This window comes from Phyllobacterium chamaecytisi (assembly GCF_020164455.1).
GTDB classification, from domain to species: Bacteria; Pseudomonadota; Alphaproteobacteria; order Rhizobiales; family Rhizobiaceae; genus Phyllobacterium; species Phyllobacterium chamaecytisi.
In genome coordinates, this window is the sequence record NZ_JAIQWW010000013.1 from 1 (window position 1) to 177729 (window position 177729).

Below are 177729 nucleotides of genomic sequence, written 5' to 3' on the forward strand. Positions count from 1 at the left end.
GAGACGGTGCAGACCTGTCCGCACCGTGTCATTCAATTCTATTCCGCCGCTATCTGGCGTCGCCTATCGACAGCATTTTCCATAAACCGGTCGAGCGCAGCAGCCTCATCGGCGCTCAAATGCAAACCCTTTTTTGTCCGACGCCACAATACATCTTGAGCCGTCACCGCCCATTCATGCTCGATCTGATAGCGCACCTCAGCTTCATAAAGGTCAGAGCCGAAGTGCCTGCCAAGATCGGCGACAGAAGTGGCCTTGCCAAGCAGTGTACGTGCCTTCGTACCGTAGAGCCGGAACAGGCGATGCGCATGGCGTGGGTCGAGAAATGGATAATCGGCTTTGAGCTTCTGCAGCTCCGCATCAAAAGCGGTGGCTGCAAAGTCGCCGCCCGGTAGCGTTCCGGCCGCCGTCCAAGGCTTGCCGCGCTTGCCAAGCTGGTCTTCGATCTTTTCCAGCATATGCTCGGACAAGCGCCTGAAGGTGGTGATCTTGCCGCCGAATATATTGAGCAGTGGAGCCTGGCCTTCCGGCGCGTCGGTCTTCAACACATAGTCGCGCGTGGCCTCCTGCGCCTTCGAGGCACCGTCATCGTAGAGCGGACGCACGCCCGAATACGTCCAGACGACCTGGTCGCGCTTCACTGGCTCGACGAAATATTCGCTGGCGGCAGCGCAGAGATAATCTATTTCGGCATCGCTGATTTTCACCTCGGCCGGATTGCCGTGATAGTCCTGGTCGGTGGTGCCGATGAGGGTGAAATCCTGCTCATAAGGAATGGCGAAAATGATGCGGCCATCGGTATTCTGGAAAAAGTAGGCGCGCGGATCATCGAACTTTTTCTTCACGACGATATGGCTGCCCTGCACGAGACGAACGTTGTGCGCATTATTGCTGCCGACGACACCGGTCAATACCTCATCGACCCATGGACCGGCGGCATTGACCAGAAGACGTGAGCGGACTTCTTCCGTCGCGCCGGTCAACCCGTCCTGCAGCGTCAGTGTCCAGTGATCCGCATCGCGGCGGGCACTGACAACTTTCGTGCGTGTGCGAATGACCGCGCCGCGATCAGCCGCGTCGCGGGCATTGAGCGCAACCAGCCGCGCATCGTTGACCCAGCAGTCGGAATATTCGAAGGCCTTGGTATAGAGCGACTTCAGCGGCTTGGCTGCCGGATCGCGCGTCATGTCCAGGGTGCGTGTGGCTGGAAGCTTCTTGCGCCCGCCAATGTGATCGTAAAGGAAAAGTCCGAGCCGCAAGAGCCAGGCTGGACGTAAGCCAGCATGGTGCGGAAGAACAAAACGCAGCGGCCAGATAATATGCGGCGCGCTGGCCCAGAGTACTTCGCGCTCCATCAGCGATTCGCGCACCAACCGGAATTCGTAATATTCGAGATAGCGTAAACCGCCATGGATGAGCTTGGTCGAACCGGAGGACGTACCACTAGCAAGATCGCTCATTTCCGCGAGGAAGACCGAAAAACCACGGCCGACAGCATCACGCGCAATGCCGCATCCATTGATGCCGCCGCCGATGACAAAAATGTCGTAGACCATGTCGACCAGATTGGACAATCCCTGCGCTCCCCATTTCGCAACGCACCATTTCTTCGCACTTGCGAAAGATATACGGAAGCATTACGAAACCAATACGAAACTAAAAGGAACTATACCGCGCATGGCTGCGCCGCACAAGAGCATTGTCAAATCGAAGTTTCGATGAGCCGTACATCCGCATCGACGCAAATCTGGCGGATTGCCTCACTCTCGCAGCGATCGGTGATGAAGGTGTGGACCTGCGAAAGATGGCCGATGCGAACCGGCGCTGTGCGCTCGAATTTGGTTGAATCGGAGACGAGGATCACATGGCGCGCATTGGCCATGATTGCTTGCGCCACCTTGACCTCGCGAAAATCGAAATCAAGCAGCGCGCCGTCGCTGTCGATGGCGGACGTCCCGATGACGGCGAAATCCACCTTGAACTGACGGATAAAATCGACCGCCGCTTCGCCAACGATACCGCCATCGGACCCCCGCACGACACCGCCTGCGATAACCACCTCAATGTCGGGGTAAATACGTAACTTATTGGCAACATTGATATTATTCGTGATTATCATCAGGCCCTTGCGATCGAGCAGGGCTTGGCCTACCGCTTCCGTGGTGGTGCCGATGTTGACAAATAAGGAGGCATTGTCGGGGATAAGGTCGGCCGCGGCGCGGCCAATCGCTTCCTTTTCGCTCGCAGCAATCAAACGCCGCGCCTCATATTCCAAATTCTGCACGCCAGAGGGAAACAGCGCGCCGCCGTGGATACGGTTGAGCAGGCGCTGGTCACACAGGTCGTTGAGATCCTTGCGAATGGTTTGCGGCGTGACATTGAAATGAACGGCGAGATCGTCCACGAGAACACGTCCGTGCTCCTTGGCCATTTCCAGAATTTCGGCGTGCCTGGGAGCGAGAAACATGGCTTGCGCTTTCATTTTCGTTTTTCTGCAGTCTATACGAAAACGAAAATGAAAGCTTATGTCAATCTATGGGTAAACGAACCCGGCTCATTTCCCTATGCCGTTGCGCCTTCGATGATGTCGAACCCTGTATTAATGATGGTCTTTTCGGCGGGCCGCTCGCGGCTTTCAAGCAATTTTTCGGCTGCGGTTTTTCCAATCAGAAAGCGCTTCGACAGGATCGTAGACAGAGGCATGGGCATGGCCTGGCCGATATCGAGTCCATTGAACCCAAATATACCGAGCTTCTCCTTCACGGCGATTCCCGCATGCATGCAGTGAAAAATGCCGCCCATCGCCATATCGTCATTCGGGAATACGACAACGTCCAGGTCGGGATGGGCAGCAAGAAGTATCGCCAGCGCGTCGCGCCCTGCCTTGGTCGAACTCGCGTCGGGATAGCAATGCTCTGCAACCAGAGACAGGCCAGCCTCCTGCAATGCCGAGCAAAGCCCTTCATAACGGGCACTGGCGCGATCGTCTGTCGTTACATTGTGCCTGGCATAGCCGAAGCGGCGATAGCCGCGCTGGATGAGATGTTTTCCCGTTTCATAGCCAGCCTGGCGATGCGACATGCCAACCGCAATGTCTACAGGCTCTCCATCGATGTCCATCAACTCAGCGACCCGGAAGCGGCCATGCTCGAGATGCCGACGCGCGGTCGGCGTGTGATGCAGGCCGGCGAGAATCACTGCTGCCGGCTGCCATGCAAGAAAGGAGACGAGAATCCGTTCTTCGATCAGCGGATCGTAGTCCGTGACACCGATCACCGGCTGGAACGCCGTTTCGGTGAGCGCCGTGTGGATGCCGCGCAGCACATCGGGAAAGACGATGTTGGAGAGCGATGGCAGCAGCACGCTCATCAAAGTCGATCCCGCAGAAGCAAGGCTGCCAGCAGCACGGTTCGGAATATAACCAAGCTCGGCGATTGCCGTCAGTACACGTGCTCTGGTTGAATCGGCGATAGGGCCTTGAACACGGACAACGCGTGACGCCGTGATTTCGCTCACGCCGGCAAGCCGCGCAACATCGGCAAGAGTCGGCATATCGGGACTTCGGTGAGCGTTGCGTTTGCGCGGCATTGGCACCAATCCAGTGCGATTGACAAGATTTATGACAGCGCTACCATAAAACGCTTGATGAATGCTAGTCAGTGTGCATAACTTTGCACCACGTTCTTATATATTAGTGCGACGAGCCCGGGAGGGGCTTGCAGGGAGGACTTCTTCTTATGCATGTTTTGGTGATCGGTGCAGCCGGAATGGTTGGCCGCAAATTGCTCGACAGGATCGCTGCAGAGCCCGGCTCCCTGGGTGGAAACATCGACAGGCTGACACTGGTCGATGTCATCGAACCCGCCGCGCCCGAACCCTTTGCCGCCATTTCCGTGACCAAGGCGGCAGACCTCTCGGACACTGGCGTGGCGGAATCACTGATCGCAAGCCGTCCTGACATGATCTTCCATCTCGCCGCCATCGTCTCCGGTGAAGCGGAAGCGGACTTCGAAAAAGGCTACAAAGTCAATCTCGACGGCACGCGCGCGCTGTTCGAGGCGATCCGGCTGGAAAGCCGAAATGCCCCCTACAAGCCCCGCGTGGTATTTGCCTCATCGATCGCCGTGTTCGGAACTCCGTTTCCGGAGAAGATCGGCGACGAGTTTTTCACAACCCCACTGACTAGCTACGGCACGCAGAAGGCGATTTCCGAACTGCTTCTGTCGGACTACAGCCGCCGCGGTTTCTTCGACGGGATCGGCATTCGTTTGCCGACTATCTGCATTCGTCCAGGCAAGCCCAACAAGGCGGCGTCAGGGTTCTTTTCCAATATTCTGCGCGAACCTTTGGCAGGCCAGGAGGCGATACTCCCGGTCGATGAGAATGTACGCCACTGGTTTGCCAGCCCGCGCGCTGCCGTCGGGTTCTTCATCCACGCCGCCACGCTCGATCTCGACAAGGTCGGTGCACGCCGCAATCTTTCGATGCCGGGGCTCTCGGCGCTCGTCGGGGAGGAAATCGCCGCGCTGCGCCGCGTGGCCGGTGACAAGGCGGTCAAGCTGATCCGCCGCGAACCCGATGCAACAATTCAGAAAATCGTCTCCGGATGGGCGACGGATTTCGACACGACGCGTGCGACGAAGCTCGGCTTCAAGGCAGAAACTGTCTTTGATGATATCATCAAGGCACATATTGAAGACGAACTTGGCGGGAACCTTGCGGCATGAGTAAAGAGGATTCAGGCAAGAAGATCGCGCTGGTTACCGGCGGCGGCACCGGCGTGGGCAAGGCTATTACCACGGCGCTGCTTGGCGCGGGTTATACGGTTGTGATTTCCGGTCGCCGCAAGGATGTACTGGAGGATGCCGCCAAGGCATTGGGGGCCGAAACAGGTGGCGCCGTAAGGGCGATATCAGCGGATGTCAGCGATTCGAAATCGGTCGCGGCGCTTTTTGAAGCAATCAAATCCGAGTTCGGGCGGCTCGACCTGCTCATCAACAATGCAGGGGTCAATGTTCCGAATATCCCGATGGAGGAACTCACCTTCGATCACTGGAATTCGATTGTCGGCGCCAATCTCACCGGCGTATTCCTGTGCACTCAGCAGGCGATGAAATTGATGAAAGCGCAAACACCACGTGGTGGACGCATCATCAACAATGGCTCGATTTCGGCACAAACGCCGCGGCCGAATTCCGCACCCTATACGGCAACGAAACATGCCGTTACCGGCCTGACCAAGTCGACAGCGCTGGACGGCAGACCATTCGACATTGCCTGCGGTCAGATCGATATCGGCAATGCCACAACCGAGATGACATCGAAGATGGCAACCGGCGTGTTACAAGCCAATGGCGAGACCGCCAGCGAGCCAACCATACCGGCGCATTATATCGGCGATGCGGTGGTGCATATGGCAAGCTTGCCGTTGGAGGCCAATGTCCTGACGATGACGATCATGGCAACGAAGATGCCGCTCGTCGGACGCGGCTAAAAATATTTCGACAGCGATTGAAAAACGTTGTCTCACAGAAATTTTGGAGGAGAAGGCATGGCATCGGTTGAATTCGCCAATGTACGAAAATCATTCGGAACACACCCGGTTATCAAGGGTGTCGATATCGAGATCGCCGATGGCGAATTCGTCATTCTCGTCGGGCCTTCCGGCTGCGGCAAGTCCACATTGCTGCGCATGCTGGCGGGGCTTGAGAACATCTCTGCGGGCGAGATCAAGATCGGCGGAAAGGTGGTCAACAACCTCGCGCCGAAAGAGCGTGATATTGCCATGGTGTTTCAGAATTATGCGCTGTATCCGCACATGACCGTCGCCGACAATATGGCATTTTCCCTGAAGCTGAAGGGTGCGCCAAAGTCGGAGGTCGACAAGCGTGTGAAGCCCGCAGCAGAGATCCTCGGCCTATCGCCATTGCTCGACCGCTTTCCACGCCAGCTCTCCGGCGGTCAGCGCCAGCGCGTTGCCATGGGCCGCGCTATCGTGCGCGACCCGCAGGTCTTCCTGTTCGATGAGCCGCTATCCAACCTTGATGCCAAGCTGCGCGTCGCCATGCGCGCGGAAATCAAGGAATTGCACCAGCGCCTGAAAACAACCACCGTCTATGTCACGCATGACCAGATCGAAGCCATGACCATGGCCGACAAGATCGTGGTGATGCATGACGGCCTGGTCGAACAGATCGGCGCACCGCTCGAGCTTTATGACCAGCCAGCCAATCTCTTCGTGGCAAGCTTCATCGGCTCGCCGGCGATGAATATGATCAAGGGTAAGCTTGATCCGAATGATGGGCTGAAATTCACAACAGAGAACGGTGTCGTATTGCCTGTAGTGAAAGCACCGGAAAGCGCCAAGGGCCGCACATTGATCTATGGTCTACGCCCCGAACACATGACAATTGCAGATGGTGGTATCCCCGCCGAAGTGGTGGTCATCGAGCCAACCGGGTCGGAAACCCAGATGATCATGCGCGTTGGCGGTGATCTCATCACCGGTGTTTTCCATCAGCGTATCAGCGCGAAACCCGGCGAAACTGTCGGCCTGTCGATCCACGCGGAGGCGACATATCTGTTCGATGCAGAGACGGGCAAGCGCTTGGCCTGAAGCTTAACGGCATCTGCCAGTCGGGGTGCAGATGCCGGATACAATTCCCCGCAAGCAGGCCCGGAATGCGGGAGCATTTTGAACAAGCCTTTCTAGTTTATCCGGTCGTTAAATGGAGGAGCATCAATGACCATCAACAGAAGACATCTACTCGGCGCATCTGCCGGGCTCGTGGCCGCAGCCGGACTGAACCGGTTCGGTCTCACACCGGCCTTCGCGCAATCGGCGCCCGCCTATAAACCGGAAGAGGGCGCGACCCTTCGCCTCCTGCGCTGGGTGCCGTTCGTTCCCGCTGAAGAAGCCGCATGGCTTGCCAACACCAAGAAGTTCACCGACGCTACCGGCGTTCAGGTGCGCATCGACAAGGAGAGCTGGGAAGACGTTCGCCCGAAGGCTGCCGTTGCGGCCAATGTCGGCTCGGGCCCGGACATGGTCATGAGCTGGTTCGATGATCCGCAGCAATATCCGGACAAGCTGGTCGATGTGACCGAGCTTGGCGAATATCTCGGCGGAGCACATGGCGGCTGGTATCCAGGCCTCGAAGGCTATGCCAAGCGCGACGGCAAGTTCATCGCACTGCCACTTTGCGCCATCGGTAACGCGGTCGTCTATCGCGATAGCCACATGAAGGCTGCTGGTTTCAGCGAATTCCCGAAAGATACGGCTGGTTTCCTCGAACTTTGCAAGGCCATGCAGGCTAAGGGGACGCCGGCGGGCTTCCCGCATGGCAAGGCGGTCGGCGACGGCAACAACTATGCCCATTGGCTGCTTTGGAGCCATGGCGGCAAGATGGTCGATGAGAGCGGCAAGGTCGTTATCAACAGCCCCGAGACGCTGGCATCTGTCAAATATGCGCAGGAGCTCTACAAGACCTTCATTCCGGGTACGGAAAGCTGGCAGGACGTCAACAACAATCGCGCATTCCTGGCCGGTCAGGTATCACTGACGGCCAACGGCGTGTCGGTCTACTACGCCGCCGTGAAGGATCCCGCAATGAAGGCTATCGCAGACGACATGCGCTCGACCAACCTGCCGATCGGGCCCGTTGGTCAATCGGTCGAGTTGCACCAGACATCGACGATTTCGATCTTCAAGCACACCAAATATCCGGAGGCCGCGAAAGCCTACCTGCAGTTCATGTATCAGGCCGACAACATGAACGCCTGGATCGAGGGTGCCAGCGCCTATTGCTGCCAGCCATTGAAGGAGTTCGCCGCCAATCCGGTGTGGACTTCCAATCCGATCCATGCCGCCTATGCCAAGGCTTCCGGAACCCTGCGGCCGAACGGCTATGCCGGACCGCTCGGCGCAGCCTCGGCGGGAACGATGGCCGACTATGTGCTGGTCGATATGTACGCGACCGCCGTTACCGGCCAGATGACGCCAGAAGACGCCATCGCCCAGGCCGAGAAGCGGGCGAACCGTTACTACAAGGTCTAGGCAACAAGACTGGCTTCCGCTGTCCCGAAAGGCAGCGGAAGCCAACTCATTAAGTTAATTTGGCAACCGGAGATATCCGATGACAATGACGACAACTGCGAAGCAGCCCTTGGCCTTCGGAAATATCGCCCGGAGCAACACCGCCGTCGGCTTGTTTTTCATGCTGCCGGCCGCCGTCTTTCTCCTGTGCTTCTTGACCTATCCGCTCGGCCTCGGCGTCTGGCTCGGCTTTACCGACACGACAATAGGCAGGGATGGCATCTTCATCGGGCTCGAAAACTATGAGGCGCTCGCCCGCGATTCAGTCTTCTGGATGGCGGTGTACAATACGATTTTCTACACGCTCATCGCCTCGATCCTCAAGTTCGGCTTCGGTCTCTGGCTGGCATTGATTCTCAACGAACATCTGCCATTCAAGTCGTTCTTCCGCGCCATTATTCTTTTGCCGTGGGTGGTTCCGACCGTCCTTTCGGCCCTCGCGTTTTGGTGGATCTACGATGCGCAGTTCTCGATCATTTCCTGGTCGTTGATGAAACTCGGCTGGATCCATAGCCCAATCAATTTTCTTGGTGATCCCAACAACGCACGCGCTTCTGTGATCGCAGCCAATGTCTGGCGCGGTATCCCCTTCGTCGCGATTTCGCTGCTCGCCGGGCTTCAGACCATTCCGCAATCGCTGCATGAGGCAGCGTCCCTTGACGGGGCGACCGGATGGCAGCGTTTCCGCTTCATCACGCTGCCCATGCTGACGCCGATCATTGCGGTGGTGATGACATTCTCGGTGCTGTTCACCTTCACTGACTTTCAGCTTATCTACGTCCTGACCAAGGGCGGGCCGGTCAACGCCACGCACCTGATGGCGACGCTCTCGTTCCAGCGGGGCATACCCGGCGGTCAACTTGGCGAAGGTGCGGCGATTGCCGTTGCCATGATCCCGTTCCTGCTTGCATCGATCCTGTTCTCATTTTTCGGCCTGCAGCGCCGCAAATGGCAACAAGGCGGACAGGATTGAGGGAGGAAACGAACATGAGCATTACCGAACAGACCAACCCGCATGTTCTCACCGACGACGCGCAGGGCATGAGCTATCTCAATCGGCTGCCGCGGCGGATCGTCGTCCTGTATCTGCCGCTTGCAGTCTTTGTCTTCGTGCTGATATTCCCATTCTACTGGATGGCGATCACGGCGGTGAAGCCAAACTCGCAGCTGACCGACTACAACAACTTCAGTCCCTTCTGGGTCGTGAAGCCGACGCTCGACCACATCAAATACCTGCTGTTCGAGACATCCTATCCAGGCTGGTTGTGGAACACACTGGTCGTTGCGGTGTGCGCCACAGCGCTATCTCTGGCGGCATCCGTTTTTGCGGCCTATGCTATCGAGCGAGTGCGGTTCTCCGGATCGCGCCCTGTCGGCCTTTTGATCTTCCTCGCCTATCTGGTGCCGCCGTCGATCCTGTTTATTCCGCTTGCTGTCATCGTCTTCAAGTTTGGCATCTACGACACCAAGCTCGCGTTGATCTTCACCTACCCGACCTTCCTTATCCCTTTCTGCACCTGGCTGCTGATGGGCTACTTCCGTTCGATCCCGTTCGAGCTTGAGGAAAGCGCACTGGTGGATGGCGCGTCGCGTTGGCAGATCCTCATCAGGGTCATATTGCCGCTGGCGGTACCGGGATTGATATCGGCCGGTATTTTTGCCTTCACTTTGTCGTGGAATGAGTTCATCTATGCGCTGACCTTCATCCAATCCTCGGAAAACAAGACTGTCCCGGTCGGCGTCCTGACGGAACTGGTGCGAGGCGATGTTTTCGAGTGGGGCTCACTGATGGCAGGCGCACTTTTCGGATCGCTGCCGGTCGTCATTCTCTACTCATTCTTTGTCGACTATTACGTTTCTTCCATGACCGGCGCGGTCAAGGAATAGCGGACACCCAGGAGCTCCTTGCAATGACGACTTCCCACACCCCGAAAAAACTTCGCTCGCAGGAGTGGTTTGACAATCCTGACAATCCGGGGATGACGGCGCTCTATCTGGAGCGCTACCTGAACTACGGCCTGACCCGCGCCGAGCTGCAATCGGGCAAGCCCATCATCGGCATCGCGCAGACCGGCTCCGATCTATCGCCGTGCAACCGCCATCATATCGAGCTGGCCAAACGCGTGCGTGATGGCATCATTGCGGCTGGCGGAATTCCTTTCGAGTTTCCGGTGCATCCGATCCAGGAAACCGGCAAGCGCCCGGGCGCTGCGCTGGACCGCAACCTTGCCTATCTTGGTCTCGTTGAAGTCCTGTTCGGCTATCCGCTGGACGGCGTCGTTCTGACGATCGGCTGCGACAAGACCACCCCGGCCATGCTGATGGGCGCTGCTACCGTCAATATCCCTGCGATCGCGCTTTCTGTCGGACCAATGCTGAACGGCTGGCATCGCGGCGAACGCACCGGGTCCGGCACGATCGTCTGGAAGTCACGCGAGAAGCTGACCTCAGGCGAAATCAACTATGACCAGTTCATGGACATCGTCGCGTCGTCGGCTCCGTCGGTCGGCTATTGCAACACGATGGGCACCGCGACCACGATGAATTCACTGGCCGAAGCGCTTGGCATGGAATTGCCTGGCGGCGCTGCGATCCCGGCGCCTTATCGTGAACGCGGACAGATTGCCTATGATACCGGCAAGCGCATCGTGGATATGGTTTGGGAAGATTTGAAGCCGTCGGATATCATGACCCGCGCGGCTTTCGAAAACGCCATCGTTATCAATTCGGCGATCGGAGGCTCGACAAATGCGCCGATCCATCTGAACGCCATCGCCCGCCACCTCGACATTCCCCTCGACAACGACGACTGGCAGGCTATCGGCCATGATGTGCCGCTGCTGGTCAACCTGCAGCCCGCAGGCGAATATCTCGGCGAAGATTACCACCGGGCGGGCGGCGTTCCCGCCGTCGTCGCGGAGTTGATGAAAGCCCGCAAGCTGCCACATCCAGGCGCACTGACCGTCAATGGCCAGAGCATCGGCACAAACTGCGAAAATGCCGAAAATCTCAACACGGACGTCATCAAGACCTATGATGCGCCGCTGAAAATGAAGGCCGGGTTTATCAATTTGAAGGGCAACCTCTTCGATAGCGCCATCATGAAGACCAGCGTGATTTCCGAAGAGTTCCGCGAGCGCTATCTGTCCAACCCGGACGATCCGGAAGCCTTCGAAGGCATTGCCGAAGTATTCGACGGACCAGAGGATTATCATCATCGCATCGACGATCCGAAGCTTGCTCTTAACGAGAACAGCATCCTGATCATGCGTGGCACCGGGCCGATCGGTTATCCGGGCGCAGCGGAAGTCGTGAACATGCAACCGCCGGCTTATCTTCTGAAGAAGGGGATCCATGCACTGCCCTGCCTCGGTGACGGACGTCAGTCCGGAACGTCCGGCTCACCTTCCATCCTCAACGCTTCACCAGAAGCGGCGGTGAATGGCGGCTTGGCTCTGGTACGCTCCGGCGATCATCTGCGCATCGATCTGAACAAGGGCACGGCCAATATTCTGATCGACGACGAGGAGTTGCAAAAGCGCAAGGACGATCTGATCGCGGCGGGCGGTTACAAATATCCGGCAAGCCAGACGCCGTGGCAGGAAATCCAGCGCAGTATGGTCGGCCAGCTCGATGAGGGCATGGTGCTGAAGCCAGCCGTGAAGTATCAGCGCGTCGCCCAGACCAAGGGTCTGCCCCGCGATAATCACTGACCTGGAGAGCAGGAAATATGGCGAATTCGATCAGGCGCTACGAGGGGCGGCACGCGGTCATTTCCGGTGGCGCTTCCGGCATCGGCTTCAAAACCGCTGAGCGAATTGTGTCGGAAGGTGGCACGGTTTCGCTCTGGGATGTCGATGCTGCCAAGATCGATGAGGCGCGTGCTGTACTTGGATCGTCGTCAACGCACGGTGTAAGGCTTGATGTCTCCGATCCGGATCAGGTGGAGAGGGCTGCAAAGGAAACAGCGGAGAAGCACGGCAAGATCGACATTCTGGTTTGCTCTGCCGGCATCACCGGCCCGAACGCCAAAGTTGCCGATTATCCAATCGATCAGTGGAAGCGCGTCTTCGACATCAACATCCACGGGCTTTTCTTCTGCAACCGCTTTGTCGTGCCCATCATGCAGAAGAACGGCTACGGCCGGATCGTCAATGTCGCTTCCATCGCAGGCAAGGAAGGTAACCCCAACGCCTCGGCCTATAGCGCATCGAAAGCGGCGGTCATCGGCCTGACAAAATCACTCGGCAAGGAGCTTGTCAGCGATGGCATCACTGTCAATGCGATTACCCCTGCCACGGTGGATACACCCATCCTCGAGCAGCTAAAGCCCGAATTCATCGACTATATGCTCTCGAAAATTCCCATGCAGCGCTTCGGCAAGGTCGAAGAGCTGGCATCGTTGATCACTTGGATCGCCAGCGAGGAATGCTCGTTCACGACCGGTGCCGTCTTCGATATTTCCGGTGGCCGTGCCACATACTGATTCTCCCAGCTAGAAAGGTTATCCCATGAAACTCTTGCGCTATGGTCCTGTTGGTCAGGAAAAGCCCGGTCTTGTCGACAAGGATGGCAAGGTGCGTGATCTCTCCGCCCACGTCAAAGACATCGCAGGCGATGCAATTTCTCCCGACGGCCTAAAGAAGCTTGCGGCTATCGATCCGGCAAGCCTGCCCGTCGTCAACGTAGACCGCTATGGTCCCTGCGTGGCTGGCACCGGCAAATTCATCTGCATCGGCCTCAACTATTCCGACCATGCCGCCGAGACGGGGGCAACGGTGCCACCGGAGCCTATCATCTTCATGAAGGCGACTTCAGCGATCGTTGGGCCTAACGACAACGTTGAAATCCCGCGTGGCTCGCTCAAGACCGATTGGGAAGTTGAACTCGGCGTTGTCATCGGCAAGCACGCAAAGTATGTCGACGAAGATGAAGCGATGGACCATGTTGCCGGCTATTGCCTGATCAATGACGTATCGGAGCGTGCTTTCCAGGCCGAGCGCCAGGGCCAGTGGACCAAGGGTAAAAGCGCCGACACGTTCGGCCCGACCGGCCCATGGCTGGTGACAAAGGACGAGATCGAAGATCCGCAGAACCTGAAAATGTGGCTCGATGTCAATGGTCATCGCTACCAGAACGGCACATCGGCAACGATGGTCTACGGCGTCAAGTATCTCGTGTCATACCTGTCGCAATTCATGAGCCTGCATCCAGGCGATATCATCTCGACAGGTACGCCTCCCGGTGTCGGCCTCGGGCAAAAGCCCAATGTGTTCCTCAAGGAAGGCGATGTCATTACGCTCGGCATCGAGGGACTTGGCGAGCAGCGCCAGGACGTGGTGCAGGGATAATTGACGATAGCAAGCTACCCCCTCATCCGACCGATGGCCGGATGAGGGGGTAGTACAAGCTAGTAGTCCTTTTCGAAGAACAGCCCAGCGCCGGAATCGCCATTGGCTCCCACAGCGCCCTTGGCTTTCAGGTTCGGCGTAATATCGAGATTGATGGTGCCCTTGGTGGAACCCGCCGCGCCGGCCTCGACGCCCAGATAGACATTGTCGCGGATATAGCGGCCGGCGCGCACGCCGGCGTTGCCTTTGCTGTCAGTAACGACATCGAGGTCATCGAGCCCGGTGTTCTTGCGCAGACTGTCCAGCAATGATGAATTCGAACCACCGGCAAGCTCGGCCGCTGCCGCAGCGAGCCGTGCGACCTGGAATGCGGACAGTTCGCTGATCGAGCGGTTGAAGATCAACCGGGCCATGACCTCATCCTGCGGCAATTCCGGCTGCGACGAGAAGGTGATTTGCAAGTCCGAAACGCGGCCTCTCACCATGACGTTCACAGTGATATCGGAGCCCTGCGTGCTCGCAACGAAGTTGATATCCGGATCAAGGTCGCCAACCAGAGTTACCTGGCCTTCGGTGAAAGTAATGCGCTGGCCAAGTATGCCCAGCCTTCCGCGAATGAGATCGAATGCACCGACCGGCTGGACGTTCGTCGCCGGACCGGTGATCCGCACGGAACCGCCGATTTCCGCATCGAGGCCGCGGCCCCGAATGAAAATCCTGTTGGGCGCGGTGACGTTAATATCGAGCCGCACTACGCTTGGACGTGCAGTTGGCGTTGCCACCTGAGGTTGATCAGCCCTGGCGCGTTTCAACGTCTGCTCAACCGCCTTTGACGGATCCTTGTGCTTGACATCGATAACGGCAGAAGAGCCGCCAAAGCTTTCAGGCACGGTAATTTCCGCCCGGTCGATATTGATATTGCCGGAGATAACGGGATCCCGCGTGAGAGGACCCTTGACCGCAAGTGCACCGGTCACGGTTGCCGCAACCAGAGTGCCATCCACATAGCGCGCCCTGTCCAGCTTGATATCGATGTTGGCCGGAAAGTTGGCAGCCGCATCGGTCGAAATCGTCCCGGTTGCGCTGATGGTGCCGCCGGTCGACAGGCTCGCATTGAACGTACGGATGGTGACCGTGGTTCCCTCCATGCTGCCGAGCAGGGTGATGCGCTGCAGGCGTAGATTGGCTTCTGGATCGACGACCTCGGCACCATTGGCAGAGAACATGCCTCTGATCTGCGGCTGAGCGAAGCTGCCGGATACGGATGCCGTAAGGTCGATGTTTCCTCTGGCCTGAGTGCCTCGATCCGCAAGGAAGCGGTTGGCCAACGACAAGGGAATATTGCCCGTGACGTTGATGCCGAGGCCGGACCCGGACACCGGAACATTGCCGCTTGCCGAAACCGTAAATCCTTGCGGGCCATCGACTTTGGCCGAGGAAAGCGTCAGCGTATTGTTTGCGAAACGACCCGCTGCCGCAAGCTGCAACGGGCTAAGCCCCGCCTCCTGCAGCGGCCTGGCGGACAGTCCGGCGCCTTTCAGGTCGAACTCGGCATTGGGTCTTTGCAACGTACCGGTGACCCGGCCCCTGCCGGAAATAACCCCTGCAAGGTTCTGGTTCTTGACGACGCCATTCAGCGCCGTTAGCGGGAAGCTCTTCAGATCGAAATCGACGCCGAGCTGTCCCTGTGCCAGGGGCACGGAGCCTCTGGCTGAAGCATCCAGCCCACCCGCCCCTGTCAGATGCGCATCGACATTGAGCTGGTCCGTGGTCGACGTGCCTTTGGCATCCAGGTTAAGCGCGTCGAGTCCGGCTTTTTTCAGCGCTGCGGCAGTGACACTCCGCGCCTGCATATCGAAATTCACGTCGGGTCTTTGCCTAGTACCCCCGACCTTCGCTGTGCCATTAATCTCGCCGCCAAGTCCAAGGTCAGGCTTGATGGTGTTGGCGATATCGAGCGGCAATCTTTGGATCGCAACGGCAAGATTGAGCGTTTCCGCCACTTCGCCGCCGACTGTAACCCTGCCCTGCCCAACGTCGAGCACGATATTGCCAAAGGACATATTGCTACCGGCAACATTGATGGCGGCGGGCTGGACCAGCCGCGCAGCGAGCGCGCCGCGGGTAAGCTCGGCATTTGCCAGCGACAGCAGGTAACCCTTGTCCGTTGGCTGCAAGGCTCCCTGAAGTGAAGTCCGTGCTCCATTGTTCAATCCGGCATTGAGCCTGAAGTTGGTGGTCTTCCCGTCCTGCGTTGCCTGAGCGTCAAGGTTGTTGACGACGATGCCCGAGGCCGAAACATCCGATGCAGTCACGCTGCCGTTCGCGGAAGGAACTTTGAAAATGTCCTGCGCGGCCAATGCGATCGCTGCCTTGCCGACGACGATGTCGTTGGCCTTGAGATTGTCGATCTGCCCCTTGATATCGACGTTCTGTTTCTCGTCGTCATGCGAAAGGGCAATGGTGGCATCAGCCTTGCCCGTGGCCTCGACGAGAAACAGCGCGGCAGCCGTCGAGACATCGCTGGAGGCAAGTGTCAGATTGCCGTTGTAGAGCCCTTGTTTCGACTGCGTAACATCGCCACGCAGTCGCGTTCCGCCTGCGATGAAGGAGATGTCGGTCAGCCGCTTTTCGTCCTGACGCAGCGCGATTTCCGTCGCAAGGTCGGCGCGGATGCCATCGAGGAAGGCAAGACCCGAGACCTTGCCATCGACGATGTCCTTATAGAGCGTACCGTTGAAGGTCAGATCGCCCTGCGTCAGCTTGCGGCCGGAAAGTGTTCCTTCGGGAACCCCGGCGTTGAACGCAAGGGCGATGATATTGTCCTGGCCGCGCGCGCTGCCTTTGACCTTCAAAGCTCCGCCTGCCTTCTCGGAAAGAAGCGCGAGATCGGTGAGGTCGAGGCCGAAATCGAAGTTCGCGGCCCCCGTCGCGAAAGTTCCGTTGGCCGTTACCAACGTTTGCGGATTTTCGACCCGGAAATTCTTCGCGCTCAGCCCGGCTTCGCCTCGCGCCACCCCGCCAGTGATCCGCGTTTCACCCGCCAGCACCTTGTCCGCCGCGTCTATACCAAGCTTCATGCCGGTGGCATGGCCATCGAGCATGAGATCAAAGGCCCCGGTGAGCGCTTCGACAAGGCCATTGGCCTTAAGATCGATCGTCCCGGCGAGATCACGCCCTGCCAGCGCCGAAAACGGCGCGAGACTCGAAGCCTTGACGAAGATGTCGCCCCGGTAGGCAAACTTGTCGATGGTCCCGGCCAGAGCCGTGCTGAATCCGTTTGCTGCAATCAATGCCTGCTTCAGATTGACGGGCGTTCCGGCTTTCCAGTCGCCATTGATCTTAAGCTGGATCAGTTCCCCCAAGGCTTCGGCGATGTCGGCGCGCGTGGCCGTGATACCGGCGACTTCGCCATTCACATCATAGGTCAGCGAGCGCGCCGTGGGATTGTCGATGTTCTCCGCGAGACCTTTAGCAACGAGATTGATGGATTTCGAGGCAAAGCTATCCGTGGTGAAGTTGGTCACTTCGACGGTGCTCGACCAATCATTGTTGGTACTGGTGCCGAAACCAACCGCCAGCACTGCCTTGTCGACCGTCGTCTGCCCACCTTTGACAGGCAAAATCACCTTCTTGCCGGTCGGATCGGCGATTGTCGCATCGACCTTCAGGCGCTTCAGAAAGCCGTCATTCGTCGTTTCACCATTCGCGTCGAGCACGAGAGCATTGCTCTTGATGTTCAAACGGTCCAGCGCGATGCCGCCGGCGTCGCGCATCACACCGTTGACGATCAGTGTCGTTTCATTGCCAAAGAAATCCCGAAAAATCGGCGGGATCAGCGCGGCGATTTCACCGTTGAGATTGGTCTTGAAACCGAGCCCGTCACTCTGACGGTCGAGTTTCGTATCGCCGGTGAGCACCCGCTTGCCTGCCGCATCGAGCGTCAGTTGCAACAGGAGATCGCTGAGCGGTCCGGAGCCTTTCAATGCAAGAGCAACCGGCGGTTTGCCTTCGATGTTGAGAAGATTGGCAACGATACCGTTTTGCGGCTCATTCAAGGTCAAGTCGAGATCGAGCTGCTGACTTTGATTGGCATAAGCAGCCTTGATCCGGAATTCGCCACCCGGTCCATCAAGGCGTTGCACCTGCAAGTTCGAATCCAGCGACCCGCTTTCGAGCGTCAGGTTGCCTGCCAGGGAAATTTCGGACTTGAGACCAAAAACACCATCGCCAAAAGCGATGCGCCCAATGTTCAACTGCTGCAGGATCACCGCCAGCGGCAGTTCCGGCAGGCTGAAACCCTTGGCCTCCGGAGAAGGCAAGCTCTCGTCCGGCAACGGCTTGCGCAGGATATCGATACGATCGGCAGCGAGCGTATTGATATCCAGCCGGCCGCGCAGCAATGCAAGCCGGCTCCAGACGATCCTGGCATTGGTGACCCTCAGCCAGATGCCTTCCCGGTCGGCAACCGTGATGCTGCCGATGCTGGCTTCGGAGGAGAGAACACCCTGAATACCGGAAATGACGATTTGCCGGTTAGGCGTGGAGAGCTGATTCTGTACGAAGCTCAGGAAGAAGGATTTCTCAGCTTCGGCGCTTGCAGAGTCCTGAGCCTGCGCATCTGGCGCGAGGATTGGGCTCATAAAGAGCAGGAGAAAGAGAGCTGCGATAATCCGGGTCAAAACGCCTGTCCTATGCCAACGTAGAAAGCAAAATCGGGATCGTCGTTCGTTCGATCGAGCGGCACCGCGAAATCGAGCCGTATCGGACCGAGGCCAGTATTATAGCGCAGACCAGCACCGACGCCGAGCCGCATCTGATCGGCGAAATCTGGAAACGACTCTTCGCCAACATAGCCTGCATCGACAAAGCCAACGACGCCGATCGTATCTGTCATGCGGATGCGCGCTTCGACCGAGCTTTCGACCAGCGAGCGACCGCCGATGACAAATGTCTCGCCATCGCGGGTCACGTTGACACCGACGTTGCGATAGGCATAGCCGCGGATCGAGCCACCACCACCGGCAAAGAACAGCTGGTCCGGCGGCAATTCAGAAACCTCGGCGCCAACGATGGAACCAAGCTTCAGGCGTCCAGCGAGAATAAAGCGGTTGTCGGCATCGAAACTGTAATAGGTGCGGCCTTCGGCCGTGAATTTGGTGGCGAAATTGCCGTACTCGAATTCATAGAAAGGCGAAATCAGTCCCTCGAGGAAATAGCCCCGTGACGGATCGACCTTGCTGTCCCGGCTGTCATAGGTAAGACCACCGAGGAGACCGGCGGTCAAAAAGTCCCGTTTGCCGAAGAAGTCATCGTCGAAGCGAGACTTGGAGACAATTGCACTTATCTTTCCGGTCAGTTCATCCGAGAAAATCTGCGTAAAACCTGCTTCGGCTGTGATCGAAGTCTGGGTATAGGCATCCAAGACTTCCCGCCTTCCAATCAGCGACGTAAAGAAATCTGTATCGGGCGTATAGACACCGGGTTTGGTGAAGGTCACGCCAAGCGTGTAATTATAATCCTCGGGACTATAGGATTGTGCGCCAATGCCACCGATCTTGGCATCGAACCGCAGGCGTTCGGCACGTCCGAACAGGTTGCGGTGAAGCCAATAGGCATCCAGACCCGCACCGTCCAGCGTCGAATATGATCCGCCGAGGCCGAAGCGCCGCAGCTTCTGCTCCTGAACGGCGACCGTGATCGGCAACAAACCGTTATCAGTAATCGCATCAGCTTCTTCGATGCGGGCCGAACGGAACACTTCGAGGCGCGACAGGCGCTTCTTTGCCCGCTCGATTTCGTCTGGGTCGTACTCGACGCCCGGTTGTAGACCTGTGATGAAGGCGACGAACTCGGGATCCATGCGCTCGGTGCCCGTCACCTGAACGGGACCAAAGACCGCGCGGCGATCAGGATCGACGTCGATCGTTGCGTCGACCTTGTTGTTGTCGTGGTCCGCAAGGACGTTGCGCGATACGATCTTCGCTTTCGGGTGGCCCTGCTCGCGCCACGCATCGATGGCAAGCCGTTCCGCCTTGACGATCGCCGTTGACCTCGCGATATCGCCGGGCGCAAATCCCTGCTTTTCCGGCCGGTCAACCATGTCCTTCCGGTCGAGTGTGGGCGGAGCCATGTTCTCGACACGGGCAGTAGCGAACAGGAACTGCGGTCCGGGATCGACGGAAATCATCACGGGTGCCGGGTTGGCCAAATCAGCGTCAATCGGAATATCGCTCGCCTCCCGCCCGTCGACCTTGATGCTGATCGTGCCGCCATAGCGGCCCTCCGCATAAAGCGCGCCGAGAATGCGGCGATAATCGCCACGCGCCTTGGCCAGCAACCCAGCAGCTCCCGAAGCAGGCTTGTCCTCGTCTGCGATGAGGCTGGAAGCCCCTTCGACCAGCTTTTTGGTGTCTTTATCTTCGTCCGAAGCAATCTCGACAGTGTATTTGTGCGGGTCAGCGATCACCGCATCAGCATCGGCATCCTTCTTTTCGCCCCAAAGATGAATGCCGAAAAGATCGAATGCATGGGCGGGCGAAACGAGCGCCGTACAAGCCAAAAGGGCTGCACCAAACAAACTGGCCTGTGGGCGCATAGAGCGGTTTACAGCCATATTGGATCAGTTCTGTTTCTCGGATGGCGAGACAATTCACGCGGAAGATGGCAAGTCCGATGTGTTTCCATCGGACGACGCTGCCTGACAAAGTGGGTGTCTGCCAGCCGGAAACCCTGCCGTTGGTTTGCGTTTGCAAACCAACAAGCTGTTAAACCCGCTGATCGAATTATCCGCGTTTCGCAGAAACGCGGTTCGATCAGTGGGCCGGGTGAATTCTGGACAAATCCGTCGGGCTTCGGCGTCGTCCGATGGAAAGGCATCGGCCTTGCCGAATCGCTCGACCTTGTCCAGAATTTCCTCCGGCAGAACGATTCAATCTGGCTGTAAACCGCTCTAAAGTCCATCAACCAGTAAAACCCCCAACTCAGACACACACATACGCCGCGGATACGGAGAAACCTTACCTGCGATCGATAAAATTCGCCTCCCGAGCTTAAGAAAACGATAACATGGGGGGATAGGCAGGCCAACCCGCAATGGTCCAATGCGGGTTTTGCAAGCACCCGGTTGTGGCAGTACGGCCACAAAAGCGCCCCGTATGGGGCACGAGAGGCATCACGTTTTGTTAGGACACTGTAATGTGCCGCTTGATTCACGCGCAATTGCGCTGCGCGCGCAAGCAAATTAGGCTATGGAGATCAGACTTGACCTCCGGAGTGAAATTTTATGAAACCCGTCTTCCTGCAGCTGCAATGCTTTCCCGGCAAAACCTATGAGGTGGCTGCTGCACTTTTCGAGCGCGAAATCGTCTCGGAGCTTTATTCGACCAGCGGCGACTACGACTTGCTGATGAAAATCTATATTCCCGAGGATCAGGATATCGGCAAGTTCATCAACGACAATGTGCTCGACATTGCCGGCATCGCCCGATCATTGACGACGATGACCTTTACAGCGTTCTGAACGAGACATTACGTCCCGTTTTATTCGCTAATGACGTTCCCTATGTAATGATCGGAAAATAAAGCGGCCCCGCAGGGCAACAAACCTCCATTCTTTTGCCATGGAAGTGGTTTTTCTATAAAGATACTTCCTCAGCAATTTACATCAGGAATTACGCAGATGCCGCCCTATCGTTCACGAACAACCACACACGGCCGCAATATGGCAGGTGCCCGCGGGCTCTGGCGCGCGACCGGCATGAAGGACGAGGATTTCGGCAAGCCGATTATTGCTGTGGTGAACTCTTTCACACAGTTCGTTCCAGGCCATGTTCATTTGAAAGATCTGGGCCAGCTCGTCGCGCGCGAAATCGAAAGTGCGGGCGGCGTTGCCAAGGAATTCAATACGATCGCTGTCGATGACGGTATCGCCATGGGCCATGACGGCATGCTCTATTCGCTCCCCAGCCGCGAGATCATCGCCGATAGCGTCGAGTATATGGTAAATGCCCACTGCGCGGACGCGATGGTCTGCATTTCCAATTGCGACAAGATCACCCCCGGAATGCTGATGGCAGCGCTGCGCCTGAACATTCCGGTCGTGTTCGTTTCCGGTGGACCGATGGAAGCCGGCAAGGTTATCTGGGACGACAAGGAAAAGAAGCTCGATCTGGTCGACGCCATGGTTGCTGCCGCAGATGACCGCATCTCCGATGAGGAGGTCCAGGCAATCGAGCGCTCAGCCTGTCCGACCTGCGGCTCCTGCTCCGGCATGTTCACGGCAAATTCGATGAATTGCCTTACCGAGGCGCTTGGCCTTTCATTGCCCGGCAACGGTTCGACGCTCGCAACCCATGCGGATCGGCGTCGTCTCTTCGTCGAGGCCGGTCACCTCGTCGTGGATCTTGCGCGCCGCTATTACGAACAGGATGACGAGACTGCCCTGCCGCGCTCCATCGCGTCGTTTGCCGCATTCGAAAACGCCATGACGCTGGATATCGCCATGGGCGGGTCAACGAATACTGTGCTGCATCTGCTTGCGGCCGCGCACGAAGGCGAGATCGATTTCACCATGGCGGATATCGACCGCCTGTCCCGCCGCGTTCCGGTTCTTTGCAAGGTAGCGCCCGCGGTTGCCAACGTTCACATGGAAGACGTCCATCACGCCGGTGGTGTCATGGGCATTCTGGGTGAACTCGACCGCGCCGGGCTGCTCGACACATCGGTTTACTCGGTGCATGCGGCCAATCTCGGTGCGGCGCTCGATCGCTGGGATGTCGTTCGCAGCAAGAACAAATCCGTGCATGATTTCTTCATGGCGGCGCCTGGCGGTGTGCCGACGCAGGTCGCCTTCAGCCAGGAGCGCCGCTTCGTCGATGTCGATCTCGACCGTGAAAAGGGTGTAATCCGTAACGCGGAACACGCCTATTCCAAGGATGGCGGTCTTGCCGTGCTGTACGGCAATCTCGCGGAAGATGGCTGTATCGTCAAAACCGCTGGCGTCGACGAGTCGATCCTGAAATTCTCCGGTCCCGCCCGCATTTTCGAAAGCCAGGACAGTGCAGTCCTCGGTATCCTGAATGGCGGCGTCAAACCCGGCGATATCGTTCTGATCCGCTACGAGGGTCCACGCGGCGGACCTGGCATGCAGGAAATGCTCTATCCCACCAGTTATCTGAAATCGAAAGGCTTGGGCAAGGCCTGTGCCCTTATCACGGACGGACGTTTTTCCGGCGGATCGTCAGGCCTTTCTATCGGTCACGTCTCGCCGGAAGCGGCCGAAGGCGGGTTGATCGCGCTTGTCCATGAGGGCGATATCATCGATATCGACATCCCCAACCGCAAGATTCACCTTGCTGTCGATGATGCTGTCATCGCCGACCGCCGTGCTCATATGGAAGCCAAGGGCACCGCCGCCTGGAAGCCGGAAGAAAAACGCAAGCGCAAGATCACCACGGCGTTGCGGGCCTATGGCGCCATGGCAACGAGTGCCGCACGTGGCGCTGTCCGGCAGATCCCGGATCATTGGGAATAAACGAATAGAGTGACGCTCTGGGCCCTCCCCACAAGGGGGAGGGTTAAAAGGTAGCGACTACTTCGCAGCGTCCGTGATTTTCGTCGTCCAGGCACCTTCTGGCTTTTTGGTGATGACCGGATCGGAACCACCGCCGAGCAATGTCTCGACTGTGCGATCAGCTGCTGCCACGTCCAGGACGCCATCGGAACCTTCTGTCAGCTTGTTGATTTCGGCAACCATGCGTTTCTGGTGCTTTTCCGTCTGTGCGCCACTGGCGTCATTGTCGAGCACGATGGTCGCGGCCTCATCCGGATTGGCACGCGCATAGTCCCAGCCTTTCATCGAAGCCTTGACGAACTTCGCGAGCTTTTCGACCATCTTCGGATCGTCCAGGCTCTTCTGCAGGACGTAGAGACCATCCTCCAGCGTCGCCACCTTCTCGTCCTCATACTTGAATGTCACGAGCTGATCGGCCGGGATCCCGGCGTCGATGACCTGCCAATATTCATTGTAGGTCATGGTGGATATGCAATCGGCCTGCTTCTGGATCAGCGGATCGACATTGAAGCCCTGCTTAAGAACCGTCACGCCATCTGGTCCGCCGTCGGTCTTGAGTCCAAGATGGTTCATCCACGACAGGAATGGATATTCATTGCCGCCGAACCACACGCCGAGCGTCTTGCCTTTGAAGTCTTCCGGTTTGGTGATGCCGGTCTCCTTGCGGCATGTCAGCATCATACCCGAGCGTTTGAACGGTTGAGCGATGTTGACGAGCGGCAAGCCCTTTTCGCGTGTCGCCAGCGCCGAAGGCATCCAGTCAACCACAACATCGGCGCCACCGCCCGCAATGACCTGCGGAGGAGCAACATCGGGCCCGCCCGGTTTGATCTCCACATCCAGCCCGGCTTCCTCATAGAAACCTTTGTCCTTTGCCACATAATAACCGGCAAACTGGCCCTGCGTGACCCATTTCAGCTGGAGTACCAGCTTGTCCGCGGCAAGCGCCGAACCCGCCATCAAAGTCATGGCGGCCAACCCCAGCGAAAATGCGATTTTGTTTTTCATGTTTTAGTTCTCCTCTGTTCTTGTTTTTTAGGTTCGATAGGAAGGATGCCAGAAGGTGACGGCCCTTTCGATGAGTGTGATCAGCCCATAGGATAGCGACCCCGCGAGGGCTGCAACAAATATTTCTGCCCATACCATATCGACATTCATGCGCCCGACCTCGGCCGAGATGCGAAAGCCCATGCCGACAATCGGCGAGCCGAAGAATTCCGCGACAATTGCCCCGATCAACGCCAGCGTCGAATTGATCTTCAGGGCATTGAAGATGAACGGCATGGCTGCCGGCAAGCGCAGCTTGAACAGGGTCTGAGTGTAGTTCGAACCATAAGTGCGCATGAGATCGCGCTCCATGGCGCCGGACGCGGCAAGACCTGCGACGGTGTTCACCAGCATCGGGAAGAACGTCATGATGACGACCACTGCCGCTTTCGATTCCCAGTAAGAGCCAAACCACATCACCATGATCGGTGCGATGCCAACGACGGGAAGTGCCGCAACGAGATTGCCGACCGGCAACAGGCCCTTGCGCAGGAAAGGAACGCGGTCAACGACGATAGCCGCGAGAAAGCCCGATCCGCAGCCAATCACATAGCCGGCGATCGCAGCCTTCAGGAAGGTTTGCTGGAAGTCTGCCCAGAGGGTTGGCACCGATCCGGCAATCCGCGCTGCAATCATGGAAGGCGGTGGCAGCAGTATCGGCGGCACACCAAAGCCGCGGACAACGATCTCCCAGAGGATCAGCAGCCATGCGCCGAACAAAACCGGCAGCGCGAGGTTGACTATTCGCTGCAGAGCTACGGATTTGAGCCGCAATCCAGCCAATCTCTGCACGGCAAGCCAGGCAAGCAACCATGCAGCGACCACCATACACCAATAGCCGATAGCGGGAGGCGCCATTGCGAAGGAGCCAAGCAAGCCGATCAGGAAGATTGCCGCCAAGTGGACCAGTATCAGCAGCGCGATCAGAGAACTGTTCGAAGCAGAAGCGAAGAGCGCCAAGGCGGATGCCGCGAACAACAAGGCAGGCGTTGCGAAGAAGAAGACTCCCGGCGCGTCGGCGCCGGTCGGCAGCACCAACGCCGCCGCCGCGAGCAGGAAAGCGACAATCGCGAGCGGTGAACGCTTCATGCCCGCACTCCCATGCGCCGGTTGACGAATGTAGCGATCAAGCCGATCAGGCTGACGAGAACCGCCGCCATCAGCGCTGCCACAATCAGCGCTGCCCAGATCTGAACGGTCTGGCCATAGTAGGACCCGGCAAGCAGACGCGCGCCAATGCCAGCCACCGCGCCAGTCGGCAATTCCCCGACAATGGCGCCGACGAGGCTGATGGCGACAGCGATCTTCATCGACGTGAATAGATAAGGCATGGAGGCGGGCCAGCGCAGCTTCCAGAACACCTGCGCCTTTGAAGCGTTATAGGTGCGCATCAGGTCGAGATACATGATCTCGGGCGACCGCAGGCCTTTCACCATGCCTACGGCGACAGGAAAGAACGACAGGTAGGTCGAAATCATCGCCTTGGGCAGCAGTCCGGTAATATTCACTGCATTCAGCACAACGATGATCATCGGCGCGATTGCAAGGATCGGCACAGTTTGTGACGTGATGATCCACGGCATAAGGCTTTTGTCGAGCGTGCGCGAATGGACAATGGCGATCGCGAGAAGAATCCCGAGAAGCGTTCCTAGGCCAAAGCCAAGCAGCGTCGATGAAAGCGTCACCCAGCCATGGTAGACGAGGCTGCGCTTGGATGTCGGGCTGATGTCGAAGACAGTCTTGCGGATTTCCGCCGCCACCTGATGCGGGGCTGGAAGGACCGGGCGCTCCTGAGCCATGGTATTCTCGATCAGCTGGCCAGTCGAAATCGTCGTGTTTGCTCGCGCTGCCTGATCGCGTTCAAAAGGGGCATTGAGGATGACGGTGAACACGTACCACAGTGCGAGAATGCCAATCAGCACTGTTCCCACCGGTATGACGCTGTTGCGGACGAAGTTCATGGCGTCGTCTCCGGGCCAACCGGCTGCCATCGATAGAGGATATCGGGCAGGTTCTCCTCATTATCGCCCTCGGTGCGCCGTATTTCCTTGAACCCCTCGCGTTCATAGAAGGCCTGCGCATCGCGGTTTGCGACGAATGTCCATAGTTCAACCGGACCGCCAGCCTCTTTCTTCGCGTGATCGAGCAATGCCTTGCCTACGCCTGTGCGACGTTCGCTTGCACGTACGTAGAGCGCACTGACGGTGTTGTCCGGGGCGAGCGCAACCATTCCAGCAACGTGATTGTCATTCTCGGCCACAAAGACCTGGAACCTCGAGAAGACAGTATCGCGATAAAACTCCGCGACATCTTCCTTCGGGTGAACGCGCGGCATCCATTTCGTCGCATCGATCCACGCGTTGACGATTTCTGCGCATTCGGACATGTCGCGCAGTTTGGCGGCACGAATGATCATCATGTGCCTCGCTGTAGCGTCATAGATGCGCCTGGTCGTAGGAATGGCCGTGACGCAAACCTTCGCGAACGCGATGGGCAATTTCGAGGAACTCTGGCGATTCACGAATGTCGAGCGTACGTTCCGAGCCGAGATTGCAGTCGATGACCTCGTGAATGCGTCCTGGACGCGGGCTCATTACAACGATCTTCGTGGACAGGAATACAGCCTCAGGAATGGAATGGGTAACGAAGACCACGGTCTTCTGCGTCTTCGCCCAAAGCTTCAACAACTCCTCATTGAGATGATCGCGAACAATCTCATCGAGCGCACCAAAGGGCTCATCCATCAGAAGAAGGTGGGGATCAAAGGAGAGCGCGCGGGCGATGGAGGCACGCTGCTGCATGCCGCCGGACAATTGCCATGGAAACTTCTTCTCAAAGCCTGAAAGATTGACCAGTTCCAGATTCCTGGCGATACGGTCCTTCCGCTCCGCCTTCGGAATGCCCATTACCTCAAGCGGCAAGGAAATATTGCCGGCGATCGTCCGCCAAGGGTAAAGCGCTGCCGCCTGGAATACATAGCCGTATGCGCGCTTCTGCCGTGCCTCGGACGGCGTCATGCCGTTGACGGAAATCGCGCCGGATGTTGGCTGCTCGAGATCGGCGATCACACGCAGCAGCGTGGTCTTGCCGCAGCCGGACGGGCCGATGAATGAAACGAATTCACCGCCATCGACAGAAAGGTTGATATTCGACAAGGCGTTAACGGGCCCATCATTCGTCTCGAAGACCAGTGACAGGTCCTTGACGTCGATCACGTTTTTGGCCGCTTGTGGCATTGGTTTCGCCTTGGGTCGGAGCGTGACAACGGACATAGGTCTATACGCCTGCCGGAATGTTTTTCGGATCGCGCTCCACTCTACGCGGAGCCGTCAATTCCTTCCAAGTGGAAAGTGCGCGGTTTTGAGATGGGTTGGCTTCGCGTTCAACGAAACGTCCGCTGCCAGTGGGCGCCAGTACTTCGCCGTCCTTGTAGGCGATGTTTCCGCGCGAGAGTGTCATGCGCGGGAGGCCGGTAACTTCAATGCCTTCGAAGACATTATAATCGATGGCCGATTTCTGGGTCTTTGCCGATATGACTTTTTTTGCTTTGGGATCCCAGATGACAATGTCGGCATCCGAGCCGGGGAGGATCGCGCCCTTGCGGGGGTAAATGTTGAGTATCTGGGCAATATTCGTCGATGTCGCAGCCACAAATTCATTCGGGGTCAGCCGTCCGGTCAGCACGCCTTTGGTCCACAGCACAGGCATGCGGTCTTCAAGCCCGCCCGTTCCATTGGGAATCTTGGTGAAATCGCCGACACCGAAGCGTTTCTGCTCGGTCGTGAACGCGCAGTGGTCCGTGGCAACGACTTGCAGGCTACCGGAAGCCAGGCCGGCCCACAAACCATTCTGATTGATCTTGTCCCGGAAGGGCGGCGACATGACGCGCCGCGCAGCATAGTCCCAATCCTCGTTCTTGTACTCGTTCTCGTCCAGAACCAGATGCTGAATCAGCGGCTCGCCGTAGACGCGCATGCCCTTGGCACGGGCGCGGCGAATGGCTTCATGCGATTGTTCGCAGGAAACATGCACGATGTAGAGCGGCACTCCCGCTTGATCAGCGATCATGATCGCGCGGTTGGCAGCCTCGCCTTCCACCTCCGGCGGGCGTGAATAGGCGTGCGCCTCTGGTCCGTTATTGCCTTCTGCCAGCAGCTTCTGCTGCAGGTGGGCGACCACGTCGCCATTCTCGGCATGGACGAGGGGCATGGCGCCGATCTCGGCACAACGCAGGAACGAGGCGAACATCTCGTCATCGTCCACCATCAGCGCACCTTTATAGGCCATGAAGTGCTTGAAGGTGTTGATGCCACGCTCGACCACTTTCGGCATCTCGTCGAAAACCTGCTTGTTCCAGCTGGTGATGGCCATGTGGAAAGAATAGTCAGTGCGTGCCTTGCCAGCTTTCTGGAACCAGTCTTGCAAGGCGACCAGCAGACCATCTGACCCCGGCAAGACGAAATCAACGACCATCGTTGTCCCGCCCGCCAGCGCCGCTGATGTGCCTGTATCGAAATCGTCGGTGGAGTGCGTTCCCATGAAAGGCATTTCGAGATGGGTATGCGGATCGATACCGCCCGGCATCAGGTAGCAGCCCGTCGCATCGATAATCTCGTCGCCGGAAAGGTCCGCTCCAATGGCAGCGATGATCTCACCGTCGATCAGCACATCCGCTTTGTACGTGCGGTCGGCGGCAATGATCGTACCGCCCTTGATCACTTTCGTAGCCATGTGTCCGTTCCCCTTTTTGGTCTTTTTCGAACATGTCGCTGTCTGTTTGGGCTATCGGTCAGGCTTGGATTTCCGCCTTCTCCAGAACCGCATGCAACAGGACATCGGTGCCGGCAGCAGCCCATTCCTTTGAAATATCTTCGTCCTCATTGTGGCTGAGTCCATCGACACAGGGACACATCACCATCGACGTCGGAGCGACACGGTTTATCCAGCAGGCATCGTGCCCCGCGCCGGAGACAATGTTGCGGTGGCTGTAACCAAGCCGCTCCGCCGCATTGCGTACCGCAGTTACGCAGCCTTCATCGAAAGTCACCGGATCGAAATGACCGGCCTCTTCGATCAGTATCTCCAGACCGAGCTCCTTGGCGATTTTCGGCGCCTTGTCCTCAATCTCCGTCTTCATGGCCGTCAGCGTCGAAAGATCCGGAGAGCGTATATCGACCGTGAATACGACCCTGCCGGGAATGACATTGCGCGAGTTTGGATAGACATCAACATGGCCGATTGCGCCGACCGCACTCGGCTGGTGCGCCATGGCGACAGTGTGGACGAGTTCGGTGATACGAGCCATACCAAGCCCGGCGTTCTTGCGCATCGGCATCGGCGTCGAGCCCGTATGGCTTTCCTTGCCGGTCAACGTGATCTGCAGCCACCACAGTCCCTGACCGTGCGTAACAACGCCGATATCCTTGCTCTCGGCTTCAAGAATCGGACCTTGCTCAATATGCAGTTCGAACAGGGCATGCATCTTGCGCGCGCCGACCTTTTCATCGCCCTTCCAGCCGATGCGCTCCAGCTCGTCACCGAACTTCTTGCCTTTGGCGTCTTCGCGATTGTACGCCCACTCCTGGTCGTGAATGCCCGCGAAGACACCCGAAGCCAGCATGGCCGGAGCAAAACGCGTGCCCTCCTCATTGGTCCAGTTGACGACGACTATCGGATGCTTGGTCTTGATATTGAGATCGTTGAGCGTGCGGATCAGTTCGAGCCCGCCGAGCACACCAAGCACGCCGTCATACTTTCCGCCCGTCGGCTGGGTATCAAGGTGACTACCGACATAGACCGGCAGCGCATCGGGATCGGTCCCCTCGCGGGTGAAGAACATGCTGCCCATGGTGTCGACGCCCATGGAAAGTCCTGCCTTCTCGCACCAGGACTGGAACAGACGGCGGCCTTCACCATCTTCATCCGTCAGGGTCTGGCGGTTGTTGCCACCGCGCAAGCCCGGCCCGATCTTGGCCATCTCCATCAGGCTGTCCCAGAGACGGTCGCCGTTGATACGGAGATTTCCTGTCAGCGCCATGTCCAGAGTCCTCAATCGAGATTTTTCAGAACGTCGGCCAGCGTGTCGAAGAGGTGCTCGATCTGCCCCTTGCTGATGATCAGCGGCGGGGAAAGCGCGATGATATCGCCAGTGGTGCGGATCAGCACACCCTTTTCATAAGCCTTGAGGAACGCCTGGAAAGCCCGCTTGGTTGGCGCACCTTCGATCGGCTCAAGCTCGATGGCGCCGATCAGTCCGAGGTTTCGGATGTCGATGACATGCGGCAGGCCCTTCAGCGCATGCAGCGCATCCTCCCAGTAACTTGCAATCTCGGAAGCGCGGGTCAGAAGGCCTTCTTCTTCATAAGTATCGAGCGTCGCGAGCGCCGCAGCGCAGGCGACGGGATGGCCGGAATAGGTATAGCCGTGGAAAAGCTCGATCATGTTTTCCGGACCGGTCATGAAGGTCTCGTAGATCTGCTTCGATGCGAATACCGCGCCCATCGGGATGACGCCGCTGGTGATGCCTTTTGCCGTGGTGACAAGGTCTGGAACGACCCCGAAGTAGTCGACCGCAAACGGCGTGCCGAGACGGCCGAACCCGGTGATGACTTCATCGAAGATCAACAGGATATCGTGCTTGGTGCAAATCTCGCGCAGGCGCTTCAAATAGCCCTTCGGCGGGATGAGGACACCGGTCGATCCGGCGACCGGCTCAACGATAACCGCCGCGATGTTGGAAGCGTCGTGCAGCGCGACCACCTTTTCCAGGTCATCGGCAAACTCGGCGCCATATTCCGGTTCGCCGCGCGTATAGGCATTGCGCGCCAGATCGTGCGTGTGGCGGATATGATCGATGCCACCCAGCGCATTGCCGAAGGTCTTGCGATTGCCGGAAATGCCGCCAACCGAAATGCCGCCGAAACCGACGCCGTGATAGCCGCGCTCGCGGCCGATCAGCTTGACCTTGGTACCATTTCCCTTGGCGCGATGGTATGCCAGCGCAATCTTCAGCGCCGTATCGACCGACTCCGAGCCGGAATTGGTGAAGAACACATGGTCGAGCGGCGATGGCAGCATTGCAGCGAGGCGGGCGGCAAGCTCAAATGCCTTAGGATGGCCCATCTGAAACGCCGGCGCATAGTCAAGCTCGGCGACTTGCTTCTGCACGGCCTCCACGATCTTGGGCCGGCCATGACCGGCATTGCAGCACCACAGCCCGGCCGTGCCATCGAGTATCTCGCGGCCGTCATGTGATTTGTAATGCATGTCCTTGGCGCTGACCAGAAGACGAGGATTTTCCTTGAACTGGCGGTTTGCCGTAAATGGCATCCAGAACGCCTCAAGGTTATTGGTCCCGTATGCCGCTTTAGACATTGTGAAGCCTCCGAAGAGCGGATGTTACCGCTTGTTTTGTGTTCCCGAATGATTGAACTTGCAGCACAATCAAAAACTTGACTAGTTGGTCAAAATGCAGGCTAGAAGAGCATAGGAAGACGGTCAAGCGCTTTATAAGTCTTTAGAGCAGTTCCAGGATGCGACGAAAAGGCCCGTCTGGGCAAATAATAGAGGGACGCTAGGAATGGCGAGGGCGGAGAGGAAAAAACTGAAAGAAGCGCCGGAAAAGACGACGCGGATTCAGGAAATCAACCGCCGACTCATCCTCGACGCGGCTCTCGACATCTTCTCGACGTATGGCTTCCGCGGCACAACGATCGACCAGATCGCCGAGCGAGCCGGCATGTCGAAGCCGAACCTGCTCTATTATTTCCCGCGCAAGCAGAACATCTATGTGACGCTGCTTGAAGAGACATTGACGGAATGGCTGGCCCCGCTTGCCGAGATCGATGCGGAGGGCGATCCGATCGAGCAATTGCGCAAGTACATCACTCTAAAGATCAACATGTCCGAAACGCACCCGGAAGCGTCGCGGTTGTTCGCCAACGAGGTCCTGCATGGCGCGCCAGCAATCAGCGATTTTCTTACCAAGTATTTGAAACCGCTGGTTGATGAGAAAGCCGCTGTGATCCGCCGCTGGGTCGGTGAAGGCAAACTCGCGCCAGTCGATCCCTATCACCTCATCTTCATGATCTGGGCAACGACACAGCATTATGCCGATTTCGACGTGCAAGTTCGCGCGATCATGGGCAGCCAGGTCGGGCGCCCAGGTTTCAAGGAACAAACCGCACAAGCGGTACTGAGCATTATTCTCAACGGAATCAGGCCTCGAGATTAGCTCGATGAGCACAGAACCGTTATGAAGGCGCACTCGCTCTTGGCATTTGCAGCCGAGCTGGGCTAAACGTTCAGGTGCTCCACGTACGGAACGAATAATTTGAGGCGTATATGGCCGATCAAGGTCAAAAAAATCGACCAGATCCGGATAAATTGCTGCAACTTGCCGCTCGCGAAACGCGCGGCAAACTGACTGTATTTCTGGGCGCTGCCCCCGGTGTGGGCAAGACATATGCGATGCTGCTTCGAGCGCGCCGTCTCAAGGAGGATGGCGCGGACATCGTCATCGGTCTGGCCGAGACGCATGGCCGGGTCGAGACGGCAGAACTGCTCGATGGACTTGAAGGTATTCCGCGCAAGCAGGTCAACTATCGCGGCAAGGTACTGGAGGAGTTCGATATCGACGCGGCGATTGCCCGCAAGCCTAAAATTATCATCGTGGACGAGCTCGCTCACACCAATGTTCCCGGCAGCCGCCATCCGAAACGTTATCAGGATATCGAGGAACTGCTTTGGCAGGGCATCGATGTCTGGACAGCAATGAATGTCCAGCATCTGGAAAGCCTGTCAGATGTCGTCACCAGCATTACCGGCGTGACTGTTCGAGAGATCGTGCCGGATATTGTCCTGAAGCGAGCCGACGATGTCTTGCTTGTCGACCTGCCGCCGGCAGAGCTCATCGCACGCTTGAAGGAGGGCAAGGTCTATCTGCCCGGCAATGCCGAGCGCGCGGCAGTGGGTTTCTTCAAACCCGCCAATCTGACGGCGCTCCGCGAACTGGCGCTCAGGCGCACAGCGGATCGCGTCGACGACCAGATGATTGATCTGTTGCGGCAGAACGCTATCGAAGGGCCGTGGGCGACAGGAGAACGGCTGCTCGTCTGCGTCGGTCCCGACAGCCTCTCCGAAAAAGTCGTTCGCACGGCCAGCCGCCTCGCATCGGGATTGAACGCCCGTTGGCTGGTGGTCTCGCTGACCCAGACCAACGACGCTGGTGGCGAAACCAGCAAACGCCTCGACAAACTTCTGGATTTGGCGGAACGGCTCGGTGCGGAAACGCGGCGGGTTATCGCGCAGGATTTCGTCGAAGAAATTTTCCGCATTGCCCGGCGCGAAAACGTCACGCAGATCGTTGTGGGTCGCCCGAAGTCAGCGCGGTTCGCCAATCCTTTCCGGCGTTCGCTGCCCGACGAGATCATCAAGCGTTTCACCGATATTGGCGTGCATATCGTCACTGGCGAGGAACAGGGCACCCCGTACGTGCCGCCGTCAATGCGCAAGCGTACCCGGCTCGAACTTGCCAAGGCAATCGCGCTGCCCGTTGTAGCAACCGGTGTGACCACACTGCTCGGCCTCGCCGCCAGCGATATCGTTCACGCTCAAAATCTGTCGATGCTGTTTCTTGTCGCCGTTATCCTTTCGGCAATGATATGCGGACGGCTTTCGGCGGTGATCGCAGCTGGCCTCGCCTTCGTTTTCTACAACTTCTTCTTCCTTGAACCGTTGCATGATCTGAGCATTGCAAAACCGCACCAACTGTTCTCGCTGATCATCTTTCTCGGCGTTGCCTTGATGATCGGGGATCTTGCCGGTCGCCTGCGCGACCAGGTCGCCCGATCGCGCAACCAGGCGAAGAATACACAGGCGCTCTATGAATTTTCGCGCAAGCTATCCGGCACGGCGCGGCTCGATGATGTTCTGATTTCCACCGCCACGCATTTGCACTCGACCTTTGGAACCGGTGTTGTCATCCTGATGCCTTATGATGGCGAGCTTTCGCTGCAGACGGCATGGCCGCCGGACCTGACTTTGGATGGCACGGATATGACGGCGGTACGCTGGGCTTACGAAAAGAACGAGCGCGCGGGTTCTGATACGGCAACGCTGCCGCAGATCGGATGGCAGTTTCTGCCCATTCTCACTTCGAATGGCGTGGCTGGAGTACTGGGCCTGTCCACGCAGGATCGTGCGGCTCTGGGCGAGAACGACGACCGCATGCTCACCGCGATTCTCGATCAGACTGCCATCGCCATCGATCGCGCGCAGCTCGTACGGGAAAATGCTAAAACAGCCGCATTGCAGGAGAGCGATAAGCTGCACACGGCACTGTTCTCATCTCTTTCACATGATCTGAAGACACCGCTTGCCTCGATTACCGGCGCGGTTACCACGCTCCGGCAGTTGGGCAGCCGCATCAAAGCCGATACGCGTGACGACCTCTTGCTTTCCATCGAGGAAGAAGCCGGGCGATTGAACCGCTTCGTCGCCAACCTGTTCGATATGACGCGGATTGAGGCAGGAACGCTCAAGGCCAACAATCTTCCCGTCGATGCGGCTGAAATTATCTTGTCTTCGATTGAGCGCACCAAAAAGCTCAAACCCGGTATTGCCATCGACACGAGCATCGCCTCGGATTTGCCTATGGTGAACGGCGATGCTTCTCTGCTCGGCCAGACCTTGTTCAACCTTTTGGACAATGCGACGAAATACGCCGGGGATGGTCCGATCGCCGTCTATGCAAAGCAGGATGGTCCGGAAGTTGCCATCAGTATCACGGATCAAGGAAGGGGCATCCCACCTAAGGATCTCGACAAGATTTTCGACAAGTTCTACCGGCGCGTCAAAGGCGACGGCCGCGCGCCGGGGACAGGGTTGGGCCTTTCCATCTCTCGTGGTTTTATTGAGTCCATGGGCGGTACGATCAAGGCGGAAAGCCCCGCCATTCGCAAACGCGGAACGCGGTTCATTATCCGGCTTCCTGTCGCCAATCCTGACGAGACGATGACATGAACCAGCATCGTATTCTGGTCGTCGATGACGAGCCGCAGATCCAGCGTTTTCTAAACCCTGCCCTCACTGCATCGGGCTACGAGGTGATCCTGGCTTCTACCGGCGCCGAGGCCGAGCGGCTGGCTGCGACCAGTGCGCCGGATCTGATCATCCTCGACCTTGGCCTCCCTGACAAGGACGGCAAGGAAGTGATCGAGACGGTACGTGCATTTTCTGAAGTGCCAATCATCGTTCTGTCGGCTCGTGACCGCGAGGCCGAAAAGATCGCGTCCCTCGACCTCGGTGCCAATGATTATGTCGAGAAGCCCTTTGGCATCGGCGAGCTCTTGGCGCGCATACGCACGGCGCTGCGCCAGCAAGTGGCCGGCACGAGCGTTCCCTCACGGTTCGAAGCCAATGGGCTTGTCGTTGATATGGTCAAGCGGATTGTCAGCCGCAACGGCGAGGAAGTGCATCTGACCCGCAAAGAATACCAGCTGCTCGTGCATCTGGTATTGCATGCGGGCATGGTGGTCACGCACCGCCAGCTCCTCGCCTCGGTCTGGGGCGCTGCACATGTGCACGATTTGCAATATTTGCGCGTCTTCGTGGGCCAGTTGCGTGCCAAGATCGAAGACGACGCCAACAATCCGCAATTTATCCGCACCGAAGCCGGCGTGGGCTATCGGTTTATCGCGGAGTGAAATGAGTCGTTCTATCCCTGCGTCGAATTGTAGGCACCACCGTCGAGCAACAGGTTCTGGCCGACGATAAAACCGGAATACTGGCTGCATAGAAAAGCCGCCGCCGCACCGAATTCTTCGGCTGTGCCATACCGCCCGGCAGGATTTTCCGCATAGGCTTCGGCGCGCGCCGCCTCGATGGAAATACCCTTGGCCTGCGCCGTGCGCTCCAGAAAGCCCTTGGTCCGATCCGTGTCATGGGACCCGGGAAGAATATTGTTGATGATCACACCATGCTTGGCCACTTGCCGCGCAGTGCCGGCAACGAAACCTGTCAAACCATTGCGAGCGGCGTTGGAAAGCCCAAGCGAAGAGATCGGAGATTTCACCGAGCCCGACGTAATATTGAGCACGCGGCCCCATTTCCGCTCGATCATGCCGGGCAAGATCGCGTTCATCAAAAGGATCGGCGTCAGCATATTGTTGTTGATCGCCTTCAGCCATTCCTCCTCGCCCCATTCGGACCAGTTGCCTGCTGGCGGACCACCTGCATTGTTGACGAGGATATCCGGTTGCGGTTCGGCCTTCAGCAGTGCGTTGCGCCCGGTTTCCGTCGTCACATCCTCGGCAACGATCTGAACCCTGACGCCGTATTTGTCGGCAATCTCATTGGCCGTGGCGCGCAACGTTGCCTCGGTGCGTGCATTCAGCGTCAAGTCGACGCCAGCCTCGGCCAGTTTTTCTGCAACGCCGCGACCAAGTCCCTTTGAACTTGCGCAGACGATGGCGCGCTTGCCTTTGATACCCAGATCCATGATGTCCTCGCCGGTTGTTCCCGTGTCATCCCTTATCGACAATTCCAGCATGTTTTGACAAGCTTGACCTCAAACAAAATCGTATTCGGGAAACCCAAAGCCATGACGACATTCGGTGCAACTGTTCTGTGGACGCGGCCGGAAGGCGCTGCCTTCACCGACAACAAATATAGCCGGGCGCATGTCTGGCTGTTTGACGGCGGTGCCGAGGTGCCGGCTTCGTCTTCACCGCATATTGTCCGCCTGCCCTATTCCACGGCGGAGAATGTGGATCCCGAAGAGGCTTACGTCGCGTCACTGTCGAGCTGCCACATGCTGTTTTTTCTCAGCGGCGCCGCCAAGAGGGGATTTGTCATTGACGAATACCGCGATGCCGCTGAAGGCGAACTCGCCAAGAACGACAAAGGCCAGCTCTATGTCAGCCGCGTCACGCTGAAACCGCATGTATCCTATGCAGGTGCCGCGCCCGATGCGGAGACTGAGCAACACCTGCACCACGAAGCGCACGAGCAATGTTTCATTGCCAATTCCGTGCTCACCCATATCGACGTTCAGCCTGTCTGAACTCATAGGAGGAAATATCATGTCTGAACTCAAGATCGGCGATGCCATCAACACCACCTGCCCTTGGTCGGGCGATCCGATTAAGGGGGATAGCTTGACGCTTTACAACGGCGCAGTCGTTGGATTCTGCAACACGGGCTGCCGTGACAAGTTCGAAAAAGCGATTAATCATTTCGAGGCGGCGCTCCAGCGCCGAGGTTACGAAAGCGTCTAGAACCAAAAAATTCCATTGACAATTTTCCTGGATCAAAATACTTAAGTATATGCTTAACCAACAAGCACCACTCGATCTCATGTTCCAGGCGCTGGCGGATCCCTCGCGTCGCATCATGGTTGAGCGGCTGAGCCGCGGACCGGCCTCGGTCAGCGAACTCGCCAAGCCGTTTGCCATGTCACTGCCAGCGGTGGTTCAGCATCTACAGGTGCTGGAGGCAAGCGGACTTATCCGCTCGGAAAAGATCGGGCGCGTTCGCACCTGCCATATCGAATGGGCAGCTCTGCAAACCGCGGAAGAGTGGATGCTGGAACGGCGCAAGACCTGGGAACATCGCCTCGACAGACTGGGTGATTTTCTCGCTGATCAGGAAAAAGGATAGATCAATGACAAAACGATCCGTGACACACGACACCTTCGTCCTCGAACGCAGCTATTCGGCCTCTCCAGCGCGCGTATTTTTTGCGCTCAGCGACAAGCAGGCAAAGGCCAAATGGTTTGGCGGTCCCGATGAATGGGGCCAGGGCAAGTATGAAATGGATTTCCGTGTTGGCGGGCGGGAGATCAGCAGCGGCGGTCCGAAGGGCGGGCCGGTGCACACCTTTGTAGCCGTCTACCAGGACATCGTGCCGGATGAGCGCATCATATACACCTATGACATGCACCTCGACGACAAACGCATCTCGGTGTCACTTGCGACGATCGAGCTTCGCCCGGAGGGCAGCGGCACGAGGCTGGTGCTGACCGAACAAGGTGCCTATCTCGACGGCTTCGACGACCCGTCCATGCGCAGGCAAGGCATGGAAGAACTCGTGGATGCATTGGGCAGATCCCTGGAAAACACGGGCGTCAACGCTTGACCCACTGTATCAAGGCGCTTCACCCGACCCCGTGACCACGGTCTCGGCAGGCGCCTTGATCCTTCCCTGACGCTTCAGCTGCTGTTCCCGGAAGAAGATGAACAGCCCCGACGCGATGATGAAGCCCGAGCCGACAAGCATCGATATGCGCGGCACATCTCCGAATACCAGCCAGCCGAAGACGATCGCCCAGAAAAGCATCGTGTATTGCAGTGGCGCGACGGTCGCAGCATCGGCAACCTTCAACGCCCGGTTTACCAGTACGTGCGCGAGCATGGCGACAACGCCAAGCAATGCCAGCAGAACGAGGTCGCGCAGGCTGACCGGCGTCCACTCGAAGCTGACAGCGACCAGGCCCGCAAGTCCGGCGCCGACGATCTGCCAGAATACCAGCGTCGTGTCCGGGGTGCCGCGAAGCGAACGTCCGAGCAGCAGCATGAATGCAAAGAACATGCTGCCAAGAATGGAGATGATCGCCTGCGGGGTCAGCGCCTGCGACGAGGGCTCCAGTGCAATCACCACGCCGACAAAGCCGACGATGATGGCGGTCCAGCGTCTCCAGCCTACTGGTTCCTTCAACACGAAAGGGGAGACGGCCGCCACGTAGATCGGTGCTGCCAGCCAGTAGGTCATGACATCGGCGAGCGGCAGATAAACAACGGCGAAATAGAAGGCGAAAACTTCAGCTGTCGAAAGAAAAACGCGTGCTGCCTGCAGCCAGGGTCGATCGCCCTGCACGATCTTTGCTGGTCCGTTGAACCAAAGAAATGGCGCAAGCACGACGAGTGCTGCGATGCTGCGGATGAAAACCACCTGGCCTACGGAATATGTCGATACGAGCCATTTGCCCATGACGTCATTGAGCGAGAACATCAACATACCGAGGAGCATAAGCAGGACGCCGCTGCGTGCTGCCGAGGATATGGACGCGCTGGAAAAGCGCGCCGGGGCGGTGGTCATGGGCCGTTTCCTGAATCGAGATGTTTTTTCGATTGCTTTGGGCTATTTTACGCCGCCAATCCAGCCGAAAAGCACGAAAATCGAAAACCTTTATGAACCCAAGAGGGTTTCCAGCTGTTTGGCGCATGCTCGCAGCGGTTCGGCGCTCTGGCTCGCCTTGGCCATCGCCATGGCCCCGGAATAACTCGCTACCACCAATGTCGCAAGATCATGCGCCCGCGACGCATCGAGATCCGGCCTGTCGGCTCGCAATCTGAGTGAGAGCGCCGAGCGCCAGCGGTCGAAGACAGTATTAACCGCTTCACGAAAATCCGTATCCGCCAGCGATAATTCTAGCGCCAGATTGTTCAACGGACAGCCGGATACCGCGCGGTTGCGCTCCAGCGTATCGGCCACGCCAGTAAAAACCGTATGAATGCCAGCAGCGGCGGAGGTGGCGGTCATGATGGGCTGGATCGCGGTCTCGTCCACTTCCTTCGCCACGCGTTCGGCAATGACAGCGAGGCCGAGGGTCTTTTTCGTCGCGAAATGATGATGCAGCGCGCCGCCGGTCGTCGCTGCGCCGCGCACCACATCATGGACGCTGGTCGCGTTATAACCGTTTCGCTGGAAGAGATCGGCCGCGACGTCGAGAATGCGAGTCCGCATAGCCTGCGGATTGTTGATGCGTCTGGGGCGTTCAATGGTGTCTTGCGTCATGATGAGCCTTTCAACGCTTAAAATAACAAATTGACAAAACAGGACAACCGGTTTTATTAAAACAGGACAGCCGGTTTGTTTTTGGAGGAACGCTTCGTGGCCACCGCCGAAATTGCGCAAAAACTCGACAGTGAACTCCATAGTCCAATTGTCGAACTGCGCCGCTATACATTGCATCCGGGTCGGCGTGACGATTTGATTTCGCTCTTCGATACGCATTTTCTGGAAAGTCAGGAATTATGCGGCATGGAGATCATCGGCCAGCTTCGCGATATCGATGATCCCGACGCCTTTGTCTGGCTACGTGGTTTTGATGACATGCAGGCTCGCCACCACGCGTTGACTGCCTTCTATGACGGTCCTGTCTGGGCCGCGCATCGCAACGCGGCCAACGATACCATGATCGACTCGGACGATGTTCTTCTGCTGCGCCCCGTCGGCCGTGACGCCGGTTTTTCCCTTCCGCACGAGCGATCTGGACGTGTTTCAGGAGAGCCTTCGCATGCAATCATAGAGGCTGCGACGTATGGGCTGAAAACGTCAGCCGAAGGCTTCCTCGCCTTCTACGACGAAGTCCTTTCACCCCTTCTGCGCGCCGCGGGCAACCACGCTATTGCAACCTTCGCCTCCGAACACAGCCCGAACACCTTCACACGCTTGCCCGTACGCCTGGGAGAGAATGTCGTCGTGGTTTTCTCACGTTTCGATTCAGCCGGTGACCAAGCGGCATTCAGGGATTTGCTCGATGCCAACCCGGCATGGCAGGCAGTACAACCGCGGCTGGCAACCTATCTGATAGCACCGCCGATCATCGCGCGGCTCGCACCAACCGCGAGGTCATTGTTGAGATAGGCGGACGGGTTGCCAAAAAACTTGAGATCAGGGGTTTGCATATCGGTGGAATTCAACTATATGACGACCCGCACCGGCCAATGCTGCCAGCTCTTTTGGGGAATAGGTTAACGGTAGACCCACGGACTCTGACTCCGTTAGTCCTGGTTCGAATCCAGGTTCCCCAGCCAAACTTTTCCATAGTGAAATCAATATCTTACCTCTACACCGCCATCAACGTTGGGTGGATTTCATGTTGCGTCATGTTGCAACTCGCTACCATTGATTTACAACGATTTTCTCGTGAGTACGGCAAATCCACGCGACATGGTTGACGTAATCTCGTTTGATCGGTTTGATGCGCTGATTGTGGGGGAACATAATGGCACCAAAAAAGTTGAATTTGGACGAAGTCATCGCCTTGGCCAAATCGGGACGAATGGATGAGGCGAAGGCCGGGATGACGGTTCTTATCCAAGAAGCAAAATATTCCCCGACGAGAATTGTTGCAGGGAAGGATGGCATTGCCAAATTCTACAAGGGCAAAGCTCGCGTAGAAAAAGGCCCTGACGGAGTCTGGAGGCTCATGCAGAAGCCGTGATGCAGTTTGTAATCGCCTTTCCCCCTTCTTCGGAGTTCAGCAATGATCAGCAATGCACCGGAAACCGTTGAACAGGCGGCGGAGCGCCGTCGCTTAGCTGAACGGGCTTTTGACTCTCGGTTACAGGACCGGAAAAACCTTAGCGATCAAGTATTGTCTTTTTCCAATGCTGGGATGAAGGCCCCTGCGCTGGCAGCGGTAGGCGGTGTAGCTGCCTTGCTTGGCTTTTACACCGCAAACTATGCGAAACTTTCACAAGACCCGGCCAATCTTCAGACGTTCAATTCCATTCTTTTTTGGCTGTTTCTTGCACTGCTCTTTACCGTTATGGCACCCGGCTTAGCGTATTTCGGCCAACTCGCCTATTCAGATGCGGTGGCCAACGAGGAGCACTCCTACGAGCGTCCATTTGTTCGAGATACCAAACGCTCAATATGGATGAATCGGATCGGCAATTTTTTCAGATGGTTTGCCACGTTTGTAACGTTGGCCGCGATTATTTGCCTCGCAATTGGAGGTTGGATGTTTCTTCGGCTGATCTGAAATCGAACTCGGAGGGGAAGTTGCCAATCGACTGGACGTCAACACTTCAAGAGCAAGCTGAGTTCGCAACACGTATAGCCGAAGACGTGGCTGCCACGCTTGAGCTTCCGCAACTCAATGATGTCCAGGTGCTGCGCCTTCACCGGGTAGTCGAGCAAGGCGCATCCACATTTGATCGCATCTTGGATGAAATGGATCAGCATGACGTGGACAACGATCTCATCGAAGCTGCAGATGGTATCGCCGATATATGGACGAGCTTGTCGATTTCCACCGCGAATAAGCTGCGCGCCTTGCAGGGCTTGGCCCCGATAGAGTTTCCGGAGTCATGACGAAGCCTCTTATTTGGTCAACCAGTCAGCTACGTGCTGCATCTAAGGTGGCAAAGGAACAGAACGTCGTCATCAAGCTCGGCCCAGACGGTAGTTTGTATATTTTGCCAGGCGATATAGAAGGTCATGGCCTCACGCCCATCGAAAGCAAGGGGAAGGGCTACCTTTGACGGACGGTCCCAATGATCTTGGCTTGATGACGCTTCAGGAAGCCTGCGATGAGATATTCCGTGGCCTGCTCACACCATCCTCCCTGCGCACCGAGGCAGCAAAGGGCAACCTTGAAATCATCCAGATCGCGCGAAAGGACTTCGTGACTAGGGAAGGCATTCGCGAGATGATGGATAGATGCAAGCGGAGCTCGGGCAAATGACGAGCCGATTGAAGATATCTCAACGCCAGATCGAAGCAATCGCCAAAGGTGCCGCGAAAGCCGGATGCAGGGTTGAGATCACGATTGGAGAGGTTGTGGTGACCCTCATTCCCGAAAGCTCCTGCAAGCTTGCCGTACCGGCCCAGGAGGATGACTTCAGGCTGTGAGAGAACCTCTGTATCCGTGAAGTTGCAGCGCGCTGGATAGGATCTTTGATAAGGCTTTCTCGACGCCCCTAAGGTGATATTGACGGCGATCTCGGGCTCTGCAATTTTGCAGGCGGGGAAGTGAGGAACTCATGAAATTTCCGCCAGTCGATATCTATCGAGCTCCTTTCATCGGGCCGATCGGTCATTTAGCAATGCAGTCTGCGCATGCTGAAGATGAATTGATATCGCTATGCTCGCGTATCCCGTTTGACGGCTCCCCAGACCAACTGCCGCCTGGCGACACCGCCCACAAGCTACGCAATTGGAGTGGATCTACAATTCAGTTCATTGAGCAACGCTTATCATTGATTCCTGAGCTTCATTTGAGGAATCAGGCGCGCGATGCCGTCAGTCGATATGTAGAATTGCGAAACGCGCGGCACCGAGCCGTGCATGACGCTCTCGCTTTGGGAATATTGCAAGCCGACGATGGGTATATTACTCAAGCCTTGAGTGTAGAGTATAGACGCAACAAGCAAGCAACTTCTGTCTACCTGAACGTTGTCACACCTGAAGAAATCGCTGATCTAGCCTGTCAAATGTACGACGTGCAGAAGGATTTAAACATGATCACATATGCCTTAAACCCTCCACAATGATTGATCTGGCAAAGGAACTCAGTACGGCTCTAAACCCAGCCATCATCATTGAAGTACCAAGCTCAGATACAGCTACGTTGGTAGCAGGATTTGGGGGTGTTCTGTTGGGAGGAGTGATATCTTGGCTGCTCGGCATCAATGTACAGCGGCATGCAAGGGCGCTGGCCGCCGCGGAGCGAACCGAGCTTGAAAAAACCACTACGATTCGCACGATGCTGAAGCTCCAGGAAATTACGAATGGTTACTACACAAATCTTTTGTACATTCATAATTCGTTGCGCCAAGCGAATGCGGATCAGGAACTCCACCACCCACTTTGGCAATTAGTGAAGCCAGCGATTGGCGGTCCTTCAGTGCATCCTAAATTTGAAAGCAAGGATTTTGAGATGTTCATTCGCGCAGGGCGAGCCGATCTTATCGATCGCGCAACGATGCTTTCACTACGCTATGAGTCGACTGCGCTGAGTTTTCAATTCTACAACGATCGAAGGAGCGCTTTGCAGGACGTGCTCGCCCCTCACTCTGTTGTCGATCCTTCGACTGGTATGGCCACAACAGTTATACTACCAGAACTTAGAGCGCTCTTTGGGATAAAATCTAAAGAGCTCGAGGATTTGATTCGAGAATGTTATAGGCTCGTCCGCATTGATTTTCGCGATGCGGTTTCCCTTTGCAACGACATAAACACGGCCGCGAAGACCTACTTCAAAGATCCAAAGTTTTTCTCGCTTTGTGTTCCTGACGTGTCGATTGCAACGGAATGATTGGTCGGGGCACTCAATTTAGCGATACTCTGCACTGAGAGCGTTCTCGATCGCTGGAGGAAATTATGCCCGATGACAGAACTCAACGAGGGCAGATATATGGAACCCATCCTGCCGACTATCTGGATAGAGCCAAGGAAAGACTTCAAGAGAGAACACCAGAGAGCCTCTTCTATGCGGCCCTTGAACTCAGGTTTTTTCTGGAATCTAGGCAGGACCTATATCTTAATGCCCAGAAAGCATACGCGAGATCAGTTCCGCGAGCCTGGAAAACGACCCATCAATGGCTTGAACTGGAGCGGATATTTGGAAGTGACGAGATACAACATCTGCATTTCGAGTTCCATGAGGGAGGACAGTTCGATTTCTACTACACACCGGTCACTCTTGAACTGCGCAAGGGCGCTGAAAAGCTCTCTGAATTTCTACACGCGCAGGCGTATCACGCGGCCTCGGATGTTTGGTGGAGCAACTTTCTGTCAAAGATCTTGGATGTTTACCGTCGTGCCTGGATTTGTTCCCGGGGAAAACTATTCTATCCCGCGTTGATCTCCAAAGATGGAGCCATCGGCAAACTCGCGCTTGATGCTAGGAACGGCCCGGAAGAATATGCTCCATTCTTCGTGCCCGACGCCGAAATAACCGTGAAAGTAGACTATCTGCGTGAACCTCCCTCCAGTTGGGAATATCAGGAACCAGTGGGAGGCGATTTCGTAGGTTATTTGGATTCAGTGACCTAAAGTTCGATTTGCCAAGCAGCCCCGCTGTGGGGCGTTTTCTCGTTACGGCTGTCTGGCCACGCCGATTGTTTCCATCGCGCTAGGTGACTCGATATGGCCGGATTTAGGGCTATCCAGCCTGCTTGCTTTCTGGTCCGCAAATGCGGCCGGAAGACCAACATGAGCAGTATCCAATTTGAGAAGTTGGCATTGGACTTTCGGCCGTGTTTCTATCTCGGACAGGGACTCTTATGATGATTGCTTGGGGGGACGGGATATGAGGCTTATTACCTGCGCTGTGGGAATTACATTGTTGTTTGCGAATGTGTGCGAAACATCCGCGAAGGAGTGGTGGCACGACTCGTTTGTGTGGGAAGGCGGAACGTCGTGCGAGAGCAACGATTCAATCATGACTTTCACATCCACTGAAGCGAAAGGCTGGGAAACCTTCTGCAAAATAACCAAGCAGCAGAAAATCAAGGGCGTCGAGGCGGTCATTCTAGATCTGAGGTGCGGGGGCGATGACATGGACCCAGAAACAACGACATCTCAGGAGTTGTTAGTCCGCACAGAGGAAAAAATGACTATCTTCCCGTCGGGAAAGAGATACGAGCGATGCAGTAGTTTAAGGCCGGGGGCAAGTGAGTGCGCTATTGAAAAGCGAACCTTTCGGTCAGATGAGCAATCGCCTGGCAGTTACCAAGTCCTTCAGTTCAAAGGCGGAGTTCTCGACGGAGAAGCTCTCCTCACAGGGTATAAGGACAATGTGTTAGCCTGGACCGCCAGTGCTCGCGGTACATGCTCCAACGGCGCGGTGATCTGTCGGCTCGCGTTCGACACCATGAACTCAGGAGAAGTTTCCGATGCTTACCTCCCTATCGAAGTTGAGGGGAAGCAGTGGATTGTGTTGCCTACAATTCGGCAAAATGTTTACCAAACGGAGCGCTATTCTACCATGCACGGGAAGCCATACGGCGGGGTCGTAGCCAAATTGGCCAAAGATTTCAAACCCACTGATGACGAGCTCGTGCTGCCGCAAAACGTCTACAAGTACGCGGGCTGTGATGAGACGCCATAAAAACCGTCTACGTTCGTCCGCGATAGACAGGCAGCATGCTGTCGAGCTTGCCCTTGGCCACTACGCGGCCTCCTTTGCGAGGCGCATGCACAACCGCGCAGTTGCAGAAGATATCCCGGCTTCATTCTCCACCCATGGCCCGAAATGGCCACGTGGAAGCGATTTCTTGACCTGCAGAAGGTATTGGCCGATCTCGACCTTCTCCTCGTCAGTGCGGTGAATTCGAGGCCGGAAAGCGACTGTCCGGACATTGGCGTCGCGGGGCTGTTCAATCGGGTCGATATTGGCTGGTGACGTGAGCGCCATATAAGCCCGCTGCGTGGCTTCTTGCTGTTCGGGGGTCAATCCCCTGAACTGCTGATACGACAAGCCCAGTCCCATAGCCAGAGGCGCTATCCGCCGGTTGTGGCGCGGCATTCTGCTTAATCTTCGGGTTTGCCACATATTGGGAAGCCGGTATGTGCCGACGTCTTCAATCTCGATCTCAGTCAACATGGGAGCACCCTGGTTTGAGGATGGACACTAATAGCATCGGGAGGAACATTTGTTAAGCGTTGACTTAAGAGTTTCGCCGTATCAACAAGATCGGCGGGATTGACTCGCAGTGCAACCAGACTAATCTCGCAGTTCTGGGGGAAATTATGCATATAAATCGAACACGAGTTCTAAATATTGATAACTACATTCGACATATACCCGATGGGGCGCAAATTCGGGTAGTAGTCAACATCTCAGTAAACAGAGCAGAGAGTCTTCGACGAGCCGGCTTCGATGAGAACGCAGGGGAAGGACATTCCTTGCTTCCAAGAATATCGGGACGTATTTCAAAATATAATTCAGAGGGAAGGTGGCGGATAAGACGGGATCTGCCAAAGGAGATGAGATATATACGGACGGTCTCTTGGAAGTGGAAGCAGTGGTCCGGCCGTGGGGATTATGAAGAACACGAAGAGATGCGAGACATCAGTCGATTGTGTTACCCCAAGGAACTTATTCAACCTCCGGCGGTCGAACTCACAATTGCTGAGCGTGGTGGACAAACTTTCCTCGTTTCTCCGACGATGGCGAAAAATCCCGAAGCCACTGATCACATCAAGCACGTAATCAATCTGTTCCTAGAGTTGTTTCGGGAATGTGAGCTCGTCGCAGACAACATGGAGGATTTCGACGTACCCGCCGTTGAGCGCGTCAACTGGCGATTGTTACCTCCTGGTCAGTATCCTTGGGAGGTTTTGCGCCCGCACATGGAGTTGGCGCTGCGGCGCACCTCTGAGGCTATGCAAAAGGTGATCAAGGATCGTCAAGACACCATTCGCGCTTACAATCCGGATCGGATCTATGTTGGCGCCGGAGGGTTTGGCGACTACCTAGCTTATGAGTTCGAAAGATTTGGCAGCGTCGTGTTAGAAAGCGTACGCGTGGATAATGCCATCTATGCTTTCGGCCAAGATTGGCAGGCAGTTTCACAACTGTCAAAAGCCCAGGTCATCAATGGCAACCACCATCAAGCGCGGATTGTGCACTCAGATGGATGGAAGGATCGACTAGCGCATTTCCTCCAATAAGGAGTCCAATGACACAATGACAGATCTAGAGTTGCTAGAAGCAGAAATCGACCGGGACCTTGCGTTGCTTCCGAAAAGCGCCATGCCTTTCGACGCTCGCGCAGCCGCTCTCAAGTACAAGCACTATCAAAACGCGATAGAGATTGAAGATGTTGAAAAGCTTATCGTACTAAAGGCGACCGCATTGAACATTCCGGTCAGGATCTGAGGTGCATGAGAGCCCGATATCTGTCACTGCACAAACTTTTAGGCGCGAGCAAACTCGAGGACGGCGTGGATGCCGAAATCATCGTATCTGCAAGCCCAGAACTAAAGGCTTATGTGACGGAGAGGCCCGACGACGCTCTTCTTCGTATCGACCACGCGGCGGCGCTTTCCAAACTGGTTCTAACGGCCTTCACAGGATCGGAACCGGGTATGTCCCCCGAACAGGCCTTGGACCAAGAACTCGCCAGCCGGTTGGCAGATCGGAAGCCAGGCGGTGTTTTCGCCGTATTTGACGGGACTACGGAGATCGAACAGCCCGACCTTCGGAACCGCCGCGCCGTAGGCGACGTGGATTTCACACTTGACGCTGTCGATAAAGCAGATGTGACAGCGATATTCGCGCACTTGACTGATTGTACCCTTGCTGCGCTTAAACTGGGCCACGCAGATGGCGCCGACGGCCAGACCGAGCATGTCGGAACGGCGGTAGTGTTACTAGATGACCAGCGAGAGATCTACTCATCAAGCTTTCACTTCGGGGTGGCCCGTCTGAGTCTCGCCAAACCGATGACGGCTGCGGGTATCAAGCGGTCGGCGACACTCGCGAAAGCCCTCGCCAAAAACACCCATCTTAAGCGGGTAGCCCTGCTGTACGTTGAGTCGTTCCGGCGTGAAACCCATCCGCTTTTCGCGTTTGTTGCCGCTTGGTCCGCGCTTGAAGGGTTCATCAAGAACACCTCCAAGAATAGCAAGAAGAGACTGCAGAAGCAGTTCGAGGAAATCGCATCGAACCTCAACCCAAGTCACAAACACACAGACATAAAAGAGTTTTGCAAACTCTATAAGTATCGAAACAAATTCTTCCACGAGGGCGATGGTGATCCGAGCAAGCAGGTGTTGGACAACACCCGGGCATTGCTAGGCAAGTACCTTGTCCTGCATCTCAGCACCCTCAACCACTAACGTTTTAAAGCCCCGCTGCCTCGGTAAAGAACTGGTCGACCTGCTCTTCCGTAAACCCGAGCGCGTCAAAGCCTAGCACGAGCATTTCGTCAGTCCGGACGAACGTTCCGCTGTCTACGTAGGCCGCTTGCGTGCGAACATCCTGAGTGGCAATCCACCCCTCGACATGTTCAATCAGGCCCGCATCTATGAGTTGAAGGCGGAACTGGCGGCGTGTCACCCGATCGGGAATGAGAACACGCGCCTTGTCCTCGGCTGTAATCAACTTCGAATAGTCAATATTACTCATGGTCGGCTTGCTCCAGTGGTGCTTCGAAGGGCAGATCGATGATGCCGTCCTGCACTTCTTCAAGGGCTTCAGGAAATGCCACAACCTGGGAAGGGTTTGGGCCGTGCGGCAAAAGCAATGTAATTTGCAGTTCGCCGTCCAAGCGTGTCACATCACCAGCAATGGGTTTGAGATTTCTGGGTCATCAGCCGCTTTTCCTCTTCGTGAAGTTTGAAGTGTCGTGACGCTCATTTTGGAGCCGACCACCACACTGGGCGCGCAGGGCATCCCATTCGCTGCTGGGTATTTTGTGCCCATATTTCTTCAGGATGCGCTTGGTGCCTATCTCCTCTTCGATCGAGCGGTATAGCAGCGCCGCCATGCGAGGCCGGCCGTAGCGTCTCCCTAATTCCTCCTGCGACAAGGGATTCGGAACCCGCTGCCAATGACGATCGCGCCATGCCTCATCCGCTTCGCTGCGTTCTTGAGCGGCTTGCTGAGCGACCGGCATAGGGGCAGGCTTGCCAGCACCGCGGAACATGGCATCATGCAAACGACGACGTTCGGCCGTTGCGACATTCACAGCGCGAGTGACTGCCATTTTCGACGCGGAATCAGCCTGTTTTTCGGATGTTCGAAGGTGCTTCAATCGCTCTTCGGTTCTCGCATAGTCCTCGACAAGACCAGCACGTGAAACAGGGTCAATCCCCCGTTCTACAAGGCGTTTGACCATGGTGCGGAATATCTTGCGTTCGCCGCGCGACAGGTCATTGGGAGGTTCCGGCAGGGTCATAGAAATTTTCCCCGCAAAAACAGAAAATATGCCAATGCCGGGGACGCGGGTGCGGCCAAAACCATCCTCTGGGATATCTGACGTGCCCCCCCGGTCATGCGAAGAACGCCTTCTGGTGATCTTCACGCTGCTTTTGGCTGTCGTGATACCCTTTCGAGACGGTCTGCAGGTTGCTCTCATCCCAGAACAGCTTCTCATCACCGTTATGACTTACGATGTGATCCACTACGGGACTGTCGGGTGCTCTCGCCTTGCCGATGAGCAACACACCGGTGCGCTGGCATATGTACTTGTCACGGATGATGATGCGCATACGCAGCTTCTGCCATCGTGCTGAGTGGTACCACTTGCGCCAATGCTGGGTGTTCTCGCGATACTGATCACGGGCCTTGCTATCGCCGGGCGTATAGCCAAGTCGTGGGGCGAGCGTGCGAACCTGGGGCTTGAGCATCTTGATCATCAGTGCAGCACCTCCGAGGTTTCTAACTGGAGGAAGCCACGGCTGAACTCTGCTGCCCAAGCATCACCGAAGAAGTCCATGGGAGACATCGGTTTCGACAGATCGATGGATGCCGTGAGTACCGGGCCCTCGGTGTAGCAATAGATCATGACCGTCGCGTTATCCTCGCAAAGGACGGCCTCGAACTCATAGCACTCCACACTATCTCGATCGGGGAGGGCCAAGGCTTGCTCCCGGATACTCCCGCGCGCCTCTACCATGGAGGGGAAAGAAGTGCTCATTTGGATTCCTTTCCGTCTCGACCGGCTTTAACTGCCAAGGTCCAGGCTTTAGACTTGCCGGGCTGTTCGCGGGTGGTGTCGTTAGCGTGCCACATGCTGCCGTCGTAGGTGACTAAGGCGCCGCGGGTGTATTCCTGCGCTGCCTGCCACACACCGTGGTATCGAACGCCACCGGCTTCGAGCTCGTCGATCCGCTTCACCAACTTATCGATCGTCGCGTCTCTCTGCTTGAAAGCTCGCTGGATAGCCTCGGATTGACCAGCGGAATGCACCATCAGGTATCGGATGGAGGGCGCTCGCTTCAGTTGCTCCTCAGTGAAGCTGATTGCCTCGAGCTCGTCCTTTACCCGTTTCTCAACGGCCGTCAGCCATTCCTTGGTTTCAAGCTCCTCAGCAGTTTTGAACTTCCTGCCTTTCGTGAGGTCGACTGACATATCGATCGTGGCTGGTATCGCGACCGGTGGTGGTGGCGGTGTTCCCACGAGAACTGTCCAACCTTTACCCAAGCGCGGGTCACCCGTTGGAAAGTCCCTTGTGGCCTGCCAGATAACGCCTGAAGAGATTACCAGCGCGCCCTTGCGATAACCCTCGTCACGATCGTTATATGCTGGCAAGGGAGACTGACCAGCGATTAGCCGGCCACGAACCTCACGTAAGACCACAATGTCATTCCGGAGCAACTTCGCCGCGTCGGTATGTGCTGAAGAATCCCAATGCTCATATTCCAGTCGATCGGCCTCGGTCTCAAGGCGCTTGATCTCCCCATTGACGAGCTTATCGGTCAGGCCGGTCGGATAGTGTTTGGTCAGAAAATCCTTTAGGCTCACGATTGCACCTCGTGGACAAATCCGTTTGCCAAACACCAGGCCAGTGTTGAGGGCTGCTCAGTCTCGCTTTCTCGCTGTATGATAGCGACGTCACAGCCTGTTCTCTGGCTGGTGATCGTGTTGAAGTCGTCGTCGATCGAGCGTAGTTCGGCTGCCTTCTCCTCAATATCTTTCGCAGTCCATCGGACGCTGCCCTTGTGAAGTTCATACGATGTGGGGTGAAGCAGAATGTTGGTGTCCGCCTGGGCAATTCGTAGATCGGCAGCCAGAGCGATCAGTACCGCGGCGCTTTCGCAGCGAGACTGCAAGAGTGCTACCTTGATGGGCGCTGGGTGTCTGCGAAGCAGGATGTACAGGTCAATGGATGGAGCGCATTCACCTCCGTCGGAATTGATCATCAGGGTGAGATAATGAGCGCAGGGTGCGGCATCGATCTGCTGTTTCAGCCGATCATACATTTCGCGGTTGATATAACCGTCGACGACAATCTCGAGGTGATCCGGACCGCTACGATATATGGCTGCTCGATCTAACGCCTCGGCCGTTTCTTCGGCGGTCGGCTCCAGCGTGCCATTATGGGATAGGAGTTCAAGAAACATCAGAGCCAACCCCGCACCAGTTTGATCAGCGGGGACAGGTAGGCCTTCTGCATCTGCGAGCTTGTGGCGATAACGGGACTGCGCAACGATATGTGGGCCCGGGTTGCCTGTTCGCTCAAAGCTGCGCCGGCGGAAATCAATTCGTCGAGCTCGGCCGCCTTTTGCGCGATTGCTTCGACATATGCTGCTATGTGGTCCCTGAGCGCCGATCGGGTTGCTTCTGAGTATTCCCTATGCACAGTGTCAAAGGCTGCCCTCGCGGATGTCTCGGCTCCCACGACCTGGAGAAGTTCATCTTGGATAGCGGTGATCTGTTCCGGAGTTACCGTAGCGATTCTGCGCTTCAGGGTAGCGTCAACGCTCGCCTGAAGCTTTGCATCCTCGAAACGCTTGGCCATCTGTACCCGTGCACCGGTGGCAACGGTATAAGATTCCTCGGCTGCTATAAGCTCTGCACTCTGCGGTGGAAGCTGTAGAACGGCCCGAAAGTGAGCCGTTTCATTCTGTTTTTGGCTTACCTTTGCCAGCATTGACCGAGTCCCGATTGATCTCATGATTGGAATTTAGCAGGTCGGGATTCGAGAAAAGGTCACGCGTGACGCTGCGAAAATGGTTGTAGACATAACGGTGCAAAGCCTGGTCAAGTTTTTCTGGATTTCCGTCATCCCACTCGGCCAACTCTCCAATCTCAACCAATCCGTCGCGGATCATCTCGCGGGGCAAGCGAAGCCTGAATATGTCGACGCCGGCGCGCTTTCGAGCACGCTGGTCGCGTTGACGCTGCGCAGCCGTTTTCGCCGGTCGTGTGTGGTCAAGCTTCCGAGACGACATAGACGCCTCCCGCTATGACAAGAGAAGATGTCCTGACGGACTGTCTCGGGGCCTTAGGCCCCAAACCCCTCTCTTCGCCCGCTACGCGGTCGCATGGCGTAGCAATCGACATCATGCGGCACCGTCCGTCCCGCGGTAATGCTGGCAAATATTGATTTCTCTGGAAACAGCATCCCCAAATGCAGCAATCTCTCTTTCGATCATCTGGGTATCGAGTCCCGATGCATGCATTTCTTTCCAAAGCCGACTTACAAGGCGTGTCCAATGCGCCTTGCCCTGCGAGTAGCTTTTGGTATTGAGAGCTTCCGCCGCATCGCCGACAAGTTTGCGTCTGCGATCAAGCGGGAAGGCGTGTATCGTTGCTGGCTTGCGATACGTGAAAAGATCAAGCTGCATCATCGCCTCCACCTTCATAGGTATCTTCAAGGGTGAAGGGACAACTGGTGTCACCATGAATTGGACAACTGGTGTCACCATGATCGTTTGCGACGACCAGTAATTCATAGGGACAACTGGTGTCACCATGAATAGTCCCAGGAACCCACGTTTCGAGAGGTAGATCTTTGGGTATCGCCAGTCGGATCAGTCTAGACCGAACGAGTTTTCCATTGCGGGATCGCCGCCATCCTCGCTCGGGAATGAATAGACCAAGAGCGCAAAGTGCTGCCATGTCCCGCTTGATAGTGCGCTCCGAGCATCTGCCGGCGCGCATGGCTATGGTCTCGTTGGTCGCCCAGAAAGTTCCCGTGTTCCAATGAATAAAACGGTCAACAACGGCCATGACTCGGAAACTCAGACCGGCTTGGTTGCATACCTGCATTGCTACTGCGTGCCATGCTTCGAATGCCTCTTTTCGAGCTTTGGTTTCCTTGGGCCAGCTCAGAGGCAGACAGGGTTTCGCGACAAGGGAAGTTTCCTTTGGCGAACTTACTTTCTCTGACAAAGGAACGAATACCCGCTGGGCAGCTTCGTTGAGCGTTTTGGTGGGGTAAGCCTTCATACCGACCTCGCACGGATCAGCTGAGCCATCTTTAGCGCTTCACAAGCCTGGAGCGCAGTCAGACCGAAACGCTCGCGTAGCAGCACTACACCGGGTGTGTTGAAATCACGTGGCGTCGTGGCATACCAGCGGTCAGCCTGTTCCACGATGTCGGAATGCTCGTGTTCTGGGGGAGTGAGATCGCTCATGGCCGCACCCCGCGCCGTTGGAGTGCCCGAGCCCATGCGAGAAGAACGCTTTCATACAGGAGCCGGAGGATGGCTTTGACCAATCTCATGGCTTGGCCTCCTGTCGTTGGATTTTTTCCAGCAGATCATGAGTTTGATAGCTCAATTCCTGCACATGCCGAAGTGTCGACGTGAGGTGTCCGCTAAGGGTTGAGTTGTTCCCGCTCTGATCCTCCATGTACTGAGACGCGGCTCGGCAAACGCCTACCAGGGCAAGGATCGTGTAGGAGCGATCAATATCTGTATCGGTGACGCTGATCATGACTGCACCGCCTTTGGATCGTAATTGTACGCCGTCAGCAAGAAGCGATTCCGCAATTCTGGCCTGGAAGGGTATCTGTAGCCATCATCCCACCGCTTAATTGTCGGATCTATTTCTTGCATGGCCTGCTTCACACCTTCGATGTGGAACTTGAGCCGAGCCTGCGGATCAGTCTCCGTAGCTAATACAAACCTTAATTCTGGATCGACATGCCAATAGTAGTGACCTGGATTGGCACGTTTCATCGACTTACAGATCTTCTTGATGTGATAGGCCGCAACGTCGATAGGATCCGCCGTTTCCAGCCATTCTTCGGTATTGAACGCCGGTGCGGACGTAGCAGCTATGGCAACGGCCGGAATTGACAGAGCCGCTGCGGCAACAGGAGCGCTGGCAAGAAACCAGCGGCGGTTCATGGCGGTTGCCCCTTTGGCGGCAACCGTGGTATTAGCTGTCTCGTTCATTGAATTTTCCTCCCACGGAATGTTTGAGAACCATGGCTCGGCAGGATGGCAGTCCTGGCCGGGCCTTCTGCTTGTCTGGATCATGCTGCATCCTCCATGAAAAAGCGGATCAGTTTGCCGCGTTCTGCGACCCAACGATTGCCGATCTGCTTGGCTGGCAGCAGCCCGTTTGAGAGCATGTAGTGCGTTTGGCGCACCGTCCGGCCGATGATCTTCGCGATGGCCGATAAGCCCCAAACTAATTCCATATCGTCGTTATTTTCGTTCATCAGGTTGTCTCCGTGTTAACCAACGATATTAGTTATATCCATTGGACATCATTGACGCAAGCTGAAAAAATGTCCATTGGACATGATGATGATCGGAGTGACATCATATGGCTGAGAACAGAAGCAAGTCTGATGGTTTCATGCTCCGGTTTCCACCGGGGCTACGTGATCGCGTGAAGTCCGACGCCGATGGACGTGGCAGATCAATGAATGCAGAGATCGTATGGCGCATTGAAAAATTCGAAGAAGCACAGCGGGCTTGGGTGAATACAGACGCCGAAATGTCTAAACTTGAAAGGGCCGTTGGCGATAGCCAGGCAGAGGTAGAGAGGCTCTACGAGGAACGTGCCGGGCTCTTTGAGGCAGTCAATAATCAAGAACGTAGCTTACAGAGCCTGCGAGAGTCACATCGGACATTGGCGATCACTGTCAAGTCTCTCGGGGAAGCCTTGCTGACTGACAGCCAAATATCCGATTTCGTTAGGGTGCTGGCTGAAGGCTTAACTCAGATTGAAATAGACTTATCGTCTGACGCGTCGGAACCTGTACCCAAGGAGGCCTGGGAACGCTAATGTCAATCCGCAAGCGTACATGGACAACTGCCAAGGGTGAGGAAAAGACCGCCTGGGTGGTGGATTATCTCGACATCAAGGGCATTCGCCGGCTGAAGACGTTCAAACTCAAGAAGCTTGCTGATGAATTCTCATCCATTGCCAAGGTAGAGGTTCGGGAAGGCGTCCACGTTGCCGACAGTGCTACTGTAACGGTTGCCGAGGCCGGCGCTTTATGGCTAGCCAAATGCGATTCGGCCGGGTTAGAGCGGTCCACGGTCGATCAATACCGGCAGCACCTTAATCTTCATATCAAACCCATGATCGGCGCCGTCAAACTCTCCAAGATAACCGTACCGGCAGTGAGAGCTCTTCAGGACGAGTTGCGAGAAAACGATCGATCTTCGGCTATGATCAAGCGCGTGACTGTCAGTCTCGGCAGTATACTTTCCGATGCACAAGAGCGTGGGCTCGTTGTTCGCAATGCGGTGCATGAGATGTCCAAACGCCGCGGCAATGGCGCCAGCAAGGCAGAGAAGCGCCAGAAAGCTCGTTTGCGGTATGGAGTAGATATTCCAACCATGCCGGAGATACGCGCGATCCTTGAGGCTGCTGGAGGCAGGTACCGCCCTTTCCTAGTGACTGCGATATTCACTGGCATGCGCGCATCAGAACTGCGTGGTTTGTCATGGGCTGACGTCGATCTCGGGAAGGGTGTCATACATGTTCGTCAACGTGCCGACGCCTATCATACGATCGGGATGCCAAAGTCTGATGCCGGACAGAGAACGATACCGCTCACACCGATGGTCGTAAATACACTCAAGGAGTGGAAGCTTGCCTGTCCCAAGGGTGACTTGAGGCTTGTGTTCCCGAATGGCGAGGGAAACATTGAGTGGCATCAGAACATCATCAAGCGAGGACTATGGCCGACGCTGATACAAGCAGGCGTGACCGTGGAACACATTGGGGCGGATGGCCAAGCCAAAGTTTCTGCAAAGTACACCGGCCTTCACGCGCTGCGGCATTGGTTCGCATCATGGTGCATCAACAGTAAGGCGGACGGGGGACTCGAGCTATCACCTAAGGCTGTGCAAGCCCGCATGGGCCACTCTAGCATTCAAGTGACGTACGATACCTATGGGCATTTATTTCCGGCATTGGATGAAGCTGAATCGTTACGTGCAGCTGAGCTGGCACTGTTGGGGACATCCTCATGACTGGCCGCATTAATTGGAGGCGTGGACTATTTCGGTTCTGGTTGGTGGGAACACTTTTTTGGATCGTACTTGTCATGCTCTTCTATTGGTCCTCGATAAGCTCCCCATATGTTTCGCCACATGCTTTTATCGAGGGCCAGGGAGATGTCGCATGGACTTATTCCTCCGATCAGGCGCGAACTGCGAGGGACGCAAAAGCCAACGGTACGTTAGTCGAAATTGAAGTGGAGGGTGCACCCGGTATTACATATTTTGCACCTAAAGAAAGCAACTACACGCAGGCAATTGAGCGGTTGGCGCCTATTATGTTGGGGTTTTATAGTGTCGAACAATCGTCGAACCGCGTCCAAGAACTTTGGGAGGCTGCCGGGGCCGCGCTGATACCTCCCAGCATCCTACTCGTGGTAGGTTTTCTATTCATGTGGGCATTGAGCGGCTTCCGTAATGCAACATAGGCGCGACATGATGATGAAAATGCCAACAAATACAATGCCAGATTAAACACTCTGACTCCGTTAGTCCTGGTTCGAATCCAGGTTCCTCAGTCAGCAAAATTAATCATTTCTCGCAAACGATTTTGGCGCTTCAGTCCGCTCTAGCGGATATCGAGCGTTTGTCGCTCCCGGAACATCTGCACACCCTCGTTGTCACGCCCGGTGAAAAGCGTTACACGAGCGATAAAGCCCAACGCCGACGTTTACGCTCAGCAGTGGTGTCCCGGATTCCAACGATGATGATATTCCCATGACAAGTTTGAAGTTTGGAACAAGCGGGCTTCGCGGCCTCGTAACGGAACTGCCGGATCAGGTTTGCCGCGCCTATACGTTGGCGTTTCTCAAACATATGCAAAGCGTTCACGCAGCTCCCGCTGTTCTGCTCGTCGGATATGACCTGCGATCAAGCAGCCCGCAGATGGCCGCAGCCTGCATTTCCGCAGCGCAGGAATTTGGCGTGGCCGTCGAAAACTGCGGCCCGGTACCGACGCCGGCGATGGCCTTCCGGGCGATGAGCCTGAAGGTGCCAGCCATCATGGTGACAGGCAGCCACATTCCGGCAGATCGCAACGGGCTCAAGTTCTATCGACCCGATGGTGAAATCGACAAGGGCGACGAGGCCGGCATCCTTGCCGCGCTCGACGCAGAAACGACCGCACTCCTATCCTCGCCTGAACCTTTGCCGGTCACATCGGAAGCACTGGAAAACTACATCAGGCGCTGCGCTTCTCTTCTTGCACCAAAATCCTTGGCTGGACTACGGATAGGCGTTTATCAGCATAGCTCGGTCGCGCGCGATTTGATGGTCACCATCTTGCAAGACTACGGCGCGGACGCGGTTGCTCTCGCCCGTTCAGAGGTTTTCGTGCCAGTCGATACGGAAGCGTTGCGGCCGGAGGACGTCGAATTTGCCCATGCAGCTGCCAAGAAGTACAAGCTTGACGCGTTGGTTTCCACGGACGGCGATGCCGACCGGCCACTCATTGCCGACGAGCGGGGCGCGTTTTTGCGCGGAGATAGTGTCGGCCTTCTGACCGCGCACTTTCTGCGTGCCGATGCGGTCGTCACCCCTGTGACCTCGAATACGGCGATCGAACTTAGCGGCCTGTTTTCAAGGGTTTATCGCACACGCGTCGGCTCGCCATACGTCATTGAGGGCATGGAACAGGCCAGCAAGGACGGCCATCAGCGCGTCGTCGGTTTCGAGGCCAATGGCGGTGTTCTGCTTGGTTCGCAAGTCACCGCGGATGGCGGGCGTCTCGACGCCTTGCCGACGCGCGACGCGATGCTTCCCATCCTTGCTGTCTTGGGCGCGGCGGCAAAAGAAGGTATTGCGCTGTCGAAGCTGCTCGATAGTTTGCCAGCGCGATTTACACGCAGCGGCCGCCTCGAACATGTCGATGCGAGCCAGAGCGGACCTTTCCTGCAAAATCTGAGTGACGATAATTACCGGGAAAGTTTTTTTGCGGAGCTCGGAACGATCAAGGAAAACGATACTATCGACGGTGTTCGTGTTGTGCTTGTGACCGGCGAGGTGGTCCACTATCGCGCCTCCGGCAACGCACCCGAATTGCGCTGCTATGCGGAAGCGGCAACGGACGAGCGGGCCGAGGAGCTTTTGCAGTGGGGCTTGAAACGGGCGCGGGAGACACTGGTTTCAGGCTAGGTCAGAAAACTTTCATCGTATGCTGCGTGAAGAAAATCCCGGCTGAGCGTACAAATTGCCAAATATGCCAAAGGCCTTTGTCAGCCGCGCGTCCACCTTCGTGGACGATCCTGACTGTTGGAACATAGGCGATGCGCGCGATTTCCGCTGTGCGTAGCGAGACGTCGAAGTCTTCGAAATACAGCAAATAACGCGGATCGAACCCCTGCAATTTCGTGTAGACGTCGCCTCTGAAAAACATGAAGCAGCCGCTGACAATTGGCGGATCCCATGCGATGGAATTGGCCGGCTGGTCATGCATCTCATACCTGTCGAGGCGCTTGTGAAACCAGGATTTAAGCCAGCTCGGCGCAAACCCGCGCAGCAGAAGATCGAACAGCGTGGGATATCGTTTGCACAGGTATTGTTTGCTGCCGTCGGGATTGAATGCCTGCGGGGTAAGTAGGCCACATTCCGCGTTGTCACGCATGAATGACAGTGCCTGTTCGATCGCGTCCTGCTCCATCTCGACATCCGGATTGAGCACCAGATGATATTTGCCCGTATGGCCCAATACCAGATTATTGGCTCGGCCAAATCCCACATTGCCCTGGCCTGAAATGATTTCGCAAGGCAGATCGCCACACGTGGCAACGAGCCAGGCATGATCGGAAGCGGTGGGGGAATTATCGACGATGGTGAGTTTCACTTGCAATGGCGGCAGGCTACCAAGCGCATTCCGCAAGCTTTGCAATGTCCTGAGAACAGTCGGTCGGTCGGGTTTGAAGATGACAATACAGACCGTGAGCTCGAGATCCTGCGGTTCAGCCATTGCCGACCCTCTTTCCCATCTTGCCAAAAAGGCCGTGAAAGATACCGATTGTCATCATCTTGGCATGCTGAAGCCGGGGCACGGTCATCAGACTGTAGAATACATACTTTCGCAGGAGGCGGGACCCGTCCACGACCTTCCAGTTGAACCGCAACCACGGCTGACGGTAGAGCCAAACCGCATTTCTGAAATGGTAATAATGCCTTAACGGACTATGAACGGGAATTTGTCTGCCGAGAAACAAGATTGGTTCGTCGCCAAGGTCATGCTTCATGAGCGCCGCGCAAACCCCGAAGGAGCGATAACCCTTCTGCTGCGCCCGCAGACCCCACTCGATATCCACATAGTCGATGAACAATTCCTCCCGCATACCACCAACGTCATCGAGCGTTGACATCGGGATGAGACAGCCTGAAGCGATCAGATAATCGACATCCACAACGGCATCCGGTGTCGCGCAGGCCTGCCGCTCCAGCCGGAAGCCATTCGTCCGGATAAAAGGCGGCGGGTTGTTCTGGCGGGTGTCTTGATATCGCGGGCCAACACATCCGAGATTCACGCCCTCGGACATCTGCGCTTTTGCAGCCGCCAGCAGCGTCGCCACCATGTCGGGCGCGGGGAGACTATCCTGATCAAGGAGCAGCACAAATCCCGATCCATGCGCACGTGCCTGTTCGATGCCGACGTTCTGCGCTTTGGCGATGCCCAGATTATCGCCGAGCGTCACAAGGTCCACATGGACATCCTGTTCACGCAGCCACGTTCCGATATCGGCTTTCGAACCATTGTCAACGATGATCACCGGGCCGAGTTGCGGAACGATTGCATCGAGCAGCGATTTCAGGCCTTTGAGGTCAGGATTGTAAGTGACGATAATGCCGCTGACTTCTGGCTGGCGTTCAATTTGCATTTCAAACCCATGATTCGCTATCTGGTGCGATCGCGCTACAAAAAAATGTTATCTGTTGGAAGCAAAACGAACTGAGCCCTCGGTGCGGTTGACTTGTCCAGGCATTGCCGCGAAATGTCTGCCACATAGATGAGCGAACCGCATCCCGCGCTTGTGCTGAAATCGGTTCTGTTTGTCCAGTACATTATTTTCCGCGTTCTCTTACGCGTCTTATGTAAGGAAGAGGTCTAATGAAGGGAATAATCCTCGCAGGTGGAAGCGGTACACGTCTCTATCCATTGACCATCGCCGTCTCGAAGCAAATGCTTCCCATCTACGACAAGCCGATGATCTATTATCCGCTGAGCGTTCTAATGCTGGCGGGAATACGAGACATTCTGGTGATTTCGACACCGCATGATTTGCCGCTGTTCCAGAAGCTTTTGGGGGATGGCCGCGATTTCGGCGTGAATTTTTCCTATGCGGAACAGCCAAATCCAAATGGCCTCGCGGAGGCGTTCATCATCGGTCGGGAGTTTATCGGAGACGATAGCGTTGCGATGATCCTTGGCGACAATATTTACTTCGGAGATGGTCTGTCCAACCTCTGCCAGCAGGCGTCGACCGGCGAAAAGGGTGGCACGGTTTTTGCGTATCATGTCGATAACCCGCAACGCTATGGCGTCGTCGAGTTCGACAAGGCCTCGGGGCAGGTGCTTTCCATCGAAGAAAAGCCAATCAAGCCGAAATCGAGCTGGGCCGTAACCGGCCTGTATTTCTATGACAACGAAGTTGTCGATATCGCGAGATCCATCAAGCCCTCCCACCGCGGTGAACTGGAGATTACGAGCGTCAACAATATCTATCTTGAGCGCGGCGATTTGCGGGTTCAGCGATTGGGACGCGGCTATGCCTGGCTCGATACGGGGACGCACGACAGTCTGCATGAGGCCTCTTCGTTCGTGCGCACCATCGAACACCGCCAAGGCATCAAGATCGCCTGCCCGGAGGAAATTGGCCTGGAATGGGGTTGGCTGAATGCCGAGCAGGTTTTGGAACGAGCAGATAAAATGGGCAAGACCGAATATGCCGCTTACTTGCGCCGCCGCGCAGCGGAGGTCGGAAACGATGATTGAGATCAACCCTCTCACCCTCGCGGGCGTGTTCGAAATCAAGCCGCCCAAGTTCGGCGATGACAGAGGGTTCTTCTCTGAAACCTATAATGCGCAAGCTTTAGCCAAAGCAGGGATCGATCTTGAATTCGTTCAGGACAACCACTCTCTTTCGGCTGCCAAGGGTGTGCTTCGCGGGTTGCATTATCAATTACCGCCACGTGCGCAGGATAAACTGGTACGCGTCGTTAGCGGCTCGATACTCGATATCGTTGTCGACATCCGGAGATCATCGCCGACCTTCGGGAAGTGGCTTGCACTTGAGGTATCTGCAACGAAATGGAACCAGATCCTTGTTCCAAAAGGCTTCGCCCACGGGTTTCTGACCTTGGAGGAAAATACCGAAGTCATCTACAAGGTGACGGATTATTATTCACCCGAGCACGATCGCAATATTCGTTTCGATGATCCTTCCATAGGTGTTGAATGGCCCTTCGAGGCCGCCGCTATTCAGCTGTCTGACAAGGACCGGAAGGCGCCCTTGCTCGATGGTGCCGATATCTTTCCCTGAGGAGCAATCGAATTTCATGAAGATACTTGTTACTGGCGGCGCCGGCTTCATTGGATCAGCGGTCTGCCGTCATCTTGCCGCCAACCCGAAGAACCATGTCGTCAATGTCGACAAGCTCACCTATGCGGGCAATCTCGCTTCATTGCGCCAGCTTGAAAACCATCCGAATTACAGCTTCGTCAAGGCCGATATCTGCGACGATGTGACTATCCTCGGCCTTCTCCGCAAGGAGAAGATCGATGCGATCATGCATCTCGCAGCCGAGAGCCATGTCGATCGCTCTATCGACGGCCCGGCCGCTTTTATCGAGACAAACATCATTGGTACGTTCCGTATGCTCAATGCGGCGCTGACCTATTGGCGGGAACTTTCGGAGCCCAAGAAATCCGCGTTCAGATTCCATCATATTTCTACAGACGAAGTGTTCGGCGACCTGCCTTTCGACAGCGGTATCTTCACCGAGGAAACGCCGTACGCGCCGTCGTCGCCTTACTCCGCTTCCAAGGCTGCTTCGGATCATCTGGTCCGGGCCTGGCATGAGACCTATGGCCTGCCTGTGGTGCTGTCGAATTGCTCGAACAATTACGGTCCCTTCCATTTTCCGGAAAAACTGATCCCTCTGGTCATTCTCAATGCCCTCGATGGCAAGCCCCTGCCCGTCTACGGCGCCGGTGCCAATATACGTGACTGGCTGTATGTGGAAGATCACGCCCGCGCACTCGAACTGGTCGTCACCAAGGGCAAACCCGGCGAAAGCTACAATATCGGTGGTCGCGCGGAACGCACCAATCTCAGCGTCGTCGAAACGATCTGTGATATTCTCGACAAGAAACGTCCCCGGAGCGGTAACCGGCATTATCGCGACCTGATCACTTTCGTCACCGACCGGCCGGGCCATGATCGCCGTTACGCCATAGATGCCTCCAAGATAGAGCGGGAGCTCGGGTGGATGCCTGCGGAAACGTTCGAGACCGGCCTGGAGCGCACTGTGCAGTGGTATCTCGACAATGAGTGGTGGTGGCAGCCAATTCGCGGCGAGCGTTATGCTGGCGAGCGGCTCGGCGCAGCGGCCAAAGGAACGTCATGAGGATTGTCGTTACGGGACGAGAGGGACAAGTCGTACGCAGCCTCATCGAACGGGCAGCATATCAGCCTTCAATCGAGCTCATTGCTCTCGGACGCCCGGAGTTCGATCTGACGCGCACCGAAACCGTCTCTGAAGCAATCTATGCCGCCAGGCCAAATCTGGTCGTCTCTGCGGCAGCATATACGGCAGTTGATCTTGCCGAGGACGAACCCGAGCTGGCCCATGCCGTTAATGCAGTCGGTGCGGGAATTGTGGCGCAAGCTGCCGCGACGGTAGGAGCCCCTGTAATCCATCTCTCCACGGATTATGTGTTTTCTGGAGAGGGTGATAGGCCTTATACAGAAACCGATCCGACTGGACCGCGCGGCGTTTATGGCCAATCGAAACTCGAGGGTGAAATGACCGTCGCTGCCGCCAACCCTCGCCATCTGATCTTGCGGACAGCGTGGGTCTATAGCCCGTTCGGCAAGAACTTTGTGAAGACGATGCTCAAGCTGGCGGAAAGCCGCGACACCGTGTCGGTGGTTTCGGATCAATGGGGCAATCCCACATCAGCGCTCGATATAGCAGATGCTATTTTGCGAGTTGCCGACCGGCTGCGGACAGACCCGGCATTCGATGCTTTCGGCATCTACCATCTCGCGGGCAGCGGCGACACGAACTGGAGCTCGTTCGCCAGGGAAATCTTTGCGGCAAGCAGCAAAAAAGGCGGTCCTCATGCCGAGGTCAGGGACATTCTTACCGCCGAATATCCTACAAAGGCCGCTCGTCCGCTTAATTCCAGATTGTCGACGGACAAATTCTTTGACGTCTTCGATGGGCGCGCCCCAAAATGGAATATTTCCCTTGCGCAGGTGATAGACAAGTTGGTCTCTTCCTGAAAACTACTTCGGAATGATTAGTACCTCGGCCCGAATGCTTTAGTCAGTAATTGAAAAGAATGTTATTCTTGTTGGCATTCGCGATGAGTCAAAGACCATCTTGATCCAAGGCCGTTCACGGGGGACCTATGGAGGATGTCAGGAAATGGTTGAACAAGCTGAAGCTTGATCACTTTGCCGATGCGTTCGCGGAATCTCAAGTCGACTTTGATAGTCTCCGCCTCCTCTCGGACAGTGACCTGCAGAGCATGCGGATTCCGCTCGGTCCCAGAAAAAAGATTCTCGCGGGTATCGCGCGATTGATCGAAGAAGGCAGTGGCGAGCTATCGCAAATTTCGGGCGAGCGCCGTCCATTGACCATTCTGTTTTGCGATCTGGTGGATTCAACCGAATATGCGGTTCTGCTGGATCCGGAGGATTTCAGCAAACTGACGCGAGACTATCTGCGGCAATGCAACAATGCGGTGAGAAGCCACAACGGCATTGCGGCCAACTACATTGGCGACGCCTTTCAGGCACTATTCGGTTATCCTATTGCTGAAGAAGACGACGCAGAGCATGCACTTGCTCTGGCCTTCGATATTCTGAGGCTCGTACCCGAGATTTCGGTAGCAGAAGGACCGCCTTTACGGGTCCGGATAGGAATAGCAAGTGGCCTAGTGGTTGTAGGGGATTTTCTCGGAGCGCCTGCCGGCGTGTCTACGGTCGCCTTAGGATCGATACCCAACCTGGCACAGCGGCTCCAGACAATGGCGCAGCCGCAAACGATTTTGACGGATCAACAGACTCACAACAATGCCGCCGGCGCATTCGAATTCACCGATCTTGGCCAGCAAACTTTAAAGGGTTTTTCCAAGCAAATACACGTCTGGCGGGCCGGAAAAGAGCGAATTCTGGAGAACCGCTTCGCCAAACGAACTCAATTGACGGAACTTGTCGGCCGCCGCAACGAAATGTCCCAGGTGCTCGAACTCTGGCGAGAGGTGGTTGCAGAAAACCGCGGTCAGGCAGCGCTTGTTTCGGGTGAAGCCGGTATCGGCAAGTCACGGCTCATTTTCGAAGCTCAGCGCCGTATGCCGCAATGCACGTATTTGACGCTTCAGTGTTCGTCCGCATACTCCAACAGCGCTCTGTTCCCATTTCTCACATTGCTCAAACGCTATGCCGGAATTCATGGCGACAATCCCGCGCAGGGTCTGGAAAAACTCGAGGCAATTCTCGCTCTGAGCGACGTTCCCCTCGCTGAATCCCTGCCTATATTTGCGGGTTTGCTTTCCATCGACCAGCGGCGTTACCCACCGTCTGAACTGACGGCCCCACGGCAGCGCAGTGTTTCGCATCGGATAATCATTGACTGGCTCCATCACGTATCGCGTATCAACCGCGTCCTGTTGTCGATCGAGGATGAACAGTGGATCGACCCTTCTTCGAGCGATGTGCTTGAGGCGCTCTTGGAAGAGGTGGCATCGTTCCCGATGCTGATCCTCATCACAACGCGCGAGAAGACACTTCGCAGGCCGTTGAAGGGCGAAAACTTGCACAAGATCGCACTCAAGCGGCTAAGCGACTACGAAGCTCGTATGCTCGTCAGCAATGTTAGCGGCGGCAACCCCCTGCCGAGCGAAATTCAAACCTCTGTGCTGAACAGAGCCGAAGGTGTTCCTCTCTACGTCGAAGAATTGGCGCGGACAGCTCTGGAGACAGGCGGCCCACTCTTTCCTTCGGAGTCAGAGGTGCGGGAGCAGTCCGTCGGGGTCCCGAATTCGCTGCAATCTTCGCTGTTGTCGCGTCTCGACAAACTTGGCCCTGGCAAGATGATCGCTCAAACCGCCTCTGTCATTGGACGGGAATTCGATCTCAAGTTGCTAAGCCGACTTAGCGGCTTGTCGGCCCGTTCATTAAATTCCGCATTGCGCCACCTTGTCGAGTCGGGATTATTCGCACCCCAGCCAAACCGGAAGAGCTACATATTCACACATGCGTTGCTCCAGGAGGCCGCACACGACACTTTATTGCGAGAACGTTGCCGCGAACTTCATGGCAAGGTTGCGGAGGCCATTCAGAAGATCTATCCCAAGTTGGCAGCGGAACACCCCGAGCTCTTGGCGCAACACTATTCCGAAGCAGACGAGTTGGAACGGGCAGCAGACTGCTGGCTTGCTGCAGGTCTGAATGTTGGCAAGACCTGGGCCAAAGTAGAAGCCGCAAACATGTTTGCACACGGCGTAGAATGCCTGCAGAAGCTTCCGGCTACGCTTGAGCGCAAAGGGAAGGAGTTGAGGCTCTGGCTGGAGATCGGCGACGTGCACTACGCGACATTTGGATATGTCACGCGCGAAGGTAGCGATGCTTACCGAAATGCAATGCGGTTGAGTGACGAGCTCGGTGATACGGAATCGCCTGTCCGGGCGCTCGACGGTCTCTTCGGTACGGCCTTCAATTCTGCGCACTTTGCCGATGCCGAATGGGCTAGTGACCGGTTGCTCGACATCGGCAGAAAACGCGATCATATCAAGGCCCGGGTATTGGGACTGCAGTTCAAGGGTATGAGCCTGTTTTCTCAGGGTAATCTCAAAGGTGCCCGTGATTATCTCGAACGTTCGCTTGGGTACGAAGCACATAAGGCCACAATCGGCAGCGACTTTCCGAGCATGCCGATGCTTTATCTCGCTTGGACATTGCATTTGCTCGGTGAACATCAAAGGTCAATTGACCTCTATGACGCTGCGGAACTCGATGCACGTCAGCAGTCGGCTTACAGACTTGCCGCCTGCCTTGGCAATGGCTGCATTCTGCTGGCACTGCGCAACGATGTCATCAAACTACGCGAGCTAACCAACGAGCTCATTCCTTTGGCAACGGAGAACGGATTTCAGCTGTGGCTGAATATGGGCTCGTTCTTCGAGGGCTGGGCCATGGTCCGCGCTGACCGCAACTTTGACGGCTTGGAAAAGATGCGGAAGACCTGCGATAACCTCGGCGATCAGGAGATCGACAAATCTTGCTATCTGGGGCTGCTGGCGGAATGCTATCTCCAGGCTCAGGCAATCGAAAAGGCATCTGACGCCGTTGACGAAGCGCTGGATCTCGTGAGCAACACCAATGAAAACTATTTCACCGCGGAGCTGCTCCGGCTGAAAGGCGAAGTGCTGCGCAAGAAAAATGCGACCGGCTTTGCCGAAGCATTGTTTAAAAAAGCCATTGCTTTTGCGCGCAAACAAGGAGCGCGCTCGTGGGAGCAGAAGGCCACCCAAAGCCTGACGGAACTGAGGCGTTCGTTCGATGGAGAAATCAAGAATGATCGGCCTTCTTCAATCGCATGAGACGTCAGCATAGAGAAGATGATCGGCCTGCCCATAGGTGACGTTGCTTTGGTCGAAGCAAAATCTCTTGGGCACTATGCGAACGAGGTAACGGCGATTGCATTGGGCAGGCAAATCCAGCTTGAAGGTCCGCATATCCTTTGACGGAACGGGATCGGTGAATTTCGAGTGGCCGAAGTAGGATACGTTGCGGATCAGCGTGGCCGAACCCGATGTCCCCGTCTCGCCGTCTATAGCGATAAAATTCTTATCCGTCGCTTCCTCCAAACCAGGATAATCCAGTGGCGACGGCGCTGCACCTGATGTCGGGATTTCCGTGAACTTGACCGCCACATTGAACCGGACGTCGTCTCGTTGCGGAATATTGCCGTAACTATTCAGATAGCGCCAGCTCAACCGAATTACCCGGTCGGCAATTGCTTCTATGCCGTCTGACCGTACAACGGCAATGGACAGGTCCTCAGGTTTCGAACTATCGCCCTGCGCCTCCGCTTCTGGTGCGGGACAGGACGTATAGAGCGGTGCATAAGCGCACTCGTTTCCCCCTGCGCCCCATAGACAATTGCTCAACACGCTCCAGTCGGAGGCACTGATTTCGGGTGGTAGAGCCGACAATTCATTTCCATCGATCGGAACCATCCAGGGATGAATTTTCCCCGCGCCGGATCGGGACGCCCACTTCGTCCTGTGAGAGTTTATTTCCCGCAACTTCCGCTGCTCCGCCCTGAGCCGAAGAGACTGAGACCTCTTCGGATGTGCAATGACGGGGTCTCGTGCCACTGCATCGGCTGCAAAGCGCTGCCCCGTCGTTTGCGTCGTCAAGGTATGACACTCGGTGCAGTTTCCCGTCGGATCCCGGACTGTCATGGCGCGCTCGAGATCGATGCCATAGGTGGCAGTGTAACCGGATCCTATAACGCGGAACGGTGTTGACCTGCTCCGCGGCGCGGCGGGGAGCAAATTGCCCAGACTGAAGGCGGGCGCTCTCGGATCATGATTTCCGGCAAGATAGCCTACTCTTGCTTGCTGAATATTGGGGTTGATGACATAGGCACTTTTGTTGTCGTGGCAAGCGGAGCATTGCACCTGGAATGTCGGATCGTAAAGGACTTCTGCCTCCGCTCGGCCTTCGCTGTCGTGATAAGAACGGCCGCCAGGCGGCACCAATTTCTCCGACCAGTCGAATTCACTCCAGTCTTTTCTGCCGTCAAAGAACACAATCTCGCCGGAGCGCCTGTTGAACCCGATAACGCCGAACAGCGCAAACTTCGGATTTGAGCGCTGCCAATAGGGGATGGGTTCTACCTCAAGGCTGTGGCTCGACTTGCGGCAAAGGAAAAGCCATTCCACATCGCCATTTTCGACACGGTTCAGTCTTGAGTTCAGCCCGCAATAGGTTGCGCTTCCAGTCAGTGAAGGCTTGTCACATCGCGCAACACCGCTTGTCCATTTGACCACCCTCCCCTCGCTATCGCGATGCTCGAATTCCAGTGGATGCCCTGCCTTTCCCGGATTCGGTTTAAGATCGACAATATTGCCGTCGATTTGCAGGGGTATTGTTTTGGCCGCACCGTCCGTGCAGTCCCCGTCGGGAACCGGACCGAACACAGCGCGTGTCTCATCCCCGAACCGGGTGATTGTGTCGCCGCTCGCCGACGCCGGCTCCCAAAGGAAATGCCCATTCCAGCGCTGCACCGCCTTAGCAAACGAAAGCTCATCAAACCCAAGACCACTGTTGCTGACGGGCCTCATGTCGCTGCCTTGGGAATTTCTCGCCAAACCCTGAGTGAGGGCGACGACCGCAGCTCCGACAATGAAGATTTGGCTGATGTGCCTCACTAGCGCTTCCGATGAGATTCAACGCGCCCGGAATTGGATTTTGCGCCCGTCGGTGATGAGCGTGATCCTCGAAAATTTCCAGACACCACCTTCCCGCTTGAACACGGTTCTGAATGCAGCGGTGTAGTCGAGCACCGGCGTTTCGATATCCGGGTGCTGAAGCGTCACCGCCAAACTCGTTTTCCCCTGGATGGTGTTTGTGTCCACGGAATTGAGCAGTATGTTGCTTTCAATATGCCGTGTCTGCGTATCCTGCGCCGTAAGTTCGTTGAAAACGCCGTTGAGATATATCTCCAGCGTGTCCTTGTCGGTCCTCTTGAGAATTTGTTCTCCCGCCGCATTGCACAATTCATAGAATACATCGTCAGTAAAAAGCCCGTCCAGTTGACCGAAGTCGTGATCGTCCAGAGCCCAGTTATAGCGATGAATCAATTTCAAAATTGCCCTGGCATCCACGGGTCCGGGGTCGCTGGGATTTATCAGCCAGTCTGACTGCGGATGGTTATCACAGGCTGGTCCAGGGGCAGGCCCTCCCGTTGAAGGCGCACTTCCAGCCGCCTTCGTTTGTGCTATGGCCGCTCCGGCAAAGGCGAGGCAGAAGCTGAAACCGATCACCGAAGCTACCATTCTAGCGCGGTGGGTAAAAAGCGTCCTGTATGTGTCTGACATCCCAACCTCCTGTCGATCATGACTTTGAGCAGACGTGCCTTGGTCCGCAGTTGAATCTGATTCTGATCAAGTGAAGTTCTTTACCTTCACGCTGAAGACGGTGCGTGGTATGCGCCAGAGCAGGATCCTTGCTTTCCTTGTCACCGTTGTCACCCTTGTTGTACTTGTCGCTAACATCACCGTAGTTGACGAGGCCCTTCATAAACAATTGATCGACAAACGCTGTGGCAGCGGCTTCGGGGCTGGTCGGCTCCATTGATCGTCCGTCCGGGGTTGCGCTTCGGGCAATAGACTTTGCCGCGTCTGCTGGTATTTGAACGAACAAAGGCTCTTTCAGGCCATAACGGGATGATTCCAGCCGAGCGAGTTTCGGCAAGGCTTCGTCACCTACCCTTTCGGAATTCGTGTCAACTGCACCATTCAGCACCGACATGATACGGGACGCCGATTCAAGTGAGAGGATGCAGCGCCGGACAAAAGCATCTCGAAAAATTGCCAGATATGCAGGATTTTTCAGGGTACTTTTCTGCACCATCTCGGCGGCCACTTCCGCATAATAGCTCGGCACAATCCGGGCAGATTTGACGGCATCGACCATTATGTCTCGCATGTCCTCCGTGACCTTGAGCAATTGAGCAGACGTTGGTGCAGGATAAAGGGCCAGCATACCTGCCATTGCTTCGAACAAGGCACCGGTGAAAATCCGCGAGAACGAATGACGATCCGAAGAAAGCTGTGTTGTGTGAGCACTCAGTGGCAGGGGGGTGGGGTCACAGTAGCAGAAAGGGTTCACCGCATTGCGCAGGCAATCCGGCTCCGCGTCGTTAGGAGAGATTAGGTAAAGGGCTGTACCGAATTGCTGAGCAATTCGCGACAACCTTGAGCTGACGTAAAGACTCCCGCCCGTCACTGCCAGAGATGCCAGAACGGAATCTCGCATCGACGGAATTTGGAGTGAACACAATATTGCACTCATATCACCGAACGATTCATGAAACGCTTCGATTTCCAGGGCAAGCGTGTTCCAAAGAAGTTCCTCGATCGCATCAAGCATGGCATGACCCAGTTCATGGCAAAGCATATCCGGGCTGGCAACAGCGTATATGGTTGCTGCGGATGATACCCCGTAATAGAAATTCAACGCTTGCCGGTCGTAGCCGGCGTTCCATCCGGGACCTACCTCGAGTCTCACGGTAAGGGCAGGACCGCGAAACCATTGCCCCCTCACGACGTTCGGACCCCAAAAATCCGCGCCTCGCCGCAAAGCTGCGGCAGCGTTCCAATACCTGAATTGCGGCGTGTTTGAATGTTGGCTGGTGGCAAGAGCCGGTGGCGGAAACGTATATTTGAAAGGGATCTGTCCAATGTTCGGTTTGGCAGCCATAACCAATACACCGGGAGAAGCAGGATCGTCCTCCCAAATCAGAATTTGCTGAGCGGCCATAACACATCCCCCAATGATCAAGACTGCGCCAGCGGGCACAGTGTTTTTGTTCGGAGCTCTGGCTGTTATTCACACTTGCGAATGCGGAGACAGCTTATAAACGCTGTTATAAAATCGAAAATGTAGAGCTATAAAAATGTGCCCCGGGCAGATTCATTGTATTGATTGCCCTATTGCACAATCACAGCTCCCCCGTAAGGTAAGTCGATTGATTGTTCACTTACCCTGTATGATATAGCAATCTTGAACAACTATGAATACATAGAACGGCTTAGTCTGATTACCGCCCATCTCCCACCCAAATGGGTATAGCCGAATTGCAGGCTCTTCTTTTTCTTCATCTGACTTCACAATACGTCGAAGAAATGGACGCAAGTTTTGCGGACTGGATGGAGAGACGCAATGCCGGAAACTCGCCCTATGTCGGAAGAAGCACCTAACCCGAACGTCAGCCAAAGTGCGATCTCTGGTTCCGCATCCGGTCACCTGGCTTTGGTGCCAACATGGCTGCCGTTCGATGTCGCCGGCGGCCCATCCTATTCAGCCGGCGCTGGAGGCGACGGAATAGCTATGGGTATCATCAGCAGCACTCCGCTCGCTGTCTTCACCCCGTCCAACACGGCAATCGCAGGCCCCAATTCAGCAGTGGAAGCGCACCAGGGTAATGACGCCTTGATCAATCAACACTCCACGGAAATAGCTGGTATGGGCGGAAACGGTGGAAACGGCAATCTCGCCCTCGGTGGCGGTGACAACAGCATTCACAATGCCGGAAGCGGCGGCAATGGTTTCTTCGCTGGTGGTATTGTCAGTGCCGATGTTGGGGTCTTTGCCCCCGTCAATGCCGCCGTCGCGGGTGGCAGTGGTTCTTCAGCGATTGCGCATCAAACAAATAACGCCGTCATGCTGCAAGGCGCCACCCAGATTGGTGGTGTGGGCGGTTCCGGCGGGGATCATAACGGAGCAATCGACACTACTCCCGGAGGCGTTGGAACACATGTGTACACCGGTGATATGTTTGCGGGCCACGGTGGCAACGGCTATTTCATGGGTAGTATGATTGACGTGAATGTCGCGATCTTTTCGCCGATCAATATTGCCGTTGGCGCGGCAGGTGGCTCCGCTGAGGCGCACCAGACCAACAATGCGGTCTTCGATCAGGGTGGTGTCCAGATCGCAGGTATAGGCGGCGATGGCGGCGGATTCAATTTGAGTTCCGATACGATATTTACCGGCAGCAACAGTGGCGGCGGCGGTGGTTCAGGCTACTCGAACGGCAGTTTTGTCGACGTTAACATCGGATATTTCCATCCGATCAATATCGCCGTACCTGCAGGCGGCACGGCCGATGCGCAGCAGATCGATCATGTGCTATACGACCAGCACGCGTTGCAAATGGCAGGCATAGGCGGCCATGGCGGAGACGGCAACCTTGCCGACAACCACTCCGCGCTTGTGGATGATATCCTTTCGTTCCTGCATACCTGACATCTCCTGGATACCCAAATAGACCCTTCGTCGTGGGCGGCTTTCCGCGCGCTTCAGCGCGACCAGATGTAACCATTTTGCTGTTCATCCAATACACCCTCCCATGACGTACACACCCCACCCAAACGAACGTCCCCGAATATCCAGCTAGTCCGCAGGCCAAATCGCGAGCACTCTTTCACGGCGGTTATTCTGCCTGACGATGACGTCGCGGGTACCTGGCCGTGGGAGAAACACGGAAAACTTAAGTAAGGAGTAAGATTATGCCTATTCCACAATTGTCTGACACGATCCAGCTCAACCATTCCGATGCAGGCGACGCGAGCGCCGGTAATGGCGGCGAAGGATACAACTACGGTAACATCCACTACGATCCCACCGCATATGTTTCCAATACACAAACAGTGTATGGAGCAGATACTGATTTGCACAATGGCGATCACGTCTGGCAAGCAGCCGGTTGGAGTGCTGGCCCAGCCGGGAATGGCGGCGACGCCGAGGCAGAGAATGGCTTCTTGGCCAACATCACCAACAACGGCTCTGGCGGACCGGGTGGCGACGCCAATTCCAATGGCAGTCAAGGAAACTCAAGCGGCGGCGATATCGCAGCGGTTTCTGCAGCTACGACTGCACAGCAGAATACTCAATTCTTCGCAGATCAGCATGCCACTATTCTAGCCGGCGTCGGCGGCAATGGCGGTAACGGCAATCTGGCCCAGGGCGGCGATATCTCGGCAGCAGTGGTTCACTCGGATCCCGAAACCACGACCGTCAACAATGCTCTCGACCATTTCATCAATGCCTTCGGGTCGATCGATCTGCACGATCTGGGCTCATAAAATCAATTTGCCAGGATCGCCGGTTGCAACCGGCGATCCTTAATCCGGACAGCGAGACCAGATGGCTGTCCTTTCAGTGAGCAACCTGACCATGACAACGAGTCTCGTTCAATCGCAGCGTCAACCGACGCATCTGGTCGTAGCCCTTCGCGCCTGTGCCGGAGCATTCGGCCTGGTTTTCATCTATAGCTGCGGTTACAACCTTTTTCTGCTCGCACCGTCCATCTATCTCCTGCAGATATATGATCGCGTTTTGTCCAGCCGCAGCACCGACACGCTGCTGATGTTGACGCTGATCATAGCGGTCGCTGTCATAGTCGGATCCGTGCTTGATATCGTACGACGCGCAGCTCTTTCGCGCATTGGAAGCTGGTTCGACCATCGCTTGCGGCCCTGTGTCCTTACTGCATCATTCGAATACGCCGCAAGAGCCGATACGGGCGTGGCTACCGATTGCTACCGGGACCTCGCCTCTCTGCGCCAATTTCTCGATTCGCCCGCAAGCGCACTGCTTTTCGATGTGCCTTGGGCGCCAGTTTTCCTGCTGCTGCTTTTCCTCGTCCATCCTTTGCTCGGAGCAATCGGTGTGTTGAGCGCGATCGCACTGTTATTGCTGGCGCTGCTTACGGAAGTCGCCACGCGTGAACCACTCACCCATGCGAATGTTGCGCTGGCAAGGAGTTACACCCGGTTTGCAACAGCGCTCAAATATATCCAGGTCATCCGGGCGATGGGCATGCAGGATGGTGCAGCGCAGATCGTCTATCGCGATGCGGAAGTTGCAAGACAAGCGCAAGATAGCGCCATGCACCGGACCGAGATAATTCTTGGTTTCTCGAAGTCCATTCGCACCTTGACCCAAATACTCGTGATGGGCGCTGCGACGTGGCTGGTTCTGGCCGAAAACAGCAGCCCTGGCATCATTTTCGTCGCCAGCCTTCTGCTCGGCCGCGGCCTCGCTCCAGTCGAAGGCGCAATCGGTGCCTGGCGTTCCTTTGCCTATGCTCGCAACGCCTTCAATCGTCTCAACAGAATGCTCATCGCTGTTGCTTCGGACGCTGACGCTCGCATGGTGCCCGTCCCTGAGCCCAGCGGGCTTATCCTTGACAATGTCGGTTATGCGTTGCCGTTTTCCGGCCGGCCGTTGCTAGGCGGAGTCAAGCTTCGGCTCGCCCCCGGGGACTGCGTGGCGCTGATTGGCGCCTCTGGATCGGGCAAGTCGACACTCGGCCGCATTATCGCGGGCGTCCTCCAACCCACGAGCGGATGCGCACTTCTTGGCGGCGTCGACATATCCGCCTTGCGTCTTTGTGGAGGAACGCATCACATCGGATATCTGCCGCAGGACATCGAGCTATTCGGCGGCGCCATCAAGGATGTGATCGGTCGGCTCGATGGCTCAGGTCCTGGCAAGGCAATCGAAGCCGCGAAACTCGTTGGTCTGCACGATGCGATCATGCGGCTGCCGCAAGGCTACGAGACCGACGTCGGCGACGGCGGCAACTTGCTGCTGCGGGCTCAGCGCCAGCAGCTCGGTCTCGCCAGAGCGGTTTACGGCTACCCATCGCTGGTTGTGCTCGACGATCCAAATTCGAGCCTCGACTATGACGGCGAGCGGGTATTGTTCAATGCGATCGAACGTATGAAAGCAAGGGGAATGACGGTGGTAGTCATCACCCACCGGATGGGGATCCTGCCGGTCACCAACAAGATCGCAATCATGCGCAACGGGACCGTCGATGCCTTTGGAGATAGCGACGAAATTTACGACACCTATCTTCAACCGCCGTCGCAGACAGGGACATAAGGATGCTCGCCATGGCCCTCGTTCAATTCGGCATTCCGGAGAAATTTACAGGCGCTTTGACCACAATTCGGCACGCCGTCGAAACGTCAGGAATCAGAAAACGATTTTTGACCTATGCCCCGACACCAAACACCTCGACAGCCTTGGCACCAGTGTCCCCCATGCCGAGGCTCCGCAAGGTCGCCTTGGTTGGCAATCTTTTGATTTGCACCTTCATCGTTGGTTTCGGCACGTGGTCTGTTTTTGCGCCTTTGAAGAGCGCTGCTATCGCCTCGGGTGTGGTTGAACCCGAATCGAGCCGGAAAACAATCCAGCATTTTGAAGGTGGTATTGTCCGGCAAATTCTCGTCAAGAATGGCGACGCAGTCAAAGCCGGACAGACCCTGATTCAGCTTGAAGATACAAAATCTCGTTCCGAGCGTGACGCCTTGCAGGGGCAGCTCTGGGATGCCGAGGCAAACCATGCGCGCCTGACTGCCGAGCGAACAAGCAGCAGTAACGTTGTATATCCCGCGGATCTCGAGTCCATCAGGGCCACGAATCCCTCAGTTGATAGCATCCTGATAGGCCAGCAGCGGATTTTCGCGACGCGCAGGCTGGTTATGCGATCCGAGATCGCAATCACCCAGAGCAAAATGGAGCAAGTACAACAGGAGATCGCGGGCCTTACGGCGCAAAAGGCTGGACTGACACAAAGGGCGGAGATCGCCCGGCAGGAGCTTGCCGCTGTTACGCCGCTTGTCGCAAAGGGCATCGAGAAAAAGAGCCGGCTTCTCAATCTTGGGCGCGAAAAAGCCGACATAGATGGTCAGCTCGGCGAAGTGACTGCGCAGATTTCGCGAGCCTATCAGGTGATAGGCGAGAGTCAGGCATACCTTGTCAAAATCGAGAACGACCGATTGAACGAGGTGGCGCAGGGTTTGCGCGACGCGGAAAGCCAGATAATGCAGCTGAGTGAAAGACTTCGGGCGATCGATGATCAACTCTCAAGGACACAAATCAAGGCCCCGGAAGATGGCGTGATCATGGATCTGCGCATCCATACGACGGGCGGCGTCATCGGTGCTGGCGAACCGCTAGTGGATCTGGTCCCGCGTGAAGGACGGCTCATCATCACCGCGCATGTCCGTCCTGAAGATATCAACCTCGTGCATCCCGGGCTGTCCGCACAGGTTCACCTCCTCCCATACAATCAACGTCGTGTCCCGCTGCTCAAAGGACTCGTCGAATATGTTTCCGCGGACCGTCTTGTCGACAAGGCGACCGGTCTACCCTACTACGCGGCGACAATCCGAGTGACGGATGAGCGGCTGCCAAAGATGCAGAATGTTGGTTTGGTCCCCGGAATGCCGGCCCAGACCTTGATTGAAACGGGAGAAAGCACTGTGGCCTTCTATGCGGTCCGTCCGCTCATAGACAGTTTCAACAGGGCGTTCCGCGAGGATTGAGCAGGAATTTGATTAGTCGATGGTCGGTGAAGCCAGTACGGCATTCCATCAAGCTCCGCGCTTCTAGGTCGTGAACTCATACTGTCGGAGGGAGGCGATGCGATGAGTAAAAGAAAATTCAATGATGACGAGGTTATGAACATTCTCAAGGCACATCGCAGCGGAATGAGCGTGGCGCAGTTATGCCGCGAACACGGTATCAGCGAACCCACATTCTACCGGTGGCAATCCTTGCAACTCAGAAACGCCGGCTTTGACGTGAAGAGGCTCAAGGCCCTGGAAGATGAGAACCAGAAGCTTAAAAAGCTGTTGGCCGAAGCTATGCTGGCGGCAGCGACGCTCAGTGAGATGCTTGCCAATACTCCATCAAGGGGAAATGCCTAGGGCTCACGAGGCGGTGTATTCATGATCCGTGGATGGTGCCTGACCCAACCGCGCGACCACTTCAGTCCGATTCTGGACGTTGAGTTTGCGCATGATGTGCTGCAAGTGCATCTTAACGGTGTTGCCCGACAGATTGAGCTTTCCCGCAATCACCTTGTTCGGGTGACCGCGCTGCAATTCCGCAAGGACGTCCGCCTCGCGGGGCGTAAAGTCCGCAACGCTTAAGTAACGTGCATGTCCATTACCGTTTGTCCGGTTCTCGCGGGGAGGAGGTCTGTCGCTCTTTGGCATCTCGGTAGCAAACGTGCCGAGCGGATTTGGACAAAATATGCCGCCTGCAAGAACCAGCCGTATCCCGGCAATCGCTATTTCAATGGGCAGCGACGTCGTGAAATACCCGCGAACTCCCATCGCCAGCGCATGTGAGGCCATCGCCGAATCGTCCGTGCTGGACAAAAGTGCGATCGCCGCTTCGGGAAAGAGCTCGGATATTGCCGCAAGGTCATTGTGCAAGCTGGAGCTTTCGACGTTTCTTCCCGCCACATCCAGCGCAACCAGACGCACATCCATACCAATGGCGCTATCGAGGTTCTCGATGCCCATCATGTCGATAAAATCCCAGCCCGCAAGTTCGTGCGCAAGGAGTCTTACGATAGTCGTCCGTGCAAGCGTGTGTTGATCTATGATGATAACGGCAGGAACTTGACGCACCCGACGGCGTTTTGTTTCATAATTATTGGACACTGCTCCCCCATTCTCCCCGTCTCTGCAGAGTTTGAATGCAAATGCCACATTTACATATTATATCTCTTTACTCGTCCTGTCGTGATAAAATTGGAAAAGTACTACCAATTAGTTAGGGGCTCCTGAGGAATGAGCCTGATCGTACTACCGAAGGATTTAACTCATCGGCCGCTGATATGATGGAGTAAGACTCGACCAGCGGACAGGAGGAACGACATCAGTGGCCTTGCCACGTCGCAGTAATCGACATTGAGGAGACCATTATGTGCCGCAACATAAAAACACTGTTTAACTTCGAACCACCTGCAACCAAGGATGAGATCGACGCTTCCGCTTTGCAATTCGTGCGCAAGCTGTCTGGTTTCAACAAACCTTCGCAGGCCAATGCCGAAGCTTTCGATCGCGCCGTCAAGGAAGTTTCCGATGCTGCACGCCGGCTGCTGACCTCCCTCAATACGCAAGCGCCGGCACGTGACCGAACGGTTGAGGCCGAGAAGGCACGCGAGCGTTCAAGAGCGCGGTTCGCCGCCCAGGCTGGGTAGGGCAATGTCCTACCCACCCTGCAACCAGGCAGCACTGTCTCAGTGTTTATGGCAGTTGAGCGGCCTGCATGATGTGGCCGGTCAGTGCTTGCTGTGGCCCGAGCTTACGCCGTTTGAGCCTGTCCAATCGGGATGATAAGATTGCCACTGGGCGGCGCCGGTGCTGTCCAGACATCCCGCAAGCATCGAGCTCGAAAATGCCATCACGGCCAGTACAAACATAGTTTTGATCGACATCGCATTTCTCCTCCACGATGTTCTTCGGCACAATTGTGCGCCTTAATAAACATGGGTTCGATACTGCGTGTTACGAATCAGATCGTCGTGAGCCGTATGTGATAGCGTGGCGCTAGAATTTTCAGCCGGCATCATTCTGGCACAGCCTCGTTGTCATTGGTTGAGCCAAACCGGGTGCGTTATTTAGACAAATTATACCCAACTGCGGCACCTATCGCGGTACCAACAACAATTCCCATCGAGATGCTGTCAAACATTGCGTTTCCAAGCATCGCGCCAATGCCAATACCAAGGGCTATTCCGAGCCATGGATATTAGCTTGGCTGAAGTCAATCGGGGAGTTCTCCTTTGAGTACATCCCCTTGCCTTCGGCCACCGTCAGACCGGAGAACTGCTCTGTAACGACCAGGCGATAGGCCATGATGTCGATGAAAGAGCTTGGAAAACGCAGTCGCGGTCTCGTAGCCGACACGGGTCGCAATCCGTGCAATCCCCTCGTCACTTGTTTCGAGTAGAAACGCAGCCTCCGACATTCGGCGTGCGATCAAATAACGGTACATGGACTCGCCAACAAGCTTGGTGAAGCGAGCCGAAAACGCCGAACGACCAAGCCCCACGCTGTGTCCGAGGTCGCCAAGGGTCCAGGGCCGATCCGGGCGATCGTGAATCAACTGAAGGGCTGGCCCTATGTACGGGTCCGCCATCGCTCCCAACCACCCGCCTTCTCCTGGACCTAGAGATTTGATCCAGCTTCGCAACACTTCGACGAAGAGCACTTCTGTCAGTCGTGAGAGCGCGACGCCTTGGCCGGGACGCTCAAGCGCCGCCTCGCTCACCATGCGTTGTAGGATCGCCTCGAGCCATCCACCGTCCGCCATGGGCTTCAGGAGAAGCACGGGCGGAAGTAATTCCAACACGCTACCGCGGGAGGGCCGCGCCACAGTGAAATTGCCACAGATCATCGTCGAGAGCGGCTGCGCGCTGCCTCCGTGACGAACGACGCCAAGACGTCCGGCCAATCTATCGAGGTCCAGAATCGGTAGCGGCTTCGTCCGGCGGTCTGAATAAATCACGTGGGGCTCGCCGCGTGTCACTACAACAAAGTCGCCCTCGGTCAAGCGGAGCTCTCGCCCCTGTTCAAGCGCGAGGGTAGCTGAGCCACGACTGAGATAATGGAAAAGGGCGTAGGGGCGCGCTGGTAATGCCAGGTTCCATGGATGGCCGAGCTCGAAGTGGAAGAGCAGAGACCCGCTAAGGCGGACGCGATCGAGCACTTGGGCGAGGATGTCCATTATCCCGACATTACACGAACGGACGTTCGGACACAATATTCGGACGATCGAGGCCTAACGTCCGAGAACCCCATGTACTATTTCATCTTAAGGCGAGCCAACAGGCCGCGGCAAACCATTTGTTCAAAACAGCAGATGGAAAAACCCCGACTTTGCCGACACGCCTGCCCTTCCCCCGGACCCCCTCGTCGTCCGTCATCTAACAGGAGCAATCAATGCGAAATCTTCTACTCTCAGTCGCCACCATCCTCATGGCCGGAGCAACATTTGCCGCCCCCGCCAAATCGGCTCAACTGCCCAAGGGGGCGGCTCATAATATCGTGCTCGTCCATGGCGCATTCGTCGACCAGACGAGCTGGAAGCCGGTTGCCGATATTCTCACGAAAAAGGGCTACAACGTAACGCTCGTCGAAAACCCGCTCACCTCCCTCGCAGCGGATGTCGACGCAACCAAACAGGCGCTTGTGAAACAGGACGGCAAGACCGTTCTCGTTGGCCACTCCTGGGGCGGCGTCGTCATCACGCAAGCAGGTGACGATCCCAAAGTCTCGGCCCTCGTCTATGTCTCCGCATTCGCGCCCGACGTGGGACAATCCTTGGCGATGTTAGCCACGAGCGGTCCGGCAACCGAAGGCGGCGCGGCCATTCATCCCGACGAAAAGGGCGACCTCTACATCGATCCCAAAGTATTTCCTTCGGCAGTCGCGGCTGACCTTCCTTCGGAGATCGCCGTATCCTTGGCAAACCATCAGCTCCCGTTGAACCACACAGCGTTCGAGGCTCCTATCGATACGGCAGCTCGGCACGACAAGCCGACGTTCTACGTGGTCAGCACGAAGGACAAGGTAATCGCACCGGAGACCCAGAAAATGTTTGCAGCCAGAATGCATGCTCACACGACGGAAGTCGCAGGCAGCCATGCCTCCCTCGTAGTCCATGCGAAGGATGTCGCCGCGGTAATTGAAAAGGCCGCGCTCGTGCAGTAACACGGACGAAACCAGAAGCAGGCGTATATGAAGGCGCTGAACGAAGCGTTGGATAGAGTCGAAGATCGTTACAAGAAGAAGATTCGACTCAAGAAAAACGAACTGAGCAAAGCCCTTCGCGCCTGCTGCTTGGATTGCGCGTCGTCTAGCGGCGCGCCTGGAAACCATTCTGCCGGCGGTCGAGATGGTCGCGGATCACTTGAACGACATTTCGCAGGAATTGCGGGATCGAGCCCGACATCGTTCCGCCTTTGGGCAGAAAGCAAGAAGTCCTGTCAGAGGTGCGTTTCACCGAGAGACCTGCGGGAATTCGTCGCTGATCATCCCGAGATCATTAGTCTTTCGAAGGAATTGAAATCTAAGAGCGGAGCTCGACGTCGAGTATAGTACACTTTCTAAGGCGGTCCACGGTTCGCAGGTAGGCACTGAGGTCGCCTGGTGTTTCCCCTGTGTTTCCCCAGATGCCGGTTTTGTAACAGCGCGTTGGAGATTCAAAGGGACATGCAATTCTGTAAGTGACTGATAAGTTTATGGTGGAGCCAAGCGGGATCGAACCGCTGACCTCTTGCATGCCATGCAAGGTGTCTTAGTATTCTGGTGTTTCCGCACGATACCCCAAGTTTCCAAATACGCTTTATAATTCAACGCATTTCATGTATGGTGTTTCCGAACGATATCCTTTGTTTCCGTTTTGGGGGTGCCCCGGTGGTGCCCCAGAAGGTTAAGATGCCGAAGATCACCAAGCGAGTTGTCGATGCGATCGAGCCCAACGGGACCGACTACTATGTATTTGACAGCGAGCTCATTGGATTTGGTGTCAGAGTGCGCAAGACGGGTGGGCTTTCCTACATCGTGCGCTACCGAGCAGGCAGCGGTCGAGGCGCTCCCGTTCGCAGGGTAACGATTGCTCCAGTTGGAAAGATAACGCCCGACCAAGCACGTGAAGTGGCAAAAGGCTTGCTCGCCACCGTCGTACAGGGGGAAGACCCTGCCAAGCAGAAAACTGAAAAGAAGAACGCTCTGACATTCCAGGAGCTGGTCGACCATTTCCTGGCGCACGTTGAAGCCAAAAAGAAACCCAACACACATTACCTCTATAGCCATCTCTTGAAGACCTATGCCGTGCCGGAGTGGGGAAAGCGCAAAGCTGGAAGCGTCACTGCGCAGGACATCGTTGTTTTGCACCTGAGCCTGAAGAACAAACCTACAACCGCCAATAGGGTCAGGAACGTTCTGAGCACGATGTACACCTGGGCAACCAAGGGAAAACTCCTGGCCAAAATGGACAATCCGGCATCAGGCGTTGAGAAATATAAGGAGAATAGCCGCGAGCGTTATCTAAGCGGCGATGAGATGCTGAGGCTAGGTGATGCCATTGAAGAAGCCGAGACTGTAGGCATCGCTTGGACACCAGACCCGACCAAGAAGGTGAAGCACGCCCCTAAAGCCGAGAACAGACGCACAGTCATAGACCCCTCGGCCGCGGCTGCAATCCGCCTGTTCATTCTTACGGGCGCACGACTACGAGAAATTCTACATCTGACATGGGATATGGTTGATATCGAACGCAGCCAGTTAATGCTTCCCGACAGCAAGACCGGCAAGAAATCGATCATACTCAACGCGCCGGCCAAGATCGTGCTGGCATCCCTACCCCGCATCAGTCGCTTTGTTATTCCCGGCAAGGTTCGATTCGATAAAGACGGTAAGCAGCTTCCGGACCGTCCTCGGTCAGACCTAAATCGCCCCTGGCGCTTGGTTCGCAAACACGCCGGATTGGTAGCCGACGCAGATAACCCTCACTTTCGAGTCCGCCTCCATGATCTACGCCATACTCACGCTTCAGTAGGTGTCGGTGCCAGTTTTGGTTTGCCCATCGTAGGAAAGCTTCTCGGCCATACTCAGGCTCGGACAACGGAACGATATGCGCACCTTGAGACTGATCCCTTGATAGCTGCATCAGAAGTGATCGGCTCACGGATCGCTGATGCCATGGGTATGCGCAAAGAACAGAAGGATAACGTCATTCCGATCAAGAAAGCTGACGGGTGACGTGGTAATGTTTTCACTTGATGGGAATAGGCCGGCCAGCCGACAAGCCGCATGTACCAGCGGTTTTCCCATCTCCCTTTCGGTACATCGCAAAGGTACGGCGATAATGAATACTGCCACTGTTTCCTCGGCATTATTTGATCCCATGAAGAAGGCTTCGTGGAGTTTGCCCATGACAGTCTCGTGGATCATTCATAAAGACCCCGACAAAGTTCGCGATCAAGATGACGCTTACAGAGCGAAATGCCGGGATCTAGTAGCCCATCAAGCAGTTTACCAACAAGTGCGCGGTCATTTCGGCGATGGAAGTAGAGGGCCTGATATTCTTGCGCTGGAAGTCAAATCTGCCAAGCCAGAATTAAGACAGCGATCGAAGGCAACGCTGCTTGGCTTGTTGCTGGAGACTATCGGACTTTCGCCCGACATGGACGCTGCTCGGCAGCAGTTTAAGGACGCTGAGAAGGACTTATTCGATGCGTTGATCGAAGGAAGGCTCGTAGCCACCGCCAATGATTGTCAAACGCAAAGCCGCGACCCCATCCCCGCTCACCAATGGCAAGACCTACAGCCTGGCGGCTCGCCGGAAACGGGTCTGCAGCTTTTGTTGCAGGGCAAACCCAAATATCGCGATATCACAATCCTGCGCAGCGATATCCTCAAGCTATGGAAGCTTGATGGCGGTGCGACTGGAGTCACGGTTAGCGCTGAGATGCTTGAGGCAGTACCCGTGGATGAGCAACTAAAGTCTTCAACACCAGAGTTAAAGGGGGCGCATAAGACCATTGGTGACGCCGTCAAGGTCCTAATGGAGGAAGATAGGTTCCCTGATACCCGAAAGGAGCGTATCAACGCGATTATTGCGCACTGGGACAATAAAGGCCTTAAACTCCGTAGGATACCTAGCAAGGAAACATTCGATAGAACATTCGCTGAACTCGGCCTTAAGGGGAAAACAGTTCAGACTACGAACGGCTGATATAGGCGTTTTCGTTCGTCAGGCCCAAGTTGACCACATTTGACTATCTTTGACGAGTTCTGTCGATAGTATTCACGGTATATCTGCATCATCCTCTAGCCAGCTCAGGCAATAGAGGAAAATGAAATGCAGCGGACATTAGCAAACAACTCAAAGTATCTTCGCACTCCCCAGGCCGCTGATTACATCGGCTGGGCATACTCGACGCTTACAAAAAAGCGTTGCACTGGAGAAGACGCACCCCCTTACATAAAGATGGGTCGGACCGTCGTGTACAACCAAGATGATCTTGACGCTTGGATGGCCAAGAACCGCCGTGCTTCCACCTCTGTTGCTGCGTAAGGGCGATCCAGATGGATGCGCTCCCTGAAAATCACGGAAGCAGCCTTGAGGGGGGCGCCAATAATAGTTCGCGGTGGGATAGAATTCCGCTCAGCTCGTATGAAGACGATGCTAACCGCACAGATAATGAACTTGTAGACGATGATTTCCCTGGGGATCGCCCATTTGCGTCCCAGAAACAGGCGCAGGATGAAGCTGAGCTTAAAGAACTACAAGCTCGCATAAATCTTAATCCCACCGTCGAGAGGGTGCGAGCAGTACAGCAAGAAAATATCCTCGACACCATAACCGCATCAAGCTTGGCTGGCGTCGCGGTACCTCCGCGTGATTGGTTCGTGGAAGGGCTGATCCCGGCTTATACTGTAACGCTACTCAACGGCGACGGCGGCACAGGAAAGTCGCTTCTCGCCTTGATGCTTGCGGTTGCTGCCCAAATTAATGGTTATTGGGTTGGTCGGGCTGTCCTACAGGGGTTGGCCTGTTTCCTGACCGCGGAAGACGACGTTGATGAAGTTCATCGACGCCTTGCAGATATCGTTCGCGAATTCGAACTCGAACTTACCGCTCTAAAGAACCTGCATATTTGCTCTCTGGCTGGGAAAGACGCGCTTCTCGCAGTACCGGAGGGAAAAGGAAACGTTCTTAAAGCGACTAAGCTTTTTGAGGCCCTCGAAGCTTTCGTAGCAAAACACCGGCCGTCGCTGTTGGTTCTCGACACCCTTGCTGATCTCTTCGGCGGTGACGAAATCCAGCGTGCGCAAGCCCGTCAGTTTATCAGTCTGTTGCGCGGCCTATGCACTCGGTATCGCGTCACCATTGTGATGCTCGCCCATCCGTCTATTGCTGGAATGGCCAGCGGTACTGGATCCTCGGGTTCGACTGCCTGGAACAATTCGGTGCGTAGTCGTCTCTATTTGGACCGCCTGAAGGAGAAGGATGGCGGTGAGACTGATACCGACGTTCGTGTCCTAAGGACCGTCAAGTCCAATTACGGCAAAATTGGCGATGAAATGATGCTGCGTTGGGTGAATGGCGTATTCAAACTGAACACCAACGACAGCCTTAATGCAGTTGCGGCAATGAACAACATAGACCGCGTATTCCTCCAACTCCTCGAACGATACGCCGTCGAGGGTCGCAAGGTAAGCCACTCGGCCGGCGCAAATTATGCACCCGCCTTGTTCGAAAAAGACCAGCAAGCAAATGGCATCAAGAAGCGCGGTTTTATCACGGCTATGAACCGCCTGTTCGAAGCCGGTCGCATAAAAGCGTTGGAGCTCGGTCCTCCTTCTCGGCGCTCATTTCAGCTCGTAGTCGTGGAGCCAGATCATGCTGAATAGCCTACGAACCCCCCTACGAACGGCATACGAACGGGGTTCGAACCCCCATACGACCCCCCCTACGAACGGTCCGCTTTTCGTACGAACCCCCATACGAACGGCCTACAGCCACACCCCCCATACCCCCTACACGCATGCGCTGCCTTTGAGCAGCACCGCGTGCGAAGAATGGGAGGCTGAAAATGAATAGCCCGCTTGAGCACACGGCAGCTTTGCCACTCGGTTTCAAAGTCACCTTTATATGGATTGGCGGAAACATGAATGTCGAGTGGGAGCCAGAGTTCCCATGCATTCGTAATCCTCGGCAGCTTCGTAAGTTCACGGCTGCATATCTGCAGGCAAGAGATGAATTCATGCAGACCGTAGCCACGATGATGCAGGGCGCGGTCGCGGTCGCCGACATGCAGGGCAACGTTCGCGTGATAGCCCCGGAGGTGATTCAATGAAATTCGGCAACAACTACAGCTGGGGCCGTCACCTCGACATTCCAGCAATCGAGGCACGCGTCGCGAAGGAAATCGCCGAGCACGAGGCACGCCAGCAACGTCAGCCGAAAAAGCCCAGTGCTGTCGTCTTGCCATTCAAACGTCCGGAGGTGACGCGATGACCGACAAACCAGTCACGAACATTTACGGCGACTACCGCCTCCTGGTTGAAAAGCTAGGCCGCAATGCGACGCATATCGTGGTCATACCGGTCGCGTTCCGAGAGAAGTTAGGCGATGAACAGCGGGTTTGGCACTTCGCAGTAATTAGCAAGTCGTTCGCTGGCGTGCGGATTGACTATATCATCGATTACGACATCCACGAATGCGATCGCCAGCATACGGCCTTCATTGCCGACATCATGCTCGCAAACTCCGGTCGCCGCCTGTGGATTTGGCTCGCACCAGATGCTGAGCGGGCCTTCCGAGCAGCAGCACATTATTGGCCCTGCGACCAGACGGCTCGCTGGGTCAAGTGGTTCGACAATAAACAAAAGCGCCAAGGAGCAAAGAAATGACCAAGCCGGTTAATAAGGGCGGTCGCCCGACTGACTACAAGCCGACCTATGGCGATGAGATTTTGTCGATGATGGCCGAAGGGTTTTCACTCACCGCAGCCGCGTCCGTTCTCGGTATCCATCGCCAACGAGTTTACGAATGGGTGGAACGATACGACGAGTTTGCGGACACTATAAAACTGGCCCAAGCAAAACGGCAGCATTTCCTGGAGAACCGCCTTTTGACGGCGGACAGCAGCCCGGTAGTTGTCTCGACCATATTCGCCCTCAAGAACGCAGCCGCAGCCGACTGGCGAGACAAGCAGGAAGTCGAACATACCGGCGATCAAGTTGTCACCTTCACAACTGTCTACGACTCGAAATGACCCTTCCTCGCCGTGTCCACATAGGAGAATATCATGGCCGTTAATCCAAACTCTGCCTTCGTCTGGGGCCCTGGTGGCATCGCTTTGACTCCAGAGCAAGTCGCACTCCAGCGTGAACTCCTCGCGCGCCAACAAGCCAAGGGTGCTGATTTCTCACCCGTGGGCCATTGGACCCAAGGTGCAGCCCGTGTTGCAGATGCTCTTGCCGGTGTCATTAAGGAACGCAGGCTGGACAAGGCTGACGCATCCAACCAGGCATACGATGCTACTTTGTCGGCTCCGTTGGCCGACGCGTTGCGCGGCGGTGTTGCCGCTTATCCGGAGAGTGTCGCAGAGGGTGGATCGACGTTTGCGCCGGATGCTCCTGGCGTTGAAGGTCCGCAGGTATATCGCGACGCCATTGCGTCGATCGAAAGCGATGGAAGTGGTGACTACGCGGCTATAGGGCCTACTCATCCTAAAATGGGCCGTGCTCTTGGTCGCTATCAGATCATGGAAGCCAATCTCGGTCCTTGGGGACAGGAAGCGCTTGGCCAGCCTGTATCGGCTGAGGAGTTTTTGGCAAATCCAAAAATCCAGGATGCCATCTTCGACCATAAGTTCGGGGGCTACGTAAAGCAGTTCGGTCCGTCTGGGGCTGCTCAAGCTTGGTTCGCTGGACCAGGTGGCGTAGGCAAGACAGATCGCAAGGATAGTCTCGGAACCTCTGTCGGTGCTTATGCCGAGAAATTTGACCGAGCACTTGGCCGATCGGCGCCGGCACCCGTTCAGGTTTCGTCGCTCGATCCTTCGGCCGGAATGGGTTCGCTACCTGAGACCTCGCCAACTGCATCACAACCTGATGTTCCTACAGAACCTGTAGGGGTCGGTGTTGTTCCTGCAGGGACAGGAGGTACGCCCGTCCTTGATGTGACAGCACAGCCACATCTGTCGGCTGCGGCGAACATCCCGTTTGTATCTCCGACTGGTGCTCCTACCCAAGTTGCTGCCGTTCCTGTGGTACCACCCGTGAAACGAGTGTCGGATGCTCTGTTGCGTGCCAACGACCGCGCACTCGGTGGAATACTCGCTCCTGAGGGCACACCTCAGCCGGCGAACGCTACTCTGGCAGGTCCATTTCCAGCGGCACCAGCAGCAGGCCCTGTCGACGCCTCGCCAGTGGCTCAGGCGGGATATCTCGACAATGCCCCACAAAACGCGTCAGCGCGTCGCCCTGAGTCAACGGATGCGCCTCGCACGGACGGCGACACTGGCTATTTCCCACCCGCACCATCTCCGCAGGCAAATAACCCCCTTGCCATAGCAGTCCGCGCCTTGTCCGATCCCCGTGCATCACCGCGAACCAAAGCGGTAGCCGAGTTGGTCATCAAGCAGTCGTTGGCAAAGCAGCAGGCCGATGCAGAACAGCAGCAGTGGCAGCAGCGACAGGCGTATGAGCGTGCGCAGCAGGAGAACGATCCGAAGCGGAAGCTTGAGATCGAAAAACTGCAGCGTGAGGTGAATACTGAACCGACGACTGATGACATTCGCGAATACAACTTGGCTGTTAAGCAGGGCGAGACCCGTCCGTTTACCGAGTGGAAGCAGGGTATCGCCAAGTCGGGTGCTGCTAACAACACCGTCAATATCGATGGTGAAAAGAAGCAGGACCAGACCATAGGCGAAGGGTTGGGCAAGGACCTCATCACGATGATTGGCGAAGAGAAGACAGCTCGCCAAACCATTTCCTCTCTCAATGCAATGGAAAAGGAAATGACCGATCCGAACTTCTATTCGGGTGCTGGTGGGCAAACAGTCGCCAACCTCAAACGGTTAGCCGCTTCCATGGGCATTGATCCCGAAAGCGTGGCAAGCACTGAAGCATTCAACGCTCTCAGCAAGAAAGCTGTTCTCGATAACATGGGCGGTTCGCTCGGTACGGGCGTTTCCAATGCCGATCGTGATTACATCGAAGGACAGGTGCCAACGATCAACAACACGCCACAAGGCAACAAGAAGATCATCGATATCACCAGGCGCATCAATGAGCGGAAAGTCAAAGTTGCTGGTCTCGCCCGCGCTTATGCCAAGGCTCATGATGGCCGGCTTGACCTGAACTTCTACGATGAGCTGTCCGAATGGGCGGATAAAAACCCGTTGTTCTCCGATGACGAGCGCAAGGCGGCTACGACGACTCCACAAGGTGGCACTGATGATCCTCTTGGCATCCGGGGAGGTCAATAATGGCGAGCATCGCAGATATCCGCGGAAAATACCCTCAGTACCATGATCTGAGCGACGAGCAGCTCGCCACTGCCGTGCATCAGAAATTCTACGCTGATATGCCGATCGACGAGTTCAAGAGCAAGATTGGACTGGAGCGACCATCCACTGTCGGCGACGTGGTGAAGTCTGCCGGACAAGGATTGCGTGAAGGCGTCGAGGGAATGGTCGGCCAGTTTGGCGACATCCCCAATGCTCTGGGTGGCATCGTCGAGAAAGTGGTCGGGTACGTCGGCTCACCTGAGGACGCAAAGCAGGCTGGCAACGCTGCCAAGACCGGCGCGGATGTTGTGAGCGGTCTTCCGACATACACGCTGCGAAAGGCATACGACTACTTTACGGGCAGCGATGAGCCGACACCGATCGCTTCGCCAGGCACCGCAGACGTTAGCAAAACCGTGACGGATACGACGGGTGTCGCGCCGTATGCGCCCAAGACGACTGCTGGCGACTATGTAAAAACGGCCGCGAGTTTCATTCCTGCCACCGCCGCATACGGTGGCGTGTCTCCTGCGAATATCGTCAAGTATGGGATCCTCCCCGGCATTGCGTCCGAAGGTGCGGGAAAAGCAGCCGAGCAGGTATTTCCAGCGGCAGAACCTGTCGCGCGTATAGCAGCGGCTTTGGTCGCTCCGTTTGGCCCTGCCGCGGTTAACAAGGTCATCTCTCCTATGGGAGGCGCAATCTCTGGTGAACGGTCAGCGCTAAACGAAATAATGAAGCGCGAAGGCATCGACCTTACTGCCGGACAACAGACGGGCAGCAAGTCATTGCGCGCCACTGAAGGCCAACTCGGCGGCGGTGCCGCAGAGACGTTTGCAGAAAAGCAGGCGGAGCAGTTTACCGGAGCTGTCATGAAGCGCGTCGGTTCGGACGCTACGCGCGCCACGCCCGAGGTGGTCAACGAGGCAGGCAAGCGGATTGGTGGACGGTTTGACGATCTGGCCTCGCGGAATAACGTCATCCCCGACGAGCAGTTGAACAAAGAGCTGGGCGACACTTTGCGCAGCTATGTGGACAACACCAACCCCACGGCTCGCATCCCAGCCATCTCGAATACCGTTGCGGATATTACCTCCGACATCGCCAAGGGCTCCATCTCCGGAGCCAAATATAAGCAGTTGGCTTCCACGATCGGTGAGAAGCTCAAGACCTCTAGTGGTGAAGAGCTCGAAGCTTGGCGTGGTATGCGTGATGCACTTGATGACGCCATGGAGCGCTCGATTGCAGCCACCAATCCTGCCGATATGGGCGCATGGAAAGAAACCCGCAATGCGTATCGCAACCTGCTGGTCGTTGAGAAAGCGGTGACGGCAGCGGGTGAGAATGCTCGGCACGGTCTGACTACGCCTCAAGCGCTTCGTTCGGCTGTTGTGGCACAAGGACGCCGGGCATTCGCCCGCGGACAAGGTGACTTCGCTGATCTTGCACGCGCTGGCGAGGGAACGATGGCGCCATTGCCTACCACCCAGGCTGGCGCATTGGCATCCGCTGTCCGCAGCGTTGGCGGAAGGGTTGTCGGCGGCGGGAGCTTGGGCACGGTTATCGGCTCCATGCTTGGGGGTCCTGTGCTTGGCGGCGCAGTGGGTGCAGCTATCCCAGTGCTCGGCCGGCTTGCAGGCAGTGCAGCCCTATCTGATGCAGGGCGCGCCTACCTAGCCAACCAGCTCAAATCAGGAAGCGGCTTGTCCGGCAAGGGAATGAACGCCGTGATCCAGGCGATAATTACCAATATGGCGAAAGGCCAGGAAGGGCAGACGAAATGACTTTTGCAATACTGGTCGAGGCCTTCGTGTTGTCCATCGTTTTCGGTTTGGCTCTACAATTTATCATTTGGCTTTACACATGGCCGCCACAGGACAGCGCCAAGAAGCCGGAAAAAGAAACCTGGTGGACCCGGGATTACGGATGGTGGGCCAAATGAAGACGCTGACTCTGATACTCATGCTAGGCATGCTGTCTACATCAGCACAGGCGATGGTCACGCGTTCACGCAAGCCGCTGCTATCTATGCCCATAACCCGCCTGGACCTGACGCAGACAATCATAGAGCCGGTCAATCCGGGTCTGATCTTATATTTAGGCTGCCGGTCTGCCGATGACACCGAGCCTACATGGCGGGTGTATTGGCTGCAGCGTTGAAATATCGGACCGAGCCATGAACGCGATCGAGAAATTTATCGCCGCGGTTCGTGACAGTCACCCAGATATCGAGTGGCTGTATATGGAAGGTCAGTGCTACAACTTTTTCAAGATACTGCGTTCGGTGTGGCCGCAGGCTGAGTGTTGGTACGATCAGATGGACGGCCACGTGTACACTCTCATAGATGGCAAGTGGTACGACATTCGTGGCCAGCATTTGAAAGTGAGCCAACACTGCTCGCCCCTTAATCACCAGCAGCAAGACAAACCAAATCGATGGGGCGCGCGTGATCTACGCTATTTGATCCCGTAAATTTTAGTTGCAGGTAACCGCCACAGTTTGCAGCGGAACAATGGCAGAAAATCCTGCGGAGGCTGCGTGATCATTAGTTTACATTGAGCGGGCGACAAATTACGGAGCTGCTTTCGAGATAGCCGTTACCGCCGCCCGGTACAGATTTTGACTGAATCCCGACGACATACATTCCGGGAGGACACTTTAACGTCGGTGCAGAGTCATCTGTTCCTCCCCATATCATCAGTGCAGCATTTTTTGCCGACAAGGTCTCTTGCATAGTGACAATCTTTGCCTCTAGCGCGCTGATCTGCTTTGCATTCCGGGCACTGTAAATGCCGACAACAACCGAAGATATGATTCCCGAGATGATGACCGCCGCCAGTACGGCGAATGCCCAGGGCCTCTTTTCCAGCCAAACTTTGATTGAACCAATTCGAAGCGCCAGCCAAGCAAGGATGCCGGCGACAACCCAAGCGATGACTTGACCCACGACAGAATCTAGATACTGCATTTTCCCCGCCCCCAAGGATCAGCAACTCGAGGAAGGCCCCCTCCTTCGAAATCGCGATCAAGGTCATGATAACATACGGGCTGTGAAAAGCATGGCTGGGCACCACATCTGATTGCGACGCGAAAGCCGTGAGAGTGGCCACGGACACGAGGGGACGATCGAAGACTCGATCGATCGGCCGCTACACAGCGGAAGTTGCGACGCGCCGTCCATCCCCCGCCAGGCTGGCTAAAGCGAGTCTCACCCACTCCTAAGTCAGCGTCAGCTCTAATTGGCCCATATCAAGTCACCGACTAGAGGGACGATCGAATTCCGATGCGATCAGTCCTTGCTCATCGGAAGCAGAGCGACGACAGCAGGTTGTGATAATTTTTTCGCCGGTGCCTTCCTGCCAGGACGCGGCGGGACCTTTGCTTTCATTTTAGCCACCTTCGCATCGGCTACCTTTTTCTTTGCAGGAGCAACAAAGGAGTCGTGCAGAAACTCTTCAAGTACGTCCATCAGCGTGTCGAGATCGTCAACGGATGGTTGCCAACCGCGGTGGGCGGAAGCGCTGCCGGCGTCTATGAGAACGCCAAGATGGTCGCTCTGTGATTCGGTAATCAGCTTGCAATCTACCATCGCCTGGAGCTTCTTTTCGAACGATAGGCCAGAGGCTACACCGAGCTGTTCTGATGCGATGTCGAAGGTTGTCCGCACACCGATTGCAGCCAGCGTGTTCAAGTCGTTATCCAGCGCACCGTATAATTCTGACAGACTTCGATAGATACCAAAAGATGGGATGTCTACAACTGTCCGATGGTCAACAAACCAGTCGGGCCGGTTCCGTTTAAATTTCGCCGGCCATGTGGTAATGGCTTCAACAGGTGTACGAGTCTCGCGACCTTGCTCATCACAGTCGTAGTCATAACTTTCTGAATTCCCGCTAACCGACTGTGCGAACACATGCTCACATCCGCAACAAACCAGCAGGTACCAGGTCGTCCACCACTCGGCATAGTCATCGCTTCCACGGACTTTATGATGACCCCTAATTTCGCAATTACGCTCCCCCGAACAGTTGGAACAGTGCGCCTTGATCGTTGTTCCGACCATACTTTCAGCAATCATTGTACCCTCACGTGCCACCGGGAGTGTGCCCTTGGCTAACTCCCGCCCGCCGGTCAATTTCCATGCCATATCGGTTGCCAATTAATCCGCCAACGATGGCCAAAACAATCGAGGACGACACCCCAATTGCACCACCTAGCGCAGCTATACCTACTCCCCCAATCATCAATCCCAGGAGTACGCCAACCGCCACGCCAGCTATAGACCATTTCGTTTCACTCGGCCTTGCTTTGGCATATGCTGCAGTCTTGACGGCGCCCCGCAGTAATCTGTCTTTCATGATTATCCCCTCCAATGCCCGTCTGCAAACTCGCAGAGCCGGGGAACGCCGTCAATCCTTCCGAAGCAGGAGCAGCGCGACTATGCAGGCCATTGAAGCGTATGGATATCTCGCTCAAAAGCACGTCACGTTGCCATATCCCGATGGCATGCACGTTGTCGTGGAGTTTCGAGCAGCATTTTGATTTGACGATCGAATCTCGTCCTGCTTCATTCGGCACTGAATATAAACGTCGGTGCCAGGCTTGGCACCGTAATTGCGGCAAGTCGCGTCATCCTTCTGACTGACCTTCTCTTTGCCCATAAAGGTCTCTCCTCTTCCTGGAGTGTTGCAGCCAGAAAGTATTGTCGTCAGCAGCAGAGCCGACGTCGTTAGCACTCGAAATAACATGATTTCCCCCGATCGAAGGCGAACCGTAGCCCAGCGCCGGGATTTAAACAAATGAATTGCGAAAGCTGGATATGAGTGCCCAATCGCTTGATTTCCGCTTCTGCGAGGCGTTTGACGCGGCTCTGAAGAATATTGCGAGGTTTCCTTCAAAGAAGGATGAACCAAAACGCAAAAATGGCTAACCCATTGATTTTGAGTCAAAAAAAGCATTTCAAATCAATAGCTTGACTATTTCTTGACTTCACCTATATTTATGGTATGGCGGCTAGAGAGATAACTTTGCAGAAAGAAAAGCTTCGCGCGGCAGTGCTGCATGTCGTTTCGGCTTGCAGGCCGGATAGGCTTGGCGCAGTGAAACTGCATAAAGTTCTCTACTATTCTGACATGGTTACATTCTTGGATACGGGCAGCCCTATTACGGGCGCAGCCTATCGGAAACGGCCATTCGGCCCAACCTGCGATGCCGTTCTCCCCTTGTTGAATGAACTTGCCAGCGATGGGACTATCCAAGTTGAGAACGTCGAATATCATGGTTTTCTGAAGAAGCAATTCAAACTAAATACGCCAGTCGAGACGAACCAACTTAGCCAAGATGAGATCTCAACTTTAGATGAGATGATCGATTTTGTTTGCAATAATAATTCAGCAAAGACGATCAGTGAGTTCTCCCACGATATAGTGTGGCAGATGGTGGAGTTTGGCGAAATAATACCCTATCATAATGCAATTAATCTGATTCCAAACATTCCGTCGCCAGAAGCTATGCAATGGGCGGAAATTGAGGCAGCTAGGATTGCAGATAGTAGATCGAAATCAGCGTCCACAGGCGCCATGGCGGGTAGTGACGCGGGAGCTTTTCGAGCGCGCTTGGTTGAACTGTCTCGCCGTTGACCGGTTTGACATAGACGATCTTATTGATCTTTACTGCAGTATTGAGGAGGGCATGGGTTTTAACCCCCATGCCATGGGGCAGCCTCATACGGCACTTGGCCAAACCGGACTTTGGGTCTACAGCACCCCACCTATAGCAAGGCTTCCCAAGGTGTATATCCTGTACGAGATTGTCCACGACTCAAATCGCGTGATTCTTTGGGCTGCCCGCTTTCAATAGTTAGTGGTTTGTCAAGTATATAATCGCCATCCCGCTAGTCGCTGGGAACATACCACACTTCACATAGACTTCCGACCGACCCGCGCGCTCGTGGCAAACGGCGATGGCGGTAACTGTTCGGCATTCGCATCGGAAACCGGGCATCATCGCATCCGACGCCGCACCATAAAAAATAGCCAAACAATCACGATGACGACAATGGCCGCTAATGGATACATAATGAAATTGGTTGAAAGCACATCAGCTGGAATGGTCGTCATTTCTTGTTCCTGCGCCCTGGGCTTGTAAATAGGTGGGGTCCGACGCTTCCCCGAGAGGGATGTCGGCAACCGGCCACCGCCGAAGAGCGCCACGCTCCCCGACGCGTTATGAACCGTTCACGATGTCGGAAGTTCCACTAGGATGAGGAGAGGCCCACCCCGGTTTAGGAGGCACTGGCAGTAGGTGATAACGCGCATCAAGGAGTGGCAAGCCCGATGTCCCGACCTGCCGGATACTCACCACTTCCGACTTTGAACAAGCAGCGAATTAGAAAAAGAATATACAAGCCAGAATCGGATAGATATTGGGTACTGTCTGAATCGTGGAAACATTACATGGATAACACCTATAAGGCGCTCGATGATCTTCTTGCTCCCTCAGTAGAGGATATCATTCGCGTCGTTGCGGAGAGCAACAGACTATCGAGTGCGGATCTGATTTATAGGTCACGCAAGCCATACATCGTTGATGCCCGTGACGATGCGATTGCCGAGGCGTGGGTGCGGCTGCGCGATTGGAGCCTGACCGATATCGGTATTGCGTTTGGGAACCGGAGCTATGCTGCGGTCAAGAAATCGCTGCTACGGCGCGATATCGACGTGTCCGGGATCATTGATCGGGCGGCTGTCATTGCCGATGCGAAGACGGGGCTGACAACAGCGGAACTGTCATTCAAGCATCACTGTTCGCGCCCGAGCGTCCGGAAGATCCTCTATGAAGCCAAGGTCTCGTTTAAGGCGTGACCTTGGCTTCTGAGTTCGATTAGAATTTCAGCTTCGCGGAGACGGACAGAGCCGACACGAAGTCATCGCCAAAGTCATAGGCAGCGTCGACGCCGCAAGGCTGATTGCCCTCGCAAGCTGTTGGACCGTAGCTGCCCGAGGATAACATGCCTACCGCAGCGCCGGCCTGGAGTTGCCAAGATTTGTTCGGCTGGTATTGAGCGCCGACTGAAAGCAGGTAGGTGTCGGTCTGCGTGGTCAAGCCAGTCGATGTGCCCCGATCCCAGCTGATTTGAGCAGCGCCACTCCATTTTGGAGTGAACTGATGCCCAATGCCAGCCATAACATACCAACCGTCCTGGAACATCAGATCGAGAGATGTGAGGCGGAATGGAGAGCTAGGGTTGCATGAGCCTAACGACTTTGTAACCGTGGGGCAGAAGGGGATAACACCGAGGACACTCCAGTCGGTCCACTTGACCGTGCCAAAGGCGAGCCAGTCTGGAGCGATACCTGTCTGCCATTTGAACTCAAGCTGCTGTGGCAGGGTTGCTGTGCCGTATACGTCTGTGACTGCTCCTAAAAAAGGATTTCTGGCAGACGCAAGCGCTCTCGGGATCTCGGTCAAGTCCACGGTGCCGTTGACCTCGCCGAGGTCAACCTCTGCATTGTAGATAAGGCTGAAGCGCATTTCGTATTCAGGAATCTCATAGGCAACACCAGCGCGCCAGCCCCAACCATCGCCTTTAATGTCGAGTGTTCCGGTGCCATCATAGCCGGGAAACAGTCCGCTTAGTGGAATGTTGCTGTTGACCATCCTGGTCTTAAAGCCCTCGATCTCCTGATACGAGACGCCGGCTATGCCTCGAATGAAGCCCGGGCCTACCTGCCATTTGTAGGAACAGGTCAAACCATAATCGTTGCTGGTAATCTCGGTTTCGATGTTGCTGGCGTTACCTTGCCAGGCATAGCCCGGATCGGTGTGAACGCCCCACGGCTGTTGATAGCTCGCCAAACAATCGAACTCTGGCGTGATGCCGACCTTGCCGCTCCAGCGAGGTATATTGTATGAAGGGGTCTCGTCTACGCTCGTGCTTCCGAAGCCTGGCCCATTGCTGGGATCGGTGTCGCGCGCATTCTTGATTCTCCGCTCCGGCATGACGTGAGTGACGCCTGCATCGGTCGCAACTGTTCCCTTAGTAAAGAGAAGATCCCAACTGTATCCACTGCGCTCAAGGCCGCCAGCCTGGGCTCCGGTGACAACGCTTGTTAGAAACAAAGCCCCGCCGACCACTGTAGATATTGTCCTATTCATTAAGTCCTCCCCACAACCCCCGCACTTGCACTCAAACTCGGGTCAATTCGTTACCATTACGTATAGGTAACGAAGCCGTGATAGCGCGCAACTCGTTTCAAGAGGCTCTCGGTCGGGCGAACCACTAGATCGAAACGCCTAGAATCAAGATTTGGGAGTGTTTTGGATGCTTGCTAGAAGGATTTTGGCGAAGAAGATGGTCAAATATGCTCGAAAAGGCGATATTTCGAACCGAAAAGGCCCATTGTTGCGCAAATGCAACGTGGTCCGAAAATGTCCGAAATGAGACAACAGCTCGGCAAAAATACGGTGATAATCCGTTCGGATTACGAATCACGGACCTATTGCGGCGTTTCCTCGGGCTCTCGCTCGGGGTCGAACATGAGGTGAGGGAACATGCTGATGAGCGAGCCGCAGTTGAGGTGACGCAAATGACTATGCTCTGCGTTCACGCCTGGTAATCAAAACACCCTTGGCTCGATCGCCCTGATTGTCATCGCTGTACACAATACGAAGGCAGGCCGGGTGCCGACCTGTGGCACTATGGTCAGCACTCAAAGGGTGCGCCTGTATGGTTAACAAAAGGTGAGGCGCTCCCCGACGCTGCCTAAACCGGGAAATTTCTTTGCCAGAGAAAAATGACGGTGAGTTTGCGCTCACCGTCTAGTTCAGAGCCCTGAATTTGCACGGGGGGGCGATCAGGGACACAGCCGGACTGTCTCGGCAAGGCAGGAACTCAAGGAGAAAAACTTGGTTCCGCATGGGTACGATACCGTACGAACAATGTGCCGTACTTAAGCCCTGCGCCGCGGCTTGCTCTTGTTCCACCGGAACGGCTTGCCTGTGGGCGGTCCACGTTCCGGCTCATCCACATAGTTGCCCGCTTCCTTGGCCGCCTGGATGAATGCAAAGCGTGCTGATCCGGAGGAGAGGTTCCCTTCGAGGCAAACCAGTAGAGCGGGCTTGGTTGCAGACAGCACCTCACTTTGCTCGATGGGCCAATCTGTCAGGATTTGCCCTGCCGCCTGAAGTGCCGATGTGACTACGCGCATCCGGCCAGGCTGGCTTGTCGTGATGCGAACCTCTTTGAAATAGCGTTCGTCCATCAGCGCGAAACGGTATCCTGTGGATTCGGTTCCTCGCCGTTAGATAACCCATTTTTCTTAGCCTCGCTTGACTGATTTCTGTCGAGACCTAATCCGCTTTGGCGCGGGTCCAAAAGTGCGGGCTGTCCCATATTAAGTTCGGAAACAGCCCGCGGCACAAGACAGCGCTGAAACAATTCCGGTATCGTGGGGGCAAAACGTACGTACGGCCTATGTACTTTCCGGTACCAGCCTGTTGCCCACGCGCAAGGTAGATGGCACAAACGAATAGCCGCGTTCTTGAACGCAGAACGGAACCCTGCCTATTCTACCAAATTTACCCACGCAGAACTGCTGCATTCGCCATCCGGGCCTACTGTGAATAGTGAAAATCTGGTCTGCTACGCGGAAGCAACAATCGGATCTATCGGCCGGCGGTAAGTTTCGCCGTTTTTCAATAGAGCCCAGATGGTTCTTGCCATCTTATTGGCAACAGCGATCGCCACGACCTTGAAGGGCCTCCGTGCCATCAGCTTCGTAAGCCAGGGGGAAGCGTTCTCACTCTTTCGAGATTCCCGGAGAACAACCGTCGCCCCCATGTATAAGAGCGACCGCAAGACAGAGTTCCCGGCCTTTGAAATGCCGCCAAGGCGTGTTTTTCCTCCACTGGCATACACTTTTGGAGTAAGACCAATCCAAGAAGCAAAATGACGAGACGACTTAAATACTCCTGCATCACCAGCATATGCCTTGATCGCAGCGGCCGTCGTCTGCCCGACGCCGGGAATGGTCATCAACCGTTGGACATCTTCGTCTTGCTTGGCCTGAGAAGCAATTTGGGCATCGAGCTTGTCAATCCGCACATCTAAATGTTCGATTTCTTCCATGATTTCGCAGAGGACAAGGCGGGCGGCTTGAGGTATTTGACTGTCGCCATAGTCTTTCAGAAGCGAGTACAATGCCGTCACCTTCGTTCTGCTAACTGGGACTACGAGGCCGAACTCGGCCATATGGCTCCGTAAGGCATTGATTGCCTTTGTTCGCTGACGCACGAACAAGCTGCGCACTTTCAGCAACATCGAAAAGGCCTGCTGCTCGGTCGTCTTTACTGGAATGAACCGCATCTTATTATGCAATACAGCGTCACAAATAGCTTCGGCATCGATCGCATCGGTTTTGCCGCGCTTCACAAAAGGTTTGACGTAAACTGCAGGCATTATTTTGACGTCATGTCCTAAAGACGCAATCTCGCGGGCCCAGTAATAAGCGCTCCCACACGCTTCCATGCCGACTGTACACGGGGGAATGCTCTCAAAGAATTCCTTCACCTGAACTCGACGCAGTTTTCGGCTAAACGATGGTTTGCCTTGGGCGTCGGTACCGTGAACTTGAAATACTTGTTTGGCCAAATCCAAACCGATTGTGGTAACAGCGTTCATATTTGATCCTTTCATTTGAAAATCAGCCAGAAAGAGTAGCTCCCAGCGGAATCTTCGTGACAGCGTCACGATCCGCTAGGGACGAGTTTGCCGATTTTAACTCGGTTGCAAAAGTCTGAAGTATAAGCGATTCAGCCTACTGAAGAGACAATTATGCAGACGATGTGCCTGAGCGCATGACCGTCGATATTGCCTGGTAGAATGTACGACTACCATCGGGGCTGAGCATGGTGACTACGTTCTGTTCCATCAACCTTTGCAGCCGCGGGTAGCACGTCGATGGGCCATAAAAGACGGCATTGTCGTCTGTCAGCACTCCGACCTGCACGATGTATGTGCCATGCGCCGCCGCACGGTTCGTGCCGTGGGTATTCTTTGGCTCTAGTGTCCTGAGCCTAGGGCCTTCTATTCGGTGTAGAACAGGTCGTTGGCTCGCCACACGTCAATGATCTTCTGCTTGATCTCATCAACGCTACGGTGTGGAAACTTGGCTCCAATGGTCATCGCCAAACCCGACACATCAATCATCTCGGGACGTATTTCTTCGGCTTTTTCAGCCTGCGCCTTGATCTCCGCTATTAGTTCCTCATCTTCGGTCATGCCCGTGGTCTCCCGTTTTCGCTGAGCGTAACGGAGTTCGGGGCGGACGGCGATGATCCTTGATGCGGCTTGAAGTGAAATCTATTTATCTTGAGTAGTTGCGGAGGATAAATTGCACATTGGGCTAATCTCTCAACTTGTTCCTGGCACCGATCATAATTTGGTCACGGTCCTGAAATCAGAAGCGTCAAATTCAAGTGCAAAGATTGTAACAGCACCGATTGCGAGGTTCTTCCATACGAAGACATCTTCGTGCCCAAAGCGAAGCCGCAACCCGTTCAGGTGCAAGCTGATACCAGCGAAAATGGCACCATTGGCGCAATGATCGATCATGGATATACGCTTTGGGTGTTTTGCCACCGGCGTGGGTGCAACCGCTCGCGAAAGATGGATCTGCAGATGCTGGCGAACGAGCTCGGGAGAAACCACAGCGCCATGCACAAGGACCTGGCACCCAAGCTAAAGTGCTCGGCGTGTGGATCAAAGCAGCTTGGCCTCAGCGCGACGCCTTATTGAGGAGGATATCGTCGTGGAACGAAAATCACCGGATACTGTTGTGCAGAAAGTGGGACGGGAGGAATTCATATGGCGGACAACAAGCAGAAACAGGATAATCGGGATCGTTCAAAGGTCTCGAGCAGCGAGGATTATGAAGTCGAGTACTTGATGTTCAAGTTCGACATAAGCAAGAAGCGCGCTCACGAATTAATTATCAAACATGAAGGCAGTCGGAAGAAGATCGAGGCCGAACTCGAAGATGCGTCGCGAGATACCTGATGTTTAAAGCCATTGGCGCAATTCTAATCGTAGCTGGCGTGCTCTATTCGGTCGGGGCCGCACTTAGCCATCGTAAGCTAAGCCAGCCGCCTCATACGCCTAATAATGAAAATGAACCGTCCTTGGAACCGAGGGGCCAAGGAATGAAATTTCTCGGGCTCACCAAAAACCTGCCGGCTATAATTCTGATTGTGGTTGGTAGCGCGCTACTGCTTTACACAGATTGAAGCAGCACGACATCTAAATCTCTTTTGGAAACTCGATTGGTTTAGCCATCAACGCTCTTAGCGAGGTGTATTCCAACGAGCATGTGGAATATATTTTTCTGCATAGCTTTCCTTGGTCATTAACGTCACAGAGGTCCGATGGCGCTGTCATTTGAAGACGAATTAAAACTTCTAGGCCTCACGCTTATCGCTGCTCAACGCGTCGAATTTTTGCTGTACGGTCTAGCTGCGCACTTATCGGTCGACGCCGGCCCAAAGAAGGACAAGCGCTTTCGTAACCTTACAGCCGAAACCTTTCTTCGCGGCGATGTCTCCGAACTCAACGCGACGCTTGGACAATTGGTAAAGGCATTTGGAAATACACTCCTAGTTCATACCCCAGAACTCGTTCAGTTCTGCAGGGACCGCAATCTCATCGCTCATGACTACAATCGTGTTTTTCGGATGAACATCAAGGGAGTTGCGCGTGACGTGAATGGCCCAGAGTTTTTATTAGATTTCCTGGACCGCGCTCAATATTGGCAACGCGTGCTAGGTGGCCTTCTCAGTGAGATGAAATTGGCGATAGCAACGAAACTCGGACGCGAAGTCGAGGTCCTTTCGGACACCGAGATAGAAGAAGTCCGCGCTTTTCATGAAAATGTGGGGAAATTCCTCGCGTCGCGCTCCTAAATCAGAGTAAGCGTTACAACCGGCCCTGTTTCTTGTGCTGTGCCTCAGCCCACAGCTCTTGCAATTCACTCTAAAAACCCGGGTTTAGAATGTCTTCCACAACGTCCTGCCAGGCGAGTTCGTTCATTCGCTTGAGGAATCCGAACTTCATTAGTCATCATCGGAACTTCTTCTGATTCGGGCATAGGGCCACCGACCTTTTCGACGACAAGATGGAGCTAATTAGCGATCGGATGGGCTGTGAACCCGACACGGATCAAATGACGGGGAAATGAAAAACAGATCGATCTAGAGCGTTATTGTGCAAGATAGAGTATGATCGTGAGGTCTAACTGTTCCATGGGGGGAACCGATGCCCAAACAAAAAATCGTAGTCTATGTGTTTGTCGCCGCCTTGGTGCTTCTTGGATGTGTTGCTTATTTTACTCAAGGCTGGAGGACCGTGGCGATAGGTGAGGAGCAGTCGTTCTTTTGGGATGCTGTCATTAAAGCAGCAGGTGGTGTCGCGGCTCTCGGCGGTGCATGGTTGGCATTTTCAAAATACTTGCATGAAAAAACATTGGCAGAAAAGGCTGCGTTAAAAGCGAACCAAGATGCTTTGGAGGAGAAGGCCAGAGCCAATCAAGCTGCTCTGATCGAGGCCCAAAAGCCATTCTCTGCTAAACGACAAGAAGTGTATTACGACTTGGTGTCAACCACTTCGACGATTGCAAATAGAGGCCACGACGATCCAATCCGCACGGCGGCCGAAGAGAAGTTTTGGTGGCTGTTCTGGGGAGGAGTTCCGATGGTTGCAGATAAACAGGTAGGAGTAGCGGTAGATACGTTCATGTTAGTCCTTGTGAATAAACCGCACAACGGAGAGGAGCTTCGCAACAAAAGTATGGATCTCGCGAGGGCGTGCCGTAGATCGTTGGGTTTCGTGGAGGATTTCGAAGACTCCGTGATTAGCGACCTACGGCAGAAAAGCGCCCCAACGGCACAAACAAGCGCGCCTTAAAGTTGATACTCCCTTGTTCATGTGTTGACCCAAAATCGCTTCGGGAGTGCCCCCGGGGTGCCCCAGCCATACACGACAGGTAAGACGCTCGTGACGAATGCGCCAACATATTGAATTTAATAGGGAAATTTGGTGGAGCCAAGCGGGATCGAACCGCTGACCTCTTGCATGCCATGCAAGCGCTCTCCCAGCTGAGCTATGGCCCCATTCATAATGGCCATTTAGGCCTCCGGTGAACCGGCAACTCTCCGGCAAGGTCTGGAGCCTTGCCTCTTGCTTTCGCGAAGATGGCGGTACTTATCGCCCGCCGTCCGGAAGATCAAGTCCTGTTCACCGGATATTTTCGGTGAACAGTAATAATCAAAATCAATTCTCGTCGTCGTCGCCGATGCCACCGCCAAGAATATCGGTGACATCGTCATCCTCATCTTCTTCGTCGGTTGCAAGGAATGTGTCGTCGTCATCGGTGTCCTCGACCTCGACGTCGTCATCACCGATATCCGGAACGTCGTCGCCTTCGGCGTCGGCCTCTTCAAGTGCAACGAATTCCGGCTTCTCGAGAGCAACGTCGAGTTCTTCCGTCTCGACCTCTTCCTCTTCTTCGCGCGCGGACGAAGCTGTGGAATCGAAATAGCTGAGCGGATAGCTCTTGCCCGTATAGGGCGAAACGATCGGATCGCGATTCAGATCGTAAAATTTCTGCCCGGTCTCCGGGTCAACTCGCTTGGTGCCAAGTTTTGGATTCGCCACGTTTTGCCTCGTCTTGCTGCGCTCGCCTGCGACCGGCTGATATCAGGTCCCTATTGGCCCCAACCGTTTACGCCGATACTCATCAAAATGAATTTGCGGTCCCATAAACGCAATTCGACGCATTTGTCAAAGCGAAAAAAGCTTGTGTCAATCATTGAATTTGCAAGATGACCGTACTGGCAAGCTGTGTTAGTAGGATGCCTGCATCCCGATGACCCCCATTTACCGCGATTGACCCTCTCCATGTCCCATTCCGCGCCGCCAAAACCCGCCACTGCCCGCCGCTCACAAGCTCTCTCCGGCGATATCCGTATTCCCGGCGACAAATCGATTTCGCATCGCTCCTTTATGTTTGGCGGACTCGCTTCCGGCGAAACACGCATCACCGGCCTGCTCGAGGGCGAGGACGTCATCAATACGGGCCGCGCCATGCAGGCAATGGGTGCGAAAATCGCCAAGGAAGGCGATGTCTGGGTCATTCAGGGAACCGGCAATGGCTGCCTGCTTGCCCCGGAAGCGCCGCTCGATTTCGGTAATGCGGGCACCGGTGCGCGTCTGACCATGGGTTTGGTTGGCACATATGCCATGGAGACGACCTTCGTGGGCGATGCTTCATTGTCGAAGCGACCGATGGGCCGCGTGCTCAATCCCTTGCGGGAAATGGGAGTCCAGGTGTCCGCCGCGGAAGGCGACCGCATGCCCCTGACGCTGCGCGGTCCGAAAATCGCAGCGCCGATCACCTACCGCGTGCCAATGGCCTCAGCGCAAGTGAAATCCGCCGTGCTACTGGCCGGGCTCAACACGCCAGGCATTACAACGGTCGTCGAACCGGTCATGACGCGCGATCATACGGAAAAGATGCTGCAAGGGTTCGGCGCCAACCTTTCCGTAGAGACCGACAGGGATAATGTGCGCCATATCCGCATCGAGGGTCAGGGCAAGCTGACCGGCCAGACCATCGACGTACCGGGTGATCCGTCGTCCACGGCTTTTCCGCTGGTTGCGGCCATCATCGTGCCTGGCTCAGATATCACCATTCGCAATGTGTTGATGAACCCGACACGCACCGGGCTTATCCTGACGCTGCAGGAGATGGGCGCTGACATAGAGATACTCAATGGGCGCCTGGCCGGCGGCGAGGATGTCGCGGATTTGCGCGTTCGCGCCTCCGAACTCAAGGGTGTCCATGTGCCCGCGAGCCGCGCGCCATCGATGATTGACGAATATCCCGTCCTTGCAGTCGCGGCCTGCTTTGCCACCGGCGAAACTGTGATGAACGGGCTCGAAGAGCTGCGCGTCAAGGAATCCGATCGGCTTTCGGCTGTTGCCAACGGCCTCAAGGCCAATGGTGCCGATTGCACCGAGGGTCATGACACGTTGACCGTTCGCGGCCGCCCGGATGGCAAGGGGCTTGGCGGTGGCAGTGTCGAAACCCATCTCGACCATCGCATCGCAATGAGCTTTCTTGTCCTCGGCCTCGCCGCCGAAAAGCCCGTCACAATCGACGATTCGACCATGATCGTTACCAGCTTCCCGGAATTCATGGACATGATGACGGGAATGGGTGCTGAGATTTCCGAACTCGAAATCTGAAAACGAGCAAAAAAATCAGCGATGACCGAGCTCATATCGCGTCTCACCGTATATTTCCTGTATGCCATGTCCAGCGTGCCCTTCCTTGTCTGGGCAGGACGAAGCGCCTATAGCGGCACGGTCGCGAGCACGGCGCCCGCACCATGGCCGGGTATAACCAGCACGATATTTCGCGTCCTTCTTCCTTTGACGGTCATCTTCCTCTATGCGTGGAATGTCTCGGCCGGTGCGGAGGCGGCGAATACGAGCGAATGGGTACCATTCCAGTTTCTGCTGCTACCACCGGCACTTGGATCGATCGCCGGGTACGGTATTGGTTATTTCATGGGCAAGAGAAGGATCATCTGATGTTTTTCCTGCTGACGTCATTTGCCGTCGTTGCCATTCCCTATGTGATCGAACGGTTCGGGCTGCGGGTTCGCTTTGGCCTGTTTGCGCTGCTGTTCTGGCTGTTCGTCTTTCAGTTCGTGCTGATCTTCAGCATCGACGCGCTACTGCAGAATTTTGCAACTTCCATGCCCGACTGGCTTGAATCCCTGTTGACGACGCTCGGTGGCTTTGCCTTCGTCACAATCGGGATAACGCCTATCATCACCCTCGTGCTGGCTGCGGCCTATCTGCTCTTTGCGCTTGGACAATGGCTGTTCGACAAGGACGAAAAGGACCTGCCAACACCGCAGACGCACTTTACGGTCGCCATCGATGGTCCCGCGGCTTCGGGCAAGGGAACGCTCGCACGCAGGATTGCCGACGCTTACGGTTTTCATCACCTGGACACGGGCCTCACCTATCGCGCCGTCGCCAAGGCCTTGATGGATCAGAACATGCCGCTGGACGATGAATTTCTCGCTGAGAAGGCAGCGCGCAGCATTGATCTTACGAAGCTCGATCGCGCAGTACTGTCCGACCACGCTGTTGGCGAGGCGGCATCAAAGGTCGCAGTCATGCCGGCAGTGCGCCGGGCGCTCGTTGCCATGCAGCACAGTTTCGCCGAGCGCCCGCCAGGTGCCGTACTCGACGGGCGCGATATAGGCACGGTCGTCTGCCCCGATGCGCCGGTGAAGCTCTACATCACAGCGTCTCCCGAGGCACGCGCCAGAAGACGCTATGATGAAATCAGGTCCAATGGCGGAGGTGCCAATTATGAAGAGATTCTCGCGGATCTGACGCGCCGCGATGCCCGCGATATGGGGCGTACCGATTCGCCGTTAAAGCCCGCTGCCGACGCGCACTTGCTAGATACGACGGAAATGGATATAGAGACCGCGTTTCTTAGCGCCAAAACCCTGATTGATCAGGCTCTCGCGAAGAACACGCATTAGACCATCTGCAACCGACCCACGCACCGGATTGCCCTTCAATGGGCGGGTTGGCATGCAGATGAACCGAAACACGAACCACCGGTGCTGTGTCCGATGAGTTTTCCGGACACTCAGGAGTATTTATGTCTGAAGCCAATCCAACGCGCGAAGATTTCGAAGCTCTTCTCGCCGAGTCCTTTGCCACCAATGACCTTGCTGAAGGTTATGTCGTCAAGGGCCGTATCGTCGCCATCGAAAAAGACATGGCGATCATCGACGCCGGCCTCAAGGTCGAGGGCCGCGTCCCGCTGAAGGAATTCGGCGCGAAAGCCAAGGACGGTTCGCTCAAGCCGGGCGATATCGTTGAAGTTTACGTCGAGCGTATCGAAAACGCCCTCGGCGAAGCAGTTCTGTCGCGTGAAAAAGCACGCCGCGAAGAAAGCTGGGTCCGTCTCGAAGAGAAGTTCAACCGGGGCGAACGCGTCGATGGTGTGATCTTCAATCAGGTCAAGGGTGGTTTCACCGTCGATCTCGACGGTGCCGTAGCCTTCCTGCCGCGCTCGCAGGTCGATATCCGTCCGATCCGCGACGTTACTCCGCTGATGCACAATCCGCAGCCCTTCGAAATCCTCAAGATGGACAAGCGTCGCGGCAACATCGTTGTTTCGCGCCGTACCGTTCTTGAAGAGAGCCGTGCCGAGCAGCGTTCCGAGATCGTCCAGAACCTCGAAGAGGGTCAGGTCGTTGAAGGCGTTGTCAAGAACATCACCGATTATGGTGCGTTCGTCGATCTCGGCGGCATCGATGGTCTGTTGCACGTGACCGACATGGCATGGCGCCGCGTCAACCATCCGTCGGAAATCCTGTCCATTGGCCAGACGGTTAAGGTTCAGATTATCCGCATCAACCAGGAAACCCATCGTATTTCGCTCGGCATGAAGCAGCTCGAAAGTGATCCCTGGGATGGTATCGGTGCGAAGTACCCGATCGGCAAAAAGATCACCGGTACGGTTACCAACATTACCGATTACGGTGCATTCGTCGAGATCGAGCCGGGCATCGAAGGCCTCATCCACGTTTCCGAAATGTCCTGGACAAAGAAGAACGTGCATCCGGGCAAGCTGCTCTCGACCACACAGGAAGTCGAAGTCGTTGTTCTCGAAGTGGATCCGGTCAAGCGCCGCATCTCCCTCGGCCTCAAGCAGACGCTCGACAACCCATGGACGACCTTCGCGGACAAGTTCCCTGTCGGCACGATCGTCGAAGGCGAAGTCAAGAACAAGACCGAATTCGGCCTGTTCATTGGCCTCGACGGCGATGTGGACGGCATGGTTCATCTCTCCGACCTCGACTGGAACCGTCCGGGCGAGCAGGTTATCGAAGAGTACAACAAGGGTGACGTTGTGAAGGCGCAGGTTCTCGATGTTGACGTCGAGAAGGAACGCATCTCACTCGGCATCAAGCAGCTGACCGGCGATAAGGTCGGCGAAGCCGCAACTTCGGGTGAACTGCGCAAGAACGCTGTTGTCACCGTTGAAGTCACGGGCATTACCGATGGTGGTCTTGAAGTGCGTCTGGTCGACCATGACCTCGACTCGTTCATCCGCCGCGCTGATCTGTCCCGCGATCGCGACGAACAGCGTCCGGAACGCTTCACCGTCGGTCAGAAGGTTGACGCGCGCGTTATCGCCTTCGACAAGAAGACCCGCAAGCTGCAGGTCTCGATCAAGGCGCTGGAAATCGCCGAAGAGAAGGAAGCTGTTGCCCAGTACGGTTCGACCGATAGCGGCGCTTCGCTCGGCGACATTCTCGGTGCCGCTCTGAAGAGCCGCGAAAAGAACTAAGTTCTTTTCCTGACCTTGAAACAAATGAAACCCGCCGGTGCGAGCCGGCGGGTTTCATTGTTCTAGAGCCTCCGACAGAACGATTCAATATGATCGGAAATTGCTCTTATCAAATCGTATCGAACTGGACGAGGATAAACGCCACCTGCGTAACAAGTGCCAAAGCCAGTACGACCAGCTGGATTTTTTGCCGGCGAACATAAATTCCCAATCCGAACAGCGCGATCAGGAAGAGGTTGCGAAAGGGATATTCTGCTCCGAGTGTTCGAAAATGAGCCATGCCTTTCATGGCGGTGTCGAGAAAATCGCAAATGAATATGGATATCAGTATTCCGAAGAACCAGGCTCTACGCGACATGAAATAATCTTCATAGCCGGAATAGCCCTCCATGCTGTCGGGGAAAAGCATGCTGCACGCAAGAAAATGCAGGCTGGCAAAGAAAATGACGAAGAGATAGGCCTCGAATTTCCACAAAACCAGCGCATGCAAATAGAACTCGAACCACCAGAAATGGACGACCGTGAGGAAAGCGAACAATACCCAGCCAAGGTGCACCGCATAGATATTCTTGCGCTGTGGATGCTGGATAATGCGGGCGATGCCGGTCAGCAAACGCGAGACGCTCAGGCCGAGTACGATGCCGATAATCACGCGTACATGGGTGAATACCTCCGGATTGGGAATACCGCCCTCCATTGCACCCTCCCGTTGCTGCTGGTCGATGTTTGCAATCAGAGGTCACATGCTACTGGAGTAGCAACCCAATGCAACCTCACATGGTATTTTCAGCGACGTCAGCTTGGCGCAAGTTATCGCACGTAAACTTTAATGATTGAACGAGGAAACTTTTTGGTGTGGTGCGTTGAGGAGGACGAGCGAACCGCAAATAGCTCTATCTAATTGATGCGGTTTAAATAAAATCTTGACGCATGTCACTCATGCTGTAAATTTTCAACCATTAAGAGTGGCCCTATATCAATCATGAGATGTATTGCGTCGGCGTAGTTTTCAGCAATGATTGCAAATGTCCTTCGCAATTTCTTCGCCGGCATACGGTTTTTGGAATGAGCAAGGGATTGTAAAAAGGAATGCCCCGGTGAATCAGCCGATCAAGACAATGGAAGACTTCTCTGCATTTGTAGGATTGTCGCGCCCCACTGTGTCTAAATATTTCAACGACCCCACTTCGGTGCGCAAGAAAACCCGCGACATCATCGAAGCGGCCATCAAGAAGTCCGGCTTCCGGCCGAACATATTCGCCGTCAATCTCAACCGCCGCCGCACCAATATTCTTGGTATCATCGTTCCGAATTCGACCGACCCATTCTACATGGCGCTGACGCGACGCATCGAAGGCATCGCCGAACAGACCGGTTATCTGGCTTTCGTTTTGAGTTCCGACGGCAAGCCGGAGCTTGAAGAACGTGCCATCGAGACCTTCAAGTCCATGAACGTCGCGGGTGCCATAATTGGACCGCTCGGCGTAAAGTCGCATCACGACAAGCTGGCCAAGCTCGGCGAATCAATTCCACTCATCTACGTCGATTCACCGCTTGATGCGACGTCGCCGTTCGTCGGCACCGACAACCGGCAAAGTTTCAAACTGATCGTAGACTATCTGACGCGGTCCGGTGACCAGCCCTGCTATTTCGGCATGTCTCCGGTTAACAGCAACGCTTATGAGCGCCGCGACGCCTATAACGAGGCAATGAAGAACCTGAACCTCGAACCCCGCTTCGTCAAAATCGATCCGGGTTTGACCTGGGAGTTCGAAAAATTTGCCTTCGATGCGACGACTCGCATCCTCAGGGAAGGCGGTTTTCCGACAAAGACCGTGCTTTGCGCCACCGACCGTATCGCTTTCGGCGTCGTGGCTGCGGCCTACCAAGCCGGCCTCAAGGTAGGGCGCGGCGAAGATTGCGACCTGCGCGTTGCGGGCCATGACGACCAGCCGCTGTCGCGTTATATGTGCCCCCCACTGACGACCGTTGCGCAGAACTACAATGAAATCGGCAGGTTGGCCATCAAGCTATTGTTCGACAAGCTCGGCGAAAACGATGAAGCGAAGATCGAGATTCCCGCTGACCAGCGTATCCTTCTAAATGCCGAAATCATGTTGCGCATGTCGGCATAGTTCCGGGATCCGTTCCCCTAAACTTTCACGACTTGCTCCACACGGTCCTCTGCGCCGAACAATTGCAGATAACGTTTGATCTCCGCCGGATCGCCTGTTGCCTTCTTTGGGTTGTCGGAAAGCTTGACCGCGGGACGTCCATTGGCGTCACTGACTTTGCACACCAGTGAAATCGCATTCAGCTGATCATTATAGCGTGGCGCGCAATCCTCGAAATCATTTGTAAGGTTGGTGCCCCAACCAAAACTCATACGCACCTTGCCGTCGAAGTGGCGATAGGTTTCCTCAATCGTATCGACATCGAGCCCGTCGGAAAACACCAGCAGCTTTTCCCGCGGGTCCTTGCCCTTTGATCGCCACCAGGCAAGGATTTTCTCTCCTCCCTCGATCGGTGGCGCACTGTCCGGGCGAAAACCTGTCCAGTCCGCCACCCAGTCCGGCGCGTCACGAAGAAACGCTGCCGTTCCAAAAGCATCGGGGAGGACAATCAGCAGGTTGCCGCCATAATAACGGTTCCAGTCCTGCAAAACTTTGTAGGGTGATTTCAGCAACTCTGCGTCGGTGGTACTCAGCGCAGCAAGTACCATAGGCAGTTCGTGTGCGTTGGTGCCGAGCGCTTCCAGATCATTGTCCATTGCCATCAACACATTGCTTGTGCCGGTAAAGGCCTCACCGATACCTTCTTTCAGGGCTTCGACGCACCAGCGTTGCCAAAGAAAGGAATGGCGCCGACGTGTGCCGAAGTCGGAAATTTTGATGTCGGGGAGTGCACGCAACCGCTCCACCTTCGACCACATCTTGGCCTTGGCACGGGCATAAAGGACGTCAAGTTCGAACCGGCCCATCTTCTTCATGGCAGCACGCGAACGCAGCTCGTTGATGATGGTCAGCGCCGGTATCTCCCACATCGTCGTGTACATCCACGGCCCGTAGAAGTTCAGTTCGTATTGTCCGTCCCGCTTCGTCAGCTCGTATTCCGGCAATTGGAAGTTTGACAGCCATTCGAGAAAGTCCGGTTCAAATATCTGGCGCTTGCCGTAGAAAGTGTTACCCCCGAGCCAGATCATTTCCTTTTTGGAAAAGCTTATCGTCCTCGCGTGATCGAGCTGCTCGCGCAATTCCTGTTCGTCGATCTCGTCAGCAAGCCGTACCTTGGTCGTGCGATTGATCAGCGTAAATGTCGCATCCACTTCGGGATAGACGCCCCATATCATCTGTAGCATCAGCAGCTTGTAGAAATCCGTGTCGAGCAGGCTGCGGACGATCGGATCGAGCTTGAACGTGTGGTTGAACACGCGCCGTGCGATATCGGTCTTCGTCGCCATTGACTGCTTTCCTTGCGAATTTTCCGCCCGTCATGTTGCACGCCAGAACCGGGCCTTCAAGGAGTGACAAGCAAATCCGGCCAATTTCGGCGGATCGAGTGGTCGTGCTTACTCCATTAAATATTTGTAACATAACGGAATTGTCATCAACGGTTAGGTAAAACCCCCTTATTCTGCATTACAAACAACCGTTCGCGCTGACTTGCGCGTTGGGATATGATCATTTTGTGCTGGCTCTGCTTGTGCGGGACCGGCCTTTTGGAGTGATATATGCGGCTTTCGAAGCAACTGATTTTTGCCGTGCTGATTCTGGTTCTTGCTGGAGCTGGCTGGCTGTATTTCTATCCAGGCTCGAAGGCTGGCATTGATCGCAACTCGACCGCAGCAACCGAACCCGCGGGTGGTCAGGGACAGCGTCGCGGTGGACAGGCTTTGCCGCTCGTCGTCGTCCGTGCTGCGGCTGAAGCGAAGATCAACGACAAATTGTCGGCCATTGGCACCGGCAAGGCCAAGAGCTCTGTTGCAGTCACTCCATTCACCGCCGGGCGGCTGACCGAAATTCTCGTCACGTCAGGGACCAAAGTAAAAGGCGGCGATGTGATTGCCCGTCTTGATTCAGAAGCCGAAAGCATCCTTGTCGACAAAGCGCGGGTAGCACTGAGGGACGCACAGACGAAGCTCAAGCGCGCGGAAAGCCTGCGTTCAAGCAACACGGTATCCGCTGTTCAGCTTTCCGAAGCAGCATTGGCGGTCGATAACGCCGCCCTCAACGTTCGCGAGGCGGAACTCGCCCTGGATCGCCGGGCAATCAAAGCCCCTATTGGCGGCATTGTCGGCATCCTGCCTATCAACGCGGGCAACTACATCACGATATCGACCACCGTCGCAATGATCGATGACCGCTCCGATCTTCTGGTTGATTTCTGGGTACCTGAACGCTTTGCGCCGGCCATATCAATCGACCTGCCGGTGACGGCGACATCGATCGCCCGCCCGGGTGAAACCTTCAAAGGTGCCATCAGCGCCATCGATAACCGTGTCGATCCGACGAGCCGTACGCTGCATGTTCAAGCGAAAATCACCAATCCAAATGATGCCTTGCGCGAAGGCATGGCCTTCCAGATGGCAGTCGGCTTTCCGGGGGACACTTACCCGACTGTTGATCCCCTCGCCGTTCAGTGGGGTACGGAGGGCGCCTATGTCTGGAGGATTGACGATAACAAGGCGACGCGCGTTCCGGTACGTGTTGTCCAGCGCAACACCGCCTATGTGCTGGTCGATGCCGACATAAAGCCCGGCGATCAGATTGTGGCTGAAGGCGTGCAGTCAGTCCGGCAGGACGGGCTTGTCCAAATTCAGGGACAGCCGGCTCCAGAGGCCAATACCAGCGCGGAGCCAACTGCTTCCGTCGGCGAACGGGGCTGAGGTCCAGCGGTGAGCGCGTCAAACGGACAGAACGATTCCAGTTTTACCGCACTCTTCATTCGTCGACCCGTCATGGCGCTGGTGCTCAATGCCCTGATCGTCGTCGCGGGTCTTGCCGCCTGGTATGGCGTCGATGTCCGCGAATTGCCCGATGTCGATCGCCCGGTGGTCACGGTCTCGACAGATTTCGAGTCCGCCGCCGCCGAGACTGTGGACCGGGAGCTGACTTCGGCGATCGAGGGCGCTGTATCGCGCGTTTCCGGCGTCAAGTCGATTTCGTCCAGTTCGTCGTTCGGCAGCAGCCGCGTCACCGTTGAGTTCAATGATGGTGTCGACCTCAACGTCGCGGCAGCTGATATGCGCGATGCCATCAGCCGCATAACCAACACATTGCCCGATGAGGCCGACCCGCCGCGTATCGTAAAAGCCGATGCCAATTCCGATGCCGTGATGCGCCTGGCCGTCACCTCGGACACCATGGCGGTCGAGGACATGACAGTCCTCGTCGAAGACCAGATCGAGGACGTGCTCGCTTCGGTCCCGGGCGTCGCCGACGTTCAGGTCAATGGCAACCGCAGCAAGATATTCCGCATCGACATCGATCAGGGCAAGGTTGCCAGCCTCGGCATGAACATCGCGGACATTCGCAACGCACTGACGACGATGGCCTTCGATACCCCTGCCGGTCAGCTCAACAGCAATGACCAAAGCATCGTCGTTCGTGCAACGGCTCCGGTATCAACGCCGGAAGACTTCGAAAACATCATTATCAAAGGTCAGACGAAGATCCGCGACGTGGCCACGGTGACGATGGGCCCCGACATCGGCACCTCGATTCTGCGTGCCAATGGCAAGACCGGCATCGGTCTCGGCATTATCCGCCAGGCTCAATCCAACACGCTCGATATTTCGAAAGGCGTTCGCGCCGCGGTCGCGCAATTGCAGCAAACGCTACCCGAGGGTGTCGACATCCGCGTGACAAGCGACGATGCGGACTTCGTCAACGGCGCAGTCCATGAGGTGGAAATTGCGCTGGGCGTGTCTGTCGTCATTATCATCCTGATCATCTACCTCTTCCTATGGGACATTCGCGCGACCCTTATCCCGGCTGTCAGTCTGCCGGTAGCGCTGATTGGCACCATTTCTGCTATCTATCTTGCCGGTTTCTCAATCAACATCCTCACGCTGCTCGCCTTGGTGCTGGCGACCGGTCTGGTGGTGGACGATGCGATCGTGGTGCTGGAAAACATCGTGCGGCGCCGTAATCAGGGCATGGGGCCACGCGCTGCCGCGGTTCTCGGCACGGAGGAAGTGTTCTTTGCAGTCATCGCGACGACGGTGACGCTCGCGGCGGTTTTCGTGCCGCTATCCTTCCTTCCTGGCCAGACCGGAGGACTCTTCCGCGAGTTCGGTTTCGTTCTGGCGATCTGCGTGCTTCTGTCCGCTGTCGTGGCGTTGACGCTATGCCCGATGCTGGCTTCCCGCTTGCTCAGTGCGAGCGAGGCCAAGCATCAGGATGTCACGCACACGCCGGGACGGGTGGCTCGTGTCGGAAGCTGGTTTGGTAATCTTTACAAACGCATGTTGCATGTTTGCCTTGCCGCCCCGTGGATCGTTGTCGTGGTCTCGGTGCTGTTTGCCGGTGCGGCGTTTGGCGCGTTTTCCCTTCTCAAGCAGGAGTTGACACCAGTCGAAGACCGAGCTTCGGCGTTCCTGCGCATTACCGCGCCGCAGGGTGTCAGTCTGGAATATCTCGGTGACGAGATGCGTCAGATCGAGCAATTGATCCAGCCGCTACGCGATAGTGGCGAAATCCAGAATACGTTCTCGATCGCCGGCCAGAACGGCAATACCAACCGTGGCTTCATGGTCCTCAGTCTCGCCACCTGGAAAGAGCGGACGCGGAGCCAGCAGGAGATCCTCGCCGACGTCTCAAAACGGGTCCGCAACATTCCAGGTATCCAGGTTTTTGCCGCGCAGCCGAACTCTCTCGGTATCCGCGGTGCCGGTAATGGCCTGCAATTTGCTGTCGTCGGCACCAGTTATGCCGAGCTCGGAACCACCGCCGCAAAGATCGTGGCGGAGCTTGAAAAGGACAGCCGCTTCGACCGGCCCCGCCTCACCAATGAGCCGACCCAACCGCAACTGGCCGTGTCGATTGACCGTGAGCGCGCTTCGGATCTCAATATCAATATCACTGGCCTGGCCGAAGCGCTGCAATCGGTGCTCGATGGCTACAAGGTCGGTTCCGTCTATATCGAAGATCGTTCCTACGATGTGAAACTTGTATCGAGCACAAATCCCATCAATGATCCGACAGACCTTGAAAACGTGTTCCTGCGCACCGGCGATGGGCGGTTCGTCCCGATGTCGACGATTGCCAAACTCACCGAAGTCGCAGTTCCACCGGCATTGACGCGCGAACAGCAGATGCGTTCCGTCGCCATCACCTCGAGCCTCAGACCGGATTTTGCACTCGGCGATGCTTACAAGACCGTGCAGGAGGTCGCCGCACCTTTGCTGCCCTCCGGCTATCGCATCATTCCTCTGGCTGAAGCGGCGACGCTTGGGGAAAATTCATCCAGTATGGTCACGACTTTCGGCTTTGCCATCCTGATCATCCTACTGGTTCTCGCAGCGCAATTTGAAAGCTTTATCAGTGCGGCCGTTGTGATGGCTACGGTTCCGCTTGGCCTTGCCTGCGCTGTCTTTGCCATGGTCATGACCGGCACCAGCATGAATGTCTACAGTCAAATCGGACTTGTGCTGCTCGTCGGTATCATGGCGAAGAACGGTATTCTGATCGTCGAATTTGCCAATCATTTGCGCGATCAGGGCAGAAATGTACGAGACGCCATCGAAGAGGCCTCTAACATCCGTCTGCGCCCCGTCGTGATGACCATGCTCTGCGCCATTCTTGGCGGCGTGCCGCTTGTCCTCGCCAGCGGCGCGGGCGCCGAAGCGCGTATCGCGCTCGGCTGGGTCATCGTTGGCGGTCTCGGCATGGCAACCGCCTCGACGCTCTTCCTGACGCCGGTCGCCTATCTGCTGCTGGCCGGCTTTTCCAAGCCGAAAGCCGAGGAAGAAGCGCGACTCAACCGAGAGCTCCTGGAAGTCGCTTCGCAACCACCGCTGGCGGCGGAATAACGGGCATCAGGTTTGGAATAGATTGCGCTAATCGGCTCGATTTCCGAATTTCTTTGACTATCGTATTATTGACGGCGTTCCGTTGCACCTATAGCCAAATCCTGCGGTTTTCCTCGGGAGGAACCTCCAAAACTCTTTTCTACAGTCTATGCCATCGTGCGGGTAACATGCATGTCGATGGCCGGTCGTTACTGCATGCGGACTATTTTTAAAAGAAGCATTTTTTTATTCATTGGGAGGAATCATGGCTTCGTTTCGAATGCTGTCGGGGGCCTTGGCATGTTGTATCATGCTGGCCGGCTGCAATGACTCAAACAAAACAGCGGGTACGGACGACGGGTCCGGAACCTTTGTCTCGTGCGCAGGCGCCCTTGTTGATGGCAAATGCGTCATCACGCCGGAAGTAGTTACGAGCGCCTGTGAGAAAGGCACATTGATCGACGGAAAATGCATTGTGACACCCGTCGCCGTCACCGTATGCCAGACGGGCACGCTGGCTGATGGCCAATGCATCGTCACGCCCGTTGTAGCCTCGGTATGCCAGACCGGCACCCTTGAAGGCGACAAGTGCGTCGTCAAGCCGGATGTGACCTTGGTATGCCAAACGGGAAAGCTCGAAGTCGACAAATGCGTCGTCAAACCCGATATCATTACCGCCAAGTGTGAGACGGGCACCCTCGAAGACGGAAAATGCGTCATCAAACCGAATGTGGTGACTAGCGCGTGTGAGAAGGGCACTCGTGTTGGCAACGAGTGCGTCGTCACCCCCGTTATGGTTACGCGGTGTGAATCAGGGACGCTCGACGGTGACGAGTGCATCGTTGTCAAGATTCCGCCCGTTGCCGATCCCGTCAATCGGGATGATGGCATCAAGCGTGTGGATTGGAATGGCAGCAGTGCCGAGATCACCACCACCGATTCGGTTTCGGGTCTGCGCAATTATCTACTAAAGACTAATCAAGACCGGTGGAAAGAGAAGACGACGGATCCGGACAGGCCCAAACAACTCAGCATCAAGGAACAAGCCGACGACCCCACGATTCGCACCGGCAGCCAGATGTTCGATGGCCTGTTTGCCCTGGCAATACAGGAAGCGAGGGAACTGACCGTCACCTCGATTAAGAACGAAGCGTACAACAACAAAGAGGCCATATCCTGTGGCGGCACGATCGGCTGCTACCAATCGGGAGAAAGGTGGACCTATGTTTGGACGCGCGATACGGCCTATGCGGTTGATCTTGGCCTGGCGCAGATCAACCCGCAGGCCGCCAAAAACAGCCTGTTATTCAAACTGTCAAAGCGTCGTAATGCAACGCAGACACTCGGCGCTGAGACGGCGGAAATCGTTCAGGACACCGGCAGTGGCGGAAGCTGGCCGGTCAGCACAGACCGCGTCGTCTGGGCACGAGCCGCTTTCGAGCTGCTCAAATATCTCGATGGCGATGATCGCACGCAATTCCTCAATGATGCCTACACGGGTATCCGCAACACGATCGAAAACGATCGTATTGCGGCCTATGACGCCCGCGACGGATTGTATCGCGGCGAAACCTCGTTCCTCGATTGGCGCGAACAGACCTATCCCAATTGGACGGAGAAAACGGTCGTGCACATTGCGATGTCGAAAACCCTGTCTACCAACATCAATCACTGGAAGATTCTCGATGTCGCAGCGAAATTGGCTGTCGAGCTGAACAAAACTTCGGACGCCACGAAATATGTCGGTTGGGCCGACGATCTGAAACAACGCATAAAGGATGATCTGTGGTTGAAGGATGCCGGCATGTTCAGCATGATGAAAACCACCGAGCTCGATCAGGCTCCGGTGCGTCGTTTTGAATTGCTGGGAGAGGCTCTGGCCATTCAGGATGGCATTGCCGATAAAGTTCAGACAACGAGTATTCTGCAGAATTACCCGCACACAGCTGCCGGCGCAGCGGTTGTCTGGCCACAGATGCGAGGTGTGAAGGTCTATCACAACAGGGCGATCTGGCCGTTCGTTTCAGGCTATCTGATCAAGGCCGCGGCCAAAGGGCATAATTCCGAGGTGGTCAATCGTAACTTCGATACACTTATCAACGGCGCAGCATTGAACCTGTCGAACATGGAGAATTTCGAATTCACCAATCTGGCGGTAACAGCGCCAAAGGACGAAGACCGCCCGGAAATCGATTCCGACAAGCAATTATGGTCGGTGGGCGGCTACATTGGTTCCGTGCTCGACGTTGTCTTCGGGCGTGACGCCGATACGTCGGGCATCCGATTCCAGCCTTTCATCACCAAAAAGATGCACAAAAACATCTTTAATGGTGCCCGTCAGCTGCAGTTGAAGGACCTCGTTTATCGCGGCAAGAAAATCACGGTAAAAGTGAATTTGCCGGCAGTTGGTACAAGTAATGATGGATATTACTCAATCTCAACAGCAGAATTGAACGGCGCACAGATCGATCGGAATAGGTACACACCCCCATCCGCTCTGAAGGATGACAAGGTTAATGTCTTTGTCATCAGCGTGGTTGACAACGCATCCGACGGCGGGACGGCACGCGTTGTCAACCCCAGCCAGTACTACGGCCCTGAACCCCTCAACCTTGGTCTAACCGCAGGCGACTGGGCAATAAAAAAAGGTGCGGACGGATTGAATAATTTGTCCTGGACGCCGCCGTCGTCAATATATCCTATTGCAATCAACGTTTACCGCAATGGAGAATTGGTTAAGGCCAACGTAATTGGTAACGAATGGAAAGACGATAAAAGCAAACTTGACAGTCAGACATTGTGCTATTCGCTGGAGGCGCAAATTACCAGTGGATTGAGGAACGTCTCGCAACGCACAAATCCTGCCTGCTATTGGGGCAATGACAGGCTGACATTTCTCAGCGCCGACATGGCAGTAAACAACATTGTTTCTGGCTCGCCGGCGCAACTGAAGGACGACCATGGCCGCCGTGCATGGTCGGACTGGGGCGTTCCTGGCGAGGAGCTGACATTCGCCTTCACGCCCTCAATTAGCGGTAGCTATCATGTTCTCCTACGCTACGGTAACGGCTTTGGCCCTGTGAATACCGGGGTAACAGCGGCAGTCAAGCAAATAGAGATAACGGGCGCTAGTCAGGCTCCGAGCAAAGGCGTCGTGGTCATGCCGCATTTGCCAAACTGGGATACCTGGGGCGAATCCACCCCTGCCACGGCAAAACTGACGGCCGGTACATCCTACAAAATCAAGCTTAGTGATTATTACAACATGTCCTATCTCGCCTCAAACTCAACCTACAGCGGCAGCGGTGGTGCGGGGGGCATATCGAACCGGGCCAATATTGCTGAGTTGATATTGCGGCGCATGGCCGATTGAGAATTACTGTCATTGTGATGTGCAAAAGAGATGGCCCTGCTCGGCCATCTTTTTTGAGCTCGGCCGCGACGATGCCATTTCTTGACCGTTTGATAAAAAATTTGACCTTCCGTGAAAATCTGCCATTCTTCCATACAGGTCCGGACGTACCGGCCATCGAAGACTGCTGATCCATGGGAACCGGACGCAGTCCAAACGAGGAGATGAGATTTCATGGGATCGATGGATTCTGGAATCCGTGACGTCAAAGCCGGGCGGCTTGCATCCGGCGCCTATGCGGAAGTGTTTGCCGATCTTCATCCGCCGCTAAGCCGGCACGAAGCCTTTGTCGAATCGGACCGGTGTTACTTCTGCTACGACGCACCATGCATGAATGCCTGCCCGACCGGCATCGATATTCCCCTGTTCATTCGCGAGATCGCGGCAGACAATCCTACCGGTTCTGCCAAAACCATTCTCTCCGAAAACATCCTTGGCGGCATGTGCGCCCGCGTCTGCCCCACCGAGACGTTGTGCGAGCAGGCTTGCGTACGCGAAGTGGCGGAAGGCAAGCCAGTGAAGATCGGCTTGTTGCAGCGTTACGCTACCGATCATTTGATGGCCAATGGCCAGCATCCCTTCAAGCGCGCCGAGCCTACGGGCAAATCCATCGCGGTCGTCGGCGCTGGACCAGCGGGTCTGTCCGCCGCCCACCGTCTGGCCATGCATGGTCACGATGTGACCATTTTTGAAGCGCGCCCCAAGGCGGGCGGCCTCAACGAATATGGTATCGCTGCCTATAAGAGCGTCGATGACTTCGCCCAGAAGGAACTCGACTTCATTCTCGAAATCGGCGGCATCTCCATCCAGAACGACAAGGCTCTCGGGCGCGATATCAGCCTTGATGCGCTGAGAGCAGGTTTCGATGCAGTGTTTCTCGGCATGGGGCTGCCGGGCGTCAACGATCTTGGCCTCGAGGGCGAAGACGCCGCCGGCTGTATCGATGCGGTGGATTACATTTCGGTGCTTCGCCAGAGCGATAATCTGTCAGAAATCCCTGTCGGCCGGGATGTCGTCGTCATCGGCGGCGGCATGACCGCGATTGACGTTGCGGTACAGACGAAACTGCTCGGTGCGGAGAATGTCATTATCGCATATCGCCGCGGCCCGGAAAACATGAATGCCAGTGATTTCGAACAGGAACTCGCGCTGAAGAATGGCGTGATCATTCGCCACTGGCTGCAGCCTCGCGCGCTGACCCGCAACGAACATGGCGAGGTTTGCGGTATAACGCTGGATTATACCGCCATGACCGACGGCCGCCTTGGCGTTTCAGGTGAGAGCATCACGCTTGCCAGCGATCAGATATTCAAGGCAATTGGTCAGACGCCAGCTGAGGCGGTGCTTGCCGAAGCGAATATCGCCCTCACCAGAGGACGTATAAGTGTTGACGATGAGGGACGCACGTCGATCCCGGGCATCTGGGCCGGCGGCGATTGTGTTGCAGATGGCGAAGATCTGACCGTCGCGGCCGTACAGGACGGCAAAATAGCGGCGGAATCAATTCACCGTACGCTGATGCAACAACCGGAAAAGGTCAGCGGCTTCGTCGAAGCTATCATGGCTGACAGTTCGGACGGCGCGTCGGTTCCGGAACAGCAACCGAATCATCCAAGTCATTTAGTCAGCTAAAGGAAACTGCCATGGCTGATCTTTCAACGAATTTCCTCGGCATTAAATCTCCGAACCCTTTCTGGCTCGCCTCTGCTCCACCCACGGACAAGGCCTATAATGTCGAGCGCGCCTTCAAGGCGGGCTGGGGCGGCGTTGTCTGGAAAACCCTGGGCGAAGAAGGCCCTCCTGTCGTCAATGTCAACGGACCGCGCTATGGCGCTATTCACGGCCCTGACCGGCGCCTGCTGGGCTTTAACAATATCGAACTCATCACGGACCGCCCGCTCGAAGTGAACCTGCGGGAAATGACCGAGGTGAAAAAGAAATGGCCAGATCGCGCCTTGATCGCTTCGATCATGGTACCCTGCGAGGAGGAAGCCTGGAAGGCCATCCTGCCACTGGTGGAAGCCACTGGCTCCGATGGCATCGAATTGAATTTTGGCTGCCCGCATGGCATGTCCGAGCGCGGCATGGGCGCCGCCGTCGGCCAGGTGCCCGAATACATCGAGATGGTGGTGCGCTGGTGCAAACAATATACCCGTATGCCGGTCATCACCAAGCTGACGCCAAACATCACTGACATTCGCAAACCCGCGCGCGCCGCCAAATCTGGCGGTACCGATGCCGTCTCGCTCATCAACACCATCAACTCGATTGTTTCAGTTGATCTCGATAACTTCGCCCCGAACCCGACGATCGATGGACGCGGCTCGCATGGCGGCTATTGCGGCCCGGCGGTAAAGCCGATTGCGCTGAACATGGTAGCGGAAATCGCCCGCGATCCTGAAACACGCGGCCTGCCGATCTCCGGCATCGGCGGTATCACCACATGGCGCGACGCGGCGGAATTCATCGCACTCGGCTGCGGTAATGTGCAGGTCTGCACGGCAGCCATGACCTATGGTTTCAAGGTTGTGCAGGAAATGATTTCCGGTCTTTCCGACTGGATGGATTCCCGCGGATTCCGCACCATCGACGATTTCCAGGGCCTCGCCGTGCCGAATGTTACCGACTGGCAGTACCTCAACCTGAACTACATCACCAAAGCGCGGATCGATCAGGAGCTATGCATCAAATGCGGCCGCTGCCATATCGTCTGCGAGGACACATCGCATCAAGCGATCACATCGATGGTCGATGGCGCCCGGCACTTCGAAGTCATCGACGAGGAATGCGTTGGCTGTAACCTTTGCGTCAGTGTTTGCCCTGTTGAAAACTGCATCACCATGGAACCGATGGTTTCAGGTGTTGATCCGCGCACCAAAATGCCGATCCAGCCGGATTACGCCAACTGGACCACGCATCCGAACAATCCGATGGCAAAGCTGGCCGCCGAGTGAGCGCCGGGTTCGATTAGGGGCTGCGACAGCGCATCTATTGACTGACAGGGGCGGAATATGAAAAGTCCGGCGCAGTGAAAATGCAGCAGGTAGCAACACCGTGATCCGCCATATTGTATTCTTCAGCGCCCGTGAAAAGAAAGACGTCGAGACAATCGTGAAGGGCCTCCGGCGCCTTGGTGAAATCCCTCACTCGACCGTTTTCGAAGTGATGCCAAATACCAAGACCGATCCGATTTCCGGCGAGATCGATGTCGTCGTCTATGGGGAATTCGAGAACGCCGAGGCGCTGGCGGCCTACAAGGCGCATCCAATTTACGGCGAAACGACGGCTGTCGTTCGGCCGCTACGTGAACTGCGCATTTCTGCGGATGTGGTGTCGACGCTCAGCTAGACCCAGCCGTGCCGGAAATGCTCTCGAGAATCGGACAATCCGGCCGTTGGTCGCCATGGCAATGCGCAACCAGATGTTTCAGTGTGTGCTGCAATTCGCGCAACTCGATAATCTTGCGCTCGATTTCCTGAAGCTTTGACTTTGCGATCGATTTGACGTCGGCACTCGCGCGGCTTTTATCCTCATAGAGCGCCAGCAGCTGGCGGCACTCTTCAACTGAAAACCCCAGCCCACGGGAGCGCTGCAGGAAGCGCAGCTTGTGCACATCCGACATGGAATAATCGCGATAGCCATTGTCCGCCCGATCCGGCTTCAGGAGGCCGATATCCTCGTAGTAGCGGATCGTTTTGGCTGGCAGGCCGGATTTGTCAGAAGCGTTACCGATATTCATGGAGACCTCACAATTTTATTGTCCGTAGCCGCAGCGCGTTCGCGATGACCGAAACGGATGAAAGGCTCATGGCTGCTGCAGCCAGCATAGGCGAAAGCAACAGACCGAATACCGGATACAGCACACCTGCCGCGACCGGCACACCAAGCACATTGTAGACGAAGGCGAAGAACAGGTTCTGCTTGATGTTTCGGATCGTGGCGGCGGCAAGATGGCGGGCGCGAACGATACCGTTGAGGTCACCTCCGACCAATGTTATCCCGGCGCTCTGCATCGCAACATCCGCTCCCGTACCCATGGCGATACCGACATCGGCCGCGGCAAGTGCAGGCGCATCATTGACGCCGTCGCCGGCCATCGCGACCTTGGCGCCTTTGGCATGCAGTGCATCGATGAGCTGTTTCTTGCCCTCCGGCAGCATATCAGCCCGGACCTCATCGATACCGAGCGCGCGCGCAACTGCCTGCGCCGTCACGGCATTATCGCCGGTTGCCATGATGACCTTCAGCCCCGCCTCGTGCAGCAAGCGAATTGCCTCCACGGCCGTCGCCTTGACCGGATCGGCAACCGCAACGATCCCGGCGGCCCTCCCATCGATCGCGATGAAAAGCGCGCTCTTGCCCAGCGCGCGCAAATGGTCGGCTTGCTCGACCAATTGTGAAACGTCAACGCCGATGTCCTGCATCATAGCCTTGTTGCCAAGCGTCACGCTTCTGGCGTTCACCGTTCCGGATACGCCCTTGCCTGTAGCTGCTTCGAAGCCGATGGCGTCGGCAAGCGTGAGATTGCGCGACTTTGCCCCTTCAACAATCGCTTCGGCGAGCGGATGTTCGGAGCCTTTCTCGAGGCTTGCAGCAAGAGCCAGCAATTCGTCTTCGGTGAAACCCGGTTCTGCAACCATATCAGTAAGCCTTGGCTTACCTTCTGTCAGCGTTCCGGTCTTGTCGACGATCAGCGTATCGACGGCGGCGAAACGTTCCAAAGCCTCTGCATCCTTGATCAGCACGCCCGCGTGAGCTCCGCGTCCGGTTGCGGTCATGATCGACATTGGTGTCGCCAGACCGAGCGCACAAGGGCAGGCGATGATCAGCACGGAAACGGCGGCGACGAGGCCATAGATCATGCTCGGCTCGGGTCCTACGAGTGACCAGACGATGAACGCGACGATAGCAACCAGCACCACTGCCGGAACAAACCAGGCAGCGACGCGATCCGCCAGGCCCTGGATCGGTGCGCGCGAACGCTGGGCCGAGGCGACCATGCCGACGATCTGCGAGAGCACCGTATCAGCGCCGACCTTTTCCGCTTTTATCATCAGCGTGCCATTGCGGTTGAGTGTGCCGCCGGTCGCGATGTCATGTTCGGTCTTTTCGACTGGCAGAGGCTCTCCTGTGAGCATGGATTCGTCGATCGAGGAGCGCCCTTCGAGTACGATGCCGTCTACCGGCACGCTTTCCCCGGGACGCACGCGCAGCCGGTCACCGGCAATTATCTCGTCCAGCGGCACATCCGTTTCTGTTCCGTCTTCGGCAACGCGCCGGGCCGTCTTGGGCGCGAGATCCAGAAGTGCGCGAATGGCGGAACCTGTGCGTTCACGCGCTCGCAGTTCGAGTATCTGGCCGAGGAAGACAAGCGTGACGATCACCGCCGCCGCTTCGAAATAAATAGGCACCGAGCCACCATGCATGCGGAAGGAATGCGGAAAAATATCCGGCAGGAACGTGGCGACGACACTGAAAGCGTAAGCTGTGCCTACACCAATGGCGATCAACGTCCACATGTTGGGGCTGCGGTTGATGAAAGAAGCCCAGGCCCGCTCAAAGAAGGGAATAGCCGCCCAGACAACGACCGGCGTTGCCAGCGCGAATTCCAGCCACGTAGCCAAACTTTCACCAATCCAGGCACGCAACGGCAAGCCGAGCATCGGACCCATGGTAATCAGAAGCAGAGGAACCGAACACGCAGCGCTGATCCAGAAGCGGCGTGTGAAGTCCACCAGCTCCGGGTTCGGCCCTTCATCGCCGGTCGGGATACCTGCAGGTTCCAGCGCCATGCCGCAGATCGGACACGAACCCGGACCATCCCTGATGATCTCCGGATGCATGGGACAGGTATATTGCGTCCCGGCGGGCATGGCTTTGGGCGCAGGCCGAGCGCCGAGATAATCCTGCGGCGCTTTCTCAAATTTGGCGAGGCAGCCGGCCGAGCAGAAATAGTATTTTTCACCTTCATGGCGCAGGAAATGTTTCGCGCTTGCCCGGTCTACTTTCATGCCACAGACAGGATCGATCGCCTCGAGATGGGCGTTCGGCTCCGTTATGAACTTGCTCTGACAGCCTGCGGAGCAGAAATGAAACAGCCGCCCGCCATGTTCGGCTGTCGGTTTGTTCGCCTCCGGGTCAACAGTCATCCCGCACACCGGATCGCGCACGATTAGAGCTTCCGCGCGTTTCTCCCCGCTGCAGCAGGAATCATCGTGGCTGGGATGGGGATGGTCGTGTTTCATGATGCAACTTTCGGTTATGAACCAGATAGTGCATCAAAGGTAATCTTTCCAGTAACTGGAAGGTCAAGAGGGTTCTTGGAGATGAAGAGCCTTTCCTCGAGGCGCCGACATGAACCCTCCCCCTTTGGGGGGGGGGCAGGGTTAAGAAACTGAGCTTAACCAGCCTGTGCCTGATCCGCCGCTTCCCCGCTCAACTGACCGGCTTCCCAACCAAGGATGGCCCGTTTACGGGTCAAGCCCCAATGATAGCCCGTCAGCGCCCCGGACTTGCCCACTGCCCGATGGCAAGGGACGACAAAACTGACCGGGTTGGCGCCAACAGCGGCACCTACGGCGCGCGAAGCCTTGGGAGACCCGATATCGGCGGCGATATCCGAATAGGCGACGCATTTGCCCATCGGGATCTTCAGCAATGCTTCCCAGACACGCAGCTGGAAATCCGTGCCGATCGTGACGACCTTGAGCGGCCTGTCGGCGCGCCATTCTGCCGGGTTGAAGATCCGCGCTGCATAGGGTGCAGTGGCCGCCAGATCTTCGACATAGGTCGCATTGGGCCAGCGCGACGTCATGTCAGCCAGCGCTTCGCGTTCCTTGCCCGGATCGGCGAAGGCAAGGCCAGCCAGCCCGCGATCCGTCACCATCACTAGCGCCAGGCCGAATGGCGAAATCAGAAAGCCGTAGCGGATTGTCAGCCCTGCACCGCGGGTCTTGTAATCGCCCGGCGACATGCCTTCATGCGTGACAAACAGATCATGCAGCCGGCTTGGTCCGGATAGTCCCGTCTCATAGGCTGTTTCGAGCAGCGGCATACCCTCGTCCAGCAGACGCCGGGCGTGATCGATGGTCACAGCCTGCAGGAAGCCTTTGGGAGAAAGGCCCGCCCAGCGGGTAAACAGCTTCTGCAGCGCGGTTGGCGACAGCCCGGTATCGCGGGCCAGCGTCTCAAGCGACGGCTGGTCGCGGTAGTCCTTGCTGATACGTTCGATGATATGGCTGACGATCGCATAATCGTCGCCGGTCGGGGTGATGTCTTTCTGAAGTATGGCATGTGGTTTCATGAGTTTTTACCTCTCTATTGAGGCTATATGACCACTCTGGGGCTCTTGTCGCCACCCGATTCTTGCAAGGTGTGGATTTACCGTCGCTTGGCTGTCGCAAGCGCCATCTGGAATGCGGAAGCGAAGCTTTCACGGTCATCGGGATTGAGAAACGAGCCGATCGCCACGACCTTGCCCTGTCCTTCGACCAGCATCGACGTGATGCCGATTTCCGCATGGCGGGCGACACTGAACCGCGTCCAGAAGGGATTGAATTCATGCAGTTTGGCCCGGCCTGACGGGGCTACCTGGCGGATTTGCAAGGCAATACGCGAAACGCTCACCTCTTCATGGGCTTTTGCCGACGTATAGTTCATCCGGAACGCGGTATAGACCAGAAGAACATCGAGTCCGAAGAAGCCAAAAACCGGCCAGGCACCAAGTGACAGAAAAAACAGCCCAGTGAGGAAGCTGCTGACACCCATCGTAGCCATCAGAATGAGAAAACCGGTTTGACCCAGCGAACGATGAGGCACGAGAAGCGCACGAAAAATTTCTTCCTCGTTTCGGCCCGCAGCGTCAAATGGGTTCATTGTTTGGCTCATGGGCTTTAAGTATAGATGCACCATGGAAAATCCCAAGCGTAAAATCGATGAAGATTATGTGAAGCCTGCTAAATCGGCCAAGGCGCGCAACGTTCCTGGCACGCGCTATACGGCTGCGGAAATCCATGAAATCTTCCGGCGTTTTTCGATCCAGCGCCCGGAGCCCCGGGGCGAGCTTGAGCACATCAATCCCTTCACCCTGCTCGTCGCCGTAGTGCTTTCAGCGCAGGCGACCGACGCCGGTGTGAACAAGGCGACGCGAGCCCTGTTCAAGGTTGCGGATACGCCAGAAAAGATGCTGGCTCTGGGCGAAGCAAAGGTCGGCGACTATATCCGTACCATCGGGCTCTGGCGCAACAAGGCGAAGAATGTCATCGCTTTGTCCGAGGCGCTCATCAACCAATATGGCAGCGTGGTTCCGGATGACCGCGACGAACTGATCAAATTGCCGGGCGTTGGCCGAAAGACGGCTAATGTCGTTCTCAACATGGCCTTCGGGCAATCGACCATGGCCGTCGATACGCATATCTTCCGTATCGGCAATCGGCTTGGCCTTGCACCCGGCAAAACACCGGAGGAGGTGGAGGCGCGTTTGATGAAGGTTATTCCTTCCGAATATCTCTATCACGCGCACCACTGGCTCATCCTGCATGGCCGCTATATCTGCAAGGCGCGCAAACCGGAATGCCCTTCCTGCATTATCGCCGATATCTGCAAAGCGGCGGAAAAGACCTCGGAAATACCGGCTCCGCTGGTGTCGCTGCCGCCACAAATTATCTGATCACAGTGGCTGGCGGCTCGGACTGCGCGACCGCCTTATGCAAATGCACCATCATCGCGGCGGCAAAGAGCGGGGTCAAAAGATTGAGGATCGGGATCGCCATGAAGGCGGCGATGACCAGCCCTCCCAAAAACACTGTCGTTGCATGTTTTGAGCGCAGCGCCTTGGCTTCCATTTCCGGGCGAAAGCGCATCGCGGCAAATTCGAAGAACTCACGGCCGAGCAGATAGCCGTTGACGACGAAGAAGGCGATGATGTTAACGCCCGGGATCAGCAGCATCAGCAAGGCAACAATATTGCCGAGGATAACGACGCCAAGGAATTTCACGGACAGGATCAATGATCGGACAGCGGGCAATGGCCGTCCTTTCGGATCGAGCGGATAATCTTCTTTTTCCACAACCTCCGCCACATCATCGAGGAACAGCCCCGCAACGATTGCCGTGACGGGCGCGATGAGCAGTGCAAGTCCAAGCGCAAGACCGATACTGGCGAAAAGGCCGGCAATGAAGCCGAGCCATCCAGCCCAGGACGGCAATTCCGGCAGCATCTGGTCGAAAAAAGGCCAGGCCAGCGCCTCGAACAGTTCCCGCAGACCGAACCATATGCCGATGAGCAGCAAAACAGTCAGTCCGATAGATTTCCACAGGACAGCACGAAACTCCGGGCGAAACAGATGATTGGCCGCAGCGCGGGCGCTTTCAACGATCATTTACGGGCGCTTTCCAAGGTTTGTGGGTTGCGGACATAGGGGCAGTTCACAGTCAAGACAAGGCAACACGCCAAAGAAGGGGTAGTCAACCGGCTGCCGACGCGCTAGGACAGGCGCCAAAATAACCGCCAACAGGTACCGAACAGTTCAATCCCGGAGTTTTCATGTCCAACTTTGACGTGCTTTGCATCGGCAATGCTATTGTCGATATCATCGCCCGCACCGATGATGATTTCATCATCAGGAACGGCATCATCAAGAACGCCATGAACCTGATCGATGCCGATCGCGCGGAGTTTCTCTACGAGCGCATGGGTCCCGCGATCGAAGCCTCCGGTGGAAGTGCCGGCAACACTGCGGCAGGTGTCGCCAGTCTCGGCGGGCGTGCAGCCTATTTCGGCAAGGTCGCAGACGACCAGCTCGGCCATGTCTTCATCCACGATATCCGCTCCCAGGGCGTAGCTTTCGATACACGCGTATTGAACGCGCCTCCGCCTACCGCGCGTTCGATGATCTTCGTCACGCCCGATGGCGAGCGCTCCATGAACACCTATCTCGGCGCCTGCATCGAGCTTGGACCGGAAGACGTTGAAAGCTCCAAGGTAGCGGAAGCCAAGGTCACCTATTTCGAAGGTTATCTCTGGGATCCGCCACGGGCCAAGGAAGCAATTCGCCTGTCGGCGAAGATCGCGCATGAACACGGGCGCGAAGTATCGATGACGCTGTCAGACCCTTTCTGCGTCGATCGCTATCGCGAGGAGTTCCTTGAACTGATGCGCTCCGGCACGGTGGACATCGTCTTTGCCAATGAAGCCGAGTTGAAATCACTCTATCAGACCGATGATTTCAAAACGGGCCTTGATCTCATCCGCAAGGATTGCAAGCTTGCAGCCGTCACCCGTTCTGAAAAGGGCTCCGTCGTGGTCTCGAAGGATGAGACTGTCGCAGTTCCGGCGATCGAGATTTCCGAACTGGTCGATACGACCGGCGCTGGCGATCTTTATGCCGCCGGCTTCCTGTTCGGCTATACGAACGGCCGATCCTTGACGGATTGCGCGAAGCTTGGTTCGTTGACCGCAGGTCTGGTCATTCAGCAGATCGGTCCGCGGCCGCAGCAGAATTTGAAAGCTGCAGCCGAACAAGCCGGACTACTTTGATTTGATATAACCCTCGCGCTTCAGCTCTTCCGACGTGCGACCGGGCCTGTGATATGTCGGAAGCGCCCAGCCGAAATAAAGCGCCCCTCCCCGCACGACAAACGCGGCGAGCGCTGCGACGAGCGCTGAAATCTCCGGCCCGACGGCGAGGCTGTGCAGCACTATGTATGTGACCGACCCGGCGAGGGCTGCGGTCACATAGATCTCGCGCCGCATCAGCACGGACGGTTCTCCGGATATGATATCGCGCAGAATTCCACCAAACGTCGCAGTCATGATTCCGGTAACAATCGCGATTGTTGAGTCGAAGCCCAGTGCGAGACTTTTGGCCGCGCCAATAACACTGTAGGCGGCAAGACCGAGCGCATCGAGCCAAAGCAGAACGCGGTAGCGCGATTCGAGCAGATTGGCTGAAAAGTAGACGAGTATGGCTGCCGCAGCGCAGACCATAAGATTTCCGGGATCCTTGACCCAGAACACCGGTACACCAAGGATCAAGTCGCGCAGTGTGCCCCCGCCGATGCCGGTGACAGCGGCGAGAAAGACGAAGGCGATAATATCGAGTTGGCGACGCGATGCCGCCAAAGCCCCGGTTGCAGCAAAGACGAATATTCCGGCATAGTTGAAGAGCTGGATCATGGTCATCGGCAGTTCCCCCTGCGCCGTTATTCTCGTTACGATAGTGCATGACCAGACAAAATGAAAAGAGCCACATTCCGCTTGGAAATGTGGCTCTCAAAGCTGATCTGACGATCGAATCAGGCGTCTTTTTCTGCCTGCGGATTGATCGGGCCAGGCTCAGGCTGACCTTCGGCAGATGCCTGTTTCGGACCGCCTTTTGATACGCCGACAAGCGCCGGACGCAGCATACGGTCACCGATGACGAAACCGCTCTGCGCAACCTGCAGTACCGTGTTGTGCGGCACATCCGCATTTGGAATTTCGAACATCGCCTGATGGAAATTGGGATCGAATTTCTGGCCCAAGGGATCGAGTTTCTTGACGCCATGACGCTCCATGGCCGACATAAGCGAACGCTCGGTGATTTCGACGCCCTCAGCGAGGGTCTTGAACCCGGCATCGCCACTTGCCAGCACATCGGCAGGGATGGCCTCCAAAGCACGCTTCAGATTGTCGGAAACGGAGAGCATATCGCGAGCAAAATTGGCGACCGAATAGGCACGCGCATCGTGGACATCGCGCGCAGTACGCTTGCGCAGGTTTTCCATATCGGCGGCAAGCCGCAACAACTGGTCCTTCAGGTCGCCGTTCTCGGCGCGCAATTTATCAAGCTCGGCCCAGTTATTGGCATTTGCCTCGATCTCGTCGTCCTGAGCGACGGCATATTCTTCAGCCTTGCGTGATTTGAGAAAATCATCGGCAGCGCGCTTCAGCGCATCGCGATCGCGCGGGTTCTTCAGGTCGCGCTGGTCGAGATCAGGGTTGTCGTGATTTTTCTTGTCTTCAGCCATGTATCCTGTCCATTCAATATTCATAAGTTGCGCTGGATATCGAGGTTTAGGCCATAAAAATCAAGTGCAAATGACCAGGTCGTAAACTCATAAATCTGGTAGAAATGGCGCCTGAAACGGCAAGAAGATGCGAGGAGAGACGCGAAGGGCGGGGTCTTTCCCCCATCCGAGCGGCTCGACACTGCAGCTTGCAGCCGTTTCGGCGTCGGGAGGATATGGTCCATCTTCCCGGCAACATCGTCGCAAAGGCTTGAAAATGGATAAACATTTCCATCGCCTTTGCTCCTTGTATCCGAAAACATGGCCTCATACCATTTCCATCAGATTTATGAGTTCACGACCTAGCGAAGCAGCCGCGAGACGAGCTGGGCGGTATAATCTACCATGGGTACGATACGCGCGTAATTCAGCCTTGTCGGACCGATAACACCCAGCGCTCCGATGATCCGCTGTTCGGAATCGCGGTAAGGTGCGATGACCAGTGATGAGCCGGAAAGCGAAAACAGCTTGTTCTCCGAGCCGATGAAGATGCGCACGCCTGGTCCGGCTTCCGCCAGATCAAGAAGCTGCAGCGTACCCTCCTTGGTCTCGAGATCATCGAAGAGGTGCCGCAAACGATCAAGATCCGCTTCAGCGTTGACGGACTCCAGCAGATTGCCCCGTCCGCGTACGATCAGTCGTGCCGGCTGGCCACCGCCATCGCCGCCCCATATCGCGAGACCCTGTTCGACAAGATGTTGCGAGAGGGCGTCGAGCGCCTGCTGGGTTTCTTCCTTCAGCCGGGCGATTTCCTGCCGCGCCTCTGTGATGGTGCGGCCTTGAATATGTGCATTGAGGAAATTCGAAGCTTCGATCAATTGCGACGGCGTCACGCCAATCGGCAGATCAATGACGCGGTTTTCGACGTCGCCGCTCTGCGTGACCAGCACGGCAAGAGCCCTTGTCGGTTCGAGCCTGACGAATTCGATATGCTTGAGCGCGCCTTCGGCCTTGGCCGCCAGCACCAGGCCTGCCCCGCGCGACATGCCCGAAAGGATCTGGCTCGCCTGCGTCAGCACGCTTTCGGCCGATTGCGTTTCCCCGGCCCTGACCTGTGCCTCGATGGAATTGCGTTCGGATTTGGAAAGGTCGCCGACTTCCATGAATGCATCAACGAAAAAGCGCAGGCCGATCTGGGTCGGCAAGCGGCCGGCGGATATGTGTGGCGCATAGACGAGCCCGAGATGCTCGAGATCGCTCATCACATTGCGGATCGTCGCAGGGGACAACGACACGGGCAGGATGCGCGACAGATTACGCGAACCCACCGGCTCGCCATCGCCGAGGTAACTCTCGACAATGCGCCGGAAAATATCGCGTGATCGCTGGTCGAGCGACTGCAATGTGTCCGGAACAACAGTCCTGTTCATCGTGCCTCAGCTTTTGCTTGTCAGACCTTGATATAAGCGTTCTCTGCGCAATCATCAAAGCCTTTAATCAAAGCCTTTGCTTCATCACTCCATCACGGTTAAAAGGCCGGGAACACATCAACAAGAGGTCTACCCATGCGTCACTCCAAGCGGGCCCCCGACGAAATGCGCGCCATTTCCTTTGAGCGCGGCGTTTCCAAACATGCCGAGGGCTCGTGCCTGGTCAAGTTCGGCGACACGCACGTCTTGTGCACTGCCAGCCTCGAGGAAAAAGTGCCAGGCTGGATGCGCAACACCGGCAAAGGCTGGGTGACAGCGGAATATGGCATGCTGCCACGCTCGACCGGCGATCGCATGCGCCGCGAAGCTTCCTCCGGCAAGCAAGGCGGCCGTACCCTGGAGATTCAGCGGCTGATCGCCCGTTCTCTGCGCGCGGTCGTTGACCTGCAGGCGCTCGGCGAAGTGCAAATCACGGTGGATTGCGATGTCATTCAGGCTGACGGTGGGACGCGCACGGCAGCGATTACCGGAGGCTGGGTTGCGTTACACGAATGCCTGCGCTGGATGGAAACACGCCAGATGCTCAAGGTCGAGAAAGTGTTGAAGGATCATGTCGCGGCCATTTCCTGCGGCATTTCCAATGGCACACCTGTGATCGATCTCGATTATCTCGAGGACTCGACCGCGCAGACAGACGCCAATTTCGTCATGACCGGCAAGGGTGGTATCGTCGAAGTACAGGGAACCGCCGAAGGCGAACCCTTCTCGGAAGAAGAATTGCTGTCGCTGATGGGCCTTGCCCGCAACGGCATCACTCGCTTGGTCTCCTTGCAGAAAATGGCCGTCAGCTAGGGTCAGAACCATGCAGCCCTCGGAAATATTGGAAACAGCGCTTTATGTGACCGATGTTGAGACGGCTGCGCGATTCTACGGTGATGTGCTCGGGCTTGAATGCATCCTGCGTGCTGGCGAAGAATCCGTGTTCTTCCGCTGCGGGCCGGGCGTGCTGATCCTGTTTGACGCGGAAAAACTGAAAGAACGCCCAAAAGGTGGTTTGCCGATACCCTCCCATGGCGCCACGGGTCCGGGTCATGTCTGCTTTCGCGCGACACGGGATGAAATTACCGAATGGAAATCCCATCTTGAGGCGCATGGCATTGCCATCGAAAGCGAATTCGACTGGCCGAATGGGGCGCATTCGCTGTATTTCCGCGATCCGTCGGGTAACTCGATCGAATTTGCTGAACCGAAACTGTGGAATTTGAAATGAAGACACTCGAAAAGGGCAAGCTGCTTGTCGCCAGTCACAACCAGGGCAAGATCGATGAAATGATCGACCTGCTTGGACCTTTTGGATTCGAAGTCGTATCGGCGAAGGATCTTGGGCTGCCGGAACCGGATGAAACCGGCACGACCTTTGAGGAAAATGCCTATATCAAAGCTTTCGCCGCTGCCAAGGCCACCGGTCTTGTCGCGCTCTCCGATGATTCGGGCCTTTGCGTCGACGCACTAGAGGGCAAGCCGGGTGTCTATACGGCCAATTGGGCGGAATTGCCGGATGGCAAGCGCGATTTTGCCCATGGCATGCAGAAGGTTGAAGCGGAGATGCAGCAAGCGGGTGCGAACGCGCCTGAAAATCGGGGCGGCCGTTTCGTTTCGGTTATTTGCCTTGCGTGGCCGGATGGCGAAGCCAACTATTATCGCGGCGAGGTGGAAGGCGAACTTGTCTGGCCACCGCGCGGTACCGCGGGTTTCGGCTTCGACCCGGTGTTCAAGCCGGAAGGCCACGACGTGACGTTCGGCGAAATGACGGCAGAACAAAAGCATGGCTGGAAGCCTGGTGACAAGGACGCGCTGTCGCACCGCGCCCGCGCCTTCCAGCATTTTGCCAAAGATTGTCTGGACGCCGGATGAACCAGTCCGACAGAGGCGAGTCCGGATTCGGCGTCTATGTCCATTGGCCGTTCTGCATGGCCAAATGCCCGTACTGCGACTTCAATTCGCACGTCAGGCATCAAGCTGTTGATCAACCGCGCTTTGCCGCAGCCTTCGCACGCGAAATGGCAACGATGCGGACCCGCACCGGCCAGCGCACGGTTTCGAGCATTTTCCTCGGCGGTGGCACACCCTCGCTGATGCAGCCGGAAACCGTGGCATCCGTTCTCAACGAGATTTCACGCAATTGGCATGTGCCAGACGATATCGAGATCACGCTCGAAGCCAACCCGACCAGCGTTGAAGCCGATCGTTTCCGGGGTTACCGCGCTGCCGGAGTGAACCGCGTTTCGCTTGGCGTGCAGGCACTCAACGATCCAGATTTGCGCCGCCTCGGACGGATGCACAATGTCGATGAGGCGCTAGCCGCGATCAAATTGGCGCGGGAGATTTTCCCCCGGCTCTCGTTCGACCTGATCTACGCCCGGCCCGACCAGACGATTGCCGCATGGCGCGACGAACTGGCGAAGGCCATCTCCTATGCAGCGGATCATCTGTCGCTCTATCAATTGACCATCGAAGAGGGCACGCCGTTCTATAACCTCTGGAAAGCCGGCAAACTGGTGACGCCGGATGGTGATCATGCAGCAACGCTCTATCAGGAGACGCAAGAGGTTACGGCCCGGTATGGCCTGCCCGCCTATGAAATTTCCAATCACGCTGCGCCGGGTGCGGAGTCGCAGCATAATCTCGTCTATTGGCGCTACGGCGAATATGTCGGGATTGGGCCGGGGGCGCATGGGCGCTTCATCGAGAACGGCACGCGAGCCGTGACCATCACCGAACGTCATCCGGAAACCTGGATGCAAAAGGTAGAAACCACAGGTCATGGGGTCCTCGAAGAAGAGTTTCTGACGCATGAACAGGAGGGCGATGAATTCCTGCTGATGGGATTGCGTCTCGTTGAGGGTATCGACCTTTCCCGTTACGAACGCCTGACCGGACACAGCGTCAAGGAGAGCCGCGTGATTTCCTTGGCCGAACAGGGTCTTATCGAATATATCGGCAACAGCCGCATACGCACGACACCCGAAGGTGCAATCGTGCTCAATGCGGTCATCGCTGATCTCGCAGCTTAGGGAAGAGACTTGTCTGAGGGGGAAGCAAAGGAGCGGGACTATCAGATCGGCAGCGCGTCGTTCCGCGCCCGGCCGCTGGAACCAGCGCTTTATATCGTGGCGACACCGATCGGCAATCTCGGCGACATGACCATTCGCGCGATCGAAACCTTGGCCGCTGCGGATGTCATCGCTTGCGAGGACACCCGCGTCAGCCGCGTTTTGCTTGATAGATATGGCATTTCGCGGCGTCCCTATGCCTATCACGAACACAATGCGGACATGGCGGGACCCAAGCTGATCGCGGCGCTGGTGGCGGGTAAAAGCGTGGCGTTGATTTCCGACGCGGGCACGCCGCTGGTTTCCGATCCGGGCGGGCGCCTGGTGCCGGAAGCCAAGGCAGCAGGTATTCGCGTCGTACCGATCCCCGGCGCATCGTCGGTTCTTGCGGCGCTCACGGCGTCTGGCTTGTTCAAGGATGCGTTTTATTTTGCCGGCTTTCTTTCGTCGAAACAAGGCCAGCGACGCGCCAAGCTTGAGCAATTGAAGTCGCTCGATGCGGCATTGGTGTTCTTTGAATCGCCCAACCGGGCGGCGGCGACCCTGACAGATATGGTCGAAGTGTTCGGCCCTGAACGACAGGCTTCGCTTTGCCGTGAGCTGACCAAGACCTACGAGACAATCGTCACCCTGCCACTCAAGGAGCTGGCAGCGGAATTCGACGGCGAAGACAGGATAAGAGGTGAGGTAGTGTTGGTCATCGCTCCTCCTCCGGAGGATGAGCACGTGCCTCGAACCGACGATGACATCGACGCGCTGTTGCGTGCACTCAGCCTTGAAATGTCTCCCGCCAAGGCTGCTGGTGAGGCCTCGCGCATGACCGGACGACCCAAAGGCGAGCTGTACCAACGGCTCCTGGCGCTGAAATGACAGAGCCTGGCAAGCGCCACAGGGCCTACCGCCGCGGTCATTCCGCTGAACGCCTTGCTGCCCTTGCTCTGATGCTGAAAGGTTATCGCATCATCGGCCGCCGCTATCGCACGAAACTCGGAGAGATCGACCTGATCGCACGGCGTAGGAATGTCGTGCTTATCGTCGAGGTCAAGGCTCGAACGACACTTGAACAAGCCATGGATTCGGTGAACGTTGTGACAATGCGCCGTATCGAAGCCGCCGCCGATCTATGGCTCGCGCGCCAGCCCGACCATTCCCACATCTCCCTTCGTTTCGATCTTGTTGCTATCCTGCCATGGCGCTGGCCCGTGCACGTGCCTGCGGTGTTTACAGCCTGAGGAGGCATAGCGTGACGACGCAAGAACTTGATCTCGAAAAGCTGCGCAAAACGGCAATCGGGGGATGCATCAAGGCCTTGGTGGTATTGGTGCTCCTGGTGCATGTTCCCGCATGGACATTCCGCTTCTGGCAGGGGTGGCTCTATCTGGTTGTCTTCACGCTTTGCATGTTCTGGCTGACATTCTATTTTCTCAAGCACGATCCGGCGCTTGTTGCCAGCCGGCAGAAAGCCGGGGCGGGCGCCGAGCGTGAAACCTCGCAGAAATGGATTCAGGGCGCGGCCAGCGTGATCGGCCTCCTGATGTACATCGTACCGGGAATAGAGCGGCACTTCACCGGACTGCCCTTGCCGGTTTGGCTCGTCGTCTTGGCTAACGTCCTTGTTGTCGTCGGATTCTGGATCATGTTTCTGGCCTTACGCGAGAATGGACACGCGTCGAGTATCATCGAGGTGAAATCCGGCCAGAACGTTATCTCCAACGGCCCTTACGCTTTGGTGCGTCACCCCATGTACTCGGGCGCAGTGGTATTTTTCCTGGCAACGCCTTTGGCGCTCGGCTCGCTATGGGCGCTTCCCGTTGCGATGCTCTTGAGCGTCGTCATTGCCATACGGTTGCTGGATGAGGAGCGCTATCTGAAAGCAAATCTATCGGGATATGACGCCTATTGTCGAAAGGTAAAGTCGCACCTGATCCCTGGTATCTGGTAAAATGCAACTGGCCGCCCTCGCATGAGCACGGCCAGTTGCTGTAGAGTTTTCTACTGTGCGGACATGTCCATGTACGCGACTTCCCAGACATGACCGTCGATGTCCTGGAAGCTGCACCCATACATGAAACCGAGATCCTGAATTGGCTTCCACGGCTTGCCGCCTGCGCTAAGCGCCTTGGCCAGCATGTCGTCCACTTCCGCACGGCTCCCGGCAGAAAGCGCGATCAATACCTCCTGCGCCTTGGTGGCGTCGCTGATATCGTTGTTGATGAAATCCCGAAACCGATCCTCCTCCATGAGCATCGCAAAGATGTTTTCCTCGATCACCATGCAGGCGGTCTTGTCGTCAGAAAAATCGGGATTGAAACTGAATCCCAAAGCGGCAAAAAAGGCCCGTGTGGCCTCTATCTTCTTGACTGGCAGGTTCACGAAAATCATGCGCATGAAATAAATCTCCTCTTCATTCAACGGGTTTCCTATAGAGGACGAACCGGAGTTCCGCGATCCGACATTCGTAGCAAGAAAAAAATTACTTGCATTTGCTCGCTAACACGATAAATCTAGTCGTGTATCGATGACTCGCGGATACGGACGATCAAGCATGTCGTGCTTTGCCTTCAGGAGGCGATGGCCGAGCGTGTGTCCCTTTGAGCGCATAGAATGCGAATCCGCTTGTTCCGGCATTTTCAGAAATTCCATGCTCACCCGCGACAATTGGCGCACTTCTGTTCCTTATAAAACGAAGGCGGATCAGGGATAATCCTCGGAACCATCGGGATGCCCCTGTTTATGTCCATGCGTTTCAGCCAGCTTTCGGTCTTTCCTGCCTTCTTCCGCGTGCGGAATGAAGTGCTAGTGGTGATTGGCAATGGCGAGGAAGCGTTAAACAAGGCGCGGCTTTTAGGCCAGACCAATGCAACCATTCGCGTCATCGCGGCGGAGCCTGAGCCTGAACTCGCCGCTTTCCTACGTGACGGCAGCTACGAACACGTCGCAGAAAAATTTGCTCCCAAGCAACTGACCGGCGCAAAGCTGGTCTTCGTCGCTACTGGCGACGAAGACCAGGATGCGGAAATCGCCGATGAAGCGCGCCGCCAGCACATTCCGGTCAACGTCGTTGACCGCCCCGAGCTGTGCGATTTCTTCACGCCCGCCATCGTCAATCGCGCACCGCTCGCCATTGCCATCGGTTCGGAAGGCACCGGCCCGGTGCTGACGCAGATGATCCGCGCCCGTATCGATGCCGCTTTCTCGCCGCGGCTCGGCGATCTCGCACGTCTTGCCAATGTCTATCGCCCTGTGGTCGAGAAGCTGGTCAACAAAGGACTGCCGCGCCGCTTGTTCTGGCGCTCGTTCTTTTCGGGCGATGTCGCCAGCAAGATTTACAACAATGACCTGACGGGCGCCCACCAGGCGGCTGCTGGTCTCCTCGATGATCAAGCCGCCCCTAAAGGCTATGTCTGGCTGGTTGGTGCCGGCCCCGGCGCGGAAGATCTTCTGACATTGCGCGCGCACCGCGTCCTCATGGAGGCCGATGTCATCGTCTACGATGCTCTGGTGCCGGAAGCCGTCGTTGCCATGGGCCGCCGCGATGCGACCCGGCTCTCCGTCGGCAAGCGCAAGGGTTGCCACACCAAGAGCCAGAGCGAGATCAATGATCTGCTCGTCGCGCTTGGACGTGAAGGCAAGCGTGTCGTTCGGCTGAAGTCAGGCGATCCGCTGGTCTACGGCCGTGCAGGCGAAGAAATGGCCGCCTTACGCGACGCCGGCATTGCCTTCGAAATCGTACCCGGCATTACCTCCGCCTTTGCCGCTGCAGCGGATATGCAACTGCCTCTAACCCTGCGCGGTGTCGCGTCCTCCCTCGTCTTCACCACGGGTCACGACATGGCTGGCGAAGTTCTGCCAGACTGGGCGCGCCTTGCTATTTCCGGTGCGACCATCGCTGTCTACATGGGCCGCAGCGTCGCTGCTTCCGTCGCCGAACGGCTGATGCAGGCGGGGCTTCATGCCGATACCGGCGTTGCCGTAATCGAAAATGCCGGGCGTGCAGACAGGCGCATGTTCCATGGCACGCTCAATGATTTGCCGGCGCTGGAACAGCGCGACGATCTTGACGGCCCGGTTATGGTGATTATCGGCGATGCGGTTGCAGGCGCTGCCATCGACAAGGCCGAACCTCTTTCCGCCAATGCAAAGAATTCCGTGGAGCAGCACCACCTTGAACCAAATGTTGCGTAACTGCGAAGGATGAAGATCATGAGCGTTAAAGTGTTGACTGCAAACCGCCTGACCGATGGCGAAGTTGTATGGCTCGGCGCCAATGGCGAGTGGCTGGAACATATCGATGGAGCGCTGATTGCGCGACACGCGGAAGCGGTCAATGCGCTCGAGGAAGCCGGCAAGTCCGCCATCAAGTCCAACCTCGTCATCGACGTGAATGTCATCGACGTCGAAGAGCGCGGCACAGATCTTTATCCGGTCCGCCTGCGCGAGCGCATCCGTCAGCTCGGACCTACCATTCGCCTCGACCTCGGCAAACAGGCTGAAAAGCCTAAAGCTGCCTGACCTGAAAAATCGAAAGACCGCAGAATGTATCGTTACGATGAGTTTGATCACGCGTTCGTCTCCGCCCGCGTTGAACAGTTCAAAGATCAGGTTGAGCGTCGTCTTTCCGGCGAACTGACTGAAGAGCAGTTCCGGCCGCTGCGGCTGATGAATGGCGTCTATCTGCAGTTGCACGCTTATATGCTGCGTGTTGCGGTTCCTTACGGCACACTGTCCAGTCGTCAGATGCACAAGCTCGCTCATATCGCCCGCCGCTATGATCGCGGCTATGGTCACTTCACCACGCGCCAGAACATCCAGTATAACTGGCCTGCGCTCAAGGATATTCCAGCAGTACTCGACGAACTCGCATCGGTGGAAATGCATGCGCTGCAGACATCGGGCAATTGCATTCGTAACGTGACCGCCGATCATTTTGCCGGTGCTGCTGCGGATGAGGTCGGGGATCCACGCCCTTATGCCGAGATCCTTCGGCAGTGGTCGTCGATGCACCCGGAATTCTCCTATCTGCCGCGGAAATTCAAGATCGCCGTGACCGGCGCTGATCGCGATCGCGCCGCGATCCAGGTTCATGATATTGGTCTGCATCTGAAGAAGAACGAAGCCGGTGAACTCGGCTTTGCTGTCTATGTCGGCGGTGGCCAGGGCCGCACGCCGATGGTCGCCAAGAAAATCCGCGATTTCCTGCCCGTCGAGGACTTGCTGACCTACACGACAGCTATCGTGCGTGTTTACAATCTCAATGGACGCCGGGATAACAAGTACAAGGCGCGCATCAAGATCCTCGTCCATGAGACCGGGACCGAAGAAATCACCCGCCAGATCGAGACCGAATGGCAGGCGATTAAGGAAACCGATCTCAAACTGCCGCAGCAAGACGTCGATGCCATCGATACCTACTTCGCGCCGCCAAATCTTGTCCAGCGTCCCGAAGGCTGGTCCGGGCTCGCGGCCGCGCGCAAGGCAGATCATGCGTTCTCTGCCTGGGTCGACCAGAACGTAACGCCGCACAAGAATCCCGACTACGGCGTCGTGACGATTTCGCTGAAGCCAATCGGCGGTATTCCGGGTGATGCCACCGACGCGCAGATGGATCTCGTTGCCGATATCGCCGAGAAATTCTCCTATGACGAGATTCGCGTCAGTCACGAGCAGAATCTCGTTCTGCCGCATGTGGCAATCGCCGATCTGCGCATCGTTTACGATCTGCTTTTGACGGACGGTCTGGCAACGGCCAATGCCGGCCTGATTACAGATATCATCTCCTGCCCCGGTCTCGATTATTGCGCTCTGGCGACAGCGCGTTCGATCCCCGTTGCGCAGCGCATTTCCGAACGCTTCGGCAATCCGGAGCGTCAGGCAGATATCGGCGAACTCAAGCTGAAGATTTCCGGGTGCATCAACGCCTGCGGCCATCATCATGTCGGCCACATCGGCATTCTCGGCGTCGAGAAGAAGGGTGAAGAGCTCTATCAGATCTCTCTCGGTGGTTCCGGCGACGAGATTTGCACGATCGGTGACATCACCGGCCGCGGCTTCTCATCAGAAGAGATCGTCGATGCAATCGAGACGATCGTCGATCGTTATCTCGAAATCAGAACCGACAAGGAAGAGACCTTCCTTACCACCTACCGGCGCGTGGGCGCAGCACCGTTCAAGGATGCGCTCTATAGCGAGGTTGCAAATGCTGCTTGAAATCAATGACCAGACCGTGGCGGATGAGGCGCGCGCGCTTCAGGCCCGCTATGGCAATCTCGAGCCGATGGATGTCATCGAGCTCGCCATCGATCACCTCTTCAACGAGGAGATCGCCGTCGTTTCCTCTTTCGGCGCTGACAGCGCAGTGATGCTGCACATGATCGCGCAGATCGACCGCGCGACGCCAGTGCTTTTCCTTGAGACCGGCAAGCATTTTCCGGCAACGCTGCGCTACCGCGACCAGCTCATCACCGAGCTCGGCATGACGGACGTGCATGATATCCATCCGCTGAAGCAGAGCCTCAAGGATGAGGACCCGTTTGGCGCGCTGTCGATGACCAACAAGGATCGCTGCTGCTATATCCGCAAGGTCGAGCCGATGGCCCGTGCCGTCGCTCCCTACCGCGCATGGATGACCGGCCGCAAGCAATTCCAGGCATCAACGCGTACGGCACTGCCCGTGTTTGAGTCTGTGGGCGCGCGCGTCCGCATCAACCCGCTCGCGCACTGGACCTCTGCCGATCTCAAGGCGTATATGGCCGCGCATGATCTGCCGCCGCACCCGCTGGTCGCCGAAGGCTACCGCTCGATCGGCTGCATGCCCTGCACCTTGCCGGTCAAGGACGGCGAAGACGATCGCGCTGGCCGCTGGGCTGGCTCCGACAAGACTGAGTGCGGCATTCACCTGACCGGGCTTACCGACGAACTGAGCAACATCTCGCTGACGGATTCGAGTTTATGAGTGACATTGAACAACCTGCGGGTGAGCTTTGGGGCCGCGAAGGGTTCCGTGAGGATCCCTACGTAACAGCCGAAACGCTGGAGGAAGCCGGTGATGCACCTGCAGTGATCCTGCCGCTGGGCGCATGGCTGGGTCTCACCGAAGAGACCCGCAATGCCTCCAATCGCAAGATCGGCGTTCTCGTCGCGCCGGGTGAAAGCATTGAGCCGCTATTGCCAATACTGGATTCAATCCCGGTGATTGCGCTGCAGTTTCCGGCATTCAACGATGGGCGGTCCTATTCGAAGGCCGAACTGATCAAGAACCAGCATCATTTCAAGGGTGAGTTACGCGCCGTTGGGGATGTTTTAATCGATCAGGTCGCCTATATGCTGCGCACCGGCTTCGACACGATGAAGGTCAACCACGCGGTGACACTGAACCGTCTTGCTGGTCATAATCTTCACGATGTTCCCGGTTACTACCAGCCGGGACGAGGCTCACACACAGTGTCCGGCACCTATAGCTGGCGCCGCGTTCCCGGGGCGTGAAACTCCACAAAGAACTCGAATTCTTTATCCAGAAGGCACTTTTATGTCCGAATTGATTGAAACAGATGTGGTTATTGTCGGCGCCGGCCCGGTCGGCCTCTTTGCCGTGTTCGAGCTTGGTTTGCTCGATCTGCGCGCCCATGTGATCGATATTCTCGATCGTCCGGGCGGCCAATGTGCCGAGCTTTATCCGGAAAAACCGATCTACGACATTCCGGGCTTGCCTGAAGTCACCGGTCAGGACCTCACCACCAATCTCTTGAAGCAGATCGCGCCTTTCGATCCGCAGTTCCATTTCTCGACCATGGTCACCGCGCTCGAGAAGCTCGAGGACGGACGTTTCCGCGTCGAGACCGATGCGGACGAGGTTTTCATCACCAAGGTCATCGTCATCGCGGCTGGTGGCGGTTCCTTCCAGCCCAAGCGCCCGCCCGTGCCGGAAATCGAGCTCTATGAGGGCGTCAGCGTTCACTACGCTGTGCGCAAAATCGAGGCTTTCCGCGGCCACGATGTGGTTATCGTCGGCGGCGGCGATAGCGCCCTCGACTGGACACTCAACCTCGAACCGGTCGCGAAATCGGTGACTCTCGTTCATCGCCGGCCAGAATTCCGCGCCGCGCCTGACAGCGTCAACAAGATGTGGGCGCTGGAGAAGGACGGACGCGTCAAGTTCCGCATGGGGCAGGTCAGCGGTCTGGAAGGCGCGGACGGCCAATTGTCAAAGGTCATCCTCAAGGGCGCCGAAGGCGAAGAAATCCTCGACGCCGGGCGTCTGCTGCCATTCTTCGGCCTGACGATGAAGCTCGGTCCGATTGCCGATTGGGGCCTCAATCTCGACCAGAACCTGATTGCCGTCGATACGGAGAAATTCGAGACTTCCGAGCCGGGTATCTTCGCGATTGGCGACATCAACACCTATCCCGGCAAGTTGAAGCTGATCCTCTCCGGCTTCCATGAAGCCGCCCTGATGAGCCAGGCAGCCAAACGCATAGTTTCACCAGGCGAACGGATCATCTTCCAGTACACAACGTCATCCACCTCCCTGCAGAAGAAACTGAAGGCGGCATAGGTAGCAACCCTGATGAGCTCAGAGTCCCTCTATATTCACGTCACCGATCAGCACGGCAAGCGCCATACGCTGGAGGCCCTTGAGGGCTTCCGCGTCATGGAAGTCATTCGCGATTGGGGGCTCGACATCAAGGCGGAATGCGGCGGCGCCTGCGCCTGCGGTACATGCCATGTCTATGTCGATCAGGACTGGTCGGAAAAGCTCTTTGAACCGCTTGCCGAGGAAGTCGACCAGCTCGACGTGACCTTTCACGTCGAGGACAATTCTCGTCTTTCCTGCCAGCTCATAATGACTGTAGAGCTCAATGGTCTCGAAATCACCCTGGCTCCCGACACCCAGCGGGAGAGCGTCGCAGCCTAGATTACAACGACTCGCGCGCCGACCGGCACCCGCGCATACAGGTCCATGACGTGTTCGTTGACCATGCGGATGCAGCCATTCGATACGGCGCGTCCTATCGTCCACGGCTCGGTCGTTCCGTGGATGCGATAATGCGTGTCGCGTCCATTGCGATAAAGATAAAGCGCGCGGGCACCTAGCGGATTGTGGGGACCGCCTGCGACACCCCCGGCGTAGCGCGCATATTTTTCCGGTTGACGCCTGATCATACCGTTCGTCGGGATCCACCGTGGCCATTTCGCCTTGCGGCCGACTTTCGCGACGCCATGGAAGACCCGGCCAGCGCGTCCGACCCCAACGCCATAACGCCGTGCGGTGAAGCTGTCTTCGATCAGGTAAAGGAACCGGCCACGAGGGTCGATCACCACTGTGCCCGGCGCATAGGATGAATCGTACGATACATATTGTGGACTGAATACCGGATTGATGACGAAGATTTTCTTCTTCTTTGGCGCCGCCAGCGCAGCCTGCGGCGCCAGCGCCGCTGCAAGTATACCGGTAAGAACACCGCGCCGTGTCAGCATATCAAACCCCAAGTTCTCTGCTGTCCATCCTTTGGACACTACTCGCTCAAGGGGATTTTGTCCGAGAATTACTTATTGATGGTTTACGCGATTTCAACTTTCCGTGAATAAACAACAGGATAGGTCATTCTTACGGCAGGCGCGCGACGCGTTCGGTCAAAAGATCGAAGAAACCTTCATCGTCGACATGGCGGATATACAGCGCGTTCTTCGGGCGGTCGGTCACCCCCCACCAATCGACAACGGTCATGCCGAGCGTCAATTCGTTCGTTGCGTCGACGACGACGTTGCAATGCCTGCCTCGGTAGAGCTCCGGTTTCATCACGTAGGCGATGACATTGGGATCATGCAGCGGACCGCCATCCCGGCCGTACTTTTCCTCGTCGAACCGCTCGAAGAATTCCAAAAGCGCAACGGAGGCGTCACCAGCCTTTGTCCCCATTGCCCGAAAACGTTCGATACGCTTGGCGGTAGTCAGCGTCTTGTGGGTTACGTCGAGCGGCAGGATGACCACGGGAACGCCCGAGCGGAGCACGATCTGCGCCGCATGCGGATCCACATAGATATTGAACTCCGCCGTCGGTGTAATGTTGCCGCCTTCGAAGAACCCGCCGCCCATGAGCACGATTTCCTGGATACGGGGTGCAAGCTCCGGGGCGCGAATCAAGACTTGTGCAATGTTCGTGAGGGGTCCAAGTGCGCATAGCGTAACACTTCCCGTTTCCTCCTTGCGTAGAGTCTCGATAATGAAATCAACCGCGTGCTGATCTTGCAGCAGCATCGCTGGTTCCGGCAGATCAGGGCCATCAAGCCCCGTCTTTCCGTGCACGTGTTCAGCCGTGACCAGCGGGCGCATCAAAGGGCGATCGGCGCCGGCAAAGACTCGCGCGTCAGGACGGCCGGCAAGCTCGCAGATCTTCCGTGCGTTCAATTCGGTCAAAGCCAGTGACACATTGCCGGCTACAACCGTCACTCCAAGGACTTCCAGTTCCGGGCTGGCGAATGCCAGAAGGATTGCGAGAGCATCGTCTTGGCCGGGATCCGTATCGATTATGATTTTACGCGTCATTTCTTACTTTCTTTAGACCTTAAATCGGCTCTCTCTTGAAGTCTGCAGTTCAATCGCCATATCAATGAACAGAAGTGAAATGCCTTAACATCACGGGTTTTGCTTTTAGGTCGCTTTTCCCAAGGACTGCACAAATGACACGAATGACACCGTTTTCAAGCCCCTTGTTGCTTGGTTTCGATTCGATGGAAAAGACGCTGGAGCGTATCGCCAAGACCGGCGACGGCTATCCGCCTTATAATATCGAGCGTATCCGCGGCAACAATGACCATGAACAGCTTCGAATTATTCTCGCCGTTGCGGGTTTTTCCAATGACGATCTCGAGGTGACCACGGAAGACAATCAGTTGATCATTCGCGGCAGGCAGGCCGAAGAAGAGACCCGCGAATATCTGCATCGTGGCATTGCCGCACGTCAGTTCCAGCGCATCTTCGTTCTTGCCGATGGAATGCGCGTCAGCGCCGCCACTTTGAAGAATGGGCTTCTGTCGATCGATCTCGACCGACCGGAACCCGAACGATTGGTCAAACGCATCAACATTGCGGTTCAGGACTAGTCGTAGCTCTAACTGGACAGGGCCTAAGAATGGACTGTCCGAACATGGAGGCTATTATGCAAACCACCGATCACAAGAATCTCCTGACCGAGCTCGAATTTGCGCGCCTTGGCGCTGGCCAGGTGGCTTATATGCGCAAGGTCAAAACCGATGACCTCGCCACCAGCTTTCCGGCACTCCCGCCGATGACGCCGGGCGTCGAGCTTTGGGCGCTTTTTGCGGCCAATGGCGAGCCGATCGTGCTTTCCGATGAACGCGACAATGTCCTTGTCGGCGCGCAGGAACACGAACTGCGCACCGTGATGCTGCAGTAATCAATCAAAGCGCGTGGTTCGGCGGCTTTTGCCGGGCCACGCATCTGCATATAGCGCGGCAACGCGCCGCGAACTTTGAGCTCCATTCCCCTTTGCGCCGGCGACAAAACGCATTAAACAGCATCTGTTGCCCGCTTGCATTTTAGGAGAGCTCGATGACAATCATAAAGCCAAAACTCGTCACCGTTTTCGGAGGCTCCGGCTTTATCGGTCGTCATGTCGTGCGTGCGCTGACCAAGCGTGGCTACCGCGTTCGTGTTGCTGTCAGACGCCCTGATCTCGCATTCGATCTGCAGCCGCTTGGCGGTGTTGGCCAGATCCAGGCCGTACAGGCAAATCTGCGTAATCGCGCTTCGGTGGATCGTGCGGTTGCGGGTTGCGATCATGTGATCAATCTCGTCGGGCTGCTGTTCGAAGGCGGCAAGCAGAAGTTCAGCGCGGTGCATGATTTCGGTGCCCGCGCGGTCGCGGAATCAGCTCGCGCGGCTGACGTTCCACTGACCCATATGTCGGCGATTGGCGCCGATGCCCGTTCTCATTCCGCCTATGCCAGCACCAAGGGCCGCGCCGAGGCAGCCGTGCACGATACGCTACCGGACGCCATCATCATTCGCCCGTCCATCGTCTTCGGGCCTGAAGATAATTTCTTCAACAAATTTGCCGGCATGGCACGCATGTCACCCTTCCTGCCGCTGATCGGCGGTGGCCACACCAGGTTCCAGCCGGTCTATGTCGGTGATGTTGCCGAAGTCTTTGCACGTTCGGTCGATGGCACGTTAAAGCCAGGCGCGGTCTACGAACTTGGCGGCGGTGAAGTTCTGACCTTCAAGCAATGTCTGGAAGAGGTGCTGCGTGTCACTGGCCGCAAGCGTATGTTCGTATCGATCCCGTTCTGGATCGCCAGAATTCAGGGTTCTATCCTTGGCTATCTGCCAAAGCCAGCGCTGACAAGGGATCAAGTCTTGCTCCTGCAGCACGATAATGTGGTGTCTCATGCTGCAAAAGAAGAGGGCCGCACCCTCGAAGGGCTTGGCATCCATCCGCAGACGATCGAGACAATCCTGCCGTCATATCTCTGGCGTTTCCGGAGCCACGGACAATATTCCAGCCAGACACCCGCCTAAGGCTTGACCACTGTGCGTTGAGATTCAGGTCAGGACGCGCCGAAAATGGTAGTTTTCGAGAACCGGAGCGCAGTGAACTTTTTGGTTCATGAGCACCGGAAGCACAGAAAAGTGCCATTTGCAGGCCGTCATGGCGCGAATCACCGCATCAAAATCAGCGCGACCAATCCGAGCGTCCCGACGACCAGCCTCCACCATGCGAACAATGCAAAACCGTGGCGCGAGACATAGTCCAAGAGATAGCGGACGACGAAGACGCCCGAGATGAACGCCGCGATAAATCCTACGATGATCAACGACGCATCGTTCAAGGTCAGTATGTGACGGTTTTTGAAGAGATCGTAGGCGAAGGCGCCGGCCATTGTCGGCATTGCCAGGAAGAATGAAAATTCGGCTGCCGAGCGTTTGTCAGTTCCGAGCAGCAGCGCTCCAACGATCGTCGCACCGGAACGCGATGTGCCGGGAATCATGGCAAAGCACTGGATCAGGCCGATCTTGAAGCAGAGGCCCAGCGGAAAATCCATGACATTGGTATAACGCGGCTTCAGTTCGACCCGATCGATCCACAGCAGGATCAGCCCGCCGATGATGAGCATAACGCAGATCAGCATGGGCGATTCGAACAGCACGGTCTTGATGATGTCATGGGCGAGCGCCCCGATAACCGCAGCAGGGAGGAACGCGATAAGGATGCCCGTTACGAAACGGCGCGCTTTCGGATCGGTTGGAAGATCGCGCGCAATGTTCACGAGTCGGCCGAAATAGACGCTCAGGATCGCCAGAATCGCGCCGAGCTGTATCAACACCTCGAATGTCTTGCCATTGGATTCGAAGCCGAGGAAATGACCGGCGAGCAACAGATGCCCCGTTGACGACACCGGCAGGAATTCGGTTATTCCTTCCAGCAAGCCAAGAAAGGCCGCTTCGACAATCGTCTGTGTTTCCATGATTACCGCTTTCTTGATGGGTGCCGGCTGGGAGATAAACCGGCTGTTGGTGAAATCCTGTTTACTTGTCTCGTGCTAAGGTTGCGCCTATAGGTTTGGCGCAGGTCCGACGCGGCTGTCGCGAGACGACGGTGCGGATAAAATACCAGTTTGAAAGATTTACCAATCTGCCATGTTGACGCTCTTCCATCATCCTATGTCCACCGGCTCGCGCTACACCCGGCTTATCCTCAATGAATATGACATTGAAGTGGAGCTGATCGAAGAAAACAGCTGGGCGCGGCGCAAGGAGTTTCTGGCGCTCAACCCGGCGGGAACTCTGCCCGTACTCCTGGCGGAAGGCGATGTTCCGGTTTCAGGGGCTTCCGTGATCGCCGAATATATCGATGAAACACGCGGTGCGTTGAAGCGCAGCCGCCGGTTGTTTCCTGAAGATTCGCTCAACCGCGCCGAGGTGCGCCGGCTGGTCGACTGGTTCCTGACAAAGCTGGAAAATGAAGTGACCCGGCATATGGCGCGGGAGCGTATCTTCAAATTGCACATGACTGCCGAGCAGGGTGGCGGAGCGCCGGATTCAGGCGCTATTCGTGCTGCGCGGACCAATATCACCCAGCATATGAAATATATCGACTGGCTGACGGCAACGCGCAACTGGCTGGCCGGACCGGCGCCGAGCTATGCAGACATGTCGGCCGCCGCTTCGATCTCGATTCTCGACTATCTCGGCGAGATCAAGTGGGGCGATTACAAAGCGGCGCGCGACTGGTACACGCGGATGAAATCGCGTCCGTCGTTCCGGCCATTGTTGTCGGATCGGGTGCGCGGCTTGCCGCCATCGTCGCATTATGGCGATCTGGATTTTTGATAGCACCTACTTATCTCCCCCCTTGTGGGGGAGAAAGCGATTTCTGCATCTTAGCCCTTGCTAAGTGCTAGAAATCGCAAGAGAGGGGATTTGCGATCATCGGACTACCCCCTCTCTTGGATTTTCCAAGGATTTAGCAAAGAGGCTAAACCCAGGAAAATCCTTTCTCTCCCGCAAGGGGAGAGATATATCGGGCGCATGCACAAGGTTCATGCAGGATGAACTCAAACCAACAACAGCGGCTGAAGCAGTTCATCCTTGAGGAATCGCGTGCGGCTGGCTTCGATCTGGTCGCCATCACCAAGCCGGATGCCATCCCGTTCGCCGAAGAGCGCTTGCGCCAATATCTCGCGCTCGGACGCCATGCCAGCATGGACTGGATGCAGGAAACGGAAGAGCGCCGCGCCAGTCCGCACAATCTGTGGCCGGAGGTGCGTTCGATCATCGTGCTCGCCATGAACTACGGGCCGGACAGCGATCCCCTGGCAATCCTCCAGCACAAGGATAGGGCCGCGATTTCCGTCTATGCACAGAACCGCGATTATCACGACATCATCAAAGGCAAGCTCAAGGGTGTCGCCAGCCGTTTCGCCTCCCGCGCCGCGGGCGAAGACCTGAAAATCTTCGTCGATACGGCACCGGTTATGGAAAAGCCGCTGGCCGAAGCCGCCGGCCTCGGCTGGCAGGGCAAGCACACCAATCTCGTCAGCCGCAGCCATGGCTCCTGGCTTTTCCTCGGCACGATCTTCACCACAGCGGAATTGCCGCCAGATGCACGCGAGGCAGATCATTGCGGCTCGTGCCACGCCTGCCTCGACATATGCCCGACAAACGCGTTCCCCGCGCCCTATCAGCTCGATGCAGGGCGCTGCATCTCCTACCTCACCATCGAGCACAAGGAACCCATCCCGTTCGAATTCCGCAGGGCGATGGGCAACCGCATCTACGGCTGCGACGATTGTCTCGCCGTCTGCCCGTGGAACAAATTTGCCGAGGCCGCCCGTGAGATCAAGCTTCGGGCGCGCGATGACCTGAAATCGCCGTCGCTCGCATCGCTCCTGATGCTGGACGACGCGGCGTTCCGCACAATGTTCTCGGGCTCACCGATCAAGCGCATCGGCCGGGACCGTTTCATACGCAATGTGCTTATCGCCAGCGGCAATTCCGGCGACCCGGTCCTGATCGAAACCGTCAAGACACATCTCGCCGACCCCTCGCCCCTTGTGCGCGGTGCCGCCGTTTGGGCGTTGAGTGAATTGTTGGACGAAGACCAGTTCGCAGCCCTGCGCATGCATGGAGCCGCGCAGGAAAATGACGCGAGCGTCTTGACCGAGTGGCACAAAGCCGCGAAAAATCAATAATGAACATTTTTCTCTTCGGCGCCGGATATTCGGCGCGCGCCTTTGCCAAAGTCATTGATGGTCAAGCGGATTTCATCGGCGGGACGACGCGCGATAGCGCCAAATTTTCAGACCTCAAGAAGGACGGCATCACGCCGTTCCTGTTTCATGGTACCCATGCCTCGCAGGAGATTGTCGACGTCCTCGCCGGTGTCACGCATCTTGTCATCTCGACGTCACCCGGGCAGAGCGGCGATCCGGTGCTGGCACAGTTTGGCAAGACCATTCGGCACGCCATGCCCAAGCTGCAATGGATCGGCTATCTTTCCACCGTCGGCGTCTATGGCAATCATGGCGGTGCATGGGTCGACGAGAATACACCATGCCATCCCGTCTCGGCCCGCTCCGTCGAACGTGTCGACGCCGAGCGCGGCTGGCAGAAACTGGCAGATGAGCGCGGCGTTCCGCTCGCTATCTTAAGACTTGCCGGTATTTATGGCCCGGGTCGCAACGCTTTCGTCAACCTCACCAACGGCAACGCGCGGCGGCTGAACAAGAGCGGGCAGGTGTTCAACCGTATCCATGTCGATGATATTGCCGGTGCACTGGTTTTTCTCAGCCTGCGCAATGAGGCCGGGATTTTCAACATAACCGATGATGAACCGGCACCGCCGCAGGACGTTGTCGCCTATGCGGCGGAACTGATGGGCGTCGAACCGCCGGAAGAGGCCGATTTCGATACAGCACCGCTGACGCCGATGGCACGCTCTTTCTACGGCGAGAACAAACGCGTTTCCAATAAACGCATCAAGGCGCTCGGCTTTTCCTTCCGCTATCCCGATTACGGCACCGCCTTTGCGACCATGTGGCGCGATGGAAGCTGGAAATAGCCGCCGTTACCCTCCCCTTGCATTGCATGCCCGTCAGGGTGGATTGGCAAAGTCTCTAGAACCGCGTTATCACGTTGATCCCCAGTCCCTCGAAGCGATCCATCGCCATCAGTGCGGCGGGGGCTTCATCCAGCGTGATCTCCTTGCCGACCAGCTTTTGCGGCTGCAGTTTCCCCGTTTCAAGCATGTCCATCAGCGCCTTATAGCGGAATGCCTGCATGCCGTGGCTGCCATAGATCTCGAGCTCATGGGCGATGACCTTGTCCATCGGGATCGGCGGATGCGCGTGGTCGCCCAGCATCAGCCCCACCTGCACGTGCCGGCCGCGGCGGCGCAGATTGGCGATGGAGTTGAAACAGGTCGAAGGATGGCCGAGCGCATCGATCGAGACATGCGCACCGCCTTTGGTGATTTCCCGAACCGCACCGATCACATCCTGCATCTCGCGGCCATTTATCGTCACAACAGCGCCAAGCTCGCGGGCGAAGGCCAGTTTCTCCTCGGTGAGGTCCACGGCGACAACATTGGCACCCATCGCCGTCGCGATCATGATCGCCGAAAGACCAACGCCGCCGCAGCCATGCACCGCTACCCATTCACCCGGCTTGACCTTCGCCTGATCGACCACAGCGCGAAACGAGGTAACGAAGCGGCAGCCGAGACTGGCCGCCGTGGCAAAATCCAGCGTATCGGGCAGTGCGACGAGATTGGTATCGGCGAAATCCACCGCCACATATTCCGCGAAGGACCCCCAGGCGGTGAAACCCGGCTGAAACTGGTTTTCACACACCTGATGGTTGCCGGAATTGCATTCGAAACAATGTCCGCAGCCGCCGACGAAGGGCACGGTGACGCGCTGACCGATCTTCCATTGAGTGACATGCTTGCCGATCGCCTGAACGGTCCCGGCCAGTTCGTGTCCAGGCACATGCGGCAGGACGATATCGGCATCATGCCCCATCCAGCCATGCCAGTCGCTGCGGCACAGGCCGGTCGCCTCGACCTTGATGACGACCCCCGTTGCCGCTGGCGAGGGATCGCCTACTGTCCGCACATCGGGCGTCTGGCCGAATTGCTCGAAAATGACAGCTCTCATGGGACGCTCCGTTCGATTCGCAGTTGTTCACCGCACTATATTGCGACTTTGCAGCGAATCTGGCCATCATAAAGCCCGGATCGGCGACTCAATTTATCGCGGTCACTTGTGGGAATGGCAAATCATGAAATCGAAATCCTTGTTGCGTCTCGCGCTCGGCTTGCTCATTTCGCTTACCAGCGCCGTCGATGCCGTGGCGGTTGACGGTCCAGCCAAGCAATTGTTCGGTGCGCAAACCCTGCCCACCGTTGGCAAGGCGCAATCCGTGGGTTTCTATGCCAAGGGCTGCCTGGCCGGTGGCGTTGCCCTTCCGACGGACGGTCCGACCTGGCAGGTCATGCGCCTGTCGCGCAATCGCCGCTGGGGCAATCCCTATATGATCAGCCTGATCGAAAGACTGTCTCGCGACGCCGCCGTCAAGGCGAACTGGAACGGATTGCTGATCGGCGATATCTCGCAGCCACGCGGCGGGCCGATGATCACCGGCCATGCGTCGCACCAGATCGGCCTCGATGCCGATATCTGGCTGACGCCGATGCCGAAGCGGCGCTTCACCGATCAAGAGCGCGAGACGGTTTCTGCAACCTCGATGCTCAAGGGCGATACACTCTATGTCGATCCGCAAAAATGGACCGCCTCGCGCACGGCCCTGTTGAAGACCGCCGCTACTTATCCGGAAGTCGAACGCATATTCGTCCATCCCGGCATCAAGAAACAACTGTGCGACACGGTACAGGGTGATCGCAGCTGGCTCGCCAAGGTTCGCCCCTATTGGGGCCACTTCTACCACTTCCATATCCGCATAAAATGCCAGCCCGGTTCACCCAATTGTACGCCGCAACAACCTACGGGCAGTGACGATGGATGCGGCAAGCCCCTCGCATGGTGGTTTACCGATGAGCCCTGGAGAAAGGCGCCGCCACCGAAGAAGCCGGTCAAGCCGAAGGTCATGATGCTGTCTGCTCTGCCGAAACAGTGCGCGCAGGTGCTGGAAGCGCCCGGCCCGAAATCTGTCGAGGAAGTGACCTATGGCGTCCGTGGCAAGGCGGCCCAGCCGGCGTCCGTCGGAAATCAGCCTGCCGCGGTCGCGGAACCGGACGACGAAGAGGTGCCCGACAACCTTCCGGTTCAGGGCCAATAGTCGTTACAACCCCTATTTGCAGCCAAGGTCTTTTTTATCTCCGGTCTTTTCATGCTGTCATGAATTGAGTATAGGGTTTCAATCGATTTAGGGTTGGACCCGATACAGAGTTTTCATGACACAGCCATTTCGCCTCGCGCTGATAGCGCATGACCAGAAAAAGGACGACATGGTGGATTTTGCTCGCACCTATGAAAGGTTGCTTGCACCTTGCACGATCGTTGCCACGGGCACGACAGGCGGGCTCGTTCAGGAAGCGTGTCCTTCGCTGACCATCGCGCGGGTCAAGAGCGGACCGCTCGGCGGCGACCAGCAGATCGGCGCATTGATTGCCGAGGGAAAGATCGACGGACTGATTTTCTTTGTCGACCCGCTGTCTCCCATGCCGCATGATGTCGACGTCAAGGCGCTGATGCGGCTCGCAAGCGTCTACGATATTCCGATGGCCTTGAACCGGGCGACTGCCGAGGTTCTGGTGCAGAAGAGAGGTTTGCTGCGCGATGACGCAGCGGAAAATACATTAGGGAAGCGATAATGGTTACACAGGCAGATACCGACCACATCATGAAGTTTCCGATCCTGGTTGGCGACATCGGTGGTACCAATGCACGATTTGCCATTCTGGTCGACGCCTATGCGGATCCGAAGGAATTCCCGGTTCTGCAGACAGCCGATTATCCGACCATCGACGAGGCAATCCAGAACGCCATTCTCGACCACACCTCGATCCAGCCGCGTTCGGCGGTCCTCGCCATTGCCGGACCGGTCGAAGGCGACGAAATCGATCTCACCAATTGCGCATGGGTGGTTAAGCCGCACCAGATGATGGAGACGCTCGGCCTCCGCGATATCACGGTGCTCAACGATTTCGAGGCGCAGGCGCTCGCCGTCGTCTCGCTCGAACCCAAGCATCTGGAAAAACTTGGCGGTGGCGCGGGCGATCCGCATGGCAGCCGCGCTGTGCTGGGACCCGGCACCGGCCTTGGCGTCGCCGGCATGGTCCGCGCACGCTCAAGCTGGGTTCCGGTTCCGGGAGAAGGCGGCCACGTAGACATGGGGCCACGCACGCCGCGCGATCTCGAAATCTTCCCGCATCTCGAGCATATTGAGGGGCGCATCTCTGGCGAACAGCTGCTCTGCGGCCGTGGTCTGCAGAATATCTATCGCGCGATTTGCAAGGTTGCAGGTACAGATGCGACACTGCAGACGCCCGCCGACATCACTTCTGCGGGCCTTTCGGGAGAATCCGCCGAGGCCAAGGAAACATTGGCACTGTTCGTGACCTATCTCGGCCGGCTTGCCGGTGATTTCGCTTTGACATTCATGGCCCGCGGCGGCGTTTACCTTGCCGGCGGCATCGTCCAGAAGATCATCGAGCCGTTGAAGGATCCGGCGTTCCGCCAGGCTTTCGAAGACAAGGCGCCCCACGGGGATATCCTGCGTGAAACGCCGGTTTATGTCATTACCCACCCGCTCGCGGCGCTCAGCGGCCTATCAGCGTTCGCGCGCACACCGACCCGCTTTGGGGTTTCCATCGAAGGCCGGCGCTGGCGGCGCGATTAAATCCGGGGTCGGCACAAGAGCAACACTCGTCCACTCCCTGCGAAACCGCGGCCAAAACCGATAGGCAAGCCGGATCAATAACGCTATAGGGACTGAATAAGCGGCAAGAGCAATGCCTTGCCGGATTTTTCAGTACCAGCGAGTTGCCGCCTGTAATGAGCGAACAGACCAGGAAAAAGAAGATCGATCCATCCGAGGCGAAGCGCGTCATCGGCCGGGTTCTTGGCGAAAATGTCCGCGATCACCGCTCTTCCTATGCCATTGCCATCGTCGCCATGCTGGCGGTTGCCTGCACGACGGCTTTCGTCGCTTATATCTTCAAGGACGTGATCAACAAGATCTATTACGAACGCCGCGAAGACCTCATCCTTCCTATCAGTCTCGGCATTCTCGGTGCTTTTGTCATCCGCGGCATTGCGACTTACGTCCAGTCCGTGACCATGGCGAGAATCGGCAATAACATCGTCGCGCGTTATCAGGCCCGTGTCTTTGATCACCTGATGAAGCTCGGCCTCGACTTCTACCATGACACACGCTCCGGCCAGCTTGCCGCCCGTATCAACCAGAACGTTGGCGGCGTGCGCGAGCTTTTGGATATTGTCGTCACGACCATTGCCAAGGACGTGCCTACGCTGATCGCCCTCATCGTGAGCATGGTTTTACTCGACCCATTCCTGTCGCTTATCGCGCTGCTGGTCGGCCCGCCACTGATACTTGTGGTCCGGTATCTGGCAAGGCGCCTGCGCAGCATCCATCGCGAATCCGTGACACTGAACTCGCACCTTCTCGGCGCCATGCAGGAAGCGACGCAGGGCATTGCCATCGTCAAGGCGTTCACCATGGAAGACCAGTTGCGCATCAAAATCAGCGCGCTGATCAAGCGGGCCGAGGAGCGGGCCAACAAGATCGCGCGCGTTTCGGAACGCATGACACCGATCACCGAACTCATCGCCGGCATCGCCATCGCCTCGATGATCATCTATACCGGCTACCGCGCTGTCTACAATGCCGAGCCACCCGGCGCCATGTTCGGCTTCATGACGGCGGTGCTCCTTGCCTATGATCCCGTGCGCCGTCTGGCGCGGGTCCAGGTCGGGCTCGAGCGTTCACTGGTCAATGCGCGCATGATTTACGAGATCCTCGATATCGAGCCGCGACAGGCGGATAGCATCGGCGCTGTGCCGATCACCGTGCAGAGCGGCGAGGTGCAATTCGACAATGTCACCTTCAGCTATGGCAATGGCGTGCCGGTGCTGCATGGCATCAGTTTCACGGCCGAAGCCGGCAAGACCACAGCCATCATCGGCGCTTCCGGCGCCGGCAAATCGACGCTGATTGGTCTTGTCCAGCGCTTTTACGATATCAATGGCGGGCGTATCCTCGTCGATGGGCAGGATATCGCCTATGTCAGCAAGCGCTCGCTGCGCCAGTCGATCGCCTATGTCTCGCAGCAGCCCTATCTCTTCGAAGGAACGATCGCCGACAATATCCGCTACGGCCGGCCGGATGCCACCGATGAGGACATCATCGAGGCGGCGAAACTCGCCAACGCCGATGAGTTCATCCGTCAGCAGCCGCAGAGCTACGGCACGGAAGTCGGCGAGAACGGCGTGACCCTTTCCGGCGGCCAGCGCCAGCGACTTTCCATCGCCCGTGCCATCGTCCGCAATGCGTCCATCCTCCTTCTCGATGAGGCGACGTCCGCACTCGACAATGAATCGGAAAAGCGCGTGCAGCAGGCACTGGACCGCGTCATGCAAGGGCGTACCACGATCGTCATCGCCCACCGCCTGTCGACGATCGTCAACGCCGACCATATCGTCGTCATGGAGGCCGGACGCGTCGTGGAGGAAGGCGTGCACGAGACGCTGCTCGCCCGCCCCAACGGGGTCTATGCCCGCTTCTACCAATTGCAGGGCAAGGAAGAGTCGCCCATCATCGATGACAGCGAAGAAATACCCCATCGAATAGCGAGACCAGCCGAATGAGCCGAGCGGAACAGCCCACGACGCCAATGAAACTTGCCGTTGTCGGCGCAGCAGGGCGCATGGGCCAGACGCTGATCCGCGTGATCCACGCCACCCCCGGCGCGATATTTGCCGGAGCCATTGAACGGCCCGGCTCACCCCATATCGGCAGTGATGCGGGGGAACTCGCCGGCGTCGGCAATCTCGGCGTCTCGATCACGGATGACGCGGCAGCAGCGTTTGCCGGCGTCGAAGGCGTGCTCGATTTCACGACGCCTGCCGCGAGTGTGGCGTTTTCCGATCTGGCGGCGCAGGCACGTATCGTCCACGTCATCGGCACGACCGGCTGCACAAGCGACGACGAGGTCAAGATTGCCGCAGCCGCCCGTCATGCGGTCGTCATCAAGTCCGGCAATATGAGCCTTGGCGTCAATCTGCTCGCCGTCCTCGTCAAACAGGCGGCGCGCGCGCTCGGCGCAGATGATTTCGATATCGAGATTCTTGAAATGCACCACAAGCACAAGGTTGATGCGCCCTCGGGCACCGCATTGCTGCTCGGCGAAGCCGCCGCCGAAGGCCGCGACATAGGGCTCGGCCAGCACAGCGTCCGGGTGCGCGACGGTCATACCGGCGCACGCGAGAATGGCACGATCGGTTTTGCCGCGCTGCGCGGCGGCTCCGTCGTCGGCGATCATTCCGTCATCCTTGCCGGTCAGGGCGAGCGCATCACCCTTTCGCACCATGCGGAAGATCGCACGATATTCGCGCGCGGCGCCGTCAAGGCAGCGCTTTGGGGCAGAAGCCGCGAACCCGGCCTTTATTCCATGGCCGACGTTCTCGGCCTCAATCAATAGCTTCGATCAACAGGAGAATTTGCAATGTCCGGAACCCTCGTCCTTGTCCGCCATGGCCAGAGCGAATGGAATTTGAAGAACCTCTTCACCGGCTGGCGCGACCCCGCGCTGACCGAGCTCGGTCACGAGGAAGCCAAGGATGCCGGTCAGCGGCTGAAGGCCATGGGCTTGCATTTCGACATCGCCTTTACGTCGGTGCTTTCTCGCGCCGAGGCGACCCTCGATCACATTCTCGAAGAGATCGGCCAGACCGGCCTTGAAACAGTCCGCGACCAGGCCTTGAACGAGCGCGATTATGGCGACCTGTCCGGCCTCAACAAGGACGACGCTCGCGTCAAATGGGGCGAAGAGCAGGTGCATGTCTGGCGCCGCTCCTATGACGTTCCGCCTCCCGGCGGCGAAAGCCTGCGCGATACCGGTGCGCGCGTCTGGCCCTATTACATGCACGACGTGCAGCCGCATGTACTGCGCGGCGAAAATGTGCTGGTGGTCGCGCATGGCAATTCCCTGCGCTCGCTGGTCATGGCGCTGGATGGCCTGACGGGCGAAGAGATCGTCGAGCAGGAGATCGCGACCGGCGTTCCGATCGTCTACAAGCTCAATGCGGATTCGACAGTCGCTTCCAAGGAAGTTCTCGAGGGCTGACCGGCCGACGCGCCTAGGGTCTGTTGAGATTCATGTCAGGCGAAAACGGTGGTTTTCGAGCACCGGAGCGCAGAAGAACGCTGTTTGCAGGCCGGCATGGCATGAAGCTGACGATCGCCGACGAATTCCCCGGCAAATGGATTGACAGACTCTGAAGCGCCCCTTACATGGAACCCCGCTGCCCAGATGGCGGAATTGGTAGACGCGCACGGTTCAGGTCCGTGTGCCGCAAGGCGTGGAGGTTCGAGTCCTCTTCTGGGCACCATCTATTCGTTTCAGACCGTCCCATATGGTCCGAAATAGACGAAAAAGTCCGAGAAATCGGGCTTTTTTTCTATCTGGCGTCCACTAGGATTCCTCAGCGGTCGCCTGCATCCGGCGAATTTGTTCTTGGTTCCGCTCCGGGGGGTAGAGGCACAAGAAAACTATGAAACCGCGCGTCGCTTGCATTCGACAATTAGTCAGGTGTTTGGCTACGCCATTGCTACTGCCCGCGCGACAAACGACCCAGCCAGCGGCCTCAGGGGTGCACTGATTTCACCAACAGCTATGCACCGCACCGCGGTGACGGCGCGACCAGCTTTTGAAAAGCTGGTTCGCGTCATTTGGTATTAGTCTAGGCGGCTGATGCGTAAGGCCGCATTGCACCGCATAGATGCGTGCGGTGTCAGCGAGGACATCACAACACTGTTACCACAGTTGCAACATCGGGTTGTCGGATTAACCCCGTGCGGATCGTCGTTCGACTGAGTGCGCTGGTTGCGTGCTCGCTTGTGAAAGGAAATGTCATGTCGATGTTGGAAGCGCTTAACTTCCTCGTCACCTCGTCGCTATTTCTGACCTTGCCTGTCTGGGAGGGGAATCTGTGTAGCTACCCAGCACTGAATAGCGGTGGACAAACGCGCCACGCAGCCCCCTTAAGCGCTGTATCCGGCTGAGGAGAACGTCAACTCTGTCTGTCAAAAGGATCGTCATGACAGCCACTCGACCCCCAAAAGCAACGCGGCGCGAATGGTTCGGGCTTGCCGTGATCGCGCTGCCCTGCCTGCTCTATTCTATGGACTTAACGGTCCTCAACCTCGCAACGCCGCATCTCAGCGCTGATCTTGAACCAACGAGCTCGCAACTGCTGTGGATCGTGGATATTTATGGCTTTCTGCTCGCCGGCTGCCTTGTCACCATGGGGAGCTTGGGCGACCGTATCGGCCGCCGCAAACTGCTGCTGATTGGAGCCATGGCATTTGGTGCGGCCTCAGTGCTGGCCGCCTTTTCTACCAGCGCACCAATGCTCATAGCCGCCCGGGCCGTGCTGGGCATTGCGGCCGCTACACTCGCCCCGTCGACACTTTCCCTTATCCGCAACATGTTCTTGGACGAGCGCGAGCGGACCTTTGCGATCGGCGTCTGGATCGCCAGCTTTTCGGCCGGCGGTGCAATCGGTCCGCTAGTCGGCGGCGTTCTACTCACCTATTTCTGGTGGGGATCGGTGTTCCTCATCGCGGTTCCAATCATGGCGCTGCTGCTCGTGCTTGGCCCAATTTACCTACCCGAATATCGTGATCCTGCGGCCGGACGGCTGGATATCACAAGCGCAGCCCTATCGCTCGTTTCCGTTCTTGCCGTGATCTATGGGATCAAGCAGGCGGCCGAAATCGGCTTCAATTGGGTTACGCTTTTGAGCGTGGCAACGGGCGTGGTCTTCGGTGCTGTGTTTGTCCGGCGCCAAAAGGTACTGCGCGAACCCCTGATTGATCTCGAGCTGTTCCGTCAGCCGGCCTTCAGCGCCGCCCTCGCCGTCAATGTCATCGGTTTCTTCGTTGCCTTCAGCGCTTTTTTGTTCATCGCACAGTTTCTTCAACTGGTGTTGGGTCTCACGCCTTTCGAGGCGGGCCTCTGGAGCGTACCCTCAGGGCTCGCCTTCGTTGCCGGCTCGATGCTGACGCCGCTCCTCGTTAAAGGACGCCGGCCGACATCCGTGATGGCAACAGGCTTTTTACTTGCGGCGGCGGGTTTCTTAGTTCTTACCCACGCCGGCGAGCTGGCCACGCTCCCGACAATTATCATCGGCTACACCGTCTTCTCGCTGGGGCTCGCACCGGTTTTCACCTTGGCCACCGACATGATGGTTGGCTCCGTTCCACCCGAGAAGGCCGGTATGGCCTCCGGCATCGCCGAAACCAGTAGCGAGTTCGGGGGCGCGCTCGGCATTGCCCTCCTCGGCAGCCTTGTTACGCGATTTATCGGAGCCGGGTAAACAATGCTCAGCTGGACGGGATGCCGGTGGACGCGGTCGAGATGGCTCGCAATACACTCGGAAGTGCGGTTACCGCGGCGCGGCAAATCCCCAAGCAAAATGGCGACGTCTTGCTTATGATAGCCCAAGATGCGTTTGCGGGAGCCGTCACGTGGGTTTTCGCGGTGAGCGCCGCGTTCGCCCTCCTCGGGGCGCTCCTCACTGTTCTGGCGATTGGTCGGTGGCATCCCGGTTCGAGGTCTTCCCACTAAATCGATAGTTACTGAGCTCGGGGATGAATGGCACAACAAATTGGGTATCTGGTAAAAGTCGGAGAACTCAATGCGCGGGCAGATCGACGAGTATGCAGTCAAAGCCACTACCGATGGACGCGAGCAGCATCATGCCGCCAGAAATTAAGGGTACGGATGAGAACTGCCGTTCGACCAATGTTTAACGTGACGATACGTGAGTATAATACCAAAACAGACGATTTCCCTCCATCTTTGTCCAAGATAAGCAGCGATCCGTCGTCGACATTTGCTGCAGTAACCGCAGTCTGAACGATGAAGGGAACTGAAATGTCAAACAAATCACTAGAAGGAGAACTGTTGCCTGCGACCAGGCAGACAGAAAACCCAGTGGTGACTGTCGAGGGCCTTAGGGTCAAGCTGAATAGTGCTGTAGAGATTGCATTTCTATATGGAGCGACAGATTGGGTTCGTCTCAACCATCCGTCCCAGTACGAGCGGCTGCTGATGAGGTTTGACGACAGCACATCGTTGGAAAACCGCGGTTATATCCACTGATCCACCTCGCGAGGTTTGGCGATGTCCCCAATCACTTTGACCTTATGTCACGGCACAGATTCTGAGTTCCAGGGCTTTAGTGAGCCTTCACGCTGGGTCGAGGTCTGGATGAAATGCTCTGCCACTACCGGAATACTTCGCCAAGCGCTGCACAAGAACTTTGTCCAGGAGATGTGAGATGTCTATCAAACCATTGGTTTTTATCACTGTGATAGGGCTGTCAAGCCTGCCGTTGACTGCATACGCGGAGGGATACTATTACGAGTATGATCCATCTGGCGGTATTCCTTTTACGGATCGCGCGCCCAACCACCTCGATATTCATGACAACGGCGGCTATGGTGACCACAATTTCCTTAACTTCGGTCAACAGGGGGAAAAACCCAGCGCAACCGTAGTTAGGAAAACGTCAGCGCGACATCGCGTCAGCATCCCCAAAAAATAGAAATAGCGCCCAATATGTTGCTCCACGGTTTGTCGGGCAGACCGGCGTCCAATCGTCCGCTTTGCGCCAGAAGCGGACATTGAGAAGGTTCAAGTGTCACATGACGTGACCTCAGTTGGTCCCGGTATCGCTACCAGGTCATCTTGATACCGAACTTGCCCTCCCAAGCATTGGCGTCGCCATCGGATAGCCTGAAGTTAACTGCAACCCTACCCACCGGAATGAATAACTTGCTGACGCGGGCCTTAGCAACGACCCGGAATGACGCCGGAAAGTCCAGCGATACCAAACCGTAGTATCTATCACCAACCTTTTGAAATATTTGCTTTGAGCGTCATTGAGCGGACTTGGCTTGTACGGTCATTGAGTAGTATTGTGTGGCGGGGCACATAGGCCTCGTGCTTTGGGAGGAGCAAATGACCAAATCAAGAAACCAAACATGGGAGAAGACTTCGCGCCGCAAGTTCCTGAGTGGAGCAGCGGTGGCGGGCGCGGCGATGGTCGCTGCTCCGAGCGTTGTCAAGGCGCAAGGGCCTGTCAACATGCGCTGGCAAAGCACTTGGCCCTCCAAGGATATCTTTCACGAGTTCGCACTCGATTTCGCCAAAAAGATCAATGACATGACAGGCGGCGATCTCAAGATCGAGGTGCTGCCGGCAGGCGCAGTTGTGCCTGCGTTCGGCCTGCTTGATGCGGTGTCACAAGGCACGCTTGACGGCGGCCACGGCGTACTTGTCTATCATTACGGCAAGCAAACAGCGTTGGCACTTTGGGGATCAGGGCCTGGCTTCGCCATGGATGCCAACATGCTGCTCGCGTGGCACAAATATGGCGGTGGAAAGGAGCTTCTCGCAAAGCTCTATGATTCCATAGGCGCCAATGTTGTTTCCTTCCCGTATGGCCCGATGCCGACACAGCCGCTTGGCTGGTTCAAAAATCCGATTGCCAAGGTCGAAGATATCAACGGCCTGAAGTTCCGTACCGTTGGCATCTCCATTGATGTCTTCACTGGTCTTGGCGCAGCGGTGAACGCGCTCCCGGGCGGCGAAATCGTCTCGGCATTGGACCGCGGATTGCTTGATGCAGCCGAATTCAACAACGCCTCGTCTGACCGGGTACTTGGTTTTCCTGACGTCTCCAAGATCTGCATGCTGCAGAGCTATCACCAGAATGCGGAGCAGTTTGAAATCCTGTTCAACAAGACGAAATACGATGCACTGCCTGATCAAATGAAGGCCATAATCGGCAATGCGACCGAAGCTGCCTCGCAGGATATGCACTGGAAGGCGATCGATCGCTATTCGAAAGATTATCGTGAGATGCAGACGGCAGATAAGGTCAAATTCTACAAGACACCGGACGTGATCCTCAAGAAGCAACTGGAGGTCTACGACGAGGTCGTGAAGAAAAAGGCCGGCGAGAACCCGCTTTTCAAGGAAATCCTCGTATCGCAGATCGCTTTTGCCGAGAGGGCAACGCGATGGGAACAGGACACGGTCGTCAGCCGGCGGATGGCATTCGATCACTATTTCGGAGAGAACGCGGCGGCTAAGAAGATCTGACGTACACTCCAAACTGGTAAAGCATCATCGGCATTTTGATCCGATGATGCTTTCTTTGCCTACATATTCTCTCGCCATCGGGGGCATGCGTGAACGTTCAGCATTTTTTGAATACGATGGATGCAATCAGCGTGTGGGTCGGAAAGGCCGCGGCGTGGCTCATCATCGGGCTGATGACGCTTGTCTGCGTCGAGGTCTTCAAGCGCTACATGATGAACATGCCCACCGCATGGATATTCGACGCCAGCAGCATGTTCTATGGCAGTTTGTTCATGCTCGCGGGGGCCTACACACTGGCGCAGAACGCCCATGTGCGCGGCGACTTTCTCTACAGCTCTATGCGGCCCCGGACGCAGGCGGCGCTTGATCTGGTATTGTACATCGTCTTCTTTCTGCCGGGCATCGCCGCCCTCGTTTACGCAGGCTACGACTACGCGGCGCTCTCGTGGAGGATCGGCGAGCATTCAACGGTGACGGCCGAAGGCCCGCCGATCTACTACTTCAAGTCCGTCATTCCGTTGGCTGGTGCCCTTTTGATGCTTCAGGGAATGGCCGAAATCACACGCTGTATCGTCTGTCTCAAGACCGGGGAATGGCCTAGCCGGCTCAAGGATGTCGCGGAGATCGACGTGGTCGAGGAGCAGCTCGCGCACAGCGAGCATGTGGATGAGGAAACGCGCAAAGTCGCGATCGAGCGCGCGCAACAAATCGATGAAACCGCGCGTAAACGTGGTTCGGGGGGAGACCTGCAAACGTGAGCGATCCAGTTCTTGGACTAACGATGCTGATGCTCATCGTCGTGGTTATCGTGATGGGCTTCCCGACGGCTTTCACGTTGATGGGCCTCGGCATGTTTTTCGGCTTCTACGCGTTCTACAACCCAGCGGAACACTGGATAGATAATCGTGTCTTCGATCTGATGGTTCAGCGCACCTATGGAGCCATGACCAACGATGTCCTTATCTCCATCCCGTTGTTCGTGCTCATGGGATACGTGATGGAACGCGGAGCCTTGGTCGACAAGATGTTCTATAGCATCCAGCTTTCCTTCCGACGCGTGCCCGCATCGCTGGCCATTGCAACGCTCATCGTCTGCACGTTCTGGGGCATCGCCAGCGGCCTCGTTGGCGCAGTAGTGGTTCTGATGGGAGTGATTGCGTTCAACCCGATGCTGCGCGCAGGATATGATGTGAAGCTGGCTTCCGGCGTGATCACCGCGGGCGGTACGCTAGGAATTTTGATCCCGCCGTCTGTCATGATCATTGTATATGCGGCGGTCGCGGGGCAGTCCGTCGTGAAGCTCTACGCCGCCGCAATGTTCCCCGGCTTTTTCCTCGCCTTCCTTTATCTCGTCTACATACTCGCCTGGGCGACAATCAATCCGAAGATCGCTCCATCCTTGCCGGTGGAACAAACAAAAGTTCCGGTCCCTGCATGGATGAGAAGCTTTCAGGCCGCTTACTCACGCAACATGCTCGCCGGGCTTTTTTCAGCATTGGTCGCTCCGTCCAAGGCTATGGCGCTAGTGGCCGAGGATGGACCTCTTACCTACTGGAAGCTGCTCAAGAATTTCTGTGCCACATTGATACCGTTCGCCTTGACAGCAATCACCTTTTTACTGGTTTGGTGGTATGTCGTCGTCCATCGGCAATCCACAGCGGACACCGAAGCCCCGGCTGGCTTGGAGCAGCTCGGCTCACCGGTGGTGGACGCGGCGCCGACGGGACCTGTTGGGCCGTCGACCGGTTTCTACGTTTCTTTCGGCCTTATTGCCGCACTCGCTGCGGTTGTGCTCGTGCGTTACTACCGGAATATGAATGCCGAGCGCCTACAGGTCGTGAAGCTACTGACCTCATCCGTGATGCCGCTGGGCGTTCTCACTATTGTCGTGCTCGCCGTCATTCTGTTCGGAATCACGACGGCCACGGAGTCTGCAGCCGTCGGTGCAGCCGGGGCCTTTCTGCTGGCGTTTCACGCCAGAACTCTCAACTGGAAGCGCACCAAGGAAGCGGTGTTCCTCACCGCGAAAACCACGGCCATGGTCTGTTGGCTCTTCGTCGGCTCGGCGCTATTCTCCGCCGTTTTTGCAATTCTCGGTGGTCAGGCGCTCCTTGAACAATGGGTGCTGTCGCTCGACCTGACGCCAATACAGTTCATGATCCTGTCGCAAGCGATCATCTTTATTCTCGGCTGGCCGCTCGAATGGACCGAGATCATCATCATCTTCGTGCCGATCTTTCTACCGATGTTGAAGCACTTCAACATAGACCCGGTTCTCTGGGGTGTTCTCGTCTTCGTGAATCTGCAAGCGGCGTTCTTGTCGCCTCCGGTCGCGATGTCGGCGTTCTATCTTAAAGGCGTCTCTCCACCGCACGTCACACTCAATCAGATATTCGCTGGCATGATGCCCTACATGCTGATCGTCATCGTTTGCATGATCATCATGTATATCTGGCCCGGCATAACGCTCTGGCTACCGAACTACCTTTACGGTGGCTGACGTTGCCGGTCTTGAGACAGCTGAAAACCCGGTTTATTGTCAGGAAAATCAATCTGTGCAATACTTCTTGGTGTTGAGTAAGACTTGTAAAGTCTACGCCCGGTACCGAAACTTCAAACAAAAAAGAACTGCCGCAGCGTAGTATCTGGCCCCTTGGGAGGATACCGTGATCAAGAAACTCGCTTTCGTTTTATCATGCGCAGCCGTCTTTAGTTTAACGTCCGCCTCTGCGCAGGACTCCAATCTCGAAAAACTTGGCGGCTTCAAAACCACCGGCACACCGATGATGGAGCCAATTCCGCAGACTGGGGAGAATGCCGAAGCTCTTAAAGCAATAGCAGCGAAGATCAAGGTTCCGGATGGCTTCAAGGTCAGTCTCTATGCCCTCGTTCCTGATGCCCGTCATATGGCCGTGGGACCGCAAGGTGTGGTGACCTTCGTCGGCACCCGCAAGGAATTGGTCTATTCGATGACCGACCGTGACAAGAACCGTGTGGCCGATGATGTGAAAGTGTTCGCGCCTTCGATCAAAATGGCAGTGCCGAACGGCGTTTGTTTCTCCAGGGATGGTCACCTTTATCTCTCCGAACAGAACCGAGTCCTTTGGTTCCCTGCAGCAGAGTTTTTCTATGAAGGCCCGGATGTCGCAGCATTCGCCATCGTCAAGGAAGGTGAACTGATTCCCGCGTCCAATGAGAGCTACAATCACACAGCGCGCACCTGCCGTGTCGGGCCAGATGGCCGACTCTACATCACTATCGGCCAGCCCTTCAACGTGCCAGCGCCCGAAGTACTCCCAGAGTTTCAAAGACTGGGCATCGGCGGTATCATAAGCATGAAGCAAGACGGTTCCGACCGCAAGATTTACGCCCGCGGTATGCGCAATCCCCTCGGCATTGACTTCAATCCAAAGGACAAGACAATTTGGGTGAATGACAATCAGGTCGATGGCATGGGCGACACTATCCCCCCGGGTGAAATGAACCATGTTACCGGGCCGGACCAGAATTTTGGCTTCCCATGGTATGGTGGCGGCAAAACCCGCACCACTGAGTACAAGGACGCCACAGTGCCCGAAGGCGTGATTTTCCCGGCGGTCGAGCAAGACGCCCACGCGGCCGATCTCGGCCTGTCGTTCTACACGGGCAAACAGTTCCCTGAGAAATACCGGGGCGGCATTTTTTCGACCCAGCACGGTTCCTGGAACCGTGTAGACCCCGTGGGCGCTCGGGTGCTGTTCACCTCGCTCAAGGCAGACGGCTCAGCGGACAAGACGGAGGTGTTCGCGGAAGGCTGGTTGAGCGAGAATGGCGAGTATCTTGGCCGTCCGGTCGATGTTCAGGTGCTTAACGACGGTTCACTGCTGGTATCCGACGATTTAGCCGGTGCAGTATGGCGGATTTCTTATGGTACTTGAGTGAACGTCACAATCACTCGCTCCTGTCAGTCATAGGAGGTTGATATTCGTGGTTTGATAGTAAGTCTGGCCGCCCTTGTTGCCTGTTCCACTGCTGCGGAGGCCGCAGGTGATGCCGCTTCAGGCAAAAAGGTCATGTCGAAATGCCAAGTTTGCCATGGAAAGGACGGCCTCGCCAAGCTGCCAGACGCGCCGAACATTGCTGGCCAAAAGGAGGCTTATCTCGTGAGGGCGTTGACCGCCTTCAAGGCCGGCGAGCGAAAGAACGAGCAGATGACGGTCGTGATCAAGGGTTTGAGCGATGAGGACATAGCGAATGTCGCCGCCTATTATTCATCGATCAAGATCACCGTTCAGATTCCGCCATGAGACGAAGGACGGACCTGTCTGGTACGGACCGCCGAGACGAGTGTCAAAGCGACAGCTGATATCGGTAGCCATGCCTCCAGCGGTCCCATCGACCGCAGTGTTATTGCGGCCGGTTTAATTCAAGTCTGCAGTTTTCCAGATCAAGTTCCTGCAGCCGTCTCAACAGCTCCTGAACGCGGTTCTGCGCAGAAATGGCATCGACTGTTGCGCTGTGCAGTTCACGTCGAACTTCCTCGACATCCGACGCCGAAACGAAGGGCGTCGGCCCCAATCCCTGCCCGGCCACGAGCCAAGGCAGGCTAATGCGCAGTACGCCTGTTATGAGCGGCATGTGATAGGATTCCGGCGAAGCCCTGTCGCACTCCCAATCCATCCAGATTTGTGTGGTGACGCCGAGTTGGCATGCAGTGTCCTCTATGGACTGCATTGCCGATTCGCGTGCAAGCGAAATGCGCCCGCCAAGTGCATGGTCCTGTGCGCGATAGTGACCATAATCCATGACCATATCCTTACCTTCGATTGTTTATATCGATTTGAATGACGTTGCGGCAACTCCGCTTGGCTCTACGTTCTACGCCCTTCCGGCGGATTATTCCCGCGAGCGTTTCCTCAGATCACGGCTCGATGGAGTATCAGTGTCGCCCGAATCCTGAAGATTGATGATGGAATTCTCTGGAATACACACCACACCAGCCGGAGCGTACTCACTCTCGAACAGGGCAAAATGCACCGCAGAGGCACGGTCGGCAAATAGCCCAGCCGCCTTCCCTGTTTCATCACAGACAACCCAGTTCCCATGAGCATCGCGGCCAAGGATCAAGCGTTGGTCGAATCCATGTTCGGACGGCATCTTGCTTGGCACACCCATTCGGGACACTCCTACACAGTTTGTTTGAACAAAGTCTGGTATCAGCCCGTGCACACGAGACACTCGCGACGATCAGACGGACACACTGATGGAAGATAGAAAATCCTGCATATCGTTTCGATTGGCCGGAAGTCGGAAAGTCATCAAGATACTGTAAAGATACCCGTTATGCGTATACGGGCGCAAATCGCTGGATTTTGGCAGACCACTATTGAACCTTCACTGTTCGCTTTGGAGGCGCGGCGAGGTGAAGGATCCCCATCCTCGTGCTATTGTGCCGGCTTCCAGGATGACGGTCAGCGTGGCCAATACCAGCGACCGCGCCAGGATCATCGCTGATCTGGGAGGGTTCGAGTGGGTGCAACCAATAATGATGATGGCAACGCATTCTACTAAGGGGGTCTCAAGACGATGAAACCAACACGTCGATCAGTCCTCGCCGCGTTTCTGGCCGTACCATCGATCAAAGCGGCAGGTATTTTCGAAGCGAATGCCCTCAGCACACAATCCGCTCTCGAGTTGACGCGGGCATGCCAGGATGCGGATGAGCTGACCATCGCGCAGACTGAAGGACCGTATTACAAACCTAGCTCGCCACTCAAACAGGATTTTGCCGCCGACGCACCTCACGGGATCAGGATCACCATAGCCGGTTTCGTGCTCGCGACAGACTGCAAATCCATCAACAGGGCACTTGTCGAGCTTTGGCACGCCGATGAACGTGGCTCGTATGACCGCATCGGCTACAGGTTGCGTGGTCATCAGTTCACCGATGAGAATGGCCGCTGGTGGTTTTCGACCATCATTCCATCGCTCTATCCGGGACGCACGCGCCACTACCATGTGAAAGTCCAAAAGCCAGGTGGGAGCGTCTTGACGACCCAGCTGTATTTTCCGGGCGAGCCCCTGAACGAACGCGACCAGATCTTTGATGAGCGGCTCTTGCTCCACATCCGCGACACGGGTGACGGGAAATTCGGTCGCTTCGACTTCATTGTGTAAGGCGTGTCGTTCCCAGCCGGAATGAGCATTTACTTGACGGAGAAGGGAAATCCCTTCGCGACGTTCGGCGGAGTCGTTGAGGTCACGAAAGCTGGTCGAATGAAAGCATTGATCGAGATGTTCGATCGTACTTGTCCGGGCGCGCTGCCCGCCAAGTAGTCCTTCGAAAGGTTCGGTCGGTCGACCGGAGCGGCGGAGTCCGCGCTCAGCATGGTAATGCTACCCTGGAAATCCCTCCCGGCGGAGCAGTTCTGCCGCGGCAAAGCCCAACGCACCACCACCAACCATGACGATGCTTTCCGGCGCGTCCATCGCGATGGCTGTATCTGCTTTTGGTCATCACGTTTGTGCTGGACGAAGATGTTCCCATCCCTATGGCGCGGAATGCTCCAGCACCGCGCAATCCGCTCCGTCGGTGCAGTCACCCGAAAGCGTCCGCTGGCCGAGAGCGATGATCACGACGGTCGCGGCCCCGGCTGCCACGGACACCCAAAAGCCGTTCTCGGGACCGTAATTGTCCACCACCCAGCCCGAGACGAAGGCGCCCAGCGCCATGCCGATGCCGATACCGGTCATTACCCAAGTCACGCCCTCGGTCAGCATCGATTCCGGTACGCGGCGTTCGATCAGGCCGAAGGCTGTGATGAAGGTCGGCGAGATCGCGATGCCGCTCACGAAGACGGCGACGGCAAGCAGGGTCACCGAGCTGCCGGCGACGAGCAGTGGCAACGAGGTCAGTGCAATTACGCCCACCGCGATCAGCAGCTGACGGTGCAGGGCCATGCGCGGGTTGAGCGCTCCGAGGACCAGGCCTACCATGAAGGAACCGACGGCATAGACGCCGATCACCAGGCTTGCGGCATTCGGCTGCCCAAGCTCCTTAGTGATCGCGACAGCGCTCACTTCAGCCGTCGCGAAGATCGAGCCGACGAAGATCAGCGCGAGCGTGATGATCTGCACCGGACGCTGTCGGATCGCCGAGCCCGCCGAAACGACGCCCGCGACATGGCGCACTTTGGGCTCGGTGCCGCGCTGCAGGATGAAGGCGGCCGTCCCGAGTGCCAAGAAAGCTGTGCTCATTATCATGCCGGCTTCCGGGAACATTGCCACCGCAAGCCCCACCGACAGCGAGGCGCCGGCGATGTAGACCAGCTCGTCTGCGGCACTTTCAAACGCGAAGGCCGTATTGAGCTCGGGCCGGTTGCGGAAGAGCTCCGTCCAGCGGGCCCGCATCAGCGCCGGAATGCTTGGCATGGCTGCCGCGAGGAAAGCCGAGACGAACAGCGTCCAGGCTGGCCAGTTCTGGTTGGCCGCTGCGATCAGCGCGATGAACGCCACCACCGACACGACAGTGGTCGGCACGACCACCGCCGTCTGGCCGAGCCGGTCGACCGCCCGCGAAATCTGCGGCGAAATCAGCGCGTTGGTCAGCGCATAGGTCGCCGAGACCGCGCCGGCCAGCCAATATTCGCCAAGCGTCTGGGAGAGCATGGCGACGATCCCGATCGGCGCCATGGCTATGGGAAGGCGCGCGAAAAAGCCGGCTGCGGAGAAGCCCTTCGCCCCCGGTGCCCGGAATATTTCCCTGTATGGATTTGACACAGTGCACTCCTTTCAGCTATCGAATGCGACACCTACATACGTGGCGTATGTAATCGAGATAATGGTATACGCCACGTATGTCAAATAAAATATACGCCGCGTATGTGTAAGAAAGGAGACGCCATGGCCAGGCCGCGAACGGAAATGATCGCAAAGACTCGCGCCAAGCTTATCGCGGCCGGTCGGCATGCCTTCGGCAGGATCGGCTACGCGGAAGCGTCAATGGACGATTTCACCGGCGAAGCAGGGCTGACGCGCGGCGCCCTCTATCACCATTTCGGCGACAAGAAGGGTCTGCTCCAAGCCGTCATCATGGAAATCGACGCGGAAATGACCGAACGCCTCAACAAGGTCTCGGCATCGGCCCCTACCCGCTGGCAGGGTTTCGTCGACGAATGCGCCGCCTATATCGAAATGGCACTCGAGCCCGAGATCCAGCGCATCATGTTCCGCGACGGCCCGGCCGTGCTGGGCGACATCTCGCAATGGCAGAACACCCCCGGCTGCATCGCAGCCCTCTCCCATAGCCTCGACCGTCTCAAGGCCGATGGCGAGATCATCGACATCGACACCGAAACCGCCGCCCGCCTCATCAATGGCGCCAGCAGCCACATGGCGCTGTGGATCGCCAATGCGGAGAAGCCGGAGACGGTTTCGAAGCGGGCAGTCGCGGGGTTCAGGACGATGCTGGAGGGACTTCGCAAGTAGCATTGAAGGCCGATATTGATGAGATAGATTTTAGCGGCCGCCCGTCGGCAGCGAGGGCACGTTGTGTCTACCTCGAGGCGGGCTTCCAACGTGACGACCCTCGCAGCTTTATTAGCTTAGTTTACGGAAGATCGCCGCCGTCAATGCCGATCACATGTCCACTCAGATACGAACTTTGATTGCCAGCGAGAAACAGCACCAACGCTGCAACTTCATCCGGCGTACCCACCCGGCGCATCGGATAGGGTGCAACCAGCTGTTCGGTTGTAACATTCCAGTCCCGGCGTACTCGCTCAAGCATGGGGCTCTCGATCGGACCTGGCGCGATTGCATTGATACGGACGTTGCGGCCATACTCCTGTGCGGCTGCGCGTGTCATGTGAATGACAGCGGCTTTCGAGGCGCCATAGGCAACAATATTAGGGAAAGCATGGCGACCGCCAATGGACGCCATGTTGATCATGGCTCCCTTCGAGCGCACCAGATGCGGCATCTCGTATTTCATTGAGACAAATACTCCGCGCAGATTCGTCGCGATCTGGTCGTCGAAACCGGCGATGTCCGTATCGGCGATTGGCGCTGGCGGCAAATCGATCCCTGCATTGTTGAAGGCGACATCGATACCGCCATAGCGTTCGACCACGTCAGATACGAAACGCTCCACCTGCCCTGCGTCGCGCACATCCGATCTAAGGTAGACGGCGTCGCCGCCCGCTGCGCGTATCTCTGCTTCCACCTGGCGACCGAGTGCCTCGCGTCTTCCATTAAAGCTGACCCGAGCGCCCGCACGGGCGAAAGCCGCTACCGTCGCGGCTCCAATGCCGGAAGTGGCACCCGTGACGATTATCACCTTGCCTGCCAACGCGCCCGGTGTCTCCGCGGCTGCCGACGCTGATGTTACGAAATTCTGCCCGGCTAGTGTACCTGCGGCAAGCATGCCCGCTAGAACCTGCCGCCGCGGAACCGCTGTCATTTCCTCAGACATGTTTGTCATGGGTTCCTCCACAATATGTTTGCGGGAGAGTAATCCAAGCGATTGCCGGGAAAAATCGCGGGTGGCTTTGTGCACTATTTAGTATAGATTTATAATCGTATGAGCATGATACCTGACCCTTTCTCCGGTCTGGCCGCCTTCCTCGCCGTAGCGGAAACACGCGGATTCACGGCGGCCTCCGCACGGCTGGGCGTTTCCCCTGCAGCCGTAAGCCAGGCAGTAAAGGCACTCGAAGCGAAGCTCGGCACACCTTTGTTTGTTCGCACGACGCGCCGGGTCCGTCTGACCGAGGCGGGCGCGGACCTGTTGTCGCGTGTGGCACCTGCAGTTGCCGATATTGCGGACGCCATCGAAACGGCAGGAGCCATGGGGGATGAACCTTCAGGTTTCCTGCGCCTCACGGTACCCCGTATGGCCGTGCCCCTTATCATTGATCGCGTGGTGCCGGCCTTCCGGCACGCGCATCCAGGGATTACAGTCGAAGTCGCTGTGGAGGACGCAGCTGTCGACTTGCTGGGGCGCGGTTTCGATGCAGGCATCCGGATCGGCGAATATGTCGAACGCGACATGGTGGGAGTAAGGCTCTCGCGCGATATCGTCTGGTCTGTCGTGGCCGCCCCCTCCTACCTGGCTGCCCACGGCCGCCCGGCAATTCCCGAAGACCTGACCCGTCATGAGGCTATCCGATATCGCTTCCCGGCCTCCGGCGCTCTCTATCGATGGGAGTTCGAACGCGAGGGGCGCCCCCTTTCGGTCGATCCTCCGGGAAAGCTCATCGTCAATGATGGCGCGCTGCTTGTCTCTTTCGCAAAGGCTGGGCTCGGCCTTTCATATGTTGCCGACATCGCAGTTGAACAGGAGCAGCGTGCCGGACTGCTTGTCCGCGTGCTGGAGCCTTACCTGCCCACCACGCCGGGGCTCTTCCTCTACTTTCCGCAACGTGCCCAGGCGCAGCCGAAGCTGCGCGCCTTCATCGATGTCACCAGAAAGCTGTTACGGCTTCGCCGGATCGAGGCCAAATCCCACCATACCGCCACAGGTGAGCTGAAAGGCTAACGGCGGAAACGCGAAGCTTTCATCTTGCGCAGCGTTGGAGCCGGTTACGGCGGTGGGGCCCAGCATTGCGAGCACCGCCCGGGCCATATGCGATGCCCCCTTCTTCCTGAAGGTGCTATACGAACCCCATTCCATTTCACGAGATAGTCATTAAACTGTCATCAATCTGAGACATAACCGTCATGCAGCTCGCCTAACAAGACCGCGCGGCGGTGACGGCGTTCGCGATCTCCTCCGTGGTTGCGCACTGGAACGATTTGGCCGCTGATCATCATCACCAGTATGGAAGGGCGACGCCGCCGCTTGGTCGGCTCTTCTTCCGTGCCGCCGAGACCGGGGCGCTCATGGCAGCGACCCTGGTGATCACACTTCCCCTGGTCGTGGCGTTTCTGGCGGCGCAAAGGCGCTTCATCAAAGGCATCACGCTGACCGGTCTGAAGGGCTGAACCACCTCTTTGATATCAATACAGGAGAGAACCATGAACTTCTTCAAGCAGACGATTGCCGCGGCAGCGATCGCTACAGGGCTCTGCGTTCCGGCCTTTGCCGATACGACGCTCGCTGACAAGGTCGGCATTTCCTTGCTGCAAGACGACTGCTGAAAGGGGGATTTACAATGTCCACGAAAGAGAGAGAAACAGCGATTGCGACAGGGGCCTCACGAGGTATCGGAGCAGCCATAGCTCCGCGGCTGGCAAGCGACCGTTTCAGTGTCATCATAAATTTTGCATTCCTAAACACATTAAGATTTTCGCGTACCGCTGCTGCTATTATTGCTGTAGCGGTTTTCCTGCTGGACACATTGACAACCTTGGACATCGCCATTGCAGTGCTCTACGTGCTCGTGGTCTTGCTATCGCTTAATTTTGCAACCCAGATAGGGCTCGTTCTGATCGGCGCTGGCTGTATCGGACTCACCGTTTTGGGGTTTATGATTTCGCATGGCGAAGGGCTGCCGGCCCTTGAAGATTCAATAGGCCGTTGCTTCGTCAGCCTTGCTGCCATCGGGATCACAACATTCCTTGCTTTCAGGGTGAAAGCTGCGATCGGTGTTTTGGCCGAAAGTGAACAGCGTTACCGCACTATTTTTTTGGCGACGGGAGTCGGCATCCTCCAGATGGATTTCACGGGCCTCAAAGCCGCTGTCGACAAGCTCAAGGTTGATGGCGTGCGGGACATCGATCATGCGCAAACGCTTGATCCGGGATTTCTTTACAAGGTTTCAAAAAGCATAAGGTTGATCAACGCGAATGATACAGCTCTGACAATGTTCAATGTCGCAGACATCAACGCGCTGGAGACCATGCTGCCGACACTCATCACCGCGGATATGGACAAGGCCTGG

General features: G+C 56.4%; 178 protein-coding genes, 3 tRNA genes and 4 pseudogenes. 117 read left to right on the forward strand and 68 right to left on the reverse strand.

All coding sequences use genetic code 11. The annotated features are described in order from the left end of the window. Window positions 1–38: 38 nt before the first annotated feature. From glpD to LB462_RS18960, 3 genes are all read right to left on the reverse strand, one after another. A complete protein-coding gene (gene glpD / locus LB462_RS18950) occupies window positions 39–1556 on the reverse strand; it encodes a glycerol-3-phosphate dehydrogenase (protein ID WP_224511584.1) in 1518 nt (505 codons plus the stop codon). A 146-nt stretch (window positions 1557–1702) separates the two neighbouring features. Continuing rightward, window positions 1703–2467 carry a DeoR/GlpR family DNA-binding transcription regulator gene (locus tag LB462_RS18955; RefSeq protein ID WP_112529765.1) on the reverse strand — a complete coding sequence of 255 codons (765 nt, stop codon included), beginning with the start codon at window positions 2465–2467 and terminating at the stop codon, window positions 1703–1705. 95 nt (window positions 2468–2562) lie between these two features. After that, window positions 2563–3588, reverse strand: a complete 1026-nt coding sequence (locus LB462_RS18960; protein ID WP_112529728.1) for a LacI family DNA-binding transcriptional regulator — start codon at window positions 3586–3588, stop codon at window positions 2563–2565. A 149-nt stretch (window positions 3589–3737) separates the two neighbouring features. Here LB462_RS18960 and denD point away from each other — a divergent pair, with 149 nt between their 5' ends. The 9 genes from denD (at window position 3738) to LB462_RS19005 (ending at window position 13446) form a co-directional block, all read left to right on the forward strand. After that, complete coding sequence (gene denD, locus LB462_RS18965) at window positions 3738–4727, forward strand: D-erythronate dehydrogenase (protein WP_224511201.1); 990 nt, start codon at window positions 3738–3740, stop codon at window positions 4725–4727. Then, a complete protein-coding gene (locus LB462_RS18970; protein WP_224511203.1) occupies window positions 4724–5494 on the forward strand; it encodes an SDR family oxidoreductase in 771 nt (256 codons plus the stop codon). The genes denD and LB462_RS18970 overlap by 4 nt, the downstream gene beginning before the upstream one ends. 57 nt (window positions 5495–5551) lie before the next feature. Next, window positions 5552–6616 (forward strand): ABC transporter ATP-binding protein, encoded by a 1065-nt coding sequence (locus tag LB462_RS18975; protein ID WP_112529719.1) that lies wholly within the window; start codon window positions 5552–5554, stop codon window positions 6614–6616. Window positions 6617–6742: 126 nt separating this feature from the next. Further along, the gene (locus tag LB462_RS18980) at window positions 6743–8056 is read left to right on the forward strand and encodes an ABC transporter substrate-binding protein (RefSeq protein ID WP_224511205.1); all 1314 of its coding nucleotides are present in this window, start codon (window positions 6743–6745) and stop codon (window positions 8054–8056) included. A gap of 160 nt (window positions 8057–8216) precedes the next feature. Further along, window positions 8217–9068 (forward strand): carbohydrate ABC transporter permease, encoded by an 852-nt coding sequence (locus tag LB462_RS18985; protein WP_370637233.1) that lies wholly within the window; start codon window positions 8217–8219, stop codon window positions 9066–9068. 14 nt (window positions 9069–9082) lie between these two features. After that, window positions 9083–9982, forward strand: coding sequence for a carbohydrate ABC transporter permease (locus LB462_RS18990; protein WP_224511207.1), 900 nt, complete (start codon window positions 9083–9085; stop codon window positions 9980–9982). A gap of 23 nt (window positions 9983–10005) precedes the next feature. After that, window positions 10006–11808, forward strand: coding sequence for an IlvD/Edd family dehydratase (locus LB462_RS18995; protein ID WP_224511209.1), 1803 nt, complete (start codon window positions 10006–10008; stop codon window positions 11806–11808). 17 nt (window positions 11809–11825) lie between these two features. Further along, a complete protein-coding gene (locus LB462_RS19000) occupies window positions 11826–12581 on the forward strand; it encodes an SDR family NAD(P)-dependent oxidoreductase (protein ID WP_224511211.1) in 756 nt (251 codons plus the stop codon). A gap of 25 nt (window positions 12582–12606) precedes the next feature. After that, complete coding sequence (locus LB462_RS19005) at window positions 12607–13446, forward strand: fumarylacetoacetate hydrolase family protein (protein WP_224511213.1); 840 nt, start codon at window positions 12607–12609, stop codon at window positions 13444–13446. Between the two features lie 59 nt (window positions 13447–13505). Here LB462_RS19005 and LB462_RS19010 read toward each other — a convergent pair whose 3' ends face one another. Next, a complete protein-coding gene (locus tag LB462_RS19010) occupies window positions 13506–18089 on the reverse strand; it encodes a translocation/assembly module TamB domain-containing protein (RefSeq protein WP_444358947.1) in 4584 nt (1527 codons plus the stop codon). A 35-nt stretch (window positions 18090–18124) separates the two neighbouring features. After that, window positions 18125–20062, reverse strand: a complete 1938-nt coding sequence (locus LB462_RS19015; RefSeq protein WP_444358909.1) for an autotransporter assembly complex protein TamA — start codon at window positions 20060–20062, stop codon at window positions 18125–18127. Between the two features lie 669 nt (window positions 20063–20731). Between LB462_RS19015 and LB462_RS19020 the strand changes: the two genes are divergently transcribed. Then, a complete protein-coding gene (locus tag LB462_RS19020; RefSeq protein WP_112529695.1) occupies window positions 20732–20968 on the forward strand; it encodes an Lrp/AsnC ligand binding domain-containing protein in 237 nt (78 codons plus the stop codon). Window positions 20969–21127: 159 nt separating this feature from the next. Beyond that, the gene (gene ilvD / locus LB462_RS19025) at window positions 21128–22981 is read left to right on the forward strand and encodes a dihydroxy-acid dehydratase (RefSeq protein ID WP_224511217.1); all 1854 of its coding nucleotides are present in this window, start codon (window positions 21128–21130) and stop codon (window positions 22979–22981) included. A 57-nt stretch (window positions 22982–23038) separates the two neighbouring features. Here ilvD and LB462_RS19030 read toward each other — a convergent pair whose 3' ends face one another. Genes LB462_RS19030 through aptA form a run of 8 tightly spaced genes read right to left on the reverse strand, consistent with a single transcriptional unit; the run spans window position 23039 to window position 31441 of the window. Beyond that, window positions 23039–24028, reverse strand: coding sequence for an ABC transporter substrate-binding protein (locus LB462_RS19030; RefSeq protein WP_224511219.1), 990 nt, complete (start codon window positions 24026–24028; stop codon window positions 23039–23041). A 27-nt stretch (window positions 24029–24055) separates the two neighbouring features. Continuing rightward, on the reverse strand, window positions 24056–25156 hold the full coding sequence (locus LB462_RS19035; protein ID WP_224511220.1) for an ABC transporter permease: 1101 nt from the start codon (window positions 25154–25156) through the stop codon (window positions 24056–24058). Continuing rightward, window positions 25153–26028 (reverse strand): ABC transporter permease, encoded by an 876-nt coding sequence (locus LB462_RS19040; protein WP_224511222.1) that lies wholly within the window; start codon window positions 26026–26028, stop codon window positions 25153–25155. Before LB462_RS19040 ends, LB462_RS19035 begins: the two co-directional genes overlap by 4 nt. Next, entirely contained in the window at window positions 26025–26486 is a 462-nt protein-coding gene (locus LB462_RS19045) for a GNAT family N-acetyltransferase (protein ID WP_224511224.1), read from the reverse strand. The genes LB462_RS19040 and LB462_RS19045 overlap by 4 nt, the downstream gene beginning before the upstream one ends. 16 nt (window positions 26487–26502) lie before the next feature. Beyond that, entirely contained in the window at window positions 26503–27303 is an 801-nt protein-coding gene (locus tag LB462_RS19050; protein ID WP_224511226.1) for an ABC transporter ATP-binding protein, read from the reverse strand. A 40-nt stretch (window positions 27304–27343) separates the two neighbouring features. Next, complete coding sequence (gene hydA, locus LB462_RS19055; protein ID WP_224511228.1) at window positions 27344–28798, reverse strand: dihydropyrimidinase; 1455 nt, start codon at window positions 28796–28798, stop codon at window positions 27344–27346. A 58-nt stretch (window positions 28799–28856) separates the two neighbouring features. Further along, on the reverse strand, window positions 28857–30104 hold the full coding sequence (locus LB462_RS19060) for a Zn-dependent hydrolase (protein WP_224511230.1): 1248 nt from the start codon (window positions 30102–30104) through the stop codon (window positions 28857–28859). Between the two features lie 11 nt (window positions 30105–30115). Beyond that, on the reverse strand, window positions 30116–31441 hold the full coding sequence (gene aptA, locus LB462_RS19065) for an omega-aminotransferase AptA (protein ID WP_224511232.1): 1326 nt from the start codon (window positions 31439–31441) through the stop codon (window positions 30116–30118). 205 nt (window positions 31442–31646) lie between these two features. On the opposite strand from aptA, the gene rutR reads away from it, so the two are divergent. The 3 genes from rutR to LB462_RS19080 all read left to right on the forward strand — a co-directional run bounded on the left by rutR (window position 31647) and on the right by LB462_RS19080 (window position 35772). Continuing rightward, the gene (gene rutR / locus LB462_RS19070; RefSeq protein WP_224511234.1) at window positions 31647–32300 is read left to right on the forward strand and encodes an HTH-type transcriptional regulator RutR; all 654 of its coding nucleotides are present in this window, start codon (window positions 31647–31649) and stop codon (window positions 32298–32300) included. A gap of 110 nt (window positions 32301–32410) precedes the next feature. After that, window positions 32411–35089, forward strand: coding sequence for an ATP-binding protein (locus LB462_RS19075; RefSeq protein WP_224511236.1), 2679 nt, complete (start codon window positions 32411–32413; stop codon window positions 35087–35089). After that, a complete protein-coding gene (locus LB462_RS19080) occupies window positions 35086–35772 on the forward strand; it encodes a response regulator (RefSeq protein WP_224511238.1) in 687 nt (228 codons plus the stop codon). Before LB462_RS19075 ends, LB462_RS19080 begins: the two co-directional genes overlap by 4 nt. 11 nt (window positions 35773–35783) lie before the next feature. Here LB462_RS19080 and LB462_RS19085 read toward each other — a convergent pair whose 3' ends face one another. Next, window positions 35784–36566, reverse strand: coding sequence for an SDR family oxidoreductase (locus tag LB462_RS19085; protein ID WP_224511240.1), 783 nt, complete (start codon window positions 36564–36566; stop codon window positions 35784–35786). A 102-nt stretch (window positions 36567–36668) separates the two neighbouring features. On the opposite strand from LB462_RS19085, the gene LB462_RS19090 reads away from it, so the two are divergent. The 4 genes from LB462_RS19090 to LB462_RS19105 are packed head-to-tail and all read left to right on the forward strand — an operon-like array spanning window position 36669 to window position 38204. Further along, the gene (locus LB462_RS19090; protein ID WP_224511242.1) at window positions 36669–37130 is read left to right on the forward strand and encodes an OsmC family protein; all 462 of its coding nucleotides are present in this window, start codon (window positions 36669–36671) and stop codon (window positions 37128–37130) included. A 19-nt stretch (window positions 37131–37149) separates the two neighbouring features. After that, window positions 37150–37344 (forward strand): glutathione S-transferase, encoded by a 195-nt coding sequence (locus LB462_RS19095; protein WP_224511243.1) that lies wholly within the window; start codon window positions 37150–37152, stop codon window positions 37342–37344. Between the two features lie 49 nt (window positions 37345–37393). Next, window positions 37394–37726 (forward strand): ArsR/SmtB family transcription factor, encoded by a 333-nt coding sequence (locus tag LB462_RS19100; protein WP_112529664.1) that lies wholly within the window; start codon window positions 37394–37396, stop codon window positions 37724–37726. Window positions 37727–37730: 4 nt separating this feature from the next. Next, window positions 37731–38204 carry an SRPBCC family protein gene (locus LB462_RS19105; protein WP_224511245.1) on the forward strand — a complete coding sequence of 158 codons (474 nt, stop codon included), beginning with the start codon at window positions 37731–37733 and terminating at the stop codon, window positions 38202–38204. Window positions 38205–38213: 9 nt separating this feature from the next. Here the strand turns inward: LB462_RS19105 and LB462_RS19110 are convergent, their stop codons facing one another. Both LB462_RS19110 and LB462_RS19115 read right to left on the reverse strand, forming a co-directional pair. Continuing rightward, complete coding sequence (locus LB462_RS19110; protein ID WP_224511248.1) at window positions 38214–39164, reverse strand: DMT family transporter; 951 nt, start codon at window positions 39162–39164, stop codon at window positions 38214–38216. A 90-nt stretch (window positions 39165–39254) separates the two neighbouring features. Further along, window positions 39255–39863 (reverse strand): TetR/AcrR family transcriptional regulator, encoded by a 609-nt coding sequence (locus LB462_RS19115; protein ID WP_224511250.1) that lies wholly within the window; start codon window positions 39861–39863, stop codon window positions 39255–39257. Window positions 39864–39959: 96 nt separating this feature from the next. Here LB462_RS19115 and LB462_RS19120 point away from each other — a divergent pair, with 96 nt between their 5' ends. From LB462_RS19120 to LB462_RS19170, 11 genes are all read left to right on the forward strand, one after another. Beyond that, entirely contained in the window at window positions 39960–40715 is a 756-nt protein-coding gene (locus tag LB462_RS19120; protein ID WP_224511252.1) for an NIPSNAP family protein, read from the forward strand. A 96-nt stretch (window positions 40716–40811) separates the two neighbouring features. Beyond that, window positions 40812–40885, forward strand: a tRNA-Gln gene (locus tag LB462_RS19125). Window positions 40886–41076: 191 nt separating this feature from the next. Further along, the gene (locus LB462_RS19130; protein ID WP_224511254.1) at window positions 41077–41295 is read left to right on the forward strand and encodes a hypothetical protein; all 219 of its coding nucleotides are present in this window, start codon (window positions 41077–41079) and stop codon (window positions 41293–41295) included. A 42-nt stretch (window positions 41296–41337) separates the two neighbouring features. Beyond that, window positions 41338–41838, forward strand: a complete 501-nt coding sequence (locus LB462_RS19135; RefSeq protein ID WP_224511257.1) for a hypothetical protein — start codon at window positions 41338–41340, stop codon at window positions 41836–41838. 20 nt (window positions 41839–41858) lie between these two features. Further along, window positions 41859–42170: a hypothetical protein gene (locus LB462_RS19140; RefSeq protein ID WP_224511259.1), complete on the forward strand. Its 312-nt coding sequence runs from the start codon at window positions 41859–41861 to the stop codon at window positions 42168–42170. Between the two features lie 166 nt (window positions 42171–42336). After that, on the forward strand, window positions 42337–42543 hold the full coding sequence (locus LB462_RS19145; RefSeq protein ID WP_224511260.1) for a hypothetical protein: 207 nt from the start codon (window positions 42337–42339) through the stop codon (window positions 42541–42543). Further along, window positions 42540–42710 (forward strand): hypothetical protein, encoded by a 171-nt coding sequence (locus LB462_RS19150; protein WP_224511262.1) that lies wholly within the window; start codon window positions 42540–42542, stop codon window positions 42708–42710. The genes LB462_RS19145 and LB462_RS19150 overlap by 4 nt, the downstream gene beginning before the upstream one ends. 131 nt (window positions 42711–42841) lie before the next feature. Further along, on the forward strand, window positions 42842–43351 hold the full coding sequence (locus LB462_RS19155; RefSeq protein WP_224511265.1) for a hypothetical protein: 510 nt from the start codon (window positions 42842–42844) through the stop codon (window positions 43349–43351). Further along, on the forward strand, window positions 43348–44115 hold the full coding sequence (locus LB462_RS19160; RefSeq protein ID WP_224511267.1) for a hypothetical protein: 768 nt from the start codon (window positions 43348–43350) through the stop codon (window positions 44113–44115). The genes LB462_RS19155 and LB462_RS19160 overlap by 4 nt, the downstream gene beginning before the upstream one ends. Before the next feature lie 65 nt (window positions 44116–44180). After that, window positions 44181–44855: a hypothetical protein gene (locus LB462_RS19165; RefSeq protein ID WP_224511268.1), complete on the forward strand. Its 675-nt coding sequence runs from the start codon at window positions 44181–44183 to the stop codon at window positions 44853–44855. Window positions 44856–45111: 256 nt separating this feature from the next. After that, a complete protein-coding gene (locus LB462_RS19170) occupies window positions 45112–45912 on the forward strand; it encodes a hypothetical protein (RefSeq protein WP_224511270.1) in 801 nt (266 codons plus the stop codon). Between the two features lie 60 nt (window positions 45913–45972). Here the strand turns inward: LB462_RS19170 and LB462_RS19175 are convergent, their stop codons facing one another. Then, window positions 45973–46407 (reverse strand): DUF3102 domain-containing protein, encoded by a 435-nt coding sequence (locus LB462_RS19175; protein WP_224511272.1) that lies wholly within the window; start codon window positions 46405–46407, stop codon window positions 45973–45975. 458 nt (window positions 46408–46865) lie between these two features. Between LB462_RS19175 and LB462_RS19180 the strand changes: the two genes are divergently transcribed. The 3 genes from LB462_RS19180 to LB462_RS31590 all read left to right on the forward strand — a co-directional run bounded on the left by LB462_RS19180 (window position 46866) and on the right by LB462_RS31590 (window position 48647). Beyond that, window positions 46866–47477 carry a hypothetical protein gene (locus tag LB462_RS19180; RefSeq protein WP_224511275.1) on the forward strand — a complete coding sequence of 204 codons (612 nt, stop codon included), beginning with the start codon at window positions 46866–46868 and terminating at the stop codon, window positions 47475–47477. A 16-nt stretch (window positions 47478–47493) separates the two neighbouring features. Continuing rightward, window positions 47494–47685 (forward strand): hypothetical protein, encoded by a 192-nt coding sequence (locus LB462_RS19185; RefSeq protein ID WP_224511277.1) that lies wholly within the window; start codon window positions 47494–47496, stop codon window positions 47683–47685. Between the two features lie 65 nt (window positions 47686–47750). Next, entirely contained in the window at window positions 47751–48647 is an 897-nt protein-coding gene (locus LB462_RS31590; RefSeq protein WP_224511278.1) for a HEPN domain-containing protein, read from the forward strand. A gap of 4 nt (window positions 48648–48651) precedes the next feature. Here the strand turns inward: LB462_RS31590 and LB462_RS19195 are convergent, their stop codons facing one another. From LB462_RS19195 to LB462_RS19260, 14 genes are all read right to left on the reverse strand, one after another. Further along, entirely contained in the window at window positions 48652–48936 is a 285-nt protein-coding gene (locus LB462_RS19195) for a hypothetical protein (protein ID WP_224511280.1), read from the reverse strand. Then, window positions 48929–49078 (reverse strand): hypothetical protein, encoded by a 150-nt coding sequence (locus LB462_RS19200; RefSeq protein WP_224511282.1) that lies wholly within the window; start codon window positions 49076–49078, stop codon window positions 48929–48931. The genes LB462_RS19195 and LB462_RS19200 overlap by 8 nt, the downstream gene beginning before the upstream one ends. Before the next feature lie 42 nt (window positions 49079–49120). Further along, a complete protein-coding gene (locus tag LB462_RS19205; RefSeq protein WP_224511284.1) occupies window positions 49121–49834 on the reverse strand; it encodes a hypothetical protein in 714 nt (237 codons plus the stop codon). After that, entirely contained in the window at window positions 49803–50168 is a 366-nt protein-coding gene (locus tag LB462_RS19210) for an HNH endonuclease (protein WP_224511287.1), read from the reverse strand. Before LB462_RS19210 ends, LB462_RS19205 begins: the two co-directional genes overlap by 32 nt. Then, window positions 50168–50449, reverse strand: coding sequence for a hypothetical protein (locus LB462_RS19215; RefSeq protein WP_224511289.1), 282 nt, complete (start codon window positions 50447–50449; stop codon window positions 50168–50170). Before LB462_RS19215 ends, LB462_RS19210 begins: the two co-directional genes overlap by 1 nt. Continuing rightward, a complete protein-coding gene (locus LB462_RS19220) occupies window positions 50446–51276 on the reverse strand; it encodes a hypothetical protein (RefSeq protein ID WP_224511290.1) in 831 nt (276 codons plus the stop codon). The genes LB462_RS19215 and LB462_RS19220 overlap by 4 nt, the downstream gene beginning before the upstream one ends. Continuing rightward, the gene (locus LB462_RS19225) at window positions 51273–51875 is read right to left on the reverse strand and encodes an ATP-dependent Clp protease proteolytic subunit (protein ID WP_224511293.1); all 603 of its coding nucleotides are present in this window, start codon (window positions 51873–51875) and stop codon (window positions 51273–51275) included. Before LB462_RS19225 ends, LB462_RS19220 begins: the two co-directional genes overlap by 4 nt. Continuing rightward, entirely contained in the window at window positions 51875–52405 is a 531-nt protein-coding gene (locus LB462_RS19230; RefSeq protein ID WP_224511295.1) for a hypothetical protein, read from the reverse strand. Before LB462_RS19230 ends, LB462_RS19225 begins: the two co-directional genes overlap by 1 nt. After that, window positions 52374–52706 (reverse strand): hypothetical protein, encoded by a 333-nt coding sequence (locus LB462_RS19235; RefSeq protein ID WP_224511297.1) that lies wholly within the window; start codon window positions 52704–52706, stop codon window positions 52374–52376. The genes LB462_RS19230 and LB462_RS19235 overlap by 32 nt, the downstream gene beginning before the upstream one ends. A 111-nt stretch (window positions 52707–52817) precedes the next feature. After that, entirely contained in the window at window positions 52818–53231 is a 414-nt protein-coding gene (locus tag LB462_RS19240; RefSeq protein WP_224511298.1) for a DUF6074 family protein, read from the reverse strand. 471 nt (window positions 53232–53702) lie between these two features. Continuing rightward, window positions 53703–53894: a hypothetical protein gene (locus tag LB462_RS19245; protein ID WP_224511300.1), complete on the reverse strand. Its 192-nt coding sequence runs from the start codon at window positions 53892–53894 to the stop codon at window positions 53703–53705. An 85-nt stretch (window positions 53895–53979) separates the two neighbouring features. Continuing rightward, a complete protein-coding gene (locus LB462_RS19250; protein WP_224511302.1) occupies window positions 53980–54195 on the reverse strand; it encodes a hypothetical protein in 216 nt (71 codons plus the stop codon). Beyond that, entirely contained in the window at window positions 54192–54743 is a 552-nt protein-coding gene (locus tag LB462_RS19255; RefSeq protein ID WP_224511303.1) for a hypothetical protein, read from the reverse strand. The genes LB462_RS19250 and LB462_RS19255 overlap by 4 nt, the downstream gene beginning before the upstream one ends. After that, window positions 54740–54928: a DNA-binding protein gene (locus LB462_RS19260; protein WP_224511305.1), complete on the reverse strand. Its 189-nt coding sequence runs from the start codon at window positions 54926–54928 to the stop codon at window positions 54740–54742. Before LB462_RS19260 ends, LB462_RS19255 begins: the two co-directional genes overlap by 4 nt. 107 nt (window positions 54929–55035) lie before the next feature. Here LB462_RS19260 and LB462_RS19265 point away from each other — a divergent pair, with 107 nt between their 5' ends. From LB462_RS19265 to LB462_RS19275, 3 genes are all read left to right on the forward strand, one after another. Then, complete coding sequence (locus LB462_RS19265) at window positions 55036–55500, forward strand: Arc family DNA-binding protein (protein WP_224511307.1); 465 nt, start codon at window positions 55036–55038, stop codon at window positions 55498–55500. Next, a complete protein-coding gene (locus LB462_RS19270; protein WP_224511309.1) occupies window positions 55500–56699 on the forward strand; it encodes a tyrosine-type recombinase/integrase in 1200 nt (399 codons plus the stop codon). The genes LB462_RS19265 and LB462_RS19270 overlap by 1 nt, the downstream gene beginning before the upstream one ends. A gap of 744 nt (window positions 56700–57443) precedes the next feature. Beyond that, a complete protein-coding gene (locus LB462_RS19275) occupies window positions 57444–58859 on the forward strand; it encodes a phosphomannomutase (RefSeq protein ID WP_224511311.1) in 1416 nt (471 codons plus the stop codon). Between the two features lies 1 nt (window position 58860). On the opposite strand, the gene LB462_RS19280 is transcribed toward LB462_RS19275, so the two are convergent. Next, entirely contained in the window at window positions 58861–59670 is an 810-nt protein-coding gene (locus LB462_RS19280; RefSeq protein WP_224511313.1) for a glycosyltransferase, read from the reverse strand. Next, the gene (locus tag LB462_RS19285; protein WP_224511315.1) at window positions 59663–60580 is read right to left on the reverse strand and encodes a glycosyltransferase family 2 protein; all 918 of its coding nucleotides are present in this window, start codon (window positions 60578–60580) and stop codon (window positions 59663–59665) included. Before LB462_RS19285 ends, LB462_RS19280 begins: the two co-directional genes overlap by 8 nt. Before the next feature lie 230 nt (window positions 60581–60810). Between LB462_RS19285 and rfbA the strand changes: the two genes are divergently transcribed. From rfbA to LB462_RS19310, 5 genes are all read left to right on the forward strand, one after another. Further along, window positions 60811–61695, forward strand: a complete 885-nt coding sequence (gene rfbA, locus LB462_RS19290; RefSeq protein ID WP_224511317.1) for a glucose-1-phosphate thymidylyltransferase RfbA — start codon at window positions 60811–60813, stop codon at window positions 61693–61695. Then, a complete protein-coding gene (gene rfbC, locus LB462_RS19295) occupies window positions 61688–62242 on the forward strand; it encodes a dTDP-4-dehydrorhamnose 3,5-epimerase (protein ID WP_224511319.1) in 555 nt (184 codons plus the stop codon). The genes rfbA and rfbC overlap by 8 nt, the downstream gene beginning before the upstream one ends. 16 nt (window positions 62243–62258) lie before the next feature. Beyond that, window positions 62259–63329 (forward strand): dTDP-glucose 4,6-dehydratase, encoded by a 1071-nt coding sequence (rfbB, locus tag LB462_RS19300; protein WP_224511321.1) that lies wholly within the window; start codon window positions 62259–62261, stop codon window positions 63327–63329. Continuing rightward, window positions 63326–64210, forward strand: a complete 885-nt coding sequence (rfbD, locus tag LB462_RS19305; RefSeq protein ID WP_224511323.1) for a dTDP-4-dehydrorhamnose reductase — start codon at window positions 63326–63328, stop codon at window positions 64208–64210. The genes rfbB and rfbD overlap by 4 nt, the downstream gene beginning before the upstream one ends. 128 nt (window positions 64211–64338) lie before the next feature. Continuing rightward, the gene (locus LB462_RS19310; protein WP_224511325.1) at window positions 64339–67533 is read left to right on the forward strand and encodes an AAA family ATPase; all 3195 of its coding nucleotides are present in this window, start codon (window positions 64339–64341) and stop codon (window positions 67531–67533) included. Here the strand turns inward: LB462_RS19310 and LB462_RS19315 are convergent. The 3 genes from LB462_RS19315 to LB462_RS19325 are packed head-to-tail and all read right to left on the reverse strand — an operon-like array spanning window position 67522 to window position 71485. Then, on the reverse strand, window positions 67522–69372 hold the full coding sequence (locus tag LB462_RS19315) for a hypothetical protein (RefSeq protein ID WP_224511327.1): 1851 nt from the start codon (window positions 69370–69372) through the stop codon (window positions 67522–67524). The genes LB462_RS19310 and LB462_RS19315 overlap by 12 nt on opposite strands. Before the next feature lie 18 nt (window positions 69373–69390). Next, the gene (locus tag LB462_RS19320; RefSeq protein ID WP_112529640.1) at window positions 69391–70041 is read right to left on the reverse strand and encodes a nuclear transport factor 2 family protein; all 651 of its coding nucleotides are present in this window, start codon (window positions 70039–70041) and stop codon (window positions 69391–69393) included. A gap of 16 nt (window positions 70042–70057) precedes the next feature. Then, the gene (locus tag LB462_RS19325) at window positions 70058–71485 is read right to left on the reverse strand and encodes a gluzincin family metallopeptidase (protein WP_224511329.1); all 1428 of its coding nucleotides are present in this window, start codon (window positions 71483–71485) and stop codon (window positions 70058–70060) included. 402 nt (window positions 71486–71887) lie between these two features. Between LB462_RS19325 and LB462_RS19330 the strand changes: the two genes are divergently transcribed. From LB462_RS19330 to LB462_RS19350, 5 genes are all read left to right on the forward strand, one after another. Beyond that, entirely contained in the window at window positions 71888–72973 is a 1086-nt protein-coding gene (locus tag LB462_RS19330) for a hypothetical protein (RefSeq protein ID WP_224511331.1), read from the forward strand. Between the two features lie 263 nt (window positions 72974–73236). After that, window positions 73237–73812 carry a PE-PGRS family protein gene (locus LB462_RS19335; protein ID WP_224511333.1) on the forward strand — a complete coding sequence of 192 codons (576 nt, stop codon included), beginning with the start codon at window positions 73237–73239 and terminating at the stop codon, window positions 73810–73812. A gap of 91 nt (window positions 73813–73903) precedes the next feature. Continuing rightward, window positions 73904–75619: a type I secretion system permease/ATPase gene (locus LB462_RS19340; RefSeq protein WP_224511335.1), complete on the forward strand. Its 1716-nt coding sequence runs from the start codon at window positions 73904–73906 to the stop codon at window positions 75617–75619. A gap of 11 nt (window positions 75620–75630) precedes the next feature. Further along, the gene (locus LB462_RS19345) at window positions 75631–77067 is read left to right on the forward strand and encodes an HlyD family type I secretion periplasmic adaptor subunit (protein ID WP_224511337.1); all 1437 of its coding nucleotides are present in this window, start codon (window positions 75631–75633) and stop codon (window positions 77065–77067) included. A gap of 102 nt (window positions 77068–77169) precedes the next feature. Beyond that, window positions 77170–77451, forward strand: a complete 282-nt coding sequence (locus tag LB462_RS19350) for a transposase (RefSeq protein ID WP_114429814.1) — start codon at window positions 77170–77172, stop codon at window positions 77449–77451. Between the two features lie 3 nt (window positions 77452–77454). Here the strand turns inward: LB462_RS19350 and LB462_RS19355 are convergent, their stop codons facing one another. Continuing rightward, window positions 77455–78195 (reverse strand): response regulator transcription factor, encoded by a 741-nt coding sequence (locus LB462_RS19355; RefSeq protein ID WP_224511340.1) that lies wholly within the window; start codon window positions 78193–78195, stop codon window positions 77455–77457. A 263-nt stretch (window positions 78196–78458) separates the two neighbouring features. On the opposite strand from LB462_RS19355, the gene LB462_RS19360 reads away from it, so the two are divergent. Beyond that, window positions 78459–78737 carry a DUF2277 domain-containing protein gene (locus tag LB462_RS19360; RefSeq protein WP_224511342.1) on the forward strand — a complete coding sequence of 93 codons (279 nt, stop codon included), beginning with the start codon at window positions 78459–78461 and terminating at the stop codon, window positions 78735–78737. Between the two features lie 81 nt (window positions 78738–78818). Here the strand turns inward: LB462_RS19360 and LB462_RS19365 are convergent, their stop codons facing one another. From LB462_RS19365 to LB462_RS19370, 3 genes are all read right to left on the reverse strand, one after another. Further along, complete coding sequence (locus tag LB462_RS19365; protein WP_224511344.1) at window positions 78819–78974, reverse strand: hypothetical protein; 156 nt, start codon at window positions 78972–78974, stop codon at window positions 78819–78821. A gap of 179 nt (window positions 78975–79153) precedes the next feature. Further along, complete coding sequence (locus LB462_RS31855; RefSeq protein ID WP_505483632.1) at window positions 79154–79273, reverse strand: hypothetical protein; 120 nt, start codon at window positions 79271–79273, stop codon at window positions 79154–79156. Between the two features lie 30 nt (window positions 79274–79303). Then, window positions 79304–80266: an AraC family transcriptional regulator gene (locus LB462_RS19370; RefSeq protein WP_224511345.1), complete on the reverse strand. Its 963-nt coding sequence runs from the start codon at window positions 80264–80266 to the stop codon at window positions 79304–79306. A 215-nt stretch (window positions 80267–80481) separates the two neighbouring features. On the opposite strand from LB462_RS19370, the gene LB462_RS19375 reads away from it, so the two are divergent. The 12 genes from LB462_RS19375 to LB462_RS31805 all read left to right on the forward strand — a co-directional run bounded on the left by LB462_RS19375 (window position 80482) and on the right by LB462_RS31805 (window position 92046). After that, complete coding sequence (locus tag LB462_RS19375; RefSeq protein WP_224511347.1) at window positions 80482–81252, forward strand: alpha/beta fold hydrolase; 771 nt, start codon at window positions 80482–80484, stop codon at window positions 81250–81252. A 726-nt stretch (window positions 81253–81978) separates the two neighbouring features. Next, the gene (locus LB462_RS19380) at window positions 81979–83304 is read left to right on the forward strand and encodes a site-specific integrase (RefSeq protein WP_224511350.1); all 1326 of its coding nucleotides are present in this window, start codon (window positions 81979–81981) and stop codon (window positions 83302–83304) included. Between the two features lie 7 nt (window positions 83305–83311). Then, window positions 83312–84280, forward strand: a complete 969-nt coding sequence (locus LB462_RS19385; RefSeq protein ID WP_224511352.1) for a hypothetical protein — start codon at window positions 83312–83314, stop codon at window positions 84278–84280. A gap of 353 nt (window positions 84281–84633) precedes the next feature. Then, window positions 84634–85962 carry an AAA family ATPase gene (locus LB462_RS19390; RefSeq protein WP_224511354.1) on the forward strand — a complete coding sequence of 443 codons (1329 nt, stop codon included), beginning with the start codon at window positions 84634–84636 and terminating at the stop codon, window positions 85960–85962. A gap of 182 nt (window positions 85963–86144) precedes the next feature. Continuing rightward, the gene (locus LB462_RS19395) at window positions 86145–86408 is read left to right on the forward strand and encodes a hypothetical protein (protein ID WP_224511356.1); all 264 of its coding nucleotides are present in this window, start codon (window positions 86145–86147) and stop codon (window positions 86406–86408) included. Continuing rightward, window positions 86405–86569 (forward strand): hypothetical protein, encoded by a 165-nt coding sequence (locus LB462_RS19400; protein WP_224511358.1) that lies wholly within the window; start codon window positions 86405–86407, stop codon window positions 86567–86569. The genes LB462_RS19395 and LB462_RS19400 overlap by 4 nt, the downstream gene beginning before the upstream one ends. Then, window positions 86566–86964, forward strand: a complete 399-nt coding sequence (locus LB462_RS19405) for a hypothetical protein (protein WP_224511369.1) — start codon at window positions 86566–86568, stop codon at window positions 86962–86964. Before LB462_RS19400 ends, LB462_RS19405 begins: the two co-directional genes overlap by 4 nt. Then, window positions 86961–87329, forward strand: coding sequence for a helix-turn-helix domain-containing protein (locus tag LB462_RS19410; protein WP_224511371.1), 369 nt, complete (start codon window positions 86961–86963; stop codon window positions 87327–87329). Before LB462_RS19405 ends, LB462_RS19410 begins: the two co-directional genes overlap by 4 nt. Window positions 87330–87362: 33 nt before the next feature. Continuing rightward, window positions 87363–89552 carry a hypothetical protein gene (locus LB462_RS19415; protein WP_224511374.1) on the forward strand — a complete coding sequence of 730 codons (2190 nt, stop codon included), beginning with the start codon at window positions 87363–87365 and terminating at the stop codon, window positions 89550–89552. After that, entirely contained in the window at window positions 89552–91357 is a 1806-nt protein-coding gene (locus LB462_RS19420; RefSeq protein WP_224511376.1) for a hypothetical protein, read from the forward strand. Before LB462_RS19415 ends, LB462_RS19420 begins: the two co-directional genes overlap by 1 nt. Further along, on the forward strand, window positions 91354–91515 hold the full coding sequence (locus tag LB462_RS19425; RefSeq protein WP_224511377.1) for a hypothetical protein: 162 nt from the start codon (window positions 91354–91356) through the stop codon (window positions 91513–91515). Before LB462_RS19420 ends, LB462_RS19425 begins: the two co-directional genes overlap by 4 nt. 300 nt (window positions 91516–91815) lie before the next feature. Beyond that, window positions 91816–92046 (forward strand): hypothetical protein, encoded by a 231-nt coding sequence (locus LB462_RS31805; protein WP_444358949.1) that lies wholly within the window; start codon window positions 91816–91818, stop codon window positions 92044–92046. 73 nt (window positions 92047–92119) lie between these two features. Here the strand turns inward: LB462_RS31805 and LB462_RS19435 are convergent, their stop codons facing one another. Then, complete coding sequence (locus LB462_RS19435; RefSeq protein WP_224511380.1) at window positions 92120–92542, reverse strand: hypothetical protein; 423 nt, start codon at window positions 92540–92542, stop codon at window positions 92120–92122. 321 nt (window positions 92543–92863) lie between these two features. Continuing rightward, window positions 92864–93733, reverse strand: coding sequence for a DUF4145 domain-containing protein (locus tag LB462_RS19440; RefSeq protein ID WP_224511382.1), 870 nt, complete (start codon window positions 93731–93733; stop codon window positions 92864–92866). An 868-nt stretch (window positions 93734–94601) separates the two neighbouring features. Here LB462_RS19440 and LB462_RS19445 point away from each other — a divergent pair. After that, window positions 94602–95213 carry a Panacea domain-containing protein gene (locus LB462_RS19445; RefSeq protein WP_224511384.1) on the forward strand — a complete coding sequence of 204 codons (612 nt, stop codon included), beginning with the start codon at window positions 94602–94604 and terminating at the stop codon, window positions 95211–95213. 816 nt (window positions 95214–96029) lie between these two features. Then, window positions 96030–96437, forward strand: a complete 408-nt coding sequence (locus LB462_RS19450) for a helix-turn-helix domain-containing protein (protein ID WP_224511386.1) — start codon at window positions 96030–96032, stop codon at window positions 96435–96437. 19 nt (window positions 96438–96456) lie between these two features. Here LB462_RS19450 and LB462_RS19455 read toward each other — a convergent pair whose 3' ends face one another. From LB462_RS19455 to LB462_RS19470, 4 genes are all read right to left on the reverse strand, one after another. Next, on the reverse strand, window positions 96457–97731 hold the full coding sequence (locus tag LB462_RS19455) for an OmpP1/FadL family transporter (RefSeq protein WP_224511388.1): 1275 nt from the start codon (window positions 97729–97731) through the stop codon (window positions 96457–96459). A gap of 794 nt (window positions 97732–98525) precedes the next feature. Beyond that, window positions 98526–98837 (reverse strand): DUF982 domain-containing protein, encoded by a 312-nt coding sequence (locus LB462_RS19460; RefSeq protein ID WP_224511390.1) that lies wholly within the window; start codon window positions 98835–98837, stop codon window positions 98526–98528. Between the two features lie 380 nt (window positions 98838–99217). Then, window positions 99218–100255, reverse strand: coding sequence for an IS110 family RNA-guided transposase (locus LB462_RS19465; RefSeq protein ID WP_224511392.1), 1038 nt, complete (start codon window positions 100253–100255; stop codon window positions 99218–99220). Window positions 100256–100660: 405 nt separating this feature from the next. After that, window positions 100661–100855, reverse strand: coding sequence for a hypothetical protein (locus LB462_RS19470; protein WP_224511394.1), 195 nt, complete (start codon window positions 100853–100855; stop codon window positions 100661–100663). Window positions 100856–101440: 585 nt separating this feature from the next. Here LB462_RS19470 and LB462_RS19475 point away from each other — a divergent pair. The 3 genes from LB462_RS19475 to LB462_RS19485 all read left to right on the forward strand — a co-directional run bounded on the left by LB462_RS19475 (window position 101441) and on the right by LB462_RS19485 (window position 103531). Then, the gene (locus tag LB462_RS19475; RefSeq protein WP_224511396.1) at window positions 101441–101632 is read left to right on the forward strand and encodes a DUF3606 domain-containing protein; all 192 of its coding nucleotides are present in this window, start codon (window positions 101441–101443) and stop codon (window positions 101630–101632) included. 365 nt (window positions 101633–101997) lie between these two features. Next, entirely contained in the window at window positions 101998–102531 is a 534-nt protein-coding gene (locus tag LB462_RS19480; RefSeq protein ID WP_224511398.1) for a hypothetical protein, read from the forward strand. A 352-nt stretch (window positions 102532–102883) separates the two neighbouring features. Further along, window positions 102884–103531 carry a hypothetical protein gene (locus LB462_RS19485; protein ID WP_224511400.1) on the forward strand — a complete coding sequence of 216 codons (648 nt, stop codon included), beginning with the start codon at window positions 102884–102886 and terminating at the stop codon, window positions 103529–103531. 130 nt (window positions 103532–103661) lie between these two features. Here the strand turns inward: LB462_RS19485 and LB462_RS19490 are convergent. Both LB462_RS19490 and LB462_RS19495 read right to left on the reverse strand, forming a co-directional pair. Continuing rightward, window positions 103662–103737, reverse strand: a tRNA-Ala gene (locus LB462_RS19490). A gap of 160 nt (window positions 103738–103897) precedes the next feature. After that, window positions 103898–104281, reverse strand: a complete 384-nt coding sequence (locus LB462_RS19495) for a TIGR02300 family protein (RefSeq protein ID WP_112529620.1) — start codon at window positions 104279–104281, stop codon at window positions 103898–103900. Between the two features lie 243 nt (window positions 104282–104524). Between LB462_RS19495 and aroA the strand changes: the two genes are divergently transcribed. The 4 genes from aroA (at window position 104525) to rpsA (ending at window position 109019) form a co-directional block, all read left to right on the forward strand. Then, window positions 104525–105874 carry a 3-phosphoshikimate 1-carboxyvinyltransferase gene (gene aroA, locus LB462_RS19500; protein ID WP_224511403.1) on the forward strand — a complete coding sequence of 450 codons (1350 nt, stop codon included), beginning with the start codon at window positions 104525–104527 and terminating at the stop codon, window positions 105872–105874. Between the two features lie 21 nt (window positions 105875–105895). After that, window positions 105896–106222 carry a hypothetical protein gene (locus LB462_RS19505; protein ID WP_224511405.1) on the forward strand — a complete coding sequence of 109 codons (327 nt, stop codon included), beginning with the start codon at window positions 105896–105898 and terminating at the stop codon, window positions 106220–106222. A 317-nt stretch (window positions 106223–106539) separates the two neighbouring features. After that, window positions 106540–107196 carry a (d)CMP kinase gene (cmk, locus tag LB462_RS19510; RefSeq protein WP_224511599.1) on the forward strand — a complete coding sequence of 219 codons (657 nt, stop codon included), beginning with the start codon at window positions 106540–106542 and terminating at the stop codon, window positions 107194–107196. 122 nt (window positions 107197–107318) lie between these two features. Continuing rightward, entirely contained in the window at window positions 107319–109019 is a 1701-nt protein-coding gene (rpsA, locus tag LB462_RS19515) for a 30S ribosomal protein S1 (RefSeq protein WP_106714926.1), read from the forward strand. A 109-nt stretch (window positions 109020–109128) separates the two neighbouring features. On the opposite strand, the gene LB462_RS19520 is transcribed toward rpsA, so the two are convergent. Then, window positions 109129–109716 (reverse strand): hypothetical protein, encoded by a 588-nt coding sequence (locus LB462_RS19520; RefSeq protein WP_224511407.1) that lies wholly within the window; start codon window positions 109714–109716, stop codon window positions 109129–109131. A gap of 421 nt (window positions 109717–110137) precedes the next feature. Between LB462_RS19520 and LB462_RS19525 the strand changes: the two genes are divergently transcribed. Next, on the forward strand, window positions 110138–111154 hold the full coding sequence (locus LB462_RS19525; protein WP_224511601.1) for a LacI family DNA-binding transcriptional regulator: 1017 nt from the start codon (window positions 110138–110140) through the stop codon (window positions 111152–111154). A gap of 17 nt (window positions 111155–111171) precedes the next feature. Here the strand turns inward: LB462_RS19525 and pncB are convergent, their stop codons facing one another. Continuing rightward, window positions 111172–112479, reverse strand: coding sequence for a nicotinate phosphoribosyltransferase (pncB, locus tag LB462_RS19530; RefSeq protein ID WP_224511409.1), 1308 nt, complete (start codon window positions 112477–112479; stop codon window positions 111172–111174). Between the two features lie 270 nt (window positions 112480–112749). Here pncB and LB462_RS19535 point away from each other — a divergent pair, with 270 nt between their 5' ends. From LB462_RS19535 to LB462_RS19560, 6 genes are all read left to right on the forward strand, one after another. After that, window positions 112750–113904, forward strand: a complete 1155-nt coding sequence (locus LB462_RS19535; RefSeq protein ID WP_224511411.1) for an efflux RND transporter periplasmic adaptor subunit — start codon at window positions 112750–112752, stop codon at window positions 113902–113904. Window positions 113905–113976: 72 nt separating this feature from the next. Then, window positions 113977–117051 carry an efflux RND transporter permease subunit gene (locus tag LB462_RS19540; protein ID WP_370637235.1) on the forward strand — a complete coding sequence of 1025 codons (3075 nt, stop codon included), beginning with the start codon at window positions 113977–113979 and terminating at the stop codon, window positions 117049–117051. A gap of 244 nt (window positions 117052–117295) precedes the next feature. Continuing rightward, on the forward strand, window positions 117296–120403 hold the full coding sequence (locus LB462_RS19545) for a hypothetical protein (RefSeq protein ID WP_224511414.1): 3108 nt from the start codon (window positions 117296–117298) through the stop codon (window positions 120401–120403). 213 nt (window positions 120404–120616) lie between these two features. After that, window positions 120617–122074: an NAD(P)-dependent oxidoreductase gene (locus LB462_RS19550; RefSeq protein WP_224511416.1), complete on the forward strand. Its 1458-nt coding sequence runs from the start codon at window positions 120617–120619 to the stop codon at window positions 122072–122074. Between the two features lie 11 nt (window positions 122075–122085). Beyond that, on the forward strand, window positions 122086–123396 hold the full coding sequence (preA, locus tag LB462_RS19555; RefSeq protein WP_224511419.1) for an NAD-dependent dihydropyrimidine dehydrogenase subunit PreA: 1311 nt from the start codon (window positions 122086–122088) through the stop codon (window positions 123394–123396). 100 nt (window positions 123397–123496) lie between these two features. Continuing rightward, window positions 123497–123790: a Dabb family protein gene (locus tag LB462_RS19560; RefSeq protein WP_224511421.1), complete on the forward strand. Its 294-nt coding sequence runs from the start codon at window positions 123497–123499 to the stop codon at window positions 123788–123790. Here LB462_RS19560 and cueR read toward each other — a convergent pair. The 4 genes from cueR to LB462_RS19580 all read right to left on the reverse strand — a co-directional run bounded on the left by cueR (window position 123783) and on the right by LB462_RS19580 (window position 128317). Further along, window positions 123783–124181: a Cu(I)-responsive transcriptional regulator gene (cueR, locus tag LB462_RS19565; protein WP_224511424.1), complete on the reverse strand. Its 399-nt coding sequence runs from the start codon at window positions 124179–124181 to the stop codon at window positions 123783–123785. The two genes, LB462_RS19560 and cueR, sit on opposite strands and share 8 nt — an antisense overlap. 7 nt (window positions 124182–124188) lie before the next feature. After that, a complete protein-coding gene (locus tag LB462_RS19570) occupies window positions 124189–126687 on the reverse strand; it encodes a heavy metal translocating P-type ATPase (protein WP_224511425.1) in 2499 nt (832 codons plus the stop codon). 155 nt (window positions 126688–126842) lie between these two features. Further along, entirely contained in the window at window positions 126843–127745 is a 903-nt protein-coding gene (locus LB462_RS19575) for a methylated-DNA--[protein]-cysteine S-methyltransferase (RefSeq protein ID WP_224511427.1), read from the reverse strand. Window positions 127746–127822: 77 nt separating this feature from the next. After that, entirely contained in the window at window positions 127823–128317 is a 495-nt protein-coding gene (locus tag LB462_RS19580) for a DUF2244 domain-containing protein (protein ID WP_224511429.1), read from the reverse strand. Between the two features lie 34 nt (window positions 128318–128351). On the opposite strand from LB462_RS19580, the gene nth reads away from it, so the two are divergent. After that, the gene (gene nth, locus LB462_RS19585) at window positions 128352–129110 is read left to right on the forward strand and encodes an endonuclease III (protein WP_370637226.1); all 759 of its coding nucleotides are present in this window, start codon (window positions 128352–128354) and stop codon (window positions 129108–129110) included. Here nth and LB462_RS19590 read toward each other — a convergent pair. Next, on the reverse strand, window positions 129103–129822 hold the full coding sequence (locus LB462_RS19590; RefSeq protein ID WP_224511434.1) for a sulfate transporter family protein: 720 nt from the start codon (window positions 129820–129822) through the stop codon (window positions 129103–129105). The genes nth and LB462_RS19590 overlap by 8 nt on opposite strands. Window positions 129823–129986: 164 nt before the next feature. Between LB462_RS19590 and LB462_RS19595 the strand changes: the two genes are divergently transcribed. Beyond that, on the forward strand, window positions 129987–130979 hold the full coding sequence (locus tag LB462_RS19595) for an adenosine kinase (protein ID WP_224511436.1): 993 nt from the start codon (window positions 129987–129989) through the stop codon (window positions 130977–130979). Here the strand turns inward: LB462_RS19595 and LB462_RS19600 are convergent. The 3 genes from LB462_RS19600 to hrcA form a co-directional block, all read right to left on the reverse strand. Further along, window positions 130971–131624: a trimeric intracellular cation channel family protein gene (locus LB462_RS19600; protein ID WP_224511447.1), complete on the reverse strand. Its 654-nt coding sequence runs from the start codon at window positions 131622–131624 to the stop codon at window positions 130971–130973. The two genes, LB462_RS19595 and LB462_RS19600, sit on opposite strands and share 9 nt — an antisense overlap. 113 nt (window positions 131625–131737) lie before the next feature. Further along, the gene (grpE, locus tag LB462_RS19605; protein ID WP_224511449.1) at window positions 131738–132451 is read right to left on the reverse strand and encodes a nucleotide exchange factor GrpE; all 714 of its coding nucleotides are present in this window, start codon (window positions 132449–132451) and stop codon (window positions 131738–131740) included. Between the two features lie 341 nt (window positions 132452–132792). Next, a complete protein-coding gene (hrcA, locus tag LB462_RS19610; RefSeq protein WP_224511450.1) occupies window positions 132793–133860 on the reverse strand; it encodes a heat-inducible transcriptional repressor HrcA in 1068 nt (355 codons plus the stop codon). 135 nt (window positions 133861–133995) lie between these two features. Here hrcA and rph point away from each other — a divergent pair, with 135 nt between their 5' ends. From rph to LB462_RS19645, 7 genes are read left to right on the forward strand one after another with little or no spacing between them, the layout of a single operon-like run. Further along, complete coding sequence (gene rph, locus LB462_RS19615; protein ID WP_224511452.1) at window positions 133996–134712, forward strand: ribonuclease PH; 717 nt, start codon at window positions 133996–133998, stop codon at window positions 134710–134712. A gap of 10 nt (window positions 134713–134722) precedes the next feature. Then, window positions 134723–135130: a VOC family protein gene (locus tag LB462_RS19620; RefSeq protein ID WP_224511455.1), complete on the forward strand. Its 408-nt coding sequence runs from the start codon at window positions 134723–134725 to the stop codon at window positions 135128–135130. Beyond that, entirely contained in the window at window positions 135127–135774 is a 648-nt protein-coding gene (gene rdgB, locus LB462_RS19625) for an RdgB/HAM1 family non-canonical purine NTP pyrophosphatase (protein ID WP_224511458.1), read from the forward strand. The genes LB462_RS19620 and rdgB overlap by 4 nt, the downstream gene beginning before the upstream one ends. After that, window positions 135771–136934 (forward strand): radical SAM family heme chaperone HemW, encoded by a 1164-nt coding sequence (hemW, locus tag LB462_RS19630; RefSeq protein WP_224511460.1) that lies wholly within the window; start codon window positions 135771–135773, stop codon window positions 136932–136934. Before rdgB ends, hemW begins: the two co-directional genes overlap by 4 nt. Before the next feature lie 9 nt (window positions 136935–136943). Then, window positions 136944–137843, forward strand: a complete 900-nt coding sequence (gene rsmI, locus LB462_RS19635; RefSeq protein ID WP_224511462.1) for a 16S rRNA (cytidine(1402)-2'-O)-methyltransferase — start codon at window positions 136944–136946, stop codon at window positions 137841–137843. Beyond that, a complete protein-coding gene (locus LB462_RS19640) occupies window positions 137840–138205 on the forward strand; it encodes a YraN family protein (RefSeq protein ID WP_224511463.1) in 366 nt (121 codons plus the stop codon). Before rsmI ends, LB462_RS19640 begins: the two co-directional genes overlap by 4 nt. 11 nt (window positions 138206–138216) lie before the next feature. After that, complete coding sequence (locus tag LB462_RS19645; protein WP_224511465.1) at window positions 138217–138915, forward strand: methyltransferase family protein; 699 nt, start codon at window positions 138217–138219, stop codon at window positions 138913–138915. A 50-nt stretch (window positions 138916–138965) separates the two neighbouring features. Here LB462_RS19645 and LB462_RS19650 read toward each other — a convergent pair whose 3' ends face one another. Then, window positions 138966–139361: a VOC family protein gene (locus LB462_RS19650; RefSeq protein WP_224511467.1), complete on the reverse strand. Its 396-nt coding sequence runs from the start codon at window positions 139359–139361 to the stop codon at window positions 138966–138968. Between the two features lie 333 nt (window positions 139362–139694). Between LB462_RS19650 and cysG the strand changes: the two genes are divergently transcribed. From cysG to LB462_RS19685, 7 genes are read left to right on the forward strand one after another with little or no spacing between them, the layout of a single operon-like run. Next, window positions 139695–141158, forward strand: coding sequence for a siroheme synthase CysG (cysG, locus tag LB462_RS19655; RefSeq protein ID WP_370637227.1), 1464 nt, complete (start codon window positions 139695–139697; stop codon window positions 141156–141158). An 18-nt stretch (window positions 141159–141176) separates the two neighbouring features. Continuing rightward, complete coding sequence (locus tag LB462_RS19660; RefSeq protein ID WP_112529739.1) at window positions 141177–141485, forward strand: DUF2849 domain-containing protein; 309 nt, start codon at window positions 141177–141179, stop codon at window positions 141483–141485. Window positions 141486–141509: 24 nt separating this feature from the next. Further along, window positions 141510–143180, forward strand: coding sequence for a nitrite/sulfite reductase (locus tag LB462_RS19665; RefSeq protein WP_224511488.1), 1671 nt, complete (start codon window positions 141510–141512; stop codon window positions 143178–143180). Next, the gene (locus LB462_RS19670; RefSeq protein WP_224511499.1) at window positions 143170–143925 is read left to right on the forward strand and encodes a phosphoadenylyl-sulfate reductase; all 756 of its coding nucleotides are present in this window, start codon (window positions 143170–143172) and stop codon (window positions 143923–143925) included. Before LB462_RS19665 ends, LB462_RS19670 begins: the two co-directional genes overlap by 11 nt. After that, complete coding sequence (locus LB462_RS19675) at window positions 143922–144455, forward strand: DUF934 domain-containing protein (RefSeq protein ID WP_224511501.1); 534 nt, start codon at window positions 143922–143924, stop codon at window positions 144453–144455. Before LB462_RS19670 ends, LB462_RS19675 begins: the two co-directional genes overlap by 4 nt. Before the next feature lie 43 nt (window positions 144456–144498). Continuing rightward, a complete protein-coding gene (locus tag LB462_RS19680; RefSeq protein ID WP_224511503.1) occupies window positions 144499–145524 on the forward strand; it encodes an NAD(P)/FAD-dependent oxidoreductase in 1026 nt (341 codons plus the stop codon). Window positions 145525–145536: 12 nt separating this feature from the next. Continuing rightward, the gene (locus LB462_RS19685) at window positions 145537–145884 is read left to right on the forward strand and encodes a 2Fe-2S iron-sulfur cluster-binding protein (RefSeq protein WP_224511505.1); all 348 of its coding nucleotides are present in this window, start codon (window positions 145537–145539) and stop codon (window positions 145882–145884) included. Here LB462_RS19685 and LB462_RS19690 read toward each other — a convergent pair. Both LB462_RS19690 and LB462_RS19695 read right to left on the reverse strand, forming a co-directional pair. Continuing rightward, on the reverse strand, window positions 145881–146447 hold the full coding sequence (locus LB462_RS19690; RefSeq protein ID WP_224511507.1) for a L,D-transpeptidase: 567 nt from the start codon (window positions 146445–146447) through the stop codon (window positions 145881–145883). The genes LB462_RS19685 and LB462_RS19690 overlap by 4 nt on opposite strands. Before the next feature lie 130 nt (window positions 146448–146577). Further along, window positions 146578–147516, reverse strand: coding sequence for a nucleoside hydrolase (locus LB462_RS19695; RefSeq protein ID WP_224511509.1), 939 nt, complete (start codon window positions 147514–147516; stop codon window positions 146578–146580). Window positions 147517–147650: 134 nt separating this feature from the next. Here LB462_RS19695 and LB462_RS19700 point away from each other — a divergent pair, with 134 nt between their 5' ends. The 3 genes from LB462_RS19700 to LB462_RS19710 all read left to right on the forward strand — a co-directional run bounded on the left by LB462_RS19700 (window position 147651) and on the right by LB462_RS19710 (window position 149511). Further along, a complete protein-coding gene (locus LB462_RS19700; RefSeq protein WP_224511511.1) occupies window positions 147651–148073 on the forward strand; it encodes an Hsp20 family protein in 423 nt (140 codons plus the stop codon). A 56-nt stretch (window positions 148074–148129) separates the two neighbouring features. Beyond that, window positions 148130–148387: a BQ00720 family protein gene (locus LB462_RS19705; protein WP_112529544.1), complete on the forward strand. Its 258-nt coding sequence runs from the start codon at window positions 148130–148132 to the stop codon at window positions 148385–148387. Between the two features lie 155 nt (window positions 148388–148542). After that, window positions 148543–149511: a complex I NDUFA9 subunit family protein gene (locus tag LB462_RS19710; protein WP_224511514.1), complete on the forward strand. Its 969-nt coding sequence runs from the start codon at window positions 148543–148545 to the stop codon at window positions 149509–149511. A 140-nt stretch (window positions 149512–149651) separates the two neighbouring features. Here the strand turns inward: LB462_RS19710 and LB462_RS19715 are convergent, their stop codons facing one another. Then, entirely contained in the window at window positions 149652–150458 is an 807-nt protein-coding gene (locus LB462_RS19715; RefSeq protein ID WP_224511515.1) for an undecaprenyl-diphosphate phosphatase, read from the reverse strand. Between the two features lie 172 nt (window positions 150459–150630). On the opposite strand from LB462_RS19715, the gene LB462_RS19720 reads away from it, so the two are divergent. The 3 genes from LB462_RS19720 to LB462_RS19730 all read left to right on the forward strand — a co-directional run bounded on the left by LB462_RS19720 (window position 150631) and on the right by LB462_RS19730 (window position 153553). Next, window positions 150631–151323 (forward strand): glutathione S-transferase family protein, encoded by a 693-nt coding sequence (locus LB462_RS19720; RefSeq protein WP_114429772.1) that lies wholly within the window; start codon window positions 150631–150633, stop codon window positions 151321–151323. A gap of 218 nt (window positions 151324–151541) precedes the next feature. Beyond that, the gene (queG, locus tag LB462_RS19725) at window positions 151542–152684 is read left to right on the forward strand and encodes a tRNA epoxyqueuosine(34) reductase QueG (RefSeq protein ID WP_224511517.1); all 1143 of its coding nucleotides are present in this window, start codon (window positions 151542–151544) and stop codon (window positions 152682–152684) included. Then, window positions 152684–153553 (forward strand): SDR family oxidoreductase, encoded by an 870-nt coding sequence (locus LB462_RS19730; RefSeq protein ID WP_224511519.1) that lies wholly within the window; start codon window positions 152684–152686, stop codon window positions 153551–153553. The genes queG and LB462_RS19730 overlap by 1 nt, the downstream gene beginning before the upstream one ends. Before the next feature lie 55 nt (window positions 153554–153608). Here the strand turns inward: LB462_RS19730 and LB462_RS19735 are convergent, their stop codons facing one another. Continuing rightward, window positions 153609–154649: a zinc-dependent alcohol dehydrogenase family protein gene (locus LB462_RS19735; protein ID WP_224511521.1), complete on the reverse strand. Its 1041-nt coding sequence runs from the start codon at window positions 154647–154649 to the stop codon at window positions 153609–153611. A 124-nt stretch (window positions 154650–154773) separates the two neighbouring features. On the opposite strand from LB462_RS19735, the gene mepA reads away from it, so the two are divergent. From mepA to LB462_RS19805, 15 genes and pseudogenes are all read left to right on the forward strand, one after another. Beyond that, window positions 154774–155790 (forward strand): penicillin-insensitive murein endopeptidase, encoded by a 1017-nt coding sequence (mepA, locus tag LB462_RS19740; RefSeq protein WP_224511523.1) that lies wholly within the window; start codon window positions 154774–154776, stop codon window positions 155788–155790. 115 nt (window positions 155791–155905) lie between these two features. After that, a complete protein-coding gene (locus tag LB462_RS19745; RefSeq protein WP_224511524.1) occupies window positions 155906–156325 on the forward strand; it encodes a methylglyoxal synthase in 420 nt (139 codons plus the stop codon). Continuing rightward, complete coding sequence (locus LB462_RS19750; RefSeq protein WP_224511526.1) at window positions 156325–157353, forward strand: glucokinase; 1029 nt, start codon at window positions 156325–156327, stop codon at window positions 157351–157353. The genes LB462_RS19745 and LB462_RS19750 overlap by 1 nt, the downstream gene beginning before the upstream one ends. Before the next feature lie 155 nt (window positions 157354–157508). Then, window positions 157509–159341, forward strand: a complete 1833-nt coding sequence (locus tag LB462_RS19755) for an ABC transporter ATP-binding protein (protein ID WP_224511528.1) — start codon at window positions 157509–157511, stop codon at window positions 159339–159341. Further along, window positions 159338–160174 carry a 4-hydroxy-tetrahydrodipicolinate reductase gene (gene dapB / locus LB462_RS19760; protein WP_224511530.1) on the forward strand — a complete coding sequence of 279 codons (837 nt, stop codon included), beginning with the start codon at window positions 159338–159340 and terminating at the stop codon, window positions 160172–160174. Before LB462_RS19755 ends, dapB begins: the two co-directional genes overlap by 4 nt. Window positions 160175–160198: 24 nt before the next feature. After that, window positions 160199–160819: a 2,3-bisphosphoglycerate-dependent phosphoglycerate mutase gene (locus LB462_RS19765; RefSeq protein WP_224511532.1), complete on the forward strand. Its 621-nt coding sequence runs from the start codon at window positions 160199–160201 to the stop codon at window positions 160817–160819. 180 nt (window positions 160820–160999) lie between these two features. After that, window positions 161000–161084: transfer RNA gene (locus LB462_RS19770), tRNA-Leu, on the forward strand. 125 nt (window positions 161085–161209) lie between these two features. Beyond that, complete coding sequence (locus LB462_RS31810; RefSeq protein WP_444358941.1) at window positions 161210–161434, forward strand: phage integrase central domain-containing protein; 225 nt, start codon at window positions 161210–161212, stop codon at window positions 161432–161434. 358 nt (window positions 161435–161792) lie between these two features. Then, a pseudogene (locus LB462_RS19775) lies at window positions 161793–163324 on the forward strand (MFS transporter). A 715-nt stretch (window positions 163325–164039) separates the two neighbouring features. After that, window positions 164040–164306 carry a hypothetical protein gene (locus LB462_RS19780; RefSeq protein WP_224511536.1) on the forward strand — a complete coding sequence of 89 codons (267 nt, stop codon included), beginning with the start codon at window positions 164040–164042 and terminating at the stop codon, window positions 164304–164306. A 416-nt stretch (window positions 164307–164722) separates the two neighbouring features. Beyond that, a complete protein-coding gene (locus LB462_RS19785; protein ID WP_224511538.1) occupies window positions 164723–165868 on the forward strand; it encodes a TRAP transporter substrate-binding protein in 1146 nt (381 codons plus the stop codon). A 116-nt stretch (window positions 165869–165984) separates the two neighbouring features. Further along, window positions 165985–166626, forward strand: coding sequence for a TRAP transporter small permease subunit (locus LB462_RS19790; RefSeq protein WP_224511604.1), 642 nt, complete (start codon window positions 165985–165987; stop codon window positions 166624–166626). Continuing rightward, a complete protein-coding gene (locus LB462_RS19795) occupies window positions 166623–168368 on the forward strand; it encodes a TRAP transporter large permease (protein WP_224511541.1) in 1746 nt (581 codons plus the stop codon). The genes LB462_RS19790 and LB462_RS19795 overlap by 4 nt, the downstream gene beginning before the upstream one ends. 166 nt (window positions 168369–168534) lie before the next feature. Next, window positions 168535–169785 carry a PQQ-dependent sugar dehydrogenase gene (locus tag LB462_RS19800; RefSeq protein ID WP_224511543.1) on the forward strand — a complete coding sequence of 417 codons (1251 nt, stop codon included), beginning with the start codon at window positions 168535–168537 and terminating at the stop codon, window positions 169783–169785. 54 nt (window positions 169786–169839) lie between these two features. Further along, window positions 169840–170154: a c-type cytochrome gene (locus tag LB462_RS19805; RefSeq protein ID WP_224511545.1), complete on the forward strand. Its 315-nt coding sequence runs from the start codon at window positions 169840–169842 to the stop codon at window positions 170152–170154. 100 nt (window positions 170155–170254) lie between these two features. On the opposite strand, the gene LB462_RS19810 is transcribed toward LB462_RS19805, so the two are convergent. After that, window positions 170255–170653, reverse strand: a complete 399-nt coding sequence (locus LB462_RS19810; RefSeq protein ID WP_224511546.1) for a hypothetical protein — start codon at window positions 170651–170653, stop codon at window positions 170255–170257. A 90-nt stretch (window positions 170654–170743) separates the two neighbouring features. Then, a complete protein-coding gene (locus LB462_RS19815; RefSeq protein ID WP_224511548.1) occupies window positions 170744–171022 on the reverse strand; it encodes a hypothetical protein in 279 nt (92 codons plus the stop codon). A 411-nt stretch (window positions 171023–171433) separates the two neighbouring features. Between LB462_RS19815 and LB462_RS19820 the strand changes: the two genes are divergently transcribed. Beyond that, on the forward strand, window positions 171434–172024 hold the full coding sequence (locus LB462_RS19820; protein ID WP_224511550.1) for a dioxygenase family protein: 591 nt from the start codon (window positions 171434–171436) through the stop codon (window positions 172022–172024). Window positions 172025–172161: 137 nt separating this feature from the next. Here LB462_RS19820 and LB462_RS19825 read toward each other — a convergent pair. Next, window positions 172162–172416 (reverse strand): annotated as a pseudogene (locus LB462_RS19825) (pyridine nucleotide-disulfide oxidoreductase); the annotation flags it as partial. Further along, window positions 172397–173626 (reverse strand): MFS transporter, encoded by a 1230-nt coding sequence (locus LB462_RS19830; protein WP_224511552.1) that lies wholly within the window; start codon window positions 173624–173626, stop codon window positions 172397–172399. The pseudogene LB462_RS19825 and the gene LB462_RS19830, both read right to left, overlap by 20 nt. Before the next feature lie 123 nt (window positions 173627–173749). Here LB462_RS19830 and LB462_RS19835 point away from each other — a divergent pair, with 123 nt between their 5' ends. Continuing rightward, window positions 173750–174334 (forward strand): TetR/AcrR family transcriptional regulator, encoded by a 585-nt coding sequence (locus LB462_RS19835; protein WP_224511561.1) that lies wholly within the window; start codon window positions 173750–173752, stop codon window positions 174332–174334. A 121-nt stretch (window positions 174335–174455) separates the two neighbouring features. On the opposite strand, the gene LB462_RS19840 is transcribed toward LB462_RS19835, so the two are convergent. Further along, a complete protein-coding gene (locus LB462_RS19840; protein WP_224511563.1) occupies window positions 174456–175328 on the reverse strand; it encodes an SDR family NAD(P)-dependent oxidoreductase in 873 nt (290 codons plus the stop codon). Window positions 175329–175427: 99 nt separating this feature from the next. On the opposite strand from LB462_RS19840, the gene LB462_RS19845 reads away from it, so the two are divergent. From LB462_RS19845 to LB462_RS19855, 4 genes and pseudogenes are all read left to right on the forward strand, one after another. Further along, complete coding sequence (locus tag LB462_RS19845) at window positions 175428–176384, forward strand: LysR family transcriptional regulator (protein WP_224511574.1); 957 nt, start codon at window positions 175428–175430, stop codon at window positions 176382–176384. A gap of 209 nt (window positions 176385–176593) precedes the next feature. Further along, a pseudogene (locus LB462_RS19850) lies at window positions 176594–176830 on the forward strand (carbohydrate ABC transporter permease); the annotation flags it as partial. A 33-nt stretch (window positions 176831–176863) separates the two neighbouring features. Next, the gene (locus LB462_RS31250; protein ID WP_255626941.1) at window positions 176864–176986 is read left to right on the forward strand and encodes a hypothetical protein; all 123 of its coding nucleotides are present in this window, start codon (window positions 176864–176866) and stop codon (window positions 176984–176986) included. A gap of 14 nt (window positions 176987–177000) precedes the next feature. Continuing rightward, window positions 177001–177729: pseudogene (locus tag LB462_RS19855) on the forward strand (hypothetical protein); the annotation flags it as partial.

Bases quoted from the DNA above. Each gene is read 5' to 3' on its own strand.
- LB462_RS19215 (WP_224511289.1), bottom strand. From the start codon at position 50,449: ATGAGCACTTCTTTCCCCTCCATGGTAGAGGCGCGCGGGAGTATCCGG.
- LB462_RS19390 (WP_224511354.1), top strand. From the start codon at position 84,634: ATGGATGCGCTCCCTGAAAATCACGGAAGCAGCCTTGAGGGGGGCGCC.
- LB462_RS19575 (WP_224511427.1), bottom strand. From the start codon at position 127,745: ATGAAACCACATGCCATACTTCAGAAAGACATCACCCCGACCGGCGAC.
- LB462_RS19230 (WP_224511295.1), bottom strand. From the start codon at position 52,405: ATGCTGGCAAAGGTAAGCCAAAAACAGAATGAAACGGCTCACTTTCGG.
- LB462_RS18970 (WP_224511203.1), top strand. From the start codon at position 4,724: ATGAGTAAAGAGGATTCAGGCAAGAAGATCGCGCTGGTTACCGGCGGC.
- LB462_RS19360 (WP_224511342.1), top strand. From the start codon at position 78,459: ATGTGCCGCAACATAAAAACACTGTTTAACTTCGAACCACCTGCAACC.
- LB462_RS19275 (WP_224511311.1), top strand. From the start codon at position 57,444: ATGACAAGTTTGAAGTTTGGAACAAGCGGGCTTCGCGGCCTCGTAACG.
- LB462_RS19735 (WP_224511521.1), bottom strand. From the start codon at position 154,649: ATGAGAGCTGTCATTTTCGAGCAATTCGGCCAGACGCCCGATGTGCGG.
- cueR (WP_224511424.1), bottom strand. From the start codon at position 124,181: ATGAATATCGGTAACGCTTCTGACAAATCCGGCCTGCCAGCCAAAACG.
- LB462_RS19455 (WP_224511388.1), bottom strand. From the start codon at position 97,731: ATGAATAGGACAATATCTACAGTGGTCGGCGGGGCTTTGTTTCTAACA.
- LB462_RS19165 (WP_224511268.1), top strand. From the start codon at position 44,181: ATGCCCGATGACAGAACTCAACGAGGGCAGATATATGGAACCCATCCT.
- LB462_RS18975 (WP_112529719.1), top strand. From the start codon at position 5,552: ATGGCATCGGTTGAATTCGCCAATGTACGAAAATCATTCGGAACACAC.
- LB462_RS19350 (WP_114429814.1), top strand. From the start codon at position 77,170: ATGAGTAAAAGAAAATTCAATGATGACGAGGTTATGAACATTCTCAAG.
- LB462_RS19060 (WP_224511230.1), bottom strand. From the start codon at position 30,104: ATGGCGCTGACAGGAAATCTCCGTATCAACGGCGACCGTCTCTGGGAC.
- LB462_RS19435 (WP_224511380.1), bottom strand. From the start codon at position 92,542: ATGCAGTATCTAGATTCTGTCGTGGGTCAAGTCATCGCTTGGGTTGTC.
- LB462_RS18985 (WP_370637233.1), top strand. From the start codon at position 8,217: ATGCTGCCGGCCGCCGTCTTTCTCCTGTGCTTCTTGACCTATCCGCTC.
- LB462_RS31805 (WP_444358949.1), top strand. From the start codon at position 91,816: ATGGAAGGTCAGTGCTACAACTTTTTCAAGATACTGCGTTCGGTGTGG.
- LB462_RS19395 (WP_224511356.1), top strand. From the start codon at position 86,145: ATGAATAGCCCGCTTGAGCACACGGCAGCTTTGCCACTCGGTTTCAAA.
- LB462_RS19030 (WP_224511219.1), bottom strand. From the start codon at position 24,028: ATGAAAAACAAAATCGCATTTTCGCTGGGGTTGGCCGCCATGACTTTG.
- LB462_RS19370 (WP_224511345.1), bottom strand. From the start codon at position 80,266: ATGGACATCCTCGCCCAAGTGCTCGATCGCGTCCGCCTTAGCGGGTCT.
- LB462_RS19570 (WP_224511425.1), bottom strand. From the start codon at position 126,687: ATGAAACACGACCATCCCCATCCCAGCCACGATGATTCCTGCTGCAGC.
- LB462_RS19470 (WP_224511394.1), bottom strand. From the start codon at position 100,855: ATGACCGAAGATGAGGAACTAATAGCGGAGATCAAGGCGCAGGCTGAA.
- queG (WP_224511517.1), top strand. From the start codon at position 151,542: ATGAACTCAAACCAACAACAGCGGCTGAAGCAGTTCATCCTTGAGGAA.
- LB462_RS19385 (WP_224511352.1), top strand. From the start codon at position 83,312: ATGTTTTCACTTGATGGGAATAGGCCGGCCAGCCGACAAGCCGCATGT.
- LB462_RS19040 (WP_224511222.1), bottom strand. From the start codon at position 26,028: ATGAACTTCGTCCGCAACAGCGTCATACCGGTGGGAACAGTGCTGATT.
- LB462_RS19685 (WP_224511505.1), top strand. From the start codon at position 145,537: ATGAGCTCAGAGTCCCTCTATATTCACGTCACCGATCAGCACGGCAAG.
- LB462_RS19155 (WP_224511265.1), top strand. From the start codon at position 42,842: ATGAAATTTCCGCCAGTCGATATCTATCGAGCTCCTTTCATCGGGCCG.
- grpE (WP_224511449.1), bottom strand. From the start codon at position 132,451: ATGGCTGAAGACAAGAAAAATCACGACAACCCTGATCTCGACCAGCGC.
- LB462_RS19600 (WP_224511447.1), bottom strand. From the start codon at position 131,624: ATGACCATGATCCAGCTCTTCAACTATGCCGGAATATTCGTCTTTGCT.
- LB462_RS19050 (WP_224511226.1), bottom strand. From the start codon at position 27,303: ATGCCACAAGCGGCCAAAAACGTGATCGACGTCAAGGACCTGTCACTG.
- LB462_RS19160 (WP_224511267.1), top strand. From the start codon at position 43,348: ATGATTGATCTGGCAAAGGAACTCAGTACGGCTCTAAACCCAGCCATC.
- LB462_RS19270 (WP_224511309.1), top strand. From the start codon at position 55,500: ATGTCAATCCGCAAGCGTACATGGACAACTGCCAAGGGTGAGGAAAAG.
- LB462_RS19105 (WP_224511245.1), top strand. From the start codon at position 37,731: ATGACAAAACGATCCGTGACACACGACACCTTCGTCCTCGAACGCAGC.
- LB462_RS19465 (WP_224511392.1), bottom strand. From the start codon at position 100,255: ATGAACGCTGTTACCACAATCGGTTTGGATTTGGCCAAACAAGTATTT.
- LB462_RS19365 (WP_224511344.1), bottom strand. From the start codon at position 78,974: ATGTCGATCAAAACTATGTTTGTACTGGCCGTGATGGCATTTTCGAGC.
- LB462_RS19525 (WP_224511601.1), top strand. From the start codon at position 110,138: ATGGAAGACTTCTCTGCATTTGTAGGATTGTCGCGCCCCACTGTGTCT.
- preA (WP_224511419.1), top strand. From the start codon at position 122,086: ATGGCTGATCTTTCAACGAATTTCCTCGGCATTAAATCTCCGAACCCT.
- LB462_RS19045 (WP_224511224.1), bottom strand. From the start codon at position 26,486: ATGATGATCATTCGTGCCGCCAAACTGCGCGACATGTCCGAATGCGCA.
- LB462_RS19325 (WP_224511329.1), bottom strand. From the start codon at position 71,485: ATGGCCGCTCAGCAAATTCTGATTTGGGAGGACGATCCTGCTTCTCCC.
- LB462_RS19790 (WP_224511604.1), top strand. From the start codon at position 165,985: ATGGATGCAATCAGCGTGTGGGTCGGAAAGGCCGCGGCGTGGCTCATC.
- denD (WP_224511201.1), top strand. From the start codon at position 3,738: ATGCATGTTTTGGTGATCGGTGCAGCCGGAATGGTTGGCCGCAAATTG.
- LB462_RS19505 (WP_224511405.1), top strand. From the start codon at position 105,896: ATGACCGAGCTCATATCGCGTCTCACCGTATATTTCCTGTATGCCATG.
- LB462_RS19695 (WP_224511509.1), bottom strand. From the start codon at position 147,516: ATGACGCGTAAAATCATAATCGATACGGATCCCGGCCAAGACGATGCT.
- LB462_RS19590 (WP_224511434.1), bottom strand. From the start codon at position 129,822: ATGATCGTTGAAAGCGCCCGCGCTGCGGCCAATCATCTGTTTCGCCCG.
- LB462_RS19240 (WP_224511298.1), bottom strand. From the start codon at position 53,231: ATGGTGACACCAGTTGTCCCTATGAATTACTGGTCGTCGCAAACGATC.
- LB462_RS19195 (WP_224511280.1), bottom strand. From the start codon at position 48,936: ATGAGTAATATTGACTATTCGAAGTTGATTACAGCCGAGGACAAGGCG.
- cysG (WP_370637227.1), top strand. From the start codon at position 139,695: ATGCCCCTGTTTATGTCCATGCGTTTCAGCCAGCTTTCGGTCTTTCCT.
- LB462_RS19410 (WP_224511371.1), top strand. From the start codon at position 86,961: ATGACCAAGCCGGTTAATAAGGGCGGTCGCCCGACTGACTACAAGCCG.
- LB462_RS19595 (WP_224511436.1), top strand. From the start codon at position 129,987: ATGTCCAACTTTGACGTGCTTTGCATCGGCAATGCTATTGTCGATATC.
- dapB (WP_224511530.1), top strand. From the start codon at position 159,338: ATGAGCCGAGCGGAACAGCCCACGACGCCAATGAAACTTGCCGTTGTC.
- LB462_RS19405 (WP_224511369.1), top strand. From the start codon at position 86,566: ATGACCGACAAACCAGTCACGAACATTTACGGCGACTACCGCCTCCTG.
- nth (WP_370637226.1), top strand. From the start codon at position 128,352: ATGGAAAATCCCAAGCGTAAAATCGATGAAGATTATGTGAAGCCTGCT.
- LB462_RS19090 (WP_224511242.1), top strand. From the start codon at position 36,669: ATGACGACATTCGGTGCAACTGTTCTGTGGACGCGGCCGGAAGGCGCT.
- rfbA (WP_224511317.1), top strand. From the start codon at position 60,811: ATGAAGGGAATAATCCTCGCAGGTGGAAGCGGTACACGTCTCTATCCA.
- LB462_RS19480 (WP_224511398.1), top strand. From the start codon at position 101,998: ATGGCGCTGTCATTTGAAGACGAATTAAAACTTCTAGGCCTCACGCTT.
- rpsA (WP_106714926.1), top strand. From the start codon at position 107,319: ATGTCTGAAGCCAATCCAACGCGCGAAGATTTCGAAGCTCTTCTCGCC.
- LB462_RS19285 (WP_224511315.1), bottom strand. From the start codon at position 60,580: ATGCAAATTGAACGCCAGCCAGAAGTCAGCGGCATTATCGTCACTTAC.
- LB462_RS19310 (WP_224511325.1), top strand. From the start codon at position 64,339: ATGGAGGATGTCAGGAAATGGTTGAACAAGCTGAAGCTTGATCACTTT.
- LB462_RS19015 (WP_444358909.1), bottom strand. From the start codon at position 20,062: ATGGCTGTAAACCGCTCTATGCGCCCACAGGCCAGTTTGTTTGGTGCA.
- LB462_RS19420 (WP_224511376.1), top strand. From the start codon at position 89,552: ATGGCGAGCATCGCAGATATCCGCGGAAAATACCCTCAGTACCATGAT.
- LB462_RS19280 (WP_224511313.1), bottom strand. From the start codon at position 59,670: ATGGCTGAACCGCAGGATCTCGAGCTCACGGTCTGTATTGTCATCTTC.
- LB462_RS19020 (WP_112529695.1), top strand. From the start codon at position 20,732: ATGAAACCCGTCTTCCTGCAGCTGCAATGCTTTCCCGGCAAAACCTAT.
- LB462_RS19665 (WP_224511488.1), top strand. From the start codon at position 141,510: ATGTATCGTTACGATGAGTTTGATCACGCGTTCGTCTCCGCCCGCGTT.
- LB462_RS19650 (WP_224511467.1), bottom strand. From the start codon at position 139,361: ATGCGCATGATTTTCGTGAACCTGCCAGTCAAGAAGATAGAGGCCACA.
- LB462_RS19245 (WP_224511300.1), bottom strand. From the start codon at position 53,894: ATGAGCGATCTCACTCCCCCAGAACACGAGCATTCCGACATCGTGGAA.
- LB462_RS18960 (WP_112529728.1), bottom strand. From the start codon at position 3,588: ATGCCGCGCAAACGCAACGCTCACCGAAGTCCCGATATGCCGACTCTT.
- LB462_RS19265 (WP_224511307.1), top strand. From the start codon at position 55,036: ATGGCTGAGAACAGAAGCAAGTCTGATGGTTTCATGCTCCGGTTTCCA.
- LB462_RS19550 (WP_224511416.1), top strand. From the start codon at position 120,617: ATGGGATCGATGGATTCTGGAATCCGTGACGTCAAAGCCGGGCGGCTT.
- LB462_RS19000 (WP_224511211.1), top strand. From the start codon at position 11,826: ATGGCGAATTCGATCAGGCGCTACGAGGGGCGGCACGCGGTCATTTCC.
- LB462_RS19150 (WP_224511262.1), top strand. From the start codon at position 42,540: ATGACGAGCCGATTGAAGATATCTCAACGCCAGATCGAAGCAATCGCC.
- LB462_RS19225 (WP_224511293.1), bottom strand. From the start codon at position 51,875: ATGTTTCTTGAACTCCTATCCCATAATGGCACGCTGGAGCCGACCGCC.
- aroA (WP_224511403.1), top strand. From the start codon at position 104,525: ATGTCCCATTCCGCGCCGCCAAAACCCGCCACTGCCCGCCGCTCACAA.
- LB462_RS19115 (WP_224511250.1), bottom strand. From the start codon at position 39,863: ATGACGCAAGACACCATTGAACGCCCCAGACGCATCAACAATCCGCAG.
- LB462_RS18990 (WP_224511207.1), top strand. From the start codon at position 9,083: ATGAGCATTACCGAACAGACCAACCCGCATGTTCTCACCGACGACGCG.
- LB462_RS19835 (WP_224511561.1), top strand. From the start codon at position 173,750: ATGGCCAGGCCGCGAACGGAAATGATCGCAAAGACTCGCGCCAAGCTT.
- LB462_RS19680 (WP_224511503.1), top strand. From the start codon at position 144,499: ATGTCCGAATTGATTGAAACAGATGTGGTTATTGTCGGCGCCGGCCCG.
- LB462_RS19110 (WP_224511248.1), bottom strand. From the start codon at position 39,164: ATGACCACCGCCCCGGCGCGCTTTTCCAGCGCGTCCATATCCTCGGCA.
- rph (WP_224511452.1), top strand. From the start codon at position 133,996: ATGCGTCACTCCAAGCGGGCCCCCGACGAAATGCGCGCCATTTCCTTT.
- rfbD (WP_224511323.1), top strand. From the start codon at position 63,326: ATGAGGATTGTCGTTACGGGACGAGAGGGACAAGTCGTACGCAGCCTC.
- LB462_RS19475 (WP_224511396.1), top strand. From the start codon at position 101,441: ATGGCGGACAACAAGCAGAAACAGGATAATCGGGATCGTTCAAAGGTC.
- LB462_RS19375 (WP_224511347.1), top strand. From the start codon at position 80,482: ATGCGAAATCTTCTACTCTCAGTCGCCACCATCCTCATGGCCGGAGCA.
- hemW (WP_224511460.1), top strand. From the start codon at position 135,771: ATGAACCAGTCCGACAGAGGCGAGTCCGGATTCGGCGTCTATGTCCAT.
- LB462_RS19330 (WP_224511331.1), top strand. From the start codon at position 71,888: ATGCCGGAAACTCGCCCTATGTCGGAAGAAGCACCTAACCCGAACGTC.
- LB462_RS19085 (WP_224511240.1), bottom strand. From the start codon at position 36,566: ATGGATCTGGGTATCAAAGGCAAGCGCGCCATCGTCTGCGCAAGTTCA.
- mepA (WP_224511523.1), top strand. From the start codon at position 154,774: ATGAAATCGAAATCCTTGTTGCGTCTCGCGCTCGGCTTGCTCATTTCG.
- LB462_RS19425 (WP_224511377.1), top strand. From the start codon at position 91,354: ATGACTTTTGCAATACTGGTCGAGGCCTTCGTGTTGTCCATCGTTTTC.
- LB462_RS19460 (WP_224511390.1), bottom strand. From the start codon at position 98,837: ATGGACGAACGCTATTTCAAAGAGGTTCGCATCACGACAAGCCAGCCT.
- LB462_RS19175 (WP_224511272.1), bottom strand. From the start codon at position 46,407: ATGTTGACTGAGATCGAGATTGAAGACGTCGGCACATACCGGCTTCCC.
- LB462_RS19765 (WP_224511532.1), top strand. From the start codon at position 160,199: ATGTCCGGAACCCTCGTCCTTGTCCGCCATGGCCAGAGCGAATGGAAT.
- LB462_RS19660 (WP_112529739.1), top strand. From the start codon at position 141,177: ATGAGCGTTAAAGTGTTGACTGCAAACCGCCTGACCGATGGCGAAGTT.
- LB462_RS19640 (WP_224511463.1), top strand. From the start codon at position 137,840: ATGACAGAGCCTGGCAAGCGCCACAGGGCCTACCGCCGCGGTCATTCC.
- LB462_RS19785 (WP_224511538.1), top strand. From the start codon at position 164,723: ATGACCAAATCAAGAAACCAAACATGGGAGAAGACTTCGCGCCGCAAG.
- LB462_RS19380 (WP_224511350.1), top strand. From the start codon at position 81,979: ATGCCGAAGATCACCAAGCGAGTTGTCGATGCGATCGAGCCCAACGGG.
- rfbC (WP_224511319.1), top strand. From the start codon at position 61,688: ATGATTGAGATCAACCCTCTCACCCTCGCGGGCGTGTTCGAAATCAAG.
- rfbB (WP_224511321.1), top strand. From the start codon at position 62,259: ATGAAGATACTTGTTACTGGCGGCGCCGGCTTCATTGGATCAGCGGTC.
- LB462_RS19580 (WP_224511429.1), bottom strand. From the start codon at position 128,317: ATGAACCCATTTGACGCTGCGGGCCGAAACGAGGAAGAAATTTTTCGT.
- LB462_RS19130 (WP_224511254.1), top strand. From the start codon at position 41,077: ATGGCACCAAAAAAGTTGAATTTGGACGAAGTCATCGCCTTGGCCAAA.
- LB462_RS19755 (WP_224511528.1), top strand. From the start codon at position 157,509: ATGAGCGAACAGACCAGGAAAAAGAAGATCGATCCATCCGAGGCGAAG.
- LB462_RS18955 (WP_112529765.1), bottom strand. From the start codon at position 2,467: ATGTTTCTCGCTCCCAGGCACGCCGAAATTCTGGAAATGGCCAAGGAG.
- LB462_RS19750 (WP_224511526.1), top strand. From the start codon at position 156,325: ATGGTTACACAGGCAGATACCGACCACATCATGAAGTTTCCGATCCTG.
- LB462_RS19100 (WP_112529664.1), top strand. From the start codon at position 37,394: ATGCTTAACCAACAAGCACCACTCGATCTCATGTTCCAGGCGCTGGCG.
- LB462_RS19400 (WP_224511358.1), top strand. From the start codon at position 86,405: ATGAAATTCGGCAACAACTACAGCTGGGGCCGTCACCTCGACATTCCA.
- LB462_RS19535 (WP_224511411.1), top strand. From the start codon at position 112,750: ATGCGGCTTTCGAAGCAACTGATTTTTGCCGTGCTGATTCTGGTTCTT.
- LB462_RS19815 (WP_224511548.1), bottom strand. From the start codon at position 171,022: ATGGGTGTGCCAAGCAAGATGCCGTCCGAACATGGATTCGACCAACGC.
- LB462_RS18980 (WP_224511205.1), top strand. From the start codon at position 6,743: ATGACCATCAACAGAAGACATCTACTCGGCGCATCTGCCGGGCTCGTG.
- LB462_RS31250 (WP_255626941.1), top strand. From the start codon at position 176,864: ATGAACTTCTTCAAGCAGACGATTGCCGCGGCAGCGATCGCTACAGGG.
- LB462_RS19010 (WP_444358947.1), bottom strand. From the start codon at position 18,089: ATGAGCCCAATCCTCGCGCCAGATGCGCAGGCTCAGGACTCTGCAAGC.
- LB462_RS19745 (WP_224511524.1), top strand. From the start codon at position 155,906: ATGACACAGCCATTTCGCCTCGCGCTGATAGCGCATGACCAGAAAAAG.
- LB462_RS19180 (WP_224511275.1), top strand. From the start codon at position 46,866: ATGCGAGACATCAGTCGATTGTGTTACCCCAAGGAACTTATTCAACCT.
- hydA (WP_224511228.1), bottom strand. From the start codon at position 28,798: ATGGCTACGAAAGTGATCAAGGGCGGTACGATCATTGCCGCCGACCGC.
- LB462_RS19520 (WP_224511407.1), bottom strand. From the start codon at position 109,716: ATGGAGGGCGGTATTCCCAATCCGGAGGTATTCACCCATGTACGCGTG.
- LB462_RS19670 (WP_224511499.1), top strand. From the start codon at position 143,170: ATGCTGCTTGAAATCAATGACCAGACCGTGGCGGATGAGGCGCGCGCG.
- LB462_RS19675 (WP_224511501.1), top strand. From the start codon at position 143,922: ATGAGTGACATTGAACAACCTGCGGGTGAGCTTTGGGGCCGCGAAGGG.
- LB462_RS19255 (WP_224511303.1), bottom strand. From the start codon at position 54,743: ATGATCCAGACAAGCAGAAGGCCCGGCCAGGACTGCCATCCTGCCGAG.
- aptA (WP_224511232.1), bottom strand. From the start codon at position 31,441: ATGTCTAAAGCGGCATACGGGACCAATAACCTTGAGGCGTTCTGGATG.
- LB462_RS19170 (WP_224511270.1), top strand. From the start codon at position 45,112: ATGAGGCTTATTACCTGCGCTGTGGGAATTACATTGTTGTTTGCGAAT.
- LB462_RS19075 (WP_224511236.1), top strand. From the start codon at position 32,411: ATGGCCGATCAAGGTCAAAAAAATCGACCAGATCCGGATAAATTGCTG.
- LB462_RS19035 (WP_224511220.1), bottom strand. From the start codon at position 25,156: ATGAAGCGTTCACCGCTCGCGATTGTCGCTTTCCTGCTCGCGGCGGCG.
- LB462_RS19485 (WP_224511400.1), top strand. From the start codon at position 102,884: ATGCCCAAACAAAAAATCGTAGTCTATGTGTTTGTCGCCGCCTTGGTG.
- LB462_RS19845 (WP_224511574.1), top strand. From the start codon at position 175,428: ATGAGCATGATACCTGACCCTTTCTCCGGTCTGGCCGCCTTCCTCGCC.
- LB462_RS19185 (WP_224511277.1), top strand. From the start codon at position 47,494: ATGACAGATCTAGAGTTGCTAGAAGCAGAAATCGACCGGGACCTTGCG.
- LB462_RS19620 (WP_224511455.1), top strand. From the start codon at position 134,723: ATGCAGCCCTCGGAAATATTGGAAACAGCGCTTTATGTGACCGATGTT.
- LB462_RS19260 (WP_224511305.1), bottom strand. From the start codon at position 54,928: ATGAACGAAAATAACGACGATATGGAATTAGTTTGGGGCTTATCGGCC.
- LB462_RS18995 (WP_224511209.1), top strand. From the start codon at position 10,006: ATGACGACTTCCCACACCCCGAAAAAACTTCGCTCGCAGGAGTGGTTT.
- LB462_RS19005 (WP_224511213.1), top strand. From the start codon at position 12,607: ATGAAACTCTTGCGCTATGGTCCTGTTGGTCAGGAAAAGCCCGGTCTT.
- LB462_RS19715 (WP_224511515.1), bottom strand. From the start codon at position 150,458: ATGGAAACACAGACGATTGTCGAAGCGGCCTTTCTTGGCTTGCTGGAA.
- LB462_RS19840 (WP_224511563.1), bottom strand. From the start codon at position 175,328: ATGACAAACATGTCTGAGGAAATGACAGCGGTTCCGCGGCGGCAGGTT.
- glpD (WP_224511584.1), bottom strand. From the start codon at position 1,556: ATGGTCTACGACATTTTTGTCATCGGCGGCGGCATCAATGGATGCGGC.
- pncB (WP_224511409.1), bottom strand. From the start codon at position 112,479: ATGGCGACGAAGACCGATATCGCACGGCGCGTGTTCAACCACACGTTC.
- LB462_RS19250 (WP_224511302.1), bottom strand. From the start codon at position 54,195: ATGATCAGCGTCACCGATACAGATATTGATCGCTCCTACACGATCCTT.
- LB462_RS19415 (WP_224511374.1), top strand. From the start codon at position 87,363: ATGGCCGTTAATCCAAACTCTGCCTTCGTCTGGGGCCCTGGTGGCATC.
- LB462_RS19720 (WP_114429772.1), top strand. From the start codon at position 150,631: ATGTTGACGCTCTTCCATCATCCTATGTCCACCGGCTCGCGCTACACC.
- LB462_RS19320 (WP_112529640.1), bottom strand. From the start codon at position 70,041: ATGTCAGACACATACAGGACGCTTTTTACCCACCGCGCTAGAATGGTA.
- ilvD (WP_224511217.1), top strand. From the start codon at position 21,128: ATGCCGCCCTATCGTTCACGAACAACCACACACGGCCGCAATATGGCA.
- LB462_RS19730 (WP_224511519.1), top strand. From the start codon at position 152,684: ATGAACATTTTTCTCTTCGGCGCCGGATATTCGGCGCGCGCCTTTGCC.
- LB462_RS19080 (WP_224511238.1), top strand. From the start codon at position 35,086: ATGAACCAGCATCGTATTCTGGTCGTCGATGACGAGCCGCAGATCCAG.
- rdgB (WP_224511458.1), top strand. From the start codon at position 135,127: ATGAAGACACTCGAAAAGGGCAAGCTGCTTGTCGCCAGTCACAACCAG.
- LB462_RS19235 (WP_224511297.1), bottom strand. From the start codon at position 52,706: ATGTCGTCTCGGAAGCTTGACCACACACGACCGGCGAAAACGGCTGCG.
- LB462_RS19705 (WP_112529544.1), top strand. From the start codon at position 148,130: ATGCAAACCACCGATCACAAGAATCTCCTGACCGAGCTCGAATTTGCG.
- LB462_RS19810 (WP_224511546.1), bottom strand. From the start codon at position 170,653: ATGGATTATGGTCACTATCGCGCACAGGACCATGCACTTGGCGGGCGC.
- LB462_RS19095 (WP_224511243.1), top strand. From the start codon at position 37,150: ATGTCTGAACTCAAGATCGGCGATGCCATCAACACCACCTGCCCTTGG.
- rutR (WP_224511234.1), top strand. From the start codon at position 31,647: ATGGCGAGGGCGGAGAGGAAAAAACTGAAAGAAGCGCCGGAAAAGACG.
- LB462_RS19340 (WP_224511335.1), top strand. From the start codon at position 73,904: ATGACAACGAGTCTCGTTCAATCGCAGCGTCAACCGACGCATCTGGTC.
- LB462_RS19450 (WP_224511386.1), top strand. From the start codon at position 96,030: ATGGATAACACCTATAAGGCGCTCGATGATCTTCTTGCTCCCTCAGTA.
- LB462_RS19210 (WP_224511287.1), bottom strand. From the start codon at position 50,168: ATGATCAAGATGCTCAAGCCCCAGGTTCGCACGCTCGCCCCACGACTT.
- LB462_RS19820 (WP_224511550.1), top strand. From the start codon at position 171,434: ATGAAACCAACACGTCGATCAGTCCTCGCCGCGTTTCTGGCCGTACCA.
- LB462_RS19710 (WP_224511514.1), top strand. From the start codon at position 148,543: ATGACAATCATAAAGCCAAAACTCGTCACCGTTTTCGGAGGCTCCGGC.
- LB462_RS19545 (WP_224511414.1), top strand. From the start codon at position 117,296: ATGGCTTCGTTTCGAATGCTGTCGGGGGCCTTGGCATGTTGTATCATG.
- LB462_RS19135 (WP_224511257.1), top strand. From the start codon at position 41,338: ATGATCAGCAATGCACCGGAAACCGTTGAACAGGCGGCGGAGCGCCGT.
- LB462_RS19335 (WP_224511333.1), top strand. From the start codon at position 73,237: ATGCCTATTCCACAATTGTCTGACACGATCCAGCTCAACCATTCCGAT.
- hrcA (WP_224511450.1), bottom strand. From the start codon at position 133,860: ATGAACAGGACTGTTGTTCCGGACACATTGCAGTCGCTCGACCAGCGA.
- LB462_RS19700 (WP_224511511.1), top strand. From the start codon at position 147,651: ATGACACGAATGACACCGTTTTCAAGCCCCTTGTTGCTTGGTTTCGAT.
- LB462_RS19345 (WP_224511337.1), top strand. From the start codon at position 75,631: ATGGCCCTCGTTCAATTCGGCATTCCGGAGAAATTTACAGGCGCTTTG.
- LB462_RS19690 (WP_224511507.1), bottom strand. From the start codon at position 146,447: ATGCTGACACGGCGCGGTGTTCTTACCGGTATACTTGCAGCGGCGCTG.
- LB462_RS19780 (WP_224511536.1), top strand. From the start codon at position 164,040: ATGTCTATCAAACCATTGGTTTTTATCACTGTGATAGGGCTGTCAAGC.
- LB462_RS19540 (WP_370637235.1), top strand. From the start codon at position 113,977: ATGGCGCTGGTGCTCAATGCCCTGATCGTCGTCGCGGGTCTTGCCGCC.